Here is a 210,959-nt window from a genome sequence, read left to right on the forward strand (position 1 = left end):
CGGCTCCCACCAGCTACGGATCAGCAATTGACCACCGGCAATTTCGCTTTCGATCTGCCGAAGAGGCGCCAGATTGGCCCCGTGCCCATTCACTATGAACACTCCAACGAAACCTTGCTCCAAGAGCCCCCGGATCACCTCATCTGCGATGGTGCGAAAGGTTTCGGCTGAAATAGACACCGTTCCGGGAAATCCCGCGTTGAAAGGCGCTGGCGTGTAGGCCAGCGCCGGAGCGACGATACCCTCGCATTGCATGGCGGCAGCGAGTGCGACAGCCTCGGCGCAAATCGTGTCGGTGCCAATGCGACCCATCGGGCCGTGCTGCTCGGTCGATCCAACCGGCAGCAACACGGCCGCACCGGCATTGATACGAGTGTCAACCTCGTACCATGTCATGTGCTCAAGTTTCATGACTTTGAAAACTCTCGCAGGCGCTCCAGTTACTAGGGCCTCTGATCAGAGACCCCAGCGTTCCCGGTTTTCGTCAAAGAAGCCTTGGGCTTTTTTCACTTCAATCCAGTTGTTCACATAGTTGATCCAGACCTGATCACTTTGCGGCAACAGCATCGCGATAGGAGAAGGAGAACGCGGCCCGGCATTCTTGACGCGGACGACCGGGAACTTTGCTTCAAGGGTCGATCCCTCGATATTCGAGGTTATGAACACATCTGCACGACCGGCCAAGACCTCCTGAAAACCACGCGCAGGAGCTTCGACCACTTTGATATCCGCATCGGGGAACCATTCGCGCACGCGCTTTTCAAAGGTGGTGCCCAGGGTAGTAGCAACCTTCACGTCTGGCTTGTTGATCGAGTCGTAGCCATCAAATTTGTCGGCCTTTTCCTTGGTTGTGTAAGGAAACAACTCAACCGCGATGTAACTGTCGGAAAACCCTGCAACTTTCATGCGCGGAGGTGAGATAGAAGCCGAACCGGTGATGTGGTACTTCCCCGCTACCACACCATTGACCAATGTTTTCCAGTCGGTGGGCACATATTCGACCTCAACACCCAGATCAGCGGCCAGCGCGTTCATGATGTCGATATCATAGCCTTTATAGCTGTTAGTCGCCGGGTCGCGCAGTGACATCGGGTTCCAGTCACCGGTTGTCCCCACTTTCAGCACGCCGTCATCCAAAATTTCATTCAGAGCCGACTGTGCTTGCGCAGCGCCGCTGATCACAAGACCGAGCGCAGCCGCAGCCGCGACTTTAACAAAACGTTTCATGTGGTTCTCCCGTTGGTGGCGTTAGTCTTTTTATCACGACATTGCTTCTTGATTTAAGCGTAAAGAAAAAGATAACCTCAAGCAACTAATTAACTCATAGTAATCACAAGTGGGCCAGCAGATGCCAAACGCAGCGATCGAGCTTGTCGACGTAGACAAGTGGTTTGGCACATTTCACGTGCTCAAGAACATCAACCTGACAGTCAACAGTGGTGAAAAGGTTGTGATCTGCGGCCCATCCGGATCGGGTAAATCAACGGTCGTAAGATGCATCAATCAGCTTGAGAAACATCAAAAGGGCACCATCCGCATCGATGGGGTCGAACTGAACGATGATGCCAAATCTGCAGCCACCATCCGGTCAGAAGTTGGCATGGTGTTCCAGCAATTCAATCTGTTCCCGCATCTAACAGTGCTGGAAAACCTGACCCTTGGCCCCATCAAGGCCCGCGGGTTGAGCCGAAAAGAAGCCGAGGACAAAGCGCGCCACTACCTTGAGCGTGTTCATATACCCGATCAGGCCGACAAGCGCCCGATACAGCTTTCAGGTGGACAGCAGCAGCGAGTGGCAATTGCCCGTTCGCTTTGCATGGAGCCCCGGGTCCTTTTGTTCGACGAACCCACCTCGGCGCTCGACCCTGAGATGATCTCCGAGGTGCTCGACGTGATGGTCGAACTTGCCGAGGAAGGCATGACCATGGTTGTGGTGACCCATGAGATGGGATTTGCCCGAAAAGTGGCCGACAACATGGTGTTCATGGATGCAGGCGAGATTGTCGAACAAGGTAAGCCCGAGCATTTCTTCACCAATCCAAAGTCTGAGCGGTGCCAGAAATTCCTGAGCCAAATTCTACAGCATTGAGTTGGGTCCGATGAAAAAATCACTTCTCTTCCTTCCCCTTTTCTTGCTGATCACGGGCTGTTCGTCCTCACAGACCTGGGGTTGGTACGTCATTGACCCAACCACGGCTTCAGGCTGGACCAATGTAAAATTCCTGATTTCGGGCATGGGTGCGACCATTCAGATTTCGCTGATTGCGGCGATTTTGTCGATTGTCATTGGATTGCTGGTTGCCCTGCCGGGTCTGTCGGAAAAGCGCGGCTGGCGGCTGGTAAACCGGGTATATGTCGAATTTGTCCGCTCGATCCCTCTGTTGCCTATGCTGTTTTGGGTGTTCTACGGGTTGCCGATTGTCTTTCAGTCGATGGGTATGGACATCCCAATCGATCCCTTCTGGGGCGCAATTATCACCCTTGCGATATCGGACAGCGCCTTTACCGCCGAGATCTACCGTGCCGGTATACAATCTATCGCAAAAGGGCAAAGCGAGGCGGCGCAAACGATTGGCCTGAACTATTTTCAGACCATGCGCTATGTGATCCTGCCGCAAGCAATCCGGCGTATACTGCCACCGCTCGCCAACCAATTTATCTACATTGTGAAGATGAGCGCATTCGCCAGCGTCATCGGCATGCAAGAACTGACACGCCGTGCGAATGAGCTGGTAGTGACGGAATACCGCCCGCTTGAGATCTATACCTTGTTGATCTTCGAGTATCTGGTGCTGGTACTGATCATCAGCGCCGGTGTGCGTTGGCTCGAACGCCGGATGGGTGCAGATGAGCGCGGATAAGGAGCATAAGATGGACTGGAAAGACTTCATGGTCGAGACCGAGGCCAATATTGGTGCATTCTCGAAAGAAGTGCCCGAAACCGTGCATGGTTTCGGCATCATGGGTAAGGCGGCCAAAACAGATGGTGCGCTGAGTGAAAAGACAAAGGAATTCATGGCGTTGGGAATTGCCATCGCGACGCGCTGTGACAGCTGCATCGGCTTCCATGTCCGCTCATTGGTGCGGCTGGGTGCGACCCGCGAAGAGCTGTGCGAAGCGCTGGCTATGGCCACCTATATGGGCGGCGGTCCGTCTTACGCCTACAGCGCCAAGGCGTTGAAGGCGTTTGATGTGTTTTCAGAGTAATAGACCGGTACGCGGTCCGATTTCATTGGATGGTTCTTGCCATGGCAGTCACCGAAATCCGTGATGAAGGGATGCGAATTGGTGGCGAGATCATCTTTACCGCTGAGACCATCCCGGTTCACTACCCCTATACCAATGAGGTCGTGGGCCATGTGCCCGCAGGGCAGGCTGAACACGCGCGCCGCGCCTTCGAAATTGCGGCCCACTACAAGCCCGAACTGACCCGCTATGAACGCAGCCAAATCCTGCAACGGGCTGGAGAGCTGATTGGTGAACGTCGCGATTACCTCGCCAAATGGCTGGTGCTTGAGCTTGGCATCTGCCATCAACACGCGATCTACGAGACCAAGCGCGCGCAGGATGTCTTTCAATTTGCGGCGGCCGAGGCACTGAAAGATGACGGCGAAATCTTTGCGTGCGATCTGACCCAAAACGGTAAAGCCCGCAAGATTTTCACGATGCGCGAGCCTGTGACCGCAATCAGCGCGATCACTCCATTCAACCATCCACTCAACATGGTCAGCCACAAGGTTGCTCCGTCGATCGCCACCAATAACTGCATGGTCTGCAAACCGACCGAGTTGACGCCTCTGACCTGCCTGACGCTGGCCGATATCCTTTATGAGGCAGGCCTGCCGCCTGAGATGTTTCAGGTGGTCACTGGCTGGCCACAGGACATTGGGAATGAGATGATCACCAATGAAAACATCGACATCATAACCTTCACCGGTAGTGTTCGCGTGGGCAAGATGATCGCAGAGAAGGCGGTTTACAAACGTCAGGCGCTGGAGTTGGGAGGTAATGATCCACTGATTGTTCTGAATGACCTCAACGATGCCGATCTAGACAGGGCAGCAACGATCGCCGTAGCCGGGGCCACCGGCAATTCGGGACAACGCTGCACTGCGATCAAGCGAATACTGGTGCAAGAGAGTGTCGCGGACACCTTTGTGCCTTTGGTGCTGGAGAAGGCCAAAAAGATCAGATTCGGAGATCCGCAGGATCCTGAGACCGAGCTGGGTTGCGTGATCCACGAGGAAGCGGCCAAGCTTTTCGAAGATCGTGTTCACTTGGCCCAGAAAGCGGGAGCAGAAGTCCTTTACCACCCCGGACGTCAGGGCGCGCTGCTGCCGCCGATCGTGGTCGACGACGTTCCCCACGACTCTGCGTTAGTGATGGAGGAAACTTTCGGCCCCATTATTCCCATCATTCGCGTGCCCGACGACGATGACGAGGTCATGCGCATCTCGAACTCTACTGTGTACGGCCTGTCGTCGGGGGTATGCACCAATGACCTGAACCGCGCAATTGCCTATATCAATGGGCTGAACGTGGGCACCTGCAATATCTGGGAACAACCCGGATACCGTATCGAAATGTCCCCCTTTGGCGGCATCAAGGACTCGGGCAATGGTGTCAAAGAAGGGGTCATCGAGGCCATGAGGTTCTTTACGAATGTCAAAACCTACTCGCTTCCTTGGCCCGGTTGAAGACTTGTTGAAGATTGCAATGCACACCACTAGAGATTCATGCTCACTCAGCCATGAAATGACCGCTTGAGCCCTTCGGCTCTTGGCGTCATATGTGCCTTCGAACGCACGCGCGATGCCCCGAAACAAGGAAATACCTCATGCAAAAGGTTCTGATCACAGGTACTGCCGGATTTATAGGTTTTCATCTTGCCAAGCTTTTGCTTGAAAACGGTTGCCGGGTTCACGGCTTTGACGGGATGACTGATTACTACGATGTCCGCCTCAAACAGAGCCGACATGCGCTGTTGCTGGAGAACCCAAATTTTTCATGCGAGGAAGGGATGCTGGAAGATACCGCCAAGTTCGACCAGATCGCTGATGCTTTTGAACCGGACGTGATCATCCATCTCGCAGCGCAAGCTGGCGTCCGATATAGCCTGGAAAACCCGCGCGCCTATGTCGAAAGCAATGTTGTCGGGACGTTCAACGTGATGGAAGCTGCGCGGCGGCACAAAGTGCGGCATCTGCTGATGGCTTCGACTTCGTCGATCTACGGGGCAAATCCTGACATGCCCTTCGACGAGTGCGAAAAAGCAGATCATCAACTCACTATGTACGCAGCCACCAAAAAGGCAAATGAAGCGATGGGGCATTCCTATGCCCATCTTTGGGATATACCGACAACCATGTTCCGGTTTTTTACGGTTTATGGCCCGTGGGGACGCCCTGATCTTGCATTCTTCAAATTTACCGATGCAATCCTCAACGACCGCCCGATAGACATCTACAACCACGGCGACATGTATCGTGATTTCACATATGTGGATGACCTGGTGCGCGCAATCTCTCTGCTGATCGACGTTGTGCCTGTTCGCCCCAAAGCCCCCGAAGACATCGCCGAAGGTGACAGCCTGAGCCCGGTCGCTCCCTATCGCATAGTGAACATTGGAAATTCAGACAAAGTGCGTTTGTTGGATTTCATCGACGCCATCGAAGAAAGCCTCGGCAAACCCGCGATCCGAAACTATATGGAGATGCAGTTGGGCGATGTGCCTGCAACTTGGGCCAATGCCGATCTGCTGCACCGCCTGACCGGTTATCGCCCAAAAACCGAAATCAAGGACGGCATTCAGGCCTTCGTGGACTGGTATCGCGTATATTACGGTAAATAGAACCTGCCTAAACCTGAATTCGCCGGCGACAGCACCGATTAAACCGTCAGCGCGATCAGATCGCTTTTTTCAGTGCCTCGATTATCTGCTCTTGCGAATTCTCCTGCAGATACGGGTGCATCGGCAGGCTAATCACTGTTGCGGCGGCCTGATCGCCAACAGGCAAGTCGGCATTTGGGTCAGAAACAGCTGGTTGCTTGTTCAACGGCAGTGGATAATGCACAGCGGTCGGAACCCCGGCGTCTTTGAGCTTAGCTTGCACATCCTCACGATTGTCCACGCGTATCGTGTACTGCGCCCAGGCGGTGGTCGCCCCCTCCATCAGCGTCGGAGCGGCGATATTGGTTTCCTTCAGTAGCACTTTGTAACGGTCCGCGACGGTGTCCCGCAGGACCAGTTCATCCTCGAAAATATCCAGCTTGCACAGCAGGATCGCAGCCTGCAACGTGTCCAGACGGCTGTTAACGCCAACCCTGATATGGTGATAACGCCGGTCCTGCCCGTGCCGGGCAATCTGGCGAAGAATAATGCTCAGATCATCGTCCGAGGTGAAGATCGCACCACCATCGCCGTAGCAACCAAGGGGTTTCGATGGGAAAAAGCTGGTGCAGGAAATCGTTGACAGGTTTCCTGACCGTTTGCCACGCAGCGATCCGCCGAAGCTCTGTGCGGCATCCTCTATGACAGGTAGGCCGTTTGCCACAGCCACCTCGTTAATTCGTTCGAAATCAGCAGGTTGGCCATACAGCGACACCGGTATAATTGCCTTTGTCCGGGGTGTGATCGCAGCGTCAAGCTTGTTGGGATCAAGGTTATAACTAGTCTGGTCAATATCGACATAAACCGGCTTTGCGCCCAGCAATCTGACGGCTTCAGCCGTGGCGATATATGAAAATCCGGGCGTGATGACCTCATCCCCCGGCCCGACCTCAAGCGCCATCAAGGCAATTTGCAATGCATCCGTTCCATTGGCGCAAGTGATGCAATGTTTAGCTCCCGTAAAGGCAGTCAGCCGTGCCTCTAGTTCAGCCACTTCTGGGCCAAGAATGTACTTTCCATGCGCCAACACATTGGCAATGCCAGCATCAAGCTGATCCTTGATACGTTTCTGTTGTTCCGCCAGGTCAATAAATTGCATCGCTAAAACGCCCTATTGGTTCTTGAGGAATTTCTGCAAGCTGTACCTCTGCAGTTTCCCATACATAATCCGGCACCGCTCGACCATGTCTATTCGTCGGCAAAGACTTAATACACCGGGTCTGTTTGGCACGGATTACCGCAGTACTAATAACTGGGCGGACCGTTTCCGTGTATTGCCCAGTGCCAAAAACGTCATGGGTGGTGGGACAACATGCAGACGATCCGTTTGATCAGAGTACCGTGCCGCTCATCAGCTTCGGATGCTGCTCACCTTTGCTTGCTTCGATCGAGGCGTTGCGGATATGGCTGACCATCGCAATTGCAGGCCGGTTTTCATTCAATCCAAACCCGTTCCCGTTCAGAATCTCTTCGTAGCTTCGCGTGTGCAAGTCGGCAAATCCGCCCGAGAATTCGATCTCTTCCCCATCAATAGTGATGGAGCGATAGGTTCTGGCTCCGGTTTCTCGCGCCTCTGCCGGAACGTCATTTACGTCCAGCGACAAGAACCAACGGCACCGGGCGTGTTCAAACTCAAGATAGCCCGCGGCCTTGGTCGGGGCATTGAGATGCACATGGTTCGCCTGAAGGTCTCCGAAGAGGAAGTGCAGCATGTCAAAGAAATGCACGCCGATGTTGGTGGCAATACCGCCAGATTTGCGGACATCCCCTTTCCAGCTCTCCAGATACCAACGTCCACGGGACGTGATATAAGTCAGATCGACCTCGTACTTGGTATCCTTGGGGCTGTTTCGAATCTTGTCCCTAAGAGCAATGATCGAGGGATGTACGCGCAACTGCAGGATCGTGTTTACGGTCTGTCCGGTCGCCTGTTCGATCGCTTCCAGGCCATCGATATCCTCTGGGTTCAACACCAGCGGCTTCTCACAGATCGCATCGGCGCCAGAACGCAATGCAAACCGCATGTGGCTGTCATGGAGGTAATTCGGCGAGCAGATCGAGACATAATCAATTTTGCCCGCTTCGCTGCGACGTAACATGTCAACATAGCGATCAAAACGCTCAAACTCTGTGAAAAAATGTGCATCGGGGAAGTGGCTATCGATAATCCCAACGGAATCGCTTGTGTCCAGAGCAGCCAACAACGTGTTTCCGGTATCCGTTATCGCCTTCATGTGGCGCGGCGCGATGTATCCTGCGGTTCCTATTAATGCAAAGTTGCTCATTCGGTGCGTCCCAAGTGCTCAAATTGTGCTACAGCGCTTCCAAGAAATTCTTTGGGAAGTCAATAGAGGAAGGCATTTCAAGCATCGCCAATCAAGCTGGAAACCCCGATCAACCTCTGTTAGAGCGGTTCGGAATTGTCAGAGCTAGATTGATCTTCGACCGATGTCAGACACCCGCCCCAAATCTCAAAAAACCGTATTCTGTCTTACCTACCACGAGATAACGGCGGATGCGCGTGTTCTCAAAGAAGCGCGCGCGCTTCAAGCAGCGGGCCATAACGTACATATCTTCTGCGACTGGCCAGGGGGCTTGCCGCAAGAAGACAGCATCGATGGCATTCGGATCACTCGATTCAACTGGCAGTCTTGTGAGAACATCACTGAAAAATTGCTTGAACGTTTCTCGTTTATGGAGCGCACGTCCGCTCAAGTCGAGCAACGTGTCGTACCGTATGTCGAATCCGCTATTCAGCTGAATTCTTTGAAAACCTGGTTGAAGACTTTTCTGACGGACGAAGACGTCCAAAAGCTTGACCCGATGTACTACAAAAACTTCGGCGGTGATGAAAGGCGGGCTAGAAAACTCGTACACAAGCGGCTGCTTTGGAAAACACGGCTTGGACTTGGATTTGGAAAAGGCCCGAAAAACCTCAAGTCATTTATGTTGATGGCCCGAAAAGTCAGAGAAAATTTCTTTAAACTCTATCAGTTGGAATCATTGATTTACGCAGAAAACCTTTGCCACCTTAAATTTGATGAGGTCCCTGATGTCATCCACGCTCATGATATATATTGTCTCCCTGCAGGCGTCGTACTTGCCAGGCAGTTCAACGCAAAACTTGTTTATGACGCCCATGAGTATGAGCCCGCGCGCGCTACAAAGAATCCGTCGAATGGATCGAACTTTGCAGAAAACCTAGAAGACGATTGCCTCCCCTTCGTCGATTATATGATCACCGTATCGTCGTCCATCGCAGATTTGTATGCCAAACGCTTCAAAGATAGTCCGACACTTATCCTCAATGCTCCAGAGATAGATGTCGACTACATGGATAGTCGTAAAGAAAAGGCGTTGGATCAGCTTTCTATCCGTGCTCAGGCAAACGTTGCTGACGGGGCGCCCTTGATTATTTTTACTGGTGGCATTCAAATGTCACATCGTGGGTTAGATAAAGTTCTTGAGGCTTTGGTTCATCTTCCCGAAGTCAAGTTAGCTTCGATGGGCCCACGGCACCTCCGAAACGACAAGTGGTTCATGAGTGTCGCTCATGACCTAGGTGTGGATGATCGAGTTACCTTGCTTCCACCTGTGGCAGCTCCAGATGTACCAGTCGCAATTAGTACAGCAGACCTCGCTATATGCCCGTTTCAGAACGTATCGCTCAATCACCGCTACGCAATGCCTAACAAGCTTTTTGAAGCCGCATTTGCTGGCGTACCAATATGTGTTTCAGATCTTCCAGAGATGCGTCGGTTTGCGGAGTCTCTCGGTTTCGGACGAGCAATGGACGAAACAGATCCTCAGAGCATTGCTGAAGCTATTCGGGATGTCTTGGACCATCCCGAACGCTTTACGTTAAGCGTCGACAACAGAAGGAAGCTTTGGGAGACCTACAGCTGGCCTGCGCAAGCCAAGAAGTTGGCGGCGCTCTATGAAGGTATTTAAACTCGCGCGGCTAGTATCTGTGCGATTTGTTGCGAAGCGGTTCCATCACCATAGATTTCTATCTGATTTCCGCTAGTCCCTATCGCACTTAGCATACCATCCTCGATATCCCCTTCTATGGGCGATACGATACGATTCCAGCCGCTTTCAACAAGCTCAACCCATTCTGTTTCCGTTCTAAGAGTTACGCAAGGGACGCCGTAGAAATACGCTTCTTTCTGCACTCCGCCAGAGTCCGTAGCAACCAGCACCGCATTGCTTTCTAGAGCGACCATATCCAAGTAACCGACTGGGTCTATCGTTTGGACATGTTCGAATTTACGACCGATTCCTTTTATCCTTGCGGCAGTACGTGGATGCAATGGCAAGACAACCGGATGTTGATTTGCAACCGCCTCCAGACCATCAACAATGTTTGTTAACGTTTCTGGCGAATCCGTATTTTCAGCTCTATGGATCGTCGCAAGTATGAATCCGTTTGCGTCTAACCCAATGTCAGCCAAAATTGTTGATTTCTGCTTGGCCTTTTCACCGAAGTGTAGTGCTGCGTCGAACATCACGTCACCGACTTCAAAAATTTTGCTCTCCGAAATGCTTTCTCTTCGCAGATTTTCCACAGCGTCGCTGGAAGTCGTGAACAGAAGGTCGGAAACGTGATCCGTTAGAACTCGGTTCGTTTCTTCGGGCATCTTTCGATTAAATGAGCGCAGCCCGGCCTCTACGTGCGCCACCGGGATATGAAGTTTTGAGGCGACCAATGCACCAGCCAATGTTGAATTCGTATCTCCAAAAACAAGGAGCGCATCTGGTTCATGTTCTTGAATGACGGGTTCAAGTTTCTGCATCATCAGTCCTGTCATGGCACCATGACTGCCTGAGTTCACCGATAGGTTGATGTCGGGTTTTGCAATTTCTAGTTCGTCGAAAAAAATCTTAGACATCGAATCGTCATAGTGCTGTCCTGTGTGAATCAGCACCTCTGTTACTCCCGGCATGGAACGAAGTGCTCTGCTCACCGGAGCCAATTTAATAAACTGAGGGCGCGCGCCAACTACAACTGCGATTTTCACGGTAGCTCCAAATAAATAATTGCCTAAAACCGCGCTAACACACGGCCAGTATAAATTCCACGTGATATCTCGTGACTGATTTACTGACGCGGGTTCAGATTAACTTAACAGTAGGGTCAACCTTCATAACCAACAGATGACGGCCGCCACGAGAGCAATGGTAAAGGGACAGACCTCTGGACAGCGCTTGAAGCGCGTCGCCAAGCGCCTGCAGCCCTTTAGCCCGCCGAACACGATCTCGATGCGGTTTCACCGCTCGTATCTGCGTTTTGGCATATTTGACTGGGGTCTTGCGTTGCTTTCGACCCGAAATGCAGGCACGTGCCCCCTCGTCTCACAACGCTTCTCGGGTCCAGTCAGCATCGTAGCCGCGATCCCCGAACTGCCATTCGAATTAGGAAAGCTGCCAAGCAGCGAGTGTGCACCAACGTCGTCGCTGAATTGTCCGGCGGTGACAAGCAGATTGACCGGTAGCCACTAGCTATCGCAGATCGCACGCAGCTTGGTGTTCATACCGCCCTTAATTTGACCAATCAGACGACCACATCCCATTTTGGCAGCCATACTCGTCGCGGTATGGTGCAATTTCGGATGGATTGCACGATCATAACAGTCTTTTGCTTGCAGTGTTCGGCAGCGAGCCCAGCCATCATCCGCGCGAAGATGCCTTTCTCGTTCCTAAGTTTCCATCGGCTACAGAGCGTCGAAAGGACCGCTCATATCAAAGCTCAGCTATCCGAGCTGCTAAATATACAGTGCTAACAAAATCGATGCATCGTGACACTAGAATTGATACGCGTGAGGCGATCCTGCTGTCAGCTATATAAACCTGATACTACCACTAACAGCCCTTTTGGCCATGCGACGACGAATCCCGTTTCCACGCATAGAGTACTTGTTTCTGGTACTCTGTGTCGGTGTAGCGCTTCCATATGCCATATTCTTCACTCGGGCCCGATTTCGGATCCAATTTTATTGGCTGATACATGCGTCAAATGCGATGTTTCTCGCGACACCGCGGGAGCTTAGCTTAGACGCACAAATGATACTTAGACAGCTTTGAGGAGTTATCTTGCTAGTATTTTATTATTGCCTAAGATACTTGTTAAATTAGTACACCTGAGCCTACGCGCTTGTAACTTTGCCAGCTAGAAGAAGCTACCGGATGCTTTGCAATAAACCGGTGCCAGAAGAAGCAACCCGAGTGGCACCTACGCATTGTAGCGTCAAATTGGCCAGAGATTAGCAATGCATATAAATCACCCCCACCTCATTATCGCAAATAGCTGCACGGGCTTGAATCAAATATATTTTGCCGATTTCAAGGAGTTGATTTCAAACGTGAAACCTCATGCTGTCTGGAGCAAGACTGTATTATGTTAAACCGGCAAACCACATCTCCAGACACATTGGTGGTTGATCTCGACGGCACCCTGCTCAGATCAGATATGCTGCACGAAAGTTTCTGGGCAGCTTTCTCGTCAAACTGGCGCACACCGTTTCGCGCAATAAAGGCGTTGGGCGCGGGCAGATCAGCTCTAAAACGCGAACTGGCCGCGCACGCAGATATCGACTCGTCAACCCTCCCCTATGATTTGAAGGTCATTGAATATATCGAGAGTTGGCGTAGAGCGGGAGGGCGAACCGCCCTGGTTACTGCTAGCGATCAAAAAATTGCCGATTGCATCGCGAAGTATCTTAATATCTTCGACGAAGTATATGGCTCAAATGGAAAGCAGAACCTCAAAGGGGCTAACAAGGCCGCTTTCTTGGAGGAGCATTTCGGTTCGGGGCGTTATGCCTATATGGGTGATGCGACAGCGGATTTGCCCATCTGGGAACATTCCAGCCAAGCAGTCACGGTGAATGTCTCACCGTCTCTGCGCAAAGTCGTCGACTCGATTGATACGCGTGTTGAACACCTCCAAACTAGTCAAACTAGCTTTAGCTCTTACCTACGGGCGATCCGGCCACATCAATGGCTGAAGAATATTCTCGTTTTCTTACCAGCCTTTGCGGCACATGATTTTTCGGCTTCTGCAATATTACATAGCCTCGGGGCTTTCGTTGCGTTTTCACTAATCGCATCAAGCGTGTATGTGACGAACGACCTTCTGGATCTACGCGCAGATCGAGCCCATCCGCGTAAACGAGAAAGACCGTTTGCATCAGGTGCGTTACCCATTTCGCATGGCGCGCTGATGCTCGTGGTGCTTATGGGGGCAGGAACGGGAATAGCCACGCTCCTGGGTTGGCCCTTTGTATTTGTTATGGCAGTGTACTTCATCATTACAACGGCATATTCGCTATCGCTGAAGCGCCGTATGATCATCGATATTTGTACGCTGGCCGCCCTGTATACGATGAGGATCACCGCAGGGGCTGTGGCCACAGGCATTCCGCTATCGGTATGGCTCCTAGTATTTTCTTCATTCTTCTTTTTTTCATTGGCTGCCGTCAAGCGGCAGGCCGAACTAATCGACAATGCAGCGCGTGGCAAGTTGAAGGCTGAAGGCAGGGGGTACCAGGTCGAAGATTTGCCTGTAGTCTCAATGATGTCAGTTGCCTCCGGCTACGTTTCGATATTGGTGATGGCACTCTATATAAATTCTCCTTCCGTGATGGTTCTCTACTCCAAACCCCTAGTTTTGGGAGCGATTTGCGGCATCTTATTTTATTGGATATCACGGATAGCGATGCTAACGCATCGAGGACAAATGCACGATGATCCAGTTGTTTTTGCAGCGCGTGACCGCACAAGCCAGATTTGCGTTATCCTGATGGTTAGCTTTGTTATCGGAGGCACAGTATTGTGAGTGTGGAGGTCCTAGTATTTCGGTATACGGTCTTCGCAGTCTTGGCGACCATAGCCAATTTGGGAATGCAGCGCTTGGTACTGTCGATCAATTCGTCAACCTGGGGATTTGCATCTGCTGTCTTTTGCGGCACGTTTGTGGGGCTTCTAATCAAGTACTTCCTAGACAAGCGCTGGATCTTCGCCGATACATCACGCAGCATCCGCGCGCACAGTCGGAAATTTACTCTCTATACCACCATGGGAATTGTCACGACATTGATTTTCTGGGCAACAGAAACCACGTTCTGGGTGATCTGGAAATCCAACTTGATGAGAGAAATCGGAGCGATCATCGGCCTGACAATTGGTTATGTGGTTAAATACCATTTAGATCGCCGATTTGTCTTCACAGACTCGCAGAGAGCGAAACCAGCATGACGCTTGAAGGATGGGGCAGATTTCCCGTCTACCAGGGCACTTCCGAGGCTCCGCGGAACGAGGCGGCATTGTCTGCATTGGTATCCGAGCATGCCGTCATTGCCCGTGGAAATGGCCGTGCCTATGGGGACAGCGCCATTGGATCGAATAAGACCGTTTCGATGCGTCATTTCAATCGGATGCTCTCATTTGATGCGTCAGCTGGCATTCTAGTCGCCGAGGCGGGTGTATTGCTGGCTGATGTGATATCAACATTCCTTCCACGAGGTTGGTTTCCTTCTGTGACACCGGGGACGAAATTTGTCACGCTCGGAGGCATGATCGCTGCGGACGTGCATGGGAAGAACCACCACAAAGAGGGCAGTATTGGCGCGTTTGTGGACTGGCTTGATGTCGTCACACCAACAGGTAGGATAGAGCGCTGTTCGCCGCAGGAAAATGCAGATTTGTTCAACTGGACCACCGGTGGAATGGGGCTTACGGGTATCATCTTGCGCGCAGCTCTTCGTCTACGCCCAGTCGAAAGCGCCTGGATACGTCAAACCTTGCGACCGTTGCCAAATCTAGATGCAGCGCTTGATGCATTTGAAGCAACTCAGGACGCAACATATTCGGTAGCGTGGATCGACTGCCTAAGCCGGGATGACAAACTCGGTCGTTCTCTTTTGATGCTGGGGGAGCACGCCACGCGCGCCGATTTATCAGGGGACAAGTTGAGGTATCCTTTCGAAACTCCAACGAAAAGGAAATTGTCCATTCCGTTCGACTTTCCGCAAGGATTTTTAAACAGACTGTCTGTGCGAGGGTTCAATGGGCTCTACTATTGGAATGGCTCTCGCGAACGTGGCGAAACACTGGTGGATTGGGACAATTATTTTTATCCACTCGATGCTATCCTCGGCTGGAACAAGATCTATGGGCGCAAAGGACTAATGCAATTCCAATGTGCGCTACCTCTGGAGCACTCCAAGCGCGGCCTGACTGCGCTACTTCAAGCCACATCCGCCGCCGGGGCCGGATCTTTCTTGGCGGTGCTAAAGCGGTTCGGCCAGCAAGACAGCGCATTTTCTTTCCCAATGCTAGGCTACACATTGGCTCTCGATTTCCCGGTAAACCAGCGAACGCTTTCGCTGATGTTGCGGCTCGACCAAATCACGATGGACCATGGCGGCCGGTTCTATCTGGCTAAAGACAGCCGAATGCCCGCCGATACTTTGCACCGTTCTGATCCACGCGCCGCTGCTTTCGCCGCCCACCGCGATGAAGCCGGGCTAAGCAGCAGTTTTCGTTCAAAACAATCAGAAAGGCTCAAAATATGAGCAAAGGTGCAGTGCTGATCTTGGGGGCACGATCCGACATTGGTCTTGCGATAGCCCACGAATTCGCAAAAAGCGGTCATCCAATACAGCTCGCACTGCGAGATCCCGCACAATTTGAAGCGGCACAGAAGGATTTGCTTTTGCGTTATAATGTACAGGTCACTCTTCACGCCTTTGACGCTCTTGCATTAGAAACTCACGCAAGTTTTGTCGACGATCTACCCGAGCTCCCCCAGATCGCCGTTTGTGCGGTTGGACTAATGGGTGACCAAGTAGAGAATGAACAAGATGTGGATGCTGCAGTGACAGTCATGCGATCCAACTATGAAGGGCCCGCCAGCATTCTGGCTGTCTTGGCAAATCGCTTCGATCAACGCGGTTCGGGCAAAATCGTTGGTATCAGCTCTGTTGCAGGTTTGCGCGGGCGTGCCACCAACTATGTCTACGGCTCGGCCAAAGCCGGATTCACGGCCTTCCTTTCCGGTCTGCGTAACCGCATGGCTCGTCGGAATATCCATGTTCTTACGGTTCTGCCAGGCTTTGTGGCCACGCGAATGACAGAGGGCATGGACCTGCCTGCACGTCTTACTGCGGCGCCAGAAGAAGTAGCAGAAGCCATTTCTCGCGCACTGATCAAAGGACGCAACGTGATTTATGTTCGTTCGATTTGGAGGCTGATCATGATGATCATCACCCTTATTCCGGAAACAATCTTCAAAAAAATGAAGATCTGAAGAGTAAATATGCAAAAAAAAATGTTGAGTTCCCTCAATCTATCGCGCAGCTCCATTTTATCCGAAAAAGGTATTTTGCATATTTTTACATCGCAAGAAAACTCTAAGGCAAAATTCAATATCAGGCGACTGCGCGAGTTTCGACGGAACATTACTGAAAGACTGTGGATGGGAAATCTACTCGTTTAGTACTTCTGCTAATGCCTAGGGTCAGGACCCATTGATTTCCGCCTTGCGGCCTGATTCACTGTTCACAAAACGAATGGTGAATATGTCTGATCTCTTCTGGTTGAACGACGCGCGGATGGCGCGTCTCGAGCCCTATGTCCCAAAGCTCCTTGGCAAACCTCGCGTCGATGATTGGCGCGTCCTAACTGGAATTATTTTCATCAACCGCAATGAGTTACGCTGGCGGTGCGCGCCTTCGGAATACGGCCAGACAAGACCCTGTACAACCGTTGGTAACGGTGGAGCGGTAAGGGTATCTTTTCACAGATGATGAACGATTTGGCCGCTGAGCGCGGCGAGGAGAAGATTGTTATGATCGACGCGACCTACTTGAAACCCACCGAACGGCGTACAGTTTGGGCGTCAAAAAGGGGGTGTGGTGATCTGATCGATCGCACGAAGCGCGGCTTGAATACTAAGCTGCACGCCATCTGCGACAGCCAGGTGCGTCCGCTAAACCTCTCTGTTGCTGCCGGTCAAGTCAGCGACCATGATGGTGCGCGGGCTTTGCTGAGCAGCCTGCCAGATGTCGACTACCGCTCGGGGGCCGAGGTTGTGACGCTGATTGGTTTCGAGAAGCGTTGAAAGACAAAGGGATACGGGCCTGTACCCCCGGTTGAAACCAGTGAATAACTGCGGACAAATACGACATGTGAAGATAATAGCGGCGCACCCGGATCGAGATCATGTTCGGCAGGCTCAAGAATTGGAGGCGTGTAGCAACCCGATACGATCGCTGCCCCAAAGTCTTCCTATCGGCAATCGCGCTCGCCGCAACCGTCATCTATTGGCTATGAGCACTGAGCCCAACTGCCGTTCATTTCCCAATAGGGGAATCAAACGCTTCTGTGCCTAGCGAGATTACAATCGCCAAATCTGTTTGCGACCCAAATACCCATTGCCTTTTTCAACAAAGCAACTAGTAGAGACGCGACTTCGTATTTGGGGCCCCTCTGACTATCCTGCGCAGACTTAGATAAAGAGCGATTTTATCATGACACAGACATCACTAAACAACCTGCTACAAAAGCTTACTGCGAAGCAGGCTGTGATCGGGATTGTTGGACTGGGATATGTCGGACAACCCCTGGCCCTCAGATATACCGAAATTGGATACCGGGTCATTGGCTTCGACCTGGATACCACAAAGGTGCAGAATTTAAACTCCGGTCACAGCTCAATTGAGCATATCGACGATGACCGCATTGCAGAGGCGCGAAAAAGTGGATTCGAGGCCACTACAGATTTCTCGCGCATCGCTGAGGCGGATGGCATTATGTTGTGTGTACCAACTCCACTCAACAAATATCGCGAGCCAGATCTGAGCTTTGTCACCGATACGTGTGACCAAATATCAGATCATTTGCGTCCGGGTCAGGTTATTGCGCTGGAAAGCACAACTTATCCAGGCACAACCAAAGAAGAAGTTTTGCCTCGGCTTGAGAAGAACGGCCTCAAGGTCGGCGAGGATATTTTTGCGGTCTACTCACCTGAACGGGAAGACCCAGCCAACCCGGATTTTACCACCAATACCATTCCAAAGGTTGTCGGCGGGCATACAGGCGCCTGCCTGAAAGCGGGTATCGCGCTTTATGAACACGCAATTGATAAACTCGTACCAGTCAGCTCGACTGAAACTGCCGAGATGACAAAGCTTCTGGAAAATATCCACCGGGCGGTAAACATTGGCCTCGTGAACGAGATGAAAATCGTTGCTGACCGCATGGGGATCGATATTTTTGAGGTCATCGACGCGGCCGCGACCAAACCCTTCGGGTTCACGCCTTACTATCCGGGTCCGGGACTTGGAGGGCACTGCATCCCTATCGATCCATTTTACCTGACCTGGAAAGCACGTGAATACGGCATCAACACACGCTTCATCGAATTGGCCGGTGAAGTGAACACGGCGATGCCGGAATATGTGTTTGGCAAACTCGCCAATGCGCTGAATGATCGCAGCAAAGCGATTCGTGGCAGTAAAATTATGGTTTTGGGCATCGCGTACAAAAAAAATGTCGACGACATGCGTGAGAGCCCTTCTGTCAGCTTGATGGAGCTGATCCGAGACAATGGCGGAGACCTCAGCTACTCGGACCCCCATGTGCCCGAGTTTCCCACGATGCGGGAACACTTCTTCGAATTGTCATCTGAGACCCTTACCCCTGAGGTTCTGTCGGAGCAGGATGCAGTTATTCTGGCGACCAATCACGATGCCTTTGATTATGAGTTGATCAAAAAACACTCGAAACTCCTCATTGACACCCGCGGTAAATACCGTACCTCTGAGCAAAATATTGTTCGTGCTTAAATGAAATCGTGACCGGCTTTGCCGAGCAGGGCAGGAACACCTGGCGGATGGTACTTAGGAACGGCTGTCGCTCGTATGACCGCTTACGCGGGACCAAAACTCTGAATGGTTTGACGGTGTCCTAAGCGCTGGATGAATGCGCTGAGTATTGGACCCGCAAGGCAAAAATGTCGGCACTTTCCTGCCATTCCAATCAATTCATAGGTACGAACACCGCCTAAACAACTGGCGGCGCCTGAAACGCGCGTTGTTCCGGTGCAGGTAGGCAGATATAGTTACGGGAAATGTCAGGCCGCCTTCGGGTACAGGAAGATTGGCTGTTGACGAGTTCCAATTGTGAGCAATCAAGGGCCAAAACGCGTGAGCTTGAAAAACCGCAACACCCCGCCTCAGCGCCATGAGCTGCGAAAGGTGCGTAATCAGGGGAACAGTTTCCTGGCGCTTGCCTTCATTTTCAGCGTTTTTGTCAATCTGCTTATGCTGACCGGACCGCTGTTCATGCTGCAAGTGTATGATCGGGTCCTTGGGTCACGCTCGGTCGAGACTTTATCAGCGCTATTTCTGCTTGTCGCGCTGCTTTATGCGCTGATGGCGATGTTGGACTATGCGCGCGGCCGAATTGTGGCTCGGTTCGGAGCGCGATTTCAATCAGCACTCGATGAACGCGTGTTTGAAGGGACCATGCGACGCGCATTGTTCCCACAGGTTCGATCAGCACCTGCGACTGCATTGCGAGATCTAGAATCGATCCGTGCATTATGTGCCTCGCCCGTTTTGTTGGCGGTAATGGACATCCCTTGGACTCCAATCTTTGTGGCTGCAATTTTCCTGTTCCACCCGTTGCTAGGCTGGTTGGCCGTCGCAGGCGGAACGCTTCTGGTTGTTATCGCCCTACTAAACCAAGCGTTGACCCATCGCAAAGTGGCAGATGCTCAAATCGCCTCTGCCAAAGCAAATGCATTTTCTGAACACGCCAGACAAGCTGCCGAGGTCGTCAGATCTCAGGGCATGCAGGAAGATGTCTCAAAACGCTGGTTGAACCAACGCACCGAGGCGCTTTCTCAATCCATATCCGCAAGCGACTGGACCGGCAGCTTTACTTCGTTGACTAAGTCTCTGCGGCTGTTTTTGCAATCCGCCATGCTGGCGCTTGGCGCGTTGCTGGTTCTGCGCAACGAAATGACGCCCGGTGCTATGATTGCTGGCACGATCCTTCTAGGTCGCGCTTTGGCTCCGGTCGAAATGGCGGTGGGTCAATGGTCGATGATCGAACGCGCGCGCACGGCATGGATTAACCTGAACACATTTCTTGATTCAACGCCCCCCGAGGCGTCGCGCACCAAATTGCCCGTTCCCAAAGCACATCTTGTCGCAAAGGGCCTGACGGTGATCCCTCCGGGCGCGAAGACACCGACACTACGGAATGCGGCACTTGAGTTGCGCCCCGGCACAGCTCTAGGTGTGATTGGTAAAAGTGGGTCTGGCAAAACGACCCTAGCCAAAGCGTTGTTGGGCCTTTGGCAACCGGCGGCAGGGGAAATTCGTTTGGCCGGCGCTACACTTGATCAATACGACCCTGATGATCTTGGGCAACATATTGGCTATTTGCCCCAGCAAGTGACGCTGTTCAACGGAACGGTTGCTGAAAACATCGCCCGGATGTCACAAACCCCTGATCCCGAAGCGGTTGTTGCAGCGGCGAAAACAGCCAATGCACATGAGCTGATTCTGGGGCTTGAGAAAGGATACGACACCTTCCTTGAGGGCAATGACAGCCAGCTTTCCGGTGGGCAGAAACAGCGGATTGCATTGGCGCGCGCTCTATATGGCAATCCGGTATTGTTGATTCTGGATGAGCCAAACTCGGCCTTGGATGCAGACGGAACCCTCGCCCTGAACAACGCGGTCCGCGAGCTCAAGAGCGCGGGCAAATCCACGATCATCATGACGCACCGGCCTCAGGCGATCTCGGAATGCGACGATCTTGTCGTTGTCGAGAAGGGCCAGATCGTCAAATCCGGTGGGCGCGATGAAGTTTTGAACACGATGGTCCAAAATGCCAACGTTATCAAAAGGCACCTGAACAAGGTGGGTGAATAATGGCAGACAAGAGTTCACGTCCCGTTTGGAGTATTAAAGCGCCCGCTTTTGTCGGCCTTTTGGCTCTGGCAGTTTTGATCCTGGGACTGGGATTATGGAGCGTCCGCACTGAGCTGGCCGGTGCTATTATCTCGCAAGGTGTGATCGAAGTTCAGAGCAATCGTCAGGTCATCGAACACCCCGATGGTGGCGTTGTAGGCGAGATATTCGTACGTGACGGTGACGCAGTGGCGCGTGGGGACATGATGCTGCGGCTTGACGATACGTTTTTGGCCTCGGAGCAAACGATCGTGGAATCTCAGCTATTTGAGTTACTTGCCCGAAAGACCCGGCTAGAGGCTGAACGGGATGGTGCGAACGCAGATACGTTAAAGCAAAATCTGCAAGAGCTCAAAACCCGCGAATCGATCGACGACGATCTGTTGGAAGGCCAACAACGTCTGTTCAACGCCAGGTTGGAAACGCTGACCCAGCAGATCGACCAGCTTGGGAAACAGAAGATACAGATCCAGAACGAGATTGAGGGGACGCAGGCGCAATTGGCGTCACTGAATACTCAGGTCGAATTGATCAGAACGGAGCTCGAAGATCAGCAAGGTTTGCTTGATCGCGGCCTGACTCAGGCCAGCCGCGTTTCTGCATTGCAGCGGGAAGAGGCGAATCTAACAGGGCAAATCGGCAGCCTCGAATCCACAGTTGCGCGACTGACAGGCCAGATCGCCACGACCGAGATTCAAATTGTTGAATTGCAGGCCACGCGGCGCGAAGAAGCCATCACCGAGCTTCGGGATGTGCAGTCTCGCGTTGTAGAACTGGCAGAACGTCGTCTTTCCCTTTCCGAGCGTTTGTCGCGTCTAGACATCCGTGCACCCGTCGCTGGCACAGTTTACGACAGTCAGGTTTTTGCCATCCAGTCTGTGATCCAGCCGGGTGAGCCGATGATGTATGTAGTGCCGCAGGATACGCCCTTGTTGGTCGCAGCACGGGTGGATGCGTTGCATGTGGATCAGTTACATCGCGGGCAGGAAGTCGCCCTGCGCTTTCCCGCATTCAATCAACGCGACACGCCTGAGCTGAATGGCCGTGTGATCAATGTATCAGCAGATTCATTCACAGATGAGACAAGCGGCTTTACCTTCTACCGTGCTGAAGTTGTGCCTGACGAAGGACAACTGGACCGTTTGAATGGTCAGGAACTGTTGCCAGGTATGCCTGTCGAAGCCATGATCAAAACTGATGAACGCACTCCGCTTTCTTACCTGGTCAAACCATTGGCAGATTACTTCTACCGCGCGTTTCGAGAATAGCACCGGTCACGCAGTCGCATTCAAACTGCCTCGATATTGCCAAGCAGTATTGAGGTCATGTCGACCGACAGATCACTATCAACAATTGTGACCTCTGCTCCGGTTTCGTAGGTGACGTTGCTGCGTGAAATTTCGGATAGATCCGCATTTGCATCCAGAAAAACCCACTCAGCGTTGTGCTCAGAAGGCTGGCCAACCGCAACCTGAAGAATTGCCAGCGCATCCAACGCGTTTACCGATCCATCCCGGGTGATATCGGCCGCAATGTAATTTTCGGCCGTTGCCGGACCCCATGTCGGATCAAGGCCAACCGACATGCGCAAAACCTGCAATGCATCCAGCGCTGTTATCTCGCTGCTTGCCGTTGAATACGATTTGATGATGTCCAATTGGCCGGAAAACGCGCCGTCTGGTAGATCCAGATCAAATTCACCTTGTGCATTTGCCTGCGCAACAATTGCAGACCCTCCGTCTGGGGTGAACCGGATTTCAGCATTTCCCAACGCTGCGTTTGGAGTCGTCGAATTCAGCGTGAACCCACCAGCTACCCCGTCTGATGAGTTGTTATCCGGCCCGCTACCCAGATTGACAGGAATATGATCGGGACCACCAAACCCTGCGCCGAATACCTGCTCAGTTGTCAGGGACGTGCCATTAGCTGAAACAAGTTCTATCGTTTCGTCGCGATAAGCGATTTGGGCGCCTTGAGCGGTGGAAGTGAAATCCAACTGCGCTGGGGTGCGCAGAAATGGATAATCGGTCAGATCCAAACGATCGGTGCCGGCCTGAAAGTCCGTGATCACAGTCGGGCCACTTGTTTGACGGATCACAAAGATGTCCGCGCCAGCACCACCCGTCATGGTCGTGGAACTAGTGCCCGTAATCAGCATATCGTCCCCTGCTCCGCCGTCCAGAATAGTGTCCAGTACACCGCCTTTTAGCATGTCGTCCTGCGCGGTACCGGTTACTGTACCGAAGCCTTCGACAACAATTCCAAGGTCGGCAATCGATACGCTCAACTGAGTGAGCCCTGCATCCTGTTGAGATGATACAAATATCTGCAGCTCATCCCCCATATGCGCAACGCTGATCGTTTGGACATTTTGCAATCCACTGTCCAGGGTATCAGCAAAACTATCCATATGGATGAGCTGCCCGTCCGGCGTCATTGTAAACAGCGTGATCCCATCATCCCCGCCCCCAGCCACCACGAACACCCGACCATCAACCTCAAGGACTGAAAGATCCTGTACAGCTCCAAACCGGGTATGCAGGGTGTCCAGAATATGATCCGTCGGTTTTATCTGCCCGCTGGCGCCCAATTCCATAACGCTTAGCGAATTGCTTTGCGATCCGGCCACAACAATCCATGACTTTCCATAGGCTTGAATTGTCTCAACCGCCGTAGGAGAACTGATGCCCAGCGTTTGGATATCGTCATTACCGGCAACCTCAGAGAGCACGCCGCTGCCTTGATCGATCGAATATGACGAGATTGTTCCACTGGTTGTATCTGCGCCGACAATGAAATGATTCGACCCCGATTGCAGGGTCTGAAGCGTACTGGCAGACGCGTTGATGCTATGCTCCGGGCTCAGCGATCCATCACCATTAATACTGTAGGTGCCGATCTGGCCTGTGTCCTCATGCGCAAGCGCAAGCAAGTCGCCAGCCCCAATCGTCACCTGAACCGCTGCAGCGATATCCCCGCCGCCCATCAAGGCATTGGTTTCTTGCAAGGCACCGATAGTGCCATCCGCGTTTAGTTCATAACCCACAAGCCCTGTGGCAGTATCGAGGTCGAGGACCAGTTGATTATTGCCCGCCAGATGAATCGGGGTTCCGCTGCGCCCGACCTGATGGGCAATCGAGGCATCGAAATATTGTTGGTCCTGTTCTTGTGGGCCAGCCCCCTCCACAAGGTGCCAAGACACGAGCCCTCCCCCAGGTCCGCTCGTGCTGTAAAGATACGTTTCCCCGTTAAACGTTTTTAAAGCCGTATCGCCGATACCTGAATCGAGCGCTGCGGTCCCCGTTGCCACCACTCTTTCGAACTGAAGCATCATCGCCCGTTACCCCCTGCCACCCCTGGCAACACATACAGGATGAAACGATGTTCGGTTCTGAACCAGAACAGAAATGTGGTGAAAACAAGGACTTCAGTTCCAGATTAACTCAAATTTTTCGCAGCGGTCGAATGGCTCAGAAGATCAAACCACAGACCAGATCGACCGAAAACAGCATATCACGCAACGACCAGCGTCCATCTAATGAGAGGGCAAAATGACCAAAGATACCGTTTCGACCAGTAAATCGACCACGGACGCCGGGCCCGATGCGCAACGTACGCGCCATATCCGCAAATGGTTCGACAAAAAACTTCAGCGATGGGTAGGACGCGGGGTTGCTGGCGGCCTTGGCTCGACACTATTCGCATTACCAGCTCTTGCGCAGGCCACCGATGAACAGCTTGCGTCTCATCAGTTTGCTGAGTCAATTCCGGGCGTTCGGGTGGCAAAGCTGCTTTCGAATGGCGACGTGCAGCTGAAACTGACAGATGGGCGGACGATTGTTGTCTCTGCCGAGAACGTACAGATTCTGGAAAACGGCACCATAATGGTTGCAGATGAAGTCGTCGGCGAAATTGCACAATTAGGTCTAGCCGCAGAGGCCGCAGGTGCGACCGCAGCGACCGCAGGTGGCGTAAGCGGTGCCGGGCTGGCCTTGGGCGGGTTGGGAATAGCCGGTGCTGCAGCTGCCGGTGGCGGAGGCGGCGGCGGTGGAGACAGCGACGATGAAACTGATGCCGAACCCACCGTTACCCCCTCACCTCCTCGACCGCCCAGCCTGAACCTGGCTGAGCTGCAATCAAACGCATTGAGCAATCTCAGCAGCCAAACAACAGCGCCGGATGGAACAACGACTGTCGAAGTTACCATCGGATCGGTGACAAAATCAGTCACTCCTGCAGGCGACGGAAGCTGGAGCGTTTCACTGACGCAGGCCGAGGCAGCGGCCCTGCCTCAGGGGATCTCGGATGTTTCCGTGCGCCATCTGGATGGTAGCGGGATGGAGCTATCGGCTGAAACCGCAAGGTTCGACGTTGATACCATTCCGCCGGTCCTGACCATCGATACATTCTCGGCGGGTGCGGTAATGAATGCTGCAGAACAAGGTACAAATCTCGAAATCTCTGGCACAACGGATGCCGAGAATGGGCAGACCGTAACGGTAGCGATTGGTGGGCAATCCTATAGTGGCACCGTTTCGGACGGCGGCTGGAGCGTTTCGGTGCCCGCTTCAGATCTTACCACGCTGCCAGACGGGTCAAGCGTCACGGTGACGGCTGATGTATCGGATCGCGCAGGGAACCCAGCAGCTCAGGCCAATGGAAGTTTTGACACTGATCTGACCGCGCCTGATCTGACACTAAACCCAGTGGGTGGCGGTTCAATAGATCTGGCCGATGTCGTTGGGGATCTTGTCTTGTCGGGCACGACCACAGCTGAAAACGGCCAGGTGGTCAATGTATCTTTCGACGGTCAGGATTACACGGGTTCTGTATCGGGCGGCAGTTGGTCAGTGACGATCCCGAATGCCGATTTGTCTGGTTTGGCAACCGGTGTGCCCGCATCCGTTTCAGTTGCCGTCAGCGACACAGCAGGCAATTCGGCAACACCGATATCGGTATCCGTTCCGGTCGATCTTACGGGCCCATCAATTGCAATCACTCCCTTGTCGGTCGGGGCTATCCTGAATGCGGTCGAAACCGGATCTGACCTGGTCGTAAGCGGGACAACAGGGAACGTAACCGACGGGCAGCAGGTAACAGTAGCCCTTGATGGGCAGACTTATACCGACTCGGTCTCGGGCGGCAGTTGGAGTGTGACAATCCCCAGCGCCGATCTCATTGCGCTTGCCGATGGCGGAGACTTCAATATCACAGGCGACGTGACGGACGCCGACGGCCTTGTCGCCCCGCAAGCCAGCGTCAACTTATCCAAAGATGTCACCGCCCCAACTCTGAGTATCGACAGTTTTTCGGACGGAGCGGTTTTGAATGCTGCGGAACGTGGTACGGACTTGACCATTACGGGCACTACATCCGCCGAAGATGGTCAGACAATCACCGTAAATCTGAACGGCCAATCCTACACAGGACAGGCCTCAACCGGGGGGTGGTCGGTGAGTGTCCCCTCGGCGGATTTGGCGGCGCTACCCGATGGGGCTACGATCAGCGTGACAGCGGATGTATCGGATGCCGCCGGCAATCTGGCGATACAGGCGACCAACAGCTTCGACACGGACTTCTCCGCCCCGTCGCTCGCCATATCATCACTCTCAGATGGAGCAGTAGTCAACCTGACCGAACAAGCAACGGATCTGGTGGTCTCGGGAACTTCTGATGCGGCCAATGGTACGCAAGTTTCGGTACAGATCATCCAATCCGGAGGTGCGGTTCTGACCGGCGGAACCGCCACTGTAAATGGTGGCATCTGGACATTCACAGCGGCTGCTGCCGATTTGAGCAGCCTGCAGGACGGGCAAACGTATGACGTGAACGCCTCAATCACGGATGCGGCTGGCAACACGAATGCTGCGACGACCAGTTTCAGCACCGACCTCAGCGCACCAACAATTGCATTGAACCCGCTTTCGGTTGGATGGGTTCTGGATATCGTTGAACAGGGAACAGACCTCAATGTGTCGGGGACAACAAATGCCGAGGACGGGCAGATTGTAACGATTAGCCTTAATAGCCAGACCTACAGTGCGGTGGTTTCTGGTGGCTTGTGGAGCACAAGCATTCCTTCGGCGGATTTGGCCAGTTTGGCCGATGGAGGCAATTTTGCGGTCACGGCATCGGTTCAAGACGCCGCAGGAAACCCGGCAACCGATGCGACAACCATGTTGGCCACGGATTTCAAACCTATCCTCTACATCGATGATGTGGGTGCCAATAGTGCCGTGTCGCTGATCGATGCACAAAACACTGGAATGACCGTATCAGGCAGTTCCGCAGGCCTGTCTGCCGGACAAGCGGTCGATCTCACGCTTAACTCGGTCTCGCTTGGTTCGGCCACAGTTGCAGCCGATGGGAGCTGGACCCTGTCCGCGCCTGCTGCAAGCTTTGCCTCGATTGAAGCGGGAGACGCCCTCGATTTCGCGGCACAGGCGACAGTCGCAGGCGGCCCCGATCCTGATCCGGTGTCCGAACAGGCAATTGCTCATGTTCCGGTGGCCTACACCATCGTTGAAGCCGGTCGCAGCGGAACGACAGTGACGTTCGAGGTCTACGCAGATTCCGATCGCGATATCTCAAGCGGTCTGGCCTTTACCGCCGAGCTGGGGTTCGATCCTTCGGTGGCGACCTACGATAGCGGCTCCGAGACAGAAAACCCTGACTTCAATCTCTTTCTGGCTAACCCGAATGGAGGTTCCGCAATCAGTTTCGCGGGCGCGGCCACGAGCTATGGGGATTTATCGCAGCCTGTGGTGACATTTACCATGACAGTTCAGAACGCGAACCAACCCATCGTCTTGACGTTGACCACTCCAGACGGAGGGCCATCACAGCTCCATCTCGGCACCAGTGGGAATGATACCATTACGGGCTCGGATGTTGATGATGTCATCCGCGGCAACCAGGGCGACGACACCATAGATGTGTCCGGGGGGGGTCGAGACGTCATCGTTTTCGAAGCTGACCCATCTTCAAATGGCATTGATACGATCAATGGTTTCACACTGGGCCCAGCAGCCAGCGTTTCTGACGCCTTGATGTTCCAGGGGTTGAATACCACATCGCTTCGCGGCGACGGGACCGGTGTGGAGACCTTGGTGGCCGGCGGCACAATTGGTGCCAACGCCGGTTTCATCGGGCTGGAGACCACGCTTTCGGACCTTGATCTGGATACAATCACTAGCGCAGCCGAAAACCTGAATGGTGCTCAATCAGGTGATGAGATGTATCTGCTGGCAACGGACGGCACTGACAGCATTCTGGTCAAGGTTGACTATTCTGGCCCAGATTCGGCGTCGGTCGAAGCGCTTGCACAGTTCGACGGCCTTTCCGATCTGAGCAGTTTGTCCGACGACAACATCCTGATCACCGACCCAACTGGCGCTTCGGCCTAAACGGCGCACGTAGCTTGGGGCGATGCACAAATGTAGCCTCGCCTCTTCAGGACAAGAGGATCACATGGCAGAGAACGGCCTTTTCCCAGTCAGCATTGTACGGCACAGGAATCGATTCTGGCGCCGGTTCACATCATACCAATTTGTTGCAGAGATGGACGCCTGTCCCATCGTCATCTCAGAAGTTCCGCAAATTGCCACATCTTTTCCGATTGTGTTTCTGTCAAACCAAACAGGTTTTTCTCCCGTCGCACTATTCTCAGTCATCCCGGAAATGGCACCGCCCTTCGTCGACCAAAACGGTCGCTGGCTTGCGCCTTATGTGCCCTCAGCGTTGCGTTGCTTTCCATTCCAGGCAGAAGCTATGAAAAAGGGCGGCTCTCGGTCACGTCTGTTTGTCGACGAGGATTCAGGGTTGGTTACACATGACCCTAAAGACCAACCATTTTTTACAGTGGACGGACTTTTGACGCAGGATCTCTGCCGTGTGCGCCGCTTTCTGCAAAAGCGCCTGGCCTCGGCAAACAAAACGGACCAAGTCTGCTCTTTGATCGCTGAAATGGGTCTGCTTGTACCACTGGACGAACAGAATGGCATCACTTTGACCGAGGGTTACTGGGGCGTTGATCCAATTCTGCTGGAACGATTGCCCGAGTCTAACAAATTGGCCCTACTTTCTAGCGGCGCGCTACGGCTGATTCACGCTCATCAAGTATCCCTGTCGCATTGCGTGTGGCTGTCCAGTGCGCAGAGCCAATCAGGCACGAGGAGTTCAGAACAAAACGACACCTTTGGCGGATTCATGACTGCACTTGCTGAAGAGGTTCGGCACGGACAATGCAAGGAGGGCGCGATCCATGCAATTGGTTAAGCTCGAGCTTGGAATCCTTGGCATAACAGCGAGGTTACTGTCAGTTTCAGCCTGCACCTCAACGCCCAACCTTGCCGATGTCGAGACATCTTTAACGCGAGGAACGACCGGAGCAAGCGCAACAGCGCGATCAAAAGAACTTTCAAAGAACGCTTTTGACCAACAAGTGCGACAGGCAGTTCAGAGCAGTTCGATTGTGGCACGAAGTGGGTCCAAAACAAGGACAATCCAAGCTTACCAGAATGCCGCTGGCGGTGCATTTTTGGCTCAGGCTTTATTGGGGTTGATAGCACGGCCCGTTCAGACGAACTCCATTAGTAGTGAAGTGCCGTCTTACTTGCGGGTATCAAACGGTCATGAATCTAGAATGGGTGTATTGACCGCAAAATCCCGAGTGTCGGGTACGAAACGCAACTACATGCAGCTAAATGAACGGCTGATTCTGGCAGAACAGAACTTCGCTTTGGCCAATTACGCCTCATTGAGCCTAACTGAGCACATTCTGGATTTTCCGGGGTTCACGATGGACACGCTGGATAAGTCGCTATGAATGTTGATCGTGCAACTCTGACCGAACTGGAAGCTTGCTTGTTGAATGTCGCGGCGACACTTGAGCGACCGTTGACAGTGGCAGCACTGAACGCCTGCCAATCTGGTGATACAGGTGAGTTGACCGTGCGCGATGCGATGCACGCGGCACAACGAGCAGGCCTGCAGGTCGGGTTTGGTGCGCGAAAGCTGTCGGCATTTGATGCATCGCTGGCACCTGCGATCTTGTTGTTGGAAGGCGATCGCGCCGTTGTGTACCACGGGCGCACGCGCAATGGCGATCTATTGCTTTACGACCCCGCTTTGGATGACGGTATCGGAGAGGTTCCCGAAAGCGGCGTGGGCGAAGTCTACACGGGCTATGCATTGTTGTTTCGACCCTTGCACCGCGACGAGGTTAACGCAGATCAAGCGGATCAGCGGGGTCATTGGTTCTGGTCGGCCCTTTCCGCAAACCGCTGGTCTTACGTTCAGGTGGCGCTGGCTGCGGCGATGGCAAACGTTCTGGGACTTACGACCTCAGTCTTTATCATGATCGTCTACGACCGGGTCTTGCCCAACGAGGCGACCGAGTCGCTGATTGCTTTGACGCTTGGCGTGGGGTTGGCGCTTCTTTTTGACTTCGCGTTGAAGCTCCTTCGCGCGGGGTTCATAGATCGCGCCGGCCAGAATGCTGACATGTCCATGGGACGGCGAGTATTTGACCAGGTGCTGAATATTCGCATGTCGTCCCGAACGGGCTCAACGGGTGCAATGGCCAGTACCATCCGCGAATTCGAAACTTTGCGTGAATTCTTTACTTCTGCCACACTCGTCGCTGTCGTAGACTTGCCATTCATCGCGGTATTCATATTCGCGATCTATATGGTGGGCGGCCCGCTGGCGCTTGTTCCGGCACTCGCTGTACCAGTCGTTCTTCTCAGCGGACTGGCTGTTCAACCTATCCTGTCGCGTCTTGCTGAACAAAGTTTTGCAGACGGACAATCCAAGCAATCTGTTCTGGTTGAGGCTGTATCAGGCTTGGAAACCATCAAGACAACCGCCGCCAGTCGGCAGATGCGAATGCGGTGGGAAGGTGCAATTGCACGCCAGTCAAACTACGGATTACGCAGCAGGGCCGTTACTCAATTTGCCCTGAACCTAACTGGATTTACTCAGCAGGCCGCGCAAGTTCTTATCGTCTTTTATGGTGTATTTCTGATCACGGATGGCCAGACGAGCATGGGGGCACTTGTTGCGTCGGTGATGCTGACCGGCCGTGCCCTGGCACCGCTGGGACAATTGGCGCAAACCCTGACACGTGTCAATCAGGCACGCAGTGCCTACCGCAATCTGGACACGTTAATGCAGGCGAGCAACGAGCGGCCTGAAGGCAAATCTTGGATCAGCAGATCCGAGTTTTCCGGGCGGATAACGTTTAACAATGTTCATTTCGCATATCCTGATCAAACGGAAGACGCGATGAAAGGTGTTTCATTTACAATCGAACCCGGTGAAAAAGTCGCTGTCCTGGGCCAGATTGGGTCGGGCAAGAGTACGATTGCGCGACTGCTGTTGGGCCTCTACCAACCGCGCGTGGGCTCGGTGATGTTGGACGGGCTGGACATTCGCCAGATTGATCCCGGCGACTTGCGGCGAAATATTGGTTCAGTCTTGCAAGACATCTGGCTGTTTTCCGGTACCGTCCGGGAAAACATTGCCAGCGGGTCGGTGCGCCCGCGTGATGATGAACTGATCCGTGCAGGGCGCATTGCAGGTGTCGAAGATTTTATCGCGCGGCACCCACGGGGCTATGATCAGCCTGTAGCCGAACGAGGAGAAGGATTGTCAGGTGGTCAAAGGCAGGCGATTGCATTGGCCCGGGCGCTTATCGGGCATCCTCCTGTCCTGCTGCTGGATGAGCCTACGAGTGCGATGGACGTCAAATCCGAATCCGAAATTATACGCCGCCTTAAAAAGACCACGCCAGATACCACGATGATCATTGTGACGCACCGAACCAGCCTGCTGGAACTGGTTGATCGGGTCATAGTGATTGAGGATGGCAAAATTGCGATGGATGGACCCAAAAACATCCTGACGCAGGCAGTTCGCAAACCCGGGAGGCATCTGAATGTCGCGGCATCCTGATCTGGAAAGCCTCGCCCGTGAAATGCGTGGAGGGTCACCGCTGCGGGGATCATTGCTGCTGCTCCTGATACTCAGTTGTTTGATAAGCGCCGTCGCCTGGGCTCATTTAACTGAACTCGACGATGTCGTGAGGGCAGATGGGCGTATCGTGCCATCCGGCGATATTCAGGTGATCGAAGCGACCGAACCCGGTGTTTTGCGGTCCGTTCACGTGCGCGAGGGTCTGGTGGTTGAGGCTGGTACATTGCTGATGGAGCTGAATACTACTCAGATCGAACGAGAGTTGAGCCAAGAGCAACAGCGTGCCTTTGGTTTGATGGCCCGCGCACAACGACTACGTGCCGAAATCGATGGGGCTGAGCTTGAGTTCGACGACGATCTTCTGACTGGCGCGCCAGATGTCGTGCGGTCGGAGACTGCGCTGTACCACGGTCGGCAAGCAGAACTTGAAGCTGAGATTGCAATTCTCTCTCGACAGCGCGAACAGCGGCAACGCGAGTACGAAGAGGGATTGGTTGACCAGGTCACGTCAACCGAGACCCTGAATGTGTTGGCCGATGAGCGCGCTATGATGGTGCCGTTGGTCGAACAGAAGATGGAACCGGCAACAACCCTTTTGGCCCTGCGCCGTAGCGAGGCGGAATGGAAAGGCCGCAAGGTCAGAGCAGAGGCGATGATCAACCGGTTGAAGGCCGGGCTGGATGAAGTGGATGACAAGGTCCGCGCGACGCGCAGTCGGTTTCGTAGTGCCGCACTAACTGATCTGGCTTTGGTTTCGGCAGAGCTTGCCGCCTTGCAACCTGCCCTGCCCTCTTTGCGTGACCGTGCGTCTCGCGCGCTGATCCGGGCCCCCGTACGGGGTGTCGTAAACCGGGTTCACCGGACGACGATCGGCGGGATGGCCCGAAGCGGTGAGGAACTGATTGAGATTGTTCCGTTGGACGACAGATTGTTGGTGGAAGCCTATGTCCGGCCCAAGGACATCGCCTTCCTGCACCCAGAGCAAAAGGTCAAAATCAAGATCACGGCCTACGATTTTTCGCGGTACGGCAGTCTGGATGGTGAGATCGTTCGAATCGGTGCCGACACCATCACTCGCTCGGAACGAAGTGAAGAAGAGGTTTTCGTCGTCGAAATTCAGACTTCAGACACGATGTTGGATGCGGGTGGTACAGCGGTTGAAATCATCCCAGGAATGATCGCTCAAGTCGATATTCTGTCAGGCCAAAAGTCAGTTCTTGATTATCTGATCCAACCTGTTCTGAAGATAAAAGACGAGGCGCTGCGCGATTGAAGAGAACGACAGATGGGCAGCAGATAGCAAAGCGCCAGCCGATAGACATCTTAGGCGTCGGGGGGGACCGACGACTAAGACCAGGTCACGTCACCAAGAAAGATATATCCCGCACCATATATCGTTTTAATAAGGCGCGGGTTTTTGGGATCTTCGCCCAGCTTCGTTCGCAAGCGGGAAATCCGAACATCCATAGCGCGGTCAAAGCTGTCACCTGCCCCGCCACCCAACATGTCCTGCATGCGCGCGCGGCTGATCAGGCGTTTGGGACTTTCAAGAAACAATCGCAGAACCTCACCTTCGGCGTGGCTGAAAGGTGTCTCGACGCCATCGGCATTGATCAAGACATATCGATCAAACTGTGCGGTCCAACCATTGAATTCGGCTATGTCTGAATTCGGCGTTGCTGGTCCAGTAGAGCGTAGCCGGGCGCGGACCCGAGCAATTACTTCGGCTGGATCAAATGGTTTGGTGATGTAATCATCTGCGCCAAGCTCCAATCCCGTTACCCGGTCCTGTACCTGAGCGCGGCCTGAAATGATGATGACGGCAGCACCTTGCTCAAGCGCAAGTTTGTGCACAAGTGCAAGACCGTCGGTATCCGGCAATGATAAATCCACCAAACACAGATCCGGAGTGACCCTTTTCAGCGAAGCTTCAAATTCACGGGCACGTGAAAAGCTCTGAGTTTGAAACCCGGCATCTTCCAGCGCTTCCGTTAGGATACGGCGGATTTCAGGTTCGTCATCGAGAATGGTCACCAAAGGTTGTGTCATTCAGGCGGCCTCGGTTCGGATCAACGCCGACAATTGCGACGATGTGAATGGTTTGCTTAGGACAGGTGCACGGGTCAATGCCTGATGATGTAGCGGGTCATTTAGCGGCAGCGACGTCATCAGTATACAGGGCAACGCACCATTCAGGCGGTCGACAATGTCGATCCCAGTGCCTTCGCCCTCCAGCTTAATATCTGATAGAACCAGCGCGATATCACCGATTTCCGACGTCAAGGTCAAAGCTTCATCGACCGAGCTTGCCTCGATCACCGAACACCCCAAATCGACCAGCATGTCCCGGAACTGACTGCGCAGGTCATCGCTGTCTTCAACCAACAATACGAGACCCGCTTGCGCGGACTGGGCAGGACGGTAGGGCAAACGTATCACGACCGAAGCACCAGAAGGCGTGTTGCGCAAATTAAGGTCACCGCCCGCCAGCTTTACCGTGTCGTAGACCATTGGAAGTCCCAACCCCGAGCCATCGCTGCCTTTGGTGGAAAAGAATGGGTTTAACGCCTTCTTTAATGCTTCCCCGGTAAACCCCGGGCCAGTGTCCGACACCGTGATCTCAACCCATATTGTCCCGATTGCATGCGCAGTGATCGTGATCTGGCCCGATGTGCCGCAAGCATCCCGCGCATTCAGAACCAGGTTCAGCAGTGCATCCTGAACCATGCCGGGATCGAGCATCAGCGCCTTGTCGGGTAGAGTATTGACCACCGACAACCCCATGCCCCGCGGCAAGGACGGGGTGGCAAGGATTCGCAAATCTTCAAGTAAACCGCGCATATCCGTCGCCTGAGGTTGAGGCGTGCGATTGCCGGTCATGTCTGCGATGCGATTCAGCAATTGCCCCCCGCGTCGGGCAGTTTGTTGCGTAGCCGTGACTAGCTGATCGGCTTCCTCGGGCAGATTCATCCTCTCTAATCGCGCCTGCATGCCCAGAATGATGGTCAGCAAATTAGAAAAGTCATGGGCAAGCCCGCTTGTCATCTGCGCCGCCATGGCTCTGCGCCGCGTTTGCTGAAGGGCGACACGGGCTTGAGTTTCTTCGGTGATATCCACCGACATGACATAAACACCACCCGCTTTATCCGGGGTGAATGATACCCGAATGCGGCGTGAATCCTGATCTTCGGTAAACTCGAAAACCGAAGGTTGGCCTCCATAGGCCTGTTCCAGATGTGGCTTTACCCGGTCATAGGCAGATGACCCCAAAGCCTTTGATATATGAAGGCCCAGAATGTCAGACGGACGGCCGGGCATGACCGAACTGAGGCGGCGGTTTGAGTAATCGTATCGTCCATCGGCATCCAGATGCGCGATATGAGCCGGCATCATCTCGGTCGTCATCCGCGTGCGGGCCTCGATCTCGGTCAGCTGACGCTTGGCTTCTTCCAGCGCGGTGATGGTTGCCGCCAGTTTGCGGTTGGTTGCGGAAAGCTCTTCGGCATGGCTCAGAAGTTGGCCAGACAGTTCTTCTGAACGGGCACGCAGCAAATCTTCTACCCGCTTCGTGCGAGTTATGTCGGTATAGACGGCCACCCAACCCCCATTGGGCAAAGGTGCACCTTCGACCGAGATCACCTGACCATTGGGCCGTGTGCGCTCCATATAATGCGGCTCGAACGCGAGGGCCTGTGAAACGCGTAGCTCGACCATCTCGTCAACATCGCCGACCGAACCGTATTCCCCGCGGCTAGCGAGAAAATAAATTGTGTCGCGAAACAGAGCCCCCGGCTCGACAAGTTCGTTTGGCAGGTCGAACATTTCCTGAAACCGCAGGTTGCTGACAACGAGACGCAATTGGCTGTCATAAATTGACAGCGCCTGACCGATCAGGTTCAGGCCAGCCGTGGTCATCGCCTTGATGCGCTGTTCGGAAATGTCCAAATTCGTCCTCCCCTGCGCCCATGGGTATCACCAGTTCAGGCGCAGGTGTAGAGAGATTTATCTATCCGTGCAGCGGCAAATTGTTCGCGGCACGGTAGGCTTGAACATAGCCGCGTGCCACTGATCGAACGGCTGTTCCGATCTGCGAATATGCCTCGTCCGGCAGATTCGCAAAGGACACGCGAGCCGACCAGCCCGGAGCATCAAATCCGCTGCCGTTCAGTAGAACGATCCCATAGTCTTCCGCCAATTTGAACGCAATATCCAATGGGTGAACATTCTGCTTGATCCAAGCCACGACATCTTCACCGACATATTTTCGCAACCAGTATTCGAAATCGATGATACCGTAATAGGCGTCGTAATGCTCACCTGCCTGCACCTCGATGCCCATCGCTTCGGTCAGCAGTTTGAAACGGCGATGAACCAGCTCCATGCAGGCGGTCTGATAGATTTTCTTACTGTCGACCAATTCACTGAGTGAAAACAGCGTCATCATCACCTGCTGCGGCAGCGACAGGCCTGCTGTGTGGTTCAGGGCCACATCGCGGCTATCGGCCACAAGCCGGTCGATAAAGCGAATGTCGCGCGGTGTCAGGCTAAGCGTGCCATAGCGCTTGTCCAGGGCCTGTTTGATCTCATCCGGGTGATCCGCCAGTTTCAGATCGAAGATGTTGTCTTGCGCGACAGCAATCACGCCAAGACGCCAGCCGGTGCAGCCAAAGTACTTGGAATAGGAATACACCCCGATCGTGTTGCGTGGCAGATGGCCCATGACCGAGGTAAAATCATGCACAAAGGTGCCGTAGACATCATCCGTCAACACGATCAGATCGGGACGGTGGTTTTCCACCAAATCCGCCAGTTTGCGCAGTGATGCGGTGCTTAGTGCAACCGAAGACGGATTGCCTGGGTTGACCAGAAAGAACGCCTTTACCTTGGGATCTTTCAGCTTTTCCACTGCGGCATCCGTCAGTTGGAAGCCGTCTTCCTCGTCGGTTTCCACATGGACGGATTCAAGGCTGTAATCCTCAAGCTCTGGCATTTCCAGATAGGGGGTGAAGATCGGTGTACACAACGCGATCGTATCACCCGGGTTCAGCAATCGGTTGGCTTTGAGCGTCTTGAAGATGTAGCACATCGCCGCCGTGCCGCCTTCGACTGCGAACAGATCGAACTGAGCGTCAGGCCGGTGGCCCCGACACATGGACCACATCAGGTATTCATGGGCAATGGTGGCATTGTGTTTCAGGATGCGGTCAGGCACCGGATAGTTATCACCGATGATCGAATCCGTCAGTTCATGCACAAACTCGTCCGCATCAAAATCAAATGCGGATATGGCATGCGCCACGAGCTCAAGCAGCGTATCGACGCCCGGCGTTTCGGAATTATCAGACGCCCAGCTTTGCAGCCGACCATGGCAACCTTTTTGCGCCGGCATTCCGCCTAAACCAGCGGGGTGATCCATCACACGTTTGGATTCAGTTATGGCAAATTGACCAAGGGCAAAGAACGCCTCACGCGGACGGGTGGCAACCCAGTTAGGATTGCCGCGCCCCGCGTTCAGGAAAGCGCTATTGGCCTTACGCGCCTCGGCCGAGGCCAGTTTGATCAGCTCATCCTTGATCTGAAACGGGCTGAGTGCTTCGTAATCGTGCAGCGCTACTCTATCCATAACGTGAACCTCTCCAAATCAGCTTAGGATCAAAACAACGACCATCCCGAAGATGGTCAATAGTGTATTTCCGATCGCATACGGCATTCCGTAGCCAAGCGCCGGGATGCGACTTTGCGCGGCTTCCTGGATCATACCCAACGCGGCAGTGGTGGTGCGTGCGCCTGCGCAGGCACCAAACAGAATAGCCGGGTGGAACTTGAATACGTAATGCCCGACGTAAACTGCAAAGATCATTGGTAGCGAAGTCGCGACGATTCCCCATAGCAGCAGCGCAATACCGGCCTGTTGCAGTCCCGCGACAAATCCCGGCCCTGCGGTGATCCCTATCACCGCGATAAACACGTTTAGACCCAGAGTGTTCATCAACCAAAGCGCCGGACCCGGGATGCGCCCGAAAGTCGGATGGACCGTGCGCAGCCAGCCCAGCACCAGCCCGGCCAGCAGCGCGCCTCCGGTGGTGGAAAGGCTGATCGGGAAACCACCCATCATGACTGACAGTGTTCCAATAATGCCGCCGATGAAAATCCCCCAGCCTACAAAGGCCAGATCTGTGGTGTCTACCGGGCGGTCGGCATAGCCAATCTGGGCAACTGCGGCCTCGACATGACGCTTGCTGCCCTGAATTGTGACGATGTCACCACGATGCACGACTGTCCCGGGTAGCAGCGGCAAATCCTGCATGTTTCGCATCAGTTTCGAGACATAAATGCCCCGCGCGATCGACAGTTTGCTTAGCTCTTCAAGCGTCTTGTTATGAACCTCTTTGCTGGTGATCAGCACATCCAGTTTTTCCGACGGTATGCTCAGCAGATCAGGCGCGTCAGCTTCTGTAAGATTGGTCTCAAGCAAACCCACCAGATCAGCGCGGCGGCCTGAGAACATCACAACATCTCCGGCCTGCAATACGGTGTTATCATCTACCTCTATGATCTTCCCGTCACGTCTCAGGCGTTCGGCATAGATGCGGATACCGGGCATCAGATCTTTGACCGGTTGCCCCAACAGATCGCTACCTTTTGGGATCTCAAAGGCCCGCGCCTCGATCGCGCGATATGCCGAGACGATGCCATCACCGGTTTCAACCGACGTCGTGCCACCCAGCTTAGCCTCATATTCCTTGCAGGCCGCGACCAGATCGACGCCAATCAGACGCGGGCCGATCTTGGCCAGAATGATGGCCGACCCGATTGTGCCGTAAATATAGGTCACCGCATAGGCAATCGGAATCTGGTTAGCATAGGTTTTGGCCTGTTCCGCCGACAGGCCCAGCTGGCCGATTTGGTCGGTGGCAACACCGATCGCCGCTGAAATCGTCTGCGATCCGGCATAAAGCCCCGCGGCATAGCCAAGTTCCAGACCAGCGACCTTGGCTGCGATGATCGGGATTACAAGGCAAAGTGCGAGCACGCTGAGCGCAAAGAACACCTCGCGCGCGCCGTCTGCTTTCAGGCCGCGGATGAACTGAGGTCCGACACCGTAGCCCACAGCAAAGATGAACAAGATGAAGAAAGTCGATTTGACCGCCGAGTCGATTTCAATCTGGGCCTGCCCGATCACCACTGCCGCCAACAACGTTGCCGTGACCGTGCCCAGACTGAACCCCATCAGTTTCCAGGGACCAACGAGAAAGCCGATACCGATGGACAGGAACACCGCCAATTCAGGGTAGTTTTGAAGAATATGCACCAGCCAATCGACCATCAATCACCTCTCTATCCGCGCCTGACAGGCATTTGAGGCAAAAGCCGGAGACAAGGTGAAGAAGCGCCCAATTGGCCCACTTGCTGCCCGACCAAGCCGCCTGTTCGAACACACAACCGCAACAGGAAAACTTCGGCCTCACGATACCTTACAAAGGACATTTGTCTATAATTATCTGAATATTAATAGTTCTGCTTGTCCGCCCTCATTCAGAACATCCTGACTGAGCCTGCCCCACAATGCAAACACGCGAAACGCATGGCTCGCCCGCTCTGCCTGCTCCAGAACCGGAACCGGAACCATGGGCTTCACTGTCGCTCTACCGCAATGCGCGGGCGCAAAATCCTGAGGGGTTCGAACAAATCCATTGCAGCGACCCGGTGTTTGCCATCACATACCGCTATGACACGGCCGACGATTATTTCCGAGACCAGCGCAACCGGCGTTTGTATCCGCCTTGCCGGAGATCTGCGCACTCAATCGTTGGATCGTGTCGAAGCGGGTTTTGCTGCCCAAAAGCCCAACGGCCAAGATGTCATTGTGGACATGTCGCAGGTGGAATCGCTGGATACCGGAGGGGCCTGGCTAGTCGCCAATCTGGTGCAGCGGATGGGAAGCGAGGGCGCTCAGGTCCAGCTCGAAGGGTTGGCCCCTGCGCATTCGTCATTGATCGAAACAGTATCGCACAACATATCCGAGGTTACAGGAGAAGAACTGCCGCCGCATGGCTTTGTGAATTGGGTTGCCCGGATTGGGCAAAAAACTCTTGGCGCCTGGCAGGACACATTATCAATCATCGGCTTTCTTGGCCTTACTCTGCATCGATTGGTCCGGACTCTGATCATGCCATGGCGACTGCGTCGTGCTGCCTTGGTGTCACAGATGGAGCAAGTCGGCTTCAAGGCGCTGCCGATTGTGTCCTTGATGGGTTTCCTGATCGGCGTCGTTCTGGCCTTTCAGGGCGCGACGCAGTTGAAACAGTTCGGGGCTGAGATCTTTGTTGTCGAATTGATCTCCATCTCGATCCTGCGTGAGCTTGGTATCCTGCTGACAGCGATCATCGTCGCTGGTCGCTCCGGTTCGGCTTTTACGGCTTCGATTGGCTCGATGAAGGTGCAGGAAGAGATTGATGCGATGCGCACCCTGGGGTTGGATCCGATTGAAGTTCTGGTCATTCCCCGTGTTCTGGCGCTGTTGATCATGTTGCCCATTCTTGGCTTTGTTGCCGATATGGCTGGCCTGATCGGCGGAGCGTTGATGAGCTGGATCGACCTCGGTGTCAGCCCCGGCATGTTCCTGACCCGGTTGAAGGAAAATACCGGCGTCGCACAGCTTGCCGTCGGGATGATCAAGGCACCGTTCTTTGCACTGGTGATCGGTGTCATTGCCTGCTGGCAGGCTATGCAGGTCAAAGGTTCATCCGAAAGCGTTGGTCAGCGGACGACGGCCTCGGTCGTGCAATCGATCTTTATGGTCATCGCCATCGACGCCCTGTTTTCGATCTTCTTCTCAGAGTTGGGGATCTGACATGGATGGCGCCGCGCTTCAGGACAAGCCCCAATCCGACACGAAACGCGAAGCCGTTATTCGTGTGCGCAATTTAACCAACCAATTCGGCGAGCAAGTGGTCCACGACAACCTCAACCTCGATGTCTGGCGCGGTGAAGTGCTGGGTGTTGTCGGTGGATCGGGCACTGGGAAGTCCGTGCTTTTGCGTACGATCGTCGGGCTGAACAAGCCCAAGTCGGGAAGTATTGAGGTTCTTGGCGTCGATGTTCTTAATGGCCCCGAAGAAGAACGTCAGCGGATCGAAAGAAGCTGGGGTGTGGCATTCCAGGACGGTGCACTGTTTTCCTCACTGACTGTATTGCAGAACGTGATGGCGCCTCTGCGCGAGCACACGGGTATCAGTGAAAAATTGATGGCCGCACTGGGTGGTCTGAAGATCAGTCTTGTTGGCTTGCCTCAACTAAGTTGTAGCAAGTTCCCTTCGGAACTGTCCGGCGGAATGCGTAAACGCGCCGCGTTGGCCCGCGCCCTGTCGCTGGACCCTGAAATCGTTTTTCTGGACGAACCAACTGCCGGGTTGGACCCGATCGGAGCCGCCGCATATGATGAACTGATCGGGGAACTTCAGCACACATTGGGGCTGACCGTGTTCATGGTAACGCATGATCTGGACAGCCTTTATGCCATATGTGATCGCGTCGCGGTACTTGCGGAAAAACGCGTGCTGGTTGAAGGTCCGATAGAAGAGATGACCAAGGTCGACCATCCTTGGGTTCAGGAATATTTCACAGGCCCCCGCGCCCGTGCGGCACAACAGAAGGGGCAGGACAGGTAGAGGCGATGGAGACCCGAGCGAATTACATCCTGATCGGTGCGTTCACCCTGGCGGGCATCCTTGGTGCCTTCGGGTTCTTTCTGTGGCTCGCCAAATTCGAAGTGACCCGGCAATACGCCTATTATGATGTGTTGTTCGACAATGTCTCGGGCCTGTCGGCTGCAGGTGGCGTAAATTACAACGGCTTGCCCGTGGGTCAGGTGGTTTCCCTGGACTTGGACAAAGATGACCCGTCAAAGGTGCGAGTGCGGCTTGAGGTTGATGCCGACATCCCTGTTACCAAAGAAACCATCGCACAGTTGCAATCTCTGGGTGTGACAGGGGTTGCTTATGTTGAGCTTTCCGGAGGGTCTCCAACCGCAGAAAGGCTGGCCCAGAACAGTGTCATCCCAAGCAAACGCAGTTCGATTCAATCCTTGCTTGAGGGTGCGCCAGAGGTTCTCGAAAAGGCGGTCACCCTGTTGGAGAACCTCAATTCGGTTGTTGATGACAAAAACCGAAAGGCGGTGTCGGATATCCTGAACAATCTGGCAGAAGCGTCGGGCAAGCTGGATAAAACTCTGACGGATTTCCAGTCGCTCTCGTCCGATTTGGGCGGTGCGGCCAAAGACGTTGGAGAATTTACCAAGAGACTGGATACGTTGGCGAACACGGCCGAGACGACGTTGAGCACAGGAACGGACACGCTGAAGAGCATCAAAGAGACCTCAGAATCCGCCAAAACAACGCTAGAGACTGCAAATAACGCCATTGCCAGTGCTGAAAGCGTGATTCAGGAAGATATCCGGCCCTTTATCGAACGCGGGTCAATCCTGGCCGAAAGGCTGACTCGGCTGTCAGATGAAGGCAGCGTTACGCTTGAGGTAATCAGCGAGACTGTTCTGAATGCAAACACCACCCTTGAATCGGTTACATCGACTATGGATTCAGCCAAAGGGGCGCTCGATTCAGCAGAGAGGGCGTTTGACTCGGCAAACCGCGTGATGGACGAGGATATCTCACCTGTCGCTGAAGATGTGAGTAAGGCGGCCAATCAGGTTGCGGAAACCGTCTCGAATATCACCGAAAAGATTGACAAGATTTCCGACGATGTTCTCAGCGCCTCCCAATCGGCGTCGGATCTGCTGGGAACCATCGACGGGATCGTTCAGGACAACCGCCGTCAGGTTTCGGACTTCTTGCGCGTTGGGTTGCCTCAGTTCATCCGGTTCATCGAGGAATCACAGCGTCTGGTCATCAGTCTGGATAGATTGGTCGACAAGGTCGAACGCGACCCGGCCCGCTTTTTGTTAGGCACCCAAGCATCGGAGTTTCGTCAATGATACGGCCCTTAATCTTGACTCTGGTTTTGGCCGCTTTGACAGGCTGCACGGGCTTGGGCACGCTGCGGCAGGCTTCTAAGCCCAATGATTTGTATTTGCTGACACCCAAAAGCACGTTCTCGTCATCGCTGCCGCGTATCCAAAAACAGATCGTTGTCGAAGAGCCCACAGCGACGGCGGCCGTGAACACCGATCAGATCGCCGTGCAGCCCACCTTGCTTCAGGTTCAGTATCTGCCGCGGGCCCGATGGGTGGATCGCGCGCCGTTAATTGTGCAGGCGCTGATGGTCGAAAGCTATGAAAATTCCGGCAAGGTCGCGGCCGTAGGACGTTCGACCGTAGGCCTGAGAGCGGACTATGTGATCGCGCCTGATCTGCGCGAATTTCAGGGCATCGTTATCAGCGAAACCGAAGACACGAAAACGGTCCGCGTAGAAGTGCGCATCAATATCAAGATCATCGATGAGTATGAGGACAAGATCATCGCTTCAAGCTCATTCCAGGAAGCAGTGCTGGCGACCAGCGATAAAACACCCGAACTGGTTGAGGCCTTTGATATCGCCTTGGGCAAGACAATGCGGGATGCCGTGGAATGGAGCATCCGCAAAATCCATACGCATACGCTCAATAACCCGCGATCAAGACCTAGCTAGTGGTCGCTAGAACTGGCTCGCTGAGGCGACTTGCCAGTCAGCGGCGAACTCTTCGGGGATGGTCTTGCCCAACAGAGAGCCGTCATCCAGAAAGCTGTATAGCTCGGCATAAGACCGCTCTCGTTCATCCGCATTTCGGCGCCGGATGTCAGCAGGGCGCAGGTCGGAAACTTTTGCTTTGCCCATAGCCCCTAATATCTCGCGGAAACTTTCAAGCGTCGCGTCATGAAACCGATGCACGCGCTGTCGTTTCTGCGGCACATTCACCGCCCGCCCACGGATCGGATCTTGCGTTGCCACCCCCGAAGGGCACCTGTTGGTGTTGCAATGCAGCGCCTGAATGCACCCCACCGCAAACATCATCGCCCGCGCCGCGTTACACATATCCGCACCCAAAGCGAATTTCTCGACCATATCGAACCCAGTGGCCACTTTGCCCGAACAGATCACCCGCACCTTGTCGCGGACCCCGATACCGCGCAGACAGTTGTTTACAAATATCAGTGCCTCGTTGAGCGGCATCCCCAATCGGTTGGTGAACTCGACCGGGGCAGCGCCAGTGCCCCCTTCCGCGCCGTCCACCGTGATGAAGTCAGGCAGAATCTCAGTTTCCAACATCGCTTTGCAAATCGCCATAAACTCGGATCGACGACCGATGCACAGTTTGAAGCCCACGGGCTTGCCACCTGACATCTCTCGCAGATGCTGAACGAAATGCATCAATCCAGACGGTCCATCAAAGGCCGAATGAATAGGTGGGGAAATCACATCCTGATGTACTGGAACCCCACGAATCTCGGCGATTTCTTCATCCACCTTTGCTGCCGGTAGGACCCCGCCATGAGACGGCTTCGCCCCTTGCGACAATTTGATCTCGATCGCCTTGACGACATCTTTCTTGGCCTTTTCGGCAAACAGGTCCTTATCGAACCCACCTTCAGGCGTGCGGCATCCAAAATATCCTGTTCCGATTTGCCAGATGATGTCTCCACCTTCTGCCAGATGGTGGGGGGACAGCCCGCCTTCGCCCGTGTTATGCGCAAAACCCCCATCTTTTGCACCACCGTTCAAAGCACGGATTGCGTTGGCGCTGAGTGCACCGAAACTCATTGCTGATACGTTCAGACGCGACGCATTGTAGGGTTTGTCGCACTGAGGGCCGCCCAGTATCACCCGTTCTTCGCACTCTTCGACGTGCTTGGGGGATAGCGAGTGATCAGCACGGTGATAACCTACCGTCATGATATCGTACTGAGTGCCAAACGCCTGAGTATCCACCTGTCCCTTGGCGCGGGAATAGACCAGACTGCGGATAATCCGATTATAGGGCCGCCCGCTCTCATTGGTTTCAACGAAATACTGCCGGATTTCAGGGCTGACAAACTCCAACATATATCGGAAGTGACCCAGTACCGGGTAGTTGTTCAGCACATTATGTTTGGTTGTCAGCATATCGTAGAGACCGACAACCGCATAGGGGATCAGTATGATCAGCAACCAGTGGGCGGGTGGCCAGAAAAAACCCCAAAGCAAAGTCAAAGGCAAGCAGACATAGCTGAGGAAATAGTAAAGCCTGCGAACAATCATTTCCTATCTCCCTGAGTAGCGCTGTGACAGCGTGACCTGGAATGGACATTGGGTCCATGACCCTGCTCTTCATCCAGAACGTGGAACAGATTGACCTGTTTGCGCAAGCCCTTGCTAATCAAACAAAGATAACGGTTGGGTTAGCGAGGCCGGTTGAACCAAGCAAAAGCAGTCTGTATGCAAAATGAAATGCTGGTCAGAGCAGGATCAACCGCAGTGTCGAAAACAGCGCCTGCATTCGGGCATCGCGCCCTGATGTATACAGCCGTCTTTGTGGGGGGTGCTGCAGGGTCGTTGCTGCGCGAGCTATTTTCGCTGGAGATCCCCGGCGCTCCGTTCCTGACCGCGACTTTCGGCATCAATGTTTTGGCCTGTTTCGTTCTAGGTTGGCTCTATGCCATTCGAAATCGTGTCCACGCCCACGTCCTGCATCTGGGGGCCGTCGGATTTTGCGGTGGGCTATCGACGTTTTCCTCATTCGTTGCCGAGCTGGAAAGACTGGCAGAAACCGGGAATTGGTTTGTGGTTATCGCCGTAAGCGCGGAGATCGCATTTGGTCTTACGGCGGCGGTTCTTGGGGAAGCGCTGGGTCGGCGGCATCATTCCCGGGAAACATCGGAATGACGACCTTGTATCTGCATGCCATGTTCGCATTGGGCGGAGGATTGGGGGCTGTACTGCGGCATTGGCTGGCACTTCGGGTGACGCATGATCTGCCGTACTCGACCCTGATCGTGAATGTTCTGGGCAGCCTTCTGCTGGGTCTATGGATTGGTTATCTGGGTGGCTCTGCAGAAATGGGCGAAGAGGAAAAACGCCTTGTATTCGGGTTTTGCGGCGGCTTCACCACATTCTCAAGCTTCGCCTATCAATCGCTGCAATTGCACCGTGAACGGACGATCGTATTTGCCGCCGGGAACATCGCTCTCAGCCTCGCATTGTGCTGGTTCGCGCTATGGCTGGGCCTTGTTCTGACGCGCTAGTGAACGGGTGCTGCAGCCCTTTGGTCGGGCCTGGGCGCGCGGCAGAAGAACAACAGTGGGATCGTGGCCAACGCCAGCAGTCCAAGATTGTTGAATACAGTAAGGTACGAGATCATCTCGGCCTGCCGTGCGATCTCTTGCCCCAGAATGGCGGCGCCCTGAGCGCTATCGGGTGTCAGCCCCAGCGGCGCAAGATAAGCCTGTGCAGCAGGATTGTAGGGTGTCACATTCTGGCTGAGCACTGCCGTATTGGTTTGCAGGCCTCGCACGACCCAAGTCCCCACCAATGAAATACCTACCGAAGAGCCAAGCTGCCTGGTGACGTTGAATAGGCCCGAGGCCTCATCCTGCCTTGATTTACTGATGCTCTCGAATGCCAGAATAGACATCGGCACAAACACCAGCCCCATCCCCAGACCACTGACAAAGCCCGGCCAAGCCAGTTGCCAGAAACCGGCGTCGAGGTTGAGCGTGCCCAACATGAAATTCCCCACTGCTGTCAACAGCATCCCCAACCCGGCTAAAACTCGTGGATCAAACCGGGTGACCAGTACGGCCCCGGTCAGCACCATCGATGCACCTGCGGCGATCCCGCGCGGTATGAACAAATGACCGGATTCGATCACGGGGTAATCGAGCAGGCTTTGCACAAAGGTTGGCAGTATGGCGATCCCGCCAAACAATGAGATCGCGAACCCCGCTATCACTAGGTTGCACAGGGCAAAGTTGCGATCCGCAAAAAGGCGCAAATCAACGACAGAATGCCGGGATGTCAGAGAATGGACGATGAACCCCAGCGCCCCAAGAACCGAAGCGATCAGCGCCAGCTGTATCATCCTCGATGACAGCCAGTCCTTGGTCTCACCTTGGTCAAGAATGAATTGAAGGCATCCAATGCCAACTGCCAGCAGCGCCAGGCCTTTCCAGTCGATGCGCACCTCTTCGGTTTTGTCGTCCGGCAACTCGCCCGCCAAAAGCAGCAGGGCCATGGCAGCGACCGGAAGATTGACGAAAAACACCATTCGCCACGAAAAATACTCCGTCAGGACTGCGCCTACAGTTGGGCCCAACACCGGTGCGACCACCACGCCCAAGCCAAAGACCGCCATGGCCTGTCCCCGTTTTTCACGCGGAAAGGCGTCAAACAGGATGGACTGCGACAACGGGATCAGGAACGCGCCGAACATCCCCTGCGCCAGGCGGAACGCGACGATAGTCTGAAGACTCCATGACAGGCCGCACATGACAGACATTGTGGCAAAACCCGTGACCGCTGTCAGGATCAGCCTGCGCCGCCCGACCCGACGCGCGACAAACCCGGTCAGCGGCATGACCACAACGGCTGAGACGATATAGCTGGTTAAGATCCATGTCGCCTGATCGGTTGTGGCCCCAAAAGCCGCCTGAATATGCGGCAACGCAACATTGACGATGGTACTGTCCAGAACTTCGAGAATAGCGCTGAGCACGACGGCCACGACAATCACGCGATTGATGTGGCCGGCATCAGTCATTGGCTGGTTCCGGTTGTATCCACCGTAACTTTGCTGCTGCCTCCTACACGCAGCGGAGCATCAGTTGGATCAAGCTCAATCCGCACCGGGAAACGTCGAGTGACCTTGACCCAGTTGCCGCTGGAGTTCTCGGACGGCAACAACGAAAACGTATCGCCCGAGCCTCGACCGATCGACGCAACCTTGCCGGTCAGGGTCGTGTCTGGAAGCATATCCACCTGCACTGTGACCGGCTGACCGGGTCGGATGCGTGGCAGTGATGTTTCCTTGAAATTTGCATCGACCCACCAGTCAGACGACTCGACAATGGAAAATTGCGGCGCATTGGCCGAGACAGACGACCCTGGCCGCAGCGTCAGATTTGCGATCCAGCCATCGGCCGCGGCATAGACCTTGGTCCAGACAAGATCGGCCTGCGCGATTTCCAACGCAGCCTGCGAGGACAACACATTGTCCTGCCGGGCCGCGAGGCCACTTTGCAACGCAGAAAGCTCGGACCGGCTGGTGGTCAACCGGGCCGAAGCCTGTGCGAATTCGGACGTAGTTTGGTCCAGCGAGGCCTGCGCGAGGTCCCCGTCCGAAAACAAAGCTCGGGCGCGTTCAAGATTGCTCTGCGCGGTTTCGTAGAACGAGTTGGCGCTTTCGACAGCGGCCTGTGCAGCGGTGATCTGGTTCGAGAAGGAGTCAGCCTGCTGAATGGCACTGTCCAGATTAGCTTTGGCCTGATCGACCGAGGCTTGGAACTGAGTCGGATCAATCGAGAACAGCAAATCGCCTGCATTGACCGGCTGGTTTTCGACCACCGCAACGTCTGAAACCTGCCCGGTCACCTGTGCGGCCACATAGATGATATTCGCGCCGATATAGGCGTCTTTTGTTGACGGATACCGCTCTTCATGCCGCCAGAAAAGGAACAATCCAACAGCAATCGTGACCAGGATCCCTGCGGCGGCAATTGCCTTGAATGACTTCATAAGCAGCTTCCTTTTTGGTGCCTAAGCGAGCGACCTCACATCACCTGCATATGCATGCGCATGGCCAGATTGCCCAGAATCCAAACTGTCCCGCCGATGATAATCAGCAGAACAAGTGTCGAGAACAGAACCAGGTCCAGATCCTCTCGGCTGCTGCGGCGGCGGTCGATGTGTAGAAAATAGATCAGTTGAACAACCAGTTGTGCCAACCCCAGAAGGCCTATGGTCATATAGACGCCTGGTGTTTCAATACCGAAATGATAGGCGATCACAAATACCACCAGCGTGAGCAGCAGTGACCCACCATAGCCAATCACGTAACGCCGCCGTTCGCGGTGATGCATCTCGGATCGTTTATCCATAGGCCAGCCCTCCGAAATACACGATGGTTATTATGCCGATCCAGATAAGATCGAGGAAATGCCAGAATAGCGCCAACCGCACCATACGCGACATCAGCAGATCGGTCAGCCCGAACATACGCAGCTGAATACCCAGCACGATTAGCCACAGACACCCGGCTGCAACATGCAAGCCGTGGAGCGGTACGAGACCATAGAAGGCCGACAAAAACCCGCTACGCTGTGGGATACCGCCTTGGGCTGCCATGTTCATGAAATCACGGATCTCCAAAACCAGAAAACTGAGCCCCAGCAGCAGTGTCACTCCGAACCACAGCACGATCCGTGCCCGAGGCAGGTTGTATTTCAGCGCCAACATCGCCAGCCCGACGGTCAAACTGCTGGTCAGCAGAATGAGAGTCTGGGCAAAGATGCTTTTCAGGTCGAACAGCTCATGCGGGCCCGGACCGCCGGCCTGCGCGTCTATCATGGTGATATAGATCGCGAACATCAGGCCGAAATAGACCAGATCGCTCATCAGGAAGACCCAGAAGCCGAAAGTGACGACCTCGGTCGCCTTGTGAGCGCTGGCGTGGTCCTCACCGAGGTTTATCCCCGGATAGCTGTGCTTGGGTGCGCGCCTCATATCACGGCCTCCATATCCGGGCGGGCGAGGCCGCGATTTTCCGGTGTACTTTCATGATCGCGATCCACAGCGGCGGTGCTGTGGACCAGCGCCAACCACGCCTCGTGTTCTTTGCGGACCTCTTCGGCGGGGATGATGACCTCAGTGCTGGTGTCGAAGCTCCAGATGATAATGGCGAGGATCATCGCGATGGTCATCAGTGCTGCCAGCCACCAGATCCACCAGACCAGAGAGAACATCCAGATGCCACTGAGCACGCAGAGGATAAACCCGATGCCGGTGTTGCGCGGCATCTCGATATCTTCGTAGGCCGCGGGTGCAGGGTAGGCTTGTCCGCGCTCCTTAGCTGCAGCAAAGTCATCGCGGTCACTAACCTGCGGAATAATAGCGAAGTTGTAGGGTGGCGGCGGAGACGGGATCGACCATTCCAGCGTGCGCCCGTCCCAAGGATCACCGACCGGTGCGCGGGTCTGTTCTCGGTCGCGTATACTGACCCACAATTGGACCAGGATCGAAAGCAACCCGCAAGTAATCACCAGCGATCCTATGGCGGCGGTGATCATGTAGGGGTGAAAGCTGGGATCCTCCCAACTGAACGACCGGCGGGGCATGCCCATCAGACCAACGAAGTAGAGCGGCATGAAGGTCAGCAGAAACCCAACCGTCCAGCAGAAAACCGAAACGCGGCCCCAGAACTCGTTTAGACGGAACCCAAAGGCCTTGGGGAACCAGTAGTTATAGCCGGCGAGCAACCCGAACAGCACACCGGGTAGCAACGCGTTGTGGAAATGAGCAACCAGAAACAGCGTATTATGGACCTGATAGTCGACGGTTGGATTGGCAAGAACCACCCCGCTGAGGCCGCCGATGACGAACAACATCAAGAACGCTAGGCCATAAAGCATCGGAACCGAGAATCGAATGCGCCCACGGTACAGAGTCGCCATCCAGTCATAGACCTTTACCCCGGTCGGAATGGCGATCAGCATCGTGGCAATCCCGAACACCGCGTTGATCAGAGCGCTTTGCCCCATGGTGAAGAAATGATGCAACCAAACCGTGAAGGACATGACCGCAATCGACATTGTTGCGATGACCAGTGAGTTGTAACCATAGAGACGCTTGGCCGAAAAGGTGGCAAAGACCTCGGAATAGATACCATATGCAGGCAGGACCAACAGGTAGACCTCGGGGTGGCCAAACAGCCAGAACAGGTTGGCATAGTTCATCATGTTGCCGCCAAGGTCATTGGTGAAGAAGTGGAAATCGAGATATCGGTCAGCGGCCAGCAACAATGCAGCTACGCCAAGGGGGGGCATGGCAAAGATGATCAGAATCGAGCTGCAGATTATCGTCCAGCAATACATGGGCAACCGCATGAACTTCATCCCCGGCGCACGCAGCTTGTAGATCGTGACGGCAAAGTTGATGCCAGTCAGTGTTGTGCCCACGCCAGAGACCACGATGGCCCAAATCCAGTAATCCGGCCCAACGCCGGGATTAAAAGCTGCTCCGGTATAGGGTGGATAAGCGGTCCAGCCACCGGTCGAGAACTCTCCGACCACCAGCGAGACCATCAGCATCAGCCCGGCCGAGACGGTTAAGCCAAGCCCGATCTGGTTCATCACCGGGAAGGCCACGTCGCGCGCGCCTATCATGAGCGGAATTATGTAATTAGCGACGCCAAAGACAAAAGGTACCGCGACGAAGAACACCATTATGGTGCCATGAGTGCTGAACAGTTCCGCGAAATGCTCGGGTTCCAGGAATCCGTCCCCCGGTCCCGCCGCCTGTTGGGCCCGCATCACCACGCCTTCCAGGACGCCCCGCGCTAGCATGACGATGGCGAAGACGATGTACATGACGCCGATCTTCTTGTGATCAGCGCTGGTCAGCCAATCGCGCCAGAGCGGACCCCACAACCGGAACCACGTCAGGATGCCAATCACTACCACTACGCCCACGATCACAATAGCAGCAGCAGCGTTTGCAATGATCTCATTTGCGCCAGGATTCTGGATCAGTCCAGCGATGGGAAATGCATCCCAGCTCAGGCGACCGAAGAAACCGGTCTCGGCATTTGTCATTGGCTTGCCTCCTGCCCGTATTCAGCCGTTCCGGGTTGCTGATCCAACTGCAGAGGCTCTCCGCTGTGGTAACGACGCAGGATCGAATGGAACAGGTCGCCCTCTTCCAGCGTGAAATAAAGCGCATTCAGCGGCATGAGTTCGGTGCCCAATGCCGCCTGCACCTCATCCCGATCCGTACGCATCGCCAACGTCCGATAAGTGCTTTCGGTCAACGGTATGCCAAGCGCTTTTACACTGGCGACCCATGCCTGAAAATCCTCGGGCTGCATGGCTTGCGCCAGGAATTTCTGCTTTGTGAATCCTCGGCCATTATACTGTGTGTTCTCGCCTTGCATCGTTTCAGGCGAGTCTGCCACCAGGTGTAGCCGAGTCGTCATCCCCGGCATGGCATAGATTTGCCCCGCCAGCGCCGGGATCATGAACGACTGCATCACCGTGTCTGTGGTCAGCGTCATCGCAACTTGCTGTTTGATCGGTATGCCCAGTTCTCCCACCGTTGCGATGCCATGATCTGGATAGATGAACAGCCATTTCCAATCGAGGCCAACCACCTGCACATTTAGGGCAGGCTCTTCTCCAAAAGGGGCCGAATAAGGGTCAAGACGATGTGTCGCTTTCCAGAGATAGAAAGACAGGATCATCACGATCACGACCGGGACGCCCCACATCACAAATTCAAGCTTCGCCGAAAAATCCCAATGCGGCGTGTATGCAGCATTTCCACCCTTACGTCGGCGATAACGCAGGGCAATCAGCGGCACCAGAGCCAGAACCGGTATCACAGCGATCAGGATAAGAGCCGTCGCGCGCAAAAGGTGTGTCTTTTGCACCGCTGCAATCGGGCCTTGGGGGTCCATGAAGCTTTCACTCGCCCCGGCAGCCTCAGCCGTCAACAACAGAGCAACAAAGATCACCAAGGCTGGCACAGCGACTGAATGTATCCGAGACAAGGTCACACCTGATGATCCTCTTGCGGCGGGGTTTCCCGGCAACTATCGGCAGAGTCACGGATTTTCTCAAGAACTTTTCCAAAATCACCCTGCGGCGCCGCTGTTGACATGAGGTCAAGCGCGCGCGAGACCAATCATATGCGTTTGGTTCTTGCTATAGTCTCCCTGGTTTGTCTTGCCGCCCCCTCGGTAGCGCAAGATCGCACTGAGGTTGAACGTCAGTTCCAGAACTGGCTGCAACAAACCATATGGCCTCGGGCAAAAGCCAAGGGCGTTTCGAAACGCACGTTCCAAAGTGCCTTTGACGGGGTAACGCTAAACTGGGACCTTCCTGACCTGGTTCCGCCGGGCAGCCCCAAAAAGACACCCAAGCAACAACGGCAGGCCGAGTTCGGCTCACCTGGTCGATATTTCAATGCCGGATCAGTCCAGGGTGCCACCTCCGTCGGTCGCAAGATGGCTAGGCGCCACGCGGACACGCTATCACGTGTCGAGAAAGAAACCGGCGTACCCGCCCGTATCATACTGGCCATCTGGGGCCGCGAAAGCGGATACGGACAAGTCCCTATCCGCCATAATGCGTTTCAGGTGCTGGGCACCAAAGGGTTCATGAGCACACGGGCAGAGTATTTCACGGCTGAACTGATTGCTGCGCTACAGATCGCTGAATCCGGTCACGGCCAAGGCCACGCAATGAAAAGCAGTTGGGCGGGTGCCTTGGGGCAGCCTCAGTTCATGCCCACAAATTTTCTGACTTACGCGCGCGATGGCGATGGCGATGGCCGAACTGATATCTGGGGCTCAGCCTCGGACACGATTGCATCGATCGGCGCGTATCTTAACGAGCACGGATGGGTGACAGGCCGCGACTGGGGGTTCGAAGTTATCCTACCCACGACCGTTTCTTGCGCGTTGGAGGGCCCTGATCAGGGGCGGTTGATCCGCGATTGGGTCGCCATGGGCGTAAATCGCGTTTCCGGCAAACCTTTTCCGGCACATGAACTTGATGCCGAGGGCTATCTTATGATGCCTGCCGGTCGTAGCGGTCCGGCCTTTATCGTAACGCCCAATTTCTATGTCCTCAAAGACTATAACACCAGCGACCTTTATGCGCTGTTTGTGGGTCATGTCGGCGATCGCATTCAATACGGAGTTGGCGATTTTCGGGGTCGTTGGGGCGATGTCGGCAATCTCTATCGTTCAGATGTCGCCAGCATGCAGCAGGTGCTTGTTCAACAGGGTCATGACGTCGGTGGCGTCGATGGCCTGCCCGGATACAAAACCCGACGCTCGATCGGGCGCTGGCAAGAGGCTTCTGGAAGCACACCAACCTGCTTCCCCGATGCCTCATTGAAGGCCGTTCTGAAGCCGTAGCAGCGTACTGATTCGCCATTTACGAGCATCACTGCGAACACATTCACCCACGGTGATATGTTGAGCTTCACGAAAATGTCACTGCCACGAAGCGTTTCAAAATAAAATTTTAACACCTCCGCCGGCTGCGGTTCTAATCAGCCTTTGTGGTCTTCACCCACCGCAAAACCCTTTACCTTTGCTTCAAAACTGACAGGTTCATGGGCAGTGAAAGATAGCTTTCGCATTCGGATCTCCGACATTGCCTGATGCATGAATGCCGAAATTATCGATCTTGGCACGATCTAGATCAAGGTAAAGTCCAGACAATTGCCGGAGACAAAATGGCAGACAAGCGCCCACCGCGAATGCGGTTTGGACGTTCGAAACCATACAAAATGGGAGTAAACACATGAACAAAATAATCAGAACCTCTTTGGCAGGACTGTTGTCCTCGACCATCATTACCGGTGCTGCAATTGCTGCCGGTACACATCCCGAAACCGGAGAAGCCCTGGCCGACGATCAGACCTTCACCTATCGGATTCTCGATGAACACAGCTCGGTCGACCCGCAAGTCGTAGAAGATGTGTCGGGTGCAGAAATTGTTCGCGATCTGTTTGAAGGCCTGATGAATCAGGATGAGGACGGTAACCTGGTTCCTGGTGTCGCCACCGAATTCTCGGTCAACGATACCAAGGACGTTTACACCTTTACCCTGCGCGATGAAGCGAAGTGGTCGAATGGTGATCCGGTGACCGCAGGTGACTTTGTGTATGCCTGGAAGCGCGCCGTCGATCCCGAACTGTCGTCGCCCTATGCGTGGTTCATGGAACTGATGTCGATCGAAAACGCTGCCGAGATCATCGCGGGCGAAAAACCGGTAGATGAGTTGGGTGTCAAAGCCATCGACGACAAAACGCTGGAAGTCCGCCTGAGCGCCCCCCTTCCCTATTTCCCGCAGATGACCACACATTCGACAACCTTCCCGGCACCGCAGAAAGTGATCGAAGAATTTGGTGACGCCTGGACCAAACCGGAAAACATCGTCTCGAACGGCGCTTATGTTCTGACCGAGCACCTGCCGCAGGAACGCTCGGTACGTGAACGCAACACCGCCTATTGGGACAACGACAACACCATCATCGACAAGGTCGTGGCGCTGGTCATCAATGATGAAAACGTCGCCCTGACCCGCTATTTGGCTGGCGAACTGGACCGCACCGAAATTCCAGCCGGCCAGTACCCACGTCTGAAGGAAGAGCACCCTGTAGAAGCCATCAGCTTCCCACGCCTGTGCAACTATTATTACACCTTCAACCTATCTGATGGTGGCCCCGAGGCTTTCAAGGACCCGAACGTCCGCCAAGCCCTGTCACTGGCCGTTGATCGTGCGATTATCACCGAAAAAGTGATGGCAGGCGGTCAGCCCGAAGCCTACACCTTCGCCCCCGAAGCAACCGCAGGCTTCACCGTACCTGCCGTTGAAATGGCATCCATGTCCCAAGCCGAACGCGACGAGTTGGCGAAGGAGCTTCTAGCAGAAGCAGGTTATGGGCCTGACAACCCTCTGAGCTTCCAGATGGTTTATAACACCGCGGAAAACCACAAGAAGGTCGCCGTTGCGCTGAGCCAGATGTGGAAGCAGAAGCTTGGCGTGAACGCCGAACTGGCAAACATGGAGTGGAAAGTCTTCCTCGAGGAGCGCGGCAACCAAAACTTTGAGCTGGCACGTGGTGCTTGGTGCGGAGACTACAACGAGGCGTCGACCTTCCTGGACCTACTGCAGTCGGACTCGGGCTATAATGACGGCAAATATGCCAACGCGCGCGTTGATGAGCTGCTGGCCGAGGCCAAAACCTCGGACGATCCGGCTCCGCTTTACACCGAAGTTGAACGCATCATCGCCCAAGAAACGCCTGTGATCCCGATCTATCACTACGCAGGCGTCTATATGATGGACAGCGATGTAGGCAACTGGCCGGTGAACAACGTCGAGCAGAACTGGTACTCGAAGAACCTCTACAAGCTCGCTGAATAATCGTCTTTGAACCACGCCCTGCCCCGGAGACATCCGGGGCAGGGCCAATAAACACGGGGGCATGAAATGCTTGCCTACAGTTTAAAGCGGCTGCTGGTCGCTATTCCGACGATCCTGTTATTGATCGTCGCCTGCTTTTTCCTCATGCACATCGCGCCTGGCGGGCCATTCACCTCGGAACGGCCATTGCCGCCGCAGGTTCTGGCCAATATCGAGGCGCGTTATGGATTGGACCAACCGCTGTGGAAACAGCTTTGGGACTATCTGTACAACATCGTGGTGCATTTTGATTTCGGACCGTCCTTCAAATTCAAGGATCGGGATGTGAACGACATCATCGCGCAGGGTTTCCCGATTTCGCTGACCTATGGTTCGTTGTCTTTCCTTGTTGCAACTTCCGTTGGCGTCGCGCTGGGAATTGCCGCTGCAATCAAACACAACAGCTGGATTGACTACTTTGCGGTGGGTCTGGGTATCGCCGCTCAGGCGCTTCCGAACTTCATCATGGGGCCGATCCTGATCCTGACCTTTACCCTGTGGTTGGGGTGGCTGCCGGGCGGCGGTTGGCATGGTGGTCAATGGCAGTATCTGGTTATGCCGGTCATTGCGTTGGCGACGTCCTACATGGGATCGATCGCAAGGATTACGCGGTCATCGATGCTGGAGGTTCTGAACTCGAACTTCATTCGAACTGCACGGGCCAAGGGATTGCCGACAAGAACCGTGATCTGGCGCCATGCGCTTAAGCCGACATTGCTTCCCGTTGTCTCGTACCTCGGGCCGGTTTTTGTCTACGTTCTGACCGGTTCGGTATTTGTCGACATCTATTTCTCAACCGGTGGTCTGGGGCAGGCCTATGTCGGCTCGGCTTTGTCTCGCGACTATGCTGTGCTGCTGGGGGTCACCATTCTTTACGGCGCGTTGACCGTGGTTGTGAACCTTCTGACCGACCTGGCTTATGCCTGGTTCGATCCAAAAATCCGATACTGAGGGGCAGGCAATGCTTGGAAAATCACAAAAAGCCGCCCATCTGGCCGAGGAAATCGCTGATTACACGGTCATTCAGGGGCGCTCGCTTTGGCAGGACGCACGGATACGTTTTGTCCGCAACAAGGCCGCAATGGCCAGCGTTTTCATTTTAGGTCTGATCGTGTTGTTCACAATTGTTGGGCCTTACTTCGCGGTCTGGAACAATGAAGAGATCGATTGGAACGTCATGGGGGACGTGCGCGGCATGGGCATGCCGTCCATCGAAACCGGACACTTTTTCGGCGTCGATGATCTGGGGCGCGACCTATACAGCCGTGTCATTCAGGCCACCACCACATCGCTGCTGGTCGGTTTGATCGGGGCCGCGACCGCTCTGATCGTCGGCACCTGCTATGGCATCACCGCTGGATATATTGGCGGGCGCACCGACAGTGCCATGATGCGGTTCGTGGACATCCTGCTTGCAATTCCGGCAACACTGATCATCATTTTGCTGCTTGTCGTGGCGGGAAGATCCTTTTTCATGCTGTTCATCGCCTTGGGCGCTGTTGGTTGGCTGACGATGGCACGGATTGTTCGGGGGCAAACCCTGACCCTCAAGAACCGCGAGTTTATCGAAGCCGCGCGCGCCGCCGGTGTCAGTGAGTTCACCATCATGTACCGACACATTCTGCCCAACCTGTTGGGCGTTGTGATCGTGTACGCTTCGTTACTGGTGCCTGAGATGATCCTGACCGAAAGTTTCATCTCGTTCCTGGGCCTCGGGATCTCAGAACCCTACACATCGTTGGGCCGCCTGATCGCTGAAGGGGCTGGCACCATGGCGTATGGTACGCTATGGCAGCTGATGTTCCCTCTTACTTTTTATGTCGCCATCATCATCACCATGTTCTTCATCGGTGACGGGCTACGCGACGCTTTGGACCCGAAGGATCGCTGATATGAGTCTGTTTTCCGTTAAGGACCTGAGCGTCCGATTTGATACGCCCGATGGCGTGGTTGAGGCTGTAAAAGGCATCAGTTTCGACATCAATCCCGGCGAATGTCTGGGCATCGTCGGCGAAAGTGGCTCGGGCAAAAGCCAGACGTTCATGGCAGCGATGGGGCTGTTGCCCTCCGCTGGCCATGCGTCTGGTTCTGCTTTGCTGAATGGTCAGGAGATCCTGAATCTACCTGTGAACAAAATCAACAAGATTCGTGGCTCAGACGTCGGCATGATTTTTCAGGATCCGCTGACCGCCCTGACCCCACATCTGCGAGTCGGCCAGCAGATGCGCGAAGTGCTACAGGTTCACGAAGGTTTGCAAGGCTCGGCTGCCCGCCAACGTTGCCTTGACTGGCTGAATCGCGTTCGCATTCCCGAAGCGAAACGGCGGCTGGATCAATATCCACATGAATTGTCTGGCGGCATGCGTCAGCGTGTGATGATCGCCATGTCGATGCTGTGTAATCCCAAACTTTTGATCGCGGATGAGCCGACTACTGCGTTGGATGTGACCGTTCAGGCCGACATTTTGGACCTGATGGTACGGTTGCAAAAGGATGAAGGTACGGCCATAGCTCTGATCACCCATGACATGGGCGTTGTTGCGCGCATGTGCGACAATATTCAAGTCATGCGTATGGGTGAGTTTGTGGAGGCCGGTGACACGCGCGAAGTCTTTCGTTCTCCTCAGCATGATTATACCCGCACACTACTTGAGGCGATGCCGCGAATTGATGCGGGCGATGCTCCGAAAGCTCTTACGCAGACGGAAGAACCGTTACTGAAAGTGGATGACGTCAAGGTGCATTTCCCGATCCATGTCTCGGGTGGTCTTTTTGGACATAAGGTGCCGCTGAAAGCCGTTGATGGCGTGAGTTTCGACATCCGAAAGGGCGAGACCCTGGGTGTTGTTGGAGAATCCGGCTGTGGCAAATCCACGCTGGCCCGGGCTGTGCTGCAATTGATCGAACCCAGCGCGGGTAATGTCAGCTGGCTGGGGCATCCGATCGTCGGGCTGAAACGGGCCGAGTTGAACAAGTACCGCAAGGACCTGCAGATCGTGTTTCAGGACCCGCTGGCGAGCCTTGATCCACGGATGACGATCTCGGCCTCGATCGCGGAACCGCTGAAAACCTATCGCCCGGATCTGACCGAGCGGGAACGCAAGGAGTTGGTCGCCGAGATGATGGAGCGTGTTGGCTTGAAGGCCAACATGATCAACCGATATCCGCACGAACTATCCGGGGGGCAAAACCAGCGTGTAGGAATCGCGCGTGCCATGATCAACAAACCAAAGCTGATTATCTGTGACGAGGCGGTCTCGGCGCTGGATGTGTCTATTCAAGCCCAGATCGTGGGATTGTTGCGTGAATTGCAACAAGAGTTTGGCCTATCGATGATCTTCATCAGCCACGATTTGTCTGTGGTAAGGGCGGTTTCGAACCGGATCATGGTTCTGTATCTGGGTCGCATCGTTGAATTGGGCGATGGTGAAGTGATCTGTTCCGAGCCGAAACACCCTTACACCCAGTCCCTGATCTCGGCGGTTCCGATCCCTGATCCGGATGTCGAGCGCAGCCGCCAAAGGCTTAAACTACCGGGAGAATTGCCTTCTCCCATGGATCCGAAAGCGGCTCTGCGCTTTTTGCCCAGCAGATTGTCTATGGGTGAGACCGACTATGTACCTCAACTCAGTGAGGTTGCCCCGGATCACTTCGTCGCCGAACACGATCCGCTTGAGGCGATTATGGCCAATGCATAAGCTTACGCGCCCGATCCGATCTATCGGGCGCGTCTTAAACTTCATAGAACAAGTGATTAGTGGATTAGTTCCTTGATCCCGCTTTCGATCGTGTTTCGTTTTGACTCTGCCCTTAAGTTAATGGCAGATTCCAGCGAACCCGTAACAGACCAGCCGGGTGTGATTGATTGGTAGGATTTTAGATTATATGTGGGGGCTCCGGCATCACCGAGAGTCGTCGGCAATATATAGAATTAGTGAGGTAATATGGTACGCAAAGTCACCAAGGCGATATTTCCCGTAGCGGGAATGGGCACTCGGTTTCTTCCGGCGACAAAGTCGGTGCCAAAGGAAATCATGACATTGGTTGATCGTCCACTGGTCCAATATGCCATCGACGAAGCGCGTGCGGCCGGGATCACTGAATTCATCTTCGTGACATCGCGCGGAAAGTCAGCGCTTGAGGACTATTTCGATCACAATCTCGTGCTGGAACAAGACCTCAAGTCCAAGGGCAAAGACGAACTGCTTGAAGTATTGAACGCAACCAATATGGAAAGCGGAGCAATTGCCTATATCCGTCAACACAAGGCTTTGGGATTGGGGCATGCGGTCTGGTGCGCCCGTCGACTGATCGGGGATGAACCCTTTGCCGTGATGCTGCCCGACGATGTGATTGCCGCCGACAAACCCTGCCTACAGCAGATGGTCGAAGCCTATGAGGAAACCGGCGGCAACATGGTCGCCGCGATGGAAGTTCCCAACGAAAAAACCAGCTCCTACGGTATTCTGGATACCGGCCAGAATGTTGGAACGGTTGTCCGTGCCAAAGGAATGGTTGAAAAACCGAAACCCGAGGACGCGCCATCCAATCTAGCGGTGATCGGTCGTTACATCTTAGGTCCTTCGGTTCTATACAATCTGAACCAGAAAAAGAAGGGAAGTGGCGGCGAAATCCAACTGACCGACGCTATTGCCGAGGATATAGGCAATGGTGTTCCTGTTTTTGGCTACAAGTTTGATGGACAGCGGTTCGATTGTGGTTCAAAGGCTGGCTTTCTGCAAGCAACGGTCTCGTTCGCATTGGCCCGCGATGATCTGCGCGACGACCTAAACCAATATCTGCATGAAGTCGTGGCATCTGATCGGGCCGCGCAGTAGGCCTAGTTATGTCAGCTATTCCGATTTCAATTCAATAGTTTAAGCTAAAAGGTTCAGAAGGGGCAGGCACCGTGAGCATGGTCTATCCTGTAATTTTATGTGGCGGATCCGGCACTCGGCTTTGGCCGTTGTCGCGTAAAAGCTACCCCAAACAGTTTGTTCCGCTGATTGGTGAAACCAGCCTGCTGCAGCAATGTGCCGAGCGGTTGAAAGGCCCGACCGACACGCCTTACGCCAAACCTCTGATCCTGACCAACGAGGCTTTCCGCTTTGTTGTCCCTGAACAATTGATGGCCATCGGAGTCGATCCGGGTCCGATCTTGATCGAACCCGAAGGACGCAATACTGCACCTGCAGTGCTGGCCGCTGCCCTGCACCTTTCATCCACTGACCCCGACGCGATGATGCTGGTGGCCGCGTCGGATCACGTCATTCCAGACAGTGCGGCCTTTCATGCGGCCGTCGCCGAAGGGGTCCGCACAATAGCCGAGCGTGGAGATCTGGTGACGTTTGGGATCACACCCGACCGACCCGAAACCGGATATGGCTACCTTAAGCTCGCCCAAGCACCGGACTCGTCAGGCGCTTCTGTGCAACTTGACCGGTTCGTTGAAAAACCCGATCTTGAAAACGCCAAGGCAATGGTGGCTGAAGGGAGTTATCTTTGGAACTCGGGCATCTTTTTGTTCGCGGTCCGAGATATCCTTGAGGCGTTCGGCCAGCATGCACATGATCTAATAACGCCCGTTAAGAAGGCGGTTGAACAGGCGCAGTGTGATCTGGGCTTCCTGCGGTTAGATCCCGAGGCCTGGGCGACGGTTCAGGACATCTCTATCGACTATGCGGTTATGGAGAAGGCCGACAATCTCAGCGTTGTCCCTTATGCCGCCGGGTGGTCAGACGTGGGCAGCTGGTCTGCCGTACAAGAGCTGAGCAACCCCGATACGGACGGCGTTGCAACTGCCGGCGAAGTGACCGCCATAGATTGTCGCAACGTGCTGGTGCGTTCTGAATCGCCCGCGCAAGAAGTTGTTGCAATGGGGTTAGAGAACGTAATCACCGTGGCTATGTCTGACGCGGTTTTGGTCGCCAGCATGGACCGGGCGCAAGACGTCAAGCAGGCCGTCGCAGCATTGAAGGCAAAAGGTGCCAAGCAGGCGGAAGCATTGCCCGTTGATCATCGCCCTTGGGGATGGTTCGAAAGCCTCGTCATCGGCGATCGGTTTCAGGTCAAACGCATTCACGTCCATCCCGGCGCTTCGCTGAGCTTGCAATCGCATCACCATCGGTCCGAGCATTGGATTGTCGTGGAAGGCACCGCCGAGGTGACTATTGACGACAAGGTACAGCTCGTGTCTGAGAATGAATCCGTCTATGTGCCGCTCGGGGCCGTGCACCGGATGGTAAACCCAGGCAAAGTGCCAATGGTTCTTATCGAGGTGCAGACCGGGACCTATTTGGGTGAAGATGACATTATTCGCTACGAAGATGTCTACGCTCGTGACTGAGATCTGATTTCAAGAACTGATCCAAGTTTGGGGCATCTGCAAGGCAGATGTCTCCATATTTCTGAGACCAAATCTTAAAAATTCGAAACCTGGGCGTTCGGCTGGGTCAGGCGGGATTTACGCACATCACGGCAGTGTGGCGCGCAATCATCATCGGACCGACACCACAGGAGGATGCCCATGCCACAGAACTCTCCCCGTCTAAATCTGCCCTATCTGCAACCCGCGCAGGCCCAAAAACATGTGACCCATAACGAAGCGCTGCGTGCGCTAGATCTGGTGGTGCAGCTAAGCGTTGCGTCCGTTAACGCGACTATCCCACCAGCTGCTCCTGATCAGGGTGAAACCTATGCATTGGGCACGTCTCCGACCGCGGCATGGTCCGGACAAGATGGAAAACTGGCGGCTTGGTTGGACAACGGGTGGCATTTCTTGACTCCCGACATGGGCTGGCGGGCCTGGGATCAAAATGCAGGGCTGTTGAAAGTCTGGGACGGGTCGGCGTGGATCGACCCGCCGGTCAATACACATAACCTTTCCGGGATCGGCATCGCAACCGGATCAGACAGCACAAACCGTCTGGCCGTACGTAGCCCCGCCACCTTGTTGACGCATGAGGGCGCTGGCCACCAACTCAAGATCAACAAGGCTGGTGCCGGTGATACTGCCTCGCTGCTGTTTCAATCGAACTGGACCGGCCATGCCGAGATGGGTCTGTCTGGCAACACGGATTTTTCGATCAAAGTTTCGCCGGATGGCGGAAACTGGGCCGAGGCCCTGCGGTTTGACGCCACAACCGGAACAGCCAGCGGAGCGGCTGTGCAAAACAGCGCGGATGATACAACCCCGGGTCGCCTAATGCGGGCAGATTACGGCTACGGACCGGGTAATGTGCTAGGCACCGTATCCGAAAGCAGCGGCCTACCCAGCGGTGCGGTAATCGAGAGGGGCAGCAATGCGAACGGCGACTACACGCGCTTTGCAGACGGAACCCAGATTTGCACCGCCACTCTGAGTGCTGTGGCGTGCACCACCGCAACCGGCAGTTTATTCGCCAGCGGTGCCGCCACTTGGGATTTCCCAATGGCCTTTGCTGCCGACAGTTCCCCCGCTCTCAGCGGGAATGGCGGCGGAACTGGCCGATTTATGGGGTTTGACGCACCTTCAGAGACTCAGGCGACGTATCAAGTAATGGCGTCATCCTCGGACGCTACTGGCATTGCACCAACAGTGATCTCAGTCGGACGTTGGTTCTGACGTTCAAGACCGTCCGGGCCATCGCCCGGACGGTTATTGTTCTTGCAAATTGGTTTCTGACTGGTCCAAGTACCCTGCATTGGTCTGTCGTATCCCGTCCTCAAGACCGATACCGGGACCCCAAATAACAACCCGATCACTTCGCCCTTTACGAAAGATGCAGATCAAGGCCAGTTACAAGGCCGCCGTCCATACGCGATATCGACCCTGCCCAGTTACTTCGCGGATCAGCCCCCTATCGCTGAATTTGTCCAGATTTCGCTGTGCCGCTGCACGCGAGGCATGGGTCAGTTCTTCGGCCAGCGGGGCGGAAACCATCGGCCAAGCCGCCAATGCATCGATCAGCACGGGTGGGGTTCGACCGCTCAGGTCCGAAACGGCGTCGCGGGCGCGAGTTTCCCAAGCGCTGATCCGGTCCAGATGCAGCAACGCCGCAAGTGAGGCCTGACCCGCCCCTCGAATCCAGGCCGAAAGTTTCTCGTCCAGTGACCCAGCCCCCCGCAATGCACCTGGCCCCGACAAAGAAAGCGGCATGAACAATGCGCCACCTCGTCCCATCGCGGCCGCATGGCGGGCTGCAATGACAGCGGCTTCAGTATCCTGTCCAATGCCCGGAGACAACGCGCGCCACGCGTGAAATCCGATGGCGGCCTGGGTAACCGGGTGCAAACCGGCGACATTTCGCATGGTTTCCGCCAGATCAATCACTGCTTCGGGTGTATCTTCGAAACCTTGGGCCTGACGGTCTAGAAAAGCGGTCAGCCCGGCCTCCCATCCGCCCTCTGATGGCGCAGCACTCGACGACAGCCGCCTTACAGCCCATCCTGCCCGATATAGTGCCTGCACATCGTCGCTGGTTGCTCCGATCCGCAAACCGGTCCAAAGTGCAAGGCGGTCGACGCTGATCCGGTCGCCCGTCCACCAGCCCAGATCCGAGACCTCCATCAGGGCCAGACGGTGACCCCACCCTTTGGGGCCCGCGCGCAAACGTTCATCCAGAGCTCCAAATGTCACAGCCAGATCGGCCAGTTCAGCCGATAACTCGGATTGGGCCGCGCGCCAGTCCCTTGGATCGAACAGCATACGCTGGTCCGCTCTCGGGACAGAGGGCAGAAATTCTTCGGGACCTTCGTCGCCGTCAGGCGGGAGGAACCACAAATCCTCGTCTTCCGGCGGATCGGTGTCATAGATGCTGCGCGGCCCTTCTTCCAAGGCCTCATCATCCGGGTCCGATATCTGAGGGTTCGGCTTCATGTCGGGTATTCTTCGGGCATTTACCGCGGTTCACAAGTGGTTTTGCGGATTCTTGTCGCTCAGCCTGAGAACGCCTCGGTCAAAACACTTAGTTCTCCACTCAGGTCTGTTTGCGCATCTCCACCCAACAGCATATAGCCGTAGCCATCATTCGCCCATGTCGCTGTCGCAAGACCACTGAGCACCGCAAGGTTCACATCCTTGACCGGTGCTCCCGCGCCTTGCCGGATCACACAAAACGCCACCGGATTGCCCTGGGCGTCAGCAAAGACCACCTGCACCAAAGGTTTACCTTTGAACGACAGCACCTGAGCACGTTTCAGATCAAGGCCCGGCAGATTTTCCAACACGTCCCGGTTCAGTGAACGACCCAACTGAGCCTCGGCCTGAACAAACTGCGCGTCCAGGGTTTGCTGAGAATTGTCCAGATCGGCAATCGTGTCCGGTGAATAAAGCGATTGATAGATCGCAGCCTGCTCCGCCCAGCCCAATGCCTGTGGTCGCGTGGCCCAGAATGTTGCAGACGCAGCAATAACAGCAACTGAGGCTGCGACCGCCAGCAAACGGAGCGGTCCGGCATTGGATTGTTGAGCGCTCGGAATGGGCAGATCGATCGAAGGCGCCTCAGTTGGAATGCCTTCAAAAGCCTGCTGCACAACCTGGGCAAATGGGTCGAGCGCCATGAGACGGTGTTCGAGTGCAGAATCCTCGGCCACCGCGTCTTCGATGGCGCGGGCTTCGGCCTCATCGAGGCTGCCTTCCAGATAGGCCAGAAGTGTTTCGTCGGAAAACTTCATTTGCCACTCCGTTGCACGGTGTCAGCCGCATCGTGCTGCATAACGGTTTTCAGTTTCTGCCGGGCATTGGAAAGCCGGCTCATGATTGTGCCGATGGGTACGTCCAGCATATCCGCAGCTTCGCGGTAGCTGTAGCCTTCGACAAACACAAGCATCACCGTTTCACGTTGCGCCTCTGGCAGCTGCATCACTTGAGTAAACACCTGAGCGGCGAAAATATTCGTTTCTGAATCAGGCCCTGTCGCGACTAATTCCGCCTCGGGCGTGACTGAAAGCGCCTGCGCCTTTCTTACGGATCGCGCCCGTATCTCGTTCAGCCAGATTGAACGGCAGATCGTCATCAGCCAACTGTCCAGCCGTTCATACGAGGTGACCTGGTGGTGCTTCTCCAACGCACGCAATGCCGTCGCCTGCAACAGATCATCCGCAACGTCCGACGCACCCGACAAAGCCAGCCCAAACCGCCAGACCCGTTTCGAGTGGGTCTGGATTGCGCCGCGCACGGCTTGTTCGGTGCTCATCTCAACACTCATCGAATAAAACGCGACCTGTGTGTGTTTGCTTTGACATGGGACCGGGCCCGCTTGGTCAGAACTGTCATAGATCCTGGAGGAAAGAAATGAAACTTCTGTTCAAAACAATCACGATTGCGTCGGCTATTATTGCAGGCCCGGGTCTGGCTGCAGATTGGACACTAAACCCGGATGCGTCTCATCTGGCTTATGGAACGGTCAAGATCGATGATGTTGGAGAGGTCAATTCTTTCACCAACCTTTCGGGTCATGTCAGCGAAGATGGCAAGGTTAGTATCGATATCGATCTGTCGTCGGTCGAAACGAATATCGACATCCGTAACGAAAGGACGATCGAGTATGTGTTTCGCAAGGCCGCGACCGCGACATTGAGCGCGAATATTGATATGGACCAAGTGTCGAAGCTGGATGTGGGGGCCAGTAACACGATTGAGGTGGATGCGAAGCTGGCTCTGGCGGGGACCGAGGTGGAATTCTACACCGATATGTTTGTCCTGCGTGTGGCCGAAGATACCGTCATGGTTTCAACCAACGACATGGTGTTCATCAGCACCGAGGATGCGGGCGTTTCGGCAGGCGTAGACAAGCTGATGGAGTTGGCGCAACTACCCAGCATCACCCGCACCGTACCGGTGACCGCACGATTGATGTTCAGTCTCGAAGGTTGAAACCAAAGAATAGTACTGGGTCGAATTTGGCCCCGGCTTATGCCCCCCAAGTGTCGCTTAGGCGATAGCCGCCAGGCCATGGGTCATCGGGGTCCAGCATGTGCTGGTGCGTACCCGTAATCCAGCCTCGCCCCGAGATTTCCGGGGTGATCGCCACGCGGCGGTTCAGATCATGCCGCTCTACGATACGACAGCGAAATTCACTGTTGATGACTGAACGCGCGTGGTAGCGATCGGTCATCGTCATTTCTCCCTTGGCCAGCAAAACCGCCATCCGCGCTGAAGCACCGGTGCCACAAGGTGAACGATCCAGCTTACCCGGTTTGATGGCGACAGTATTACGTCCGATGAGAATATCGCCCTGACGATCGAGCGGGCCTGCAATCTGGCAGAACGAAATGTGGCTCCAGTCTTTAGTAGGGTGATCGAAGCCAAGCTGCTCATTGGCAGCATCGGTGATGCGCGCGCCAGTCCTTGCAAGATCAGCCCCTTCATCAGGGGTAAGCTCGAAACCCAGATCGGCGGCATCGACAATTGCAAAACTGTCGCCACCAAACGCGGTATCCACGCGCAACGTCCCGATGCCCTCAACCTCGATCCGGGCGTCCAGCTTGTCGACGAAACTTGGCACATTATGCACAAAGATACGTTCGGCCTTACCATTGCGGCATTCGGCGCGGACGCGGATCAACCCTCCTGGGGCTTCCAATGTCAGATGGGTTTCAGGCTCGTGCATCGGAAGAATGCCACTGTCCAACAGAACCGTTGAGACACAAATCGAGTTGGAGCCTGACATCGGTGGCGTGTCTTCTGGTTCCATGATGATGAACGCTGCATCGGCCTCGGGGTTTTTTGGTGGAACCAGCAGATTCACATGGCGAAAGACACCGCCGCGAGGTTCATTCAGCATGAAATCCCGCAATGTCTGGTCTTCAGCGATAAAGGTCCTTTGGTCCCATACCGTCTCTCCCGGAGGCGGAGCGACGCCGCCGACGATAACGTCGCCCACTTCGCCTTCAGCATGGGCCGAGATTACATGGATGGTTTTGGAACTGCGCATTAAGCCTCCTGAAAGCCGATGGATAATGCGCAGTCATGCAAAACAGATCCGGTCTGGCAAGCCCTATCGCAGCCGCTGACCCGTCTCAGGATCGAACAGCATCGCACGCTCAGGACGAACCGAAAGCCCGATGCGGTCACCGGTTGTACTGCGTTGGTCTTCCCGTTCTTCCACAATCAGCTTATCGCCATTTGGCGTCAGCAGATAAGAATATGAAACACCACCGAGCGCTTCGGTCAGATCAACTGTGCAGGTGTCACCGTTTCGATCCACCTGAATATGCTCGGGGCGAATACCCAATGTTACTTTCGTCGCTCCTTTGGGAACGCTCTCGGTGACCGGGACATCATCAGTAAGTGCAGGGTGCCGCACCATGCCGTCCACGACATCGCACTCAAGGAAGTTCATTGCAGGAGACCCGATGAAACCCGCCACGAACTTATTGTCGGGGTCGCGATACAGGTCCATAGGGGCTCCCACTTGCTCAATCCGACCGTCGCGCAATACCACAATCTTGTCGGCCATAGTCATCGCCTCAACCTGATCATGCGTGACATAGATCATCGTCGCGCCGATTTCCTGATGAAGCCGCGCAATTTCAACTCGCATTTCCACGCGAAGTTCTGCATCCAGATTCGAGAGCGGTTCGTCGAACAGGAAAACCTCGGGGCCGCGCACAATGGCACGCCCGATCGCGACCCGCTGACGCTGACCGCCGGACAACGCTTTGGGTTTGCGTTTCAGATATTGATCGAGCTTCAGAATATTTGACGCTTCCTGAACCTTCTGGTCAATCTCGGCCTTGGCAACACCGTTCATCCGCAGACCAAATCCCATGTTCTCGGCCACGGTCATATGAGGATAGAGCGCATAGGTTTGAAAAACCATCGCCACTCCGCGTTTGGCAGGATCCACATGCGTGACTTCACGTGCGCCGATATGGATTTCCCCGTCCGAGGTTTCTTCCAAACCCGCGATCATCCTCAAAAGCGTGGACTTACCGCAGCCCGAGGGGCCCACGAACACGCAAAACTCACCATCTTCAATCTGCAGATCAATCCCGTGAATGACCTGCGTCTGGCCATACCGTTTGATCGCGCCTTTCAGGGTTACACCTGTCATGTTGCTTGCATCCTATTCTGTTGGCCCTCGGGGAACCGCCACGCCTGTGCTTCTGTGCCGATCTGTTCAGCGACGCGCCGGACGCGCGGCACCCAAGATTGCAATTGTTCGAAATCCATTCGCCCAGTCGATCCTGTCACCGAGAGGGCCCCCAACATGCGGCCCCCGTTAGTCAGAATCGGGCAGGCAATGCAGATGATGCCAGGCTCATGCTCTTCATCATCAACTGCGTAACCACGGCTGCGGATCTTAACCAGATCAACCCGCAATGCCTTTTCCGAGGCCAAGGTCTTGTCAGTGAACCGATGAAAGCTTTGTTGCGAGATCGTCTTTTCCAACTGTGCCTCGTCCAAATAGGCCATCATCGCTTTGCCAACGCCTGTGCAATAGGCCGGGCCGACCTTGCCGGCCTCGGAATACATCTCAATTGGTCGTTGCGCGTTGCGCTTATCCACATAAAGCACCTGCCCGGAATCAAGTTGCGCCAAGTGCACGGTCTCCCCTGTCTCGGCGCTGAGAGCGTCCAGGAAAGGCCGCGCAATTGGAGCTAATGAGCTATGCGTCCATGCCGAATGCGCCAGTCGCACCAATCGCATACCTGGCGAATAGGTCTGCCGTTCCGGTTCGTAATGCAGCATGCCCTGATTGGTTAGCGACTGCAGAAAGCGGTATAGCGTCGCCTTGGGAAATTCACTGCGTTCCAGCAATTCCCCGAACCGCACCGGGCGTTCGAAGGCCGCGACCTGTTCCAACACGTCACATGCTTTTCCTATTGTTCCGTCACCTGCCACGGGTGCCTGTTCTCCTCCACTTTCCCTCGGCTTTGGGCACGAGGGTCTTGACAAGAGTAGCCGAGTCGATGTGTAGTTTTCAATATATAAAACAAGGTTTCAATATTTGAGACCAATATGGAAGCTTAAGGGAGGAAACTATGCATTCCATGTTCAAGCGCACAGCGGCTGCTTTGGCTGCCAGTGTGGCACTTGCTGCGCCCGTCGCAGCAGAGCTGACCGGCGAGCTGCGAATCTTCCTCGATACGTCCAACCCGGCGCCGCGCGCGACGATGGAAGCGATGATCGAGCGATTCGCGGCCGAACATCCCGGTCTGGAAATCGAAACCACCGTGATCGACCGTGAGGCCTACAAGACCCAGATTCGCAACTTCCTGACGGCTGACACGCCAGACGTTGCCACCTGGTATGCAGCCAACCGGATGAAGCCTTATGTTGAAGCGGGTCTTTTCGAAGACGTCTCGGACCTGTGGGCTGAACCTGAAATCGCCGACAATCTGGCCTCGACCAAAGGTGCGATGACCATTGATGGCAAACAGTGGGGCGTTCCGTACACCTACTATCAATGGGGCGTTTATTACCGCAAAGACATCTTTGATGAGCTGGGTCTGACCGAGCCGACCACTTGGGAAGAAGAACTGGCCAATTGCCAGAAGATCGTCGATTCCGGCCGCGCCTGTTATACCATCGGCACCAAGTTCCTGTGGACAGCAGGTGGCTGGTTTGACTATCTGAACATGCGCACCAACGGGTTCGACTTTCACAATCAACTCGCAAATGGCGAGATCAGCTGGGAAGACGACCGGGTTAAGCAGACCTTCGCCAACTGGAAACAGCTGATCGACATGGGCGCATTCATTGACAACCACCAGACATATAGCTGGCAAGAAGCCCTGCCCTTTATGGTCAACGGTGAGGCCGCCGCCTATCTGATGGGTAACTTCGCTGTGGCTCCGCTGCGTGAAGCAGGCCTGACCGACGATCAGTTGGACTTCTATCAGTTTGTCGCCATCAACCCCGATGTTGAACTGGCCGAAGACGCGCCGACCGATACGTTCCATATCCCGGCCAATGCCTCGAACAAGGAAGCCGCGCGTGAGTTCCTGCGTTTCGCAGTCTCTGCGGACGAACAGACCGAAATCAACAACGGTGCAAACCTCGGCCAGTTGCCTGTGAACGCGCAATCTGCAGTGGACGACGACAAGTTCCTGCAGCAGGGCTTTGTCATGCTATCGTCTAACAGCCCCGGCGGTGTTGCACAGTTCTGGGACCGCGACGCACCAGCGGAAATGGCAAAAGTGTCGATGGAAGGCTTCCAGGAATTCATGGTCAAGCCGGACAACGCTGACAAGATTCTGGCCAAGCTGGAACGTGCGCGCGAGCGCATCTACGACAACTAAGTCTTGTCCAGGGTCGGGCTGAAGCCCGGCCTACACCTTGCACAATAGTAGGGCGGGCTTCAGCCCGCCTTCTCCCACCAGATCCGAGATGCCCATGACCGCTGCCGTTGACGCCCCCGAGCAAGAAAGCTGGTTCCACAGAAACCAACAGCGCATCGCGCCCTGGCTGTTTTTGGCTCCGGGTCTGTTGTTCTTCATGGTCTATGTGATCATCCCGGTCTTTCAGTCTTTCAATCTGTCTCTTTATGAATGGGACGGTTTAGGTGCAGCTGAATATGTCGGCTTTCGCAACTATGAAGATCTGTATTGGGAATGGGTGGACCGCGACGCTTTCTACATCTCGCTCAAGAACAACCTGATCTGGCTGATCCTGTATCTGGCCGCAATCCCTGCAGGCTTGTTTATCGCACTGTTCCTGAACCAGACGGTCTGGGGCATCCGCCTCTACAAGTCTTTGTTCTTCTTTCCCTTCGTCATCTCTCAGGTCGTCGTTGGGCTAGTATTCACATGGTTCTACGACCCAACCTTTGGCCTGCTAAATGAATTTCTAAGCCTCTTTGGCCTCGGTCCACTGAACGTGCTGGGGGATGAGCGCTTCGTAACCTACGGCATTATCTTCGCAGGTCTATGGCCACAAACGGCCTATTGCATGATCCTCTACCTCACCGGCCTGAACGCGGTCGACCCCGAACAGATCGAAGCCGGGCGTCTGGACGGCGCAAAAGGTGGGCGAATGCTGTGGCACATTATTCTGCCGCAGCTGCGCCCGGCAACCTTCATCGCATTCGTTGTGACAATCATCGGCGCGCTGCGCAGCTTTGACCTGATCTCGATCATGACACAGGGCGGTCCTTTTGGCTCGTCCCGCGTGCTGGCCTACTACATGTTCGAGGTCGCGCTGTCCGAATATGGCTTCCGCATGGGATATGGCGCAGCTATCGCTGTGATCCTGTTCCTGATTATGCTCTGCTTCATCGCCTACTTCCTGTGGTCGATGTACCGTGAAGAAAGGGGGCACTGAGATGTTTCCCAAACCGATCGAAAAACAACCCCGCGCAGCGCAGATCACCTATCAGGCGATGTTGCCTCTGGCACTGCTACTATGGCTGGGCCCCCTTTTGGCGGTCGCGCTTTTCTCGGTCAAACCAGCCGCAGACTTCACCAATGCGAATTACTGGGGGATGCCGTCCAGTTTTGAGGGCGCGTTCAACTATGGTCAGGTCTTTTTCAATTCGGATATGCCACGTTACTTGATGAACTCGTTCCTGATCACCGTACCAACGGTAATCGGGGCCGTTGCACTCAGTTGCATGACAGGCTTCGCGCTGGGGATCTACAAATTCAAATCGAACCTCTGGATCTTCTTCATGTTTGTGGCGGGCAATTTCGTACCCTTCCAGATCCTGATGGTCCCCGTGCGCGATCTCACGCTGGAGTTGGGCCTTTACAACACCAAAACAGGGCTTGTGCTATTCCACATCGCCTTCCAGACAGGGTTCTGCACGCTCTTTATGCGCAACTTCATCCGCGCCCTGCCATTCGAACTGATCGAGGCCGCACGGGTCGAGGGCATTAGCGAATGGCGAATCTTCTGGTACGTCGTTCTACCACTGATGAAACCGGCCATCGCCGCACTCAGTGTCCTGATTTTCACCTTCATCTGGAACGACTATTTCTGGGCTGTTGTCCTGACCCAAGGGGCCGAAAGCCAGCCCGTGACAGCCGGGATCACCAGCTTCAACGCGCAATTTCGCGCTGCCTATCAGTTGATGAGTGCCGGTTCTATAGTGGCAGCCCTGCCGCCGGTTGCCATGTTCTTCCTGATGCAGAAACACTTCATCGCGGGCCTGACCCTCGGTGCCGTAAAATAACGTCAAACCAGAGGTTTACCTCATGACCAAGATCACCTTTGTAGGTGCAGGTTCCACGATCTTCATGCAGAACATCGTGGGCGACGCCCTGCTCACCCCTGCCCTTGCAGACAGCCACTTTGCGCTGATGGATATCGATCTGGTGCGCTTGGCCGAAAGCGAAGCTGTGGCCAAGGCCATGATCCGCTCAGTCGGCACGGGTGCAACCGTCTCAACCCACACGGATCGTCGCGCGGCGCTGGACGGCGCAGATTTCGTGATCACTGCCTTTCAGGTTGGCGGGTATGAGCCTTGCACGGTGACAGATTTTGAAATCCCAAAACAATATGGCCTGCGTCAGACTATCGCCGATACGCTGGGTGTTGGTGGCATTATGCGCGGCCTGCGCACTGTGCCCGTTCTGTGGGGCGTCGCGCAGGACATGATGCAGTTGTGCCCCAACGCAACGCTGCTGCAATACGTGAATCCGATGGCCATCAACACCTGGTCTCTGGCTGAGCGCTTCCCTAATCTGAAACATGTCGGCCTGTGCCATTCTGTCCAGAACACGGTCGAAGAACTGGCGCATGATCTAGACCTGCCCAAGGCGGACTTTCGCTACAAAGTTGCCGGTATCAATCACGTCGCGTTCTTCCTCAAGCTCGAGCATGAAGGCCGCGATCTGTATCCGGCTTTGCGTCAGGGCTATCGCGCCGGGCATTTACCCAAGCCTCCGCTGCTAATGCCGCGCTGTCCAAACAAAGTCCGGTACGAAGTGATGGACCATCTTGGATACTTCTGCACCGAAAGTTCCGAGCATTTTGCAGAATACGTTCCTTGGTTCATCAAAGACGGTCGCAATGACCTGATCGAACAGTTCAGCATACCGCTGGACGAATACCCGACCCGCTGTGTCGAGCAGGTGGCCAATTGGAAGGAACAGGCCAAGACCCTGACAGATGGTCGGAACATCGAAGTAACCCGAAGCCATGAATTCGCCGCCGACCTTATGAACGCAATCGTGACAGACACGCCGTACTCAGCTTACGGCAACCTGCCAAATACGGGTCAGATTCCGCAACTACCCCTAGGTGCAGCGGTTGAAACGCCGTGTCTGGTTGACTCGAATGGCGTCCAACCTTCCGTGGTCACGGATATCCCGCCACAACTGATCGCGTTGATGCGGACCCAGATCAACGTACAAGAGCTAACGGTTCGCGCGCTGACCGAAGAAAACCCCGAATACATCTATCACGCCGCAATGATGGATCCCCATACTGCGGCCGAGCTGGATCTGCGCCAAATTCGCAGCCTCGTCACCGATCTGCTTTCTGCCCATGGTGATTGGCTGCCAGATTGGTGCCGCCCCGCCCGCGCAGCTTGATCTTCGTCTTCTCAAAAAACACTCAATTCCAACGCCAGATAGACAGAGCCAATAATGACCAAGAAACGCCGTTCACAGCATTGGTACGGAAAACTCGATAAGGACGGGTTCATTCACCGGTCCTGGATGAAAAACCAGGGCTTTCCGGATCACGCTTTTGACGGGCGCGCCATCATCGGCATCTGCAACACATGGTCGGAACTGACGCCCTGCAATTCGGGCCTTCGTGATCTGGCCGAAGGCGTGAAACGGGGCGTGTGGGAGGCCGGCGGCTTTCCAGTGGAATTCCCCGTTATGTCGCTGGGCGAGACCCAGATGAAACCCACCGCCATGCTGTTTCGCAACCTGCTGGCGATGGATGTCGAGGAATCGATCCGCGCCTATGGTATCGACGGCGTTGTCCTGCTGGGTGGATGCGACAAGACCACCCCGGGGCAGCTGATGGGTGCAGCCTCGGTCGATTTGCCGTCCATCGTGGTTAGCTCTGGCCCGATGCTGAACGGCAAATACCGGGGTCAGGATATCGGCTCGGGCACAGATGTCTGGAAGTTTTCCGAGGCTGTTCGTGCCGGAGAAATGACACTTCAGGATTTCATGAACGCTGAATCAGGCATGTCGCGTAGCGCGGGCGTGTGCATGACTATGGGCACCGCTAGTACCATGGCCTCATTGGTTGAGGCGATGGGCATGTCGCTGCCTACCAACGCCGCCCTGCCTGCCGTTGATGCCCGCCGCATGGCACTGGCGCATCTGACCGGCAAGCGCATTGTCGAGATGGTGGACGAGGACCTCAAGCCATCAGATATCCTGACCAGGGAGGCGTTTGAGAATGCCATCCTCGCCAATGCGGCCGTCGGAGGATCGACAAACGCAGTGGTCCACCTGTTGGCACTTGCAGGTCGCGTGGGTGTCGACCTGACGTTGAAAGACTTTGAAATCGGATCGGAAATCCCCCTGCTGGTCAATTGCATGCCTTCTGGCAAATACCTGATGGAGGATTTCTGTTATGCAGGCGGTGTGCCAGTGGTTCTGAGCGAACTCAAACCTTTCCTGCGCCCGGCAAGAACAGTTCTGAACAAGGACATCTCGGCCCACTGTGAAGGGGCTGAGTGTTTCAACACAGACGTCATCCGCCCATTTGACGATCCGGTAAAACCCGCCGCAGGCATGCGGGTTCTGCGCGGCAATCTTGCGCCCAACGGGGCAATCGTGAAGCCTTCGGCGGCCACAGATGCACTGCTGGAAACCGAGGCCGAAGCATACGTTTTTGAAAGCATCGAAGATCTGAAAGCCAATATCGACCGCGACGACCTACCAGTTACACCTGAGACCATTCTGGTCCTCAAAGGTTGTGGGCCCAAGGGCTATCCAGGGATGCCCGAGGTTGGGAACATGCCGATCCCGGCCAAGCTGGTCAAAGACGGCGTACGCGACATGATCCGGATCTCGGACGCGCGTATGTCTGGTACTGCATTCGGGACAGTTATCCTGCATGTCAGCCCTGAGGCTCAGGCCGGTGGTACGTTGGCGTTGGTCAAAACCGGTGACCGTATTCGCGTGTCCGCCAACAAGGGCGAGCTGCAGCTGCTGGTCGACGAAAAGGAACTGGACGCCCGCCGCGCCCTGTGGCAACCGGACGATCCGCATTACTCGCGCGGGTATGCGAAGCTTTATATCGACCACGTGTTGCAGGCTGATCGCGGCGCGGACCTTGATTTCCTTGTGGGCAAAGACACGCGCCTAGTGACGAGAGAGAGCCACTGATGGATCAACCTGCTACATTTCAAGACCTCAACGGAGCCTCTGTTTATATCACCGGCGGCGGTTCGGGCGTTGGTGCAGCGTTGACTGACGGGTTCATGGCCCAAGGGGCTAAAGTTGCCTTTATCGGTCGGTCAGATGCCGGTGAATTTGTCGAACAGATGCGTGACAAGCACGGCCGCGCCCCCTTGTTCCTACAGGGTGACATGACTGATACCGAGCTGTTGCACGCCACCATGGCCAAAGCAGCTGAAGCCCATGGCTCGATTAAAGTGCTGGTCAACAACGCCGCGAATGACAAGCGGCACTCACTTGAAGAAACTACAACCGAGTTCTGGGACTGGATGATCGAAGTCAACCTAAAGGCCTACTATTTTGCCTGTCAGGAAGCCGCGCGACAGATGAAGGACAAAGGCGGTTCGATCATCAATTTCAGTTCGATCAGTTACCTGATGGGGAACGCAGGTTATCCAATCTATACAAGTTCAAATGCGGCAATCACCGGCATGACACGCTCGTTGGCGCGTGAACTTGGGCCACATAAAATTCGCGTCAACGCGCTGGCACCGGGATGGGTTCTGACACAGAAACAGCTGGACATGTGGGCCACACCCGAAGATCTGGCTGCGCATATGGATCGCCAGAGCCTGAAAGAGCATCTGACGCCCGAAGACATGATCGCACCAACCCTGTTTCTGGCTTCAAGCGCAAGCCGTGCAATGACCGGGCAGTGCATGGTGGTTGACGGCGGCGTGGTAGGAACGGGGTGACGCTATGAATGTCGAGTGGATCGCTGTTGACTGGGGAACATCTCATCTGCGGGCATGGGCCATGCAAGGTGATAGCGTTTTGGCACAGGCCGCGTCGTCAGATGGTATGTCCCGCACAGCCGGCGGAGGTTTTCAGGCAGCCCTGCTAGCTTTGATCGAAGATTGGCTGCCCGGGCAACCGGTAGATGTGATCGCCTGCGGAATGGTTGGGGCACGGCAAGGTTGGGTCGAGGCCCCGTATTCCGCTGTTCCGTCCGAACCAATCCCGATCGTACCATTCCGTGTTCCAAACACCGATCCGCGCATTCGGGCCTTCGTTGTTCCGGGGCTGAAACAGACCAGCCCTCCCGATGTGATGCGCGGTGAAGAGACTCAGATCGCGGGGTTCCTCAGCACGCATCAGAATTGGGACGGTGTGATTTGCCTGCCCGGTACTCATACGAAGTGGGCCCAGATCAGTGCCGGAGAGGTGGTCAGTTTCCGAACCTTCATGACCGGCGAGTTGTTTGATCTGCTGCGCGGGCAATCCGTTCTGCAGCATTCAATTGACGAGGGCTGGGACGACGCGAGTTTTACCGAAGCGGTTGCCGACATGCTGTCGAAACCCGAGCAGCTGGCAGCGCGCCTATTCGGGCTACGGGCCGCTGATTTGCTGCACGGTCAAAGCAAGAGCGTTGCACGCGCCCGTCTTTCAGGGTTCCTGATTGGCGCCGAGCTTGCCGCATCGCGGCCCTATTGGCTGGGCCAACAATTGGCGATCATCGGCTCGGAAAGTCTGACCAAGGCCTACGCGACCGCCCTGCAGCAACAAGGTGCCATGGTCGAAACCGCAGACGCCACAATCGCAACACTTGCGGGTCTGTCGCAGGCCCGAACATTAACGAGGCAAACTGCATGAGCCGCCCAATCATCGCCATTCTGCGCGGGTTAACCTCTGACGAGGCGCTACCGGTCGGTCACGCCCTGCTGGAAGCGGGAATTGACCGGATTGAGGTTCCGCTGAACTCTCCCGATCCGCTGGAAAGTATCCGAGTTCTCGCCTCGGAGATCGGGGACCGCGCGCTTATTGGGGCGGGTACTGTATTGACCCCCGATCAGGTTGACGCGGTTGCCGATGTCGGGGGCAAACTGATCGTTTCGCCAAATTGCGATGTGTCCGTGATCCAACGCTCTGTCGCACTTGGGCTGCAAAGCTGGCCGGGTGTGTTCACCCCGACCGAGGCCTTCGCTGCGCTCCAGGCCGGGGCTACGGGGTTAAAACTTTTCCCCGGTTCGCTTGCCGGTCTTGCAGGGTTGGCTGCGCTGCGCCCTGTTTTGCCGCCGGGTGCTCAGGTCTTTGCGGTGGGCGGTGCGGGCCCCGAGAACTTTGGAGCCTGGATCGAGGCCAGCGCCGACGGCTTCGGAATTGGATCTGCGCTCTATAAGCCCGGAATGTCAGTTGGAGAAATAGCAAACCGTGCCCGGCAAATCGTTGCTGCCTATGATGAGGCCGTTGGATGAGTCAGGTCTATGACGACCGCCCCTGCGAATTGGGCGAGGGGCCATTGTGGCACCCTAAACGGCAACAGCTTTTCTGGTTCGATATCATCGGCAAGCGATTGATGACGCGAGAAAATGAACAAGCGCATAGCTGGGCGTTCGATGAACATGTCTCAGCCGCAGGATGGGTAGACCGTGACACTTTGCTGATCGCGTCGGAAACCGGCCTGTGGCGATTTGGGCTTGAGAGTCGAGCCAAAGATTTGATCGCCCCGCTTGAGGTCGACAATCCGGTGACTCGATCCAATGATGGGCGCGCCGATCCTTGGGGCGGGTTCTGGATTGGCACCATGGGCAAACAGGCAGAAGTAGGCGCAGGTTCGATCTATCGCTATTGGAATGGCGAGCTACGGCCATTGGTCCGAGATATCACCATCTCAAATGCAATCTGCTTTGCGCCGGACCGATCCTGCGCCTATTACAGCGATACCGCCACCAAGCTGGTCATGCGTTGGGAACTGGACGCGCAGACAGGCTGGCCCATAGGAAAAGCGGCGGTCTTCCTTGACCTGCAAAGCGAAGATCTGAACCCGGACGGTGCCGTGGTTGATCACGACGGAAACATCTGGATCGCCCAATGGGGTGCCAGCCGGGTTGCAGCCTATACGCCCGGCGGTCAATTCCTGAGAGCGGTTGGTTTCGATGCCAAACACACTTCGTGCCCGAGTTTTGGTGGTGATGACCTGACTACACTGTTCTGCACCACCGCCCGCCAAGGGCTGGACGCGGACACTCTTGTAAGAACGCCGACGAATGGCATGACACTCACCGCGCCAAATGTGGCGCAAGGTCAAGCTGAACACAGAGTTATACTATGAAGCCGGAACTTGGCGTTTGCTATTACCCTGAACACTGGCCCGAAGAAAACTGGGCTCAGGACGCCGCGCGCATGGTCGAGACTGGCTTGAAATGGGTCAGGATCGGCGAATTCGCCTGGAGCCGAATGGAACCCACTGCTGGAGACCTGCAATTCGACTGGTTGGATCGCGCGATTGAAACCTTGGGTGCGGCAGGGCTGAAGATTGTGCTGGGCACCCCGACGGCAACACCTCCGCGATGGATGCTGGACAAGCATCCCGACATGCTGGCTGTGGATGCTGATGGCAATCTACGCAAGTTCGGCTCACGCAGACATTATTGCTTTAGTCGCACCGGCTATATCGACGAATGCAAGCGGATCACGAAGATCATGGGTCAGCGCTATGGCCGCAACCCGTATATCGCTGCCTGGCAAATCGATAACGAATATGGCTGTCACGATACGACGCTCAGCTATAGTGCTGCGGCGCTGTATGCTTTTCACCGCTGGCTGGCGGACCGATACAACTCGATCGACGCGTTGAACGATGCCTGGGGGAATGTGTTCTGGTCGATGGAATATAGCAGCTTCGATCAGATCGAACTGCCGAACCAGACCGTGACCGAGCCCAACCCGGCACACGTCTTGGCGTTTCGCAGGTTCAGTTCGGATCAAGTGGTGGCGTTCAACAAGGCCCAGGTCGATGCGCTGCGGCCGCTAACGGATCAACCATTGCTGCACAATTACATGGGGCGTGTGCTGGAATTCGATCATTTCGATGTAGGCAGGGATTTGGACATCGCGACGTGGGACAGCTATCCGATTGGCTTCCTGTCGGATCGGTTGGAAGTGGACGAGCCGCACAAGACTGCATTTCTGCAGCAGGGTGATCCGGACATGCAGGCCTTTCACCACGACCTATACCGCGCCGTCGGTCGAGGCCGTTGGTGGGTCATGGAACAGCAACCCGGTCCAGTGAACTGGGCCCCCTACAACCCGGCACCCCTACCCGGCATGGTGCGCCTCTGGTCGCTTGAGGCGGTGGCCCATGGGGCCGAAGTGGTCAGCTATTTCCGCTGGCGGCAAGCGCCATTTGGGCAGGAACAGATGCATGCCGGTCTGCTTACCCCGCATGGCGACGAAGCACCCGGTTTGGCAGAGGCGCGTCAGACCGCCGATGATCTGGCCGCGATAGGCACGGTTCAGCCTATCCATGCGCAGGTTGCTATCGTCTTCGATTATGCATCTGACTGGGCCTGGACAACGCAGCCTCAGGGCGCGGGGTTCGATTATTTCCGGCTCGTATTCTCTGCCTACCGCGCGTTGCGGCGCGCTGGGTTGTCGGTGGATTTCGTGCCTCAGAACGAGGTCGGCAAGGAGCACTATAATCTGATCCTAGCACCGGGCCTGGCTGCCCTAGGCGATCTTGAACAAAGGCTACTACAAGGATGTGATCTTGCCGTTCTGGGACCGCGCAGCGGGGCAATCACCGAAGATTTTCAGATCCCTGATTCGGGGCGCCCAGGTCTTGATGGCCTCAGCAGCCATGTCGATCTGATCGAGACTTTGCCACCCGGCGTAACCCGCATTGTCGAAGGGGGCGGTGCTGCGGAACATTGGGTTGAGCGCTTGTCAGGCTCCGCGCAAAAATTGCTTTCTTTCGCAGATGGCACTGCGGCGTTGCATGGCGGTGCCGGTCTTTGGTATTTGGCGGGGTTCCCCGATGAGGCCCTTTGGGATCGCGTCATAGCCATGGCGGCCCAGAAAACGGATCTGGCGCTCCATCCGATGCCCAAAGGGCTGCGGCGGCGCGAGACGCAGTCGCACGAAGTGCTGATCAACTATAATGCGCATTCAGTGACATGGGACGGCCAGCAGATCGAGGGATGTGATGTCCTGTTCAGGACGCGCGGTTCATATAAACGTTAATCTAGATACCGCTAACATAACCTGTTAGATGGCGTGACGCTGGTCATGGCTCCAACAGGTTGCGACAATGAAATATACCCGTTCTGACTTTCCCAATGGCTTTCTGTTTGGTGCGGCTGCCCCTGCAGAACCGGCAACTGGGCTAGACATGCACCGCTTTACAGTCCGTTGGCAGCAAATCATGCCAGACGGTCGCATTCCTGATGCACGCGCATTGGATCAGTGCGAGCAGCGGATTGATCAGCTTTTGGCACACAGCATTCGGCCATGCATTGTGCTGGATCACAACGATATCCCCCCAGCGCTGGAGGATATCGGCGGGTGGCGCAATCGAGTAATGGCCGACTATTTTGCAGCGTTTTCTGAGGCAGTCGTCGCTCGGATGGGTGATCGGATATTCAACATCTCTACCTTGAACCCGTCCGTCGGAATCGAACGCGACCCTCGCACTAATGCCCGCAGCCTGCACCATCAATTGCTTGCACAGGGCGCGGCGCGTCAGGAAATGCGGAGCTATGGGATGGCCAATCTGGGTGTAGAGGTCGATCCGCTCATCCTTGATACGATAACCAACGGGCAATACCCGCAGTCTTTGCTGGATCGATTGGCCCGCCACTTTCCCGAAAATTGGCGGGATGATTTTTCCATCATCGCCGAGCCGATTGATTGGTGCAGCGTAGTCGTGAAAGAGGGCGCTGACATAGACATACTCATGCGCACAACACATGAGCAATCGCTGCCTTCATTCGTGACCGTAGCCGCCGATGCGGGTCATGACTTGGTGCATTCGCTGGCGCGCGTGCATGACGCGCTTGAATCCGACACCTTGGTACACGGCATTTTCGTTCAGTCCGGGACCGACGTCGAGGCGTTGCAGACAATCCAAACAAGTGACGCCCAGCCGGCCCCATGGGTTAGACCCAAGGGAGGGTTACACGCACATTGGAATCTGGTGGCCGATATCGGCGGCACCAATACAAGATTGGGCGTCGTAACCGAGGGGGCGCTGACCGATCTTCGCAAACACCCCACGGGCACTGTAAGCGACCTGCAAGACGCATTACACAGTTTATGCGACGAGGTCGGGACACAGCCGCGCGCTGTGGTCGCGGCCGGGGCGGGGCCGGTTCAGGACGGCACCATTCGCCTGACCAATGCCAATCTTGATCTTTCCGAAGACGCTCTGGCCCGAGCGACCGGCGCGCACCATACCTATGTCATCAATGATTTCACTGCTGCCGCATGGTCAGTCGCCGAGATTACCGAGAATGATGTTGAGGTATTGCAGGGCTCAGCCGCTCTACCATTGGGGACACGGCTAGTTGTCGGGCCGGGAACCGGGCTGGGCGTGGGCGCCCTGCTCTACTCTGAAGGACATTTTCACACCGTTTCCGGCGAGGGCGGCCATGTTGGATTGTCCCCGCGCCATCTTGACGAGGTCGAGGTTTTCCGCGCAGCCCGCAAGATCATACCCGAGTGCTTTTTTGACGATACGCTCACCATCGAGGCCGAGATGTTCCTGAGCGGAACTGGCCTACCGGTTCTCTATCAGGCGATCGGAATGGCCGAAGGTCAGCCCAACGGCATGATACGTTCGGCAAAAGACATTCTGCAGGATGCTCAGGACGGCTCGGATGCCTGCGCTGTTAAGGCGGCGCGAATGTTCACCGAGCATCTGGGCGCCATAATGGGCGATCTTGCTGTTGCTCTTATCCCCTCCGGAGGTGTGTTTCTTGTTGGCGGGGTGGCCGAAAAGAACCGCTGGCTGTTTGGTCAGGATTTTCTGCGTGCCTTCAACGCAGGAGGTCGGTTTGATGAACTGCGGCGATCAATGAACCTGTATGTGTCGGAGCAGAATGAGTTTGGCATTGTTGGCGCTAACAATTTCTGTAAGAATGCCTTGGCACGGTAATTTGGCCGTGCATTTTTAGGCAGATCGAAGGGTAGCGGAATGATCCTGTGCTGTGGAGAAGCTCTGATCGATATGATTGCCGAACCAACGGTTTCTGGCAGCAAAGGGTTTGTCCCACATTCCGGCGGCGCGATCTTCAATACAGCAATTGCATTGGGTCGTTTGGGCATACAAACGGGGCTGCTGTCAGGGCTATCTACCGACATGTTCGGAGAGCAGTTGATCGCCGCCTTGCAGATCAGCCATGTCGCGACCTCGCACGTTATCCGCTCGGACCGTCCTACGACGCTTGCATTCGTGCAGTTGAAGGACGGGCACGCCACCTACAGCTTTGTCGATGAGAATACTGCAGGCCGTATGCTGCAGCCCGAAGATATGCCGGATCAATTGGCCGGTGTGTCAGCGCTGTATTTCGGGGGGATCAGCCTGGCGTGCGAACCCTGTGCCGATGCCTACGTGGCCACACTTGATCGTCATGGCGCGGATCGTGCCGTAATGCTGGACCCCAATATTCGACCTGGTTTTATCAAGGGTCAGACCCGATACCGCACCCGTTTGAACCGAATGATTGCACAGGCCGACATCATCAAAGTGTCCGACGAAGACCTTGATTGGATTATACCGGGCCCCGAAAGCCATGCCGAGAAAATTCCACTGCTGCTTCGTGCAGGACCAGCGATCGCAATCGTGACCAAAGGGGGGGATGGCGCGACAGGCTATCTTACTGATGGAACGGACGTTTCCGTGCCCGTCCAGAAGGTTAAGGTCGTGGATACTGTTGGTGCTGGCGATACGTTCAACGCAGGTGTGCTGGCCGCGTTGAGCCAAACCGGTCACCTCAACAAACCCGCCTTGCGCACTTTGCCCACAAGCAGTCTTCGCGACGCGCTGGAGTACGGGGCAAAGGTCGCTGCCGTTACCGTATCCCGAGCAGGGGCAAACCCGCCTTGGGCGCAGGAACTCTGAGAACAAGCGCACCGATGCCGGGTTCAAGCCTGGACAGGAGCATGGCATAACGCCTCCGTCTGACATGCAGCTAAAGCAAAGGCCCCCGAGATTGCTCGGGGGCCGCTTTGTTACCACAGTATCGGGAACGACCGATCAGCTGCGGCCTTTCCATGGCACCAGCCAGTTCTCGGCCTTGCGCATCAGGATATCGATTCCATATCCGATCACCCCGATCAGGACGATCCCCATGATGACAATGTCGGTCAGCTGGAATTTGGATGCGGCGATGATCATCATGCCGGCACCCTTTTGTGCGGCAACCAGTTCAGCCGCAACAACAGTTCCCCAACAGACACCCATAGCCACACGTGCACCGGTGAAAATCTCGGGCAGCGAGTTGGGCACGATCACATGGCGCATGATCTGCCATTTCGACGCCCCCAGAGAATACGCTGCGTGGATTTTCGAGATGTTCACACCGGACACACCAGCCCGCGCGGCGATGGTCATGATCCAAAGGGCCGCAAGGAACAGCAGAACGATCTTGCCGGTCTCCCAGATGCCGAACCAGATGATCACCAGTGGGATCAGCGCAAGTGGCGGCACCGGTCGCATGAACTCGACAATCGGATCGAACCAGCCGCGGAACCAACCGGATAGGCCCATTGCATAACCCAGCGGAATCCCCACAAGCGCACCTGCGATAAACCCAGCAATCACGCGCAACAGCGACCAGCCCAGATGCTCCCAAAGCGAGAAGTTCTGGTAGCCTTCATTCGCAATCTCAAAGAACCGGGCCACAACGGTTTCAGGGGCTGGAAGCCAGATGGGGTTCATCTGCAAGCCCTGTTTGGGGGTGAAACTGATCGCCCCTTTCCCGGTCAGCGTTACGGTACCATCGCCTGTATCAACCTTTTGGCCTTCACCTATAGGTGTGCCGTTGATCGCGACGATCTTTGCACCCTCATTACGTTTAGCATCATCGTTCTTGTCGAACAGGATCGTCGATGAGCGGCCCGCAGCAGCAGCAACCGCATCGTCTTTGGCAAATCCGCTGCCGGGCTCGACCTCGAATTTTTCTGCTTCCTCACCGAAGGCTGGAACACGAACAAAAATCGTGGCTTCATCCGTGCTGCCATCCGCGTTTTCGAGCGTATAGGTGAATTGCGTATCACCCACAAATGGGCCCGGCACATGGATCGGAAACAACTTCGAGCCGGTGAAAGCCGCCCAGATTACAAAGATCACGAGAACCGAGATTATCGATGCAGCCCTATCCGCTCGTACGGCACTTTCGTCGCCGAAAGTCACAGTTTTCAAGCTTGTGAAATCCTGACGCGATTGCAAACCGCGGCGTAACGCGTAGACGATAAAAAACGCGCCACCGAACAGGCCGATATAGAAGAGAAGTACAATCATGATGCCTGCTCCGTCCGACCCATAATTTCTTCTTCCATCTCCCAGATCATCGAGAGGATCTCATCGCGCTTTTCCGCAAAACCTTCGGATTTCTTCACATCACGCAGATCGGCATTCACACCGCGTTCAGCAAAAGGCAGATTGTATTCGCGGTGAATGCGCCCCGGTCTGGGGGCCATGACAATCAGACGCTCACCCAGCAACAAGGCCTCTTCGACCGAGTGGGTGATCAGGATGATCGTCTTGCCTGTTTCTTTCCAAAGCTTCAGGACAAGGCCCTGCATTTTCTCACGGGTCAGCGCATCCAAAGCACCCAGCGGTTCGTCCATCAGGATGACGTCCGGCTCGTTTGCCAGGCACCGCGCCAACGCAACACGCTGCTGCATCCCGCCCGATAGTTCATAAACCGCCTTGTCCTTGAAATCCTGAAGCCCGACGACCTCAAGCAGATGGTCGGAAATCTGGTCACGCTCGGCTTTGGGCATGCCTTTCATGCGCGGGCCAAACTCGACATTTTCCCGCACATTCATCCATTCGAACAATGCGCCCTTCTGAAACACCATCCCGCGTTCAGCATCAGGGCCTTTGACCAGATGGCCGTTCAATTCAATTTTGCCAGATGTCGGCGCCAGAAATCCTGCAACGATGTTCAGCAACGTCGTTTTACCACAGCCCGACGGGCCAAGGACAGACATCAGCTCACCCTCTTTAAGGCTGAGTGAAACATCTTGTAGGGCCTGTACTGAGGAGCCGTTGGGTAAGTCAAAGCGCATGGACAATTCTACGATGTCCAGTTCAGGCATCCTGCCTCCTTCCTGCTTTCATAGCTGTCGACCGGCCCGAAACCGGGGCCGGTCGCATGAAATGTCCTGCGTGATTAGTTATTCGCAGCTGTCAGCGGGCCTGCATTAACGGCACCATCATACGAATCCAGAGCGGATTCGATGCTGCCTGCCGACACGAACACGTTTGCAACACCCTGCATGAAGTCTTGCGCGCCACCTCCCAGCCACTTCTCAGATAGCTGGTCTTCAACTGACGGGAAGGTGAAAGTCGCGATTGTGGCTTCAGCGTCTGCAGGATCCATACCAGCATCCTTTGCAATCACCGGCAGCATTTCATCTTTGCTGTCGCCTGCGTTCCACTTGGCGTTGGCATCTGCAGTAACCTTAAGGAACTTCGACAAAAGCTCGGGCTCTTCTTCGATGAAGCTTGCCGGAGCGCTAGTGACGTCGAACACCAGAATACCGATCTCTTCTTTTTCAGCACCGGTCAGCAGAATGTTGCCATGCTCGGTCATACGACGAAGCGCGCCACCCCAGCCGCAAACCATGTCGAGGTTGCCCTGGGCAAACGCCGCGGCGCCATCGGCAGGAGCCATGTCAACAATTTCCATTGAACCGATGTCGACACCAAAGTGAGACATTTGCGACAGGAAACCGTAATGCGCAGCTGTACCAATCGGAACACCGACCTTCTTGCCGTTCAGTTCACCCGCGTTGCCCTTGTCGATTTCAAGCGCTTCGGCAACAACGCAGTTGTCGTTGTCTGAATAGCTAACCGCCACATCGACGATCTGGATGTCCTGACCGGCCGAAGTGGTTACCACAAACGGTGGTACTCCTTGGCTGACTGCGATCTGTACATCACCCGAGGCCATCGCAGCTGACATGGCGGTACCGGTGTCGAAAGACACCCAGTTGATCTTGACGCCCAGTTCTTCTTCGTAGGTTCCGTTTGCTTTCGCATACTGGAACGGCATCGGCCATTCGAGGAAATATGCAACCGTCAGTTCATCAAGCGCGGCGGCTTGTGAAGCGGTGACGGCCGCAATCCCGGCATATGCTGTTGTGAGCAGATATTTCTTGATCATTTTGACTATTTTCTCCCTGCTGGTTCCACTTGTCGGCTCTTGAAACGTCCGAACTCTGGAACAGTAGAAAAACCATAGTCCTTACGCGTTGAATTAGTAAATCAAAATACTGGTTGCGTAAAAAGCGAAACTTTGTTTCGCTTTTGACTGATAGTTCGCTGGTTTGGGAGCATCCGATGACAAAGAAAGCACTCAGTCTCAGGTGGCTGGAGGTCTTCCAACTTATTTCCAAGTTGGGTTCAATCCAAAAGGTGTCAGCTGAAACTGGTTTGTCAATCAGTACGGTCTCCAATCATTTGCGCAGTCTTGAAAAGGCGCTGGATGTGGATTTGGTGGACCACAGCCGCAGACCCATGGGTCTGACACCCGCAGGCACGGTGTTCTCACGACATGTGCATGACGGCCTGATCGCCTTGAAACGGGGCGAGGCCGAGCTTCGCTCGGGCAGTTGGCAACATGCAACAGATTTGCGTCTGGGCCTGATTGACGATTTTGACAGCCGGGTCGCGCCAGAACTGTTCCGTCATCTCTCTGCAAGCCTGCCGCGGTGCAATTTTCGCCACTTTACCCGCCCCAGCCATGAGATTCTTGACAAACTGCAGTCTCAAAAGCTGGATGCAGGCGTTGCGACCCGACCTCCTGAGCACTTTGAGGGGTTAATCGAATTCCCGCTACTTCGAGATCCGTTTATCGTCATTCTTCCGCCCGCATATGACGGACCGGTCGAGGAACTGACCAAATCAGACAGTCCGCTTCCGCTTTTACGATATTCGCGTGATCACACCATCGGCAGACTCATCGAAATTCAGCTAACCCGTAGCAAGATCAACCTGCCCAACCGGTTCGAACTTGAATGTAATCAGTCAATTATCGGACTTGTCGCCGGGGGCAGTGGTTGGACGATCACGACTGCTGCCAGCTACTATCGCGCACGACGATTCCACAAAGATACACGCGCATTACCTTTCCCGGGCAAAAGCTTTGCGCGCACCGTGTCGTTGTTCACGACCAATATCTATCCGTCGACAACCACACGACTGATCCACAACACACTGCAAAACCTGATCCGTCGTCATGTGACCGAGCCTATGAATTCGCGGTTTCCGTGGTTGAATGACGACTTTCGAACCATTCCCGCACCCCCCGAATGAGCAACCAGGTAATCTGAGCGCAATATCGAAGTTATTTTCCGGCTTTTTCGAAACCGGGTACAGTGCGCTTGACCGACGCGCCCCATCCGCTGTGATTAGGCCTGACCTTGCGGCTTGACTACAGGCGGCATTCTAAACCCAGAAACCTACCCAGCGGCCCGTGTTGGCAAGACCTACCGGTCTTGAACCATGTGCCGGGCTCAGATCAGGACTGCTTGATGCATCTTTCCCGTTTTCCCCGTGTTTTTCTTGCCCATCTGCCAACACCGCTTGAACGGATGGATCGTATGTCCGAGGCTCTGGGAATCGATATGTGGATCAAGCGAGACGACTGCACCGGCATGTCGACGGGTGGCAACAAGACCCGCAAACTAGAGTTTCTGTTCGGCGAAGCGCTCGCACAAGGCGCAGACATGGTGATGACACAAGGGGCAACGCAATCGAACCATGCGCGTCAAACCGCTGCATTCGCTGCCCGGCTGGGTTTGAAATGTCATATCCTACTGGAAGACCGCACCAGCTATAACAACGCCAACTACAACAACAACGGCAACGTTCTGCTGGATCATTTGCATGGCGCAACCACCGAGAAGTTTCCCGGCGGCCACGACATGCCCGCCGAGATGGAGCGTTCGGCCGCGAAGAAGCGTGAAGAAGGTCACAACGTCTATGTCATTCCGGGCGGAGGTTCGAACCCGATCGGAGCGCTTGGCTATGTAAACTGCGCGCTAGAGCTTGTGAGCCAGGCCAATAACGCCGGTCTCAAAATCGATCGCGTGGTGCATGCGACGGGCTCCTCGGGCACGCAAGCCGGGCTGGTCACCGGGCTTTGCGCCATGAATACGGGCATTCCGGTTCTTGGCATTGGCACCCGCGCACCGCAGCCCAAGCAAGAGCAGATGGTCTATGATCTAGCCCGCAACACGGCTGAGAAATTGGGTTGCCCAGGCGTGGTGCGGCGCGAGGATGTGATGGCCAATACCGACTATGTAGGCGACGGCTACGGCTTGCCGACCGAAAGCGGCATTGAGGCGATCCGCATGTTTGCCGAACTGGAAGGCATTCTGCTCGACCCGGTCTATTCCGCCAAAGGGGCCGCCGGTCTGATCGATCTGGCGCGCAAGGGCTCGTTCAAGGATGAGCGTGTGGTGTTCTTGCATACCGGAGGCTCGGTTGGCCTGTTCGGTTATGATTTCGCTTTCGATCACACCGACCGCTGGGTCAATCTGTAAATCACGGTGATAAGTTCCAGCAAGCAGGTCTTCGCATGAAACCCCGCGTCACCGGCATATTGGGCGGAATGGGCCCCGAGGCGACAATTCTGTTGCAGCAGCGCGTGTTATCCACGGTACAGGCGGCGGATGATGCCGATCACCTGCCACTACTGATTGACATGAACCCACAGGTGCCTTCCCGCATCGCGCACCTGATCGAGGGCAACGGGTCTGATCCCGGGCCGGTTCTGGCCGATATGGCGAGAGGATTGGAGCAATCAGGGGCAACCGCGCTTGCGATGCCTTGTAACACCGCACACCACTATGCGGCGCAGATAGAGGACGCCGTCTCGATCCCCTTTCTGAACATGGTAGACCTGTCCGTGGATCAAGCGTCGCAGCTCCTGCCTTCTGGCAGCCAGGTCGGAATTCTTGCCTCCCCAGCGCTGCGAAAGGTCGGAATTTTTGACGCCCCCCTGAACCGCGCCGGATTTACCGCAATCTGGCCCGAGGATGAAGATAGGATGCTCGGCACGATCCGCCACATCAAATCTGAAGGGCCAACCGGCGCTGCGCTCAGCACACTTTCCGACGCTGCTAACGCCCTTTCGGGCCGGGGTGCCGCGCTTTTGTTTGTGGCCTGCTCCGAATTCTCTCTGCTCACCCGCGACTTGCCCAAAAGCGTTCCGATCATCGACACCGTCGATATTCTGGCGGGCGCTATCCACTCCCACTCTCTGACGCGTTGAGGTTTCCCATGGCCGTCTCTTATCTGAAAACCGCCCTGCCCCGCCCCGATGCAGAAAATTCGGATATCCGCGATATCGTCGCAATCATGCTCTCCAATATCGAGCGCGAGGGCGAAGAGGCCGTTCGGCGCTATGCCGGAACGCTCGATGGCTGGACGGGAGAGTTCGTGTTGACTGATGAAGCGCGCAAAGCCGCATGTGACCGCGTGCCTGAACAGGTCAAAGACGACATCCGCTTTGCCCATGCCAATATCCGTCGATTTGCCGAAGCGCAGATGACCACGGTGAGCGAATGCGAGATCGAGGTGATGCCCGGCCTGATCGCAGGTCAGAAACAGATCCCGATCGCTAGTGCGGGATGTTACGTTCCTGGTGGTCGGTATAGCCATATCGCAAGTGCGTTGATGACGATTACCACGGCAAAGGTGGCTGGGGTGTCCCACATCACGGCGGTCTCGCCACCGCGTCCCGGTGCGGGCATCCCCGATGCAATAGTTTATGCGATGGACCTTAGCGGTGCAGATCTGATCCTGAATTTGGGCGGAGTTCAGGGGATTGCTGCGATGGCCCATGGCTTTTTTGGTGCGCTTCCTGCCGACATTCTTGTCGGTCCCGGAAATTCCTATGTCGCCGAGGCGAAACGGATGCTGTTTGGTAAGGTTGGCATCGACATGTTTGCAGGTCCAACCGATACCTTGGTAATTGCCGATCACACAGCATCGATCGAGACCGTCGCCTGGGATCTGGTGAGCCAAGCCGAGCACGGCGTCGATAGCCCTGTCTGGCTTGTCAGCACCGATAAAGCTCTGGCCCAGGGCGTTATCGCGCGCGCCGATGCCCTGATCGACAGTCTTCCCGAGCCGAACGCTAGTGCAGCGCGCACGGCATGGCGCGACCGGGCCGAGATCATTCTTTGCGACAGCCGCGACGAGGCTGCCAGGGTCGCCAATAACTACGCGCCCGAACATCTGCAGGTGATCGCCGAGGACCTGGATTGGTGGCTGGACCAACTGACCACCTATGGATCGCTGTTTCTGGGTGCCGAAACAACAGTGCCCTTCGGCGACAAGACGTCCGGGCCAAATCATGTTTTGCCGACAAGCGGAGCGGCCCGATATACCGGCGGTCTGTCAGTGCATAAATTCACAAAAACGGTGACATGGCAGCGCTGCACAGCGCAAGCCTCGCACGAGCTTGCTGAACGCACTGCTAGGATCAGTCGGATGGAAGGCATGGAAGGCCACGCACGCGCGGCAGAGATGCGATTGTCTAAAGTGTGCTAAATCTGGCCCAAGGATGCTGTTGATTGGTCAGATTCACCGCATCACGAACGGATCGGGGATCGGATCGTCGCTTGTGCGCAACCAGACCGATTTGACCCGTGTGTAATCAAGCGCCGCCTGTAGGCCCCCTTCGCGCCCGTGGCCCGACAGTCCATGACCTCCGAATGGAGCAATCGGACTAACAGCGCGATATGTGTTAACCCAGACAATGCCAGCCCGAATTCTGCAGATCATTCGATGTGCGCGGGTCAAGTCTTTGGTAAAGACACCCGACGCCAGCCCAAACGCGGTGTTGTTGGCTATTTGTATCGCCTCCGCTTCGGTCCCGAAACTGACGACCGAGAGGATCGGACCAAAGGCTTCGCGCGTCAGACAGGGCGCATCAGGCGCGTCCGTACAATCAATGATTGTCGGTGGAAAATAGTGCCCCTGACGGTCCAAAGGTTGCCCACCCGCTATCACGGTAGCCCCTGCCGAGACGGATTCAGCAACCAGATCTGCAGCAGTCACAAGCTGAGCCTGAGTGCACAGCGGGCCAACCTCGGTCTTTAGGTCATCGGGCGCCCCGATCACGATCTCACCCGCTTTTTCGGTGAGCCGGGCCAGAAACTCATCTTTGATCTTGTCAGAGATTACCAATCGCGATCCCGCCACGCAGCTTTGCCCGGTAGCAGCAAAGATCCCCGAAACCTGCGCGTTCACAGCACTTTCGATATCGGCATCTTCGAACACGATGAACGGGGATTTTCCGCCCAGTTCCAACGAAGTCGAAGCGAGGTTTTTAGCCGAGTTGCGCACGATATGGCGCGCGGTTTCCGGGCCGCCTGTAAAGGCGACATGATCGACATCCGGGTGACTGGTCAGAACGGCGCCGCATTCCGGCCCGAAGCCGGTGATGACGTTCAGAACTCCGGGCGGGAAGCCTGCCTGATCGAAAATACGCGCGAATTCCAGCATCGGGGCCGGACCATCTTCGGATGCTTTCAGAACGATTGTGCAACCGGCGGCAAGCGCCGGGCCAATCTTGACAGCAGACAGGAACAGTTGCGAATTCCACGGCACTATGGCGGCCACCACACCAACTGGTTCGCGGCGCAGCCAAACCTCCATGTCGGGCTTGTCGATCGGCAGGTGCGCCCCTTCGATTTTGTCCGCCAATCCGGCATAGTAACGGTAGTAGTCCGCGACATAGGCGATCTGAGCAGAGGTTTCGCGAATGATCTTGCCGGTATCGCGCGTTTCAAGCTCGGCTAAGGTCTGAGCATTTTCGGCGACCAGATCGGCCAGCCGGTACAACAGTTTACCACGCGCCGTTGCTGTCATGGTCGCCCATTCGGGGGCATTCAGCGCTGAACACGCAGCCTCAACCGCGGCGTTCACATCATGTGTTCTGGCTTCAGGCATTTTCGCCCAAACGGTGCCCGTCGCGGGATCAAGGCTGTCGAAATGCGCGGTCCCATCCGAAAACGTGCCGCCGATATAGTGCTGAAACTGCCGCATTTTCTCTCCTTAGGCGAAGGCGGGCATGACGTCCGCAATGAACCGCTCAAGCGAGGCTTTCTTGCGCTCAAAGCTCATCCCACTGTCGATCCAGAAAGAATACTCATCATATCCAAGATCGCTATAGCCCTTGATACGTTCGATTGCTTTGTCGGGCGTGGCGATCACGTTGTCCCGGATCATCGCCTCGGGCGAATAGAAGGGATGGTTAGCGATGTCGTCATCGCTCAGCGTCTGGATCAGACCCTGCGACACAGGGCGTTCGTTTTTGAACCACGCGCCGAAATAGCAATAAAAGCGATTGATCTCTTCAGCCGCGCGACGGGCATCCGCCTCGTCCGAGGCGATGTAGGTGTGGTTCAACAGCATGATTTCGGGGCGCGGGACGTCATGAAATTTGGCGCAAGCGGCATTGAACGTATCCATCAGCCGGGTGATCTCTTCGTCGCCCTGCCACAAAGGGGTGACCTGCACGTGACAACCGTTCGATACCGCAAACTCATGACTGTTGGGATCGCGCGCGGCAACCCAGATCGGTGGACCGTTTTGTTGCAGAGGCTTGGGTGAAGATGTGGTTGCCGGGAAAGAATGAAACTCTCCGTCCAGCGCATGATCGCCCTCCCAAAGACCCCGCAATGCCGGGACAAGCTCGCGCATACGCTGGCCTGCCTCCCAGGCGTCCAGCCCCGGCACCATCCGCTCGTATTCATAGCTGTAGGCGCCACGCGCGATGCCCAGATCCAAACGGCCATTCGTGATCATGTCCGTCATTGCGGCCTCTCCGGCCAGCCGGATCGGATGCCAGAACGGAGCGATAACGGTTCCGGTTCCCAGACGCACATTGTTGGTCTGGCGTGCTAGATCGACGATATTCAGGAACGGGTTCGGCGAGATGGTGAAATCCATCCCGTGATGTTCGCCGGTCCAGACCGCATGCATGCCGCCCGCATCAGCGATCTTGGCCAGTTCTATGAAGTTTTCATACAGCTCCTGCTGGTCCTGATCGGGAGAGGTGCGTTCCATATGAACGAAAAGCGAAAACCGCATGTCAGTGACCTCCTCGTGTAATCGGGCGAACCTCGCCGCTGTTCTTGTTTCCGTAGTAAATGCCAAAATCTCCCAGACGGGATTCCTCGGACAATCGTTCCAGCATGGTTCGGGTCGCCGTGTCGGTTACAGTGCCAAAGGATACGACATCCAGCGGGACGAAATTACCTTTCTTCGGCTCACCATCAGCGGCCTGACACAGAAACGCGATGTGTTGACGCCTTTTCTCTGCATCTTCGTAAACCGAATAAACAAAGCCCGGCTCTGCGGTCAGCCCGGTGGCATCGATTAGCTTGTCCAATGCAGCCGAAACGCCCTCTGATCCAACCGCCACCTCAGGCGGTGCAAGCGCGCCGTCACCGGCATCGATCAACAGAACCTCACCTGCGCGTTCGATCAAGGCTGAAACGATCAGGCCGGTGTCCTGCATCAAGGCACCAGCAGCTGTTGATGGTGTTACATAGGCCCCCCTGACATATCCGAGACCGGGTGCCGGAGTATTGTCGAAGGCTTTGACCTCGCCGATCAGGATCACATGATCCCCCGCTTCGACGGTTTTGTGCATAGAGCAGTCAAACCAGGCCGACGACCCATCGATCAACGGCGATCCCGCAGGTCCACGCCGCCACTCGACGCTGGCAAACCGGTCTTCGACGGGCCGGGCAAAGGTATTGGACACCTCGATCTGTGTCTCTGACAGGATATTGACGGCAAACCCGTCAGCGGCAATCAATGCGTCATAGTTCTTTGAACTGTTGGCGAGACAAACCAGCACAAGCGGCGGGTCTAGTGAGACGGATGTGAACGAGTTCGCGGTAAACCCGATCGGGTTACCTTGGGTATCATGCGACGTAACCACGGTGACGCCCGTCATGAACGCTCCAAATGCATTTCGCAGCGTGCGGGGATCAAGCGAGGTCATTGCGCAATCCTTTCTTCGGCGGGCTGGCCGAGCCATTCAACCAGATGCGCTGTTACTTCATCGGATGCTGTCAAGTTCACCATATGTCGGTGGCCTTGGATCACAACTGCCCGACCGTTTTGAACTGCTGCGGCCATAGCTTGTGACATAGCCGGGGTTGAGTTCGAGTCTCCGTCGCCGGTGAGCGCCAGAAACGGGCATGAAATCCGATTCATCTTGCTGGCGTAGGTGGCATCGCCCCGCGCAAAAGCGGAATAGGCGATGGCGTAGCCTCGTTGATCCACAGACCCAAGCCACGACGCCACCTGCGCACGGGCAGCCAGATCACCCGGACTGTCACCAAACCAGCGCGACAACGGCGTTTCCAGATCAACTCGACCCGCGCTGATTTCAGCGGCCCGTTGGATGACTGCGGTGCGGGCTGAGGCATCGCGACAGAAGACGCCGTTCAACATAGCAACACGGCTAGTGATATCGGGGTGCTCTGCCGCAAAGCCGGCGGCGATCAGTGCCCCCATTGAATGCCCGATGATTGCGACCGGAGCCAGATTCAATGCGTCGACAACATCATGCATCCAGCCAACAAAATCCGGCAATTGGCTTCCAGATGGCAGACGGTCACTGCCTCCATGCCCCGGCAGATCAACCGCAATTATACGGCAATGCTGGCTCAGCGTGTCAAACTGAGGGCCCCAGGCCGCAGATTGCATGCCAACGCCATGGATCATAAAGACCGGTTGCCCTTCGCCCGCCTCTCTGAACGCGACTGATCGGCCCGAGTTAGACAGCTGCAGGGTTGTCAACGTCATGACCAAGTTCCTCGATGTCCTGATAGCGATCCCCGATCCGGTGGTGCGGCCGCCCTCCAATCGATGCACCCAGTGCAATCAGAATCTCATCTGCCGCAGGTGCATCTGCGACCGAAGTCTGGATCGTAAGGTAGTGAGAGCGACGACCGCCATCATGTTTGTCCATCAAGGGGATCAGCAGCGGCGCATTGGCCGGGCCGCGCGTATTGCAGAAGGAAAGGTAGGATTTCGCGCCGACTGCTTTGCGATAATGATTGCCAAAATGCAGCGTGTGGATCAGGGCCGACGCATGCTCGACCTCTCCGTTCAAGCCCACAATAGCGGATTTGCCATAGGCCTCGACCTGGTCGCCACCACCTGAAGCATCCAAAATCATCTTGGTCAGCAATTCCCCCAATCCGGGGGCGCAATCGCGGATCGCGGGGCCAAGATCTTCGACAAAACCCTGACCAGCCCAAGGGTTCCGAATGACAGCCATTGCGGCAATTAGCTTCAGCGGAGTGTCCGCCAACTTACCACCCTCGATCAGAGTGTCTTCGACATGCAGAAGCGTTTTTCGAATTTCGGCGGACATGGTGATTCCTTTGGCAAGCCTTTGGTCGAGAATATGGTATACCATAATACGATATGTCAATCATACTTGTTCCGGATCCGTACCACAGATATGAAAGCGTCGATGATGAACACCGACTCCACCCTGCAAAAGATCGAAAAAGCACCGCAAACCTTGCGGGATATCGTGCAAGCGCGCCTGCGCGAAGCGATCATCGCCGGGCATTTTGCCCCCGGTGAGCGGCTTGTTGAACGCCCGCTTTGCGATCAGCTTGGTGTCAGCCGCACCGTCATCCGCGAGACGATCCGGTTTCTGGAAGCCGAGGGTTTGGTTGAGATTATCCCCAACCGCGGGCCAATCGTCTCGACCCTCAGCTGGGACCAAGCGCGGCAAATCTATGACATCCGCTTACAGCTAGAAGGCTCAGCCGCCGCCGCCTGTGCACAAGCGCATGAGACAGGTTTCGCAAAGGATCTGGGCAAGGCATTGAAAGCAGTGGGCGCGGCGCAGAATGACACCGAATGGTCAAATCTGCTACAGGCCACAACTCGCTTCTATGAACTGATTTTTCTACAGGCTGGGCACAGCATCGCCTGGGATGTCGTGCAACGTCTGAACGGCCGGATCAGCCGCCTGCGGGCCTTGACCCTCGCAGCGCGGAATCGAGAGCGTTCTGGGATGAGCCACATGACTGCCATCCATGATGCCATCCTCAGTGGTGATCCTGCCAAAGCCCGAAAAGCAGTCGAAAGCCATATCGCGGATGCTGCACAGACCGCGCGCGGCTTTTTGGAAAGCTCTGAAACCTGATTGCTCGGCAATTGAGCCAGAATTCCAAGATTCTGATATCAAAGCTTTCAAAATCTGCGTATTTTCGTCAGGACCGCCCTGATCTCACGAAAGCACCGGAATGCCGCGTCAGTCTGCTCCCAAAGACCTCAGTCTCAAATGGCTGGAACTGTTTCAGATATGTGCGCAAAAGGGCTCGCTACAGGCGGTCGCCAAGGAAACAGGGCTGACGATCAGCACCGTTTCCCATCACCTGCGCAATCTCGAAGACCATCTGGGCGTTGAGCTGTTCAACCACACCCGTAGACCCATGGTTCTGACCCCAAAGGGCCGGGTCTTCCTGCGCAATATCGACGATGCGCTGCACCTGATCCGAAAGGCCAAGGCCGAAGCGTCTGCAGGAAGCATCACCGAGGCCAGCTATCTGCGTTTCGGCACGATCGAAGACTTCGACAGCGACATTATTCCAGAGCTGGCGGTCTATCTATTCGCGAATATGCCCGCCTGTGATTTCATGTACCACACGGATTCCAGCCACGCGATTATCGACATGCTGCGTGACAGGCAGTTGGATCTGGGGATTTCCACTACTCCTAGCGAACGTATGCGCGATCTGCAGGATCGCCCCCTTCTGCGCGATCCATTTGTGATCGTTTTGCCTGCGGTGAGTGACAAGTCTTTGCAAGATACTGTTGAGGGTCGAACCAAATTGCCGTTTCTACGATATACCAACAATCTGATCATCGCGCGCCAGATCGAATCCCAATTACGCCGGATGGGGATTTCGTCCTCTCACAGGTTTGAATGCAGCAACAATCAGACGCTGATGTCGATGGTGTCCTCCGGTGCGGGATGGACCATCACGACGCCGCTGCTGTATTCTCGGGCAAAACGGTTTCAATCAAAGCTGTGCATGCACCCGTTTCCGGGCAAGAGCTTTGCACGCACACTGGCACTGGTCGCGACGCCGGATTGTTCAAGATCGGTGATTGAGCTTGTGGATGCCAAAACCCGATCACTGATCAATGACCGCATCATTTCCCCACTGCGCGATGATATCCCGTGGCTGGCGGATAGTTTCAAACTGATCGAATAGCACTGGATCAGCCTTCAAAGAATGTTGAAGCGATCTCGGATTTGCCGATCCTGTTCGTCTGACAGGTATCTTGGCGTATGGGTCTGCAAAATTTCTTGCGCCCGATGTCGCGCGCGGCTCCAGGCATCTTGCGCTCCGTTTTCTGCCCAGGTTCGCGGCTCGTCCCTGTCTGCGAGTGAGGGATAAAAGTAATCCCGTTCCATGGCCGCAAAAGTATGCTGACCACCCAGAAAATGGCCCTCGCCCAGAACTGCTTCGCAGATCGCGTCAAAGCCCAGATTCTCGTGTGTCACCTCTATGCCCCTCAAAGCGCGGTAGGTGTACGAGTGCATCTCATCATCCAACACGAACGCCTCAAAACTTGCACCCAGCAACGAGGCCGTCATGCCTGAGCTTTCATAGATCAGATTACCACCTGCCAGCGCCGCCGCCATTGAGGTCAGTCCCTTTTCCATCCCGTATTGAGCGTCGATCGCCTTGGCATCAGACATCGAACAGGCCACGCCTGACGGCAGCCCAAGCCAATTTGATAATTGTGCTGATGCTGCATTCAGGACAGCCGTCTCTCCGCTGCCACCTGAGAACGCGCCGGTCCGAAGGTCAATCACCAGTGGCCAATTCGAAAAGACCATAGGAAACCCGGGCTGGATCGCGTGGACCATTACCAGACTCGCAAGGGTTTCTGCCAATGACTGCGCCAGAAAACCAGCCAAGGTCGCCGGTGCAGTCGCGCCGGCCTGAGCAGCGGTGATGCAAGAAATCGGAATATTGTGTTCGATGCAGGCGTAGACCACATCCACCGCGTCTTCACCGTAGCGCATCGGCGAGATCACCGGGCTTATATGTGCTTTCATGAACGGGCGTTTTGCGAATTCACCGGGTCCCCCGGCTGCGATATCCAATATCTCAACAATTGGCGCAACGTGCTGCGCCAATGTAAAAGACGTCGCGGTGGGCTTGGAGGTATTCTTCAACAGCGCATAGACGGTGTTCACATCCAGATCGAAGGTTTCCTCCAGATCGGTTGCAACGCAACAGCGGGTGAACCAGCTGACATTTGGCAAGACATCTTGAAGACGCGTGAAATCATGCAAGTCCTGCAAGGTTGAAGGCCGATAGCGACCACTGCGCAGATCAAGCGTCTGAACCGCCGCCCCTCCGGTTCCGAAATAGACGCGATTACCGCCAACTTCGATGGATCGGGCTGGATCACGCCCGTGCAGAACAAAAGTCTTGGCGGCCTGATCAATCGCCTGTTCCACAAGTTGAGGCGAAAAAAATATCCTTCCCTCCCCGCTATCTTGCGCCCCAACCGCCAACAAATCAGAACGCAAACGATCCGGCACCTCGCCGATGCCCAGCTTCTCAAGAAGATCCAGAGTTGTGTTGTAAATCCGCTCAAGCTCAACCCCAGTCAAGGGTTTGTAAGCGCCTCCCGGTTGACCTGGTGGACAGGGGTCGAGCGCAGGCTTTTCAGCCCGCTGTGCGATACGTCCTTTTCGACCGGACCTTTTCGCCTGCGGCGCAGCCATTTGTGATCCTCCAACCGCATCAGGTTGATCAATTCAACTAAACGCCCAGAGCCAATTTCAACCGCATTCGAATTACTACGAGTTAATGAGCTTTTATTTTCGATTTTTTACGTAACAATATCCAACCGCTTGTGAACCAACTGACAGTGCAGGCTTATCCCCAAAAGACTACGTACCGGAGGGTTCTTGATGAAATCGCGCACTAAAGTGGTCGTCATTGGCGGCGGTATCGCCGGCTGCTCGACTCTGTATCACTTGACCCGTGAAGGTTGGACCGATGTGGTGCTGGTCGAGCGCGATGAGTTGACCAGCGGCACAACTTGGCATTCGGCCGCGCAGGTGACCAATTTTGGCATGAACCAGACCATGGTTGGTCTGAAGACCCACTCGATCAACCTGTACAAGGAACTGGCCGAGGATCCGGACTATCCTATCAACTACCATCACGGTGACGGCGGCATCCGGCTTGCAAATACGCCTGAGCAGATGCAGGGGTACCACCATTTTGCGTCTATGGCGCGCGGAATGGATGTGCATTTCGAGGTCATAGATGCAGAGGAATGCGCCCGCCGGCACCCGTTGATTTCCACCGACAACCTTCTCGGTGGGCTATGGGATCCGCTAGATGGCGACATCGATCCGGCTCAACTGTGCCAAGCACTGGCACGCCGTGCGCGCAAAGCCGGGGCCGAGGTGTATCGCAATACTCCGGTCACAGGACTGACACAGCACAAGGACGATACCTGGACGGTTCACACGGAACACGGCAATATTGACTGCGATATCGTAGTTAACGCTTGTGGTTATCGGGTAAACGAAGTGGGCGCGATGATGGGCGTGCACCACCCTGTCGCTTCGATGGAGCATCAGTATTTTCTGACAGAAGAAATCGCAACGATCCGCGACGCAGGCCATCGGATGCCCCTGCTGCGCTGTCCGATCAGCGACTATTATTGTCGGCAGGAGAAGAACGGCTTGCTGGTCGGCTTCTACGAGCAGGATTGCAAAACCTGGGGCATGGACGGGATCGATCCGAATTTTGTGAACGCGCTGTGCCCTGACGATCTGGACCGCGTGACGGATGTGCTGGAAGGTGCCTTCGCACGCATGCCTGCACTGATGGATGTCGGCATTCATACAGTGGTGAATGGTCCGATCACCTACACAATTGACGGCGCACCTTTGGTCGGGCCAATCCCCGGAAAGCGCAATGCTTTCTGCATCATCGGTCTGCGCGCGGGTTTGGGCGAAGGGGGTGGCCATGGCTGGCTGCTGGCCCAACAGATCGTTCACGGCGAGGCCTGTTATGACACGTGGTGCCTTGATCCGCGTCGGTTTACCGGCCACACAAATGTGGAGCTGACCGCGCTGAAAGCCATCGAAGATTACCAGAATGAATTCCGCTTTCATTTCCCGCACGAACACCGGCCTGCCGGTCGCCCCGCCAAAACCACACCGCTGACCCCGATCCTCGCAGCAGAAGGGGCTGAATTTACAGTGGTCAACGGTTGGGAGCGGGTCGACTACATCAAGCCTGCGCCTGATTTTCAACCAACGCTGAGTTTCAGTTTTGGTGAGGCCTTTGACGTCGTCGCGGCGGAAATCAGAAACCTTCAGGAAAATGTCGGACTGGCCGAAGTGAACGGCTTCAACCGGCTGGAAATCACCGGAACCGATCGGCATCGGTTTCTGGATCGGATGATGTGCGGCGCGGTGACAAAACGCGACGGGCGGGTCGGCCTTGGTTATCTGCTGAACCACCACGGGATGGTCAAAGCCGAGGCCACCATCGCCAACCTGCCCGCGAGTGATCGCGGCCCGGCACGGGTCTGGTACGGGTCCGCCGCCGCCAGCGAATACCATGATATGGACTGGCTAAAGGCGCATCTGCATGATGGCGAAGATGTGCAAATCCGCTCACTCACCAATGATCAGACAATATTAGTGCTGGCCGGACCCAAATCGCGCGACGTGCTGTCCGCTTGTGCTCGAGGAGACTGGTCGCGAGAAGCTTTTCCCTGGCTGTCAGTTCGCGAGTGTTTTGTCGGGTTCGCGCCAGCAACTGTATTGAATATCAGCTTCTCAGGGGAACTGGCCTACGAGATACATGTCCCGAACGCCTCACTATACGCGGCCTATCTGGCGCTCAGAAAAGCTGGCGAGACGCATGACTTGAAATTATTTGGTGCTCGCGCCGTCGAGTCCATGCGGATGGAGAAAGGGTTCTTGCACTGGAAAGCCGATCTGCTCACAGAGTTCGACCCGTTTGAGACCGGTTTGGATCGGTTCGTGAAACTGACCAAAGGCGATTTCATTGGCCGAAACGCGTTGCAGAGACGCCTTGAGAACGGGCCTCAAAAGAAACTGGTAAGCCTGAAAATCGATGCAACCAAAGCACCGGCGCATGGTGGAGCCTCCCTGATGTTGGACGACATGGTTGTTGGTACGATCACGTCAGGTGACTGGGGCCACAGAACAGGGCTAAACCTTGCTTACGGCTTTGTGAATCCGGAATTTTCCGAACCCGGCAGCCGAATGCAACTTGACCTGTGCGGAGAAATGATCGCGGCCGAGGTGATTGCGCCGTCCCCGTATGACCCGGACCTCTCACGCGTGCGAGGCTAATCCCAAAGTTACTCCCCGTTTCGATAGGCTGTTGGTGTCTGCCCGAATTGCATCCGGAACGCCCGCGTCATTGCGCTTGGGTTCTCATACCCGCAGCGGCTGGCGATCTCGGCCACGGACTGCTGGGTCTCGACCGCAAGTTTACGCGCCAAATTCAGACGCAGGCGACGATAGAGCGCCTGCGGTGTTACACCCAGCTCGGACAAAACCCGGGTCTCAATCTTCTTTTGAGAGCACCCGAGCTGACGAGCGATATCCTTTATCATTACTGGCGCATCCAACGTGCCCTGCATGACGCCCAGCACCCGATTCACCAGCCTGTCTTCGGATTTCATCTGTGATGAAGCAGCACTTGGTTCACCACGGTTCATCAGAAGATGCGCCACCTCCATCGACAACAGCGGCCCGTGATCCGCAAGAATCAGAGCAGTCGCCAGATCATAAGCAGCCATCGCGCCTGAACAGGTGATCCGGTCCCGGTCGATCACAAAACGTTCCTGCACGACCTCGACATCGGTAAAATTTTCTTCGAACCGGGAAAGTTCATCCCAGTGAATGGTCGCGCGATACCCTTCCAACAGTCCCGCACGCGCGAGCAACCAACTCCCTGTGTCCAGACCAGCCAGTTTGCGATGACGGGTTGCGGCCCTGCGCAAAGCGCGATGAGTATCGGGAACCGAGTGTTCCAGATACCCATAAGACGGCATGACAACCAAAGCATCACCCGCCTCAATGCCCATCGCTCCATGCGGCGCGACCTGCAACCCGCTGGAGCTTTGGACTGGCGCACCATGGGGTGAATAAAACTGCCAGGCATAGAGATCCTGCCCCGCCAAAGTGTTCGCCGCGCGCAATGGCTCAACCATGTTGGCGAGGCAAAGGTTCGAGAACCCGTCGAACAGCAAAAAGTTATAGATCTGGATCAAATTTTTCTAACTCGGCATGATATCGTACGATTACTGCATGTCATTGCGTCAGGCAACTACGTTTCATTGCCAATCAGACATCAGGGGAACGCGTCATGCAATTTGGCTTAACCGAAGAACAGGAAATGATCGTCTCAACAGTGCGGAGCTTTGTTGAGAACGAGATTTACCCCCACGAAGCTGAGGTCGAACGCACCGGACAGGTGCCGCAAGAGCTGGGAGACGAAATCAAGCGGAAATGCATCGAACTGGGGTTTTATGCCTGTAACTTCCCCGAAGAAGTTGGTGGCGCAGGTCTCTCGCATCTTGATTTCACTCTTGTCGAACGCGAGCTCGGCCGAGGTTCGATGGCATTGACCCATTTCTTCGGTCGTCCGCAGAATATCCTGATGGCCTGCAACGCCGACCAGCGTGAACGCTATTTGTTGCCTGCCGTGCGTGGCGAAAAGATGGATGCTCTGGCTATGACCGAACCTGACGCGGGTTCAGATGTTCGGGGCATGAAATGTCAGGCCGTTCGCGATGGCGGTGACTGGGTCGTCAACGGTTCGAAACACTTCATCTCGGGCGCGGAGCACGCGGATTTCTTCATCGTATTCATCGCAACAGGTGTGGATGAAACTCCCAAGGGCCCCAAAAAACGGATCACTACATTCCTCGTAGATCGTGGCACGCCGGGTTTTGAAGTGCGCGAGGGGTACAACTCAGTCAGCCACAAAGGCTATAAGAACTATATCCTGTATTTTGACAATTGCCGCCTGCCCGATGAACAGGTTCTGGGCGAGGTCGATGGCGGTTTCGCCGTGATGAACGAGTGGCTCTATGCAACGCGCCTGACGGTTGCTGCTTTTTCGGTCGGGCGCGCGCGGCGCTGTTTTGATTACGCACTGAACTACGCGGCTGAGCGCAAGCAATTCGGCCAGCCAATCGGCAAGTTTCAGGGTGTTGGCTTTCAGATCGCTGACATGATCACCGAGATCGACGCTGCCGACTGGCTGACGCTCGCGGCCGCATGGCGTCTGGATCAGGACTTGCCCTCAAATCGCGAGATTGCCTCGGCCAAGCTTTATGCTTCGGAAATGCTGGCAAAGGTCACGGATACGACGCTGCAAATCTATGGTGGCATGGGTCTGATGGACGACTTCCCGATCGAACGGTTCTGGCGGGATGCGCGCGTAGAACGTATCTGGGATGGTACGAGTGAAATCCAGCGGCATATCATCAGTCGTGATCTGCTGCGGCCTCTGGGTGCCTGAGGCCCGAATGAGCAAGGATATCTCCCGTCTTCTACGCCCGGAATCCATCGCGGTGATCGGCGGCGGCGCGTGGTGCCAGCAGGTTATCCTGCAGTCGGAACGCATGGGCTACGCAGGGAAAATCTGGCCTGTTCATCCCAAGGCGGATGAAATTGCCGGGCACAAGGCCTACGCACGGATTGAGGACCTGCCATCGTCCCCGGACGCGGCCTTTGTTGGCATCAATCGTCACGCCACCGTTGAGGCAGTTCAGGTTCTGTCAGACATGGGCAGCGGCGGAGCAGTTTGCTTTGCCTCTGGCTTCTCGGAAGCTGCAGCCGAGGACCAGGCAGGAGGAGATCTGCAATCAGAGTTGATCAATGCAGCAGGCAGCATGCCCATTCTTGGGCCAAACTGCTATGGCTTTATCAATGCGCTTGATGGTGCGCTATTGTGGCCCGATCAGCATGGAGCCGCTCGGGTAGATCGAGGCGTTGCCATTCTGACCCAGAGCTCCAACATCTCGATCAACCTGACTATGCAGAAACGAGCTCTGCCGATTGCCTATATGGTGACTTGCGGGAACATGGCGCAGACCAGTCAGGCTGAGATCGCCATGTCGCTGATCGATGATCCACGGGTCACTGCCGTCGGTTTACATATCGAGGGTTTCAAGGATATCCGCGAATGGGAGGCCCTTGCTGCCAAGGCACATCGGAAAGGCGTGCCTCTGATCGCACTTAAGGTGGGCGCATCCGAACAGGCGCAGGCAGCAACAGTTTCTCATACCGCCTCACTGGCTGGGAGCGATGCGGGTGCGCAGGCCTTGCTAATCCGGCTGGGCATCCCGCGCCTGTCCTCGCTGCCCGAGTTTCTGGAATCCTTGAAACTGTTACATTGCTATGGGCCTTTGCCGGGGGGCAACATTGCGTCGATCAGCTGCTCGGGCGGCGAGGCCAGCCTGATCGCAGATATGGCGATCGGCACTGGCCTCAGATTTCCAGAACTGTCCAGAGACAAGCAAACCCGATTGCGCGATGCGCTTGGTCCGATGGTCGCACTAAGCAATCCACTCGATTACCACACCTATATCTGGCGCGATGAAGAGGCGATGGCGAACGCCTGGGCGGGAATGACTGGCGACGACATAGATCTGACATTCACGATCGTTGATTACCCGACCACCGATCCCACAGATTGGGCCGCTGCCACGCGTACAGCACAAAAAGTGCGGGCAGATACGGGTGCGCGTTTTGCCGTGGTTTCTACCCTGCCCGAATTGCTACCTGAGGATGTAGCACAAACCCTAATGGAGGCAGGTGTGGTACCCCTCATGGGTCTCCGCGAAGCCCTTTCTGCCACGCGCGCGGCGGGTCAGGTCGCCGTACCTGCAAGCGCGCCAGTCTGCTTGCCGGGTACGTCTGATGTCCAGCATACGCTGTCCGAAGCCGAGGCCAAGCAAGCTCTGGCTGCCCATGGTTTGCGCATCCCTCGAAACAGGTCCGTCCGAAGCGCAAAGGAAGCCCTCAGCGCGGCGCAAGAAATGGAAGCGCCATTTGCTGTCAAAGGTGTCGGCCTTGCCCACAAATCCGAACATTCTGCTGTACGATTGGGGGTTCAGGCTGCCGATGTGGCGGGTGTGGCGGCGGATATTGGAACCGATGAAATTCTGATCGAAGAGATGATCACGGGTGCGGTGGCTGAAATCCTCGTCGGCGTGGTGCGGGACGCGGCCCATGGCTTTGTACTGACAATAGGGGCCGGTGGTGTCTTGACCGAAATATTGCGCGATACCACCTCTCTTCTGGTCCCGGCAACATCCGACAGTATTCGCGCTGCTCTCGGCGAACTAAAGATCGCGTCATTGCTGGCAGGCTATCGCGGCCAACCAGCGGCTGATATGGATGAAATCGTTGCCGCCATTCAGGCCGTTCAAGACTATGTAATGCAAAATGCCGAAACGCTCGGCGAGGTCGAAATCAACCCGCTTCTCTGCACGCCCACCCGGGCGGTGGCGGTGGATGCGCTTATCAGAAAGGCCTGAGAAATGGACCCGATCAAGACCCGCCGTGACGGCGCAATTCTCGAAGTGACGCTGGATCGGCCAAAAGCCAATGCAATCGATCTAGCTACCAGCCGCATCATGGGGCAGGTATTTGCCGAGTTTCGCGATGATCCCGAACTGCGCATCGCAATCTTGACCGGAGCAGGTGACAAATTCTTTTGCCCTGGCTGGGACCTGAAGGCAGCCGCCGAAGGCGATGCCGTAGATGGAGATTATGGTGTCGGTGGCTTTGGCGGTTTGCAGGAGTTACGCGATCTGAACAAACCGGTCATCGCGGCCATCAATGGTATTGCCTGTGGTGGCGGGCTCGAGCTTGCGATTTCAGCCGATATGATCCTGGCCGCTGAACACGCAACTTTTGCCCTGCCTGAGATTCGATCCGGAACCGTTGCAGATGCGGCGAGCGTCAAGCTACCCAAACGCATTCCCTACCACATCGCGATGGAGCTATTGCTGACTGGACGCTGGTTCGATGCCGAAGAAGGTCATCGTTGGGGCTTGGTCAATGAAGTCCTGCCTGCCGATCAACTGATGGATCGTGCCTGGGAATTGGCGCGTCTGCTCGCCTCGGGTCCTCCGCTGGTTTATGCTGCGATCAAAGAGGTCGTGCGCGAAGCTGAAGACAGCAAATTTCAGGACGCCATGAACCGCATCACCAAGCGCCAGCTGCGCACCGTCGATATCCTCTATTCCAGCGAAGATCAGCTTGAAGGCGCAAAAGCCTTCGCTGAAAAACGTGATCCGGTCTGGAAAGGAAAATAAGTTCAAAACACCGCTGCCTTTATCGCATTGGCGCAGTTTTGCGCCAATCGCTCAGCTAAGCTTGTTTTTTGTCAGAAAACACTTTTACTATCCTGCAATTCAGGCCACAGCTACTTTAACTGGAAGAAGGAATGTCAAAGCGGCCCGATGCAGGACAAGAAAACAGAACCAGAACTTGAGATCGGGCGAACCCTGCAGCGTTTACGACAGGAACGTCAGCTCACGGTGACCGAACTTGCTGCGCAGTCAAAGGTTTCCGCGCCCATGATCAGCCGAATCGAAAATGGTCATGTGTCGCCGTCCCTTGGTACCTTACACGCGTTGGCAGATGCACTATCTGTCTCTCTGATGGCGATGTTCAGCCATACCGACACGACCTCGGATGTGCATCACGTTCAGGCGGGAACCGGATTGCCGTCGCGGCGTATCACACCAGACCATGCCCATGACTATCTACTGCTCGGCAAACACAGCGGGCCTAGCGGGTCATTCCAATCCGCACGCATCCGCATCTCAAAACAAGACCAACGCAAGTTGCCTAACTATCAGCACGAAGGCTACGTCTTCATCTATATGATTGAAGGCAGCGCCATCTATGGCTGTGGGACCGAAGAGTTCGAGATGTCAGAAGGTGACACGCTCAGCTTCGACGCCAAGCTCCCACATGGGGTGCGGGACATCCTGTCAGACGAAATTGAATTCGTGACCGTGTCGACGCGACCGCATTGATCTTTGCAGATGCCCTAGGTTCCACGCCGCGTTTGCCATCCGATCAGGCTGAAACACGCAAACACTACTGCAGCAACACAAACAATGGATGGCCCTGCAGGCGTATCAAATATGTAAGCAGCCCGTAGCCCGGCGATTGCGGAAAATGCACCAATCGCCGCCGCAATCAAAGCCATCGCTTCCGGTGATCTGGCCAGACTGCGCGCAGCCGCCGCCGGGATGATCAGCATTGCAGCAATCAAAAGAACACCTACGACCTTTATCGCCACGGCCACTGTAACTGCCAGAGACAGCGTCAGGATCAACTGCTCTCGCTTGGGGTCAAAGCCGCTGGCATAGGCCAACTCTTCATTCATGGTCGCCGTCAAAAGCTGCGACCAGCGCCATACGATCAGGGCCACGACAAGCGCTGCGCCCCCCCAGATCACAACCAGATCGGTGCGTGACACGGCCAGAATATCACCGAAGAGATAGGCCATCAGGTCGATGCGAACACCGGACAGGAACGATACGGCGACTAGACCGAAGGCAAGTGCAGAATGTGCTAGAACACCCAGCAGTGTATCCATCGCGTAGCCACGTCCGGACAACAGTGTCACGGTAAGTGCCATTGCAAGCGCAACAGCTAGCGCCCCAGTAAAGATGGACAGCTGAAACGTCAGCGACAAAGCGACACCCAAGATTGCCGCATGGGCGGTGGCATCCCCGAAATAGGCCATTCGACGCCAGACAACAAAACACCCCAGTGGTGCCGCAGCAAAAGCAACGCCAACACCTGCAAGCGTCGCGCGCGTCATGAAATCATCCAGCATTATTCTGCGGCTTCCTGAGAGGTTTCACAGTGACCGTGATCGTGATCGTGATCATGGTCGTGATCATGGCGATAGAGGGCCAGTGCGCCTCCGGTACCCGTTCCGAACAGGGCCCGATATTCCGGGGCCGAAGCTACGACTGCGGGGGACCCTTGGCAGCACACATGACCATTGAGACAGATCACCCTGTCCGACGCGCTCATGACCACGTGCAATTCATGGCTGATCATCAGTATGGCGCATCCGGTTTCACGCCGGACCTCTTCGATCTGACGATAAAACGCCGCAGACCCCGGTTGGTCGAGACCCTGAGTGGCTTCGTCCAAAAGCAGAACGTCGGGCCGATTGATCAACGCCCGCGCCAGCAAAACGCGCTGAAACTGTCCGCCTGACAATTGCGACATTTGGCGCTTTAGCAGATCCGGCACCCCAGCAGTTTCAAGCGCTTCTGTACATTGAAGCCTAGAGACACGATCCGTCAGACGCATGAATCTTTCGACTGATATCGGCAGGGTCGGATCAATGTGCAGTTTTTGGGGGACATACCCGATTTTTAGCCCAGGCTTCAGCGTAACCTTACCTTCCGCAGGCTTGGTCGCGCCTATAACGGCCCGCAACAGGCTAGTCTTTCCCGATCCGTTTGGACCAACGATCGTCACGATTTCACCAGCCTCAATCGTCATGCCGACATGGCGCAGAACGGTATTCGCGCCATAACGCACGCTGAGATTTTCAACGGTGATCAGGGTCATGTCTACGCCTTCTCGGTGCAGTCTGGGCAGAGTCCCTCGGCTTCTACAACGGTTCGCTCGATTTCGAAACCCGCCGCGCGCGCGGCTGCGCCGAGGACGCCATTGGACGGTGCCGACTGAGCTTCGGCGACAGCGTCGCATTTTCTGCAGATCATGAAGGCCGGGGAATGGACCTCTCCGGGATGAGAGCAGGCCACAAAGGCGTTCAAACGTTCAATCTTATGGACGAACCCGTACTGGACCAGAAAATCCAGCGCACGATAAGCCACCGGCGGCTGCGAACCAAAACCGGCTTCGCGCAATCGATCAAGTATAGCGTAAGCCCCAAGCGACTTGTGGTCTTGCAACAGCATTTCAAGGACTTTTCGCCGCACAGGGGTTAGCCGCAACCCCTCTTCCCTGCACCGAGCATCCGCTGTGGCCAACGCCGTTTCGACGCAATTCTTGTGATCATGCTCCTGAAATCCTACCGGCGCATCTTCACCAACCGAAATGGGGTGCATCTCACTTGTCATGTTATACCATATCATATATGCCGCTCGTAACGTTATAAAATCACACAGAGGGTCTGATGTCCAGAAAGCTGCTCCCACTATCGATTACCGCTGCATTGATGGGCGGAACCGCCATGGCGGATGCACCCAAGGTTGCGGTTGACATCGCACCCGTTCACTCACTCGTGGCCCGGGTGATGGAGGGGGTAGGAACGCCTGAATTGATAGTGCAGCCCGGTGCCTCGCCACACGAATACAACCTTCGTCCGTCAGAAGCAGCCGCACTGCAAGAGGCAGATCTGGTATTCTGGATTGGCGAGGACCTGACCCCGTGGATGGAAGGCGCTGTCGAGACGCTCAGCGACGGGGCGACTGTTACGGTGTTGCTTGAGTCGGACGGAACGGTTCTGCTCGATTTCCGTGAAAGTGCTTTGTTCGAAGCGCATGACCATAGCGACGACGAAGATCATGGGGATGACGATCATGACGATCACGACCATGCTGAGGATGATGGTCATGATCACGACGACCACGACGATCATGCAAAAGACGATGACCACGATCACGAGGATCATGCCGAGGACAAAGAGCATGATGATCATAATCATGACGAAGAGCATGCGGATGAGCATGACCACGATGATCATGAGGACCACGCCGGACATGACGACCATGAGGGCCATGCGCATGGCGAACATGATCCGCACGCCTGGCTCTCTCCGGTCAACGCAGAAATCTGGCTGAAAACGATCGCGGCGCAGCTTTCTTCGGCTGACCCAGACAACGCAGGTGCTTATTTTGCAAATGCGGCAGCTGCGCGTGAAGAAATGGCTGCTTTGTCAGCGGAAGTGGCCGAAACGCTGGCGCCGGTCAAAGGTGGCAGCTTCATCGTGTTCCACGATGCCTATCAATATTTCGAAGATGCCTTTGGCTTCCCGGCCTCGGGTGCAATTTCCCTCAGCGATGCGACCGATCCAAGCCCGGCAAGGATCGCCGAAATTCAGGGGCGTATCCGCGACGAAGGTGTGGATTGTGTCATGGCTGAACCCCAGTTCAACCCCGGAATTGTCGCAACCGTTCTCGACGGCACCGAAGCTAAAACCGGCATCATGGACCCGCTGGGATCTGATCTGGAACCCGGAGTAAATCTGTACCCGCAACTCATCCGCAATCTGGCCAAAACACTGTCTGAGTGCCTTTGACTCAATCAACAGCCTGGTTGGGAGTTGGTTCTGGCCAGGCTGAAATCAGACAGAGTTCTCCGCTCATCGTTCCAACAAAGTCATCAGTATTCGGCTACCGGCCTCTCTAAGCTGTCCAATTTGGCGGCTAAGCTGCCGGCGCAAGTCAATCATCGCCAGCGAACTTTCGATGCCGCGCTCGACCAGAGGTTGGATCACGCCACGAATACGAAAGGGAAGGGCAGATCGACCAAAGCAACCAGCGAGACAGACGTAAAGAAATCCCTCACGACCTCAAAGTCCTGAAGGATCGAGGCCATGCGTCCATTCTGCCCGCCCCGGGCTTTCATCATAAGCGCCATCAACTGATTGAACAGCCGCTCGGTGATCTTCAGGTCCGCCCGTTTTCCCGCTGCATTGATGAACCGTGTCCGCAATTTCTTGATTAGGAAATCGAACAACAGTGCAAGGCCAACCCCGACGACCAGAGCCAGCAAGCTATCAACCACTTCGTTTGGCAGAATGGGGTCATGAACGACCATGGTGAACCGCGAAGTCACCAGCCCAAGCACGCTTGTCACCATCGCGGCCAATAGGATCTGAATCTAGACCCCGCGCAGATCGCTGAACGCGGACCAAAACCTATGACCTTGCGGCCTAAACGATTCTCGTTCCAGCGGCGCGAGCAATATGCGCGCAATATCCAGCGCGTCTTGCGCAGTCGTGTTTCCTGTCGCCGCCAGATCTGAAGTTCGCTGAATCCGCTGCAGGCATCGATCACAAGAAAGCGTCGGTGTCTTCTCGATCCAGAACCACTAACGGTTGAACATCTGGGGCAAACGCCAGGACCAGAAACAAGTTCAGGTCCAGTTTCAGCAACCGCGCTTTCCCGAAACCCGCCTTTAGCCCACCGCTTCCACTGCGCTGACCGCCTAGGCGACTTCATTGCCCTAGAACACCCGAAAGATATCCACCTCGGACAACCCAAGACCCAAATGCTCTGTCAGAAGTCGGAGGTGCGTATTCAGCGGGATAGTCGCAGTCGGGTTCATGACGGATATCACAAGGTTGGATCGGTCGGCTGTGCAACACCCAACGCATCCAGGATATCGCCCGTGACCGCCAGCACGGCATATTCTGCACGACGTGCCTGGGCCTCAAGCTGGATCACCCGAACCTGCGCAAGATTCAACTCGCGCAACGCATCCAATATCTGTACCAGCGTGCTGCGCCCGATATCAAACTGTCCACGAGCTGCATCCAGCGCTTGCTCATTGATCTCGACAGCGCGCCGGGCTGTGGCGAGCCGTCGCTGGATTGAATTGGTCTCTTCCAAGGCCTGGGAGAGATTACGTTGCAACTCGCGCCGCAATTCTTCTTCATCAGCCCGGCTTTGTTGAAGATTCGCCCTTGCGGTTTCGACATTGGCGCGCGCGGATCCCCCTTGGTAAATCGGGACCGTTACACCCAATCGGGCCTGCACACCGTCGTCGATACTGCCCTGGTCGAAATCTGTCTCAAGAATCGCAGAGAGTGTTGGGCGGGTCGCTCGTTCGGCAACCACGACCTCTTGTTCACGCACTTGACTGAAGGCGACCTGAGTACGCAGACGCGGGCTGCGTGCAACCATTTGCTGCGAGGTGGCCGCTGCCAGAATGGGTGCGGGGGGGATGGTCGGAATTATATCGGGTCGCGTTCCGAAGACTTCGACCCATGTTGCCGTCGCCAGTTCCACATCCGTCTGAGCCTGCGCTAATTCTGTCTCGGCGTTAGACTTCCGCCCCTGCCCCGCCAGCAAATCTGCCACCGATCCGGCCCCGGCATCAAAACGGGACTGGAGGTCGCTGACCAAAACGTCCGTACGATCCAGATTCTGCTGGGCTTGTTCTTCGAGGCGGCGATTTCGATCCAGATCAATTATGGTTTCGATGGCCTCGAAGCTCAGCGCGCTCAGCTCTGACAATTCGTTTAACCAGGTCTGCCGGGCTTCAATCTGACGCAAACCCACACGACCCGAGACTTTGCCACCATCATAGATGATCTGGCTAAGCCGCAGGATCGGTACTGTATCCCCATCGGACGTCAGGGATGTCTCGGCCTCGATCTGCGGCAGGAACGCGCCTTGCTCGGCATCAATGCGGGATTTCGAAGCCAGAACGCTGGCGGCTCCGGCTGCGGTGGTGGGCGATGTCGCGACAGACCTTCGCACCAACTCAGCGAATTCAGTGCGTGCGACATTTCCCTTCAGATTATTCCCCCCCGATAAGGGAGCGGGGGCTGGTGTCGCCCCGGGATCAAAGGACTTGGTTCCCTGTAAATCCTGACTGCAGCCCGCCAAAATAATAGTGGCTATCACAACCGACAACCATGCCCTCATCCCGCCAAAGCTCCTGATTTCAACTCTGAGATAAGCAACAAATTTCCAGTCAGTTAATCGTGGAACTTGTTGCCCGCATTTTGCGTTACAGGAGAAAGTGCGGTAAAAAAGTAACCATATTCTTTACGAGTTTAATGTTCTGGCACGACATCAGTTTATCAAGATGCGGGTCCAGAAAAATCAAGCGGAGCAAGGGCGCAGATCCCATCTGATAATCCGCGAGCTTTCGGCCGCCAGCCATGTTCTGTTCGGCAAGTTTGATTCAACCAATCACAACTCATCCAACCTTGTTGCCTTGGCTCCAGACACCGCGCAAAACTGGTGTTTGACCCATGCGACGCACACGCAGAACGTCACCACGCAGACCTACATTCAGGATGCCACGGTCATCAAGACCGACAGCCATTGCAGGATTACGTGTAACCGTGGCCACAGCACGTGGCAGGTCGTCCCAAACACTGGCAAGATGAAAAGCCGACAGCAGTAGCGCAGAAGGCACATAGTCGGAAGACACAATTTCCAGAAGATCGGCCTTTGCAAGATCTTCAGCCGCGACATTGCCGGAATGCGAGCCGCCACGGATCAGATTCGGGGCACCCATCATGACGGCGATGTTGCGGGTACGGCAGGCCTCGGCCGCCTCGAACGTGGTTGGGAATTCGGCGAAAGCCACACCATTTTCGGACGATTTTTCGACATGCCGCGCCGTGGTATCGTCATGGCTGGCCAGCGCGGCGCCAAGACGGGCGGCCTCGATCACTGCACCGGCTTCGTGCTTTTCTCCGAAACGCTGCTGTAGACCACGCAGGTTCTCGACATGTGCAACGAAATCGGCGTCGGTCATACCGCGCTTTTTGGCGACATAGGTCTTCAATGCACTCAGATCGCTGAATTGGCGTTGACCCGGCGTGTGGTCCATCAGACTGACAATGCCAACCCTGTCTTCCGGCCCGAAGGTCGCCAATTCCTCAAGCAGTGTCTCCGAGCAGATCTCGGCCCGCAGGTGAAGGAAATGGCTGATCTTGAAATAGCCTGCGGCGCGCGCCGACAACAGTTCGTCCGCGAGTTTGCGGGCATAATCGATGTAACGGCCCTTGCCGCTGTGAATGGAACCTACTCGCATGGCGTCGAACACGGTTGTGATTCCGGTCGAGGCCAGCTCGCTATCATGCGCGATCAGGGCCGGAAGATGAGGCCAGTCCACTTCCGGGCGAGGCTCGATATGACGTTCGATATTGTCGGTGTGCAGCTCGACCAGTCCCGGAAGGATGTAATCACCTGCACAATCGACTGCGCCGGTCGGAACATGATCCCCTTCGGTGATCTCGGAAATGACGCCCTGTTCGATTGTCACCGAACCGGTTACTACCCGATCGGGCATCACAAGCTGGGCATTCGCAAGGCACAGATTATCTGACATATCGCTGTCACAAGCCTTTGCCAAAGAGGGCGCGGGAAAAGGGGAATTCATGTCATACTCTCGATTTGCAATCTACTACGTGCCGCCCGAAGGACCATTGGAACAGTTCGGCGCGCGCTGGCTGGGATGGGATGTCGTGCAGGGCTGCGAGGTGCCTCAGCCCGATCTGCCCGATTTGCATGACGTTACGATGACACCGCGCAAATACGGCTTTCACGGAACGCTGAAACCACCCTTTCAACTGGCCGGAGGTTATTCGCTTGAAGCCCTGAAAGCGGCGGCGTCTGAGATGGCCGCTGGCCTGGCGCCTTCGAGCTGTGAAGGGCTGAGTCTGACGAGGCTGGGCCGGTTTCTCGCCTTGACCCCACAGGGCGATGTTAGCGGCTTGCAAAGAATTGCTGCGGCCTGTGTACGTGAGCTTGACCCGTTTCGCGCCCCAACCAACGAGGCTGAACTTGAGCGGCGGCGCGGTGCAAGGCTGAGCCAACGTCAGGACGCACTGTTGATCGAGTGGGGTTATCCCTATGTGATGGACGAGTTTCGGTTTCACATGACGCTGACAGGTCGGCTGCCGAATGGTGATATTCCTGTATGGACCGAGGCGCTGCGCCGCCATTTGCCAGCCTTGCCCGAGCCCTTCGTCATCGACCAAATTGCCTTGTGCGGCGAGCGCATTGATGGGCGTTTCGAGCTTATTCATCGGTACGCGCTCGCTGGTTGAAGGACCCCTGCGGCGCGCGCAACCGTCTCGGCCAGTGGGCCATCGTTGGAAATGGTGATAACGTCCAACCCATCGGGCAAGGGTTTTTCTGCCTGAGCAAGCCGATTTGCAATCTCGCTATCGCTTTCTCTGCCGCGAGTCGCCAAACGCCGTGCAAGAGTTTCCGGCTTCGCCGTGATATTCAGGACAATGAAGCGCGGGAAATTTTCTGCGGCCTCGAGCAGAGCTTTGCGCGAGAAATTTGCCAGACAGTCTGCGCCATCACTCAGCCGATCTTTGACGGCAACCGGTATCCCGTAGCAAAGCCCATGAGCAACCCAATGCACCGCAAAGGCACCATTCGCTGCCATTTCTTCAAATTCGGCGATTTCGACGGCGTCATAGTCTTCCCCGCCCAACTCTGGTGCCCGGGTGATGACGCGGCGCACCAAATGCAAATCGGGCAACAAGTCACAAAGCCCTAGCATCACACTGTCTTTGCCAGCCCCCGACGGGCCAACCACAGCGATGAGGCGACCCCGGGTCATGCCGCGACCTCGGGTGAAAACTGACTGGCGTCGATTTCGCGATCACAAACGCGCGCCCTAGCCGCTTCGTCATGGAAAATGCCGATGATTGCAGTACCACGCGCCTTTGCCTCTTCGATGAGCCTTAGAACAACCTCGCGATTGGCCGCATCCAGACTGGCAGTCGGCTCATCCAACAGCATCGCGGGATAGGAATGGGTGAACCCGCGTGCGATGTTGACACGCTGCTGTTCACCACCCGAGAAGGTAGTCGGTGAAAGGGTCCAGAGCCGCTCAGGAATGTTCAGTTGCCGCAACAGAGCTTCAGCCCGCGCCTTCGCGTCAGCAGCGGAAATGCCCACAGCCCGCAAGGGCTCGGCCACGACATCGACGGTGGGCACGCGCGGAACCACGCGCAGGAACTGGCTGACATAGCCCAGAACCTCGCGGCGCAGGGCGATAACTGTCCGAGGCTCTGCCTGCACGATATCCACATCACCGATGCGAATTTCTCCGCTTCGGGCCAGATAGTTGCCATAGATCATACGCATGAGGGTGGACTTGCCCGCCCCCGACGCGCCCGTCAGCGCCACGCATTCGCCCGGAGAGACCGAGAAGGATACATCGCTCAGCACCTCGATCACGGCCGCACCTTGATTATGGAGAGTGAAAGTCTTTGAGACGTTGTTAAGCTCAATCATTGCTCACACCTGTAAAACGGAACTGACAAGAAGTTGGCTATAGGCGTGTTGCGGGTCATCAAGCACTTGATCGGTCAGGCCTGCCTCGACCACGCGGCCCGATTTCATCACCATCAACCGATCTGCCAGCAGGCGCACCACGGCCAGATCATGCGTGACGATGATCGCCGACAAGCCCATGTCGCGAACTAACCCACGCAACAAGTCGAGCAACCGCGCCTGAACGGACACGTCCAGACCGCCCGTTGGCTCATCCATGAACACCAGCCGAGGACCGGTCACGAGGTTTCGTGCAATCTGCAGGCGCTGCTGCATCCCACCCGAAAAGGTCGTCGGGCGATCATCCACACGGGAGGCATCGATCTCCACTCGTTGAAGCCAATCCGTGGCCTTGTCACGTATGTCGCCATAGTGACGCTCTCCAACGGCCATCAGCCGTTCACCTACATTCCCACCGGCACTGACGCCCATGCGCAACCCGTCGCGTGCATGTTGGTGGACAAAGGCCCAATCGGTACGGCTCAGCATCCGGCGCTCGGGCTCGGACATCGTTACCGTGTCCTGCGGACCTTTTGCGCGGGTGTCGAACACAACCTCTCCGGCATCCGGGGTCAGATGCCCGGCCATGCAATTCAGCAGTGTCGACTTACCTGACCCGCTTTCGCCAACGATCCCCATGACCTCACCGGGATAGAGGTCGAATGACACATCGGCACAGCCAATATTTGGGCCATAGCGCTTTGTGATGTCCCGAACAGACAGCAAAGGTGTCATGCGGCGTCCTTTCCTTTGTGACCCGCCGCCTGGCGCGCCTCGCAATAATCGGTATCCGAGCAAACGAACATCCGCCCACCCGCGTCATCGATGATTACCTCGTCCAGATAGCTGTCCTCGGCACCGCACAAGCCGCAGGCTTGGTCGGCCTTGGACGCCTCAAACGGATGATCCTCAAAATCCAGTGAGACAACCTGCGTGTAGGGTGGCAGCGCGTAGATCCGTTGTTCACGCCCAGCTCCGAACAGCTGGATCGCAGCCATATCACCAAGCTTTGGGTTATCGAATTTCGGGATTGGCGACGGGTCCATCACATAGCGGCCTTCGACCTTCACCGGGTAAGCATACGACGTCGCGATATGCCCATGACGACTGATATCTTCGTACAGCTTCACATGCATCAGCCCGTATTCCTCAAGGCTGTGCATCTTGCGGGTTTCGCTCTCTCGCGGTTCCAGAAAGCGCAACGGCTCGGGGATAGGCACCTGATAGACAAGGATCTGACCTTCTTGCAGCGGCTCCTCGGGAATCCGGTGGCGAGTCTGAATCACGGAGGCGTCGCTTGTCGTTGTGGTTGTTTCAACCCCCGCAGTGCGCTCAAAGAAGGTGCGGATCGAGACCGCGTTTGTGGTATCGTCCGAGCCCTGATCGATCACCTTAAACGTGTCATCCGGGGTCAACACAGCGGCCGAGACCTGCACACCGCCCGTACCCCAGCCATACGGCATGGGCATTTCGCGCGAGGCAAACGGCACCTGATAACCCGGGATCGCCAGACCTTTCAGGATTGCACGGCGGATCATACGCTTGGTCTGCTCGTCCAGATAAGCAAAGTTATAGGCGTTCATTCCGCAGCCTCCTGCGCTTGATCAGCACTTGCTTCGCGGCGTAGTTTGCGCACCAGTTCCAGTTCAGACTGGAAATCGACGTAGTGCGGAAGCTTGATATGCTCTAGAAACCCCGTCGCTTGAATGTTGTCCGCGTGATAAAGGACAAACTCGGCATCCTGAGCAGGTGCGCCAACATTATCCTCACCCAGTTCTTCCCACCGCAGCGCGCGGTCGACCAAAGCCATCGAGATCGCCTTGCGTTCCGTCTGACCAAACACAAGCCCATAACCTCGGGTGAATTGCGGCGGCTCGGTTTTGGAGCCCTTGAACTGGTTAACTGTTTCACATTCGGTCAGAACGACTTCACCGATTTCGATGGCAAAGCCGAGCTCAGGGATCTCCATTTCCACCGGAACGGACCCGATCCGAAGCTCTCCAACAAAGGCGTGATTGCGCGCGTATCCGCGCTGTGTGGAATACGCCAGACCGAGGGTGAAACCTTCATCCGCGCGGGTCAGCGCCTGAAGGCGCAGGGCGCGATCGGCGGGCATTTCAAGCGGCTCGCGGGTCAGATCAGGTGGCGGCGTATCGTCATGCGGCGCTTCCTCGATCAGGCCTTCGCGATTGAGGAAATCCGTGACATGCGGCACATCACCCAGTTCAGCTTCGCGCGCCGGGGCTTTGGGCACCTCACCATCAGCAGCCAGTTTGAAATCCAGTAAGCGATGAGTGTAGTCGAAGGTCGGCCCAAGCACCTGCCCGCCCGGCAAATCCTTGAAGGTTGCCGAAATGCGCCGGTCGCAAGCCATTGCCCCGGTATCAACAGGCTCGGATGCGCCAAAGCGTGGCAACGTGGTTCGATAGGCGCGGATTAAGAAGATCGCCTCGATCAGATCGCCGCGCGCCTGCTTGATCGCAAGCGCGGCCAGATCAGGATCGAACAACGAGCCTTCGGCCATAACCCGATTGACCGCCAGGCTAAGCTGTTCGCGGATTTGCGCGATGCTCAGTTCCGCCACATCGGTATCACCGCGGCGTTCTTCGGCAAGCCAAGCGTGGGCGTTCTCAATCGCGCGCTCACCGCCTTTTACTGCGACATACATCAGGACACCTCGGTCGTTCTTGGCAAAGCCGCTAGGCGGCTGCTATTCGTGAAGATGAAGTCGAGCCCCAGTGGATATAGCGTCTGATTATGCTGAAACGCCTCAAGCTCGGGCAAGGAAAGCGCGGATTTGTCCTTGATTCCCGGACCTGTCAGCGTCGCCCCTGAAGCGATGAGTTCGGGGCATTCCACGATCAACGTGGCAGAACGATCCGGATATTCAGACGTCCCGATCGGGTATGCGTTCAATGATTCCAGATCCGACCACGCACCAATGGCAAACATACAATGCGACGGGCCGGTCAGCGGTGCGCCGGTGTGGAATGCAAGCCAGCTGCGTACGGCGTCGCAATCTAGCGCACCTGCCAGATAAACGGGCGTCTCAGTGTCGCAAAGCGTCAACAACACCGCACCTGCTGCTGGTGACATTGGGGCCGGAGGAACTGCGCCAGAAATCTCTTGCACGGTACCGGGACGCGCCATTGCTTCCATCACGCTGCGAAAGGCGTGGGCAGATTGGATCGCGGGATCCTTGAAACCGCCGATCAGGGCTTCTGACTGCATCAATCCTCTCCTCGTACCATGGTGAAGAAATCAACCTTAGTGGCTGCGGCTTTGGCGGCACGCGCGGCCTTTGCATTGGTCAGCTCATCTCGCAAAGGGGTCAGCACTTTTGTGCGCAACAGATCAGACACATCTGTCTGCATCAGTGCATCAACCAGCGCGGCGACTTCGGCATCTTCTTTCCGACGGCCTTGTATATAGGCATGCCCGACTTCGCCCGTGCCCAGCGTCAGCGCACAGCGTGTTACCGTCATTTCGCCCAGATTGAACGGCGCACCAGTCCCACCTGCGTGAGCCCGAACCATGGTGCTGCCAATCTCAGGAGCACGCAGCCATGTGAAGCCGGGGCGAGGCATCGCTGCATCCAACAGGGCGGCCACGCGTCCCTCCGGCGCTTTGGCTAGCAGGCTCATCCAAGCCTTCCGGTCCGCGTTTTCATCAAAAGTGTCTTTCATCTCGACAACTTTTCCATATACTATACAACTATACACATCTTATCATATTTGCCGCCGCCAGACAGAGGAATTTTGTGAAACTTGCGTGACACTCCCACCAAAACCCCGATCTGGAAGGCCATTGCCGACGCACTTCGCAGCGATTTGGCCGAAGGGCGCTATGGCCCGGGTGATAAGTTGCCAACCGAAGCGGCACTGGCAGAGCGGTTCGGTGTTAACCGCCATACAGTGCGCCATGGTATCTCAGCCCTTGTGGATGAGGGCCTAATCCGAACGCGCCGGGGCGCGGGCGCTTTTGTGGCAGCCACACCCACCGATTACCCCATCGGCTCGCGGGTGCGATTCCATGAAAACCTCATCGCTGCTGGTCGCAGACCAGAAAAGAGGGTGCTTCATGTTGAAGAACGGGCAGCGACCGAGGGCGAGGCCACCGCACTGACCGTTTCACCCGGTGATCAGATCTGTGCGTATCACGGCCTCTCATTGGCGGACGGGCACCCGATTGCCGTGTTTGAAAGCATGTTTCCCCTTGAGCGCCTGCCTGGCATCACTGCTGCGCTGCAAGCGACCAGCAGCGTTACCGAGGCATTAAACAGGTCGGGCGTCACTGACTATACTCGGGCCTCAACCCGGCTGACGGCCACGCGCGCGACGGCCACCCAAGCGCTACATATGCAGGTTTCAGAAGGTGATCCGCTGCTTAGATCATCCGGGGTGAATGTGGACGAAAAGGGACAACCGGTTGAATTTGGCCGAACCTGGTTTGTTGGAGATCGGGTGACACTGACCCTTGAGAGTTAAGGCTCGTATTTCTCCAGAAACGCATCAGCCGTCAGAGCACGGAAATCGTCGAGCGCCAACCGCAACTTGTCATGAGACCAATTCCACCAGGCCAATGCGATCAACCGATCGGCGATGTGTCGTGGCTGACGCAGTCGCAAGGGTCTTGCAGGTGTACCGGCAACAATTGTGTAGGGGTCTACATCCTTCGTCACCAAGGCACCCGCAGCCACAACAGCCCCGTCACCCAGTGTGACCTCGGGCTTTATCATCGCGCCTGCGCCAATCCATGTATCGTTCCCGATATGGACAATTCGGGATTTGCGGTGACTGAAAAACACCTCGTCCCGATCCGCATCGTCCCAATAATCGTTCGAGCGATACAGGAAATGGTGACAGGACGCCGTGTGCAGCGGGTGATCAGTCGCGCCGATCCGCGAAAACGCGGCGATGTTGGCGAACTTACCGACCTTCGCGTTGGCGATGTCGGCATAACGATCGCAATAGCTGTAATCGCCCATTTTTGTATGTACGACGCGGCTGCCCTTGCCGATTTCAACATAGGCCCCGAACGTACTTTCGGTAATCTCACATTCGGGGTGAATGCAGGGCTGTTCCGCTAAAAGCCGCGCCATCAGTCTTTCCGCCCGATCAGCTTACCGCGCAACCAGCCCGAGGCCCAATCCATGAACATCACCATGATGATGATCAGGACAATGTAATAGGCGACCTCTTCCCAATCTTTCTGCGTCTGGATGGCTTGCGTCAGCATCAGTCCGATGCCGCCACCGGTGATCGCACCGATGATCGTCGCAGAACGTGTATTGGATTCGAGGAAATATAGAATCTGGGCCAGCAGCACGGGAACAACCTGCGGGATCACCCCGAACCGGTATCGCTGTAGCGGTTTGGCCCCGGTCGAGGACACCCCCTCGATCTGTTTCTGATCAACGTTTTCCAACGCCTCCGAGAAGATCTTGCCAAACGTGCCCGTGTCGGTAATCAGAATCGCCAACGCGCCGGTCAATGGTCCGGGGCCAAAAGCCCGAGCCAGAACCACAGTCCAGATCAATGCGTCCACACCGCGCACAAAGTCGAAAAGACGGCGCGTTGCGGCGCAAAGCAACATGATCGGCGAAAACCGTTTGGCGGCGAGAAAGGCCAATGGCAGCGCGATCATCGCGGCACCCATCGTACCCAGAAATGCCATCAGGATCGTTTCTCCGATGGCCCAGGCCACATCCTTATGCCGCCACATCGCGTTGTTCCACCAGTCAGAGATTGCGCCTGCGATATTCGAACGGCTTGGATCGATCTGCGCGCCAAACAGGATCTCTCCAATCCCATGGCCGTGGTAGGGACTGTCAAGCGTGAACCAGAACAGCTCCCAACCCGGGAAATAGTTGAACACTTCAGTCCGAGCGCCCGTCATGGTGATCCGGCCCTCAGGCGTTGTGACGCCAACACGCCGTTCAGATGCGGAAATCCAGTCGGGCAGTTCAGAGGGCAGATTTGTCGTCAGGCGGCGTCCCTTGGCCTGCACTTCGATCAGCTGGAAATCGGGTATTTCAATCTCGGTCCGGTTGTCAGGCAGGAACCGCACGATATGATTGCGGCCCAGATCGATCGTCGTCACCTCTTCACCCGATACCCAGTCGGGACGTTTACCCTCGGGATAAGTGCCCTTACGCTCGCCCTCAACCGCATAGGTCACCTCACCGCTCCGATTATTGCGTGTGACATGCACTTTGTGTGACCAGCTATCAGAAGCCAGTGTAACGGCGTTGTCCAGATTGGCACGTTGCGCAAGGCCCGGCAGGTCGAAGGCGAAGAAGATGTAGGTGAGATAAACGAGGATCACGACGGGGATGCTAAAGCCGATCAATCGTTTACGCTGAAATAGCTTTTCGGCGTCAAGCTTGGCCTCGTCCAGCCCGAAGTTCCAATCAATTGTGGTCATTGGCCCTGCCCTTCGGTCAGACGGTTGCGGTAGCGGCTGGACACCTGATCGAAGAATACGATGGTGCTTAATAGCAGGATGAAAATCGCGCCGGCCTCGTCAAAACGACCCGGACCCCAAGCCATGGCATTGCGCAGTTCGTAACCCAACCCTCCCGCGCCGACGAAGCCCAGGATGGCAGAAGCGCGAATATTGATCTCAAATCGCAGCAACGTGTAGCTGATATAGTTTGGCGCGACCTGTGGCAGGATACCCAGCATCATCTGTTTCGACCAAGTCGCCCCGGTCGAAGCCAACCCCACAACCGGTTTCAGGTCAGCGTTTTCGGATACTTCCGAGAACATTTTACCAAGCGCCCCTGCGGTGTGGATTGAGATAGCGATCATCGCCGGCACCGGACCGCCCCCAAGGACGAAGATCAGCACAAGCGCGATAACGATTTCCGGCACTGCGCGCATAACATCCGAGATACGCCGGAAGACCGGGATTAAACCCGGCCATTTCGCCAGCCCGCGTGTGCCAAGAAGCGACAGGATCAGACCACCGATGGCCCCGATCAACGTGGAAACTGCTGCAATGTTCACCGTCTCAACCAGTGCAGGGAAGTACTTCACGATCAGGCCAGGCAGATCGGCCCGCTTTTCCCAAGCTTCAGACAGCACATCCGCCGGGTAATCACCGATCTGATGCAATCCGTCCCAGAACCCACCCGCGTTTCGGGAATCCGCAATGTTGAAACCTGATACCATCAGGACCACAAAGATCAGCAGCGTCAGCCCGCCATAAAGCCTGCGCTTGTGAACTTGTGCCATATAGCTGGATTGAATGGTCTCAACGCCGCCTGGCGCCGCACCGATTGATAAGTCTGCCATCCCGAGCCCCGAATGAATAATGACCGGCAACCCCAATGGGTTGCCGGAAACGTCATGCGCGCGCGTTAGCCACCGATTTTGGCTTTGCGGGCCTCAACAATCGAGATGTAGGTGTCATGCGATACCGGCTGGAAACCCAGCGTCTCGCCTGCCGCCACACCATAAGCGCAATCGGGGTCACGCTCGTGCAGGCCATCGACAAGATCTGTCATGGTCGCACGGACATCGGCAGGCAACGCCTTGCGCAGAACCAGAGGGCCTTCGGGGATAACGTTCGATTTCCAGATCTGGACCATGTCGTTCATGTCGACAAGACCTGCGTCAACCGCTTTGCGCAGGGCACCAGAATTGTATCCATCTTCCCAGTTGCCCTGACCATCGGCCCAGGTCACACCACCATCAATGTCGCCATTATTCACAGCGACGATCGTCTGCTCGTGGCCACCAGTGAATTTGACCTCACCGAAATACTCACCCGACTCCATGGTGATACCTTCTTTGTATTGCGGGATTTCGATCGACGGGATCAGATAACCTGAGGTCGAGTTCGGATCACCAAACCCAAACACTTTGCCTTTCATGTCGTCCAGTGAGGTGACGCCACTATCCTTACGGGCGAACCCGATCGAGTGATACCCGATTGAACCATCCACATTGACCTTGATCAGAACGGGCTCAACTGCTTCGGGGTCTTGCAGATAGGTGGCTGCGTAAGAAGAGGCACCCAGCCAAGCCATGTCGAGTGTCCCGCCCAACAGGCCCTGTATCACACCGTTGTAGTCCGCCGGGGCGAATAGCTTGGTCTCAACGCCTAACGCCTCAGAGGTATAGTCTGCGAGACACTGGTACGAGTTCATGCGGTCCTGGGCATTTTCACCACCAAGGATGCCAATGCGAAACTCGGTGATTTCTTCGGCAAGAGCAGCAGTGCTCAAAACGGTCGTGGCGGCAAACGCCAGTGCGAGGGTCTTTTTCATCGTTTTCTCCGTTCGGTTAGATGAAGGTGGCCCGCGACGGACGCGGGGGGAAACTGGCTCAGACGTAGGCTTCCGCTTCGCGGACCTCGGGCCTGTCCAGTGTTTCGATCTCGGTCGAGGTTGCGGCCTCGGAAAAGTCTGCGCCTGCACCGTAGATGTCGCGCGCTACGCCCGTGGTCAGCTGCGCAGGGGTGCCGTCGAACACAATCCGACCATCACGCATTCCGATGACCCGGTCGCAGTAGCGACGCGCGGTATCCAATGTGTGCAGATTCGCAATGACCATACGGCCGTCTTCTTCGTGAATGGCCCGCAGCGACTGCATCACAACCTGTGCATTCATTGGGTCCAGCGAGGCGATCGGCTCATCCGCCAGAATGATCTTCGGGTCCTGCATCAGCGCGCGGGCGATGGCGACGCGTTGCTGCTGGCCGCCTGATAAGGCTTCGGCTCGCTTGGGTGCTTGCTCGGCAATGCCTAGCCGATCCAGAATTTCAATCGCCTTATGAATATCCGACCGCGGGTATAGGTTGAACATCGTCGAAAAGGTCGATTGCCTGTTCAGCGTGCCATGCAAAACGTTCGAGACGACATCCATGCGCGGTACAAGATTGAACTGCTGAAAGATCATCGCACAGCGCGATTGCCATTCGCGTTTGGCAGCACCGCGAAGCGCAGAGATCTCTTCGCCTTCAAAAGCAATTGTGCCGGTCGTTGCATCGCTCAGACGGTTGACCATGCGCAAAAGCGTGGATTTTCCAGCCCCGGAGCTGCCTATAATCCCGATCATGGTTGGCTTGTCGACAACGATATTCGCCGAATCCACGGCCCGTTTGTCACCAAACTTTTTGGTCAGCTTTTCAATTCTCAGCATATCGCCCCCATCGTTGCGAGGCGGATAGAACGTCAAAACAAAAGCTTCGTGACGCTTTTGAATCGTTTCGTTTACATCTACGCGAAAGATTTGTGACAGGCGCGATGATTGCCTGGTTCTGCAGTGTGTGGCGTTTCTCGCAGGACTCTGCGCGAGTTTTATCCACAGGGCGTCATAAAACTGTTACGCTTGAGCGCAGAAAGAACTAACCTTCACCTATGACCCGTCCTCATGCCAGCCTTCTTCTTCTATGCCTTGCGGTGCCTTCTACTGCGCAGTCTAAAATGGCGGATGTCAGCTGTGATGACAGCGCGCGGATGGCACAGACACTGAAACAGGTTCTGGGGGCCGAACGTCAGGGCATGGGTTTGCGCGATCCCGAAACAATGCTGGAGGTTTGGGTCAAACGTACAAGCGGAGACTGGATGATCGTTCAGAACTACGCCAACGGTACTTCATGCATCGTCGCGATGGGGGACCATTGGCAAGGTGAGGTGCGAGACCCGGCTTAGGCAAGTGTCAGCAGACCCCACGAACTGCAGACGCGCAATCTCGCTGCTTGTGTTGTTCCTTCTGAAGATCTCGCGAAGGGATCAGGTCAGTCCAGCAGCCCACGTTCGGTCAGGACTTTGCGCGCGACACGGAAGCATTCAAGAGATTGCGGGACGCCACAATAAATGCCAATCACATGAATGATTGATCGGATTTCCTCTTTGGTGACACCATTGTTCAACGCGCCGTTACAGTGGATTTCCCATTCATGCATCTTGCCGAGTGCCCCAATCATAGCGAGGTTCATCATCGAACGGGTCTTGTGATCGATCGTGTCATCCCCCCAGCCGAAGCCCCAGCACCAAGCAGTCATGTTCTCTTGGAATGAGCGGGTAAAATCATCCGCCGCTGCCAGGTTCTTCTCAACATACTCGGCGCCCAGCGTCGACTTGCGCTGCTTCAGGCCATGTTCAAACAGGTTATCGTCCATCATTCTCTCCTCAGGTGAAACGACCGATCTGCAACTTAGTCGGTCCTGGCTCGATATTCCGCTAAAGCCACCGCCCCTGTCTTACAACCAACCCCACCACCGAAGGCAAGGGGCTCAATCGCGTCGTTCTGGTCGGGTGTGCCCTTTGGCACAGCGTTGGCTTCGGTGATGTCTTATCTGGCCCATCCACAGCACGTAACGTTATTCAATCGCCTCGCGCATCCATTGTTGAAGCTTCGCAACGGAATGCTCGCTCATGACGCCACAGGCCGGATCAAGCACCAGCGGTCCCGGTTTGTACCCTTTGGATTTCAGGCCGCGGTGAACGGATTCCACTAACCGAATATCCTCGGCCACAGTCGTTTCGCGATCCTGAGTGGCAAGGCCACGGATCACGTCGCTTTCATGACCGCCTTCTGTGTACCACCCGCGCCAGACGGTACAGCTGTCCACTGTATTTGCCCGCCAATGATAGGTGTTCAGAACATTTCCCGGATAGCATTGGAACGAGAACATCGGCCACAGGAACCAGCTTTGATAGTCGCCCGCGTGCTTGTTGCTTTCCAGATCAATCGGATAGGTCATCTTTTCGAGGCTTTGGCACTCGGTCGTGTGACGCAGCACGTAACCTCCCGACACATCGGGCTGAATGTCATAGGTTTCCGGTTTGATCACGCCTTCGGCAAAGGTCGGGTGATTAGTTGGGCAGTGATAGCATTCCGAGTAATTCTCGATCGAAACCTTCCAATTGCAGTTTTCGGGAATTTCCACCCACTCTAAGGGGGCCAGAGCGTTAGTGTTCGGCACGAACTCAGACAACTCGTCCCGGACGCCGGGATACCATTCGTCCATCGTTGCCGCGTTATCGTCCAAATTGACAAAGATGAACCCGAGGAAGTCTTCGGTCCGTACTTCGGTCAGACAGATTTTCGCGCGATCAAAACCGGGAACTTTCTTGATGTTCGGTCCAGACCGCAGGCCGCCAGTCAGCTCATAGGTCCACTGATGATAGGGACAGACCACTACACGGGTATTTCCGGTTCCGGTCACCATTTCATGCGCACGATGCTGGCACACGTTGTAGAAAGTCCTGACAAGATTGTCGCGTCCGCGAATGGCAAAAAGGTTCTGACCAGCGATTTCGAACGCAAAGTAATCGCCTACATTTGGGATATCTGCCGCATGACCAGCGTATTGCCAAGTTCTGCACAACAGGCCGTTCATCTCTTTGTCGAATATGTCAGGATCCGTATAGTACCGGGCCTCGAGCGAGTGGGTTGGCAGGACAGTCATATTTTTTCCCCTGATACAAGCCGGGCTGGTGTTTCAGTCAAAAAGATCGCGTCAGGATTCGTAACATCCGTACGCGTCAGAATACCACTTGAAACATCTGTACCGCACATTGCTTACCTCGGTATGTACATTTGTGCCATTTTTAATTGACAGTGGTACATATGTAGCAATAGGAAGTCCACAGAATTCCATGTCTCGGAAACAGGAAGTTGCGATGTCTAAAAAGGAACTGCCTGCACGCGCAAAGGTCGTCATTGTCGGCGGTGGCGTCATGGGTTGCGGACTGGCCTATCACCTGGGCCATGAAGGTTGGGGCGAAGACACGGTGCTGTTGGAAAAGGCCGAGTTAACTTCGGGCTCCACCTGGCATGCCGCTGGTCAGATTACTCACTCCACCAGTTCCTACGGGCTGGGCAAAATGGTCGACTATAACATTGGCCTTTATTCCAAGACACTTGAGGAAGAAACCGGTCAGGCGGTTACATGGCATGGCTGCGGTTCATTCCGTCTGGCCTATACCGAGGATGAGATGGACTGGCTGCGCCACACATTATCAGTTGGCCGAGCGCTGGGGTTCAACATCGAGTTGGTAGGGCCTGACTTCATAGCTGAAATGCACCCCTACTATAACCTCGACGGTGTCATTGGCGCGCTTTACACGCCAGATGACGGTCACGTTGATCCTTCGAACGTGACTATGGCCATGGCCGCTGGGGCCCGTCAGAAAGGTGTGAAGATTTTCCGCCACTGTCGCGCGACCAACATCACCCAGAACGATGCAGGTGAATGGGTGGTGAAAACCGAACAAGGCACCATCACCTGCGAACACGTGGTCAACGCCGGTGGCACATATGCCCGTCAAATGGGCGAATGGTCAAACCTGCAGTTGCCTATGACCTCGATGACCCATCATTATTTTGTCACTGAAGATGTGCCGGAATTCAAAGACCTGACAACTGAGCTGCCGGTGATCCGCGATGACAAGATGGTTTCGGGCTATATCCGCATGGAACAGAAAAAGGGCCTGATCGGGATCTATGAAAAGGAGAACTCGAACTCTGTCTGGCATGATGAATGCCCATGGGAGTACGAAAACTGGCTGTTCGAGGCGGATTATGACCGTGTCATGCCTTGGCTGGAAAACTCATTGGAACGGATGCCGATCTTTTCTGAACTGGGCATCACCCGCGAAGTCCATGGTGCAATCAGCCACCCGCCAGATGGCAACCCGATGGTCGGCCCCGCGCCGGGCGTCAAGAATTACTGGTGTTGCTGTGGCACGCAGATCGGCATCGGTTGGGGGCCTGGTCTGACCCGTGAACTGGCCAAATGGATGGTACACGGTGCTGCTGATATCAACATGCGCGACTATGATCCGCGCCGCTTTGGCAGCTATGCCAAGAAAGACTGGCAGGTCATCAAGGCGCACGAGGATTACAAGCTGCGGCACGAGATCCCCTTTCCGCATTTCAATCGCCTTGCAGGGCGTCCGATCAAACCCTCGCCGCTTTATGAGATCCTCAAACAAAAGGGCGCGGTCTATGAAGAGGTTTTCGGCCACGAACGCCCCCGCTGGTTCGCGCGCAATGGTGTTGAACAGCGTGACCACTATTCGTTCCGCCGTAACGAGGTTTTCGACATGGTGGCGCTGGAATGCCAGGCCGTGCGTGAGCGGGTCGGCATCATGGACGTGACCGCGTTCACCAAGGTCGAAGTTTCAGGCCCAGATGCCTATGCCTATCTTGACAGGCTGACGGCCAACAAGATGCCACAGAAAGATGGCTCGATCACCTTGACCCACTTTCTGAACCGCCGTGGCCGTATCGAGCTTGAGACGACCATCGTTCGCATGGCGGAAGACCGCTATTATCTGGTCTGCGCGGCGTTCTTTGAACAGCGCCTTGTCGATCACTTGAACCAGAACCTCGCGGGAGAGACCGTCTTTGTCAAAACGCTCTCTGAAGATTGGTCGGCTTTGTCCCTGAACGGGCCAAAATCCCGCGAGGTACTGGCCAGATGCACCGACGCAGACCTGTCCAACGCCGGGTTCCGCTGGCTGTCGGCTCAGGAAATCACCATTGCGGGGCACAAGGTCTGGGCCTTTCGCATGTCCTATGCGGGCGAGTTGGGTTGGGAATTCCACATGCCGGATGAAGCCTGCGTTGACGTCTACAACGCACTGTGGGCTGCCGGCGAGGAATTTGGCATCGAAAACTACGGCTCGTTTGCGATGAACAGCCTGCGCATGGAAAAAGCATTCCCCGGTGCTGGAGAACTGACCAACGAGGTCACGCTGCCAGAGGCCAATGTCAGCCGGTTCTTCAAGCTGGACAAAGAGTATCTAGGTGTCGAAGCAACGCGCGCCAGTGCCGCTCAGTCTGAGGCGGGCGAGATGCCTTGGATTTGCGCCTATTTGGAGATCGAACCGGATGGGGTCGAAGATGGTCATGGGGGCGAGGCTATTCGGATCAAAGGCGAGGTTGTCGGTGCAACAGCCTCGGTCGCCTATGGCCACAGCGTCGGCAAAATCCTCGCCTTTGCTTACGTCAAGCCACACGTGAATGTTCCGGGCACAAAGATCGAAGTAGTTATCGCTGGTGTACCCCGCAAAGGGCGTGTCCTCGGCGAAGCAGCCTATGATCCGAAATCCGAACGCCCACGCACGGACGCAGTTCGTGAACTGGCGTGATCTGAAAACCAGAGCATCGGCCATCGCGGAAGCCCTATGGTGACGCCATGAAGATAACCCGTATCCGTGTGTTCAAAACCCCCCTGCCCTATGTCGGCGGATCATACGGCTGGGGCGCGGGCAACGCGATCACAACGTCGATGTCTTCGGTAGTGGTGATCGACACGGATGCGGGTCAACAGGGCTGCGGCGAGTTTGCCCCATGCGGCGAGAACTACATGATCGCCCATTCCGAAGGCGTCGAGGCCTTTGCCCGCCTCGTCGCCCCGCGCTTGCTGGGGGAAGATCCCCGCCAGCTGTCCAAGATCGAACGGTTGATGGATGGCACGGTCCAAGGTCACGGCCACGCCAAAGCGCCCTTTGATGCAGCGTGTTGGGATATTCTGGGACGGTCCACCGGACAACCTGTTTGGATGCTGATGGGCGGCAAACTCACCGATGGTGCGCCGATGTACCGGGTTGTCCCGCAAAAGCCTGTCTTGGAAGAAACCATCGCCGAGATGGAGCAGCACCGCGCAGCGGGATACCGGCAGTTCCAGATCAAGGTAGGTGGCGACTGGGTGACCGATATCGACCGTATCCGCGAAGGCGTGCCCCTGCTGAAACCCGGTGAAAAGGCTATGGCAGATGCCAATCAGGGTTGGCGCGTTGACAACGCCATCCGTGTGGCCCGCGCAACCCGCGATCTGGATTTTATCCTCGAACAACCCTGCCACAGTTACCACGAGTGCCAGCAGGTGCGCCGCGTAGCCGAGCAACCAATGAAACTGGATGAATGCGTCACCGGGATTGAAATGGCCCGACGCATCGTGAACGATCGGGGTGCCGAAATTTGTTGCTTGAAGATTTCTAACCTGGGCGGCCTGTCCAAAGCCCGCCGGGTGCGCGATTTCCTGATTGATCACGGTATTCCGGTTGTCTCCGAGGACACATGGGGCGGTCAGATCACCACCGCCGTAGTTGCCCATTTTGCGGCCTCAACACCCCAAGAGATGCTGATCAATTCAACCGATCTGATGAACTACAACACCCGTAACACCGGGATTGGCGGCCCCACAGTAAGGGACGGTAAACTCTATGCCACAGATACTCCGGGGCTTGGGGTGACGCCGGACTTTGACAGCCTTGGCCCACCTGTCGCAACCTACGAATCCTGCGCCTGATGGAAACCGCCTGATGAAGATAACCCGCATCACCGCCTGGGAAGTCCCGCTGACCTCGCATGACACCTATTACATGGCCGAGGGCAAGACCTGCGATACGACGGTTTCAGTGGTCGTCCGCCTGGATACCGGCACCGGCGCATCGGGCTGGGGAGAGGTTTGTCCGATCCCGCATTATCTACCCGCCTATGCCAAGGGCGTGGTTCCAGCGCTTGAAGAGATGGCACCCGTTCTCATCGGCGCTAACCCGGTTGGTCCCGAAGCGCTGATGGAGCGCCTTAATAAGCATCTGATCGGGCATGGCTACGCCAAGTCAGCCATTGATACAGCGCTTTGGGATCTGACCGCACAGGCAGCGGGACTACCGCTATATGCTTTGCTCGGTGGGCGCGCCGTTGCCGATATGCCGCTGTATCATTCAATCACCTGTATCGCACCGGAAGAAATGGCGCGCATGGCGCGCAATGCCTTTGATCAGGGCATGCGACAGTTTCAGGTGAAGCTGGGTGCAGATAACAACTGGGAAGCCGACGTTGCTCGTTTGATTCAAGTGCGCGAGGCTGTTGGTGATGGACCGTTGGTTTATGGAGACTGGAATTGCGGGTCAGATACGCTGACCGCCACACGAGTTGGCCGCGCTGTCTCGCATCTGGACATAATGCTGGAACAACCTTGCGCCACGATCGAGGAATGCGCCCATGTCCGCGCCGCGACTGGTCTGCCGATGAAGCTGGACGAAAGCGCCTGTGACATTCATTCGGTTCTGGCAGGACACCGCGCTGGCTGCATGGATGCTGCTGCGCTGAAACTGTCGAAGATGGGCGGCCTTTCGGCAATGCGCCAAATCCGCGATCTCTGCCTTTCACTAGGCACGCAGATGTGCATCGAGGATACTTGGGGCAGCGATGTTACGACGGCCGCCTCGCTGCATCTTGCGGCCTCAACCCCAGCGCACGGCATTATGAATACATGCGATCTGTCCCACTATGTCAAACCATGTCTCGATCCGAATGCACCTAGCCGCCGGAACGGTCGCATCGCCCCACCCGAAGGCCCCGGCCTTGGCGTCAGGCCTGATGCAGACGCTTTGGGCCAGCCAGTAACCATCATCGATTGATCCCAACCCCGCACGCCAAGAGGCCTGTTATGGAAGACTTCAGCAACGCCTACCCCTCCCATGATCCCGAATGGGTCAAAGACATGCATGCGGATCATTATCTGCAAAGCTGGTCGAAACAGGGCAGCCGCCCGCGCGTCATAACAGGTGCTCAGGGCAGTTGGTTCTGGGACAGCGACGGCAAACGCTACCTCGATTTTCAAAGCCAGCTGGTGAACGCCAATATGGGTCATCAGCACCCCAAGATCGTACAAGCGATTAAGGATCAGGCGGACAAGCTTTGTTATATCGGCCCGGCCATGGGCTCGGATGTTCGATCAGAACTCGCGGCAATCATGACCGAGATCACACCTGCCAACATCTCATCAACCTTTTTTACAACAGGAGGGTCCGCCGCCAATGAAACCGCGATCCGTTTGGCGCGGCATTACACCGGTCGGACAAAGATCATTGCCCGCTACCGTTCCTACCACGGGGCAACCGGTGGCACGCTATCGCTGACCGGCGACCCGCGCCACCATCTGACCCGCGCCGATATGCCGGGCATCGTGCGGATGCTTGATCCTTACGTCTATCGGTTACCAACAGGCCACAAAGACCCGGCCCAGTGCCCGGTCGCCCAAGGCGGGCCGCATCTGGAAGAAATCCTGATGTATGAAAACCCCAACACCGTGGCCGCTGTCATTCTGGAACCTATTGTCGGCACAAACGGGATCATCGTGCCACCCGACGGATATCTGCAATCTATTAAGGCAACCTGCGAAAAATACGGCATCCTACTGATCGCGGATGAGGTCATGGCCGGGTTTGGCCGGACCGGAAAATGGTTCGCCGTCGATCACTGGGGTGTTCAGCCGGACATCATTTGTTCGGCCAAGGGCATCAACTCGGGTTACGTGCCGCTTGGCACCATGTCCGTCAGTACCGAGCTGCATGACTGGCTGCGCGATTACGCATTGCCCGGAGGCCTGACTTATGCCGGCCATCCGCTGGCATGCGCATCTGGCATTGCCGCGATCCGAGCCATGCAGGAAGAAGGCACGCTGGCCCACGCCACCGCGATGGGTGAGAAGATGCGCGCCGAACTGCACAAGCTGGCAAAGAAACACCCCTCGATCGGGGATATTCGCGGCAAGGGCATGTTCAACGGGATCGAACTGGTCAAGAACCGCGACACCCGCGAACCGCTGGTGCCGTTTGCCGCCAAAGGTGCGGACGCCAAACCCATGAGCGAGATGATGAGCTTTGCGATGAACGAAGGCCTCTACCTGTCATTCTTCTCGAACCTGATCCGCCTGACCCCACCGCTCAACATCAGTGAAGACGACCTGATGACAGGGCTGGCGATTCTGGACCGCACCCTCGACATCGCCGACCGGGAGTGTCTCTGAGAACTAGTCGGCGCGAACGCTCGCATCTCGGAAGTCTAAGGCCATCACATAGCCCTACGCCGCAGCCTCCGCTCGTTGCGAGCGCAATCACAAAATGAACGCTCTGGTCAGACCCTTCTACGCGTTGCTAACCAAGAAGGCCTGTGCGGCCTTCTGGAAGGAAGGCCAGGCAATCACGGCAGCATATCGGATATTCTGCTAAATCCCGCCAGATCGAAACCAAAGGAAATTGGATCGCCGACCCGGTTTACGCTTTCAATACTCAACAGATTGCCAGCGCGCATCTTTGACATCCAGTCCTGAGAAACAGGAGAACGGGCAAAACAACCCTGTGCTTCGCAGGTTAGAAAATCCAGCCGCGCGATCTCGGCATCATCCACTTTAGCAATCAGCCCTTCAGAGAACAGCAGGCCAAATGGCAGTGTCAGCACCGCTTCGATCTCGTCTCTGCCGGCAGGTTTGACGAACGCAATCGAGGCAAGCCTTTGATTGTTCTCGGTTAAGATAATGGTCTGGGTCATTTCACAAATCAATTCAGTTCCGTTGACCTGATTGCTGCAGTTGACCGACCACAATGGCGCTTCGTTTTCCTGTGCGCCAAGTTGAGTTGTCAAACCGAACGACGCCACCAAAGCGTAGATCCAAGTTTTCATACTGCTGTTCCTCATAAACTAGAATTGTATCCCAAGGCCAATGCCAACCTGCAGGGCTTGGGTTGAGTCTCCAAACATATGGTCCAGGCTCAGGTTGATAAAGCTGCTGTCATCCAAAGCAAACAATCCCAACCGCGCGGACACGACGCCGTGGGCGTCACCGATATAGCTGGTATTCACGAACCCTCCATCGGCGGCGCTGGCCCCACTGAAGCCAGCGGTTACCGACACCGTGTCGTCAGACGAGAGGATGGCACCGGCGCGCAGGCTCGCACGCAGTTTCTGCGAGGCGCTCAGTATCTGCTCGGTCCCGATCTCAATCGACGGCGTCAGCGAATAGATCATCTCGTTGTCGTCCTGCAAGACGACACCTGACAAAGTGGCATCGCCATTGCTTTCCGTCGCCAACCGCGTCGCATCGACGGCCAGTTCGGGGCGCAGATACGCTCCACCAGCGCCAAGTCTTTGATCATACGCCAGGCTGAGCCGCAGGTTCTGGTGGTTCATCTTGTGCTTGATCTCGCTGACACCAACGGTGTCCACAATAGTGCCATTGGGCAAAACGCCCCGGATCCCACCTGCACGGCTTGTATCGTAGTTCGACCAACCTGCCGACAGCATGGCCGCAAACTCCCACGCGCCCGTGTATTTGGTCAGCGATGCGCCCAGATTGAACCGATCGCCGGATGCATTGTATTGCGATCCGTTCTGCAGGCTGATCTGGTCGTAGCCCAGGGCAAACCCTGCATACAACTCATCCCCCACCGGTAGACGGACACCCGCCGACCAATTGGTGTTATTGACGTTCAGATCGTTGTAAATCCCGGTCTGCTCGCGGTCGAAGAAATAGCGGCCGCCGGTAAACCAGATACAGTTACGCGGATCATCCCCGGCTTGATAATTGGTGTAGCGTTCGCAGTTTTGCAGCGTATCCGCGAATACCCGCGTACCAAAATACGCATCCACCGCATCTGCGGCGTAGTCCGCTGTCGACAAGCTCTCAATGGCCGCGATCACATCGGCCTCGGATTGCATGTTCCCGATCAGCGCCAAAAGCTCGCCCTGGTCGGATGTTCCCCGCCCGTTCAGGACATCATTGATATAGTCACCGATCGCGGTCTGGTTGGAGTTCATCCTGGGCGTCGAATAGTCTGGTGTGATCACCAGATCGATCGAACTGCCGTCCGAAGTCGCCCCGTTCAAACCAATGGAGTAATCCAGAACCACAGTGTCCTGGATGGTCGTGCCAGCATCTGCGGCCGTTCCATCGGGATTGATGATGACAAGCGGCAATGCGCGTTCGAGCGTGTTCAACCGCGGCACCAATGTACCACCAATGGTGGCATCCCCGGTGACATTGATCAGATCGCTGTCTCCACCCGATATGCCAGTGGTTCGGAAATACACGTCGAACGTTGAAGTCGCAGTGCCGCCAAAGGCCAGACTTCCGGTCACGTTCGTGGTCTGGCTGACATTTTCGGTGAAGGAAAAATCATCCGCTTGAACAGCAGCCGTCAGGCCTCCGTCGACGCCCCAATTTGCGCCCAGAACCAAGTTGCCATCCACCTGCATGAGCCCGGCGTCGCCCAGATTCACGGTATCCAATGCATAGAAGGTTGCACCATCTTCCACGGTCAGGCCATTCGTCCCGTCACCAAGGTTCAGGTTCCCAAGCGCGCGTCCGGACAGCGTGATTTGTTCATTGCCATCGCCGCCGTTCACCAGTTGGTTATTGCCCGCGATCAGCACCGTGTCTTCTGATAGGGTCAGCGTGTTGTCGGTACCTCCTTCGACAATGATCGAGGCAACCGAGTTCGCTTGCCCGGTGCCGCCCATGACAACACCATCGAACCCAAGCATAATGGCGTCTGCACCGTCACGGCCTTCGGATTGTGCAAAGACACCAATGCCACCGTCGCCGACCGACAAGACATTGCCGGTCAGGGTCATGTCGATAGCACCGCCCGACCCGGCGCCACCTGCGGCACCCCGGAATATGGAATCGACGATGCCGCCGCCGCCACCCAACGACTGCGCGGCGACACCGATCGCGTTCTCTCCACTGGTGACCGTGTTACCAGTTTGCAAGAACAGAATGTCCCCGCCGTCCCCGCCATTCGCTGCTGACAGATTTACGGTCACCTGGCTGGGGTCCAGGTCTGTCGTGACAAGACCACCGCCGCCGCCGATGCTCTGGATCACGAACGCATGCGATCCGGTACCACTTGTGTTTACGTCACCGGTATTGGTGAAATCGACGTTGCCGCCATCTCCAGTTGAATCGTCCTGAGCCCCGAGGGTCACATCGACGCCTCCAAGACCAGCAACGACAGCTTCACCACCACCCGCGCCGATGCTTTGAACGCTTTGGCCAAAGGACCGGTCACCGCTGGTGAAGACATCTCCATTCAGATCAAGATCGATATCACCGCCGCTGTTGCGGAAGCTTGGATCGGACCCCAGGATTACCGAAGCAAACCTGTTGGTATCAGCCGTGCCCGTGCTGTTGAGCACCAGCTTACCGCCGCCGCCGCCAATAGATTGCGCCGTACCTGCCGAGGAAAACGCACCATCAGTGCCGACATCGCCAGTCCGGCTGCCGAACACATCGCCACCTGCTGCATCATTCGTATCAATCGCGCCCAGGCGCGCATCAATCTCGATACCGTCGCCATCCTGAAGGCTGATGTTGTTGGCCGATGTGCCACCACCGCCGCCAACACTCTGCAGCATCAGACCTGTCGAGCGGTCACTGGTGGTCGCTATGTTACCGACGTGCGACTGGGCAACCTGGCTGCCCGCCGTGCCCGAAACATCATCACCGCCCAGCGAGATGTCACTGATATAAACAGTGCCGGTTCCACCCGCGCTTGCCGTCGCGGTCGTAAAGTCGACCGATGTTTCGGAGTTGCCGCCGCCGCCATTGACGGATTGTGCGAAGATGGCCTCGCTGCCTGCACCATTCACCAGAATGTCACCGGTTGAATTGACAGTCGCGGTTCCCACCGATCCGGTGGTCCCTTCTCGCGCGCCCAACACATGAGAGATCGTGTAGTCCAGCGCCGAGACCAAGGGCGACGATACCGAATATCCCGCATTACCGCCGCCGCCACCAACGGATTGGGCATAGATACCGAACCCGTTTTCAGCGTTCACGACAATCGTACCGGTATGGTTGACCGTGACATCTCCACCATCCGCCCCGTCGCCACCAGAACCGCCAATGGCGATCTTCGAGTATGACTTGCCGGTCATTGTATTTTTGAGGTCATTCACATCCATCGCAACGGCCAATCCACCATTGCCACCACCGCCACCGACGGATTGTGCGAAGATACCGTAGGCACCTTCGCCATCAACGCGGATGTCGCCGGTATTGGTGACAACCGAGTTTCCGGCAGCATTGCCACTGCCACCCGAACCACCGATGTTCAACTGCGCGGTCGGAGAGCTGTTGTCCCCAGTCTTTAGCCGCAGCGTCCCAGTAATCGAACTCCCACCATTGCCGCCGCCGCCACCAACGGATTGAGCAAAGATGCCATGCGCACCTGCACCAATGGTGATGATCGTACCCGCATTTGTGACGGCCACGTTGCCTCCGGTTCCACCGGAACCACCCGAGCCACCCAGGCCAAACTGCAACGCCCGCCGAGTGCTCGCCTCGGCCCCGCCATAGCGACCATCAACCGAGATTGTCGATCCGCCATTGCCGCCGCCACCGCCGATAGACTGCGCGAAGATACCGTGGCTTTCGGCTCCGCTGGTCACGATCGTACCATCGGCTTCGTTCACAACAGTGGTTGTACTGCCAGAACCACCGGTGCCGCCGGTGCCACCAATAAGGATCGCGTTTGTCGTAGACCCCTCCGAGGACCGGCCCAGAATAATGTTTCGAACCTGCTGTGCATCACCGCCGCCACCGCCGACCGATTGCGCGTAGATACCAACCGACTTGTCGCCCGTGCTCAGGATCACGTCCCGGTTGGTCACAGATACCGCCGCCGACATCGCACCCGAGCCGCCGTTGCCGCCGATGGACAAGGTCGCGGTGTTTCCAATCTCTTTACGAAGGCTGATGATGCGGTTTTCCACGACACCACCCATGCCACCGCCGCCTCCGACGGACTGCGCGAAGATACCATGGGCCATGGTGCCTGCAGTGCTGATTATTCCGTCACTCACTACGGTAACGATGTCCGAGGTCATACCGTCCCCACCGGTACCGCCTATGTTGATCGATGCTGTGGTGCCGACTGTGGACGGGTTGACCACAGCTTTGATGGTATCGAGGTTCGATTGTCCGGCCTGTACCATGCCGCCAGTTCCGCCTGCGCCACCGATGGATTGCGCCATCAGCCCAATCGAGCGATCTCCTAACGTTGCGATCTGGGCAGTGTTGGTCACGTCCACCGTGCCACCAACGCCTCCGGTGCCGCCGGTACCACCGATGGACAAGGCAATTGAAGTGCCCTTGCCAGCCGAGTTGCTGGCCTTGCCACCATTGCCGCCACCGCCGCCAACGGACTGGGCAAATACGCCATGTGCGTCATCGCCCTGCGTGACAACAGTGCCCGCCACCACAGAAGTCACATCGCCTGCTGCGCCACCCGTACCGCCTTCAAGCCCGACTGACAGGCTGGCTTTGTTGCCTTTGCTGTCGCCGGATTTCGGGGTGCCGATGCTGACCGAAGTTGATGACGAGTTACCCCCGCCATTGCCGATGGACTGTGCAAAGAAGCCATAAGACCGGTTGCCCGTCGTGCTGATCGCGCCGTTCGAGCTGGCATAGACGTCCCCACCGCTGCCCCCGGTTCCACCCGTGCGGCCGATCTGGATGTTTACATTGCCGCCATCAACCGACGTCGATGCCGAATTGTAGCCAGCATTGCCGCCGCCGCCGCCAACTGACTGCGCAAACAGACCATGGGAATCTGCGCCCGAGGTCGCGAGGTCGCCTGTATTGCGCACATCCACCGAACCACCGATGCCGCCCTCACCCGTGCCGCCGCCAATAGCCAAGCCAAAGCCTTTGTTGGTCGCGTCGGAGGCAAGCTCATAGGTCATGCCGAGGTTCAAGGCGGCGTTGCCGCCGCCACCGCCGATGGATTGCCCAAACACACCGTGGCTGCCATCTTGCAAGGTGACGATATCACCATAGTGGTCAACATCGACCTCGCCACCGTCCCCTGCCGTACCTGCATCGCCACCGATGGCAACCACCGCCGACACTCCGGTTTTGTTGCCCGAGGAATCTGCAGGGTTCACCTTGCCTTCAAGCTCATCCAAAACCGCGTTGTAGTTGGCGATGACCGAGTCATCGACGCCGGTATTGGTCGGTGTCTTGCGATCCGTGGAATCGCCGGTGCCGCCGTTACTTTGATTGCCGGTGGTCTTGCTGATACCCACAACTGCGTTGATCCCGGCATCGCCGCCGCCGCCGCCAATGCTCGACGCCTCGATACCGTGCGATCCAACGCCATCGGTCGTGATTGTCCCCGCAGCAAGGGCCGCTGTGCCACGCGCGATGGTCACGTCACCCGCATCGCCGCCACCGCCGCCAAAGCCGCCGATCCCCATCGCGATCGGTGAGCTGTCCTTAGTACCAACAAAGGTTGCATTGATGCCGCCAGTGCCACCGCCGCCGCCGATGCTCTGGGCAAAGATTCCGCGCGCGTGATAGCCATTTGTTGCGATGTTGCCGGTCTGAGTGACCGACACGTCACCCGCATCCGCACCAGTACCTCCGTGGCCGCCAAGGCCGCCCACAATGCTCAGATCCGTTTTGCCGTCCGAGTTGTTGGAGTCGCCATAGTTCAGCTGCCCGGTCACGTTCAAAGCACCGTTGCCACCGCCGCCTGCGATCGACTGGGCCAAAACTCCATGTTTCCAGTTGCCGGCGACTGACACAGTTCCCGCGTGATTGACGCCCACATTGCCCGAGACATTGCCGTCACCGCCAAAGCCTCCGACGCCAAACGTAACCGAAGGGATCTTGCCATCTTTGCTGAGCGCAATACCGCCCGAGACATTCAGACCGCCATTGCCGCCGCCTCCGCCGATGGACTGTGCCAGCAGACCCGCCGAGCCATCGGTATCGGGTTTTTCTTCGTTGAAGACACCCATGTCGATGAACAGGCGTTCCAACCCGAAGTTCGACGCCAATTCCTCGGTCTCATCTACGATCGAGTCGCCCAGGAAATCGCGCAGTTTGTCTTCGAAGGTCGTTGTGTCGGGGATCGAGATATCGTCCGGGTTCGTTGTAACCGTAATATCCGCTTGCGAGGTGACCGTGACGTCTCCGGCCTGACCGCCATCGCCTGCGAAACCACCGACGCCCACGATCAGAGAGCTGTCGGATACGATCCCGCCTGACACGTTCAGACCACCGTTGCCACCGCCGCCGCCGACGGATTGGGCCAGCAGGCCGGATTGGCCAGTGCCGTGAGCTGTGATGGTGCTGCCTGCGCCGATGATCACATCAACATTCCCGGCGTCTCCACCGCCGCCACCAAAGCCCCCGACGCCCACGACAACCGCGTAGGATTTGCTGCTATCTGTCTGGCCTGCGCCGGGTTTGCCGCTTATCGCGAGGCCACCCGAGACGTTCGTGCCGCCGTCACCGCCACCGCCACCAAGCGACTGGGCAATGATGCCACTGGCCCCTTTGCTTTCATCAACGGCGAAAGTGCCATCCGATTGCTCGACCATCGGTACGGCCTGTACATTGCCGGTATAGTCCAGATCGACATCGCTTGCATCACCACCGGCCCCGCCAAAGCCGCCAACACCCGCTGAAACCGAAAAGATCGTGTCCGACCCCGATGGTTTGGTCAGCGCCAGAGTGCCCGAAATATTCACGCCCCCGGTGCCGCCACCGCCACCAAGGCTTTGCGCAAACAGACCATGCGATCCGTCACCCGCCGTCACTACATCGCTTTGAACATCCAACGTGACCGCATCGGCATTGCCACCACCGCCACCAAAGCCACCAAGTCCCAGGGCAACCGCTGCACCGGATTTGCCGGTGAGATTGACAGCGCCAGAAACGTTCAGACCGCCGTTACCGCCGCCGCCGCCGACCGACTGGGCTATGACACCAATACTGTCTACGCCAGTGGTTACCAGCGAAGTTGTGCCACTGCTGTCCGTTCTTGAGCGCAATGTGCTGTTCACTTCACCAGCGTTACCCGCCCCGCCACCGAAGCCGCCAACGCCCAGACTGACCGAGCCGCCATTTTCCTGGCTGATACCCAACGAGGCCGAGATATTAGTGCCGCCGTTGCCACCACCGCCGCCAAGGCTCTGTGTCAGGATCCCGGTGCTGCGATCGCCGGTCGTGGTCACTCCGCCGTTGATTGTCGATTGCACCAACGCTCCGGCATCAGCGCCGCCGCCGCCAAAGCCGCCCACACCGATGCCGACCGCCGCATTGGCTGATCGGGACAGAGACAACGCTGCCGAGATGTTGGTGCCGCCGTTGCCACCACCGCCGCCGAGGCTTTGCGTCAGAATGCCGACCGAGTCATCACCGGTTGTCATGACATCTCCGGTGACCCGCTGCGTGACGTTATCTGCCGCACCACCGTCCCCGCCAAAGCCGCCGACGCCGATCCCCAAACCGCCGGAATAGTTGCTGGCTACAGAAATGGCCCCGGAAATGTTTGTGGCGCCATTGCCGCCACCTCCGCCAAGGCTTTGTGCGATAATACCTGCCGACCGCGGACCCGAGGTGCTCACATTGCCCGAGAACGTGTTGTCGACTACCCCGCTGGTCCCGCCACTGCCGCCGAAGCCGCCCACGCCGATACCTGCCGCACCCGATCCAGTGCGTGCGATGCTCAGAGCGCCCGAGATGTTGACGCCGCCATTACCGCCGCCGCCGCCAACGGATTGGACCAGAACGCCCGTCGCGTTCTCACCACTTGTAGTGACATCGCCGGTGACCGAACCCGTCGCCGAGCTCGAAGCACCGCCATCGCCACCCGAGCCACCGATGCCAACCCCGACGGCGCCGCCCCCGGTCCCCGAGATGTTCACGGCTGCTGATACGTTCAGCCCGCCATTGCCGCCGCCACCCGCAGCAGATTGCACCAAGACGCCGCCAGAATTGTCACCGGTAGTGATAACATTGCCAACGACCGTGCCTTCGGCCGTATCCGCGTCGCCCCCGTCGCCACCGCTGCCACCAAGACCAACAGACGCACCACCGCTGCCGGTTCCTGCGACAGTGACTGTGGCCGAGACATTCATACCTCCATTGCCGCCACCGCCGCCAAGGCTTTGCACGATGACGCCGCCGGATTCATCGCCTTGCGTCGAGACGTTTCCGTTCAATGTGGCTTCAACTGTGCCTCCGTTGCCACCGGTGCCGGACGCGCCGCCAAGGCCTACTGACGCGCCACCTGATCCGGTGCCCGCCGCGGCCACTGCGACCGAGACGTTCATGCCACCATTGCCACCGCCGCCGCCGACAGATTGTGCCAAGAGACCGCTAGAGGTTTCACCTTGCGTGATCAGATTCCCGGTTACATTCGCCGTGACCGCCGAGGCGTCACCGCCGCCAGTTCCACGACCGCCCAAGCCAACTGCCGCAGCGCCAGAACCCGTACCTGCGCCACCGACGGAAGCAGAAACGTTGAACCCGCCATTACCGCCGCCGCCGCCGATTGATTGCGCCACAACTGCGCTGGACTGCGCACCTTCGGTTTGAACACTATTGGCAACCGTTAGGCCAACAACACCCCCCGTGCCGCCGCTGCCACCGGACCCACCCAGGCCAACGCTGATCGCGCCCGATCCGGTGCCGGCCCCAGCTAAAGCCGGTGAGACATTGAAGCCACCATTACCACCGCCGCCACCAACGGACTGCGCGAGGACACCCACCGAAGCATCCCCTCGGGTCACCACATTAGCTGTTGTGCTGGCCGTCACCAAACTGCCGTCACCCCCGGCGGACCCTGAGCCGCCCAGACCAACCGAAACCGATCCCGCACCCGTTCCAGCCCCGGACACGGTGGGCGAGACATTGAACCCGCCGTTACCACCGCCACCGCCAAGCGACTGCGCAACAAACCCGCTAGAGGCGAAGCCATCCGTCAGGATGGTGCCATTCGAGGTCAGCGTGACAATGCCGCCATTACCGCCGGTATCACCTGAACCACCCAGTCCTACACTCACCGCACCACTGGCTGTACCTGCGCCCGACAGAACCGGGGCTACGTTGAACCCACCATTGCCGCCTCCGCCACCGATGGATTGCGCTACGACGCCCGAGGACTGATCCCCCTGCGTTTCAACCGCATTGTTCGATGTGGCATCCACCGTGCTGCCATCGCCGCCACCGCCGCCGTTGCCACCCAATCCGACCGAGACGCCAGCCCCTGCAGTGCCCGATCCCTGAACCGATGCGCTGACGTTAAACCCGCCGTTACCTCCGCCACCGCCGATGGACTGCGCAAGGAATGCTGTCGCCGAGTCGCCTTGCGTCAGAATTGTCCCACTGGATCTTAGCGTAACCGACCCGCCATTACCGCCACCTGCGCCCGTTCCACCAAGCCCGACGCTGACCGCACCGCTTGCAGTACCTGCACCGGCCCCGGTCCCCGAGATATTAAACCCACCATTGCCGCCACCACCGCCGATGGATTGGGCGACGACGCCTGAAGAACGGTCCCCGACAGTTACAATCGTATTTGTAGTCGTCAGATTGACTGTGCCACCCGTCGAGCCCGTACCTCCGTCGCCGCCAAGACCAACTGAAACTGCACCGCTCGCAACCCCAGCCCCTGCAAGTGACGCGCTAACATTAAAAGCACCATTGCCACCGCCGCCGCCAACGGACTGTGCCAGAACGGCAGCTGAGTCCGCGCCACCGGTGCTTACGGTGCCTGTGACTCGACCGGTCACCGATTGACCGATTCCACCTCCTGAGCCGTCGCCACCAAGGCCTACGGTGACGGCACCGCCACCTGCCCCCGCACCAGCAACACCGGCCGTCACGTTGAAGCCACCATTGCCACCACCGCCGCCGATGGATTGGAAAACTACGCCGCCTGAACCTTCGGACACTGTTGTGACGTTTCCTGCAACCTGGCCTTCAACCACGCCGCCATTGCCGCCTGTATCGCCGTTGCCGCCGAGCCCGACGCCAATTGACCCAGCACCGGCTCCTGCCGCTGCCACTCCGGCGGTGACATTGAAACCACCATTACCACCGCCACCGCCGATGGATTGAATAACGACAGCCGTCGAGCGTGCACCTTCGGTCCGAACGTCGCCGTTGACGCGCACGCCGGTTACCGTACCGCCTATGCCGCCGCTGCCTCCGTCGCCGCCAAGTCCGACTCCAATCGTTCCGGCACCGCCACCGCCGGCCGCCAAGCCAGCAGCGACGCTGAAGCCGCCATTGCCACCCCCGCCGCCGATGGATTGCACCACGACCGCACCGGCATCATCCCCACGGGTGATGACATCCGCATCAACTTGGGCCGTCACTGTACCGCCCGCACCTCCACCGCCAGCTTTACCGCCGAGGCCTACACTGATGGACCCGGCAGCGCCGCCCGCAATATCGGCACTGGCACCGATGGCATAACCACCATTACCACCGCCGCCGCCAACGGATTGCGCAACGACACCGCTGGAGAATGCGCCACTGGTTTCGATTGAGGTCCCACCGGCACGCAAAGTGACGTTGCCACCGATACCGGCACCACCACCATCTCCGCCGACACCGACGTTGATCCCGACCGCAGCGCCTCCGCTTGCGCTGATACCGGCCGCGATGCTTCCACCACCATTACCGCCACCGCCACCCACGGATTGCGCGATGATCGCGCTGGAGCTTGTGCCAGTCGTGGTCACGTCAGCATTGGTATAGACCTGAACAAGTCCACCATTGCCCGCACTGCCGGCCTTGCCGCCAATTCCAACTGATACGTTGCCCGAAAATAGTGCCGAGGCGCCACCGGTCGCGGCGACCGCCAATCCACCATTGCCACCACCACCGCCGACGGACTGAAACAGCATACCTGTCGACCGGTTTCCGGTCGTGACGACAGTGCCTTCAAACCCAGCTGCTGTTGCGACGCCACTACCATCGAACTGGCCAACCGTGACCGGACCACCCGTGCCGCCCGTACCACCGTCACCGCCAACCCCAACAGCCAGCGAACCCGATACCGGACCTCCAGAGGCTGCGACAGATACGGCATAGCCACCATTGCCCCCGCCACCGCCAACAGATTGCAGCATCACCCCAACCGAGTCGTCGCCACCGGTTTGTACAGAAGCTGAACCGCTGCCGCTAAGCGTGACCGTCCCACCGTTGCCACCATTGCCAGCGGACCCACCAACCGAGACCGATGCCGCGCCAAATGCGCCAACCGCAACCGAGACCGCTCCGCCACCGTTGCCGCCACCGCCGCCGACGGATTGTGCAAATACACCTGCCGAGCGCGCGCCCGAAGTCCGGATAGCCGACGGCTGGCTGCCATCGGTGTTGGATAAGGTTACGTTGACATTGCCACCGGTCCCTCCGGCCCCGCCATCACCACCGATGGCTACCCCGACAAACGCACCTACCGAACCGGACGAACCACCATTGCCTCCACCGCCACCAATCGACTGGGCCAGAATACCCATCGCATCATCACCCGAAGTGGTGATGATCCCGTCATTCACGATCGTCACAGTGGACCCGCTGCCACCGCCGCTGCCATTGCCACCGACCGAGACCATTCCGCCGGACGAGCCGCCGTCACCGCCACCGCCGCCGATGGATTGCGCGATAATCCCGCGGGCGTTGTCGTCTTCGGTTACAATACGCCCGTAGTTGCTGACGCTCACCGCAGCGCCCGTTCCACCCCGAGACCCTGTGCCACCAATCGCAACAAGCCCATATGAATTTGCACCGGTTCCGCCGCTGCCGCCGATGGATTGCGCCATGACACCGTCAGCCCCAATGCCCGAAGTCAGGATGCTTCCCGAACCTTGCACAGTGACATTCACCGCGTCCCCGCTACCGCCGTTCGAGCCCACACCACCAAGAGAAAGTGATACCAGGCCGCCTGCAGTTCCGCCCGAACCACCGCCGCCGCCGATGGACTGGGCAACAATACCGCGCGCGAAATCACCTTGTGTTTCAATCGCGCCACCATGCGAGACGTTAACCCTGCCTCCATTTCCGCCATTATCGGCCCCGCCAATGAGCGAAACCAACAAGTTGCCACTTGTCCCCGCTGACCCCCCCGAACCGCCGATGGATTGGGCGTAAATACCGTTCGCATAGTCGCCGGTCGTCAAGATGCTACCGCTTGAGGTCGTGTTTACCGTTACGGTGCCACCGCTACCGCCATAGCCTCCGTTACCGGACGAGCCAACCAGCCCCCATTGTGACCCACCATTACCGCCGTTGTTCGAAACGCTCAGCGCATAGATGCCATCAGCCGAGTCGCCGGACGTAGAAATGTCACCCCGCTGCGTAACGGTTACATCGCCACCATCTGCCGAGTGGCCACCGGTGCCCCCACCCGGAGCCGCGAAGCCGCTGCCACCATCACCAGCCTCGCCGCTGCGGCTGAACGCAAATATACCGTCATAGCCGTCGCCCGATGTCTGGATCGTGCTGCTGGAGGATTGTGTTGCGTTTACCGTGCCGCCCTCCCCGCCGTCGCCGCCATCGCGCCCGTCCCAAAAGCTCAGATACGAGTCGCCGCCCTGACCACCGTCACCGCCAACGCTACCCACTTGCCAACCGACATTGCTGGTTGCGTTGACATTCCCGCTCAGGGTTTGAGTCTGGGTTGGGCCATCGGCACCGTTTCCACCTGAACTTGGTGGCACAACAAGCGCACCATCGCGCCCATTGCTGCCATCTCGCCCGTAAACGACCTGGCTCACACCGTTAGGTCCGGAGACGTTCACCGGCGGGGTGACAGAGCCAGGAGTACCCGAACTGTTGAAGTTGCTGTTGTACTGAGACAGGGTCAGCTGAGTGGACAAGCTGGCCGTTCCGGTCGCACCAGAATTACTGATCTGAGCCGTTGTTCCCGTTATCGATACAATCTCAAATGCCAGCGGGGGATTGTCGGAGTTGTAAATTGTATCGCCGGCATCTTTGACGAGAAACACATAGCCATCCGCCGTCTCAACAAAAGCCGTCGTCCCGGCTGTAGGTGTTGAAGCGGGATCCACAATCAGTGCAGTGACTGTCGTATCCAGACCAGTCACAGGGTTGTTAACAGTGTCTCCAACAATTGAATCTGCAGTCGGCGCGGCAAGCAAAGGTGTTGAATTAAATAGAAAAATAGAAAGCGCAAACAGCAGGTTTGAAAACTTTGACACCTTGAGACCCTACAACCCAATTCACCAGCACAGAAGGCAAAGAAGAGCTGCACCCAAAAGCAACACATTGCTTTTGGGAATTTCCCCATCACCACCTAAAGAAAGATATGCGCAAGTTTAAGGAGAGTGGATTTCTTAAATTTGTCTAAAACTGGATTTGGTTAAAATAGTGCTAAAATGCCACAACTTGGGTTCATCCCTAAGGCTGGATCAGTTCGGCTGAGTTGGTTTAGGTTCACACAACTTTTCGAAAAAATGAAAGAGCACACTATGAAGGCTGTCCTGTTCGAGAAGTTCCAACAAACCCCCAAGGTTGTCATAGTCGACGACCCTGCACCCGATACTCATGGCGTTGTTCTGAAGGTCGAAGCCACTGGCGTTTGTCGCAGCGATTGGCACGGGTGGATGGGGCATGACAGTGATATCGAGCTGCCTCACATACCCGGTCATGAGTTGGCTGGCGTGGTCGAAGCCGTCGGACGGGATGTAAAGAACTGGAAAGTTGGCGACAAGGTAACCGTGCCTTTCGTCTGCGGCTGCGGAACGTGCAGCGAATGTCACGCAGGGCATCAGCAAGTCTGTCTGTATCAAGAGCAACCCGGCTTTACCCATTGGGGCAGTTTCGCGGAATATGTGCCAATTCATCAGGCTGACCTTAATTTGGTCGCGCTGCCTGAAACCATGGAATTTGCAACCGCCGCCAGCCTTGGCTGCAGGTTTGCCACTTCATTCCGCGCGGTCGTCGATCAGGGAAGGGTCTCGGCCGGTCAATGGGTTGCCATACATGGCTGCGGTGGGGTCGGTCTGTCAGCCGTTATGATTGCTGCCGCCGTCGGGGCCAATGTCATCGGGGTTGATCTAGACGAAGCCAGACTCGAACTTGCGCAAGAACTGGGTGCAGTTGCGACCATTAACGGTACAGATGCTGATGTTCCCGAAGCGATCCGCGAAATCACCAAAGGCGGCTCCCATGTGTCAATCGACGCTTTGGGTCATCCCGTCACTATGACCAACTCAATCCTCTGCCTGCGTCCGCGCGGCAAGCACATTCAGGTCGGTCTGATGCTGGGTGATCACGCTTCGCCAGCAGTACCCATGCCAAAGATCGTAGGACAAGAGATCGAATTGCTTGGTTCGCACGGGATGCAGGCGCATCGCTATGGCGCGATGCTCGACATGATTAAAAATGGCAAGTTGGATCCGGCGCGATTGGTGGGGGAAAAAATCAGCCTGGAAGACGCACCCAAGGCCTTGATAGGGATGGATAAGTTTACCTCAATCGGTGCGACGGTCATCACAAGGTTCTGAGTCACAAACTGGATCCACCCCGTGCGAAAATGGCGCCACTAAACGGCGATTTCAAAATGCATCACTCAATTGGCAAGTTCTGTCGGTATCGCAGAAAAATGGGCATCGCCTGATCCCAAAAGGTACTTTCGGACCGCCAGGTCGATTGATTTACTCTGTTCTGAATAGACACCGCAGGCGGTGAGCGCTTCACGGGCGGTAATGCGCTCATCAAGCCGTTTCCAGATTGTTTTCGCCGCATAAGGGTGTGGAAACGGCCGCCAAGCCACACCCATTGTCATACCACGCAAGTATTTTAGCTGTTGGCGATGTGCGGAATAAAGGATGGTCTGCGCAATGCTTCCTTCCTTGCCGCATTCGTGTTCGGTGGCGAAGATCCTGTTACCGCGCAGGGCAACCAGCCCTTCGTAGCGCGAAATCTGCCGAACGCTTTTGTCCGGGGACGTGGCGTTTTCGTGCGAGCGGATCGTCACCACGCCATCCACCTCCTTAAGTCGGATCAGAGAACAAAAAATGCGCCCCTGCCAAGACGGGGTGCAAAAGAAAGAATGATAGAAGCCCACATAGCGTCTGAGATTCTTCACCTGATCACTGTACGGCTTAACAAACAAGCTGGCAGGAGTTTCTTTCCGACGGACGATCAAGTCTTTCAATGTTTCTTCAAAATCCGTCCGAGGCGCAAAAAGCTGCGCCTCAGGCAGATCGAAATACCGAGCGATACGGCGCAGGTTGTGGGCTGATGGCAAGCTTTCGCCGTTGAGGTAGCGATTAAACTGCTGCCTGTTCAGGCCGATTTCTCGACAGACTTGCGAGATATTGCCTCGCTCGGCGCACAAAGACCGTAAATTTGCGGAAAAACTTTCGGACATAAGCGTCATTTCTTTCGCGTTTTGACGCTATAATGCTAAAGATTGAATAAAAGCGCGTAAAGTAGCTCAGTTCAATAATTTTCGGAATGCGGGTTGGCTGTACCAAACGCAACAACGGGACCTCGCTCCGAATGTCCACAAAAATCATCGAAAACACCTGGATCCCCCTGCCGGATGGTCGGAAACTGGCTGCACGAATTTGGTTGCCCGAAACCGGGCCGTCACCCGCCATTCTGGAATACCTCCCCTATCGCAAACGGGATGGAACTGCGCCGCGAGATGCCACCACTCATCCAGTATTTGCCGAGGCAGGATACGCCTGCATCCGCGTCGACATTGCCGGAACCGGTGATAGCGAGGGGCAGTTCGACGACGAGTATTCGGAACAGGAACTCCGCGATGGTGAAGCCGTTCTGAGTTGGATCGCCGCACAAAACTGGTGCGACGGAAACATTGGGATGATCGGTATCTCTTGGGGAGGGTTCAATGGGCTGCAGCTGGCCTTTCGCCATCCGCCCGAGCTCAAGGCGGTGGTCAGTGTCGCCTCGACCGTGGATCGGTACGCCGATGACATACACTTCATGGGCGGCTGCCTGTTAAGCGACAATATCAACTGGGGCAGTCAAATGTTCGCCTATTTGACACGGCCCGCAGACCCCGAGCTGCGATCTGATTGGCGAGAAGACTGGCTTGCCCGACTTGAGAATGTACCATTCTCAGCAGCCGATTGGCTGCGTCATCCAACGCGCAGCGCGTTCTGGAAACATGGCTCGGTCTGCGAGGATTGGTCGGCGATTCAAGCTCCGGTTCTTGCGATAACGGGTTGGTCGGATGCATATGTCAACGCTCCGCCAGCGCTGGCAGCAAATCTGGCCGTGCCGTCAAAGGCACTGATCGGACCGTGGGAGCACCGCTATCCGCATATCTCGAAACTGGAGGCAGGAGATTTCCATTCCGAGGTGATCGGCTGGTTTGATCGCTGGCTGAAGGGGCAGCAGAATGGCGCCGAAGACCTGCCCGCCTACCGAACCTATATGCAGGATCATTTTGGCCCGAGCAAAAAGAACAAACCCAGGCAGGGCCGCTGGATCGCCGAGACAGAATGGCCGTCGCCCAATGTCAGCGATGAAGTCTGGCATTTGGGATTGGGTGGGTTTTCCGACGTCGCCATTACGGCCGAGATAACCGTATCGAATCCGGCCCATATCGGACAGGCTGGCGGGTATTTCTGCCCGGGCATGCGGATCGACAATGAGTTGGCCGAAGATCAAGCGGCCGATGACGCACTGTCGCTTTGTTTCGATACGGCACCGCTGGACAAGCCGCTTGAACTGCTTGGACGGGCGCGACTGAAACTGTCCTTCACCGTGGACAGACCGGTAGCCCAACTGATTGCGCGATTGTGTGATGTCGCCCCGGATGGGGTTTCTCAGCGGATCACCTATCGGGCGCTGAACCTGACGCACTACAAGAGCCACGAGACCCCTGAAGCGTTGATTCCCGGTCAGGTCTACAGTGCGGAAATTGCACTAAATGAGTGCGCGCATCGCGTGAAACCCGGTCATATCCTGCGTCTTGCGCTGTCTACCGCTTACTGGCCAATCGTTTGGCCCGCGCCAGAAGCGGCAGAGGTGACGTTACAACTGCAAGGCTCGGCGCTGTATTTGCCGGTTCGGACGATGTCTGAGGAAGCTGATCCTGCACATCCCGGACCAGCGCAGGATTATCCGACGTTGCAAAGCACCGAGCTGCGCGCGCCGTCGGGCCGATCCGAACGGCGCATAGAAGCGGATGGAACCGTCGTACTTGAGACATTCGACGACTACGGCAAAGCACAGGACCCCGGCCACGGCCTCATCGTCGGAAGCCACGTCGCCATGCGCTATGCGATCCATCCCGATGACCCAGCGACCGCGCAATTCACGGCAGGCTGGCGTTTCACGTTCGAGAGGGACGAATGGCAGGTCGAGATCAGCACCGAAAACGCGATGACCTGTGACGTCGAGAATTTCTATCTGCATCGAAAACTGCGCGCCACCGAAGGCGCGGACAAAACAGAAGTTCTGACAAAGGAATGGAACGAAACCATCCCGCGCAGGCTTCTGTAAACGATCTGACCCAAGGGAGAACATCATGAAAATCGAATGGACAAAAGCAAATGTCGGGCGCAGGGGCTTCTTGAAAGGGGCAACTGCGCTTGGGGCGGCATCCGCGCTGCCTGCAAGCTGGGCCAATCGCGCCTTCGCCGCTGATGACGGGGTGTTGCGGGTGCGCGCCTACGGTGATGCCCAGAACATGGACCCCGCACATTCCGTCGGTGTTGTCGAAGAAGAAGTGCATGCCTCGATTTACAACAAGTTGATCCAATACAAGCCCGGCGAGGAATGGGGTTGGCAGCTGGATGCGGCGGCGATGATCGAGCAGGTTGACCCGACCCATATCAAGTTCGCCCTACGCGATGATATCGGTTTCACCAATGGCTTCGGTGCGATGACCGCTGAAGACGTGAAATTCAGCATGGAGCGCATCGTGGACGATGCGACCGAAAGCCCGAACAAGCCCGATTTGGGTCCGTTCAGCCATGTCGAAGTGAGCAGCGAACGCGAAGGTACCATCGTTCTGAACGAGCCGTTTGCTCCGATTTGGTCGATCGCCCTGCCCTACATAACCGGCAACATCGTCTCGAAAGCTGCGGTCGAGGCCGCAGGGGGCCGCATCGGGGCTGATCCGGTCGCTGAATCCGGCCCTTATCTGCGGGACAGCTGGTCACCCAAAGAAAAAACCGTGCTTAAGCGCAACCCGGATTGGAAGGGTGACGCACCAACATGGGACACAATCGAAATCCTGCCGATCGACGACGAAAACACCGCCGAGATCGCCTTTGAGGCGGGCGAACTGGACATGACTCGGGTTTCGCTGGGATCGGTCGAACGCTATCGGGCCGGTGTTCCGAATGGCGGATCTTTGGTCGAGAAACCCTCACTGTTCTATGTCTGGTTGGGCATGAATCTGGATCACCCCAAGCTTCAGAACCCAAAACTGCGTCAGGCGATTCAACATGCAGTCGACGTACCAAGCATCCTAGAGGCGGCCTATTTTGGAGCCGCTGAACCCTCGACAGGCATCATCGCACCTGGCCTTGCGGGCCACCGCCCGCAATCTCTGGTCCCTCCGGCGGCAAACTTCGAGAAAGCGGCGCAATTGCTGGCGGAATCTGGCGAGACCAATGTGACGCTTACGCTGGACACGCTGAACAAGACCACTTTCACAACGACGGCTCAGATCATTCAGGCAACTCTGGCGCAGATCGGGATCACGGTCGAAGTCAACGTACTGGAATCCGGTGCATTCTGGGCAAGCGGAGACAACGAGAACCTGCAACTGGTTCTGAACCGCTTCTCGATGACCCCCGATCCATATTATGCGACGGCCTGGTTCACCACCGAACAGGTCGGCATCTGGAACTGGGAGCGGTTCAGCAACGCTGAATTTGACGAAATTCACAACTCGGCATTCAAGGAAGCGGATGTGGCCAAACGCGCTGAGATGTATCAGCGGGCGCAGGATCTGATGGAAGAAAGTGGTGCCTACCGCTTTATCACCCACGAGGCGACACCGGTGATTCATTCGGCGCGTGTCACCCCCGCGCTAAGACCCGACGGTCTGGCACTGCTGCGGTACTTCGGCAAGGCGACCTGACCTCCCCAAGGTCGGTTATGTCCGGCGGGGTTTGACGCCCGCCGGACAAAACAGCTCGCCACCCATCCAAAAGGAGCCAGCTTTTCATGTTTAAGTTTGCAACCCGCCGCTTCGGGCTAGCGCTGCTTATCCTGTTCGTGGCGGTTACCGTCATGTTCCTGATGATCCGCGCCGTCCCCGGGGACCCGGTCCAGATCATGTTGGGGCCACGCGCAACACCTGAGCTTCAGGCCCAGCTCACCGCTGCGTTGGCGCTGGATCAACCAATCTGGAAACAGCTGGTCATATTCTATGGAAACCTGGCCCGTGGCGATCTGGGAATCGACGTATTCTCGGGCCGGTCAGTGACAGATATCGTGTTCCAGCAGCTACCCTACACTCTGGAACTGATCTTTGCGTCGATCCTGTGGTCCGCCACTTTGGGAATTGCACTTGGGGCATATGCCGCTGCCCATCCAAACACTCTGATCGATCGCATTGCGGCGGCGATTTCGGTCAGTTTTGTTGCAGCACCCGCCTTTGTCGTAGCACTTCTGTCGCTATTGGTCTTTGCCGTGCATCTTCAGTGGTTTCCAGCCATCGGCGCGGGCGAAGGCTTCTGGGGTCGCATTGATCACCTCGTTTTGCCCGCCTTTGCCATCGGGCTAAGCTGGGTGGGCTACATCGCGCGGTTGGTGCGCGCCTCGATGTTGGAAGTCTTAGGCGAAAACCACGTTCGGACCGCACGTGCCTTCGGTATCGCAGAGCGCCGCGTGGTGATGGTTTATGCCTTGCGTATCGCCATTCTTCCGGTTGTCACGGTGATCGGCGTCGGCATGGGTTTCCTGCTGAGCTCGGCCGTATTCGCCGAAATAGTGTTCGCGCGCCCGGGTCTGGGGAAGCTGGTGATCGACAGCATAACCACCCGCAATTACCCGATTGTCATGGGCTCGGTTCTGATCTCAACCGGTTTGTTCGTCGTGTCGACCGCACTGGCGGATCTGATCAATGCGTGGCTCGACCCACGCGCTAGACAAGCGCATTGAGGAAAGCCGAAATGGAAAAATCTCGTTCTGAACTTGGTCAGATCATTGTCGGCGTCGCCCGCGACCCTCTGGGTCTGATTGGTTTGGTCATTGTCGGCACCATCGTCTTCTGTGCGATTTTCGCCTATTGGATTGTGCCCTATGATCCTGTGGCCATGGATATCAAAGCCCGGTTGCAAGGCCCGTCTGCCGAGCACCTTCTGGGTACGGACCAACTTGGCCGCGATACGTTTTCCCGCGTGATTGCCGGCGGTCAGGTTGCGTTGAAAGTCGCCTTGCCTGCCGTCTTTGGTGCTATGGCAATTGGCCTAACCTTGGGAATGATTGCGGGGTATGGGCCAAAATGGCTCGACAACCTGTTGATGTTGTTCTTTGACACCATCCGATCCTTCCCAACCGTGATGTTCGCGCTGGCCGTTGTGGCCCTGGTCGGTCCCAGTTTGCAAACGGTTGTGTTCGTGGTGATGGCGACTTCGATCCCAACCTATGGCCGTGTGGCGCGAACGCAGACCCTGACGTTGCGCAACTCCGAGTTCATTCTGGCCGAGCGGTCGATGGGGGCCAGCATGGCCCGCATCTTGGGTGTGCACATGCTACCAAATATCGTGGGGGTTTTGGCCGTCCTAGCTGCTATGGACATCCCGACGGTAATCGCGCTTGAGGCGGGGCTGTCCTTTCTCGGGCTTGGCGTGAAGCCCCCAACCCCCAGTTGGGGCGCACTTCTGAAGGACGGGTATTCCCTGATCCGACAGACACCTTGGCTGGTGGTGGGCGGCGGTCTGCCGATCATTCTGGCAACCCTGGGCTTTACGTTTTTAGGGGAATCCCTGCGCGACGTGGTTGATCCCAAACTGAGGAAACAGCGATGACCGAAACTCTTCTGGAAATCGAGAACCTCAGCGTCGATTATGAAACGGCACGCGGAGATCTCAAGGCATTGCGAGATATCACCTTTGACATCCGCAAAGGTGAAATCGTGGGTATTGTCGGTGAGTCTGGTTGCGGAAAATCAACCTTGATCTCGTCGATCCTGCGGCTGACCGCACCGAACACGCGGTTCCGGCAAGGCGAAATACGCTTTAAGGGGCAGGATCTGTTGCAAGTGCCTGAACGCAGGATGCGTGATCTGCGCGGGGCCGATATCTCGATCATCTTTCAGGACCCGATGCAGACCCACAATCCGGTTCTGACCATTGGCCAGCAGATGGTCGATATTCAGCACCGGTCCAAGGCTAGTAAGCAGGAAAAACTGGCCAATGCGGCAAAGATGCTGGGGGCTGTCGGTATCCCGGACCCAGAGGCGCGGTTAAAGCAGTTCCCGCATGAGTTCTCGGGCGGGATGCGGCAGCGGATCGCGATCGCCATGGCGTTGATGTCAGAACCCGACCTGCTGATCGCGGATGAGCCGACCACCGCGCTGGACGCCACGCTTGAGGTGCAGATCATCGAACGCCTGAAAGAGCTGCAGCGCGAATTCCATTGCGCCATACTATTTATCTCACACCATCTGGGTGTGATCGCGGAACTGTGCGACCGAGTGGTTGTGATGTACGCAGGCGCCGTCGTCGAAAGCGGTGAAGTGCGCGAGATTTTTCACAATCCCAAGCACCCTTACACACGCCGTCTAATCGACTGTGACCCGGGCCATATCAAGGAACGCGCACGGGTCCTGCCAACCATTCCGGGCGAAGTACCCGATCTGGCCAACCTGCCCGGTGGATGTATCTTCCGCGACCGCTGCGACCAGGCGATGCCGCGCTGTGCAATGGACGTTCCCCCCTTGGATCTTCTGAAAGAAGGGCATCACGCCGCCTGCTGGCTGAACCATGAGGAGGCCGTGACATGAGCCTGCTGAATGTCCAAGAACTGCAAACCAGCTATGGCCCGGTCAACGTGCTGGCGGGCGTCAGCTTTGAGGTCGAAGCTGGCGAAACCTATGCGCTTGTCGGCGAAAGCGGTTCGGGCAAGACAACTGTCATCCGTGCGATTGCGGGCCTGGCCCCGGCGCAGGCCGGTTCGGTCGTGTTTGACACGCAAGAGATACGGGGTGCGCCGGAACGGGTCATGCGCCCACTGCGCAAGGACATGGCGATGATGTTTCAGGACCCTGTGGGCAGCTTGTCACCACGCCTGACAATCCGAAGCCTGATCACGGAACCCTATCGCATTCAGGGTATGAAAGATCGCGATCTGGATGCCGAAGCCAAGCGTCTGCTGGAAATGGTGAACCTGCCGGTGAATTTCGCGGACCGCTACCCCTATCAATTGTCCGGCGGCCAGGCACGACGGGTTGGTGTCGCCCGCGCCTTGGCGCTGGAGCCGAAACTGATCCTGGCGGATGAACCAACGGCAGGGCTGGATGTTTCGGTACAGGGTGAGCTGCTGAACCTGCTCAATGACCTGCGGGAACGCCTGGGCCTGGCGATGGTGATCATCACCCACAACCTGAACGTGGTGCGCCACGTGGCAGACCGCATGGGCATTATGTATCTGGGTCGACTGGTCGAGGAAGGCACGACAGAGGCGATCTTCGACGATCCGCGCCACCCCTATACCCGCTGCCTGCTAAGCGCCAACCCCGAGCCGGACCCCGATGCGCGCCTTGAACGGATCGCGCTCAAAGGTGAGCCGCCCAGCCTCTTGCAACGCCCGTCGGGCTGTGAGTTCCGCGAAAGATGCCCGTTTGCCAAAGACATCTGCACACAGACACCGCAATGGGAGGTTGCGGCGGGCCACGGGCTGCGCTGTCTCGCACCCTTGTCGGGTGCGCCTGCTCCGGGTCACTAAAGGATGAGGGAAACACTCTATTTCGGCGGTCCCATCCTGACGATGGACGCCGACAATTCCCGACCCGAGGCGGTGTTGGTGCGGGACGATGTCATCAATGCGGTGGGGGACGAAGCAACGCTGCGGCGGCAGATGTCATCCGATGCGGGTGTATATGACCTAGCTGGCCAGACCCTGATCCCAGCCTTCATCGACTCACACGGCCACTTCCCAGATCCCGGCTTCATCCAGTTGTTTCGGGTTGATCTTGCATCACCTCCGCGCGGCGCGTGTATGGATATGGCGCAAGCTTTGGAAAAGCTGCGCTGCCGGGCCGAAGAGACGCCTGAGGGCGATTGGGTGATGGGCGTTTTGTTCGACAACACCGCCATTTCAGAAGGCCGCATGCCTACCCGGGCCGAACTGGATGATGTCTCAACGGCGCATCCAATCTGGGTTCTGCATGCTTCGGGTCACAACGGCGCGGCCAATTCGATGGCGCTGAAGCTGCATGGCGTCAATCGCGACACCCCGGACCCGGCCGGAGGGCGTTATGGCCGCGACCCCGATACCGGCGCCCTGACGGGGCTGGTCGAAGGGCTGTTGGCCATGGGCGAAATGGGCGACACTGATTTTCTGATCGACCGGGACAGGTTCTGGCAAGGGTTCAACGCCTGCCGTGATGAGTATCTGTCCCGCGGGGTAACTTATGCACAGAACGCTTGGGCATCGCAGGTTATGCTCGACCACTTTGCCAGCCTTCCTGCCGATCAGGATCCCGGCATTGATTTGGAATTGTTGCCAATTGCCGATCTGGAACCGGCTCTGAGCCAGGGCTGGATCGACGATAACTGGCCCGGCAACCCACATTTTACGCTGGGTGCGCGCAAGCTGTTTACCGATGGCGCATTCCAATTGCAGACTGCCTATCTGTCTGCGCCCTACTACAAGTCGCTGGACCCCGATCACCCCTGTGGCATGATCTATGCCACGCAGGTCGACATGGATTTCGAGGTTCTCCGCCTACACGCTATGGGGTTTCAGATCCACTGCCATTGCAACGGGGATGCCGGGGCCGAGATGTTCATCGATGCGGTGGACAAGGCCTTGCTAGCGCATCCGCGAGACGATCACCGCCATACAATCATCCACGGCCAGGTTCTGCGCGACGATCAACTGGACCGCATGGCGCGGCTTGGAATAACTGTCAGCTTCTTTTCAGCACATGTGCATTTCTGGGGGGACCGACATTACGATACCTTCCTCGGCCCGGAACGCGCTGAACGGATTTCGCCAGCCGCAACTGCGGAACGATACGGTGTACGCTATACTATCCACAATGACGCGTCGGTTACGCCAACGCGGCCAATCCATCTGGCGCATTGCGCGGTGAATCGACTGACTGCATCCGGCCGGCAACTGGGTGAAAAGGAAAAGATCAGCGTACTGTCTGCGCTACGGGCACAAACCATCGATGCGGCGTGGCAAGTGTTTAAAGAAGATCAGCGCGGTTCGATTGAGCCCGGAAAACTGGCAGATTTCGCCATCCTTTCTCGCAATCCCCTAGATGATCCTGAACGGCTGCTCGACACATCGATTGTTGCCACCATCCGGCGAGGACAGATTGTGTTTGGCGCCACCAAATCCAGAAAAGAACTGGAATTTTAGAATGACAGCCAAACGCATTGCCATTGCCGGATTTCAACACGAAACCAACTGCTTCGGAGCGACCAAAGCGGGTCTGCCCGAGTTCGAGATGGCAGATTCCTGGCCCGAAATGTTGCATGGCGCGCGTGTCATCGCAGACACCAAAGGCATGAACCTACCCATCGCCGGGTTTTCTTCCGCCGCGAACCAGGCAGGTTTCGAGCTTTTCCCAATCCTGTGGTGTGCGGCAGAACCTAGCGCTCATGTCACGGATCACGCGTTCGAGAAGATATGTACTATGATCTTGGATGGCCTTCGCGGCGCGGGACCGCTGGACGGAGTGTATCTTGACCTGCACGGTGCCATGGTGACTGAAAGCCTTGCTGATGGTGAGGGAGAACTGTTGCGCCGAGTACGTGATCTGGTAGGGCAGGATGTTCCGGTCGTGGCGAGCCTGGACCTGCATGCCAATATCTCTGACCAGATGATCTCGCAGGCGGACTATCTGGCAATTTTCCGCACGTACCCGCACCTCGATATGGGCGAAACCGGTGCGCGATGCGTACCGGTTCTGCAAAGGCTACTGGCCGGAGAGAAACTGCACAAAGCCTTCCGGCAGGTGCCCTATCTGATCCCATTACATGCGCAATACACCTGGGCTGCACCGTTTGATGAGATTTATCAGTTGCCCACCCGGTTCGAACAGGCCCATGTCTATGCAGAAATCGCACTGGGTTTTACAGCGGCAGATTATCCCGATACTGGTCCGTCCTGCGTTGCCTACGCGACCAGTGCCGCGCAAGCGACCGCCGCAGTAGATCAAATAGTCGACCTTTTTCTGGCCCGCGAACCTGATGTGGACTGCTCTATGTTGTCGTTGGACGAAGCCGTTCTGGCCTGTCGTTCGCATCGCGACAAACCGCTCGTGTTAGCGGATGTACAGGACAACGCAGGCGCAGGCGGCACATCCGATACCACCGGACTTCTGGCCGCTTTGATCGAGGGGGAAGCGCAGGAGGTTTTGATGGGTCTCTTCCACGACGCCGAAAGCGCAGAGAAAGCGCATCGTGCAGGCCAAGGCGCAAAACTGAACCTGGCCATCGGCGGAAAATCAGGTCTGCCCGGGCTGCACCCCGTTGAGGCAAAGTTCGAAGTTCTGGCCATCGGAGATGGCATCTGCCGATACTCAGGTGAGATGTACGGAGGCGGCATCGCGACGCTTGGCAAAACGGCCGCTCTGAGGATGATAGAGTCTGGCGCGAAGATAGACTTGGTCGTCACCAGTGTGCGCAACCAATGCCTAGACCGCGCTCATTTCACCCATATCGGCCTGAATCCCACATCCTATTCAGTGATCTGTGTCAAAAGCACCACACATTTCCGGGCGGATTTCCAACCCATCGCAAGCGACGTGAAAGCCGTTGCCGCTCCAGGCACCTTTCTCTGCGATCTGGACCAGATCCCCTACTACAACATCGCAGGCAAACGCCGCATCGAAACACGTGGACCCAAAACCAGAACCCATTGATTTCCCACCCGCATCGCAGCTCGCAATCGACATAGCAGGCGCAGAAACTGCATTGATATCCCGCTTGTAAACTAAGAGATTGGAAACTTCTCGCTTCACGTTTTGACAATGCTGCGTCATCATTCGCTTCAAACCTACAGAAGATAGGGCTTAAACCGCTTCTGTTCGGCAGAAACCCAAGCCCATTACGACCAAGCTTTGATAGAGCAACCCTGCGGCAAATCCCGACCCAGCGAACGGACCTTGCTAGCGCGATTCACGGTTCGAAATCGAGCGGTGAAGATGTCTGACTTATATTGGTTGGCTGGCGCACATAAAGCGCGTCTTGAGCCCTTATTCCCCAAATCACACGCCAGTCATCTACGCGAGACCCGCGGAGTTACAGACCCAGATTGTGATGATCTGCTAAAACCCGCTTTTTATCGGAATAGTGAACGAAACCGCAACGCTGGGAAATACCATCACACCGGATACCTCCGCTCAAACAAACTGGTCTGAGATCCGGCCTGTTCGGCGTTGGATGTAGACGGCAAGTGTAGCTATCGATAGACAACTTCCAAAGGGTCAAACCGAAAACGAGGGCCCGAGGCAACCCAGGCAACAGGAAGAAACTATGAAGCGCTGTGCAATTGTACAATTTGAACCGCGCCATGAAGAAGTCATCCCCAGCTTGGTGGCCGCCTGTAATGCCAACGGGTACCGACCACGAATCTTTCTGCATCGCCGGATCTTAAAGCTGCGCGGAGATATCATGGCCTTGGTCCCGGGATTGGAATTTGATGTCGAGTATGTGCCTTTAAGCACGCCGGATTACCGGGCTGCGGATGCACCAAAACATATCAAGTCTACTATGGCTGCAATTGAAGCGGCCGAACATGACTTCGTCCTCATGGCCTCTTTGAGTCGTCCAAAAGCGGCAAGCTGGGCGCGTGGAGTGAAGAAGCCATTGATCATGGTCCTGCATAATCTGGATCAGTTCAGCCAGATGGCACCCCTGCGCGAGACGCTTCAGATGCCAAATGCGCGCTACATCAGCCTGAGTGCACATGTCACGGCTGAATGGATCAGCCGGGTGGGCAAAGCCCATATGGACAGGATCGCGACGTTGGAGCCGTTTTATTGGATCGATGATCCGGAACCAAAATTGGGCCAGCCGCGTCAGGTCGTGATCCCCGGCAACGTTAACATGCGGACACGTGATTACCCTGGCCTGCTGAATCTTCTTGGCAATCGACCGGACGCCTTTCAGAATCTGCATTTCATCCTGCCGTCAGGAGGCGGAGATCGCGCCAAGGTTGAAAGTGAGATCCAGGACCGAAAGCTTGACGCGCGTTTTAAGTGCGTGCCTTTGGACAACAGCGGGCAGGTCGGGCATGCCGCGTATTTTGACGCACTGGCAGGCGCTCAGGTGATACATCCGCTCATGCCATTTGACTATGAACAATATCAACGGATCAAGATCACATCTGCCCTGTCCTCATCGGGTGGATTCTGTGTGCCGATCGTCATGGACCGCTGGTCAGAGGCCTGTTACCGACCACCAATGCTGATTGCTGACAATGGGTTGGAGGCAAGCCTGACCCGCATTTCAGAGGCGAGTGATGCAGAACTCAGCGATCTGCAGGCAGCGCTGAAGTCTTACCGCCGATCTGCACTTTCAAACGGAGCTGTCGGGCTAAGACGGCTAATTGAACAATAAGTGCATCTATTCGGTACACTCTCAGCCTTTTAGATCCACCTACCTCCGAGTTGGAAATCGCCCAAGTTGGCAACATGATGCCGCGCCGTACTTTTTTCGTTCCTACGCGAAATTCGCAGTTCAGAACATCTGCAAAACCGTTATTCTCAATGAGCACCACATGACATGCGGTCTGGCGGATCACCAGACTGAAGCGTCGGATCAAAGGAATAGAATGACACGAATGCTAGCGATCCTGACGGTCAAAGATGAAGGCGCGTTCCTGTTGGAATGGCTCGCCCATCATCAGATGGTTGGTTTCACTGATTTTCTGATCTTCTCGAATGATTGCGCGGATGGCACCGATCTGATGTTGCACCGACTCGAAGAGATGGGGCAAATCACTCATGTCAGCCATGAAGCCAAGCCCGATAAGAGCGTACAGTGGCAGGCTATGAAACAAGCCGCCAAACATCCTCTATTGAAAGAAGCAGACTGGATACTGGCGCTCGATATTGATGAGTTTGTAAATATCCATATTGGCGACGGCTCATTAAACGCGCTCATCCATAGCTTCCCCGAGGCGGATGCGATCACGCTCACCTGGCGGCTATTCGGAAATGCAGGGATCGTTTATTTTGAAGATGCACCGGTGACCCAACAGTTCACTTCGTGCGCCCCCAAACCCATCCTTTGGCCGTGGCGCGCCTCGATGTTCAAAACGCTTTATCGCAACAACGGGATTTACCGTAAACCAGGCATTCATCGGCCAATTTCGCCTGATCAGACCCGCGTGGATGAGGCGTGCTGGTATGATGGATCAGGCCGTTTGCTTGGCGGCGATTATCGCCGCCAGCGGGTATTTTCCAACTATACCCAAGATACGACCATGAGGGTTCAGCTTAACCATTATGCTTTGGGCACGATGGACTCCTTTCTGCTCAAACGTGCGCGTGGACGTGGGGTGCATTTCAAAGAGAAAATCGGCATGGATTATTGGGTCGATTACAACTTTAACAGCGATCAGGACGTCTCTATTTCCCGCTACCAATCTGCACGGGCTGCTCGGGTTACCGAGCTAAAATCAGATGCCACACTGAAGAAGCTACATGACAAGGCCTGCGAATGGCGGCACAAGCGATTTAAGGAACTTTTGGAGTCAGAACCTGAACGCGCGTTTTTTGCTCGCCTGATGATGGCTGGCCAAACCACACCTCTGACGGAGCATACGGCCCGTCAGCTTATTTCAGTTGCCATGCGCGCGAACCAGAAAGCCGCCGCAGAGTCCGAGTAGGAGCCTTCCTTCGTGCCGCAATCATCAAAAACCCATCCTGAATATCTGTCTACTCGTGCAGGCCGTACGCGGCGGATATTTCAGGTCGGTTTCAACAAGTGCGGCACAAGGTCGATTTCCGCCTTTCTAGATAACAACGGCATTCCGACGGTTCACTTCAAGCGTGGCAATCTGGCCCGCGCGCTCGCTAACAATCTTAAGTATGGTTATGCGCCGCTCAATGGCATTGACCGTTGGGTCGGCTACACCGACATGCAGATGGTGAGCGGGTCACGCGTGATTGAAGGTTGCCGTTATTTTCGTCAACTCGCGGCATATTATCCCAATTCCTATTTCATATTGAACACTCGAGACAAAGACAGGTGGATCGCAAGTCGCCGAAACCATGGCAATGGGTTTTATGCCGAGCGTTATCGTAAGGGTATGAATCTCGAGTCGGTTGATCAGGTAATTGATCATTGGTCAGAAGAATGGGACCGGCATCATCAGGAGGTGCCCGAATTTTTTAAGGACAAGCCGGATAAACTATTGATATATAATATAGAAACAGGCAGACCTGACCAGATGTCCGAGTTCCTTGCGCCTGATTTTGAGACTGATCCGACTTTCTTCGGCCATGAGGGTAAAACGTCCGGAGGCAATGACGCCGACGATGCGGTTTCTCCGAATTGAGATGTCATGGCCTGCTTATTTGAGCAGCATAAGAAATCGAGTGTGGGCGAGAACGAAAGGTTCGGTCGCCAACTCTCTGACGAATGAATGCGACTTAAAACTTGCCCAGCTTAGCTGGCTAACGGAGTGACAAGACTGAACAGGCAGGCTGCGCCGCCGCGCACCTTTTGATTGCCTTGATTCCTATGGTGTGCGCGATGCTCTTGCCGTTGGCAATCTTTTGGAAAGGCCGTTGATTTCGATCGTTCGGGCAATGAACTTCGTGACTGTTGGCTTACTCTTGGCGCTGCGAGAGTACAAAATCCAGACCAATATCGAGGCAGTGTGCACTGTGGGTGATCCAGCCCATAGAAATCAAATTAACACCGGTGTTCGCCACAGCCCGCACATTATCTGGAGTTATCCCGCCTGAAGCTTCGGCAATGGCTTGACCATCAATCATGCCTATAGCTTCGCTTAAGGTTCTTGGATCCATGTTATCCAGAAGCACCGCATCAACACCGATTTTCAGAACTTCGGCCAGCTGCTCCAGCGTGTCGACCTCGATCTCGATCTTGACCATATGACCGACTGTCTCTTTGGCCCGAGTCAAGGCTGGGCGGACACCCCCGGCTATGGCGATGTGGTTGTCCTTGATCAGCACCGCGTCACTTAGGGAGTAGCGATGGTTCATGCCGCCGCCTGATCGCACAGCGTATTTCTCTAAAGCCCGCAAACCGGGCGTTGTTTTTCGGGTACAGACGATGGCAGCACGCGTGCCTTCGACGCGGCGAACCATATCGGCTGTCACACTAGCAATACCCGATAGATGACCCAAGAAGTTGAGCGCCGTACGTTCGGCAATCAGCAGACTGCGCGACGGCCCTTTGAAAGTGGCGATCACTGCGCCGGGCGCGACTGTCTCTCCATCCTCGACATGACGGATTACTTTGATCGCCGGATCTATCAGCTCACAAGCCAATTCAGCGCAGTCCAGACCGGAAATACATCCGGATTGACGCGCGCAAGCCACAACTTCGGAAACATGATCCGAAGGAATAACAGCCGAGGAGGTGACATCTCCGGCGAGGCCCAAATCTTCATCAAGTGCGCGGCGGATCACCGGCTCCAGCATCGTTCGGGGCAACGGGGCTAGGGGCATGATAGTCATTTCTCAAGCAGTCCTCAGAAAGGGTTCCTGACTGTTCAAACTCGCATGAGCAAGTACTTCGGTCAGAGTCATCAAAACAGATTGCGCGTTCGCCTCAGGATTGGGGAAGTCGCTTCGGTAATGTCCGCCACGCGATTCTCGGCGCAGATCGGAAAAGACCGCGATCGAAAGCGCGACTAGTGCCGGGTCAGAAGCGCAGGCAGCGGTTTCGAGCAACGGAGACAACTTTGAAATGACTTGACGCAATCCCACCTCGTCGCGGATCAAACCCAGATATTTTGTAGCCAAAGGCCGGACAGAGCTAGGGTCTGAACGAGGCAGAGCGGTAACTGTAGGAACAAATGACAGGTTTCTCATTTCTGCCTTGGCAACATCATTTGCGGCGCGGCGTCCCATCACCACCGCCTCCAGCAGTGAATTGCTGGCAAGGCGATTGGCACCATGCAGGCCAGTGGCCGCGCATTCACCTATGCCCCATAGGCCTGGCAGGGTGCTTCGTCCATACTCATCAACGGCGATACCGCCCATGTGGTAATGCGCTGCCGGAAGTATTGGAATGGGATCGCGTGCCGGATCAATTCCGCTTGCTGCGCACAATGCATGGATGCCGGGGAACCGCTGGACAAAATATGTACCAAGCGCGGCGCGAGCATCAAGAAACGCTCTCCCACCTTCTAATATGACCTGATGCACGGCACGAGCCACCACATCGCGCGAGGCCAGTTCCGCCCCCGGTATATGCGACATGAAGCGCTTGCCGGTTTGGTCGATCAGAATTGCGCCCTCGCCCCGGACGGCTTCACTGACCAATGCCAGAGGTGTCTGCTTGATATCCAGCGCTGTGGGATGAAACTGGACAAATTCCATATCGCGCAAGGCTGCCCCGGCGCGGGCGGCCATCATGACACCCTGGCCGAAATTACCTGAAGGGTTGGTGCTTGCATCAAACAGACCGCCGCAACCACCTGTCGCCATAACGACCTGAGATGTGCGCAATACCTCTGCTTGGGCATCTTTTTGCAGATGAACGCCTGTGACGTGTCCGTCTAGCGTCAACACCCGTCGGGCTTCGACTCCGGTCAAGCAAGTGATCGACTGGCATTGCAACACAGCACGCGCAAGGGCCGATGTGATTTCGGCTCCGGTGCGGTCGCCGCCTGCATGCAGTATGCGGCGGCGGGAATGCGCGGCTTCGCGCCCTAAGGCATATGTGCCGTCGGCGGTTCTATCGAAACGAACGCCATGTTTCTCTAAACCAGTAATCGCCTTTTGCGCTTCGCAGAGAATGGCCGACGCCACGGTTTCATCGCACAGCCCGTCGCCGGCCCGCAAAGTATCGACCAAGTGTTGCGCAGGATCACCATCCGCGCCTAGTTCGGCGGCAATCCCTCCTTGAGCCCAAGCGCTGGAACATTCCTGGCCCAGCCCTGCACGGGTGATTAGTACTACGGGTTGTGGAGCCAGTTCCAGCGCAGCCGTCAGCCCGGCGATGCCGCCACCGATGATGGCAGTTCGACCATGAAGCCCTTCGAGCCAGATCATTTCACTGCCAGCATCCGTTCTACCGCGCGGCGCGCATCTTCGGCGATGGCCGGATCGACGGTGACTTCGTGATGGCCCAGTTCCAATGCGTTGCGAATGTTGCGCAGACTAATGCGCTTCATATGTGGACACAGGTTACAGGGGCGCACGAATTCCACCTCAGGATGGTTCAGCGCCACGTTGTCGCTCATCGAGCATTCGGTCAACAGGCAAACCCGCGTCGGTTTTTTGTCGCCGACGAAATCCGACATGACTGCGGTAGAGCCAGAAAAATCTGCTTCGGCAACCACTTCGGGCGGGCACTCAGGATGGGCCAGGACCGTAACACCCGGCCACGCTTCGCGCATTTCACGTATATCGGCTGGAGTAAACAGTTCGTGCACCTCGCAATGTCCGTGCCATGCGATCAATTCGACATCGGTCTCTTTGGCGACGTTCTTGGCGAGATACTCGTCCGGGATCATCAACACGCGCGGCACCCCGAGGGATTCCACCACCTTTACTGCGTTGCCCGACGTGCAGCAGATATCCGATGCCGCCTTCACCGCTGCCGAAGTGTTTACGTATGTGATCACCGGAACGCCGGGATGGGCTTCGCGCAGAAGCGCAATATCCTCGGGTGTGATGGAATCTGCCAGTGAACACCCCGCCCCCAAATCTGGGATCAGCACCGTCTTTTCCGGGTTCAGCAGCTTGGCAGTTTCCGCCATAAAATGCACACCAGCCAACACAATGACATCGGCATCAACCTCGACAGCTTCGCGCGCAAGCGCAAGGCTGTCGCCCACGATATCGGCAACTCCGTGGAAGATCTCCGGCGTTTGGTAATTGTGGGCGAGGATGACCGCATTCCTCTCACGCTTGAGATCAAGGATGGCTTCCAGATCATCTTCAAACAGCATCCATTCGGGTTGCGGGATGATCTGCTTTACCCGGTCGTAGAGGTCTGGAAGGCGAAAGTCTTTCATTAGCTTCTCCATTTATACTCGCATCGAGTATATTGGAGCCATACTTATTCTCGATTCGAGATTATGTCAAGCGAGGTTCAGGACCGGGAGAGAGGTAATCTGACGCCCGACAGCATGCGAGCCTCTAGAATGGCCGGCCTATATCGGAACAGGCGCGCCGGGCGACCACCGGTGCCGCTGGACATTTCGCCGGTATCTTCAATCAATTCCTGCTGATCAATCTGGCGGCGAAAATTGGGTTTGTGCAGGTGTAGACCAGACAGCGCTTCGACTGTGCGCTGTAACTGCAGCAAGGTGAAGCTTTCGGGCATGAGCTCGAACACCACCGGAGAGTATTTTATCTTGGCCCGCAAGCGAGATATGCCGGTGGCGAGAATGCGACGGTTGTCCGCTTCCATGTGACGACCGAATTCAGGAGTGTCAACAAGCCCTGCTTCGTACATCAGCTCATAACGTTGCAAAACCAGTTCTTCGTTCCAAGTCTTCCCATTCAAACCAAACAGATAGTCCACACGCTGCAGTTTTAGCGGATCACTTCCTGCCCAAGCTGAGATACGTTTGATAATTTGCGGTAGCTCTTCTGGGCTGCGATCACGATGATCCTCCCATGGGAAGTACTGATACCAGCTACGCCATGCCGGACGTCCAGCACCGGTAGTATCCTGCTCCCGCACCAGACCGAGATAGCTGATCGAGATACGCTGAGAGTTGTCGGCATAACCCGAGCGTGGATCGCGATCCCTGTCTGCAAAGGTATAAAGCTGTTCAAGATATCCCACCGGATGGCCGGTCTGCGCCTCAATCCAGGCCCGCAAGCCGCTTTGTAAGCTGCGGTGTGAAGATTCGAACGGTCCCGAAGGTAGCGCGTTACCGCCACGCAAGGTCATGACACGCGGCTGATCATCAGTCACGGCGATTAGGATTGCGATCAGTTCGGCAGGGGCTAGTCCACTTGGCAAGGAATTTCCTGTTTGTAGAATGTCGCGAAGCGTTGGTTAGAATGTGCGTTCTAACCCAAATTTAGTACCTTGGCTTGAAGAAAAATACAGTGTGACGGGTGCTTCTTCAGAGAACAAGCATTTCTGGCCCAGTTAATCGTCCCACTGTTCTAACATCAGGTTACTACTTTCGGTCCAATGAACCTGAAATACAGTTTCGTCTCACGACTTGAGAAGTGTCGCAAGATATGGGTTCGGGCTGACCAAACAGCCCGTTGAGGTATTCGTTTCGCTAAGGTAGTTCTCAGAACGGTCTTACGTATGATCTTTTTGAAGGCTGCCGTTTCCGCAAAGACATTAATGATTACACTAAATACTTCGATTTGCGACACACAGTGTCTTATCGAAATTTGGAAGCGATCATAGCATATCGCAGCTAAGGTCTGACCACTTCACATTCGACAGTTGGGTTGTGAAGCTTCCTCCAGTTCGAAGATACCCATCCGACCCGCGGCGCTAAGCAGCCAGTTCTTTGAATCGTTGTACGGGACGGGGTCCAGGAGTGAATTGAAATCTACGGATCGGGACCTCTAGGTAGTTTGATATCTTGGCTGATGTTCACAAATTGCAAGTTTCAGAACATCCCAGTTTGATTTTTGCGTCATGCGCTTTGGCTTTCTTAGGCTGAAGATTCTGATCCCGCATTGACACCACGGATGAAAGAGTCCACGCACGGCGGTAACAATCCAGCAGTCGTTCGGGCGGGGCATTCTGCTGCTCCGATACCAGCACTACTTGTCGAAAACTTCTCCCGGTCCAATAGTCAGAAAGAGAGAGGCCCAGGGCAGCAAAACCCTGAGCCAGCTTTCAATCGGACGGTCCCGTCTCAGCCGCCACTCGAGTTTGCTAACCCGGGCTGGGCAAAATCATTGGCGGGTGGTGTCAAATCCTGTGCACCGGTGCCGGGCATCAACTCGAAACCCAAATCGAATTGATCCAGGGTCGAAGCCAGTTGCGCTACGATCTCGGCGTTGCCCTCAGACTGCGCGGTGCCATCAGCGAGCATCTCGGTCAATCTGCGCTCACCGGTCATGAGCTTTTCCAGGTCCGTGCGGCTCAGACTGATCGAAAGATCGGCGTCTTCCGCCACCTGATCGACGATATGAGTCAGAGTGGCATTGCTCATCTCGACAACGATGTTCTCGTCCCGATCGGGGATCGACAGGTTGATGGTGAACTCCATATCGGCGGCTTTGGCGCTATTGACACGAATGGCCAGAAAGTCGAGCCACATCGTGGTCTGCATCGCCCTTATCGTATCGGGACCGGTAGTCTCGATGGTAGCGCCCTGCGGAATACCGTTGCGCAGTTCGAACGCCGCGCCAAGGAACGAGTTGCGGACCGAAGGGCTTTCCTTCTGATACCCGATCTGCTCGAACGCGTCGGCCAACAGGTCCTTGGCGGCCTGGTTCTGTGGCTCGGCGTAGACCAGTTTGTTCAGAATCTCGGTCGCTTCAAGGTATTTGCCGGTGTTCACCAGTTCCTGCCCTTTTGTCAGGATCGGTTCGGCACCGCCCATCATCTCGACAAACAGCGGCGCGCTGTCTTCTGGCGACAGAGGTGTCAGCGTGGTGGGGTTGGCATCCCAGTAGCCCAGATAACGGTTTATCACCGCCCGGCTGTTATGCTCGACCGAGCCATGATAGCTGCGCGCGGCCCATTGCTGCTGCAGGCTTTCCGGCACGTCATAGACGTTGTGAATCTGATTAATGGTCACGCCTTTGTTGGCCAGATTCAGTACCCCGTTGTTAAGATTGGCGTAAGTGTCACGCTGCGCACGCATCACTTCTTGAATGCGCTCATTTCCGTAACGGGGCCAAGAGTGAGAGGCGAACATCAACTCGACATCCTGCCCAAACTTGTACAGCGCGTCATTGACATGCTTGGACCAGCTCAGCGCATCGCGCACCAGTGCGCCACGCAAGGTATAGATGTTGTGAATTGTGCCAGTGATGTTTTCCGCCGCCCAGAATGCCTTGAGGTCGGGGAAATAGGTATTCATCTCAGCAGGTGCTTCAGTACCCGGTGTATTCTGGAAGATCATACGCATGCCGTCTACGATGATCTCTTCATACGCGTCCGAGACATAGCGGGTCGGTTCGATCAGGCCCGTGGTGCCAGCCGAGATGTTCTTGCCGATGGACTGATCCACATGACCGAACGGGCTGCGTGGCAGCAATACGCCGTATTGGAAAAACAGACGGCGGTTCATCACGTTGCCCGCATAGATGTTTTCGGAAACCGCATGTTCCATGAAACCTTCGGGCGCGATCACCTCCACGCCGTTTGCCACGTCCTCATCGGTGATCACTCCGCGCACACCGCCATAGTGGTCGGCGTGGGAATGCGAATAGACAACCGCCTTGACCGGCAGTTCGCCCACGGTGTCGTTCAGCAGCTTCAGCGCTGCGGCGGCAGTTTCCTTGGAGGCCAGCGGGTCAAAGATGATCCAGCCGGTATCGCCACGAATAAAAGTGATGTTGGACAGATCGAAGCCACGCACCTGATAGATGCTGTCGTCGAGAAGCTCGTACAGGCCGAAATTCATGTTCAGGATCGCCTGACGCTGCAACGACGGGTGGATCGAGTCGAACTCTTTGCCCTCGAGCAGATAGTCATAGCTGCCGATGTCCCAGGCGACGGTGCCATCCTCGGTTTTGATCTGGCGGTATTCTGGAACCGCAATTAGCCCCTTGCGGCTTTCTTCAAAGTCACGCTCGTCATCGAACGGCAGGTTATTGCGTTGGGTTTGCTGGAATTCGATCGTGTAATCCGAGGGCAACTTGCCCTTCGGGTCAAAGTGCTGAGGACCATCTTCCTGCGCGACGGCAAGACCTGAGGTCAGCGTCAAAAGGGTGACGGTCAAGAGTAAGGTGGTTCGGCGTGGCATATATAATCGGTTCCTATCATGAACGCTTCAAAAGAGATCGCAGCGCAGGAGGTCTGACGGGACGAACCACGAGGTTGAAATTCGTCCCGCCGGTGCATTGACCTCCAGAAGTGCCGAGATGCGCGATCTTTTGGAAGCCGGGTGCCTGCCTGTACGACCAGCAGTGCGGCCCTCTTATCCGCAGAATTTTTCCCGAGAAGTGCAAACATGTTGCCACCTGTCGAAAAACACATGTATCAACGAGGCCAACATAATGGTTTTCCTTGGTTTTCCCGAGGCAGAGGGATATTGAAGTGGATACTACCGAGCGCGAAATTCGGGTACAGATGCAACGTATCCTGGATCATCCGGATTTCACCGCCAGCCCCAAACGCCGCGCATTTCTGAACTATATCATCGAGGAATATCTGGCCGGTCGTTCAGATCAGATCAAAGGCGTGTCGATTGCCATGTCCGTCTTTGACCGCGACGAAAGCTTCGACCAGCAGGTCGATCCGATTGTCCGACTTGAGGCGCGGCGACTACGGCAGGAGATTGACACCTATTATGCCGGGCCCGGTCGGGGCGATCCGATACGCCTCACCATGCCCAAAGGAGGATACGCGCCGCGGTTCGAAAAATCTTCACTGCCCGGCCCTGTTCCGGCACCTGCTGACGCCCGGCCCAATGCCGGGCTCAGAGGGCGACGACGCGCTGGGATTGGACTGGCTGTCGCCTTTGGCTTGGCATTGTTTGGGCTGATCTGGGGATTGGCCCGTTCAGGGACGCCAGAGGAACAGGCAAATCACAGCTTGCCCAAAGGGCCCGTCGTGGCTGTACTGCCCTTTGAAACTCTGGGAGAGGGCCCCGAGTACCTCGCCGATGGTCTTACCCGGCAGTTGACGACCGAGTTGATCCGGTTCCGGGACATCTGGGTCTTGCCCCTTGGCAGCACACTGCATTCTGGTGAAACTGAGATTGATACGGCAAGCTTGCGTACAGAATTCAACGCGGATTTCGCGCTGGAAGGCAATGTGATGGACAGGGGTGACACCTTGCGCCTGTCCGCACGCCTCATTGATCTGAAAGACCGAAGATATATCTGGTCGCAAAGCTATGAGGTCAGCAATACCTCCGAGGAAATCTATGCGGTACAGGACAGCATTATCCGAGATGTAATGGGTAAACTGGCCGGGAAATACGGGCTACTGACGCTTGGCGCGATGCGAGATGCCGATAGAATTCCACCCAACAATCGCGATGCTTATGACTGTGTGCTTGGTTATTACAGCTATCAGGTAACCATCAATCTGGATCGCCATGCCGAAATCAAATCCTGCATCCTGAACGCGCTCGAGAAGGCTCCGGATTATGCCGAGGCCTGGGCGGTGCTGTCGAACCTGTATCTGCAACAGATACGTTTTGGGCTGGGCGGAAATCGCGAACAGATTCTGGCCGCAGCCGATGCTGCAGCACGCCGGGCGGTCGAGATCGACCCAAATCTGGCGGCGGGACATCTGATGATGGCCAATATGCGGTTCGTGCTCGGTGATTTTGCCGGGTTCCGCGAGGCCGGGCAACGGGCGATTGACCTGAATCCGAATGCCACCGACATTCTGGCCCATTACGGGATGCGTCTGGCGTTCAGTGGCGAATGGGAAAAAGGACTTGCTATTGTAGACCGGGCAATCGCTCTGAACCCTGTGCATCCTCAGTGGTATCTGTTTCCGCGGGTTTTTTACGAGTTCGACCGGGGCGACTATGAAGCGGCGCTGGCACAATTGGAACAAATCGATATGCCAGGTTTCTTCTGGACCCATCTATGGCAGGCCGCGCTACACAGCAAACTGGGAAATGGGGAACAGGCCCAGGCGGCTCTACGCAGCTTGTTGGTTCTACGCCCAGATTTTTCATCTGTTGCATCGGATATACTTGCCATTTGGCAACTTGACGCCACATTTAAGGTGAACCTGTTGGCCAGCCTCCAGAAGGCTGGCTTGTCAGATTCTTGACCGGCTTATCCAGTTTCCGCACACTTATTCATCGGTGGGTTTCACAGTTATCTGGAATCGCATCACCCTTGTACGCAGCAATAAGTAAACCACGTCAGATGGCTGACTTTATATCATCAGATCGTCGTTCGATTTTCTAGCTTTCACGCAAGCGGGCCAACGGTCGCTGCCGGTCCATGTCTGGAATGGTTTGTCAGAGTTGGCGTATTTTTTTGGGGGGGCCGGCCTTTTACGTAGTTTCGGCATTGCAAAACACTTTGCTCATCGGTGCTCAACATGCGGAAGTTGATCACCTGTAGCCTGAAAGAAGCGCGCTTCTGGGTGGGATATGTCAATTCGATGCGCCAACATGCAAGGCAATCGAGACGCATCTTTGGAAGATCTGCTCGACACTGTTCACCCACCCAATCAGGCAGGTTTCTTTAACTGTAACAAATGAATCGTTTATTCGGCATCAGAGCACTCCCTCTCTGGTCAGAATTTACCCCAAAATTACGAACTCTGTTCAGACTCTTTTTTGAGTCAGGGCCAAGGCCCCGTTCGATAAACCACTGAGTAATCTGCAGCCATTACTAGCCCACCACACCGTGACCACGCACCTGCATGCAGTTCACAAGCACATGACGCCGCGCCATTTCGTCATTGTACTGGCCGCGCACAGATCCGACTATGCCACCTGCGATCGCACCTCCGATGACATCTTCCTTCTCGCCAACAACCCAACCAGTAACCGCGCCATCAATAGCGCCGAACGTAGCATCCATTTTACGCTGCCCAGGATTGAAACTCGCGGCCATCAATCGGCATTCAGCCTCATCTGTGTAGAAGGTCGCATTCCTGGTTCCGTCAACCATCAGTGGCTTCTGCATCGGGTACTGAGTGCATGCGGTAAGACCGATGAGAGCAACAAAAATGAACTTTTTCATCGCAGCTTTCCTTTCGGGAATCGAAGTAATTGCTTGGCGTACACGCTAAACTTGCCTGCCTAGGCAGATCTCATTTAGGAAGTTTACGATTGTCGAAAAATAGCCCCGCCATTTTACGCAGCGTAAAATTGCATTTGTTTCGCTGGCTCGGTCGCAAACTTCTCTGGCGCATGAATACAGCGCCTTTCTTGCGCAGCTAAGTTGGCTAACTAGGCAACTAGATTAACGCGAAAAAACCGTCGGCCGAGCATGCCGAAGGCGTGACGGCACGCAGACGCGTAGGGCTGCGGTACAAGAAAGTCGGCGGCCCGAAAGTCCTTTTTCATTTTTTATAGGGTCTTCTATTCAGCCGCGTAACGCTCCATGTCGGCAAGGCGCGTATATCCGTCCCGTGTCTGTGGTGTTTTAATGCCTAGAATATTTCCGGCGATTTGGGTCCGGAGAATCTGTGCGGTCCCGCCGCCGATAGTGAACATGCGCACATCGCGATACATCCGCTCCAGAGGTTCACGATCGCTGTAGCCGCGCGCGCCGAACATCTGCAGCGCATCGCTGACCACCTTAATAGCCATCTCGGACGCAAAAAGCTTGGCGCGGGCGGCCATGGTCATATCGGGATACTGACTGCCGTTTGGGCCACGCGATCGTGCCGCTTCATGGAGCAGCAGCCTGGCTGCATGAACTTTCGTGTCCATATCGGCCAGCATCCATTGAAGCCCCTGGAATTCTGCAAGCGGGCGCCCGAACTGTTCACGTTGAACGAGGTAGCGTTTTGCACGTTCAAGTGCCCCTGCCGCAACACCCATAGCAACTGCTCCCGCACCGACGCGTTGCGAATTGTAAGCGTTCATCAGGTCGGCAAAGCCACGCTTCAATCCTGAAGGCGGTTTGACCAGCCATTTCTCGTTGATCTCGACATTTTCGAACCGCAATTCTGCTTCGGGCATACCGCAAAGGCCCATCGTGTATTCGCGACCCACCACGGTGAACCCCTTGGGCATATCTCCTGACATCGGATCGGCAAACAGAATGAAACCGCCAATCCCCTGATCGACGCCCGCCTCATCGAGCACGCGGGCAAAGATCAGGTGCAGCTTCGAGACCCCTCCACCAGTGATCCAATGCTTGGACCCGTTGAGGATGTATGTGCGACCCTGCTTCAGCGCGGTAGTCTGCATTTCGGTCGCGGCACTTCCCGAGTCAGGTTCGGTTATGCAGATCGCGGGCTTATCTCCTGCCAGGACATGCTGAGCACAAAAAGCCTTCTGCTCGTCATTGCCGTACCCCATGACCGCACTGATGCCGCCCATGTTGCCCTCGACAACGATGCGGGCGGTCAGCGTGCAGGCTTTCGCGATCTGTTCGACCACCATGGTGACGTCCAGAAAACTCGCGCCCTGCCCACCATATTTCTTTGCAATGGTCATACCCATGATGCCAGCATCGGCCAATTCGCCAACATTCTGCCAGCAATACCTGCGTGATCTGTCCCAATCTGCGGCACGTTTCTCAAATTCTGGGGCCAGTTCTTTCGCAACGTTCACAAGCGGATGCGGCATGCGTGTCCCTCGTCTCTGTTTCTTAACAGAATACGCTTGAAGTAATACAACACAATCGAATAAAATTGGATATCTAATCCAATATACCTTAAGTTATGCAGACACGTTCTCTCAGAACCCTCATACGGGTCTCGAATGTCGGCTCCTTTGCAAAAGCGGCCGAGCAGCAAAACATGACATTGTCTGCACTTTCAATGCAGATGAAGGCGCTTGAGGTGGAGCTTGGCGTCGACCTCTTTGACCGCACCGTACGACCACCGCGACTTACACCAATCGGCCGGAGCATCGTCGCGGCATCGATCCCGCTCCTGCAGCACGAAGACAGCCTTCGCAAAATCTGTCGCCCGACGGACACGCTTTTTGGGCATTTCCGAATAGGATTTGTCACAACTGCTGCCGTTCGCTTGCTGCCGAACTTCCTGAACAACGCAAAACGTCAAGCACCGCAAGCGACCTTCTCATTCGAAACCGGCCTGTCCAAGGTTCTACAAGAAAAGGTTGTAAGCGGTCAGCTTGATGCCGCCCTTCTTACAGATGCAGAAGGTGTTCCCGACACGCTTGCGGAAAAGGTGCTTCGAGTGGAACCCTTTGCCTTTGCAGCCCATGAGAAATTGCTGAAAGACGGCCTCGCGGGTTTATTGAATGCGCAGCCCTTCTTTCACTTTATGCCCGACACCGGGATCGGAAAACTCATTGCTGGAGAGATGCTTAAGCACAAAAGACCAAAGGGTTCCGAAACCATTGTCCTTGATAACCTTGAAGCGATTATGGAGTGTGTTTCGGCAGGCTTGGGTTTTACGCTTCTGCCTGTCCCCGATGTTTTGCGGTATCGGTCTGACGACGTCAAAAGTATTTGTCTTCCACAATCGTCGGCTCGGAAACTTGTTCTTGCGACCGTGCGCAAGGGCGCGCTGGCTGGAAGTGAGGCGATGCTTGCCGCGCTATTTTCGACAGGCGAGGCCGTCGCTGCGAGCGAATAAGAAACACCTTTCCTGCACTCGCGGCTTCGGCTAGATCGACTATGATCTTGAAACGCACACGTGATCTCCGTTGCGTGTCCAGTCAGTTTGGACGAGTGCCCAAATAGAACCGGCTTCCGATCTTGAAGCCCTCAATTGGGTTCACACATTAACGGGCCGTTATTACCATTTACCTATGGTTGCCATTGCTGCGATTTGGCCCTTAGTATCGGTCATTCGCTGCATCTGCGATGGCAACTCCTCCAATTTGATATAGCGGCCATTTAAGATCGGGTGTGCAATATATTCTACGCCGCAGAGACGCTAAAATCAGCAACGCTATCAGCACAAGCATCTTTTTAGGTCCGGCGTAAGAAATCCGACAGCACAACATTGAAGATATCGGGTTTTTCCAGATGTACCGCGTGGGCGCAGCCGGGAACGACGGAAAGCTCAGCCTGATTGATCGACGTCCAAAGTTGTTTGGTCTGTGTCCACGAATACGTGCGGTCCATGTCACCCCAGATCACCAGAGAGTTAGCTTTGATGGCAGAGAGATAATCATCGGCGCGCCAAGCGCGCATTGCGTCCAGCCCCTTGAGCATCGCATCCGGTGTACATTGCGCTGCAATCTCAGCGCAGTCTGAGTAAGCTTCAGCAGACCGGCCATCCAAGAACCATGTCGCAGCGATGCGGCGAGCTGTTTCCTGGAAACCCTCGGTTTGGGCACGCCGTTTGCTTTCCTCGATTGTCTCGAAACGGTCGGGCAGGATGCCAACCGCGCCAGTGGAGTAAAGGATCAACCCACCTATCCGTTGCGGGGCACGATGTATCATTTCCTGCGCGATCATTCCGCCCATCGAATGTCCCAAGAGATTGAATTGTTCGACGCCAAGGTGGAATAGATGTTCCAGGACCCAATCAGCAAATCCGCCGATCGTGTCGATGCTAGGTAAGCCTGCATTCTGTCCGAACCCAGGCAAGTCGATCGTGATCAGCTTTTGTGTTTCTGAAAGTTGGTGCTGTTGCGGTGCCCATTGCGCGCCTCCACCCATGAAACCATGGACTAGGACAAGCGGCCTCACTTTCGCTGTCCCTGCACAATTCGGTCAAGTATCATGGCGCAAAATAGGATGGCAAAACCTGCAAGGATTCCCTGCCCGACATTGGCGTATTGCAGCGCCTCAAGCACGTCTTCGCCCAGACCCTTGGCGCCAATCAACGAAGCTACCACGACCATGGCGAGCGACAGCATGATGGTTTGGTTGATTCCTGCCCGGATCGAGGGGCTAGCCAGGGGCAGATCGACCTTTGTGAGCAAGTACCATTTGTTTGCGCCAAAACTGATTGCCGCTTCGCGCACGCTTTCAGGCACGCCGCGCAGGCCCAGTACGGTCAGGCGCACCACAGGAGTACCGCCGAAAATCATCGTGACAATAACGGCTGCGGGCTTGCCAACGCCAAAAAACGCGATCACAGGCACCATGAAGACAAACGCCGGCATGGTTTGCATGAAATCCATAATTGGTTGGATGAAAGCATAAAAACGCGGGCGCCGTGCGGCGAACATTCCAAGTGGAATGCCTATCACGATTGAGAGACAAGCAGCAGTGCCTAGCAAAGCAAGTGTCGTCATTGCCGCCTCCCAGAAGCCCAAAAGGCCCATATAGGCAAGGAAGGCTCCTGAATAGATGGCCGTGCTGATACCTGCCGTTAGCCATGTTAGCAGAATGATCAGGCATGCAATTACAATCCAAGGAGTCTGGACAAGTATGACCTCCAAGGCATCGAGCAACGCGCGGATGCCAATCGTCAGCCCATCAAAAAAAGCTTCACTGTTGCGGACACAAAATGCGATGAAATCTTCCACCCAAGTTATGCCGGTCAAACGGATATCGGGATCTGTTGGAAAGTGACTGAGCAATGAAAAACGCCCGGGGAAGCTGTAGTGCATCATTGCCGCCGTCACGATCAGCGCCATAAAAATTGTGCTGAACACGATCTCTGAAACAGGCATAGCTGAACGGATCGAACGATCCGAAATCCATTCTGAAAACCGTGCCTCAAGCGCCCAGTTTGCCACAACCGATTGCACCGCTTTTATGACCAACAGAATAATAAGGCCCGACAATATGATCGCGGGACCTTGGGCGGCCAATGCTTCGGCTTCGGCTCGTATACCGCCGATATTGGCCTCAAGAGATTCGACAGTACGCTGGTAGACATCAACCTTGTCGGAATTTGCTTCGATCGCAGCAGCCAATTGCTGACGGCGCAACTCCAATGTTCCTTCAATTGAAGCGATACGAGCCATCGCGTCGGCTGCGAGATCTCCAAAAAGACCGCGGGCAATCTGCACATAGGCAAGTGTTTCAATGATTAGGAATGGGAGCGCCCATGACCACAAGCCACGCGCTCCGAACCAGATTGGACCGAAAATCCCGGCCATCGGATTGAAGGTCGCCGTAAAGCGAGCGGACGCGCCGATCTTGTCAAAGTTTTTGATGTAATAATCGGGGTTAGTACGTACAAATGTGCGAATGTTCTCGCGCCGCTCTTCAGCATAGGCCAGAGCAGCTTCGCTTTCGGTATCTTCCAGCGGGTTTACGCCATCAGGGTTCGCGTCGGATGTGCTCATGATACTTCCGTCCCCTCGATTACTGTGCGCAGCAAATCGGCGCGGGTAATCAAGCCCACATCCTTGCCGCCGTCCTCCACCAGGATGGCGCTGCTGTGGTCAATCGCCAAATTGATCAGAGTGCTAAGATTTTCAGCCTCATTGACGCGCGGTGCATCTGCGTCCAACGGGCCATGGGTGGCTACATAGTCTGAAATCGGTTGCATCACTGCGTGCGCGCGCACCACTTTGAGGCGCGAGATACCCGCTACGAAGTCTGCCACGTAATCGTCGGCAGGGTTCATAACGATGTCTTCGGCAGTGCCGATCTGAACCACTTTGCCGTCGCGCATGATTGCAATTCGATTACCGATGCGCACCGCTTCGTCCAGATCGTGCGTAATGAAGATGGTAGTCTTCTTCAAAATCTTACTGAGCCGAATAAATTCATCCTGCAATTGTCGTCGAATGAGCGGATCGAGCGCCGAGAACGGCTCATCCATCAACAGCACATCCGGGTTCGCAGCCAATGCGCGCGCCAAGCCCACGCGCTGCTGCATTCCACCGGACAACTCGTGCGCGAATTTTGACCCCCAGGCCCCCAACTCGACAATGTCCAGAATCGCGGCGGCCTGCCGCATACGTTCATTTTTGCTAACTTGTCTGATTTCCAGCGGTAAGGCGACGTTGTCCAAAACCGAACGGTGCGGCATTAGAGCGAAGTTCTGAAACACCATACCGATTTTGTTGTTACGGAACTGCTGAAGCTCTTGCGGCCCCAGTGCCATAACGTCGGTTCCTTCGATCTCAATCTTGCCACCGGTAGGTTCCAGAAGCCGATTGAAGTGGCGCACCAACGTGGACTTGCCACTGCCAGACAGGCCCATGATGCAGAATATCTCACCGCGGTTCACAGACAGACTGACATCGGCCACACCGACAACACAGTTGAATTCAGCTAGTACCTCGGCTTTGCTCAGCCCACGCTCACGGATTGCCTGTAACGCGACTTCGGGTTTCGCCCCAAAAATCTTCCAGACATTCGAAATTTCAATAACCGTATCGTCGCCCATGCGTCCCCCAGCGGCCTCGGAATGGGCCTTGTTGGCTCAGGGTGGCAGCGAAGTGGAGCTGCCACCATGGATGTTGCTTCAGGTTGGGCTCAAAGCCCCAGCCAGCCGTCTACGCGCTCGGGGTTCGCTTCGACCCATTCTCTTGCGACGTCCGCCGGGTCACGGCCGTTGGCACTGATTTCGAAAGCAAAGGCCGAAACATCATCGGCCGTTAACTGAAAGTTTGCAAAAAACTCAGCAATGGCTGGCGAGCGGTCAACGAGCGAGTTGGACCATGCGATTTGCACGTTCTTAAGCGCGTCCTTGGTGGCAACCGTCGACTTGTCATACCAATCCGGATCATCAGACGGTTGCACCATCACATATTTTTTGGGGTCAAATGTGGGTTCCGACAGCATTTCCACGTCAAACATGTACCAAACCGCGTGCGGTTTATAGCAATAGAAGGCATAGCCCTCGCCCTTGGCGATGCTATCCTTGATACGCGCTGTTTTTACGCTTTCTTCGGCACGAACCGGTTCGATAAAGTCCAGCAGGCCATAGTCGCGTACTTTGACTTCGTTCACATTTGCCGAAGCCCAGCCTGGCGCACCGATCCACATTTCGCCGAGGCCATTCCCGTCACTGTCCATCAGCGCGGCGACATCCGGACGACCCAGATCGGCAATATCGGTGATGTTGTTCGCTTCACCAAAGTCCTTGGATACACAAAAGCCTTGATTTCCTTCGTAAGGGTTGGACGACAAGGTGACCGTTCCCGCGTCATCTACGTATTTTTGAGTAAAACTTTGTTGATTAGGTAGCCAAACATCAGGGTGAACATCGATGTCGCCCTTACCTTGGTCCATCGCCTGGAAAATCGTAGCGTTATTGCCGGGTACATACTCGACTGTGCCTCCGATCCTCATCTCGACAACCGCGCCTAGAAGATGTGCGATTGCCTGAGCACCAGTCCAGGATGGGACTCCGATTTTTACCTCTTCAGCCGCAGCGGCGGGCAGGGCCAAGAGGCCCAGCGAGACTGACACTGTCAGGGATTTCATGCTTATATTCATAGTAACTCTCCTGCTGGTAAGTTGAATTCTTATGCGCGCGCCCGCTTTCGTTGCGGGTCTATGAATGGAATTTCTGTGACTTTCGCACCAAGGCGTTTCATGCGCCCGTCAAGCTGCCCGATTTCCAGCCTATTTTCAGTTTTCGAGTGTTCCACCGAAAGGCGTGCGATCGCGATACCGTGCTCAAGCAAAGGAGACTTGGTTGCAGAGGTAATCACCCCGACCTGTCTTTCTTTTGCAAATACCGCATCTCCATGTATGGGAATATCGTCAGTTTCCAAAAGTAATCCCTTGAGAACCTGCCGCGGACTCTGCCAATTACGCTCCAATGCTGCCTTGCCGGTGAATTCGGCCTTGGTCAGATCAACAGCAAATCCCAGGCCGGCCTCGAACGCGTCGACGCCTGGCGCAAATTCAGCATTTGCAGCTGCTAGGCCCGCTTCGATCCGGATGATCTCCAGCGCGGCTGATCCCATAGGGGTGATCCCGAAACCTTCACCTGCTTCCATGATTGCGTCCCAAATGGCTACGGCATCGGCCTTTGAACAGAAAATCTCGTACCCGAGTTCCCCAGTGTAGCCAGAGCGGGACAGCATAAAAGGTGCCCCTTCGCGACCATTTAATCGGGCAACAGTACAGCCAAACCATTTGAGCTGATCAAGGGAGGGCACATGTGGTTGTGTGAAAACGATTTTGCGCAAAACCTCTCGGGACTTCGGCCCTTGCAAAGCCAGGTTTGGTAGCGAATTCCGCAGATCATGGATACGCACTTGGAACCCGCGTTCCTCCGCCAATGACTGCAATGCCCGACCGCTCTCCTCGGCGCCACAACACCAGCGGAACAGGTCATTTGCGAGTCGGAACAACGTACCGTCATCTATTACCGCGCCGGTATCGTCACACATCAGCGTGTAAGTACCCCGCCACTCCGGCAGTTTGGCGACATTGCGCGTGGTTGCCAGCTGCAACAGTTTCTCAGCGTCTGGCCCAATGATGTCGAATTTACGCAACCCACTCATATCCTGCAAAGTTACTGCTTCTCTGCAGGCCCAATATTCGCCCAATGTACCATATGACGGAAAGCTAACAGGTGCCCACATGTCCCGCGCGGGCGCAAAATGTTGGGTCAGCGGCTCCAGACGCTCGTGAAAGGCCGATTCCTGACTTATGGACATGGGGGCATCTTCCTTTTCGCGATAAGCGACCGCACGGCGGATTGGAGTATCTGGACGGTAGATCCGCACGTGCACATCTGTGGGATTCCAGCCATTTATCGGGTCAATGTCGTCTGGGCACGCCGTGGAAGCGCATACCAAGTCTTCCATTGCTCGCATTGCGACGTAATCACCTGGGCGCGAATAGCTTTCATCTACCAGCAGTTCGTGGGAATTTTGATCAATCCAAGTATTCCAGAAGAAATTAACTGCAGGCCAGGCCGCGCGGCGTCTAACACCATATTGCGCCAGTGTTTCCGAAATGTTGTCAGAACAGTTGACATGGCCTGGAAAACCTCGCTCAGCGTATCCCCGTGCGGTGCAAGCCAACCCGTAAGTATCGTGTCGTCCGCAAGTGTCATGAACGACATTTAGAAGCGGGTTCATGTCACTATCGAAAAACTTGTCGAGCATACCAGGGCCAGGATAAGCGCGCCGGACCAAAGACCGAGTTGCGGTACTGTCGATCAGCCATTCCTCGCCTTTTTCGAGTTTATCTGCTCGCATTGCGATAAAGTCCGAGCATTGTTGGCCCTCGACATCAATGATTTGGACTATTTCGCCTTGCTTAACTTCATATGACAATCCAGTGCCGCGCTTTACGGTGAATTCCTTTCGCATATCACCCAGGGGTTCGGGCAATATCGAACTACTGGCATTTGCCATTTGATGAGAGATACTGACTGATCCACCTCTGGACCCGGTTGCCAGTTGATCACGATCCATAGCCCGCATGATCCAAGCTGAAATTGTAGCACTGGCTTTTAGAACGATCAGATCATCGTTTTCAGGAAGGTAAGCGATACCAATCTCGGATTCTGGTTTACCTCCCTGAGCTGCAATCCAATTGATCAGTTTTTCGCCATCTACTTTGGAGAAATCCAAAACTCCTGCTTTAATAAGCGCTAGCGACACAAGCGCATCTCCGCCCACTTCGTCAAAAGCAATGACTTGCAGTTGGTTTTTAGGCCAATTGCCTGTCACCGACAGAAGATCACCTGGTCGCATGATAACATTCAGTATTTCGCGCGGACCTAGCGTATATGTTTTTCCGTGCGACGGCTTCTGAAACCCTGGGTAAAAGCGTCCAGGCGTCATGTAACCGCTATTGCTGAACTCATGTAGTATCGAATAATCGCGCATCGTATTCCAAAGTGAGTCGCTTATTGTAACTAGTTACATAATCTTGATGAAACTAGTTACATGTGTCAAGGTAACTGTCGCGAGATCGAGGATATCCAAGGAATTCAAAGGAATTGACCGAGCAGAAATATAAGAAGCGCGCGAACCTTCGGGATGTTGCCAAGGCGGCAGATGTTTCCGTTGCGACGGTGTCGCGCGTACTGAATTCTCCGAAAACCGTGTCTGAAGACACGCGCCACCGTGTGCTTGATGTTATTTCGAAGCTGCATTTTGTACCAAGTGCTGCAGCCCGTGCGATCAATTCCGGGAGAACCCGAGTCGTTGGGGCCATGGTTCCAACTCTGGACAATGCAATATTCTCAAAATTTCTAGCTGCTCTTGAAAAAGGTTTGGCACTAAATGGTTTGTCACTCGTAGTCGCAACTACAAATGGCGACCCGGACGTAGAAACGAATAAAGCGCAAGGTCTGGTTGATATTGGTGCAGAAGCACTGATTGTTTCCGGCATCACACACAGTCAAGACTTCGAAAAGATCATCGAACGGACACGCCTCCCTGTGATCGCCACCTCCTACTATGAAAGGGACCACCATTTTCCGACCATCGGTTATGATAACGCCGGCGCTTCTTGCACCGCTCTCAATTTTCTTCTGTCTGCTGGGCATAGAAATATTGCCGTGATTCACGGGCCAACAAAAAACAACGATAGGACGCTGGCACGGCTTGATGGTTTGAAGAATCCGGATGTGAACCACACCCTGCAAATGTACGAAACGGAAATTTCAATAAAAGGTGGCTGCATCGCAACTCAGAATCTTCTTGCAGGGGACACGGCCTTTTCTGCAATTCTCTGTTTTTCCGATGTCTTGGCGATGGGCTCTCTTTTTGAGTTGCAAAGAAAGCGGGTAAAAGTGCCTCATGAAATGTCAATTGTTGGCATCGACGATCTGCCCTCTTCATCCTGCACCTTTCCTGAAATCACGACCGTGCATTTGCCCGTCACACGGATGGGTGAAGCCACTGCCGCGGCGATAGTTGAGTGGTTGGAAAACCAAGCCGTTCCTAAATCGAAACTTCTTCAGGCTGAACTGATTGTGAGGAACTCCACACGAAAATTGGCATAGATTGGCTTCTTGTACTGAAAATAGACTGAAGCGGTGTTAAAATGTGTGTTTTTCATCTAAAAGCTGACGCAATGAACATATGACTGCCATTGGGCTACTTCCAGTGAAAGGATGCTTTGTCCGATCAACCGCCATTCGTTACCTGGCATTGAGCGCCTAGATTATTAGGTTCGCGACGGGCCGAACTCGAAAAGAATAGACGCCAAATCGACGGTTGCTTTGGGTTCGTAGCAGACTTCAGAGGCGACACAGCAACTCGTGATATAGTCCCTTGTCAACGCCGGCTTGACGGTGTGGGCGGACATGGTGGATCGGATGGTCAGTCATAGAAACGCTACACTTACCTGCCATTCGCGCACTTTGCCAGTTTGGAACAAAGGGCTTGTCGTCAGTCAGAAACGGCCTTCTGCAGAAGCTCATTCTCCTTCTGCAAACGCTTGAGTTCCTTTAGTTGATCGGCTCCCATCCCACCATATTGCTTACGCCACCGGTAGTAGGTTTGTTCCGTAATGCGAACCTCGCAGATCGCATCTGCACGCATCATTCCCTAACCAACAAGCACATCAACTTGTCGCAGCTTCTGATCAATTTCCTCTGCCTCGTGTCTCTTGATCGACATTCTCGGTCCTCCGCGATTCAATCATAACGGTGGCCCAAATCAAATGGGGTATTCCATTGTCAGCTTTGCATATCCGCATCTATGATGGCGCGGATCCGTTGTAAATCCTCAAGTTCGATGCTGGTGATCTCGTCATAAAGGTTGCGAAACTCGGGCTCATCCATCAAAAACTCAATCTTAGCCTGGTGCCAGGCAACAGCTTTTTCGTGTAGCTGCGCAATCTGCGGAATGGCTAGCAACGCTTCCATCGCCACTGACAATCTGGCCTGGTTGCGTTGGATAGTGACGTCCTGATACTGGTTCCAATCCATCCGTATCCAATAGTTGCGCCCGACAGTGCGATCCACATGAAGGGCCCGTCCGCGTTGACGCTTGACCAAGAAAGACTGCGCAGATCTTAGTGCGTAGTGGTTTAGCTGGACCAGTTCATAACCGATGGTCTTGATATCGGATCTCCAGCCATTCTTTGCCACTTTGTGCGTGATATCCTGACCCGATCCATTGACCCATAGCACCTGTCCGGCTTTTGCTTCTTTCAGCTTATTGGGCCGGTGACAGCTTAGTTTACGATAGGCACGAATATTCCTGGTGGCGGTCTTGAAGCCCCAAGCGGTATGCGGTTTGGGCAGATATGACGCAGCGCATCGGTCAAATTGCGCCAGGACCGACCTGTCTTCGTAGGTCTTTATCCCGGCCGACCCAAATTGCCGCCAGGTCATGGCAATATTGCTGACCCCCTCGGGCAGGCGCTTATAAAGTTCCGGCAGTGTCCCGTTACCAAAGCGGATGTTGATAAACTCATCCACATCAATATGAATAACCCAATCAGCACGTTTGACCACCTTGAGCTTTGCAGACTGGTTCAGAGCCCACTGTTGCGGGGAATTGCCCTTCCATTTGTTGTTGTCGACATGCGTGACCAGACCGGTTTTGGCCAGCGCATCCAGCATCAGATCCGTGCCATCCTCGCAGCCATTGGTATAGATAACAAAGTGATGCACCCCGATCGATTGGTGGTATGCAATCCATTCCAATAGGAAAGGGCCTTCGTTTTTCATGCAACCGATCAGCACCGTGCCGCTGGTACCCTCTGGCGGCCTGAGGTCCACCGGCACCGTGTCACCCATGGGTCGACTTTCGTCAAAACTTGTAAGGTCATTGCGCGGCAAGAAGCGACGGGCAAATGGCAGCACTTCTTTTGGAGTGGATTCTTCTTTTGCAGAGGAGGCCAGGGTAGAGAATGCAGGAGGCTGCGCAGTCAGATCATCTGGCCATTCAATCCGGTTAACTATCGCATCGGCACCAAATTGTGTGGCCCAAATTCTGGCGCGATCAGATCCTGAATCAAGATCAGTCAAAATCAGGATGTCGGCCGCCAATTGCCCCAAAACTTCGTGGACTCGACCAACAGAGACTTCCGTGGTGAGGTTTTCTGCTAGCCCTGGCATGGCCAAAAGCATGAACCGCGGTCGCTCATTAGCAATCGCACTGGCGAGTGCGGGCAAAAAATCGGGCGGCTCGGCCTTTGCACGTCTTCGCCGTGTAATCTGCGCAAACGTAACCAGTTGCTGCTGCAAATCTGCATTATCGATACTCAAAACAGACGCAACCCCATTGGCTTGGCGCGCCTGATCCCGAGCTGTGTCGCGTATATCCAGGATTAGCTGCATTAGTCAGCGGGCTCTTGATGGATGGGAACCAGCTGGTCGCCAAGGGCTTTTTCCAGTTTTCGGATGGTTCGCCGCCGCTGCCGCCAGAACATTTCTTCCCAGGCCAGATCAGGTGAGACAAATCCTGCATCGGCAAGCATTTTATGCAATCTGGACATGTCAAGCTCTCCAAGTGAATGGCGGTTGGGGCGACCGCGCGAAGCCAATACCCAATCAGTGCGAATGGCATTGGCGACTAAAGGCTCTTGCCCGCAAAAGGCCGCTAGCTGAGCTGAGATATTGTGATGCACCGAAGAAGTGCGGCGCGGGATCATTGCAACCTGCTGATCTGGACGGCCTACCAGAGCAAAAAGATGCAGTGCCGACCCGTCTAGTGCAACGATCTGACGGGCGGCTTTGTAACGCGCGATCTGCTTTTCCATCGGGTGTTGTTCCGGATAGAAAATCTCGTACCCGTTCTGGCGCAAATTCTCTTCGAGAAACTCTTCTCCGATAACGCCACCCCGTCGTATTCCAAGACCCGCGCGCGAGATATAAAGCCGCTCCGGCCCTTCAGGGGAAACGTCGGCGCCAAAATTTTGATGGATCAAGGCACGATATTCAGGTGTTCCCGCCACAATCGGGCCCAGCCCAAACCCCTGACCGGGCACATGCAGATGTTCTATCTGAGTTGGCTCGGTCACCACTTTGATTGGAAGATCAATACCCAGAAGCGTAAAAAAATTATGCTGCATAGGGCGTGTTTCATCCCCATTGGCGGGTCGCTTGGGGGTAAAGAGGACCCCATCAATATCCTTCGCGATTGCCGGCAGCGGCCAAAGACGTGCGGTGCTTTCAGCCAGAAAATGACCAAAGTGTACCCATAACAGCCCGGCATAAAGCCAGCGACCCGACAATTGCGGCAAAGGGTCTGTTGGCGATACCGGCTGGGTGGTCATGGCACGCTTTCCCCGCCAAAGCGCCCCATGCGCGCAATATTCCCGGTCTTCAGTCAGAACACCGGCTTCCTGCACCGTATCGGAGACTGCGGGCGGAACCACAATAGCCCGCTCAAGTGCAACAAGTTCACGTGACCATCCTTGATCAGGCTGAGGAGGTTGGTTCAGATCATTATCGTTAAGCGTAGACATCTTTGTTCACACCCGGTCAGAGCGACCGGGTCGACAAAGACATGCTTTTAGTCGGTCTTCTGGTGTTAAAGGCCGGGATAGATGATCGGCGAATATCCTTGTGATCTGTAGCCAGCTTCTTTGACATTCGCCTATCCCATAAACTGGACCCCAGATTAATCCAAGATCTGTGTTCGGGCTTCATAACATTCGGCCCTATTCACCCCAGTATTCTGATATGGCCGTACCTGCGCCGCTGCAAGTAATCGTAGTGAAATTTCTACGCCAGAAAAAGTAAAGGCTCTATCCGTAGAAAGACAATCGAATATGTTGACAGCGTCGCAGTTTATCATCCTTGCCTGAAGCGACCGCCACTACTTTGATTGCCAAGTTATTGTCCGTTGTACTCAATGCAATGGCCGGTTGGGAAACCGTCCGCCAAACAACTTGGCACTACGGTATTAGCAGATGACACCTAGTGTTATTGATTGCGATCGTCCGAAAATTGGACACAGACTGGCGCTTTTGACTTGCCCGGACACTTTAGTCTTGGTCAACAGACTTCAGCACATCCTGTGGCATCGCCTTAGAGGGATCGATGTCATGTTTCTTGCATAGCTTGGCGACCTGGCTGTTGGGATGCGGCAAAGGAAACCCACCGTCCATATTGTATTTCTTGCGCATGCTTGAGCCGCCAATGTGATGAACCCCCAACGCGTTTTCATCGAGCGATATGCGGGAAAACCGCGGCCGGAAATAATTCAAGCGCATGGCCGTAGGTTCTTGGGAATAGAATGACTCGGGTGGCAGGGCGTGTTTAACTTCACCGTTTTTGCCCAGAAAATACGAGATAGCCTGAGGCCCGAACGTATAAAATGGCAGCTGCGACAGGTTTTCCAACGGTACCGAGAAAGAGCCGTCTTCATTGGACTTGCCGATGGAAACATCAATATTCTTTTTCCACGGCCAGTCATTGGGGATCACGATCTCGGACCCGTTCATAAAGTCATGCATACCCTGCAATGTTGGAGAACTGTGCGGCAGCCGGAGAGCCGCATTGTTAAAATAGCGTTTCTCTTTTGCGAAAATATACGGAATGTCGGGGATCGGCTGCATACACAACATATCGCAATCCATCCAGATTTCGTCGGATTCCCGAAGCATGTTGATCCTGAAAAAATCCGACAACGGGGCATAAGCGCTGTTTCGCTTTTCGTTTCGCCATATTTTCAGGTGGTCAGGCAAGAAAATACGTGCATCCGCATTTTCAACGCCCGGTGGTGTGTTCGTGATTTCTTTCAAAGAGTACAACTTGACCTTATGGCCGTGATCCACAAAGCTTTTGAGGCAGAGTTGCTCGAAAAAAGTCAGACTGGATCCATGCCAAAACGATGAAATTACTGGAGAAATATCCATGCTGGATCGATGCCCGTTATATTTTTCACTTGCTCCGCATTAGCATGGCTCCGATATTCGATCCACTGGTTTAATGATCCCGATACAAGCGTAATTGTGATGGTGACCCAACCGTCCAATATGAACTGTCTGTAGCGCAGGTCCGTTAGTCAGAATTCTCGCACCTTTGTGTTTCGCGAAAAAGAATGAGCGGTAACGATCAAACTTTAGGGGCTCGCAATAAGCAGTAATTTGTTTGGTTACCTCAACTTTGGTCCAGTTTTCTCAGTCTTCCCCGACAAAGGTCGCAAGATCACCCAAACTGTCTTAAATCGGATCGTCCAATAAGACCTCAGGATGCTCTTGCTTAAGTCGGAAAATTCACCGATCAAGGTTGCCACAAATCCAGACTTACTGGGCAATAGAGGAAGCCGGTGACTCTAAAGACGTGCAATCAGCGATTTTGGCCCTTCCCAAACACAGGACTCATTTGAAGATGGCCACCTGGGGTGTCGTTACCATGGTCAAAGAGCCGCCAGAGCTGGTGGCTATATTTGCTTCCTATTATGCGTCACTCGGCGCGCAAGAGATCTTTATCTTTCTTGATGGTTATGATCCGAAAGCGCGGCAACTTCTGGCTCAGATACCGAACTGTCGCGTTGAAGTGATGGATGACACGTTTTTTCGAAGAAACTGGGACTGTGCTTATCCAGAAAACAGTTTCAGACGCCAAAGGCTGATAGCGACAAAAGCCTATCGAGAAGCAAAAGTTGATTGGATGCTTTTCCTCGATGCGGATGAGTATCTGCAAGCCGATGATTTTGCACAAGAGCTTGCTGACCTGCCCTCGGATGTCGATACGATTTCAATTCCTAATGGCGAGCGTGTGTTTTCAACCGAGGACACCACACCCGGACTTTTTGGTGGTCTCATGCTGAAGCCTAAGCACACCCGCGGCTATGTCGCCCGAAGCTTATTCGGAGAAGAACGACTCAAGTACAGCGACAGAGGATTTTGTGCGCATCGTTTCGGAAAAAGCGCCACCCGAACGGGGAAAAACATCAAGTTAGGTGTTCATGCGCCACAGCGGTGGAGAGGCAACATCAAGCGACATGTTTCTCAACAATCGGTCATTTGTCACTTTGACGGACTGACCGAAATCCACTGGATGCTCAAATTGCTGAGATATCATGATATGGGCACATATGAATCACCTAAGGGCAGCAACGATTTCCGCTATGAACAGGTCCAATTCCTGAAAAATTCATCTTCTATGAATGCTGTTCAAGAGCTTCATGACATTATCCGAAAATACGACAAGGACACGGAAGAAAGATTGAGGGGTCATGGTCTTCTCGATGATGTGCAGGTCCGCCCTTTCCGGGGTTTGGATACTTATTATCCTGAACACGAGTTTGACTTGTCGGTTGAGTGGTTCAACGAGGTTCTGAAGACGAATATGTCGGACCTCTATGCGAGATTACCGACATGATGTTTGATGCAAATAGTCTGACCTTATGCAAAACATACTCTACCGACCGCTCATCCTTGGAATGGAGCAAGAATGACCGAAACGAACCCTGATGTTGCGATCCAGTACCGTGGATTGAAGATACCTTCATCGCCATTTCTGGACGAAACGATCATGAATCTGATCGAGCAGGACAACTATGAAAGCTGGGAAATGGATGGCGCTTTGAGCGTCGTTCAACCTGAGGATCGTATTCTGGAAATGGGCGCCGGGCTGGGTATCGTGAGTGGTGTTGTCGCGCTCGAGAACAAACCAGAGGCCATTCTCAGTTTTGAAGCCAATCCAAATCTAATTCCACACATCCGTCGTTTACATGCCCTAAATGGGCTTTCAGACCGGATCGAAGTCCGGAATGCGATACTAAGCGCCAATCCAAAGGATCCCGACTCTATTCCGTTTCATATTGACGCTTCATATCTAGGGTCTTCAGTTTTTGATAATGAAGGTGAATCAACAACATCAGTGCGCGTAGCTAAAGCGGACTTCGAAGCGGTGAAACGAGAGTTCGCTCCGACGGTTCTTGTGATGGATATTGAGGGGGCGGAACTGGATTTCTTGAGGAATGCGGACCTGTCGGGCATTCGAGCCATTGTTATTGAATTCCATCGCCTCATTTATGGGCACAAAGGTGTCCGGGCCTGTAAAAGGATTCTTTCTAACGCGGGTTTTCTACGGCTGGACGATTTGTCTTGGAGGGTCGTTTGGACCTGCACGCGAGATCTTGGCTGAGCCCTCTTCATTGCGATGGGCATTTTTCGGGTTAGGTGAATTGTCCAAGGCAGTAGAGCGCCCTGACATGAGACTATCGGCTGGCTTGTTACCTGAATTTGCCCATCGCAATTCACGCGCTGCAACTATCTGCATCTATGAGCAGTAACTTGTGACAGAACCTCAAAAAACCGTTTCTGCCTTCAATCTCGGATCGCGGGGCTGATGAAACGACCACGGTGTCGGCGCTGTATGTCCCCGTCTTATTGTGTCGTTCTCCGGTCATAGCATATGGAAACGCCAGCATTTTGCGACACCACCAAAACCCCGAGTTAATCGAAATACTCAAGGGGAGGTCGCAACCACCAAACTGTGTGCAACAAAATTGTTGACGAGACCTGATCTCATCAATAATCGGTAACCATCTGTTGGGGTGCCCCTCGGGGCTGAGATGCTGACTTGCAAACCCATTGAACCTGACCCGGTTAGGACCGGCGGAGGAAACAGGCATACCGGGCGCCCCGTGTCACAACTCGTGTCACAACGCAGGCTACGGGTCTTTCCACGCACATCCTGACCATGACAATGAGGGATGTGCCATGGTTGCGACAGCATTAACGATTGCCGGTTCCGACAGTGGGGGCGGCGCGGGAATTCAGGCAGATCTCAAATCATTCGGCGCAATGGGCGTGTTCGGTTGCAGCGTGGTCACCGCGATAACCGCGCAGAATACCTGTGACGTGACCGCAGTACATCCGGTACCCGACAATGTGGTCGCGGCTCAGATCAAGGCGGTCCTGGACGACATCCGCATAGACGCCATCAAGATCGGAATGCTGGGCACGCCATCATTGGTCGAAACAGTGGCCCGTGCATTGGAAGGTTTTTTCGGACCTGTAGTCCTCGACCCCGTCATGGTGGCGAAATCCGGGGTCGCCCTGCTTGAGGATCAAGCGATTGCCGCGCTGAAGCAGTATCTTCTGCCGCACGCTGACCTGCTGACACCAAACCTGCCCGAGGCGGACAAGCTGCTGGGACAAACCCATAAGGGCGAAAGTGCCGGACTGGTTGCGCCGTTGCTGGCGCTAGGTCCTAAGGCAGTTCTGATCAAGGGCGGCCATGCCGATGGCATTGAGTGCCTTGATGTGCTGGCAAAGTCAGGGTTGGTTGTCACGCTGGGGGCACCGCGGATCGCGACCCGTAACACGCATGGTACTGGCTGCAGTTATTCCGCAGCAATTGCGGGCTGCCTTGCGCGGGGCATGGATCTTGAAACTGCGGTGCGGCGGGCGCATGGCTGGCTGCACGCTGCAATAAAACGTGCCGACGGGTTGGAGATTGGACAAGGCCATGGCCCGGTACATCATTTTCACGAGATGTGGGCATGAGCGCTGTCACCATACTGGGTGCAGGGGTTGCCGGGCTTTGCGTTGCAGCCGAGCTGGTGTCACGCGGTGTTTCCGTACGGATGATCGACCCGGCAGGTCCCGTGAATACGCATTCCTGCAGCTGGTGGGCCGGGGGCATGTTGTCGCCGGAATGCGAGGGCGCAGTCGCCGAACAGCCCGTTGTGGAACACGGGCGTAAAGCAGCGGATTGGTGGCAAAAGCAGGGGGCGCAGTTCGGTCTGGATGTGACCCGGAACGGTACCTTGGTTGTCGCTCTGGGCCGGGATCAGAGCGAGCTGACGACGTTTGCACGGCGCGCCGAAGGCGTGGAATGGCTGGACCGCGAGGGCATCGCGCTCCACGAGCCGCATCTGGCCGAGCAATTCGGCAAGGTGTTGTTCATCGCGAATGAAGCGCATCTCAATCCCCGCCCGATGTTGACCGGGTTGCATGCACACCTGGTGGCTTCGGGCGTTGAGTTTCTGACTGCAGGCGAAACGCTGGGTCAGGTCATCGACTGCCGTGGTCTCGCCGCGCAGGATCGGCTGAGCGATTTGCGCGGGGTAAAGGGTGAGATGCTCATCGTGCGCTGCCCGGACGTGTCGCTATCGCGTCCCGTGCGGCTGCTGCATCCTCGTTTCCCGCTCTACATCGTACCGCGCGGCGATGGCGTATTCATGTTGGGCGCAACCCAGATCGAAAGTGGGCAGCGCAGCCGCGCAAGCCTGCGATCCGTGATGGAACTAATGAATGCGGCCTACGCGTTGCATCCAGCCTTTGGTGAAGCCGAGCTGCTGGAAATCGGAGTCGATGCCCGCCCGGCCTTTGCGGACAATCAGCCACGCATCCGCCATTTCGACGATCGCATCATGGTGAACGGGCTGTACCGCCATGGCTATCTGCTTGCTCCGGCGTTGGCAGGGATGGTGGCAGATCTGGTGACCTGCGGCACGCAGCCCGCGCTTTGGTACGAGAACTGCCAAAACACGAAAATCGCACACAAAACACCGGGGAGAACCACATGAAACTGATGGTGAATGGTGAGGCCGTCGAGGCCAAAGGCCCCAGCCTTGCCGATCTTCTGGTCGAACTAGGCAAAGGCAATGACAAACTGGCCACGGCGGTGAACGAGGTGTTCGTTCCGGCATCAACACGTGCGACGCAAATGCTTTCCGATGGGGACCGGATCGAGCTGGTTTCGCCGCGGCAGGGGGGCTGACATGCCGGAATTCTACGGCAAGGAAATAGCGTCGCGCCTGATGTTGGGCACCGCGCAGTATCCGTCGCCCGCAGTGCTCGCCGATGCGTTTCGACGTTCGGGCGCAGGCATTGCCACGGTGTCGCTGCGTCGCGAGGCGGGTGGTGAAAGGGCCGGGCAGGATTTCTGGTCTCTGATCCGTGATTTGGGTGTCGAGGTGTTGCCCAATACCGCCGGGTGCTACTCAGTACGCGAAGCGGTCACTACGGCGCAGATGGCGCGCGAACTTTTCGAGACCAACTGGATCAAGCTTGAGGTGATCGGCCATGCCGACACTCTGCAGCCCGACCCGTTCGGCCTTGTGGAGGCGGCGCGCATCCTTGCCGACGATGGGTTCGACGTCTTCCCCTATTGCACCGAAGATCTGGTGCTGTGCGAGAAACTGATCGAGGCAGGCTGCCGGGTACTGATGCCCTGGGGTGCGCCGATCGGCACCGGATTGGGGCTGAATAATCTCTACGGCCTGCGCTCGGTCCGGGCTCATTTCCCCGAGGTGCCTCTGGTGGTCGATGCAGGGCTGGGTCTGCCGTCGCAGGCGGCACAGGCCATCGAAATCGGCTATGACGCGGTGCTGCTGAACACGGCGGTCGCTAAGGCAGGTGATCCGGCGGCGATGGCCGAAGCGTTTGCGCGCGCGGTCGAAGCGGGGGCTTTGGCCTTCGGTGCCGATGCGATGGAACCACGCGACATGGCCGCGCCCTCGACCCCTGTTTTTGGAAAGGCCATGTTGTGATCTTGCCGTCGTTCTACCCGATCTTCGATGACATCTCATGGCTGCGCCGAATGCTGCCGCTCGGGGTGCGGTTGGTGCAGCTGCGCATCAAGGAACATCCCCTGGATGCGGTGCGCGCGCAGTTGGCGGAGGCGCGGGATTTGTGCCGCGACCACGGCGCGCTGTTGGTGGTCAATGACTATTGGGAACTGGCGATTGAGCTTGACTGCGACTGGGTGCACCTAGGGCAGGAAGATCTGGATACCGCTGACCTTGACGCGATCCGAGCTGCTGGATTGAAACTTGGAGTCTCAACCCATGACGAAGCAGAGCTTAAGCGTGCGCTGGCTTTGCGGCCTGACTATGTGGCACTCGGGCCCGTTCATCCGACCATTCTTAAAAAGATGAAATGGCACCAGCAGGGTGTCGAAAAGCTGACCGACTGGAAGGCGCGGATCGGACCTATTCCGCTTGTGGCGATAGGTGGCATGTCGGTCGAGCGCGCGCCGGATGCGTTCGCCGCCGGGGCCAACATCGTGTCCGCCGTGACCGATATCACCTTGAAGGACGACCCAGAGGCCCGTGTACGCGAATGGCTAAGGATCTGCCCATGATCCGCTATGCCCGCCAGATTGCTGTACCCAGCTTTGGAGCGTCGGGGCAGGAAAACCAGCGCACCGCGCATGTACTGGTGATTGGCGCAGGAGGGCTTGCCGCACCAGTGCTGCAATATCTGGTCGGGGCCGGTGTGGGACGTATCCGTTTGGTTGATAATGATATGATCAGCCTGTCGAACCTGCACCGCCAAACGCTGTTCCGTGAACGCGACATAGGGCAATCCAAAGTGCAGGTGGCAGCACGTGAAATGATGGCGCTGAATGATGAGGTTCGGTTCGAACCGGTCCAGACCCGCTTTGATCCGGCCAATGCCCCGCAACTTTGTCAGGGCATCAATCTGGTGCTGGATTGTGCCGACAGTTTTGCCGCCAGCTATGTGGCCTCGGATGTTTGCCTTGCTGTCGATCTGCCGCTGATTAGCGCCAGCGTTGTGGGCTCGGATGGCTATGTCGGGGGCTTCTGCCACAAGGCTCCGGGTCTACGCGCGCTGTTCCCGGATCTGCCTGCAAGGCTGGGTTCCTGCGACGCCGATGGCGTGCTTGGCCCGACGGTGGGTGTGATCGGTAGTCTGCAAGCGCAGATCGCGGTTGCGGTGCTGAGCGGGGACCTTACGCCAATGGGGCGTCTGGTGACCTATGACGCCACCAGCATGCGCTTTGGCGGTTTTCGCTTTGACGGCGCACCGGATCCTGCACCAGAGCCGGACTTCATTGCGCGCGAAATGCTTCGGGCCGACGATCTGGTAATCGACCTACGCGCCGCAGATGAAACTGGCCCGGAGCTGGCCGGGGCTCGGCGCCTCAGTGTCGATGAAATCGATCCGCGTGACCCCCTTTTGCAAAACAACAGACGCCTCATCCTTGCCTGCCGTTCCGGTCTTCGGGCCTGGCAGGCGGCGATGCGGATTTCCACGAAAAACGGGCCCGAAATCAAACTTCTGGCCCTAGGTGACAACAACTGAAACGAGGAAACCGAATTGAAACATTTTCTGACCGTAGCGGCGATGCTGATGGCTACACCGGCGCTGGCACAAGACAAGATGACTCTGCTGCTGGATTGGTTCGTGAACCCTGATCACGGTCCGATCATCGTGGCGCAGCAAAAGGGTTATTTCGCAGACCAGAATCTTGAGGTCGAGATTGTGCCGCCTGCTGATCCCTCGGCCCCACCGAAACTGGTGGCCGCTGGGCAGGGTGACATCGCCGTGAGCTACCAACCAAACCAGCACCTACAGGTAGCCGAAGGTCTGCCGCTGATGCGCGTAGGTACACTTGTGGCGACACCACTCAGCTGTCTTCTGACACTAAAGGACGGCCCGATTCAAGAGATCAGCCAGCTAAAGGGCGGCAAGATCGGGTTCTCAGTTGCCGGCGTAGAAGAAGCGGTGCTGAGTGCCATGCTGGGCAAGCACGGTGTCGCGCTGGACGAGATCGAGATGATCAACGTCAACTTCTCGCTCAGCCCCTCGGTCATGTCGGGGCAGGTCGATGCGGTGATAGGTGCCTATCGCAATTTTGAGCTGAATCAGATGGAAATCGAAGGCGTCGAAGGCCGATGCTTCTATGTCGAAGAAGAAGGCGTGCCGACATATGACGAGCTGATCTATGTCGCCAACCCCGAGCTGATGGACAAGGACAAGGTGCGCCGCTTCCTGCGCGCCACCGAGCTGGCCACGCAATACATCGTCAACAACCCGGATGAAAGCTGGGAGGTTTTCAAAAGCTACGCGGAAGAGCTGGACGACGAGCTGAATGCAAAGGCTTGGGTCGACACCCTACCCCGCTTTGCCTTGCGTCCTGAGGCGCTGGACGAAGGCCGCTATATCCGCTTCGAGGAATTTCTGGCCAAAAGCGGCCTAGTCGAGGGCACCCGCCCAGTATCGAAAATCGCGGTCGATCTGGGGGCACAATGAACTACGGCACCTCATTTGAGGCGTGGCGAGCGGCGGCCGGGGAAACCTGGCCTGCCTATACCCGCCACGCATTCGTGCGGGGCATGGGTGATGGAACCCTCCCGCGCGCAGCGTTTCTGCACTATCTCAAGCAGGATTATGTCTTTCTGATCCATTTCGCCCGCGCTTGGGCGCTGGTGGTGACCAAGGCCGAGACCGTCGCGGATATGCGCCTCGCCGCGGGGACAGTGAATGCACTGATCAATGACGAGCTTGCGCTGCATATCGGCATCTGCGCCGAGGCTGGGATTTCCGAGGAAGAACTTATTGCAACGCAAGAGCGTCAGGCTAATCTTGCCTATACACGCTATGTGCTGGATGCCGGGCATTCAGGGGATATGCTTGATCTGCTGGCCACACTGGCCCCCTGCGTCATGGGCTATGGTGTGATCGGGGCGGAGCTTTCGGTGGCAAAGACCTCAGAAACCTATGCCGATTGGATCAACACTTATGGCGGGGAAGATTACCAACAGGTCTGCTGCGATGTTGGCGCGCTGATCGATGGCGTGGTAGCGCGGCGCATCGGGGATGACCCGCAAAACTGCCCACGTTGGGCAAATCTTTGCGACCGCTTCCACAAGGCGACCGAGCTTGAGGTCGGCTTTTGGGGCATGGCATCGCAGCCATGAGCCCGGCCCCCGCCCTATATCTGCGCGGATCACTGTCGATTGGCGACACATCCATCGCGCACGGCATTGATCTGCGACTTGATGCTGGGCGGTGGACCTGTCTTCTGGGGGCCAGTGGTGTGGGCAAATCCACAATGCTCAAGCTGCTGGCCGGGTTGGGAGATCACGTGTCTTTGGACGGTGAAATCTGGGCCTCGGACGGCGGCACGCTGGTCGGGCGGGTGGCCCTAATGGCGCAGAGCGATCTGTTGCTGCCCTGGCTTTCCGCGCTCGACAACGTGGCCATAGGGGCCCGATTGCGCGGCGAGAAATTCAACCGGGACCGGGCCGAGCAGGTACTGGTGCAAGTTGGGCTAGGCGCGCATCTGAACAAGAAACCGGGCAAGCTGTCCGGTGGGCAAAGACAGCGCGTGGCCTTGGCCCGAACCCTGATGGAAGACCGCCCCATTGTGCTGTTGGACGAACCATTTTCAGCCCTTGATGCCCTGACCCGGGTGCAGATGCAGGACCTCACCGCAAGGCTGCTGAACGGCCGCACCGTACTGCTTATCACCCATGACCCAGCCGAGGTGGCGCGGCTTGGGCAGAATATCATGATCATGACGCGCGACGGGCTGCACCCGGTCGAAACTCCAAAGGGCAGCATCCCGCGCCCCGTTGACGATCCGGGCGTGCTGGGCATCCAGGCCGCGCTGCTTAAACAACTCAGGACAGATAAATGAGCGCAAGCGAAACACTCAGGGCGCGCAACCAAGATAACTGGACCGCTGCCACCACACATGACTTTACTGATGCGCTGGCTAACGGAACGCTCGATCGTGACAAGATGGCTGGCTATTTACAGCAGGACTACCTTTTCGTGGAAGGCTTCGTGCGGTTGTTGGCCTCGGCAGTGGCACATGCACCCAGCCTTGCCGATGCAGTGCCGGGCGCACGGTTTCTGGGCCAGATTTGCGGGCCAGAAAACACGTATTTCATGCGTGCATTAGACGCGCTGGATGTACCCCAGGCAAGCGAAGCTGCACCCGAAACCCTGGCGTTTCAGGCCCTGATGGACGAGGCCCACACATCCGGGCGCTATGAGCGGATGCTGGCGGTGTTGGTGGTCGCGGAATGGGTCTATCTGGATTGGGCCAGCCCGGTCGAATCTAACGCCGAAGATCTGCCGTTCTGGCTGGGGGAATGGATCACCCTGCACTCAGGCGACGGGTTCGAAAGTGTAGTCGCCTATCTGCGTGGGCAATTGGACGCGATCTGGCCGACCCTTTCGGACCAGGCACAGGCCAAGGTCGCCGCCACCTTCGGCAAGGCAGTCGCCCTGGAGCGTGCCTTTTTCGATGCCGCATGGGCTGGATTCTCGATTGCCCGATGACGGGTTGGCGTGCAGGTATCGCCGCCACCGCAATGGCGTTGGCGCTTTGGCAACTGGTGGTTTGGGCCACCGGCTTGCCGCGCTTTATCTTGCCCCCGCCAGCGCTGGTTTCCGAAACCATTTGGAACAGCCGCAACCTTCTGCTGGAGCATGGGCTGGTCACCGCGACCGAAGTGCTGATCGGGCTGGCCCTTGGCGCAGTGCTGGGCGGGCTGTCGGCCATTGGCCTTGCCGCCTCACCGCTAGCACGCGCGCTGGTGCGACCAATTTTGGTGTTTTCCCAGACCATCCCCGTCTTTGCTCTGGCACCGATTCTGACCCTGTGGCTTGGCTTCGGGCTCGAGGCCAAAATCGCCATGGCGCTGCTGATCATTTATTTCCCGGTTACTTCGTCTTTCTTTGATGCACTGATGCGCAGTAATCGCGACTGGCTGGATCTGGCTCGGGTCATGGGGGCGTCACCTGCCCGAGTAATGTGGCACATCCGTATTCCATCTGCTCTGCCCGGATTTGTCAGCGGCCTGCGTCTGGCTGCCGTCTATGCCCCGATCGGTGCCGTCATCGGTGAATGGGTCGGAGCGTCGCGTGGGCTGGGATATCTGATGTTGCTGGCCAATGGCCGTGCCAAAACCGATCTGATGTTCGCCGCGCTGATCGTGTTGGCGGTACTCACCATCATCCTGCACGCAACGGTCAACGCCCTGTGCAATCGGTACCTGGATCAGCGTGATCAGATATGAACAAAGTACTGACCATCAATATACGCGAACGCGGAGATCGACTTTAATCGTGCCACCAGCTGTGATGAAAGAGCTCAAAGCTAGAGTACATTGATTTCCAGAGCGCCAAGTTAAACAAAGCTAATTGGTCGAGCGGCGAACACAGAGTGTGCCGCAGTCACTTGTCCAAGAGTCCTACCTTAAGGATCAACTTGAATTAAGCCGAACCAGAACGCGTAGCGTCATGGTCTGAAGGTGGTTTATCATTGCCAGTGGCCACTACTTCCGCTGGTCAGGCCTCCGCAGCCAGAGAAGCCGAATGGTTTCCGTAATCTTTGCAACGCGGATCACATAGTGAACGCCCCACACACCAAAAGCCTGTTTGGTTGACAGATTCTGATTCCTCAGAAGGTTTTTCAACGTCTTGAAGGAAGGGATCAATTTCTGCACAGGCGGGATGTAATTTACGATGCCGCGCTTGGCATTGCGGCGCAGCCTAGCCCCCTCAATACGACGGGCTTTGGTGATGTGATCCTCAAGACTGTCGCGCGCCGGATGACGGACGATGGCGTCTTCGGCAAACACAATCGCTTCGCCCGCAGATTGAGCACGATCATTCCATTCCATGTCCCCGCCGGACAACACCGTGTCGTTGAACCGACCGATGCGATCCATAAGCTCCCGCCGTACGATCAGATTGGCCGTAACCGCACGCCCCCGTTCCACCCATTTTTTTTGCTCTAACCCCAAATGAACATCATAGAGTTCGGTCGTCTTCCAATCCTGCCCGTTCGGGATCAGCACAACATTGCCGCCAAAGCGATTAACCTCGGGGTGGTCTTCGGCTATTTTCAACCCGGCCTCTAGATAGAGCGGGTCAGGCTGACAATCGGAGTCGGTGAAAAACAGCAGCTCCGAGGCGGCTTCTTCGATTCCTCGGTTGCGCGCTGCGTATGAGCCGGGTTTTGCCTCACTTAGGATGCGGGCGTTGGCGGGCAGGCGAAACCCATCTGGCATGGGGTCGGTCGGATCATTGTTGACTGCAAGTATCTCGAACTGGTTTGTGTTCAGTGTCTGAGAGGTGAGCCCATCCAGACAACGCTGCAATTGGTCCCAGCTTTGATAGGTCGGGATGATCACTGACGCGCTCAGGGGCGAACGCGCCGGTGTAATGTCAGGCCGCTGGATCACGTCGGGATCATTCGGCATTGACGGCGTTCGAGTACTGATGGTCATACAGGGTTTTGAATGGTCCCGGCTTCTTCAGCAACTGTTGGGCGCTGCCCTGCTCAAGAACTTCACCAGCCTCAATCACGACGATCTTGTCCGCATGCATGATGGTTGAAAGCCTGTGAGCCACAATGATTGTCGTGCGCCCCTCGGTCAGGCGGCCCAATGCCTCCTGAACCAGATGTTCCGACCGCGAGTCCAGCGCACTAGTTGGTTCGTCCAGCAGCAGGATCGGGCTGTCGCGCAGAAGCGCGCGCGCAATCGCAAGGCGCTGTTTTTGACCACCGGACAGGAAGGCACCATTTTCACCAACCAGAGTGTCAAAGCCTTTCTCAAGCGACATGATGAAGTCATAGGCATTCGCGGCCTTGGCAGCCTCGATCACGTCGTCTTGCGAGGCACCCTCACGGCCAAAACGGATGTTGTCGGCGATTGAGGCCGAAAACAGAAACGTCTCTTGCCCGACGAACGACATGTTCTGGCGCAGTGATTTGAACGAGGCGTACTTGATATCCTGACCATCGATCGATACCGAACCACTGCTCGGGTCATAAAGGCGCAGGGCCAAATTCAAAATGGTCGACTTGCCGCCGCCGGACAGACCAACCAGAGCGGTGGTCTTGCCAGCTTCGAACGTCAACGAAAGCCCTTTCAGGATCGGATCGCGACGACGGTAGCCGAAAGTGACGGCGTCGAACACCACCTCTCGCGGACCATCAGGCAGGCTTTTGGGATTGGCCTCTTCCGGCAGAGTTTCAGGCTCGTCCAACATATTGAACAACATCTGCACCCGGCGCAGACCCAGCTCCATCTTCACCCGCACCTTCGTCAGGCGCTTCGCGGGCTCATAGGCCATCATCACAGCGGTCACGAACGACATCAGTTCACCCGGAGTGGACGCTGCAGCGCCAAACAGCTTACCAGCGCTCAACCCGATGACCGAGGCAATTGCAAACCCGGCCAGGATATCCGTCAGCGGGCTCGTCGCAGCTTGCAAACGCGCAAGCTTGTTGCGGCGCTTCTCAACGCTTTTCACCGCCGAATTCATTTCGAGGGCCATGCGCTCTTCCAATCCGAAGGACTTGACCACACGTATACCAGCCGAGGTTTCTTGAATGACCTTCATGATCGCGCCCATCGATTGCAGCTCCATATCCGCAATCTCTCGCACTTTGCGAAGCAGCATGCGAACACCCAAGATCGCCAAAGGGCCGACGATAAGCGTAAACAAAGACAAGATCGGTTGCTGGTAGAACATCACGGCCAAAAGACCAATCAATGTAAGCATATCGCGCACCGCAGTGGTCACCATGATCTCGATCACCGTGCGCGCAGCCTGGGCGGTTTGTGTCACCTTCAACAACAGATCCGAGCTTTCGGTCAAATTGAAGAATGACACCCCTTGCCGCAAAAGTTTGTCGTAAAGCTTGATCTGCTGTTTCGAGACGATCCGGTTACCAGCACGGGTCAGAGCCACAATCTGGACGTAAGTCGCAATCCCTTTGACCAGGAAGATCGAGAATACAGCCATCGAAACGCCGAAAATCTTGGCTGAGTTTTCACTGTCAAACAGCGAATCCACCACATCACGCATGATAAAGGCGATACCTGCAGTGGTTGCCGCAACAAATACCATCGCGATGATCGCGATTGTATAAGGGACCGCTTGCTCGCGCATATTTTCGGAGAGCAGTCGCCACAGGACGGAATCACTCAATACGGCCGCAAATTTTGATTTGATCTTTTGCAATGCACATGTCCACTGTGATCAGGATCGAGCTATGTCACATCTGACGCGCTCATAAACAGTTTCCGCTAGATAGTCGCCTGTTGCCAGTTGAGCAAGCCCGCGCCCTATTCTGCCGCTTCAATGCGAATTGTTCGAACCGAAGGGTCGACACGTGAATAAGCGGCCAAAACCCTCCCCGACCATTTCTGTGCAATGTAATCCGCCATGAAACGCGTTGGCGCAATCAGAGTCGCCAGGCCCCCTGCCCTTTCGGCTTCGTCCAAATGCTTGAACCAACTGGACCAAAGTTCTGGGTCACGCCCATGTAGGATCGATTGAACCTGTGCCCAAACGTCTTCACCCTTTGGCGGCGGGATCGATGGCTTTGACTGAAATGGCACAACATTGGTATCGCGCTCTGGCTTCTGCTGCATTCGTTCCTGGAAATCCGTTCCGATCACGGGCCAGGCTTCCATTGTGTCCAGCATGATCTGCTTGAGGTCGAGTTCATAAACCGCAACCCGACCCCGAGCGGCGGGTCGTTTGACCGCAATCCAGCCTGCGCTGCGCAGCTTAGCCATCTCACGTTTAACTGTGCGTTCGTTCACGGACCACAACCGAGCGATCTCTTCCCGGCCAATCGACAGTTCATTGGAGCGCCAGTTATAGCGCGTGGTAATTAATGTCATGATGCGAAGAACACTGCGATGACGATGCTTGTCACCTGATAAGGCGTGAACGGCGAGCGCCGACAAGATATCGTACTTCAGTGCAGGCGCATTTCGCCCGACCGGTTTCGCAACCTGCATCCGTTTCCTCACCGCTCTTTTTTTGCCTCATGCGGGTCGATCCCGCCGTAATCGCGCCGTTTCCCAACGCTTTTCGTGATTGTTCACTGATTAGCGTCCAATACTTCGATTCTGTCAAGAGTTCGTTGAGATCACGCTATTTGGTAGCTGCTATTCGCTATCAAACAATAAAAGAAATAGGTGAATTTATGGTGATGGGGGACATACTGGGTGTCCCCTTATAGAGCAATAATGTCCCCCTATATGCCGTATTTGCTTGAGTTTTGTCCCCCTAAATCTGGTAGGATATCCGAAGTCAAGACGATTGCAGAGAGCAGCAGCATTCCGAATCGGTCAGCACTAGATACGGCCATATTTTCTTACCCGTGGGTAACATCACAACCTTACAATAATTTCTTTTGCCAAATATGCAAATCGGGCGTAAATAACAAAAGAGAGAAAAATAGCGTCCAGAAGAATGAGAACTGAGGCATGTACACGCACGAAGACCTGAATGCATTGCGCACCCAGTCCCTGAAATTGCAGGGCTGGATTCGCCAGCAGACTTTCAGCCCTGAGATGGAGAAGACGCTAAGGCGGTTCTCAAGCTGGGAGGTGTCCGAACTGATCTTTAAGGTGAACCAATCGACATTCCGAGGAAAGCTGGCCGCCGATCCTTCATTGCCGGGAGGCGAGGTCGAGCCTGATGGGCGGCAGCGTTGGTTTAGTCTGGAAGAGGTAAATGAGCTCAGGCGGCGGCTTAAGGTTAATCGCAAAGCGCTCACTCCCCCACGCCCTGCGGGCAAGCGGGCGGTTCGGGCCGCTGTTGCCAATTTCAAAGGGGGGGCCGGCAAGTCGACCGTGGCGTTGCATCTTGCGCACGCCGCTGCTCTGGACGGCTACCGAGTATTAGTGGTGGATTTTGACCCTCAGGCGACGCTCAGCCATTCGATGGGTCTGACCGATGTCGCTGAAGATTTCACCGTCTGGGGTATCATGGCGCGGGATCTAATCCGTGAAACCGAGCGCATGAATAACCGCCCTGTGGCTGCGGAGTCAGGAACCGCCCTGCCCCGCCGAGAATTACCACCTTCTATAACGGATATGGGCCTCGGCGAACTGCGCATTTCTGATTTTATCAAGCAGACCTCATGGTCAACGATTGATGCGATCCCTTCTTGCGCCAACGCTGCTTTCGTCGAATTCGCATCAGCACAATATCGGCACCTGAATCCTGAGTGGTCTTTTTTTGCAGCTGTGTCCCGCTATCTGGATCAAATACCGAATGATGCTTATGACCTGATCCTGTTCGATTGCCCGCCTGCGATAGGATACCAATCGATGAATGCGGTGTTCGCAGCAGACATGTTGTATATCCCGTCGGGGCCCGGATACTGGGAATACGATTCAACCACCTCATTCATTGGACAGTTGGCTGAAGCCCTCGAAGATCTGGCCTATGGTTTCGACAAGACCTTACCCACGGGTAAGATTGGTTTACCCAAGACATTCTGCGAAATTCGGTTTTTGCTTACGCGCTACGAACCGGGGAACGCACTGCACACAGCGATGTATGACGCATTCCGCAAAGTCTTTGGTGAGCACCTCGCCGAGCACCCGGTCGAGATGACGCGTGCGGTCGAGCAATCTGGTCGGTTCCTGAGTTCAGTTTATGAGATGGATTACCGTGAGATGACGAGGGAAACCTGGCGTCGCGCGCGTTCGACATTTGATAATGTTTATGATGAATTCCGGGGCGTCATGCTATCGGCCTGGGACAAGCTGGAGGATGACGTATGAGCCGAAAACGCAGAATGTTCGATATCGACATGCCAGCGATGGAAGAAATCCCGGTTGGCAAGGTTCCGGATAAAGCGCTTGAGAAAAGGCGCGGACCAATGGCTACTGCAATCTCCGAGAACGCTAATGCGCTACGCGACCAGCAAACTACCGAAGATGCAATCAGAGTTGAAAATGACAGGTTAGCGCACGAGCTTGTGCGACTACGATCAGAAGGGTATGTTACTGAACAGATCGCATTGGCGGATGTTGTTACCGAGCGCTTGACGCGCGACCGCAAGCCTGGCCCTGATCCTGAGTTGGATGAGTTGAAGGCTTCTATTCAGGATGTGGGTCTTTCGAACCCGATCCGGGTCGAGCGTCGCAACGATGGACGCTTTGAGTTAATTCAAGGAATGCGCAGATTATCGGCATTTCGCGCATTACTTGAGGAAACTGGCGACGCGCGATTTGCGACGATTCCGGCCGGTGTTTCTGACGTTGCCGAGCTGGATGATAGCTATCGTCGCATGGTCGATGAAAACCTGATCCGAAAGGATATCTCGTTTGCGGAAATGGGCGCGCTTGCGCGTGCCTATGCGGAAGACCCCGCCAATGATTGTCCGGATGTCGACAAAGCGGTTTCAACCTTGTTCAAATCTGCAAGCTACACCAAGCGCAGCTATATTCGGGCGTTTGCGAGTTTGCTGGCCATGTTGGAAAAGGTTCTTATGCACCCAAACGACATTCCACGGAATGTGGGTGTTGAACTCAAACGAAAGCTCGACTCTGATCCTGGATTGATCCGACAAGTCAGTGCGGCTTTGGTGAGTGAACCAAATCGCGACAGCGTGCGCGAAGTGGCCATTCTTCGCGATTTTCTCACAATCGAAAATGCGACCGCCGCCAAGCCAAAGGCTGAAGCCGTTGGTAAACCACGCCGCGCGAAGACAACGTTTCAGGTAAGGGGCAGGGCAGGGATTGCAAAATGTTCTGCATCCAGCGGAAGGATCGAACTTCGCTATGATCTCGATTTTACCCGTGTCGATAGGGCGAAATTAGAACGTGCTGTGGCCACCTTGATCGAGGATCTGCGAGAAGAAGACGATCTTACCCACGGGTAAGGCGGGCTTAGCGAGATAGATCCGAAGCGCGGCGCTGGTTAATTTCAGCGCCGTTTTTTTGCACAAACTGGACAGCTGTTTGAGTCAGAACCTCAGGAGGTTATCTGAACCATTTGATCGTACCACCCGGATTCAAACGCTTGTTCTGTGCTTCGGACGGCTGCATTCCGAGCAGAGGCGATGACATCAAGTCCAGTCAATTAATATAAGGCGTCGCGCCGCATTGATGTTAAACTGGGGCAGGTGATCTGCAATTTATTTAGTTTGTCACGGCGGAACTGATGCAAAGTCTATGGGGTAGGGCAGGGACCACGCGACTGCCTCATTCTTCGAGTGCACCGCCGCTGCTTTTCATCAAGAAGACTATCTTGGGGTGCGGTAGCATATTCAAAGCACTTGAGCATACGACGGGGTGGCGGTGAGTACCTATCAATGATGCGTATAAACGTGCGGTGGATTGCCAGAGAAAGCGCGGCGATCGGTTGAATGATCGACAATAGAGAACATCGCGTATGAGTAGTGCGCAAAATGTACAAATAAGTACTATTAGTAGCTCTGTCGGTCTGTAGTTTCATGCAGTAAGAGAATGTGAGTTCTGTGACATACTTCTTCGCAAGTTTCCTAGGCTGAACAGGCGGTGGTTCTGTCGTAAACTCTGCCCCCACTTGTCAGATCGAACGCAGTCCTGTTAACGCGGGCTGGGACCTGACAGGAGAAAACTGTGACGATCACTTTGAAAGGCGCGCATTTTCCAAGATCAATGGTTGTCGGAGGATCGGCAGCGACCGCGCAAACAGCGGCATATGGTCAAGCGGATCTTCGAGCAGTAGCGCGATGAGCATGGTTTCGAGGGTGGTTACACCATCATCAAGAACTATGTTCGGGAGCATGGTCGACGGTATCGCGAGATGTTCTTACCGCTTCACCATGCATCCGGCTATGCTAAGGCCAATTTCGGCGAAGCAATGGTGGTGATCGGCGGCATTGAGCAGAAGGCTCACTTCTTTGCATTGGATCTACCGTATAGCGATGCCTGCTACATCCGCGCCTATCCTGCGGCGGCTGCCGAGGCCTGGATGGACGGGCACGTCCATGCCTTTAGGTTCTTTGAGGCCGTTCAGCGGTCGATCCTGTACGATAACGACCAGTGCCTTGTAGCAAAGATCGAGCCCGACGGAACTCGCAGGCGTGCGCGGCTGTTCAGCGAAATGCTGTCCCACTATGTGATCCAGGCCCGCAACGGGCGTCCTGGTACGGGCAACAACAGGGGATCCGTCGAAGGGCAGGTGGTTATTCCCGGCGCAATTTCATGGTGCCAATCCCGAACTTTCCAAATTGGGATGCCTTCAACGACAGGCTTGAGAGGCAGTGCCAAAAACGACGGCAGATCGGACCAGCGCCGTTCCGTTATGAGCCCCAAAATTGCGGGTGTTTCAAAATCAAGCAGAGGTGTGGCGGTTAGCAGCGGGTCACTGTTCAGCATTTGGTCTCTCGTCGAATCAACTCTGAATGATTTGTAATTGCTATAGTGACTATAGCTTCAAGGGGCTAGTTCCAGTTCGCAACGACGCTGCCCAGGGTTACGCGCCGATTTCTTCGTGATCAGAGCGGGCATTGCCAACTTGTTTGCACGCGGCTGACGACGGTCTTGTCTGCGTCTGTCAGGTGGTCATTTCGAGAGCGTAACCGTCCCAGAGGCCGAAAGCATCGGTTCTGGCGTGACGGTATGAGACG

At 55.8% G+C, this 210,959-nt stretch carries 168 protein-coding genes, 4 pseudogenes and 1 riboswitch (1 of these 173 only partly in view); of the genes and pseudogenes, 96 read left to right on the top strand and 76 right to left on the bottom strand.

The features are described 5' to 3' along the window. Nucleotides 1-411, bottom strand: the 5' portion of a protein-coding gene (locus ACR0AY_RS09400) for a creatininase family protein (RefSeq protein ID WP_170511900.1). 327 nt of this gene lie to the left of the window's left edge; the window shows 411 of its 738 coding nt (coding positions 1-411); its start codon is at nucleotides 409-411; its stop codon lies off the left edge, out of view. A gap of 45 nt (nucleotides 412-456) precedes the next feature. Continuing rightward, nucleotides 457-1,227 carry a transporter substrate-binding domain-containing protein gene (locus ACR0AY_RS09405; protein WP_170393886.1) on the bottom strand — a complete coding sequence of 257 codons (771 nt, stop codon included), beginning with the start codon at nucleotides 1,225-1,227 and terminating at the stop codon, nucleotides 457-459. A 121-nt stretch (nucleotides 1,228-1,348) separates the two neighbouring features. Here ACR0AY_RS09405 and ACR0AY_RS09410 point away from each other — a divergent pair, with 121 nt between their 5' ends. The 5 genes from ACR0AY_RS09410 (at nucleotide 1,349) to ACR0AY_RS09430 (ending at nucleotide 5,851) form a co-directional block, all read left to right on the top strand. Continuing rightward, a complete protein-coding gene (locus ACR0AY_RS09410; RefSeq protein ID WP_170407352.1) occupies nucleotides 1,349-2,089 on the top strand; it encodes an amino acid ABC transporter ATP-binding protein in 741 nt (246 codons plus the stop codon). A 10-nt stretch (nucleotides 2,090-2,099) separates the two neighbouring features. Further along, nucleotides 2,100-2,861 carry an amino acid ABC transporter permease gene (locus tag ACR0AY_RS09415; protein ID WP_170407354.1) on the top strand — a complete coding sequence of 254 codons (762 nt, stop codon included), beginning with the start codon at nucleotides 2,100-2,102 and terminating at the stop codon, nucleotides 2,859-2,861. 10 nt (nucleotides 2,862-2,871) lie between these two features. Beyond that, a complete protein-coding gene (locus ACR0AY_RS09420; protein ID WP_170407357.1) occupies nucleotides 2,872-3,207 on the top strand; it encodes a carboxymuconolactone decarboxylase family protein in 336 nt (111 codons plus the stop codon). A gap of 41 nt (nucleotides 3,208-3,248) precedes the next feature. Continuing rightward, entirely contained in the window at nucleotides 3,249-4,697 is a 1,449-nt protein-coding gene (gene phnY / locus ACR0AY_RS09425) for a phosphonoacetaldehyde dehydrogenase (RefSeq protein WP_170511902.1), read from the top strand. Nucleotides 4,698-4,837: 140 nt separating this feature from the next. Further along, nucleotides 4,838-5,851 carry an NAD-dependent epimerase/dehydratase family protein gene (locus ACR0AY_RS09430; RefSeq protein WP_170511904.1) on the top strand — a complete coding sequence of 338 codons (1,014 nt, stop codon included), beginning with the start codon at nucleotides 4,838-4,840 and terminating at the stop codon, nucleotides 5,849-5,851. A gap of 55 nt (nucleotides 5,852-5,906) precedes the next feature. Here the strand turns inward: ACR0AY_RS09430 and ACR0AY_RS09435 are convergent, their stop codons facing one another. After that, a complete protein-coding gene (locus ACR0AY_RS09435) occupies nucleotides 5,907-6,989 on the bottom strand; it encodes a DegT/DnrJ/EryC1/StrS family aminotransferase (protein ID WP_170511905.1) in 1,083 nt (360 codons plus the stop codon). Between the two features lie 232 nt (nucleotides 6,990-7,221). Continuing rightward, nucleotides 7,222-8,175: a Gfo/Idh/MocA family protein gene (locus tag ACR0AY_RS09440; RefSeq protein WP_170511907.1), complete on the bottom strand. Its 954-nt coding sequence runs from the start codon at nucleotides 8,173-8,175 to the stop codon at nucleotides 7,222-7,224. 163 nt (nucleotides 8,176-8,338) lie between these two features. Between ACR0AY_RS09440 and ACR0AY_RS09445 the strand changes: the two genes are divergently transcribed. After that, nucleotides 8,339-9,841, top strand: a complete 1,503-nt coding sequence (locus ACR0AY_RS09445) for a glycosyltransferase (protein WP_170511909.1) — start codon at nucleotides 8,339-8,341, stop codon at nucleotides 9,839-9,841. Here the strand turns inward: ACR0AY_RS09445 and wecB are convergent. After that, nucleotides 9,838-10,911 (bottom strand): non-hydrolyzing UDP-N-acetylglucosamine 2-epimerase, encoded by a 1,074-nt coding sequence (wecB, locus tag ACR0AY_RS09450; RefSeq protein WP_170511911.1) that lies wholly within the window; start codon nucleotides 10,909-10,911, stop codon nucleotides 9,838-9,840. The genes ACR0AY_RS09445 and wecB overlap by 4 nt on opposite strands. Nucleotides 10,912-11,034: 123 nt before the next feature. Then, a pseudogene (locus tag ACR0AY_RS09455) lies at nucleotides 11,035-11,615 on the bottom strand (IS5 family transposase); the annotation flags it as partial. A 672-nt stretch (nucleotides 11,616-12,287) separates the two neighbouring features. Here ACR0AY_RS09455 and ACR0AY_RS09460 point away from each other — a divergent pair. The 8 genes and pseudogenes from ACR0AY_RS09460 (at nucleotide 12,288) to ACR0AY_RS09495 (ending at nucleotide 22,145) form a co-directional block, all read left to right on the top strand. Continuing rightward, nucleotides 12,288-13,727 carry a UbiA family prenyltransferase gene (locus ACR0AY_RS09460; RefSeq protein WP_170511912.1) on the top strand — a complete coding sequence of 480 codons (1,440 nt, stop codon included), beginning with the start codon at nucleotides 12,288-12,290 and terminating at the stop codon, nucleotides 13,725-13,727. Between the two features lie 2 nt (nucleotides 13,728-13,729). Then, nucleotides 13,730-14,146 carry a GtrA family protein gene (locus ACR0AY_RS09465; RefSeq protein WP_480454111.1) on the top strand — a complete coding sequence of 139 codons (417 nt, stop codon included), beginning with the start codon at nucleotides 13,730-13,732 and terminating at the stop codon, nucleotides 14,144-14,146. Then, on the top strand, nucleotides 14,143-15,465 hold the full coding sequence (locus ACR0AY_RS09470; protein WP_170511916.1) for an FAD-binding oxidoreductase: 1,323 nt from the start codon (nucleotides 14,143-14,145) through the stop codon (nucleotides 15,463-15,465). The genes ACR0AY_RS09465 and ACR0AY_RS09470 overlap by 4 nt, the downstream gene beginning before the upstream one ends. After that, complete coding sequence (locus tag ACR0AY_RS09475; RefSeq protein ID WP_170511918.1) at nucleotides 15,462-16,199, top strand: SDR family oxidoreductase; 738 nt, start codon at nucleotides 15,462-15,464, stop codon at nucleotides 16,197-16,199. The genes ACR0AY_RS09470 and ACR0AY_RS09475 overlap by 4 nt, the downstream gene beginning before the upstream one ends. A 271-nt stretch (nucleotides 16,200-16,470) precedes the next feature. Then, nucleotides 16,471-17,224 (top strand): annotated as a pseudogene (locus tag ACR0AY_RS09480) (IS5 family transposase). A gap of 251 nt (nucleotides 17,225-17,475) precedes the next feature. Continuing rightward, nucleotides 17,476-18,738: a nucleotide sugar dehydrogenase gene (locus ACR0AY_RS09485; RefSeq protein WP_480454060.1), complete on the top strand. Its 1,263-nt coding sequence runs from the start codon at nucleotides 17,476-17,478 to the stop codon at nucleotides 18,736-18,738. Nucleotides 18,739-19,098: 360 nt separating this feature from the next. Beyond that, nucleotides 19,099-20,838: a type I secretion system permease/ATPase gene (locus ACR0AY_RS09490; RefSeq protein WP_170394562.1), complete on the top strand. Its 1,740-nt coding sequence runs from the start codon at nucleotides 19,099-19,101 to the stop codon at nucleotides 20,836-20,838. Further along, complete coding sequence (locus ACR0AY_RS09495) at nucleotides 20,838-22,145, top strand: HlyD family type I secretion periplasmic adaptor subunit (RefSeq protein ID WP_170511922.1); 1,308 nt, start codon at nucleotides 20,838-20,840, stop codon at nucleotides 22,143-22,145. Before ACR0AY_RS09490 ends, ACR0AY_RS09495 begins: the two co-directional genes overlap by 1 nt. A gap of 20 nt (nucleotides 22,146-22,165) precedes the next feature. Here ACR0AY_RS09495 and ACR0AY_RS09500 read toward each other — a convergent pair whose 3' ends face one another. Continuing rightward, nucleotides 22,166-24,079, bottom strand: a complete 1,914-nt coding sequence (locus ACR0AY_RS09500; protein ID WP_480454062.1) for a M10 family metallopeptidase C-terminal domain-containing protein — start codon at nucleotides 24,077-24,079, stop codon at nucleotides 22,166-22,168. Between the two features lie 349 nt (nucleotides 24,080-24,428). On the opposite strand from ACR0AY_RS09500, the gene ACR0AY_RS09505 reads away from it, so the two are divergent. The 5 genes from ACR0AY_RS09505 to ACR0AY_RS09525 all read left to right on the top strand — a co-directional run bounded on the left by ACR0AY_RS09505 (nucleotide 24,429) and on the right by ACR0AY_RS09525 (nucleotide 33,127). Further along, complete coding sequence (locus ACR0AY_RS09505) at nucleotides 24,429-28,283, top strand: Ig-like domain-containing protein (protein ID WP_480454064.1); 3,855 nt, start codon at nucleotides 24,429-24,431, stop codon at nucleotides 28,281-28,283. Nucleotides 28,284-28,347: 64 nt separating this feature from the next. Then, nucleotides 28,348-29,154 (top strand): SapC family protein, encoded by an 807-nt coding sequence (locus ACR0AY_RS09510; protein WP_170511928.1) that lies wholly within the window; start codon nucleotides 28,348-28,350, stop codon nucleotides 29,152-29,154. Next, nucleotides 29,141-29,704, top strand: a complete 564-nt coding sequence (locus tag ACR0AY_RS09515) for a hypothetical protein (protein WP_170511930.1) — start codon at nucleotides 29,141-29,143, stop codon at nucleotides 29,702-29,704. Before ACR0AY_RS09510 ends, ACR0AY_RS09515 begins: the two co-directional genes overlap by 14 nt. Continuing rightward, nucleotides 29,701-31,833, top strand: coding sequence for a type I secretion system permease/ATPase (locus ACR0AY_RS09520; RefSeq protein ID WP_170511932.1), 2,133 nt, complete (start codon nucleotides 29,701-29,703; stop codon nucleotides 31,831-31,833). Before ACR0AY_RS09515 ends, ACR0AY_RS09520 begins: the two co-directional genes overlap by 4 nt. Continuing rightward, nucleotides 31,817-33,127 carry an HlyD family type I secretion periplasmic adaptor subunit gene (locus ACR0AY_RS09525; RefSeq protein WP_170407840.1) on the top strand — a complete coding sequence of 437 codons (1,311 nt, stop codon included), beginning with the start codon at nucleotides 31,817-31,819 and terminating at the stop codon, nucleotides 33,125-33,127. Before ACR0AY_RS09520 ends, ACR0AY_RS09525 begins: the two co-directional genes overlap by 17 nt. Nucleotides 33,128-33,201: 74 nt before the next feature. Here the strand turns inward: ACR0AY_RS09525 and ACR0AY_RS09530 are convergent, their stop codons facing one another. The 4 genes from ACR0AY_RS09530 to aspT all read right to left on the bottom strand — a co-directional run bounded on the left by ACR0AY_RS09530 (nucleotide 33,202) and on the right by aspT (nucleotide 39,181). Beyond that, nucleotides 33,202-33,903, bottom strand: coding sequence for a response regulator transcription factor (locus tag ACR0AY_RS09530; protein WP_170394537.1), 702 nt, complete (start codon nucleotides 33,901-33,903; stop codon nucleotides 33,202-33,204). After that, nucleotides 33,904-35,769: a PAS-domain containing protein gene (locus ACR0AY_RS09535; protein WP_480454113.1), complete on the bottom strand. Its 1,866-nt coding sequence runs from the start codon at nucleotides 35,767-35,769 to the stop codon at nucleotides 33,904-33,906. 91 nt (nucleotides 35,770-35,860) lie between these two features. Further along, a complete protein-coding gene (locus ACR0AY_RS09540; RefSeq protein WP_170635836.1) occupies nucleotides 35,861-37,477 on the bottom strand; it encodes a bifunctional aspartate transaminase/aspartate 4-decarboxylase in 1,617 nt (538 codons plus the stop codon). Between the two features lie 18 nt (nucleotides 37,478-37,495). After that, the gene (gene aspT / locus ACR0AY_RS09545) at nucleotides 37,496-39,181 is read right to left on the bottom strand and encodes an aspartate-alanine antiporter (RefSeq protein WP_480454067.1); all 1,686 of its coding nucleotides are present in this window, start codon (nucleotides 39,179-39,181) and stop codon (nucleotides 37,496-37,498) included. A 402-nt stretch (nucleotides 39,182-39,583) separates the two neighbouring features. Here aspT and ACR0AY_RS09550 point away from each other — a divergent pair, with 402 nt between their 5' ends. The 4 genes from ACR0AY_RS09550 to ACR0AY_RS09565 are packed head-to-tail and all read left to right on the top strand — an operon-like array spanning nucleotide 39,584 to nucleotide 43,500. Continuing rightward, nucleotides 39,584-40,708: an ABC transporter permease gene (locus tag ACR0AY_RS09550; RefSeq protein WP_170511940.1), complete on the top strand. Its 1,125-nt coding sequence runs from the start codon at nucleotides 39,584-39,586 to the stop codon at nucleotides 40,706-40,708. A 1-nt stretch (nucleotide 40,709) separates the two neighbouring features. Next, nucleotides 40,710-41,525, top strand: coding sequence for an ABC transporter ATP-binding protein (locus ACR0AY_RS09555; protein WP_170394521.1), 816 nt, complete (start codon nucleotides 40,710-40,712; stop codon nucleotides 41,523-41,525). A gap of 5 nt (nucleotides 41,526-41,530) precedes the next feature. Continuing rightward, the gene (locus tag ACR0AY_RS09560) at nucleotides 41,531-42,847 is read left to right on the top strand and encodes an MlaD family protein (protein WP_170394518.1); all 1,317 of its coding nucleotides are present in this window, start codon (nucleotides 41,531-41,533) and stop codon (nucleotides 42,845-42,847) included. Next, entirely contained in the window at nucleotides 42,844-43,500 is a 657-nt protein-coding gene (locus ACR0AY_RS09565) for an ABC-type transport auxiliary lipoprotein family protein (protein ID WP_170407827.1), read from the top strand. Before ACR0AY_RS09560 ends, ACR0AY_RS09565 begins: the two co-directional genes overlap by 4 nt. A gap of 6 nt (nucleotides 43,501-43,506) precedes the next feature. Here the strand turns inward: ACR0AY_RS09565 and ACR0AY_RS09570 are convergent, their stop codons facing one another. Then, nucleotides 43,507-45,087, bottom strand: a complete 1,581-nt coding sequence (locus tag ACR0AY_RS09570; RefSeq protein WP_170511942.1) for an FMN-binding glutamate synthase family protein — start codon at nucleotides 45,085-45,087, stop codon at nucleotides 43,507-43,509. A gap of 189 nt (nucleotides 45,088-45,276) precedes the next feature. Here ACR0AY_RS09570 and ACR0AY_RS09575 point away from each other — a divergent pair, with 189 nt between their 5' ends. Both ACR0AY_RS09575 and ACR0AY_RS09580 read left to right on the top strand, forming a co-directional pair. Then, nucleotides 45,277-45,711 (top strand): fluoride efflux transporter FluC, encoded by a 435-nt coding sequence (locus ACR0AY_RS09575; RefSeq protein ID WP_480454068.1) that lies wholly within the window; start codon nucleotides 45,277-45,279, stop codon nucleotides 45,709-45,711. Then, nucleotides 45,708-46,070, top strand: coding sequence for a fluoride efflux transporter FluC (locus ACR0AY_RS09580; RefSeq protein WP_170465759.1), 363 nt, complete (start codon nucleotides 45,708-45,710; stop codon nucleotides 46,068-46,070). The genes ACR0AY_RS09575 and ACR0AY_RS09580 overlap by 4 nt, the downstream gene beginning before the upstream one ends. On the opposite strand, the gene ACR0AY_RS09585 is transcribed toward ACR0AY_RS09580, so the two are convergent. The 6 genes from ACR0AY_RS09585 to ACR0AY_RS09610 are packed head-to-tail and all read right to left on the bottom strand — an operon-like array spanning nucleotide 46,067 to nucleotide 52,591. Continuing rightward, nucleotides 46,067-47,584 (bottom strand): DHA2 family efflux MFS transporter permease subunit, encoded by a 1,518-nt coding sequence (locus ACR0AY_RS09585; RefSeq protein ID WP_170394506.1) that lies wholly within the window; start codon nucleotides 47,582-47,584, stop codon nucleotides 46,067-46,069. The genes ACR0AY_RS09580 and ACR0AY_RS09585 overlap by 4 nt on opposite strands. Beyond that, on the bottom strand, nucleotides 47,581-48,558 hold the full coding sequence (locus ACR0AY_RS09590) for an HlyD family secretion protein (RefSeq protein ID WP_170407817.1): 978 nt from the start codon (nucleotides 48,556-48,558) through the stop codon (nucleotides 47,581-47,583). Before ACR0AY_RS09590 ends, ACR0AY_RS09585 begins: the two co-directional genes overlap by 4 nt. A gap of 35 nt (nucleotides 48,559-48,593) precedes the next feature. After that, nucleotides 48,594-48,920 (bottom strand): cytochrome o ubiquinol oxidase subunit IV, encoded by a 327-nt coding sequence (locus ACR0AY_RS09595; protein WP_255612219.1) that lies wholly within the window; start codon nucleotides 48,918-48,920, stop codon nucleotides 48,594-48,596. Next, nucleotides 48,913-49,545, bottom strand: a complete 633-nt coding sequence (locus tag ACR0AY_RS09600) for a cytochrome c oxidase subunit 3 (RefSeq protein ID WP_170394501.1) — start codon at nucleotides 49,543-49,545, stop codon at nucleotides 48,913-48,915. The genes ACR0AY_RS09595 and ACR0AY_RS09600 overlap by 8 nt, the downstream gene beginning before the upstream one ends. Next, nucleotides 49,542-51,632, bottom strand: a complete 2,091-nt coding sequence (locus tag ACR0AY_RS09605; protein WP_170511943.1) for a cbb3-type cytochrome c oxidase subunit I — start codon at nucleotides 51,630-51,632, stop codon at nucleotides 49,542-49,544. Before ACR0AY_RS09605 ends, ACR0AY_RS09600 begins: the two co-directional genes overlap by 4 nt. After that, the gene (locus ACR0AY_RS09610) at nucleotides 51,629-52,591 is read right to left on the bottom strand and encodes a cytochrome ubiquinol oxidase subunit II (protein WP_170511944.1); all 963 of its coding nucleotides are present in this window, start codon (nucleotides 52,589-52,591) and stop codon (nucleotides 51,629-51,631) included. Before ACR0AY_RS09610 ends, ACR0AY_RS09605 begins: the two co-directional genes overlap by 4 nt. A 132-nt stretch (nucleotides 52,592-52,723) precedes the next feature. Between ACR0AY_RS09610 and ACR0AY_RS09615 the strand changes: the two genes are divergently transcribed. The 8 genes from ACR0AY_RS09615 to ACR0AY_RS09650 all read left to right on the top strand — a co-directional run bounded on the left by ACR0AY_RS09615 (nucleotide 52,724) and on the right by ACR0AY_RS09650 (nucleotide 63,621). Continuing rightward, complete coding sequence (locus ACR0AY_RS09615; protein WP_480454070.1) at nucleotides 52,724-53,959, top strand: lytic murein transglycosylase; 1,236 nt, start codon at nucleotides 52,724-52,726, stop codon at nucleotides 53,957-53,959. A 391-nt stretch (nucleotides 53,960-54,350) separates the two neighbouring features. Next, nucleotides 54,351-55,979: a peptide ABC transporter substrate-binding protein gene (locus ACR0AY_RS09620; protein WP_170407804.1), complete on the top strand. Its 1,629-nt coding sequence runs from the start codon at nucleotides 54,351-54,353 to the stop codon at nucleotides 55,977-55,979. 66 nt (nucleotides 55,980-56,045) lie between these two features. Continuing rightward, the gene (gene oppB, locus ACR0AY_RS09625) at nucleotides 56,046-56,969 is read left to right on the top strand and encodes an oligopeptide ABC transporter permease OppB (RefSeq protein ID WP_170422826.1); all 924 of its coding nucleotides are present in this window, start codon (nucleotides 56,046-56,048) and stop codon (nucleotides 56,967-56,969) included. Nucleotides 56,970-56,979: 10 nt separating this feature from the next. Next, nucleotides 56,980-57,909, top strand: a complete 930-nt coding sequence (locus ACR0AY_RS09630; RefSeq protein ID WP_480454072.1) for an ABC transporter permease subunit — start codon at nucleotides 56,980-56,982, stop codon at nucleotides 57,907-57,909. Between the two features lies 1 nt (nucleotide 57,910). Then, entirely contained in the window at nucleotides 57,911-59,716 is a 1,806-nt protein-coding gene (locus tag ACR0AY_RS09635; protein WP_170511946.1) for an ABC transporter ATP-binding protein, read from the top strand. A gap of 246 nt (nucleotides 59,717-59,962) precedes the next feature. Next, complete coding sequence (gene galU, locus ACR0AY_RS09640; RefSeq protein WP_170407796.1) at nucleotides 59,963-60,856, top strand: UTP--glucose-1-phosphate uridylyltransferase GalU; 894 nt, start codon at nucleotides 59,963-59,965, stop codon at nucleotides 60,854-60,856. Nucleotides 60,857-60,933: 77 nt separating this feature from the next. Further along, on the top strand, nucleotides 60,934-62,364 hold the full coding sequence (locus ACR0AY_RS09645; protein WP_480454075.1) for a mannose-1-phosphate guanylyltransferase/mannose-6-phosphate isomerase: 1,431 nt from the start codon (nucleotides 60,934-60,936) through the stop codon (nucleotides 62,362-62,364). A 180-nt stretch (nucleotides 62,365-62,544) separates the two neighbouring features. Continuing rightward, the gene (locus tag ACR0AY_RS09650; RefSeq protein ID WP_170511949.1) at nucleotides 62,545-63,621 is read left to right on the top strand and encodes a DUF2793 domain-containing protein; all 1,077 of its coding nucleotides are present in this window, start codon (nucleotides 62,545-62,547) and stop codon (nucleotides 63,619-63,621) included. A 174-nt stretch (nucleotides 63,622-63,795) separates the two neighbouring features. Here the strand turns inward: ACR0AY_RS09650 and ACR0AY_RS09655 are convergent, their stop codons facing one another. The 3 genes from ACR0AY_RS09655 to ACR0AY_RS09665 are packed head-to-tail and all read right to left on the bottom strand — an operon-like array spanning nucleotide 63,796 to nucleotide 66,193. Beyond that, nucleotides 63,796-64,875 (bottom strand): helix-turn-helix domain-containing protein, encoded by a 1,080-nt coding sequence (locus ACR0AY_RS09655; protein WP_170511950.1) that lies wholly within the window; start codon nucleotides 64,873-64,875, stop codon nucleotides 63,796-63,798. Nucleotides 64,876-64,934: 59 nt separating this feature from the next. Then, nucleotides 64,935-65,672, bottom strand: a complete 738-nt coding sequence (locus tag ACR0AY_RS09660) for a hypothetical protein (RefSeq protein ID WP_170511952.1) — start codon at nucleotides 65,670-65,672, stop codon at nucleotides 64,935-64,937. Next, nucleotides 65,669-66,193: an RNA polymerase sigma factor gene (locus ACR0AY_RS09665; RefSeq protein WP_255612221.1), complete on the bottom strand. Its 525-nt coding sequence runs from the start codon at nucleotides 66,191-66,193 to the stop codon at nucleotides 65,669-65,671. Before ACR0AY_RS09665 ends, ACR0AY_RS09660 begins: the two co-directional genes overlap by 4 nt. 98 nt (nucleotides 66,194-66,291) lie before the next feature. On the opposite strand from ACR0AY_RS09665, the gene ACR0AY_RS09670 reads away from it, so the two are divergent. Next, a complete protein-coding gene (locus ACR0AY_RS09670) occupies nucleotides 66,292-66,873 on the top strand; it encodes a YceI family protein (protein ID WP_170511954.1) in 582 nt (193 codons plus the stop codon). 37 nt (nucleotides 66,874-66,910) lie between these two features. On the opposite strand, the gene ACR0AY_RS09675 is transcribed toward ACR0AY_RS09670, so the two are convergent. The 3 genes from ACR0AY_RS09675 to ACR0AY_RS09685 form a co-directional block, all read right to left on the bottom strand. Beyond that, nucleotides 66,911-67,933, bottom strand: a complete 1,023-nt coding sequence (locus ACR0AY_RS09675) for a trans-3-hydroxy-L-proline dehydratase (RefSeq protein WP_170511956.1) — start codon at nucleotides 67,931-67,933, stop codon at nucleotides 66,911-66,913. A gap of 63 nt (nucleotides 67,934-67,996) precedes the next feature. Continuing rightward, the gene (locus tag ACR0AY_RS09680) at nucleotides 67,997-69,055 is read right to left on the bottom strand and encodes an ABC transporter ATP-binding protein (RefSeq protein ID WP_170407775.1); all 1,059 of its coding nucleotides are present in this window, start codon (nucleotides 69,053-69,055) and stop codon (nucleotides 67,997-67,999) included. Beyond that, nucleotides 69,052-69,846, bottom strand: coding sequence for an IclR family transcriptional regulator (locus ACR0AY_RS09685; RefSeq protein WP_170511958.1), 795 nt, complete (start codon nucleotides 69,844-69,846; stop codon nucleotides 69,052-69,054). The genes ACR0AY_RS09680 and ACR0AY_RS09685 overlap by 4 nt, the downstream gene beginning before the upstream one ends. Nucleotides 69,847-69,986: 140 nt before the next feature. Between ACR0AY_RS09685 and ACR0AY_RS09690 the strand changes: the two genes are divergently transcribed. The 12 genes from ACR0AY_RS09690 to ACR0AY_RS09745 all read left to right on the top strand — a co-directional run bounded on the left by ACR0AY_RS09690 (nucleotide 69,987) and on the right by ACR0AY_RS09745 (nucleotide 84,156). After that, complete coding sequence (locus ACR0AY_RS09690; protein WP_170394448.1) at nucleotides 69,987-71,246, top strand: ABC transporter substrate-binding protein; 1,260 nt, start codon at nucleotides 69,987-69,989, stop codon at nucleotides 71,244-71,246. 94 nt (nucleotides 71,247-71,340) lie between these two features. After that, the gene (locus tag ACR0AY_RS09695; protein ID WP_170394445.1) at nucleotides 71,341-72,267 is read left to right on the top strand and encodes a carbohydrate ABC transporter permease; all 927 of its coding nucleotides are present in this window, start codon (nucleotides 71,341-71,343) and stop codon (nucleotides 72,265-72,267) included. A gap of 1 nt (nucleotide 72,268) precedes the next feature. Then, complete coding sequence (locus ACR0AY_RS09700; RefSeq protein WP_170394442.1) at nucleotides 72,269-73,117, top strand: carbohydrate ABC transporter permease; 849 nt, start codon at nucleotides 72,269-72,271, stop codon at nucleotides 73,115-73,117. Between the two features lie 22 nt (nucleotides 73,118-73,139). Beyond that, nucleotides 73,140-74,480 (top strand): alpha-glucosidase/alpha-galactosidase, encoded by a 1,341-nt coding sequence (gene melA, locus ACR0AY_RS09705; protein WP_170511960.1) that lies wholly within the window; start codon nucleotides 73,140-73,142, stop codon nucleotides 74,478-74,480. Between the two features lie 54 nt (nucleotides 74,481-74,534). Further along, nucleotides 74,535-76,244: an IlvD/Edd family dehydratase gene (locus ACR0AY_RS09710; protein WP_170511962.1), complete on the top strand. Its 1,710-nt coding sequence runs from the start codon at nucleotides 74,535-74,537 to the stop codon at nucleotides 76,242-76,244. Then, nucleotides 76,244-77,011, top strand: a complete 768-nt coding sequence (locus ACR0AY_RS09715; protein ID WP_170511963.1) for an SDR family oxidoreductase — start codon at nucleotides 76,244-76,246, stop codon at nucleotides 77,009-77,011. The genes ACR0AY_RS09710 and ACR0AY_RS09715 overlap by 1 nt, the downstream gene beginning before the upstream one ends. A 4-nt stretch (nucleotides 77,012-77,015) precedes the next feature. After that, the gene (locus ACR0AY_RS09720) at nucleotides 77,016-77,909 is read left to right on the top strand and encodes a 2-dehydro-3-deoxygalactonokinase (RefSeq protein ID WP_170511965.1); all 894 of its coding nucleotides are present in this window, start codon (nucleotides 77,016-77,018) and stop codon (nucleotides 77,907-77,909) included. Then, a complete protein-coding gene (locus tag ACR0AY_RS09725) occupies nucleotides 77,906-78,511 on the top strand; it encodes a 2-dehydro-3-deoxy-6-phosphogalactonate aldolase (protein ID WP_170511967.1) in 606 nt (201 codons plus the stop codon). The genes ACR0AY_RS09720 and ACR0AY_RS09725 overlap by 4 nt, the downstream gene beginning before the upstream one ends. Next, nucleotides 78,508-79,368 carry an SMP-30/gluconolactonase/LRE family protein gene (locus tag ACR0AY_RS09730; protein WP_170511969.1) on the top strand — a complete coding sequence of 287 codons (861 nt, stop codon included), beginning with the start codon at nucleotides 78,508-78,510 and terminating at the stop codon, nucleotides 79,366-79,368. Before ACR0AY_RS09725 ends, ACR0AY_RS09730 begins: the two co-directional genes overlap by 4 nt. Further along, nucleotides 79,365-81,278 (top strand): beta-galactosidase, encoded by a 1,914-nt coding sequence (locus tag ACR0AY_RS09735; protein ID WP_170511971.1) that lies wholly within the window; start codon nucleotides 79,365-79,367, stop codon nucleotides 81,276-81,278. The genes ACR0AY_RS09730 and ACR0AY_RS09735 overlap by 4 nt, the downstream gene beginning before the upstream one ends. 67 nt (nucleotides 81,279-81,345) lie before the next feature. Continuing rightward, entirely contained in the window at nucleotides 81,346-83,190 is a 1,845-nt protein-coding gene (locus ACR0AY_RS09740) for a family 1 glycosylhydrolase (protein ID WP_170511973.1), read from the top strand. Nucleotides 83,191-83,229: 39 nt separating this feature from the next. Further along, on the top strand, nucleotides 83,230-84,156 hold the full coding sequence (locus tag ACR0AY_RS09745) for a carbohydrate kinase family protein (protein WP_170511975.1): 927 nt from the start codon (nucleotides 83,230-83,232) through the stop codon (nucleotides 84,154-84,156). 135 nt (nucleotides 84,157-84,291) lie between these two features. On the opposite strand, the gene ACR0AY_RS09750 is transcribed toward ACR0AY_RS09745, so the two are convergent. The 3 genes from ACR0AY_RS09750 to ACR0AY_RS09760 form a co-directional block, all read right to left on the bottom strand. Continuing rightward, entirely contained in the window at nucleotides 84,292-85,557 is a 1,266-nt protein-coding gene (locus ACR0AY_RS09750) for an ABC transporter permease (RefSeq protein WP_170394412.1), read from the bottom strand. Beyond that, nucleotides 85,554-86,360 (bottom strand): taurine ABC transporter ATP-binding protein, encoded by an 807-nt coding sequence (locus ACR0AY_RS09755; protein ID WP_170394409.1) that lies wholly within the window; start codon nucleotides 86,358-86,360, stop codon nucleotides 85,554-85,556. Before ACR0AY_RS09755 ends, ACR0AY_RS09750 begins: the two co-directional genes overlap by 4 nt. Before the next feature lie 74 nt (nucleotides 86,361-86,434). After that, nucleotides 86,435-87,430: a taurine ABC transporter substrate-binding protein gene (locus tag ACR0AY_RS09760; protein ID WP_170394406.1), complete on the bottom strand. Its 996-nt coding sequence runs from the start codon at nucleotides 87,428-87,430 to the stop codon at nucleotides 86,435-86,437. A 176-nt stretch (nucleotides 87,431-87,606) separates the two neighbouring features. Here ACR0AY_RS09760 and ACR0AY_RS09765 point away from each other — a divergent pair, with 176 nt between their 5' ends. The 4 genes from ACR0AY_RS09765 (at nucleotide 87,607) to hisD (ending at nucleotide 91,827) form a co-directional block, all read left to right on the top strand. Continuing rightward, the gene (locus ACR0AY_RS09765) at nucleotides 87,607-88,581 is read left to right on the top strand and encodes a LysR family transcriptional regulator (RefSeq protein WP_170394403.1); all 975 of its coding nucleotides are present in this window, start codon (nucleotides 87,607-87,609) and stop codon (nucleotides 88,579-88,581) included. Nucleotides 88,582-88,799: 218 nt separating this feature from the next. Further along, nucleotides 88,800-89,813: a D-cysteate sulfo-lyase gene (cuyA, locus tag ACR0AY_RS09770; protein WP_170511980.1), complete on the top strand. Its 1,014-nt coding sequence runs from the start codon at nucleotides 88,800-88,802 to the stop codon at nucleotides 89,811-89,813. Nucleotides 89,814-89,848: 35 nt separating this feature from the next. Then, nucleotides 89,849-90,544, top strand: a complete 696-nt coding sequence (cuyB, locus tag ACR0AY_RS09775) for a cysteate racemase (RefSeq protein WP_170511982.1) — start codon at nucleotides 89,849-89,851, stop codon at nucleotides 90,542-90,544. Nucleotides 90,545-90,552: 8 nt separating this feature from the next. Then, entirely contained in the window at nucleotides 90,553-91,827 is a 1,275-nt protein-coding gene (hisD, locus tag ACR0AY_RS09780; RefSeq protein WP_170511984.1) for a histidinol dehydrogenase, read from the top strand. Between the two features lie 33 nt (nucleotides 91,828-91,860). On the opposite strand, the gene ACR0AY_RS09785 is transcribed toward hisD, so the two are convergent. The 5 genes from ACR0AY_RS09785 to ACR0AY_RS09805 are packed head-to-tail and all read right to left on the bottom strand — an operon-like array spanning nucleotide 91,861 to nucleotide 96,679. After that, a complete protein-coding gene (locus ACR0AY_RS09785) occupies nucleotides 91,861-93,327 on the bottom strand; it encodes an aldehyde dehydrogenase (RefSeq protein ID WP_170511986.1) in 1,467 nt (488 codons plus the stop codon). Between the two features lie 9 nt (nucleotides 93,328-93,336). After that, a complete protein-coding gene (locus ACR0AY_RS09790; RefSeq protein WP_170511987.1) occupies nucleotides 93,337-94,374 on the bottom strand; it encodes an LLM class flavin-dependent oxidoreductase in 1,038 nt (345 codons plus the stop codon). A gap of 1 nt (nucleotide 94,375) precedes the next feature. Continuing rightward, nucleotides 94,376-95,296, bottom strand: a complete 921-nt coding sequence (locus ACR0AY_RS09795) for a flavin reductase (protein ID WP_170511989.1) — start codon at nucleotides 95,294-95,296, stop codon at nucleotides 94,376-94,378. After that, a complete protein-coding gene (locus ACR0AY_RS09800; RefSeq protein WP_170511991.1) occupies nucleotides 95,293-96,105 on the bottom strand; it encodes an alpha/beta fold hydrolase in 813 nt (270 codons plus the stop codon). The genes ACR0AY_RS09795 and ACR0AY_RS09800 overlap by 4 nt, the downstream gene beginning before the upstream one ends. Beyond that, nucleotides 96,077-96,679 (bottom strand): amino acid synthesis family protein, encoded by a 603-nt coding sequence (locus ACR0AY_RS09805; protein WP_170511993.1) that lies wholly within the window; start codon nucleotides 96,677-96,679, stop codon nucleotides 96,077-96,079. Before ACR0AY_RS09805 ends, ACR0AY_RS09800 begins: the two co-directional genes overlap by 29 nt. Before the next feature lie 102 nt (nucleotides 96,680-96,781). Here ACR0AY_RS09805 and ACR0AY_RS09810 point away from each other — a divergent pair, with 102 nt between their 5' ends. Both ACR0AY_RS09810 and ACR0AY_RS09815 read left to right on the top strand, forming a co-directional pair. After that, entirely contained in the window at nucleotides 96,782-97,468 is a 687-nt protein-coding gene (locus ACR0AY_RS09810) for a GntR family transcriptional regulator (RefSeq protein WP_170511995.1), read from the top strand. 100 nt (nucleotides 97,469-97,568) lie between these two features. Further along, on the top strand, nucleotides 97,569-98,543 hold the full coding sequence (locus ACR0AY_RS09815) for a LysR family transcriptional regulator (RefSeq protein WP_170511997.1): 975 nt from the start codon (nucleotides 97,569-97,571) through the stop codon (nucleotides 98,541-98,543). Nucleotides 98,544-98,557: 14 nt separating this feature from the next. On the opposite strand, the gene ACR0AY_RS09820 is transcribed toward ACR0AY_RS09815, so the two are convergent. Further along, complete coding sequence (locus ACR0AY_RS09820; protein ID WP_170511999.1) at nucleotides 98,558-100,075, bottom strand: trimethylamine methyltransferase family protein; 1,518 nt, start codon at nucleotides 100,073-100,075, stop codon at nucleotides 98,558-98,560. A gap of 189 nt (nucleotides 100,076-100,264) precedes the next feature. On the opposite strand from ACR0AY_RS09820, the gene ACR0AY_RS09825 reads away from it, so the two are divergent. Further along, entirely contained in the window at nucleotides 100,265-102,700 is a 2,436-nt protein-coding gene (locus ACR0AY_RS09825) for a GcvT family protein (RefSeq protein WP_170512001.1), read from the top strand. 8 nt (nucleotides 102,701-102,708) lie between these two features. Here ACR0AY_RS09825 and ACR0AY_RS09830 read toward each other — a convergent pair whose 3' ends face one another. Continuing rightward, the gene (locus tag ACR0AY_RS09830; RefSeq protein WP_170512003.1) at nucleotides 102,709-103,626 is read right to left on the bottom strand and encodes a GlxA family transcriptional regulator; all 918 of its coding nucleotides are present in this window, start codon (nucleotides 103,624-103,626) and stop codon (nucleotides 102,709-102,711) included. A 95-nt stretch (nucleotides 103,627-103,721) separates the two neighbouring features. On the opposite strand from ACR0AY_RS09830, the gene ACR0AY_RS09835 reads away from it, so the two are divergent. From ACR0AY_RS09835 to ACR0AY_RS09850, 4 genes are all read left to right on the top strand, one after another. Continuing rightward, nucleotides 103,722-104,882, top strand: coding sequence for an acyl-CoA dehydrogenase family protein (locus ACR0AY_RS09835; RefSeq protein ID WP_170512005.1), 1,161 nt, complete (start codon nucleotides 103,722-103,724; stop codon nucleotides 104,880-104,882). 7 nt (nucleotides 104,883-104,889) lie between these two features. Then, complete coding sequence (locus ACR0AY_RS09840) at nucleotides 104,890-106,905, top strand: acetate--CoA ligase family protein (RefSeq protein WP_170512007.1); 2,016 nt, start codon at nucleotides 104,890-104,892, stop codon at nucleotides 106,903-106,905. Nucleotides 106,906-106,908: 3 nt separating this feature from the next. Continuing rightward, entirely contained in the window at nucleotides 106,909-107,688 is a 780-nt protein-coding gene (locus ACR0AY_RS09845) for a carnitinyl-CoA dehydratase (RefSeq protein WP_170512009.1), read from the top strand. A gap of 147 nt (nucleotides 107,689-107,835) precedes the next feature. After that, entirely contained in the window at nucleotides 107,836-108,417 is a 582-nt protein-coding gene (locus ACR0AY_RS09850; protein WP_170512011.1) for an XRE family transcriptional regulator, read from the top strand. Between the two features lie 14 nt (nucleotides 108,418-108,431). Here ACR0AY_RS09850 and ACR0AY_RS09855 read toward each other — a convergent pair whose 3' ends face one another. Genes ACR0AY_RS09855 through ACR0AY_RS09865 form a run of 3 tightly spaced genes read right to left on the bottom strand, consistent with a single transcriptional unit; the run spans nucleotide 108,432 to nucleotide 110,496 of the window. Next, a complete protein-coding gene (locus ACR0AY_RS09855; protein ID WP_170407700.1) occupies nucleotides 108,432-109,229 on the bottom strand; it encodes a metal ABC transporter permease in 798 nt (265 codons plus the stop codon). After that, on the bottom strand, nucleotides 109,229-109,981 hold the full coding sequence (locus ACR0AY_RS09860; RefSeq protein WP_170394347.1) for a metal ABC transporter ATP-binding protein: 753 nt from the start codon (nucleotides 109,979-109,981) through the stop codon (nucleotides 109,229-109,231). Before ACR0AY_RS09860 ends, ACR0AY_RS09855 begins: the two co-directional genes overlap by 1 nt. Nucleotides 109,982-109,983: 2 nt before the next feature. Then, nucleotides 109,984-110,496, bottom strand: coding sequence for a Fur family transcriptional regulator (locus ACR0AY_RS09865; protein ID WP_170512013.1), 513 nt, complete (start codon nucleotides 110,494-110,496; stop codon nucleotides 109,984-109,986). Nucleotides 110,497-110,552: 56 nt separating this feature from the next. On the opposite strand from ACR0AY_RS09865, the gene ACR0AY_RS09870 reads away from it, so the two are divergent. Next, complete coding sequence (locus ACR0AY_RS09870; protein WP_170512015.1) at nucleotides 110,553-111,677, top strand: metal ABC transporter solute-binding protein, Zn/Mn family; 1,125 nt, start codon at nucleotides 110,553-110,555, stop codon at nucleotides 111,675-111,677. Between the two features lie 194 nt (nucleotides 111,678-111,871). On the opposite strand, the gene ACR0AY_RS09875 is transcribed toward ACR0AY_RS09870, so the two are convergent. From ACR0AY_RS09875 to ACR0AY_RS09885, 3 genes are all read right to left on the bottom strand, one after another. Next, a complete protein-coding gene (locus tag ACR0AY_RS09875) occupies nucleotides 111,872-112,240 on the bottom strand; it encodes a 6TM ABC transporter family protein (RefSeq protein ID WP_480454081.1) in 369 nt (122 codons plus the stop codon). 476 nt (nucleotides 112,241-112,716) lie between these two features. Continuing rightward, on the bottom strand, nucleotides 112,717-113,865 hold the full coding sequence (locus ACR0AY_RS09880) for a TolC family protein (protein WP_170512019.1): 1,149 nt from the start codon (nucleotides 113,863-113,865) through the stop codon (nucleotides 112,717-112,719). 445 nt (nucleotides 113,866-114,310) lie between these two features. Then, nucleotides 114,311-115,453, bottom strand: coding sequence for an alpha-D-ribose 1-methylphosphonate 5-triphosphate diphosphatase (locus ACR0AY_RS09885; protein ID WP_170512021.1), 1,143 nt, complete (start codon nucleotides 115,451-115,453; stop codon nucleotides 114,311-114,313). Between the two features lie 49 nt (nucleotides 115,454-115,502). On the opposite strand from ACR0AY_RS09885, the gene ACR0AY_RS09890 reads away from it, so the two are divergent. Beyond that, entirely contained in the window at nucleotides 115,503-116,174 is a 672-nt protein-coding gene (locus tag ACR0AY_RS09890) for a DUF1045 domain-containing protein (protein ID WP_170512023.1), read from the top strand. Here ACR0AY_RS09890 and phnN read toward each other — a convergent pair. From phnN to phnG, 7 genes are read right to left on the bottom strand one after another with little or no spacing between them, the layout of a single operon-like run. After that, the gene (phnN, locus tag ACR0AY_RS09895; protein WP_170394325.1) at nucleotides 116,150-116,701 is read right to left on the bottom strand and encodes a phosphonate metabolism protein/1,5-bisphosphokinase (PRPP-forming) PhnN; all 552 of its coding nucleotides are present in this window, start codon (nucleotides 116,699-116,701) and stop codon (nucleotides 116,150-116,152) included. The genes ACR0AY_RS09890 and phnN overlap by 25 nt on opposite strands. Continuing rightward, nucleotides 116,698-117,381 (bottom strand): phosphonate C-P lyase system protein PhnL, encoded by a 684-nt coding sequence (gene phnL, locus ACR0AY_RS09900; protein WP_170512025.1) that lies wholly within the window; start codon nucleotides 117,379-117,381, stop codon nucleotides 116,698-116,700. Before phnL ends, phnN begins: the two co-directional genes overlap by 4 nt. 3 nt (nucleotides 117,382-117,384) lie before the next feature. Then, complete coding sequence (gene phnK / locus ACR0AY_RS09905; protein WP_170394315.1) at nucleotides 117,385-118,155, bottom strand: phosphonate C-P lyase system protein PhnK; 771 nt, start codon at nucleotides 118,153-118,155, stop codon at nucleotides 117,385-117,387. After that, nucleotides 118,152-119,003, bottom strand: coding sequence for an alpha-D-ribose 1-methylphosphonate 5-phosphate C-P-lyase PhnJ (locus tag ACR0AY_RS09910; protein WP_170394314.1), 852 nt, complete (start codon nucleotides 119,001-119,003; stop codon nucleotides 118,152-118,154). The genes phnK and ACR0AY_RS09910 overlap by 4 nt, the downstream gene beginning before the upstream one ends. Further along, nucleotides 119,000-120,088 (bottom strand): carbon-phosphorus lyase complex subunit PhnI, encoded by a 1,089-nt coding sequence (locus ACR0AY_RS09915; RefSeq protein ID WP_170512028.1) that lies wholly within the window; start codon nucleotides 120,086-120,088, stop codon nucleotides 119,000-119,002. Before ACR0AY_RS09915 ends, ACR0AY_RS09910 begins: the two co-directional genes overlap by 4 nt. Continuing rightward, nucleotides 120,088-120,651 carry a phosphonate C-P lyase system protein PhnH gene (gene phnH, locus ACR0AY_RS09920; RefSeq protein ID WP_170512030.1) on the bottom strand — a complete coding sequence of 188 codons (564 nt, stop codon included), beginning with the start codon at nucleotides 120,649-120,651 and terminating at the stop codon, nucleotides 120,088-120,090. The genes ACR0AY_RS09915 and phnH overlap by 1 nt, the downstream gene beginning before the upstream one ends. Next, the gene (phnG, locus tag ACR0AY_RS09925) at nucleotides 120,651-121,106 is read right to left on the bottom strand and encodes a phosphonate C-P lyase system protein PhnG (RefSeq protein ID WP_170512032.1); all 456 of its coding nucleotides are present in this window, start codon (nucleotides 121,104-121,106) and stop codon (nucleotides 120,651-120,653) included. Before phnG ends, phnH begins: the two co-directional genes overlap by 1 nt. An 81-nt stretch (nucleotides 121,107-121,187) precedes the next feature. Here phnG and phnF point away from each other — a divergent pair, with 81 nt between their 5' ends. Further along, nucleotides 121,188-121,907 (top strand): phosphonate metabolism transcriptional regulator PhnF, encoded by a 720-nt coding sequence (phnF, locus tag ACR0AY_RS09930; protein ID WP_170512034.1) that lies wholly within the window; start codon nucleotides 121,188-121,190, stop codon nucleotides 121,905-121,907. On the opposite strand, the gene ACR0AY_RS09935 is transcribed toward phnF, so the two are convergent. The 5 genes from ACR0AY_RS09935 to phnC all read right to left on the bottom strand — a co-directional run bounded on the left by ACR0AY_RS09935 (nucleotide 121,904) and on the right by phnC (nucleotide 126,569). Then, a complete protein-coding gene (locus ACR0AY_RS09935; protein WP_170512036.1) occupies nucleotides 121,904-122,521 on the bottom strand; it encodes a DapH/DapD/GlmU-related protein in 618 nt (205 codons plus the stop codon). The genes phnF and ACR0AY_RS09935 overlap by 4 nt on opposite strands. Then, complete coding sequence (gene phnE, locus ACR0AY_RS09940; protein ID WP_480454085.1) at nucleotides 122,521-123,846, bottom strand: phosphonate ABC transporter, permease protein PhnE; 1,326 nt, start codon at nucleotides 123,844-123,846, stop codon at nucleotides 122,521-122,523. The genes ACR0AY_RS09935 and phnE (ACR0AY_RS09940) overlap by 1 nt, the downstream gene beginning before the upstream one ends. After that, nucleotides 123,843-124,718: a phosphonate ABC transporter, permease protein PhnE gene (gene phnE / locus ACR0AY_RS09945; protein ID WP_480454086.1), complete on the bottom strand. Its 876-nt coding sequence runs from the start codon at nucleotides 124,716-124,718 to the stop codon at nucleotides 123,843-123,845. Before phnE (ACR0AY_RS09945) ends, phnE (ACR0AY_RS09940) begins: the two co-directional genes overlap by 4 nt. Nucleotides 124,719-124,783: 65 nt before the next feature. Then, nucleotides 124,784-125,695: a phosphonate ABC transporter substrate-binding protein gene (phnD, locus tag ACR0AY_RS09950; protein WP_170512042.1), complete on the bottom strand. Its 912-nt coding sequence runs from the start codon at nucleotides 125,693-125,695 to the stop codon at nucleotides 124,784-124,786. A gap of 58 nt (nucleotides 125,696-125,753) precedes the next feature. After that, nucleotides 125,754-126,569 (bottom strand): phosphonate ABC transporter ATP-binding protein, encoded by an 816-nt coding sequence (gene phnC / locus ACR0AY_RS09955; protein WP_170465735.1) that lies wholly within the window; start codon nucleotides 126,567-126,569, stop codon nucleotides 125,754-125,756. Between the two features lie 218 nt (nucleotides 126,570-126,787). On the opposite strand from phnC, the gene ACR0AY_RS09960 reads away from it, so the two are divergent. Then, complete coding sequence (locus tag ACR0AY_RS09960; RefSeq protein WP_170512044.1) at nucleotides 126,788-127,081, top strand: hypothetical protein; 294 nt, start codon at nucleotides 126,788-126,790, stop codon at nucleotides 127,079-127,081. Between the two features lie 86 nt (nucleotides 127,082-127,167). On the opposite strand, the gene ACR0AY_RS09965 is transcribed toward ACR0AY_RS09960, so the two are convergent. Both ACR0AY_RS09965 and ACR0AY_RS09970 read right to left on the bottom strand, forming a co-directional pair. Beyond that, entirely contained in the window at nucleotides 127,168-127,554 is a 387-nt protein-coding gene (locus ACR0AY_RS09965; protein ID WP_480436495.1) for a carboxymuconolactone decarboxylase family protein, read from the bottom strand. A 198-nt stretch (nucleotides 127,555-127,752) separates the two neighbouring features. Next, nucleotides 127,753-128,844 carry an aromatic ring-hydroxylating oxygenase subunit alpha gene (locus ACR0AY_RS09970; RefSeq protein WP_170394282.1) on the bottom strand — a complete coding sequence of 364 codons (1,092 nt, stop codon included), beginning with the start codon at nucleotides 128,842-128,844 and terminating at the stop codon, nucleotides 127,753-127,755. A gap of 214 nt (nucleotides 128,845-129,058) precedes the next feature. Between ACR0AY_RS09970 and ACR0AY_RS09975 the strand changes: the two genes are divergently transcribed. The 4 genes from ACR0AY_RS09975 to ACR0AY_RS09990 are packed head-to-tail and all read left to right on the top strand — an operon-like array spanning nucleotide 129,059 to nucleotide 135,204. After that, complete coding sequence (locus tag ACR0AY_RS09975) at nucleotides 129,059-131,533, top strand: FAD-dependent oxidoreductase (RefSeq protein WP_170512046.1); 2,475 nt, start codon at nucleotides 129,059-129,061, stop codon at nucleotides 131,531-131,533. 47 nt (nucleotides 131,534-131,580) lie between these two features. Next, nucleotides 131,581-132,696: a mandelate racemase/muconate lactonizing enzyme family protein gene (locus tag ACR0AY_RS09980; RefSeq protein WP_170512048.1), complete on the top strand. Its 1,116-nt coding sequence runs from the start codon at nucleotides 131,581-131,583 to the stop codon at nucleotides 132,694-132,696. A gap of 13 nt (nucleotides 132,697-132,709) precedes the next feature. Beyond that, nucleotides 132,710-133,813, top strand: a complete 1,104-nt coding sequence (locus ACR0AY_RS09985; RefSeq protein ID WP_170512050.1) for a mandelate racemase/muconate lactonizing enzyme family protein — start codon at nucleotides 132,710-132,712, stop codon at nucleotides 133,811-133,813. 29 nt (nucleotides 133,814-133,842) lie between these two features. Then, nucleotides 133,843-135,204, top strand: a complete 1,362-nt coding sequence (locus ACR0AY_RS09990; RefSeq protein ID WP_480454089.1) for an aminotransferase class III-fold pyridoxal phosphate-dependent enzyme — start codon at nucleotides 133,843-133,845, stop codon at nucleotides 135,202-135,204. 173 nt (nucleotides 135,205-135,377) lie between these two features. Here the strand turns inward: ACR0AY_RS09990 and ACR0AY_RS09995 are convergent, their stop codons facing one another. Further along, nucleotides 135,378-135,833: an invasion associated locus B family protein gene (locus ACR0AY_RS09995; RefSeq protein ID WP_170512052.1), complete on the bottom strand. Its 456-nt coding sequence runs from the start codon at nucleotides 135,831-135,833 to the stop codon at nucleotides 135,378-135,380. A gap of 42 nt (nucleotides 135,834-135,875) precedes the next feature. After that, on the bottom strand, nucleotides 135,876-149,201 hold the full coding sequence (locus tag ACR0AY_RS10000) for an autotransporter outer membrane beta-barrel domain-containing protein (RefSeq protein WP_170512054.1): 13,326 nt from the start codon (nucleotides 149,199-149,201) through the stop codon (nucleotides 135,876-135,878). 270 nt (nucleotides 149,202-149,471) lie between these two features. On the opposite strand from ACR0AY_RS10000, the gene ACR0AY_RS10005 reads away from it, so the two are divergent. Continuing rightward, nucleotides 149,472-150,509 (top strand): zinc-dependent alcohol dehydrogenase family protein, encoded by a 1,038-nt coding sequence (locus ACR0AY_RS10005; protein ID WP_170512056.1) that lies wholly within the window; start codon nucleotides 149,472-149,474, stop codon nucleotides 150,507-150,509. 65 nt (nucleotides 150,510-150,574) lie between these two features. On the opposite strand, the gene ACR0AY_RS10010 is transcribed toward ACR0AY_RS10005, so the two are convergent. Beyond that, nucleotides 150,575-151,387, bottom strand: a complete 813-nt coding sequence (locus ACR0AY_RS10010) for a helix-turn-helix domain-containing protein (RefSeq protein ID WP_480454091.1) — start codon at nucleotides 151,385-151,387, stop codon at nucleotides 150,575-150,577. Nucleotides 151,388-151,509: 122 nt separating this feature from the next. On the opposite strand from ACR0AY_RS10010, the gene ACR0AY_RS10015 reads away from it, so the two are divergent. The 11 genes from ACR0AY_RS10015 (at nucleotide 151,510) to ACR0AY_RS10065 (ending at nucleotide 165,687) form a co-directional block, all read left to right on the top strand. Next, entirely contained in the window at nucleotides 151,510-153,486 is a 1,977-nt protein-coding gene (locus ACR0AY_RS10015) for a CocE/NonD family hydrolase (RefSeq protein ID WP_480454093.1), read from the top strand. Nucleotides 153,487-153,511: 25 nt separating this feature from the next. Then, complete coding sequence (locus ACR0AY_RS10020) at nucleotides 153,512-155,077, top strand: ABC transporter substrate-binding protein (RefSeq protein ID WP_170509482.1); 1,566 nt, start codon at nucleotides 153,512-153,514, stop codon at nucleotides 155,075-155,077. 86 nt (nucleotides 155,078-155,163) lie between these two features. After that, the gene (locus tag ACR0AY_RS10025) at nucleotides 155,164-156,102 is read left to right on the top strand and encodes an ABC transporter permease (RefSeq protein ID WP_170512062.1); all 939 of its coding nucleotides are present in this window, start codon (nucleotides 155,164-155,166) and stop codon (nucleotides 156,100-156,102) included. A gap of 11 nt (nucleotides 156,103-156,113) precedes the next feature. Next, entirely contained in the window at nucleotides 156,114-156,971 is an 858-nt protein-coding gene (locus tag ACR0AY_RS10030; RefSeq protein ID WP_170512064.1) for an ABC transporter permease, read from the top strand. Beyond that, nucleotides 156,968-157,948 (top strand): ABC transporter ATP-binding protein, encoded by a 981-nt coding sequence (locus tag ACR0AY_RS10035; protein WP_170512066.1) that lies wholly within the window; start codon nucleotides 156,968-156,970, stop codon nucleotides 157,946-157,948. The genes ACR0AY_RS10030 and ACR0AY_RS10035 overlap by 4 nt, the downstream gene beginning before the upstream one ends. Next, complete coding sequence (locus tag ACR0AY_RS10040; protein WP_170509478.1) at nucleotides 157,945-158,889, top strand: ABC transporter ATP-binding protein; 945 nt, start codon at nucleotides 157,945-157,947, stop codon at nucleotides 158,887-158,889. The genes ACR0AY_RS10035 and ACR0AY_RS10040 overlap by 4 nt, the downstream gene beginning before the upstream one ends. 3 nt (nucleotides 158,890-158,892) lie before the next feature. Beyond that, nucleotides 158,893-160,536 carry an amidohydrolase gene (locus tag ACR0AY_RS10045; RefSeq protein WP_480454095.1) on the top strand — a complete coding sequence of 548 codons (1,644 nt, stop codon included), beginning with the start codon at nucleotides 158,893-158,895 and terminating at the stop codon, nucleotides 160,534-160,536. Between the two features lies 1 nt (nucleotide 160,537). Next, nucleotides 160,538-162,043 carry a M81 family metallopeptidase gene (locus ACR0AY_RS10050; RefSeq protein WP_170512070.1) on the top strand — a complete coding sequence of 502 codons (1,506 nt, stop codon included), beginning with the start codon at nucleotides 160,538-160,540 and terminating at the stop codon, nucleotides 162,041-162,043. Nucleotides 162,044-162,794: 751 nt separating this feature from the next. Continuing rightward, nucleotides 162,795-163,742, top strand: coding sequence for a hypothetical protein (locus tag ACR0AY_RS10055; RefSeq protein WP_170512073.1), 948 nt, complete (start codon nucleotides 162,795-162,797; stop codon nucleotides 163,740-163,742). 223 nt (nucleotides 163,743-163,965) lie between these two features. Next, nucleotides 163,966-165,015 (top strand): glycosyltransferase family 2 protein, encoded by a 1,050-nt coding sequence (locus ACR0AY_RS10060; protein WP_480454115.1) that lies wholly within the window; start codon nucleotides 163,966-163,968, stop codon nucleotides 165,013-165,015. A gap of 12 nt (nucleotides 165,016-165,027) precedes the next feature. Then, a complete protein-coding gene (locus tag ACR0AY_RS10065) occupies nucleotides 165,028-165,687 on the top strand; it encodes a sulfotransferase (RefSeq protein ID WP_170512076.1) in 660 nt (219 codons plus the stop codon). 274 nt (nucleotides 165,688-165,961) lie between these two features. Here ACR0AY_RS10065 and nadC read toward each other — a convergent pair whose 3' ends face one another. The 5 genes from nadC to ACR0AY_RS10090 all read right to left on the bottom strand — a co-directional run bounded on the left by nadC (nucleotide 165,962) and on the right by ACR0AY_RS10090 (nucleotide 173,235). Beyond that, the gene (gene nadC, locus ACR0AY_RS10070) at nucleotides 165,962-166,828 is read right to left on the bottom strand and encodes a carboxylating nicotinate-nucleotide diphosphorylase (protein ID WP_170512142.1); all 867 of its coding nucleotides are present in this window, start codon (nucleotides 166,826-166,828) and stop codon (nucleotides 165,962-165,964) included. Nucleotides 166,829-166,840: 12 nt separating this feature from the next. Then, nucleotides 166,841-168,379, bottom strand: coding sequence for an L-aspartate oxidase (locus ACR0AY_RS10075; protein ID WP_170512077.1), 1,539 nt, complete (start codon nucleotides 168,377-168,379; stop codon nucleotides 166,841-166,843). Beyond that, entirely contained in the window at nucleotides 168,376-169,347 is a 972-nt protein-coding gene (gene nadA, locus ACR0AY_RS10080) for a quinolinate synthase NadA (protein ID WP_170512078.1), read from the bottom strand. The genes ACR0AY_RS10075 and nadA overlap by 4 nt, the downstream gene beginning before the upstream one ends. Before the next feature lie 77 nt (nucleotides 169,348-169,424). Further along, complete coding sequence (locus ACR0AY_RS10085) at nucleotides 169,425-170,258, bottom strand: NUDIX hydrolase (protein WP_480454098.1); 834 nt, start codon at nucleotides 170,256-170,258, stop codon at nucleotides 169,425-169,427. 913 nt (nucleotides 170,259-171,171) lie between these two features. After that, nucleotides 171,172-173,235: an alkyl sulfatase dimerization domain-containing protein gene (locus ACR0AY_RS10090; protein ID WP_170512079.1), complete on the bottom strand. Its 2,064-nt coding sequence runs from the start codon at nucleotides 173,233-173,235 to the stop codon at nucleotides 171,172-171,174. A gap of 293 nt (nucleotides 173,236-173,528) precedes the next feature. Between ACR0AY_RS10090 and ACR0AY_RS10095 the strand changes: the two genes are divergently transcribed. Further along, nucleotides 173,529-175,226, top strand: coding sequence for a hypothetical protein (locus ACR0AY_RS10095; protein ID WP_170512080.1), 1,698 nt, complete (start codon nucleotides 173,529-173,531; stop codon nucleotides 175,224-175,226). A 572-nt stretch (nucleotides 175,227-175,798) separates the two neighbouring features. On the opposite strand, the gene ACR0AY_RS10100 is transcribed toward ACR0AY_RS10095, so the two are convergent. Beyond that, nucleotides 175,799-176,152: a hypothetical protein gene (locus tag ACR0AY_RS10100; protein ID WP_170509429.1), complete on the bottom strand. Its 354-nt coding sequence runs from the start codon at nucleotides 176,150-176,152 to the stop codon at nucleotides 175,799-175,801. Between the two features lie 341 nt (nucleotides 176,153-176,493). Then, nucleotides 176,494-177,711 carry a 3-sulfinopropanoyl-CoA desulfinase gene (acdA, locus tag ACR0AY_RS10105; protein WP_170512081.1) on the bottom strand — a complete coding sequence of 406 codons (1,218 nt, stop codon included), beginning with the start codon at nucleotides 177,709-177,711 and terminating at the stop codon, nucleotides 176,494-176,496. A 95-nt stretch (nucleotides 177,712-177,806) separates the two neighbouring features. Between acdA and ACR0AY_RS10110 the strand changes: the two genes are divergently transcribed. Continuing rightward, nucleotides 177,807-178,691 carry a LysR family transcriptional regulator gene (locus tag ACR0AY_RS10110; RefSeq protein ID WP_170512082.1) on the top strand — a complete coding sequence of 295 codons (885 nt, stop codon included), beginning with the start codon at nucleotides 177,807-177,809 and terminating at the stop codon, nucleotides 178,689-178,691. A 338-nt stretch (nucleotides 178,692-179,029) separates the two neighbouring features. On the opposite strand, the gene ACR0AY_RS10115 is transcribed toward ACR0AY_RS10110, so the two are convergent. From ACR0AY_RS10115 to ACR0AY_RS10135, 5 genes are all read right to left on the bottom strand, one after another. Then, nucleotides 179,030-179,755, bottom strand: coding sequence for an alpha/beta fold hydrolase (locus tag ACR0AY_RS10115; RefSeq protein WP_170423485.1), 726 nt, complete (start codon nucleotides 179,753-179,755; stop codon nucleotides 179,030-179,032). Next, complete coding sequence (locus ACR0AY_RS10120) at nucleotides 179,752-181,308, bottom strand: ABC transporter permease subunit (RefSeq protein ID WP_170512084.1); 1,557 nt, start codon at nucleotides 181,306-181,308, stop codon at nucleotides 179,752-179,754. The genes ACR0AY_RS10115 and ACR0AY_RS10120 overlap by 4 nt, the downstream gene beginning before the upstream one ends. After that, nucleotides 181,305-182,360, bottom strand: a complete 1,056-nt coding sequence (locus ACR0AY_RS10125) for a quaternary amine ABC transporter ATP-binding protein (protein WP_170512086.1) — start codon at nucleotides 182,358-182,360, stop codon at nucleotides 181,305-181,307. Before ACR0AY_RS10125 ends, ACR0AY_RS10120 begins: the two co-directional genes overlap by 4 nt. 89 nt (nucleotides 182,361-182,449) lie before the next feature. Next, nucleotides 182,450-183,415, bottom strand: coding sequence for an ABC transporter substrate-binding protein (locus ACR0AY_RS10130; protein ID WP_170512088.1), 966 nt, complete (start codon nucleotides 183,413-183,415; stop codon nucleotides 182,450-182,452). A 29-nt stretch (nucleotides 183,416-183,444) separates the two neighbouring features. Further along, entirely contained in the window at nucleotides 183,445-185,727 is a 2,283-nt protein-coding gene (locus ACR0AY_RS10135; protein WP_480454102.1) for a DUF1989 domain-containing protein, read from the bottom strand. Nucleotides 185,728-185,885: 158 nt separating this feature from the next. On the opposite strand from ACR0AY_RS10135, the gene ACR0AY_RS10140 reads away from it, so the two are divergent. Next, entirely contained in the window at nucleotides 185,886-186,896 is a 1,011-nt protein-coding gene (locus tag ACR0AY_RS10140) for a LacI family DNA-binding transcriptional regulator (RefSeq protein WP_170512092.1), read from the top strand. A gap of 391 nt (nucleotides 186,897-187,287) precedes the next feature. Here the strand turns inward: ACR0AY_RS10140 and ACR0AY_RS10145 are convergent. The 4 genes and pseudogenes from ACR0AY_RS10145 to ACR0AY_RS10160 form a co-directional block, all read right to left on the bottom strand. Beyond that, nucleotides 187,288-187,515: pseudogene (locus tag ACR0AY_RS10145) on the bottom strand (transposase); the annotation flags it as partial. A gap of 59 nt (nucleotides 187,516-187,574) precedes the next feature. Further along, entirely contained in the window at nucleotides 187,575-189,113 is a 1,539-nt protein-coding gene (locus tag ACR0AY_RS10150) for a glycosyltransferase family 2 protein (protein WP_480454104.1), read from the bottom strand. Between the two features lie 71 nt (nucleotides 189,114-189,184). Further along, a complete protein-coding gene (locus tag ACR0AY_RS10155; RefSeq protein ID WP_170512096.1) occupies nucleotides 189,185-190,315 on the bottom strand; it encodes a glycosyltransferase family 61 protein in 1,131 nt (376 codons plus the stop codon). A gap of 522 nt (nucleotides 190,316-190,837) precedes the next feature. Further along, entirely contained in the window at nucleotides 190,838-191,710 is an 873-nt protein-coding gene (locus tag ACR0AY_RS10160; protein WP_170407505.1) for a hypothetical protein, read from the bottom strand. Nucleotides 191,711-192,185: 475 nt separating this feature from the next. Between ACR0AY_RS10160 and ACR0AY_RS10165 the strand changes: the two genes are divergently transcribed. The 13 genes from ACR0AY_RS10165 (at nucleotide 192,186) to ACR0AY_RS10225 (ending at nucleotide 202,596) form a co-directional block, all read left to right on the top strand. Further along, nucleotides 192,186-193,181 carry a glycosyltransferase family 2 protein gene (locus ACR0AY_RS10165; protein WP_170512098.1) on the top strand — a complete coding sequence of 332 codons (996 nt, stop codon included), beginning with the start codon at nucleotides 192,186-192,188 and terminating at the stop codon, nucleotides 193,179-193,181. 72 nt (nucleotides 193,182-193,253) lie between these two features. Then, nucleotides 193,254-193,949 carry an FkbM family methyltransferase gene (locus ACR0AY_RS10170; protein WP_170509380.1) on the top strand — a complete coding sequence of 232 codons (696 nt, stop codon included), beginning with the start codon at nucleotides 193,254-193,256 and terminating at the stop codon, nucleotides 193,947-193,949. 398 nt (nucleotides 193,950-194,347) lie between these two features. Next, nucleotides 194,348-194,448, top strand: a riboswitch (TPP riboswitch). A 79-nt stretch (nucleotides 194,449-194,527) separates the two neighbouring features. Further along, nucleotides 194,528-195,316, top strand: coding sequence for a bifunctional hydroxymethylpyrimidine kinase/phosphomethylpyrimidine kinase (gene thiD, locus ACR0AY_RS10175; RefSeq protein ID WP_170512100.1), 789 nt, complete (start codon nucleotides 194,528-194,530; stop codon nucleotides 195,314-195,316). Beyond that, on the top strand, nucleotides 195,313-196,341 hold the full coding sequence (locus tag ACR0AY_RS10180; protein ID WP_170512102.1) for an FAD-dependent oxidoreductase: 1,029 nt from the start codon (nucleotides 195,313-195,315) through the stop codon (nucleotides 196,339-196,341). The genes thiD and ACR0AY_RS10180 overlap by 4 nt, the downstream gene beginning before the upstream one ends. Further along, nucleotides 196,338-196,535 carry a sulfur carrier protein ThiS gene (gene thiS / locus ACR0AY_RS10185; protein ID WP_170512104.1) on the top strand — a complete coding sequence of 66 codons (198 nt, stop codon included), beginning with the start codon at nucleotides 196,338-196,340 and terminating at the stop codon, nucleotides 196,533-196,535. The genes ACR0AY_RS10180 and thiS overlap by 4 nt, the downstream gene beginning before the upstream one ends. Before the next feature lies 1 nt (nucleotide 196,536). Next, nucleotides 196,537-197,307, top strand: a complete 771-nt coding sequence (locus ACR0AY_RS10190) for a thiazole synthase (RefSeq protein ID WP_170512106.1) — start codon at nucleotides 196,537-196,539, stop codon at nucleotides 197,305-197,307. After that, entirely contained in the window at nucleotides 197,304-197,900 is a 597-nt protein-coding gene (locus tag ACR0AY_RS10195) for a thiamine phosphate synthase (RefSeq protein ID WP_170512108.1), read from the top strand. Before ACR0AY_RS10190 ends, ACR0AY_RS10195 begins: the two co-directional genes overlap by 4 nt. After that, on the top strand, nucleotides 197,897-198,865 hold the full coding sequence (locus ACR0AY_RS10200; protein ID WP_170512110.1) for a HesA/MoeB/ThiF family protein: 969 nt from the start codon (nucleotides 197,897-197,899) through the stop codon (nucleotides 198,863-198,865). Before ACR0AY_RS10195 ends, ACR0AY_RS10200 begins: the two co-directional genes overlap by 4 nt. Nucleotides 198,866-198,907: 42 nt before the next feature. Then, entirely contained in the window at nucleotides 198,908-199,816 is a 909-nt protein-coding gene (locus ACR0AY_RS10205) for an ABC transporter substrate-binding protein (RefSeq protein ID WP_480454117.1), read from the top strand. Beyond that, entirely contained in the window at nucleotides 199,813-200,484 is a 672-nt protein-coding gene (gene tenA / locus ACR0AY_RS10210) for a thiaminase II (RefSeq protein ID WP_170512112.1), read from the top strand. The genes ACR0AY_RS10205 and tenA overlap by 4 nt, the downstream gene beginning before the upstream one ends. Next, nucleotides 200,481-201,206 carry an ABC transporter ATP-binding protein gene (locus ACR0AY_RS10215; RefSeq protein ID WP_170512114.1) on the top strand — a complete coding sequence of 242 codons (726 nt, stop codon included), beginning with the start codon at nucleotides 200,481-200,483 and terminating at the stop codon, nucleotides 201,204-201,206. The genes tenA and ACR0AY_RS10215 overlap by 4 nt, the downstream gene beginning before the upstream one ends. Further along, nucleotides 201,203-201,856 (top strand): TenA family protein, encoded by a 654-nt coding sequence (locus ACR0AY_RS10220; RefSeq protein WP_170512116.1) that lies wholly within the window; start codon nucleotides 201,203-201,205, stop codon nucleotides 201,854-201,856. Before ACR0AY_RS10215 ends, ACR0AY_RS10220 begins: the two co-directional genes overlap by 4 nt. Next, entirely contained in the window at nucleotides 201,853-202,596 is a 744-nt protein-coding gene (locus ACR0AY_RS10225) for an ABC transporter permease (RefSeq protein ID WP_170512144.1), read from the top strand. Before ACR0AY_RS10220 ends, ACR0AY_RS10225 begins: the two co-directional genes overlap by 4 nt. A gap of 258 nt (nucleotides 202,597-202,854) precedes the next feature. On the opposite strand, the gene ACR0AY_RS10230 is transcribed toward ACR0AY_RS10225, so the two are convergent. The 3 genes from ACR0AY_RS10230 to ACR0AY_RS10240 all read right to left on the bottom strand — a co-directional run bounded on the left by ACR0AY_RS10230 (nucleotide 202,855) and on the right by ACR0AY_RS10240 (nucleotide 206,343). Further along, entirely contained in the window at nucleotides 202,855-203,811 is a 957-nt protein-coding gene (locus ACR0AY_RS10230; protein ID WP_480454108.1) for a glycosyltransferase family 2 protein, read from the bottom strand. Further along, a complete protein-coding gene (locus ACR0AY_RS10235) occupies nucleotides 203,774-205,522 on the bottom strand; it encodes an ABC transporter ATP-binding protein (RefSeq protein WP_480436466.1) in 1,749 nt (582 codons plus the stop codon). Before ACR0AY_RS10235 ends, ACR0AY_RS10230 begins: the two co-directional genes overlap by 38 nt. A gap of 137 nt (nucleotides 205,523-205,659) precedes the next feature. Then, entirely contained in the window at nucleotides 205,660-206,343 is a 684-nt protein-coding gene (locus ACR0AY_RS10240) for a DnaA N-terminal domain-containing protein (protein ID WP_170512122.1), read from the bottom strand. Between the two features lie 471 nt (nucleotides 206,344-206,814). Between ACR0AY_RS10240 and ACR0AY_RS10245 the strand changes: the two genes are divergently transcribed. From ACR0AY_RS10245 to istA, 3 genes and pseudogenes are all read left to right on the top strand, one after another. Next, nucleotides 206,815-208,122 carry an AAA family ATPase gene (locus tag ACR0AY_RS10245; protein ID WP_170512124.1) on the top strand — a complete coding sequence of 436 codons (1,308 nt, stop codon included), beginning with the start codon at nucleotides 206,815-206,817 and terminating at the stop codon, nucleotides 208,120-208,122. Beyond that, the gene (locus ACR0AY_RS10250) at nucleotides 208,119-209,225 is read left to right on the top strand and encodes a ParB N-terminal domain-containing protein (protein WP_170512126.1); all 1,107 of its coding nucleotides are present in this window, start codon (nucleotides 208,119-208,121) and stop codon (nucleotides 209,223-209,225) included. The genes ACR0AY_RS10245 and ACR0AY_RS10250 overlap by 4 nt, the downstream gene beginning before the upstream one ends. Nucleotides 209,226-209,980: 755 nt before the next feature. Next, nucleotides 209,981-210,612 (top strand): annotated as a pseudogene (gene istA, locus ACR0AY_RS10255) (IS21 family transposase); the annotation flags it as partial. Between the last annotated feature and the right edge of the window lie 347 nt (nucleotides 210,613-210,959).

It is taken from the genome of Ruegeria sp. A5, assembly GCF_056543005.1.

Excerpts from the sequence above, each read along its gene's own strand:
- ACR0AY_RS09405 (WP_170393886.1), bottom strand. The coding sequence starts at position 1,227 with ATGAAACGTTTTGTTAAAGTCGCGGCTGCGGCTGCGCTCGGTCTTGTG.
- ACR0AY_RS09410 (WP_170407352.1), top strand. The coding sequence starts at position 1,349 with ATGCCAAACGCAGCGATCGAGCTTGTCGACGTAGACAAGTGGTTTGGC.
- ACR0AY_RS09415 (WP_170407354.1), top strand. The coding sequence starts at position 2,100 with ATGAAAAAATCACTTCTCTTCCTTCCCCTTTTCTTGCTGATCACGGGC.
- ACR0AY_RS09420 (WP_170407357.1), top strand. The coding sequence starts at position 2,872 with ATGGACTGGAAAGACTTCATGGTCGAGACCGAGGCCAATATTGGTGCA.
- phnY (WP_170511902.1), top strand. The coding sequence starts at position 3,249 with ATGGCAGTCACCGAAATCCGTGATGAAGGGATGCGAATTGGTGGCGAG.
- ACR0AY_RS09430 (WP_170511904.1), top strand. The coding sequence starts at position 4,838 with ATGCAAAAGGTTCTGATCACAGGTACTGCCGGATTTATAGGTTTTCAT.
- ACR0AY_RS09435 (WP_170511905.1), bottom strand. The coding sequence starts at position 6,989 with ATGCAATTTATTGACCTGGCGGAACAACAGAAACGTATCAAGGATCAG.
- ACR0AY_RS09440 (WP_170511907.1), bottom strand. The coding sequence starts at position 8,175 with ATGAGCAACTTTGCATTAATAGGAACCGCAGGATACATCGCGCCGCGC.
- ACR0AY_RS09445 (WP_170511909.1), top strand. The coding sequence starts at position 8,339 with ATGTCAGACACCCGCCCCAAATCTCAAAAAACCGTATTCTGTCTTACC.
- ACR0AY_RS09460 (WP_170511912.1), top strand. The coding sequence starts at position 12,288 with ATGTTAAACCGGCAAACCACATCTCCAGACACATTGGTGGTTGATCTC.
- ACR0AY_RS09470 (WP_170511916.1), top strand. The coding sequence starts at position 14,143 with ATGACGCTTGAAGGATGGGGCAGATTTCCCGTCTACCAGGGCACTTCC.
- ACR0AY_RS09475 (WP_170511918.1), top strand. The coding sequence starts at position 15,462 with ATGAGCAAAGGTGCAGTGCTGATCTTGGGGGCACGATCCGACATTGGT.
- ACR0AY_RS09495 (WP_170511922.1), top strand. The coding sequence starts at position 20,838 with ATGGCAGACAAGAGTTCACGTCCCGTTTGGAGTATTAAAGCGCCCGCT.
- ACR0AY_RS09505 (WP_480454064.1), top strand. The coding sequence starts at position 24,429 with ATGACCAAAGATACCGTTTCGACCAGTAAATCGACCACGGACGCCGGG.
- ACR0AY_RS09510 (WP_170511928.1), top strand. The coding sequence starts at position 28,348 with ATGGCAGAGAACGGCCTTTTCCCAGTCAGCATTGTACGGCACAGGAAT.
- ACR0AY_RS09515 (WP_170511930.1), top strand. The coding sequence starts at position 29,141 with ATGCAATTGGTTAAGCTCGAGCTTGGAATCCTTGGCATAACAGCGAGG.
- ACR0AY_RS09520 (WP_170511932.1), top strand. The coding sequence starts at position 29,701 with ATGAATGTTGATCGTGCAACTCTGACCGAACTGGAAGCTTGCTTGTTG.
- ACR0AY_RS09525 (WP_170407840.1), top strand. The coding sequence starts at position 31,817 with ATGTCGCGGCATCCTGATCTGGAAAGCCTCGCCCGTGAAATGCGTGGA.
- ACR0AY_RS09530 (WP_170394537.1), bottom strand. The coding sequence starts at position 33,903 with ATGACACAACCTTTGGTGACCATTCTCGATGACGAACCTGAAATCCGC.
- ACR0AY_RS09535 (WP_480454113.1), bottom strand. The coding sequence starts at position 35,769 with ATGACCACGGCTGGCCTGAACCTGATCGGTCAGGCGCTGTCAATTTAT.
- ACR0AY_RS09540 (WP_170635836.1), bottom strand. The coding sequence starts at position 37,477 with ATGGATAGAGTAGCGCTGCACGATTACGAAGCACTCAGCCCGTTTCAG.
- aspT (WP_480454067.1), bottom strand. The coding sequence starts at position 39,181 with ATGGTCGATTGGCTGGTGCATATTCTTCAAAACTACCCTGAATTGGCG.
- ACR0AY_RS09550 (WP_170511940.1), top strand. The coding sequence starts at position 39,584 with ATGACACGGCCGACGATTATTTCCGAGACCAGCGCAACCGGCGTTTGT.
- ACR0AY_RS09555 (WP_170394521.1), top strand. The coding sequence starts at position 40,710 with ATGGATGGCGCCGCGCTTCAGGACAAGCCCCAATCCGACACGAAACGC.
- ACR0AY_RS09560 (WP_170394518.1), top strand. The coding sequence starts at position 41,531 with ATGGAGACCCGAGCGAATTACATCCTGATCGGTGCGTTCACCCTGGCG.
- ACR0AY_RS09565 (WP_170407827.1), top strand. The coding sequence starts at position 42,844 with ATGATACGGCCCTTAATCTTGACTCTGGTTTTGGCCGCTTTGACAGGC.
- ACR0AY_RS09570 (WP_170511942.1), bottom strand. The coding sequence starts at position 45,087 with ATGATTGTTCGCAGGCTTTACTATTTCCTCAGCTATGTCTGCTTGCCT.
- ACR0AY_RS09575 (WP_480454068.1), top strand. The coding sequence starts at position 45,277 with ATGCTGGTCAGAGCAGGATCAACCGCAGTGTCGAAAACAGCGCCTGCA.
- ACR0AY_RS09580 (WP_170465759.1), top strand. The coding sequence starts at position 45,708 with ATGACGACCTTGTATCTGCATGCCATGTTCGCATTGGGCGGAGGATTG.
- ACR0AY_RS09585 (WP_170394506.1), bottom strand. The coding sequence starts at position 47,584 with ATGACTGATGCCGGCCACATCAATCGCGTGATTGTCGTGGCCGTCGTG.
- ACR0AY_RS09590 (WP_170407817.1), bottom strand. The coding sequence starts at position 48,558 with ATGAAGTCATTCAAGGCAATTGCCGCCGCAGGGATCCTGGTCACGATT.
- ACR0AY_RS09595 (WP_255612219.1), bottom strand. The coding sequence starts at position 48,920 with ATGGATAAACGATCCGAGATGCATCACCGCGAACGGCGGCGTTACGTG.
- ACR0AY_RS09600 (WP_170394501.1), bottom strand. The coding sequence starts at position 49,545 with ATGAGGCGCGCACCCAAGCACAGCTATCCGGGGATAAACCTCGGTGAG.
- ACR0AY_RS09605 (WP_170511943.1), bottom strand. The coding sequence starts at position 51,632 with ATGACAAATGCCGAGACCGGTTTCTTCGGTCGCCTGAGCTGGGATGCA.
- ACR0AY_RS09615 (WP_480454070.1), top strand. The coding sequence starts at position 52,724 with ATGCGTTTGGTTCTTGCTATAGTCTCCCTGGTTTGTCTTGCCGCCCCC.
- ACR0AY_RS09620 (WP_170407804.1), top strand. The coding sequence starts at position 54,351 with ATGAACAAAATAATCAGAACCTCTTTGGCAGGACTGTTGTCCTCGACC.
- oppB (WP_170422826.1), top strand. The coding sequence starts at position 56,046 with ATGCTTGCCTACAGTTTAAAGCGGCTGCTGGTCGCTATTCCGACGATC.
- ACR0AY_RS09630 (WP_480454072.1), top strand. The coding sequence starts at position 56,980 with ATGCTTGGAAAATCACAAAAAGCCGCCCATCTGGCCGAGGAAATCGCT.
- ACR0AY_RS09635 (WP_170511946.1), top strand. The coding sequence starts at position 57,911 with ATGAGTCTGTTTTCCGTTAAGGACCTGAGCGTCCGATTTGATACGCCC.
- galU (WP_170407796.1), top strand. The coding sequence starts at position 59,963 with ATGGTACGCAAAGTCACCAAGGCGATATTTCCCGTAGCGGGAATGGGC.
- ACR0AY_RS09645 (WP_480454075.1), top strand. The coding sequence starts at position 60,934 with ATGGTCTATCCTGTAATTTTATGTGGCGGATCCGGCACTCGGCTTTGG.
- ACR0AY_RS09650 (WP_170511949.1), top strand. The coding sequence starts at position 62,545 with ATGCCACAGAACTCTCCCCGTCTAAATCTGCCCTATCTGCAACCCGCG.
- ACR0AY_RS09655 (WP_170511950.1), bottom strand. The coding sequence starts at position 64,875 with ATGAAGCCGAACCCTCAGATATCGGACCCGGATGATGAGGCCTTGGAA.
- ACR0AY_RS09660 (WP_170511952.1), bottom strand. The coding sequence starts at position 65,672 with ATGAAGTTTTCCGACGAAACACTTCTGGCCTATCTGGAAGGCAGCCTC.
- ACR0AY_RS09665 (WP_255612221.1), bottom strand. The coding sequence starts at position 66,193 with ATGAGCACCGAACAAGCCGTGCGCGGCGCAATCCAGACCCACTCGAAA.
- ACR0AY_RS09670 (WP_170511954.1), top strand. The coding sequence starts at position 66,292 with ATGAAACTTCTGTTCAAAACAATCACGATTGCGTCGGCTATTATTGCA.
- ACR0AY_RS09675 (WP_170511956.1), bottom strand. The coding sequence starts at position 67,933 with ATGCGCAGTTCCAAAACCATCCATGTAATCTCGGCCCATGCTGAAGGC.
- ACR0AY_RS09680 (WP_170407775.1), bottom strand. The coding sequence starts at position 69,055 with ATGACAGGTGTAACCCTGAAAGGCGCGATCAAACGGTATGGCCAGACG.
- ACR0AY_RS09690 (WP_170394448.1), top strand. The coding sequence starts at position 69,987 with ATGCATTCCATGTTCAAGCGCACAGCGGCTGCTTTGGCTGCCAGTGTG.
- ACR0AY_RS09695 (WP_170394445.1), top strand. The coding sequence starts at position 71,341 with ATGACCGCTGCCGTTGACGCCCCCGAGCAAGAAAGCTGGTTCCACAGA.
- ACR0AY_RS09700 (WP_170394442.1), top strand. The coding sequence starts at position 72,269 with ATGTTTCCCAAACCGATCGAAAAACAACCCCGCGCAGCGCAGATCACC.
- melA (WP_170511960.1), top strand. The coding sequence starts at position 73,140 with ATGACCAAGATCACCTTTGTAGGTGCAGGTTCCACGATCTTCATGCAG.
- ACR0AY_RS09710 (WP_170511962.1), top strand. The coding sequence starts at position 74,535 with ATGACCAAGAAACGCCGTTCACAGCATTGGTACGGAAAACTCGATAAG.
- ACR0AY_RS09715 (WP_170511963.1), top strand. The coding sequence starts at position 76,244 with ATGGATCAACCTGCTACATTTCAAGACCTCAACGGAGCCTCTGTTTAT.
- ACR0AY_RS09720 (WP_170511965.1), top strand. The coding sequence starts at position 77,016 with ATGAATGTCGAGTGGATCGCTGTTGACTGGGGAACATCTCATCTGCGG.
- ACR0AY_RS09725 (WP_170511967.1), top strand. The coding sequence starts at position 77,906 with ATGAGCCGCCCAATCATCGCCATTCTGCGCGGGTTAACCTCTGACGAG.
- ACR0AY_RS09730 (WP_170511969.1), top strand. The coding sequence starts at position 78,508 with ATGAGTCAGGTCTATGACGACCGCCCCTGCGAATTGGGCGAGGGGCCA.
- ACR0AY_RS09735 (WP_170511971.1), top strand. The coding sequence starts at position 79,365 with ATGAAGCCGGAACTTGGCGTTTGCTATTACCCTGAACACTGGCCCGAA.
- ACR0AY_RS09740 (WP_170511973.1), top strand. The coding sequence starts at position 81,346 with ATGAAATATACCCGTTCTGACTTTCCCAATGGCTTTCTGTTTGGTGCG.
- ACR0AY_RS09745 (WP_170511975.1), top strand. The coding sequence starts at position 83,230 with ATGATCCTGTGCTGTGGAGAAGCTCTGATCGATATGATTGCCGAACCA.
- ACR0AY_RS09750 (WP_170394412.1), bottom strand. The coding sequence starts at position 85,557 with ATGATTGTACTTCTCTTCTATATCGGCCTGTTCGGTGGCGCGTTTTTT.
- ACR0AY_RS09755 (WP_170394409.1), bottom strand. The coding sequence starts at position 86,360 with ATGCCTGAACTGGACATCGTAGAATTGTCCATGCGCTTTGACTTACCC.
- ACR0AY_RS09760 (WP_170394406.1), bottom strand. The coding sequence starts at position 87,430 with ATGATCAAGAAATATCTGCTCACAACAGCATATGCCGGGATTGCGGCC.
- ACR0AY_RS09765 (WP_170394403.1), top strand. The coding sequence starts at position 87,607 with ATGACAAAGAAAGCACTCAGTCTCAGGTGGCTGGAGGTCTTCCAACTT.
- cuyA (WP_170511980.1), top strand. The coding sequence starts at position 88,800 with ATGCATCTTTCCCGTTTTCCCCGTGTTTTTCTTGCCCATCTGCCAACA.
- cuyB (WP_170511982.1), top strand. The coding sequence starts at position 89,849 with ATGAAACCCCGCGTCACCGGCATATTGGGCGGAATGGGCCCCGAGGCG.
- hisD (WP_170511984.1), top strand. The coding sequence starts at position 90,553 with ATGGCCGTCTCTTATCTGAAAACCGCCCTGCCCCGCCCCGATGCAGAA.
- ACR0AY_RS09785 (WP_170511986.1), bottom strand. The coding sequence starts at position 93,327 with ATGCGGCAGTTTCAGCACTATATCGGCGGCACGTTTTCGGATGGGACC.
- ACR0AY_RS09790 (WP_170511987.1), bottom strand. The coding sequence starts at position 94,374 with ATGCGGTTTTCGCTTTTCGTTCATATGGAACGCACCTCTCCCGATCAG.
- ACR0AY_RS09795 (WP_170511989.1), bottom strand. The coding sequence starts at position 95,296 with ATGACCTCGCTTGATCCCCGCACGCTGCGAAATGCATTTGGAGCGTTC.
- ACR0AY_RS09800 (WP_170511991.1), bottom strand. The coding sequence starts at position 96,105 with ATGACGTTGACAACCCTGCAGCTGTCTAACTCGGGCCGATCAGTCGCG.
- ACR0AY_RS09805 (WP_170511993.1), bottom strand. The coding sequence starts at position 96,679 with ATGTCCGCCGAAATTCGAAAAACGCTTCTGCATGTCGAAGACACTCTG.
- ACR0AY_RS09810 (WP_170511995.1), top strand. The coding sequence starts at position 96,782 with ATGATGAACACCGACTCCACCCTGCAAAAGATCGAAAAAGCACCGCAA.
- ACR0AY_RS09815 (WP_170511997.1), top strand. The coding sequence starts at position 97,569 with ATGCCGCGTCAGTCTGCTCCCAAAGACCTCAGTCTCAAATGGCTGGAA.
- ACR0AY_RS09820 (WP_170511999.1), bottom strand. The coding sequence starts at position 100,075 with ATGGCTGCGCCGCAGGCGAAAAGGTCCGGTCGAAAAGGACGTATCGCA.
- ACR0AY_RS09825 (WP_170512001.1), top strand. The coding sequence starts at position 100,265 with ATGAAATCGCGCACTAAAGTGGTCGTCATTGGCGGCGGTATCGCCGGC.
- ACR0AY_RS09835 (WP_170512005.1), top strand. The coding sequence starts at position 103,722 with ATGCAATTTGGCTTAACCGAAGAACAGGAAATGATCGTCTCAACAGTG.
- ACR0AY_RS09840 (WP_170512007.1), top strand. The coding sequence starts at position 104,890 with ATGAGCAAGGATATCTCCCGTCTTCTACGCCCGGAATCCATCGCGGTG.
- ACR0AY_RS09845 (WP_170512009.1), top strand. The coding sequence starts at position 106,909 with ATGGACCCGATCAAGACCCGCCGTGACGGCGCAATTCTCGAAGTGACG.
- ACR0AY_RS09850 (WP_170512011.1), top strand. The coding sequence starts at position 107,836 with ATGCAGGACAAGAAAACAGAACCAGAACTTGAGATCGGGCGAACCCTG.
- ACR0AY_RS09855 (WP_170407700.1), bottom strand. The coding sequence starts at position 109,229 with ATGCTGGATGATTTCATGACGCGCGCGACGCTTGCAGGTGTTGGCGTT.
- ACR0AY_RS09860 (WP_170394347.1), bottom strand. The coding sequence starts at position 109,981 with ATGACCCTGATCACCGTTGAAAATCTCAGCGTGCGTTATGGCGCGAAT.
- ACR0AY_RS09865 (WP_170512013.1), bottom strand. The coding sequence starts at position 110,496 with ATGACAAGTGAGATGCACCCCATTTCGGTTGGTGAAGATGCGCCGGTA.
- ACR0AY_RS09870 (WP_170512015.1), top strand. The coding sequence starts at position 110,553 with ATGTCCAGAAAGCTGCTCCCACTATCGATTACCGCTGCATTGATGGGC.
- ACR0AY_RS09875 (WP_480454081.1), bottom strand. The coding sequence starts at position 112,240 with ATGGTGACAAGCGTGCTTGGGCTGGTGACTTCGCGGTTCACCATGGTC.
- ACR0AY_RS09885 (WP_170512021.1), bottom strand. The coding sequence starts at position 115,453 with ATGTCAGATAATCTGTGCCTTGCGAATGCCCAGCTTGTGATGCCCGAT.
- ACR0AY_RS09890 (WP_170512023.1), top strand. The coding sequence starts at position 115,503 with ATGTCATACTCTCGATTTGCAATCTACTACGTGCCGCCCGAAGGACCA.
- phnN (WP_170394325.1), bottom strand. The coding sequence starts at position 116,701 with ATGACCCGGGGTCGCCTCATCGCTGTGGTTGGCCCGTCGGGGGCTGGC.
- phnL (WP_170512025.1), bottom strand. The coding sequence starts at position 117,381 with ATGATTGAGCTTAACAACGTCTCAAAGACTTTCACTCTCCATAATCAA.
- phnK (WP_170394315.1), bottom strand. The coding sequence starts at position 118,155 with ATGACACCTTTGCTGTCTGTTCGGGACATCACAAAGCGCTATGGCCCA.
- ACR0AY_RS09910 (WP_170394314.1), bottom strand. The coding sequence starts at position 119,003 with ATGAACGCCTATAACTTTGCTTATCTGGACGAGCAGACCAAGCGTATG.
- ACR0AY_RS09915 (WP_170512028.1), bottom strand. The coding sequence starts at position 120,088 with ATGTATGTCGCAGTAAAAGGCGGTGAGCGCGCGATTGAGAACGCCCAC.
- phnH (WP_170512030.1), bottom strand. The coding sequence starts at position 120,651 with ATGCAGTCAGAAGCCCTGATCGGCGGTTTCAAGGATCCCGCGATCCAA.
- phnG (WP_170512032.1), bottom strand. The coding sequence starts at position 121,106 with ATGAAAGACACTTTTGATGAAAACGCGGACCGGAAGGCTTGGATGAGC.
- ACR0AY_RS09935 (WP_170512036.1), bottom strand. The coding sequence starts at position 122,521 with ATGGCGCGGCTTTTAGCGGAACAGCCCTGCATTCACCCCGAATGTGAG.
- phnE (WP_480454085.1), bottom strand. The coding sequence starts at position 123,846 with ATGACCACAATTGATTGGAACTTCGGGCTGGACGAGGCCAAGCTTGAC.
- phnE (WP_480454086.1), bottom strand. The coding sequence starts at position 124,718 with ATGGCAGACTTATCAATCGGTGCGGCGCCAGGCGGCGTTGAGACCATT.
- phnD (WP_170512042.1), bottom strand. The coding sequence starts at position 125,695 with ATGAAAAAGACCCTCGCACTGGCGTTTGCCGCCACGACCGTTTTGAGC.
- phnC (WP_170465735.1), bottom strand. The coding sequence starts at position 126,569 with ATGCTGAGAATTGAAAAGCTGACCAAAAAGTTTGGTGACAAACGGGCC.
- ACR0AY_RS09960 (WP_170512044.1), top strand. The coding sequence starts at position 126,788 with ATGACCCGTCCTCATGCCAGCCTTCTTCTTCTATGCCTTGCGGTGCCT.
- ACR0AY_RS09965 (WP_480436495.1), bottom strand. The coding sequence starts at position 127,554 with ATGATGGACGATAACCTGTTTGAACATGGCCTGAAGCAGCGCAAGTCG.
- ACR0AY_RS09970 (WP_170394282.1), bottom strand. The coding sequence starts at position 128,844 with ATGACTGTCCTGCCAACCCACTCGCTCGAGGCCCGGTACTATACGGAT.
- ACR0AY_RS09975 (WP_170512046.1), top strand. The coding sequence starts at position 129,059 with ATGTCTAAAAAGGAACTGCCTGCACGCGCAAAGGTCGTCATTGTCGGC.
- ACR0AY_RS09980 (WP_170512048.1), top strand. The coding sequence starts at position 131,581 with ATGAAGATAACCCGTATCCGTGTGTTCAAAACCCCCCTGCCCTATGTC.
- ACR0AY_RS09985 (WP_170512050.1), top strand. The coding sequence starts at position 132,710 with ATGAAGATAACCCGCATCACCGCCTGGGAAGTCCCGCTGACCTCGCAT.
- ACR0AY_RS09990 (WP_480454089.1), top strand. The coding sequence starts at position 133,843 with ATGGAAGACTTCAGCAACGCCTACCCCTCCCATGATCCCGAATGGGTC.
- ACR0AY_RS10005 (WP_170512056.1), top strand. The coding sequence starts at position 149,472 with ATGAAGGCTGTCCTGTTCGAGAAGTTCCAACAAACCCCCAAGGTTGTC.
- ACR0AY_RS10010 (WP_480454091.1), bottom strand. The coding sequence starts at position 151,387 with ATGACGCTTATGTCCGAAAGTTTTTCCGCAAATTTACGGTCTTTGTGC.
- ACR0AY_RS10015 (WP_480454093.1), top strand. The coding sequence starts at position 151,510 with ATGTCCACAAAAATCATCGAAAACACCTGGATCCCCCTGCCGGATGGT.
- ACR0AY_RS10020 (WP_170509482.1), top strand. The coding sequence starts at position 153,512 with ATGAAAATCGAATGGACAAAAGCAAATGTCGGGCGCAGGGGCTTCTTG.
- ACR0AY_RS10025 (WP_170512062.1), top strand. The coding sequence starts at position 155,164 with ATGTTTAAGTTTGCAACCCGCCGCTTCGGGCTAGCGCTGCTTATCCTG.
- ACR0AY_RS10030 (WP_170512064.1), top strand. The coding sequence starts at position 156,114 with ATGGAAAAATCTCGTTCTGAACTTGGTCAGATCATTGTCGGCGTCGCC.
- ACR0AY_RS10035 (WP_170512066.1), top strand. The coding sequence starts at position 156,968 with ATGACCGAAACTCTTCTGGAAATCGAGAACCTCAGCGTCGATTATGAA.
- ACR0AY_RS10040 (WP_170509478.1), top strand. The coding sequence starts at position 157,945 with ATGAGCCTGCTGAATGTCCAAGAACTGCAAACCAGCTATGGCCCGGTC.
- ACR0AY_RS10045 (WP_480454095.1), top strand. The coding sequence starts at position 158,893 with ATGAGGGAAACACTCTATTTCGGCGGTCCCATCCTGACGATGGACGCC.
- ACR0AY_RS10050 (WP_170512070.1), top strand. The coding sequence starts at position 160,538 with ATGACAGCCAAACGCATTGCCATTGCCGGATTTCAACACGAAACCAAC.
- ACR0AY_RS10055 (WP_170512073.1), top strand. The coding sequence starts at position 162,795 with ATGGCCTTGGTCCCGGGATTGGAATTTGATGTCGAGTATGTGCCTTTA.
- ACR0AY_RS10060 (WP_480454115.1), top strand. The coding sequence starts at position 163,966 with ATGCTAGCGATCCTGACGGTCAAAGATGAAGGCGCGTTCCTGTTGGAA.
- nadC (WP_170512142.1), bottom strand. The coding sequence starts at position 166,828 with ATGCCCCTAGCCCCGTTGCCCCGAACGATGCTGGAGCCGGTGATCCGC.
- ACR0AY_RS10075 (WP_170512077.1), bottom strand. The coding sequence starts at position 168,379 with ATGATCTGGCTCGAAGGGCTTCATGGTCGAACTGCCATCATCGGTGGC.
- nadA (WP_170512078.1), bottom strand. The coding sequence starts at position 169,347 with ATGAAAGACTTTCGCCTTCCAGACCTCTACGACCGGGTAAAGCAGATC.
- ACR0AY_RS10090 (WP_170512079.1), bottom strand. The coding sequence starts at position 173,235 with ATGCCACGCCGAACCACCTTACTCTTGACCGTCACCCTTTTGACGCTG.
- ACR0AY_RS10100 (WP_170509429.1), bottom strand. The coding sequence starts at position 176,152 with ATGAAAAAGTTCATTTTTGTTGCTCTCATCGGTCTTACCGCATGCACT.
- acdA (WP_170512081.1), bottom strand. The coding sequence starts at position 177,711 with ATGCCGCATCCGCTTGTGAACGTTGCGAAAGAACTGGCCCCAGAATTT.
- ACR0AY_RS10110 (WP_170512082.1), top strand. The coding sequence starts at position 177,807 with ATGCAGACACGTTCTCTCAGAACCCTCATACGGGTCTCGAATGTCGGC.
- ACR0AY_RS10120 (WP_170512084.1), bottom strand. The coding sequence starts at position 181,308 with ATGAGCACATCCGACGCGAACCCTGATGGCGTAAACCCGCTGGAAGAT.
- ACR0AY_RS10125 (WP_170512086.1), bottom strand. The coding sequence starts at position 182,360 with ATGGGCGACGATACGGTTATTGAAATTTCGAATGTCTGGAAGATTTTT.
- ACR0AY_RS10130 (WP_170512088.1), bottom strand. The coding sequence starts at position 183,415 with ATGAATATAAGCATGAAATCCCTGACAGTGTCAGTCTCGCTGGGCCTC.
- ACR0AY_RS10135 (WP_480454102.1), bottom strand. The coding sequence starts at position 185,727 with ATGACGCCTGGACGCTTTTACCCAGGGTTTCAGAAGCCGTCGCACGGA.
- ACR0AY_RS10155 (WP_170512096.1), bottom strand. The coding sequence starts at position 190,315 with ATGTCTACGCTTAACGATAATGATCTGAACCAACCTCCTCAGCCTGAT.
- ACR0AY_RS10160 (WP_170407505.1), bottom strand. The coding sequence starts at position 191,710 with ATGGATATTTCTCCAGTAATTTCATCGTTTTGGCATGGATCCAGTCTG.
- ACR0AY_RS10165 (WP_170512098.1), top strand. The coding sequence starts at position 192,186 with ATGGCCACCTGGGGTGTCGTTACCATGGTCAAAGAGCCGCCAGAGCTG.
- ACR0AY_RS10170 (WP_170509380.1), top strand. The coding sequence starts at position 193,254 with ATGACCGAAACGAACCCTGATGTTGCGATCCAGTACCGTGGATTGAAG.
- thiD (WP_170512100.1), top strand. The coding sequence starts at position 194,528 with ATGGTTGCGACAGCATTAACGATTGCCGGTTCCGACAGTGGGGGCGGC.
- ACR0AY_RS10180 (WP_170512102.1), top strand. The coding sequence starts at position 195,313 with ATGAGCGCTGTCACCATACTGGGTGCAGGGGTTGCCGGGCTTTGCGTT.
- thiS (WP_170512104.1), top strand. The coding sequence starts at position 196,338 with ATGAAACTGATGGTGAATGGTGAGGCCGTCGAGGCCAAAGGCCCCAGC.
- ACR0AY_RS10190 (WP_170512106.1), top strand. The coding sequence starts at position 196,537 with ATGCCGGAATTCTACGGCAAGGAAATAGCGTCGCGCCTGATGTTGGGC.
- ACR0AY_RS10200 (WP_170512110.1), top strand. The coding sequence starts at position 197,897 with ATGATCCGCTATGCCCGCCAGATTGCTGTACCCAGCTTTGGAGCGTCG.
- ACR0AY_RS10205 (WP_480454117.1), top strand. The coding sequence starts at position 198,908 with ATGCTGATGGCTACACCGGCGCTGGCACAAGACAAGATGACTCTGCTG.
- tenA (WP_170512112.1), top strand. The coding sequence starts at position 199,813 with ATGAACTACGGCACCTCATTTGAGGCGTGGCGAGCGGCGGCCGGGGAA.
- ACR0AY_RS10215 (WP_170512114.1), top strand. The coding sequence starts at position 200,481 with ATGAGCCCGGCCCCCGCCCTATATCTGCGCGGATCACTGTCGATTGGC.
- ACR0AY_RS10220 (WP_170512116.1), top strand. The coding sequence starts at position 201,203 with ATGAGCGCAAGCGAAACACTCAGGGCGCGCAACCAAGATAACTGGACC.
- ACR0AY_RS10225 (WP_170512144.1), top strand. The coding sequence starts at position 201,853 with ATGACGGGTTGGCGTGCAGGTATCGCCGCCACCGCAATGGCGTTGGCG.
- ACR0AY_RS10230 (WP_480454108.1), bottom strand. The coding sequence starts at position 203,811 with ATGACCATCAGTACTCGAACGCCGTCAATGCCGAATGATCCCGACGTG.
- ACR0AY_RS10240 (WP_170512122.1), bottom strand. The coding sequence starts at position 206,343 with ATGCAGGTTGCGAAACCGGTCGGGCGAAATGCGCCTGCACTGAAGTAC.
- ACR0AY_RS10245 (WP_170512124.1), top strand. The coding sequence starts at position 206,815 with ATGTACACGCACGAAGACCTGAATGCATTGCGCACCCAGTCCCTGAAA.
- ACR0AY_RS10250 (WP_170512126.1), top strand. The coding sequence starts at position 208,119 with ATGAGCCGAAAACGCAGAATGTTCGATATCGACATGCCAGCGATGGAA.